This is a genomic window from Vibrio sp. CAU 1672 (assembly GCF_029223195.1).
Classification (GTDB): domain Bacteria; phylum Pseudomonadota; class Gammaproteobacteria; order Enterobacterales; family Vibrionaceae; genus Vibrio.
On record NZ_JARHUF010000003.1, the window covers coordinates 115,344 to 311,409 of the forward strand.

At 50.0% G+C, this 196,066-nt stretch carries 150 protein-coding genes and 7 pseudogenes (1 of these 157 running past the window's edge); 74 read left to right on the plus strand and 83 right to left on the minus strand.

Features of this window, described 5'->3' with window-relative positions; all coding sequences use genetic code 11:
* Together P2G85_RS04475 and P2G85_RS04480 are read right to left on the minus strand one after the other, a co-directional pair.
* A protein-coding gene (locus P2G85_RS04475) for an efflux RND transporter permease subunit (RefSeq protein WP_275862921.1) crosses the window boundary here: on the minus strand, positions 1 to 1,230 show its 5' end (the start). 1,923 nt of this gene lie to the left of the window's left edge; 1,230 of the gene's 3,153 nt are visible here — the first part of the coding sequence; the start codon lies at positions 1,228 to 1,230; its stop codon lies off the left edge, out of view.
* Between the two features lie 13 nt (positions 1,231 to 1,243).
* The gene (locus P2G85_RS04480; protein WP_275862922.1) at positions 1,244 to 2,401 is read right to left on the minus strand and encodes an efflux RND transporter periplasmic adaptor subunit; all 1,158 of its coding nucleotides are present in this window, start codon (positions 2,399 to 2,401) and stop codon (positions 1,244 to 1,246) included.
* A 529-nt stretch (positions 2,402 to 2,930) separates the two neighbouring features.
* On the opposite strand from P2G85_RS04480, the gene P2G85_RS04485 reads away from it, so the two are divergent.
* The 3 genes from P2G85_RS04485 (at position 2,931) to P2G85_RS04495 (ending at position 5,814) form a co-directional block, all read left to right on the plus strand.
* Positions 2,931 to 4,424, plus strand: a complete 1,494-nt coding sequence (locus tag P2G85_RS04485; RefSeq protein WP_275863071.1) for a phospholipase D family protein — start codon at positions 2,931 to 2,933, stop codon at positions 4,422 to 4,424.
* A gap of 118 nt (positions 4,425 to 4,542) precedes the next feature.
* A complete protein-coding gene (locus P2G85_RS04490; protein ID WP_275862923.1) occupies positions 4,543 to 5,391 on the plus strand; it encodes a hypothetical protein in 849 nt (282 codons plus the stop codon).
* A gap of 27 nt (positions 5,392 to 5,418) precedes the next feature.
* The gene (locus tag P2G85_RS04495) at positions 5,419 to 5,814 is read left to right on the plus strand and encodes a DUF2391 family protein (protein WP_275862924.1); all 396 of its coding nucleotides are present in this window, start codon (positions 5,419 to 5,421) and stop codon (positions 5,812 to 5,814) included.
* A 1-nt stretch (position 5,815) separates the two neighbouring features.
* On the opposite strand, the pseudogene soxR reads toward P2G85_RS04495, so the two are convergent.
* A pseudogene (gene soxR / locus P2G85_RS04500) lies at positions 5,816 to 6,238 on the minus strand (redox-sensitive transcriptional activator SoxR).
* A 457-nt stretch (positions 6,239 to 6,695) separates the two neighbouring features.
* Between soxR and fusA the strand changes: the two are divergent.
* Positions 6,696 to 8,717: an elongation factor G gene (gene fusA / locus P2G85_RS04505; RefSeq protein WP_275862925.1), complete on the plus strand. Its 2,022-nt coding sequence runs from the start codon at positions 6,696 to 6,698 to the stop codon at positions 8,715 to 8,717.
* Between the two features lie 119 nt (positions 8,718 to 8,836).
* Here the strand turns inward: fusA and P2G85_RS04510 are convergent, their stop codons facing one another.
* Positions 8,837 to 9,031, minus strand: coding sequence for a hypothetical protein (locus tag P2G85_RS04510; RefSeq protein WP_275862926.1), 195 nt, complete (start codon positions 9,029 to 9,031; stop codon positions 8,837 to 8,839).
* 337 nt (positions 9,032 to 9,368) lie between these two features.
* Between P2G85_RS04510 and P2G85_RS04515 the strand changes: the two genes are divergently transcribed.
* Positions 9,369 to 12,383 carry an EAL domain-containing protein gene (locus P2G85_RS04515; protein ID WP_275862927.1) on the plus strand — a complete coding sequence of 1,005 codons (3,015 nt, stop codon included), beginning with the start codon at positions 9,369 to 9,371 and terminating at the stop codon, positions 12,381 to 12,383.
* Between the two features lie 69 nt (positions 12,384 to 12,452).
* The gene (locus tag P2G85_RS04520) at positions 12,453 to 12,644 is read left to right on the plus strand and encodes a hypothetical protein (RefSeq protein ID WP_275862928.1); all 192 of its coding nucleotides are present in this window, start codon (positions 12,453 to 12,455) and stop codon (positions 12,642 to 12,644) included.
* Here P2G85_RS04520 and nqrM read toward each other — a convergent pair.
* The 3 genes from nqrM to P2G85_RS04535 are packed head-to-tail and all read right to left on the minus strand — an operon-like array spanning position 12,622 to position 13,623.
* Positions 12,622 to 12,831, minus strand: coding sequence for a (Na+)-NQR maturation NqrM (gene nqrM, locus P2G85_RS04525; protein ID WP_275862929.1), 210 nt, complete (start codon positions 12,829 to 12,831; stop codon positions 12,622 to 12,624). The two genes, P2G85_RS04520 and nqrM, sit on opposite strands and share 23 nt — an antisense overlap.
* Before the next feature lie 13 nt (positions 12,832 to 12,844).
* On the minus strand, positions 12,845 to 13,336 hold the full coding sequence (locus P2G85_RS04530; protein WP_275862930.1) for a NifB/NifX family molybdenum-iron cluster-binding protein: 492 nt from the start codon (positions 13,334 to 13,336) through the stop codon (positions 12,845 to 12,847).
* Positions 13,333 to 13,623: a DUF134 domain-containing protein gene (locus P2G85_RS04535; RefSeq protein WP_275862931.1), complete on the minus strand. Its 291-nt coding sequence runs from the start codon at positions 13,621 to 13,623 to the stop codon at positions 13,333 to 13,335. The genes P2G85_RS04530 and P2G85_RS04535 overlap by 4 nt, the downstream gene beginning before the upstream one ends.
* A 271-nt stretch (positions 13,624 to 13,894) precedes the next feature.
* On the opposite strand from P2G85_RS04535, the gene P2G85_RS04540 reads away from it, so the two are divergent.
* On the plus strand, positions 13,895 to 14,365 hold the full coding sequence (locus P2G85_RS04540) for a copper resistance protein NlpE (RefSeq protein ID WP_275862932.1): 471 nt from the start codon (positions 13,895 to 13,897) through the stop codon (positions 14,363 to 14,365).
* Between the two features lie 71 nt (positions 14,366 to 14,436).
* Here P2G85_RS04540 and P2G85_RS04545 read toward each other — a convergent pair whose 3' ends face one another.
* A complete protein-coding gene (locus P2G85_RS04545) occupies positions 14,437 to 15,321 on the minus strand; it encodes a LysR substrate-binding domain-containing protein (RefSeq protein WP_275862933.1) in 885 nt (294 codons plus the stop codon).
* A gap of 94 nt (positions 15,322 to 15,415) precedes the next feature.
* Here P2G85_RS04545 and P2G85_RS04550 point away from each other — a divergent pair, with 94 nt between their 5' ends.
* Together P2G85_RS04550 and P2G85_RS04555 are read left to right on the plus strand one after the other, a co-directional pair.
* A complete protein-coding gene (locus P2G85_RS04550; protein ID WP_275862934.1) occupies positions 15,416 to 16,297 on the plus strand; it encodes a DMT family transporter in 882 nt (293 codons plus the stop codon).
* Positions 16,298 to 16,557: 260 nt separating this feature from the next.
* A complete protein-coding gene (locus tag P2G85_RS04555) occupies positions 16,558 to 17,655 on the plus strand; it encodes a transporter substrate-binding domain-containing protein (RefSeq protein WP_275862935.1) in 1,098 nt (365 codons plus the stop codon).
* Between the two features lie 183 nt (positions 17,656 to 17,838).
* On the opposite strand, the gene P2G85_RS04560 is transcribed toward P2G85_RS04555, so the two are convergent.
* From P2G85_RS04560 to fdrA, 6 genes are all read right to left on the minus strand, one after another.
* The gene (locus P2G85_RS04560; RefSeq protein ID WP_275862936.1) at positions 17,839 to 19,086 is read right to left on the minus strand and encodes an MFS transporter; all 1,248 of its coding nucleotides are present in this window, start codon (positions 19,084 to 19,086) and stop codon (positions 17,839 to 17,841) included.
* Positions 19,087 to 19,100: 14 nt separating this feature from the next.
* Positions 19,101 to 20,327 (minus strand): allantoate deiminase, encoded by a 1,227-nt coding sequence (gene allC / locus P2G85_RS04565; protein WP_275862937.1) that lies wholly within the window; start codon positions 20,325 to 20,327, stop codon positions 19,101 to 19,103.
* Positions 20,328 to 20,488: 161 nt separating this feature from the next.
* Positions 20,489 to 21,538: an ureidoglycolate dehydrogenase gene (allD, locus tag P2G85_RS04570; protein WP_275862938.1), complete on the minus strand. Its 1,050-nt coding sequence runs from the start codon at positions 21,536 to 21,538 to the stop codon at positions 20,489 to 20,491.
* A gap of 145 nt (positions 21,539 to 21,683) precedes the next feature.
* On the minus strand, positions 21,684 to 22,481 hold the full coding sequence (locus tag P2G85_RS04575) for a DUF2877 domain-containing protein (protein ID WP_275862939.1): 798 nt from the start codon (positions 22,479 to 22,481) through the stop codon (positions 21,684 to 21,686).
* Positions 22,482 to 22,547: 66 nt separating this feature from the next.
* Positions 22,548 to 23,816 (minus strand): DUF1116 domain-containing protein, encoded by a 1,269-nt coding sequence (locus P2G85_RS04580; protein ID WP_275862940.1) that lies wholly within the window; start codon positions 23,814 to 23,816, stop codon positions 22,548 to 22,550.
* Positions 23,817 to 23,828: 12 nt separating this feature from the next.
* Positions 23,829 to 25,490 (minus strand): acyl-CoA synthetase FdrA, encoded by a 1,662-nt coding sequence (gene fdrA, locus P2G85_RS04585; RefSeq protein WP_275862941.1) that lies wholly within the window; start codon positions 25,488 to 25,490, stop codon positions 23,829 to 23,831.
* A 368-nt stretch (positions 25,491 to 25,858) separates the two neighbouring features.
* Here fdrA and allS point away from each other — a divergent pair, with 368 nt between their 5' ends.
* Positions 25,859 to 26,785 carry an HTH-type transcriptional activator AllS gene (allS, locus tag P2G85_RS04590; RefSeq protein ID WP_275862942.1) on the plus strand — a complete coding sequence of 309 codons (927 nt, stop codon included), beginning with the start codon at positions 25,859 to 25,861 and terminating at the stop codon, positions 26,783 to 26,785.
* Here the strand turns inward: allS and P2G85_RS04595 are convergent.
* On the minus strand, positions 26,774 to 27,715 hold the full coding sequence (locus tag P2G85_RS04595; RefSeq protein WP_275862943.1) for a carbamate kinase: 942 nt from the start codon (positions 27,713 to 27,715) through the stop codon (positions 26,774 to 26,776). The genes allS and P2G85_RS04595 overlap by 12 nt on opposite strands.
* Before the next feature lie 340 nt (positions 27,716 to 28,055).
* Between P2G85_RS04595 and allE the strand changes: the two genes are divergently transcribed.
* The gene (gene allE, locus P2G85_RS04600; RefSeq protein ID WP_275862944.1) at positions 28,056 to 28,844 is read left to right on the plus strand and encodes a (S)-ureidoglycine aminohydrolase; all 789 of its coding nucleotides are present in this window, start codon (positions 28,056 to 28,058) and stop codon (positions 28,842 to 28,844) included.
* Between the two features lie 233 nt (positions 28,845 to 29,077).
* Positions 29,078 to 30,307, plus strand: a complete 1,230-nt coding sequence (locus P2G85_RS04605) for an alanine--glyoxylate aminotransferase family protein (protein WP_275862945.1) — start codon at positions 29,078 to 29,080, stop codon at positions 30,305 to 30,307.
* Between the two features lie 386 nt (positions 30,308 to 30,693).
* Here P2G85_RS04605 and P2G85_RS04610 read toward each other — a convergent pair whose 3' ends face one another.
* From P2G85_RS04610 to pncB, 7 genes are all read right to left on the minus strand, one after another.
* A complete protein-coding gene (locus P2G85_RS04610; RefSeq protein ID WP_275862946.1) occupies positions 30,694 to 31,830 on the minus strand; it encodes a glycerate kinase in 1,137 nt (378 codons plus the stop codon).
* A gap of 50 nt (positions 31,831 to 31,880) precedes the next feature.
* Complete coding sequence (locus P2G85_RS04615; protein WP_275862947.1) at positions 31,881 to 32,771, minus strand: 2-hydroxy-3-oxopropionate reductase; 891 nt, start codon at positions 32,769 to 32,771, stop codon at positions 31,881 to 31,883.
* Between the two features lie 12 nt (positions 32,772 to 32,783).
* Positions 32,784 to 33,566, minus strand: a complete 783-nt coding sequence (gene hyi / locus P2G85_RS04620; protein ID WP_275862948.1) for a hydroxypyruvate isomerase — start codon at positions 33,564 to 33,566, stop codon at positions 32,784 to 32,786.
* 55 nt (positions 33,567 to 33,621) lie between these two features.
* Entirely contained in the window at positions 33,622 to 35,361 is a 1,740-nt protein-coding gene (gcl, locus tag P2G85_RS04625; RefSeq protein WP_275862949.1) for a glyoxylate carboligase, read from the minus strand.
* Between the two features lie 77 nt (positions 35,362 to 35,438).
* A complete protein-coding gene (locus P2G85_RS04630) occupies positions 35,439 to 35,924 on the minus strand; it encodes an ureidoglycolate lyase (protein ID WP_275862950.1) in 486 nt (161 codons plus the stop codon).
* A gap of 440 nt (positions 35,925 to 36,364) precedes the next feature.
* Positions 36,365 to 36,877, minus strand: a complete 513-nt coding sequence (locus P2G85_RS04635) for a glycine zipper 2TM domain-containing protein (RefSeq protein WP_275862951.1) — start codon at positions 36,875 to 36,877, stop codon at positions 36,365 to 36,367.
* Between the two features lie 273 nt (positions 36,878 to 37,150).
* Positions 37,151 to 38,461: a nicotinate phosphoribosyltransferase gene (pncB, locus tag P2G85_RS04640; RefSeq protein WP_275862952.1), complete on the minus strand. Its 1,311-nt coding sequence runs from the start codon at positions 38,459 to 38,461 to the stop codon at positions 37,151 to 37,153.
* 287 nt (positions 38,462 to 38,748) lie between these two features.
* Here pncB and P2G85_RS04645 point away from each other — a divergent pair, with 287 nt between their 5' ends.
* The 5 genes from P2G85_RS04645 (at position 38,749) to P2G85_RS04665 (ending at position 41,873) form a co-directional block, all read left to right on the plus strand.
* A complete protein-coding gene (locus P2G85_RS04645; RefSeq protein WP_275862953.1) occupies positions 38,749 to 39,474 on the plus strand; it encodes an NUDIX domain-containing protein in 726 nt (241 codons plus the stop codon).
* Between the two features lie 30 nt (positions 39,475 to 39,504).
* Complete coding sequence (locus P2G85_RS04650) at positions 39,505 to 40,176, plus strand: isochorismatase family protein (protein ID WP_275862954.1); 672 nt, start codon at positions 39,505 to 39,507, stop codon at positions 40,174 to 40,176.
* Complete coding sequence (locus P2G85_RS04655; protein WP_275862955.1) at positions 40,176 to 40,538, plus strand: VOC family protein; 363 nt, start codon at positions 40,176 to 40,178, stop codon at positions 40,536 to 40,538. Before P2G85_RS04650 ends, P2G85_RS04655 begins: the two co-directional genes overlap by 1 nt.
* 35 nt (positions 40,539 to 40,573) lie before the next feature.
* Positions 40,574 to 41,047, plus strand: coding sequence for a peptide-methionine (S)-S-oxide reductase (locus tag P2G85_RS04660; protein WP_275862956.1), 474 nt, complete (start codon positions 40,574 to 40,576; stop codon positions 41,045 to 41,047).
* A gap of 175 nt (positions 41,048 to 41,222) precedes the next feature.
* On the plus strand, positions 41,223 to 41,873 hold the full coding sequence (locus tag P2G85_RS04665) for a DUF2057 family protein (RefSeq protein WP_275862957.1): 651 nt from the start codon (positions 41,223 to 41,225) through the stop codon (positions 41,871 to 41,873).
* 93 nt (positions 41,874 to 41,966) lie between these two features.
* Here the strand turns inward: P2G85_RS04665 and P2G85_RS04670 are convergent, their stop codons facing one another.
* On the minus strand, positions 41,967 to 42,731 hold the full coding sequence (locus P2G85_RS04670) for a ferredoxin--NADP reductase (protein ID WP_275862958.1): 765 nt from the start codon (positions 42,729 to 42,731) through the stop codon (positions 41,967 to 41,969).
* Positions 42,732 to 42,924: 193 nt separating this feature from the next.
* Between P2G85_RS04670 and P2G85_RS04675 the strand changes: the two genes are divergently transcribed.
* Together P2G85_RS04675 and P2G85_RS04680 are read left to right on the plus strand one after the other, a co-directional pair.
* On the plus strand, positions 42,925 to 43,371 hold the full coding sequence (locus P2G85_RS04675; protein WP_275862959.1) for a thioesterase family protein: 447 nt from the start codon (positions 42,925 to 42,927) through the stop codon (positions 43,369 to 43,371).
* 72 nt (positions 43,372 to 43,443) lie between these two features.
* A complete protein-coding gene (locus tag P2G85_RS04680) occupies positions 43,444 to 44,370 on the plus strand; it encodes a LysR family transcriptional regulator (RefSeq protein ID WP_275862960.1) in 927 nt (308 codons plus the stop codon).
* Here P2G85_RS04680 and P2G85_RS04685 read toward each other — a convergent pair.
* Both P2G85_RS04685 and nfsB read right to left on the minus strand, forming a co-directional pair.
* Positions 44,367 to 44,657, minus strand: a complete 291-nt coding sequence (locus tag P2G85_RS04685; protein WP_275862961.1) for a putative quinol monooxygenase — start codon at positions 44,655 to 44,657, stop codon at positions 44,367 to 44,369. The genes P2G85_RS04680 and P2G85_RS04685 overlap by 4 nt on opposite strands.
* A 3-nt stretch (positions 44,658 to 44,660) precedes the next feature.
* On the minus strand, positions 44,661 to 45,314 hold the full coding sequence (gene nfsB / locus P2G85_RS04690) for an oxygen-insensitive NAD(P)H nitroreductase (RefSeq protein ID WP_275862962.1): 654 nt from the start codon (positions 45,312 to 45,314) through the stop codon (positions 44,661 to 44,663).
* A gap of 194 nt (positions 45,315 to 45,508) precedes the next feature.
* Between nfsB and P2G85_RS04695 the strand changes: the two genes are divergently transcribed.
* The 3 genes from P2G85_RS04695 (at position 45,509) to P2G85_RS04705 (ending at position 51,280) form a co-directional block, all read left to right on the plus strand.
* Positions 45,509 to 46,948 carry a helix-turn-helix transcriptional regulator gene (locus P2G85_RS04695; RefSeq protein WP_275862963.1) on the plus strand — a complete coding sequence of 480 codons (1,440 nt, stop codon included), beginning with the start codon at positions 45,509 to 45,511 and terminating at the stop codon, positions 46,946 to 46,948.
* Between the two features lie 129 nt (positions 46,949 to 47,077).
* Positions 47,078 to 49,735 carry an alpha-amylase family glycosyl hydrolase gene (locus P2G85_RS04700; protein ID WP_345795421.1) on the plus strand — a complete coding sequence of 886 codons (2,658 nt, stop codon included), beginning with the start codon at positions 47,078 to 47,080 and terminating at the stop codon, positions 49,733 to 49,735.
* 249 nt (positions 49,736 to 49,984) lie between these two features.
* On the plus strand, positions 49,985 to 51,280 hold the full coding sequence (locus P2G85_RS04705) for an alpha/beta fold hydrolase (protein WP_275862965.1): 1,296 nt from the start codon (positions 49,985 to 49,987) through the stop codon (positions 51,278 to 51,280).
* Positions 51,281 to 51,368: 88 nt separating this feature from the next.
* Here the strand turns inward: P2G85_RS04705 and P2G85_RS04710 are convergent, their stop codons facing one another.
* Both P2G85_RS04710 and P2G85_RS04715 read right to left on the minus strand, forming a co-directional pair.
* Positions 51,369 to 51,857 carry a GNAT family N-acetyltransferase gene (locus P2G85_RS04710; RefSeq protein ID WP_275862966.1) on the minus strand — a complete coding sequence of 163 codons (489 nt, stop codon included), beginning with the start codon at positions 51,855 to 51,857 and terminating at the stop codon, positions 51,369 to 51,371.
* A gap of 312 nt (positions 51,858 to 52,169) precedes the next feature.
* Positions 52,170 to 53,078, minus strand: a complete 909-nt coding sequence (locus tag P2G85_RS04715) for a hypothetical protein (protein WP_275862967.1) — start codon at positions 53,076 to 53,078, stop codon at positions 52,170 to 52,172.
* A 459-nt stretch (positions 53,079 to 53,537) separates the two neighbouring features.
* On the opposite strand from P2G85_RS04715, the gene P2G85_RS04720 reads away from it, so the two are divergent.
* From P2G85_RS04720 to P2G85_RS04730, 3 genes are all read left to right on the plus strand, one after another.
* Positions 53,538 to 54,656, plus strand: coding sequence for a polysaccharide export protein (locus P2G85_RS04720; RefSeq protein ID WP_275862968.1), 1,119 nt, complete (start codon positions 53,538 to 53,540; stop codon positions 54,654 to 54,656).
* A gap of 270 nt (positions 54,657 to 54,926) precedes the next feature.
* Entirely contained in the window at positions 54,927 to 55,367 is a 441-nt protein-coding gene (locus P2G85_RS04725) for a low molecular weight phosphotyrosine protein phosphatase (RefSeq protein WP_275862969.1), read from the plus strand.
* 54 nt (positions 55,368 to 55,421) lie between these two features.
* The gene (locus tag P2G85_RS04730) at positions 55,422 to 57,590 is read left to right on the plus strand and encodes a polysaccharide biosynthesis tyrosine autokinase (RefSeq protein WP_275862970.1); all 2,169 of its coding nucleotides are present in this window, start codon (positions 55,422 to 55,424) and stop codon (positions 57,588 to 57,590) included.
* A gap of 65 nt (positions 57,591 to 57,655) precedes the next feature.
* On the opposite strand, the gene P2G85_RS04735 is transcribed toward P2G85_RS04730, so the two are convergent.
* Positions 57,656 to 58,033, minus strand: coding sequence for a hypothetical protein (locus P2G85_RS04735; protein ID WP_275862971.1), 378 nt, complete (start codon positions 58,031 to 58,033; stop codon positions 57,656 to 57,658).
* Positions 58,026 to 58,346, minus strand: coding sequence for a monooxygenase (locus tag P2G85_RS04740; protein WP_275862972.1), 321 nt, complete (start codon positions 58,344 to 58,346; stop codon positions 58,026 to 58,028). The genes P2G85_RS04735 and P2G85_RS04740 overlap by 8 nt, the downstream gene beginning before the upstream one ends.
* A 110-nt stretch (positions 58,347 to 58,456) precedes the next feature.
* On the opposite strand from P2G85_RS04740, the gene P2G85_RS04745 reads away from it, so the two are divergent.
* Complete coding sequence (locus P2G85_RS04745; RefSeq protein ID WP_275862973.1) at positions 58,457 to 59,350, plus strand: LysR family transcriptional regulator; 894 nt, start codon at positions 58,457 to 58,459, stop codon at positions 59,348 to 59,350.
* 459 nt (positions 59,351 to 59,809) lie between these two features.
* The gene (locus tag P2G85_RS04750) at positions 59,810 to 61,114 is read left to right on the plus strand and encodes a dicarboxylate/amino acid:cation symporter (RefSeq protein WP_275862974.1); all 1,305 of its coding nucleotides are present in this window, start codon (positions 59,810 to 59,812) and stop codon (positions 61,112 to 61,114) included.
* A gap of 322 nt (positions 61,115 to 61,436) precedes the next feature.
* On the opposite strand, the gene P2G85_RS04755 is transcribed toward P2G85_RS04750, so the two are convergent.
* The 7 genes from P2G85_RS04755 to P2G85_RS04785 form a co-directional block, all read right to left on the minus strand.
* Entirely contained in the window at positions 61,437 to 61,904 is a 468-nt protein-coding gene (locus P2G85_RS04755) for a YjiG family protein (protein WP_275862975.1), read from the minus strand.
* Positions 61,904 to 62,641, minus strand: a complete 738-nt coding sequence (locus tag P2G85_RS04760; RefSeq protein ID WP_275862976.1) for a nucleoside recognition domain-containing protein — start codon at positions 62,639 to 62,641, stop codon at positions 61,904 to 61,906. Before P2G85_RS04760 ends, P2G85_RS04755 begins: the two co-directional genes overlap by 1 nt.
* 421 nt (positions 62,642 to 63,062) lie before the next feature.
* Positions 63,063 to 65,123, minus strand: a complete 2,061-nt coding sequence (locus P2G85_RS04765; protein ID WP_275862977.1) for an alpha-amylase — start codon at positions 65,121 to 65,123, stop codon at positions 63,063 to 63,065.
* Between the two features lie 156 nt (positions 65,124 to 65,279).
* Positions 65,280 to 65,957, minus strand: a complete 678-nt coding sequence (gene mtgA, locus P2G85_RS04770; RefSeq protein ID WP_275862978.1) for a monofunctional biosynthetic peptidoglycan transglycosylase — start codon at positions 65,955 to 65,957, stop codon at positions 65,280 to 65,282.
* 171 nt (positions 65,958 to 66,128) lie between these two features.
* The gene (gene glgB / locus P2G85_RS04775; protein ID WP_275862979.1) at positions 66,129 to 68,333 is read right to left on the minus strand and encodes a 1,4-alpha-glucan branching protein GlgB; all 2,205 of its coding nucleotides are present in this window, start codon (positions 68,331 to 68,333) and stop codon (positions 66,129 to 66,131) included.
* Between the two features lie 252 nt (positions 68,334 to 68,585).
* Complete coding sequence (gene malQ / locus P2G85_RS04780) at positions 68,586 to 70,766, minus strand: 4-alpha-glucanotransferase (RefSeq protein WP_275862980.1); 2,181 nt, start codon at positions 70,764 to 70,766, stop codon at positions 68,586 to 68,588.
* Between the two features lie 116 nt (positions 70,767 to 70,882).
* Entirely contained in the window at positions 70,883 to 73,336 is a 2,454-nt protein-coding gene (locus tag P2G85_RS04785) for a glycogen/starch/alpha-glucan phosphorylase (RefSeq protein WP_275862981.1), read from the minus strand.
* A gap of 569 nt (positions 73,337 to 73,905) precedes the next feature.
* Between P2G85_RS04785 and malT the strand changes: the two genes are divergently transcribed.
* The 8 genes from malT to sstT all read left to right on the plus strand — a co-directional run bounded on the left by malT (position 73,906) and on the right by sstT (position 82,930).
* Positions 73,906 to 76,614 carry an HTH-type transcriptional regulator MalT gene (gene malT, locus P2G85_RS04790; protein ID WP_275862982.1) on the plus strand — a complete coding sequence of 903 codons (2,709 nt, stop codon included), beginning with the start codon at positions 73,906 to 73,908 and terminating at the stop codon, positions 76,612 to 76,614.
* A 531-nt stretch (positions 76,615 to 77,145) separates the two neighbouring features.
* The gene (locus tag P2G85_RS04795; RefSeq protein WP_275862983.1) at positions 77,146 to 78,063 is read left to right on the plus strand and encodes a DUF368 domain-containing protein; all 918 of its coding nucleotides are present in this window, start codon (positions 77,146 to 77,148) and stop codon (positions 78,061 to 78,063) included.
* Positions 78,064 to 78,211: 148 nt separating this feature from the next.
* Complete coding sequence (locus P2G85_RS04800; RefSeq protein WP_275862984.1) at positions 78,212 to 78,637, plus strand: hypothetical protein; 426 nt, start codon at positions 78,212 to 78,214, stop codon at positions 78,635 to 78,637.
* 9 nt (positions 78,638 to 78,646) lie between these two features.
* Complete coding sequence (locus P2G85_RS04805; RefSeq protein ID WP_275862985.1) at positions 78,647 to 79,255, plus strand: SCO family protein; 609 nt, start codon at positions 78,647 to 78,649, stop codon at positions 79,253 to 79,255.
* A complete protein-coding gene (locus P2G85_RS04810; protein ID WP_275862986.1) occupies positions 79,245 to 79,709 on the plus strand; it encodes a copper chaperone PCu(A)C in 465 nt (154 codons plus the stop codon). The genes P2G85_RS04805 and P2G85_RS04810 overlap by 11 nt, the downstream gene beginning before the upstream one ends.
* Positions 79,710 to 79,817: 108 nt before the next feature.
* Positions 79,818 to 80,123 carry a PTS transporter subunit EIIB gene (locus P2G85_RS04815; RefSeq protein WP_275862987.1) on the plus strand — a complete coding sequence of 102 codons (306 nt, stop codon included), beginning with the start codon at positions 79,818 to 79,820 and terminating at the stop codon, positions 80,121 to 80,123.
* 257 nt (positions 80,124 to 80,380) lie between these two features.
* Positions 80,381 to 81,457: a ribosome small subunit-dependent GTPase A gene (gene rsgA / locus P2G85_RS04820; RefSeq protein ID WP_275862988.1), complete on the plus strand. Its 1,077-nt coding sequence runs from the start codon at positions 80,381 to 80,383 to the stop codon at positions 81,455 to 81,457.
* Positions 81,458 to 81,712: 255 nt separating this feature from the next.
* Positions 81,713 to 82,930, plus strand: coding sequence for a serine/threonine transporter SstT (gene sstT / locus P2G85_RS04825; protein ID WP_275862989.1), 1,218 nt, complete (start codon positions 81,713 to 81,715; stop codon positions 82,928 to 82,930).
* Positions 82,931 to 83,025: 95 nt separating this feature from the next.
* On the opposite strand, the gene iolG is transcribed toward sstT, so the two are convergent.
* From iolG to iolE, 9 genes are all read right to left on the minus strand, one after another.
* Positions 83,026 to 84,012, minus strand: coding sequence for an inositol 2-dehydrogenase (iolG, locus tag P2G85_RS04830; protein WP_275862990.1), 987 nt, complete (start codon positions 84,010 to 84,012; stop codon positions 83,026 to 83,028).
* 24 nt (positions 84,013 to 84,036) lie between these two features.
* Positions 84,037 to 84,864, minus strand: coding sequence for a sugar phosphate isomerase/epimerase family protein (locus P2G85_RS04835; RefSeq protein WP_275862991.1), 828 nt, complete (start codon positions 84,862 to 84,864; stop codon positions 84,037 to 84,039).
* A gap of 183 nt (positions 84,865 to 85,047) precedes the next feature.
* Positions 85,048 to 85,881 (minus strand): MurR/RpiR family transcriptional regulator, encoded by an 834-nt coding sequence (locus P2G85_RS04840; protein WP_275862992.1) that lies wholly within the window; start codon positions 85,879 to 85,881, stop codon positions 85,048 to 85,050.
* Between the two features lie 72 nt (positions 85,882 to 85,953).
* Positions 85,954 to 86,781 carry a class II fructose-bisphosphate aldolase gene (locus P2G85_RS04845; protein ID WP_275862993.1) on the minus strand — a complete coding sequence of 276 codons (828 nt, stop codon included), beginning with the start codon at positions 86,779 to 86,781 and terminating at the stop codon, positions 85,954 to 85,956.
* A gap of 10 nt (positions 86,782 to 86,791) precedes the next feature.
* The gene (locus P2G85_RS04850; RefSeq protein ID WP_275862994.1) at positions 86,792 to 87,661 is read right to left on the minus strand and encodes a 5-deoxy-glucuronate isomerase; all 870 of its coding nucleotides are present in this window, start codon (positions 87,659 to 87,661) and stop codon (positions 86,792 to 86,794) included.
* 178 nt (positions 87,662 to 87,839) lie between these two features.
* Positions 87,840 to 88,826: a 5-dehydro-2-deoxygluconokinase gene (iolC, locus tag P2G85_RS04855; protein WP_275862995.1), complete on the minus strand. Its 987-nt coding sequence runs from the start codon at positions 88,824 to 88,826 to the stop codon at positions 87,840 to 87,842.
* An 8-nt stretch (positions 88,827 to 88,834) separates the two neighbouring features.
* Positions 88,835 to 90,013, minus strand: coding sequence for a Gfo/Idh/MocA family oxidoreductase (locus P2G85_RS04860; protein WP_275862996.1), 1,179 nt, complete (start codon positions 90,011 to 90,013; stop codon positions 88,835 to 88,837).
* 115 nt (positions 90,014 to 90,128) lie between these two features.
* Positions 90,129 to 92,000: a 3D-(3,5/4)-trihydroxycyclohexane-1,2-dione acylhydrolase (decyclizing) gene (iolD, locus tag P2G85_RS04865; protein WP_275862997.1), complete on the minus strand. Its 1,872-nt coding sequence runs from the start codon at positions 91,998 to 92,000 to the stop codon at positions 90,129 to 90,131.
* 111 nt (positions 92,001 to 92,111) lie between these two features.
* Positions 92,112 to 93,005, minus strand: coding sequence for a myo-inosose-2 dehydratase (iolE, locus tag P2G85_RS04870; RefSeq protein ID WP_275862998.1), 894 nt, complete (start codon positions 93,003 to 93,005; stop codon positions 92,112 to 92,114).
* A 177-nt stretch (positions 93,006 to 93,182) separates the two neighbouring features.
* Here iolE and P2G85_RS04875 point away from each other — a divergent pair, with 177 nt between their 5' ends.
* The 3 genes from P2G85_RS04875 (at position 93,183) to P2G85_RS04885 (ending at position 95,947) form a co-directional block, all read left to right on the plus strand.
* Positions 93,183 to 93,389, plus strand: a complete 207-nt coding sequence (locus P2G85_RS04875) for a hypothetical protein (protein ID WP_275862999.1) — start codon at positions 93,183 to 93,185, stop codon at positions 93,387 to 93,389.
* 155 nt (positions 93,390 to 93,544) lie between these two features.
* Positions 93,545 to 94,987 (plus strand): sugar porter family MFS transporter, encoded by a 1,443-nt coding sequence (locus P2G85_RS04880; protein WP_275863000.1) that lies wholly within the window; start codon positions 93,545 to 93,547, stop codon positions 94,985 to 94,987.
* A 69-nt stretch (positions 94,988 to 95,056) separates the two neighbouring features.
* The gene (locus P2G85_RS04885; RefSeq protein WP_275863001.1) at positions 95,057 to 95,947 is read left to right on the plus strand and encodes a LysR family transcriptional regulator; all 891 of its coding nucleotides are present in this window, start codon (positions 95,057 to 95,059) and stop codon (positions 95,945 to 95,947) included.
* 7 nt (positions 95,948 to 95,954) lie between these two features.
* On the opposite strand, the gene P2G85_RS04890 is transcribed toward P2G85_RS04885, so the two are convergent.
* Both P2G85_RS04890 and P2G85_RS04895 read right to left on the minus strand, forming a co-directional pair.
* A complete protein-coding gene (locus tag P2G85_RS04890; RefSeq protein ID WP_275863002.1) occupies positions 95,955 to 96,707 on the minus strand; it encodes a sulfite exporter TauE/SafE family protein in 753 nt (250 codons plus the stop codon).
* A gap of 20 nt (positions 96,708 to 96,727) precedes the next feature.
* Positions 96,728 to 97,615 carry a TIM barrel protein gene (locus tag P2G85_RS04895; protein WP_275863003.1) on the minus strand — a complete coding sequence of 296 codons (888 nt, stop codon included), beginning with the start codon at positions 97,613 to 97,615 and terminating at the stop codon, positions 96,728 to 96,730.
* A gap of 178 nt (positions 97,616 to 97,793) precedes the next feature.
* On the opposite strand from P2G85_RS04895, the gene P2G85_RS04900 reads away from it, so the two are divergent.
* The 3 genes from P2G85_RS04900 to P2G85_RS04910 are packed head-to-tail and all read left to right on the plus strand — an operon-like array spanning position 97,794 to position 100,355.
* Positions 97,794 to 98,999, plus strand: a complete 1,206-nt coding sequence (locus tag P2G85_RS04900) for an acetyl-CoA C-acetyltransferase (protein WP_275863004.1) — start codon at positions 97,794 to 97,796, stop codon at positions 98,997 to 98,999.
* 28 nt (positions 99,000 to 99,027) lie between these two features.
* Positions 99,028 to 99,681 carry a CoA transferase subunit A gene (locus tag P2G85_RS04905; protein WP_275863072.1) on the plus strand — a complete coding sequence of 218 codons (654 nt, stop codon included), beginning with the start codon at positions 99,028 to 99,030 and terminating at the stop codon, positions 99,679 to 99,681.
* Positions 99,681 to 100,355: a 3-oxoacid CoA-transferase subunit B gene (locus P2G85_RS04910; RefSeq protein ID WP_275863005.1), complete on the plus strand. Its 675-nt coding sequence runs from the start codon at positions 99,681 to 99,683 to the stop codon at positions 100,353 to 100,355. Before P2G85_RS04905 ends, P2G85_RS04910 begins: the two co-directional genes overlap by 1 nt.
* A 369-nt stretch (positions 100,356 to 100,724) precedes the next feature.
* Here the strand turns inward: P2G85_RS04910 and pdxY are convergent, their stop codons facing one another.
* The 6 genes from pdxY to P2G85_RS04940 form a co-directional block, all read right to left on the minus strand.
* On the minus strand, positions 100,725 to 101,597 hold the full coding sequence (gene pdxY, locus P2G85_RS04915; protein ID WP_275863073.1) for a pyridoxal kinase PdxY: 873 nt from the start codon (positions 101,595 to 101,597) through the stop codon (positions 100,725 to 100,727).
* A 109-nt stretch (positions 101,598 to 101,706) separates the two neighbouring features.
* Positions 101,707 to 101,883, minus strand: a complete 177-nt coding sequence (locus tag P2G85_RS04920) for an AbrB/MazE/SpoVT family DNA-binding domain-containing protein (RefSeq protein ID WP_275863006.1) — start codon at positions 101,881 to 101,883, stop codon at positions 101,707 to 101,709.
* Positions 101,884 to 101,997: 114 nt separating this feature from the next.
* Entirely contained in the window at positions 101,998 to 103,308 is a 1,311-nt protein-coding gene (gene potE, locus P2G85_RS04925; RefSeq protein ID WP_275863007.1) for a putrescine-ornithine antiporter, read from the minus strand.
* 64 nt (positions 103,309 to 103,372) lie between these two features.
* Positions 103,373 to 105,553 carry an ornithine decarboxylase SpeF gene (gene speF, locus P2G85_RS04930; protein WP_275863008.1) on the minus strand — a complete coding sequence of 727 codons (2,181 nt, stop codon included), beginning with the start codon at positions 105,551 to 105,553 and terminating at the stop codon, positions 103,373 to 103,375.
* A 413-nt stretch (positions 105,554 to 105,966) separates the two neighbouring features.
* The gene (locus P2G85_RS04935; RefSeq protein WP_275863009.1) at positions 105,967 to 106,413 is read right to left on the minus strand and encodes an XRE family transcriptional regulator; all 447 of its coding nucleotides are present in this window, start codon (positions 106,411 to 106,413) and stop codon (positions 105,967 to 105,969) included.
* 447 nt (positions 106,414 to 106,860) lie between these two features.
* Entirely contained in the window at positions 106,861 to 108,042 is a 1,182-nt protein-coding gene (locus P2G85_RS04940) for a tetratricopeptide repeat protein (RefSeq protein WP_275863010.1), read from the minus strand.
* 484 nt (positions 108,043 to 108,526) lie between these two features.
* Here P2G85_RS04940 and pulA point away from each other — a divergent pair, with 484 nt between their 5' ends.
* On the plus strand, positions 108,527 to 112,510 hold the full coding sequence (pulA, locus tag P2G85_RS04945; protein WP_275863011.1) for a pullulanase-type alpha-1,6-glucosidase: 3,984 nt from the start codon (positions 108,527 to 108,529) through the stop codon (positions 112,508 to 112,510).
* A gap of 155 nt (positions 112,511 to 112,665) precedes the next feature.
* Positions 112,666 to 112,776, plus strand: a pseudogene (locus P2G85_RS04950) (transposase DNA-binding-containing protein); the annotation flags it as partial.
* A gap of 202 nt (positions 112,777 to 112,978) precedes the next feature.
* Here the strand turns inward: P2G85_RS04950 and P2G85_RS04955 are convergent.
* The 4 genes from P2G85_RS04955 to P2G85_RS04970 all read right to left on the minus strand — a co-directional run bounded on the left by P2G85_RS04955 (position 112,979) and on the right by P2G85_RS04970 (position 117,651).
* Positions 112,979 to 114,586 carry an alpha-amylase family glycosyl hydrolase gene (locus P2G85_RS04955; protein WP_275863012.1) on the minus strand — a complete coding sequence of 536 codons (1,608 nt, stop codon included), beginning with the start codon at positions 114,584 to 114,586 and terminating at the stop codon, positions 112,979 to 112,981.
* Between the two features lie 84 nt (positions 114,587 to 114,670).
* Positions 114,671 to 115,177, minus strand: coding sequence for a glycosidase (locus P2G85_RS04960; protein ID WP_275863013.1), 507 nt, complete (start codon positions 115,175 to 115,177; stop codon positions 114,671 to 114,673).
* 293 nt (positions 115,178 to 115,470) lie between these two features.
* A complete protein-coding gene (locus P2G85_RS04965) occupies positions 115,471 to 116,280 on the minus strand; it encodes a MalM family protein (RefSeq protein WP_275863014.1) in 810 nt (269 codons plus the stop codon).
* Positions 116,281 to 116,379: 99 nt separating this feature from the next.
* Positions 116,380 to 117,651: a maltoporin gene (locus tag P2G85_RS04970; RefSeq protein ID WP_275863015.1), complete on the minus strand. Its 1,272-nt coding sequence runs from the start codon at positions 117,649 to 117,651 to the stop codon at positions 116,380 to 116,382.
* A 445-nt stretch (positions 117,652 to 118,096) separates the two neighbouring features.
* Here P2G85_RS04970 and glgX point away from each other — a divergent pair, with 445 nt between their 5' ends.
* The 3 genes from glgX (at position 118,097) to P2G85_RS04985 (ending at position 122,069) form a co-directional block, all read left to right on the plus strand.
* The gene (glgX, locus tag P2G85_RS04975) at positions 118,097 to 120,055 is read left to right on the plus strand and encodes a glycogen debranching protein GlgX (RefSeq protein ID WP_275863016.1); all 1,959 of its coding nucleotides are present in this window, start codon (positions 118,097 to 118,099) and stop codon (positions 120,053 to 120,055) included.
* 182 nt (positions 120,056 to 120,237) lie between these two features.
* The gene (locus tag P2G85_RS04980) at positions 120,238 to 120,867 is read left to right on the plus strand and encodes a recombinase family protein (RefSeq protein WP_275863017.1); all 630 of its coding nucleotides are present in this window, start codon (positions 120,238 to 120,240) and stop codon (positions 120,865 to 120,867) included.
* Entirely contained in the window at positions 120,864 to 122,069 is a 1,206-nt protein-coding gene (locus tag P2G85_RS04985; RefSeq protein ID WP_275863018.1) for a multidrug effflux MFS transporter, read from the plus strand. Before P2G85_RS04980 ends, P2G85_RS04985 begins: the two co-directional genes overlap by 4 nt.
* A gap of 290 nt (positions 122,070 to 122,359) precedes the next feature.
* Here the strand turns inward: P2G85_RS04985 and P2G85_RS04990 are convergent, their stop codons facing one another.
* Positions 122,360 to 124,090 carry a hypothetical protein gene (locus P2G85_RS04990; protein WP_275863019.1) on the minus strand — a complete coding sequence of 577 codons (1,731 nt, stop codon included), beginning with the start codon at positions 124,088 to 124,090 and terminating at the stop codon, positions 122,360 to 122,362.
* A gap of 456 nt (positions 124,091 to 124,546) precedes the next feature.
* Between P2G85_RS04990 and P2G85_RS04995 the strand changes: the two genes are divergently transcribed.
* Complete coding sequence (locus P2G85_RS04995) at positions 124,547 to 125,500, plus strand: peptidoglycan DD-metalloendopeptidase family protein (RefSeq protein ID WP_275863020.1); 954 nt, start codon at positions 124,547 to 124,549, stop codon at positions 125,498 to 125,500.
* Positions 125,404 to 125,853, plus strand: a complete 450-nt coding sequence (locus P2G85_RS05000) for a polymer-forming cytoskeletal protein (RefSeq protein ID WP_275863021.1) — start codon at positions 125,404 to 125,406, stop codon at positions 125,851 to 125,853. Before P2G85_RS04995 ends, P2G85_RS05000 begins: the two co-directional genes overlap by 97 nt.
* A 44-nt stretch (positions 125,854 to 125,897) precedes the next feature.
* Here the strand turns inward: P2G85_RS05000 and P2G85_RS05005 are convergent.
* The 4 genes and pseudogenes from P2G85_RS05005 to P2G85_RS05020 all read right to left on the minus strand — a co-directional run bounded on the left by P2G85_RS05005 (position 125,898) and on the right by P2G85_RS05020 (position 132,187).
* Positions 125,898 to 128,649: pseudogene (locus P2G85_RS05005) on the minus strand (insulinase family protein).
* Between the two features lie 172 nt (positions 128,650 to 128,821).
* Positions 128,822 to 130,027 carry an ABC transporter substrate-binding protein gene (locus P2G85_RS05010; protein WP_275863074.1) on the minus strand — a complete coding sequence of 402 codons (1,206 nt, stop codon included), beginning with the start codon at positions 130,025 to 130,027 and terminating at the stop codon, positions 128,822 to 128,824.
* A gap of 32 nt (positions 130,028 to 130,059) precedes the next feature.
* A pseudogene (locus tag P2G85_RS05015) lies at positions 130,060 to 131,490 on the minus strand (ATP-binding protein).
* Positions 131,480 to 132,187: pseudogene (locus tag P2G85_RS05020) on the minus strand (response regulator transcription factor). The pseudogenes P2G85_RS05015 and P2G85_RS05020 overlap by 11 nt, the downstream one beginning before the upstream one ends.
* A gap of 242 nt (positions 132,188 to 132,429) precedes the next feature.
* On the opposite strand from P2G85_RS05020, the pseudogene ptsG reads away from it, so the two are divergent.
* The 6 genes and pseudogenes from ptsG to P2G85_RS05050 all read left to right on the plus strand — a co-directional run bounded on the left by ptsG (position 132,430) and on the right by P2G85_RS05050 (position 140,709).
* Positions 132,430 to 133,872 (plus strand): annotated as a pseudogene (ptsG, locus tag P2G85_RS05025) (glucose-specific PTS transporter subunit IIBC).
* A 242-nt stretch (positions 133,873 to 134,114) separates the two neighbouring features.
* A complete protein-coding gene (locus P2G85_RS05030; protein WP_275863022.1) occupies positions 134,115 to 136,121 on the plus strand; it encodes a U32 family peptidase in 2,007 nt (668 codons plus the stop codon).
* A 201-nt stretch (positions 136,122 to 136,322) separates the two neighbouring features.
* Complete coding sequence (locus tag P2G85_RS05035; RefSeq protein WP_275863023.1) at positions 136,323 to 137,222, plus strand: GyrI-like domain-containing protein; 900 nt, start codon at positions 136,323 to 136,325, stop codon at positions 137,220 to 137,222.
* 188 nt (positions 137,223 to 137,410) lie between these two features.
* Positions 137,411 to 138,580, plus strand: coding sequence for a substrate-binding protein (locus P2G85_RS05040; RefSeq protein ID WP_275863024.1), 1,170 nt, complete (start codon positions 137,411 to 137,413; stop codon positions 138,578 to 138,580).
* Positions 138,573 to 140,366 carry a GGDEF domain-containing protein gene (locus P2G85_RS05045; RefSeq protein ID WP_275863025.1) on the plus strand — a complete coding sequence of 598 codons (1,794 nt, stop codon included), beginning with the start codon at positions 138,573 to 138,575 and terminating at the stop codon, positions 140,364 to 140,366. The genes P2G85_RS05040 and P2G85_RS05045 overlap by 8 nt, the downstream gene beginning before the upstream one ends.
* Positions 140,367 to 140,457: 91 nt before the next feature.
* Positions 140,458 to 140,709 carry a DUF2999 family protein gene (locus P2G85_RS05050; protein ID WP_275863026.1) on the plus strand — a complete coding sequence of 84 codons (252 nt, stop codon included), beginning with the start codon at positions 140,458 to 140,460 and terminating at the stop codon, positions 140,707 to 140,709.
* A gap of 288 nt (positions 140,710 to 140,997) precedes the next feature.
* On the opposite strand, the gene uxuA is transcribed toward P2G85_RS05050, so the two are convergent.
* From uxuA to P2G85_RS05065, 3 genes are all read right to left on the minus strand, one after another.
* Positions 140,998 to 142,185 carry a mannonate dehydratase gene (uxuA, locus tag P2G85_RS05055; RefSeq protein WP_275863027.1) on the minus strand — a complete coding sequence of 396 codons (1,188 nt, stop codon included), beginning with the start codon at positions 142,183 to 142,185 and terminating at the stop codon, positions 140,998 to 141,000.
* A 130-nt stretch (positions 142,186 to 142,315) separates the two neighbouring features.
* Positions 142,316 to 143,107, minus strand: coding sequence for an FCD domain-containing protein (locus P2G85_RS05060; protein WP_275863028.1), 792 nt, complete (start codon positions 143,105 to 143,107; stop codon positions 142,316 to 142,318).
* Positions 143,108 to 143,214: 107 nt separating this feature from the next.
* Entirely contained in the window at positions 143,215 to 144,207 is a 993-nt protein-coding gene (locus tag P2G85_RS05065; protein ID WP_275863029.1) for a TRAP transporter substrate-binding protein, read from the minus strand.
* A 324-nt stretch (positions 144,208 to 144,531) separates the two neighbouring features.
* Here P2G85_RS05065 and P2G85_RS05070 point away from each other — a divergent pair, with 324 nt between their 5' ends.
* The 7 genes and pseudogenes from P2G85_RS05070 (at position 144,532) to P2G85_RS05100 (ending at position 151,595) form a co-directional block, all read left to right on the plus strand.
* Complete coding sequence (locus P2G85_RS05070) at positions 144,532 to 145,044, plus strand: TRAP transporter small permease (RefSeq protein WP_275863030.1); 513 nt, start codon at positions 144,532 to 144,534, stop codon at positions 145,042 to 145,044.
* Between the two features lie 14 nt (positions 145,045 to 145,058).
* Positions 145,059 to 146,349, plus strand: a pseudogene (locus P2G85_RS05075) (TRAP transporter large permease).
* A 53-nt stretch (positions 146,350 to 146,402) separates the two neighbouring features.
* Entirely contained in the window at positions 146,403 to 147,869 is a 1,467-nt protein-coding gene (locus P2G85_RS05080; protein WP_275863031.1) for a fructuronate reductase, read from the plus strand.
* A 9-nt stretch (positions 147,870 to 147,878) separates the two neighbouring features.
* Positions 147,879 to 149,291 (plus strand): glucuronate isomerase, encoded by a 1,413-nt coding sequence (gene uxaC / locus P2G85_RS05085; protein ID WP_275863032.1) that lies wholly within the window; start codon positions 147,879 to 147,881, stop codon positions 149,289 to 149,291.
* 3 nt (positions 149,292 to 149,294) lie between these two features.
* Entirely contained in the window at positions 149,295 to 150,257 is a 963-nt protein-coding gene (locus P2G85_RS05090) for a sugar kinase (RefSeq protein WP_275863033.1), read from the plus strand.
* A 9-nt stretch (positions 150,258 to 150,266) separates the two neighbouring features.
* On the plus strand, positions 150,267 to 150,896 hold the full coding sequence (locus P2G85_RS05095; protein ID WP_275863034.1) for a bifunctional 4-hydroxy-2-oxoglutarate aldolase/2-dehydro-3-deoxy-phosphogluconate aldolase: 630 nt from the start codon (positions 150,267 to 150,269) through the stop codon (positions 150,894 to 150,896).
* Between the two features lie 174 nt (positions 150,897 to 151,070).
* A complete protein-coding gene (locus P2G85_RS05100; protein ID WP_275863035.1) occupies positions 151,071 to 151,595 on the plus strand; it encodes a YgjV family protein in 525 nt (174 codons plus the stop codon).
* A gap of 75 nt (positions 151,596 to 151,670) precedes the next feature.
* Here the strand turns inward: P2G85_RS05100 and P2G85_RS05105 are convergent, their stop codons facing one another.
* Complete coding sequence (locus P2G85_RS05105) at positions 151,671 to 151,997, minus strand: DUF1840 domain-containing protein (RefSeq protein WP_275863036.1); 327 nt, start codon at positions 151,995 to 151,997, stop codon at positions 151,671 to 151,673.
* 286 nt (positions 151,998 to 152,283) lie between these two features.
* Here P2G85_RS05105 and P2G85_RS05110 point away from each other — a divergent pair, with 286 nt between their 5' ends.
* Together P2G85_RS05110 and P2G85_RS05115 are read left to right on the plus strand one after the other, a co-directional pair.
* On the plus strand, positions 152,284 to 153,771 hold the full coding sequence (locus tag P2G85_RS05110; protein WP_345795422.1) for an AGE family epimerase/isomerase: 1,488 nt from the start codon (positions 152,284 to 152,286) through the stop codon (positions 153,769 to 153,771).
* Positions 153,772 to 154,049: 278 nt separating this feature from the next.
* Entirely contained in the window at positions 154,050 to 155,537 is a 1,488-nt protein-coding gene (locus tag P2G85_RS05115; RefSeq protein WP_275863038.1) for an alkaline phosphatase, read from the plus strand.
* 293 nt (positions 155,538 to 155,830) lie between these two features.
* Here P2G85_RS05115 and P2G85_RS05120 read toward each other — a convergent pair whose 3' ends face one another.
* A complete protein-coding gene (locus P2G85_RS05120; protein ID WP_275863039.1) occupies positions 155,831 to 158,722 on the minus strand; it encodes an amylo-alpha-1,6-glucosidase in 2,892 nt (963 codons plus the stop codon).
* 220 nt (positions 158,723 to 158,942) lie between these two features.
* Here P2G85_RS05120 and P2G85_RS05125 point away from each other — a divergent pair, with 220 nt between their 5' ends.
* The gene (locus P2G85_RS05125) at positions 158,943 to 159,854 is read left to right on the plus strand and encodes a LysR family transcriptional regulator (protein WP_275863040.1); all 912 of its coding nucleotides are present in this window, start codon (positions 158,943 to 158,945) and stop codon (positions 159,852 to 159,854) included.
* Between the two features lie 91 nt (positions 159,855 to 159,945).
* Here P2G85_RS05125 and P2G85_RS05130 read toward each other — a convergent pair whose 3' ends face one another.
* Together P2G85_RS05130 and P2G85_RS05135 are read right to left on the minus strand one after the other, a co-directional pair.
* Positions 159,946 to 160,089 carry a hypothetical protein gene (locus P2G85_RS05130; RefSeq protein WP_275863041.1) on the minus strand — a complete coding sequence of 48 codons (144 nt, stop codon included), beginning with the start codon at positions 160,087 to 160,089 and terminating at the stop codon, positions 159,946 to 159,948.
* Positions 160,090 to 160,114: 25 nt separating this feature from the next.
* Entirely contained in the window at positions 160,115 to 161,113 is a 999-nt protein-coding gene (locus P2G85_RS05135) for an arginine deiminase-related protein (RefSeq protein WP_275863042.1), read from the minus strand.
* A 402-nt stretch (positions 161,114 to 161,515) separates the two neighbouring features.
* On the opposite strand from P2G85_RS05135, the gene P2G85_RS05140 reads away from it, so the two are divergent.
* The gene (locus P2G85_RS05140) at positions 161,516 to 163,363 is read left to right on the plus strand and encodes an ABC transporter ATP-binding protein (RefSeq protein ID WP_275863043.1); all 1,848 of its coding nucleotides are present in this window, start codon (positions 161,516 to 161,518) and stop codon (positions 163,361 to 163,363) included.
* A gap of 220 nt (positions 163,364 to 163,583) precedes the next feature.
* Here the strand turns inward: P2G85_RS05140 and P2G85_RS05145 are convergent, their stop codons facing one another.
* The 4 genes from P2G85_RS05145 to P2G85_RS05160 all read right to left on the minus strand — a co-directional run bounded on the left by P2G85_RS05145 (position 163,584) and on the right by P2G85_RS05160 (position 168,309).
* Positions 163,584 to 165,521 (minus strand): methyl-accepting chemotaxis protein, encoded by a 1,938-nt coding sequence (locus P2G85_RS05145; protein WP_275863044.1) that lies wholly within the window; start codon positions 165,519 to 165,521, stop codon positions 163,584 to 163,586.
* Between the two features lie 442 nt (positions 165,522 to 165,963).
* Positions 165,964 to 166,449: a hypothetical protein gene (locus tag P2G85_RS05150; RefSeq protein ID WP_275863045.1), complete on the minus strand. Its 486-nt coding sequence runs from the start codon at positions 166,447 to 166,449 to the stop codon at positions 165,964 to 165,966.
* A gap of 3 nt (positions 166,450 to 166,452) precedes the next feature.
* Positions 166,453 to 166,635 (minus strand): hypothetical protein, encoded by a 183-nt coding sequence (locus P2G85_RS05155; protein ID WP_275863046.1) that lies wholly within the window; start codon positions 166,633 to 166,635, stop codon positions 166,453 to 166,455.
* Between the two features lie 426 nt (positions 166,636 to 167,061).
* Positions 167,062 to 168,309, minus strand: coding sequence for an extracellular solute-binding protein (locus P2G85_RS05160; RefSeq protein WP_275863047.1), 1,248 nt, complete (start codon positions 168,307 to 168,309; stop codon positions 167,062 to 167,064).
* A gap of 1,132 nt (positions 168,310 to 169,441) precedes the next feature.
* On the opposite strand from P2G85_RS05160, the gene P2G85_RS05165 reads away from it, so the two are divergent.
* Entirely contained in the window at positions 169,442 to 170,149 is a 708-nt protein-coding gene (locus tag P2G85_RS05165; protein ID WP_275863048.1) for a DUF445 domain-containing protein, read from the plus strand.
* A 40-nt stretch (positions 170,150 to 170,189) separates the two neighbouring features.
* On the opposite strand, the gene P2G85_RS05170 is transcribed toward P2G85_RS05165, so the two are convergent.
* The 7 genes from P2G85_RS05170 to P2G85_RS05200 form a co-directional block, all read right to left on the minus strand.
* Positions 170,190 to 170,675: an Lrp/AsnC ligand binding domain-containing protein gene (locus tag P2G85_RS05170; protein WP_275863049.1), complete on the minus strand. Its 486-nt coding sequence runs from the start codon at positions 170,673 to 170,675 to the stop codon at positions 170,190 to 170,192.
* Positions 170,676 to 171,057: 382 nt separating this feature from the next.
* Entirely contained in the window at positions 171,058 to 171,309 is a 252-nt protein-coding gene (locus P2G85_RS05175) for a hypothetical protein (protein WP_275863050.1), read from the minus strand.
* 349 nt (positions 171,310 to 171,658) lie between these two features.
* Positions 171,659 to 172,168 (minus strand): MerR family transcriptional regulator, encoded by a 510-nt coding sequence (locus P2G85_RS05180; RefSeq protein ID WP_275863051.1) that lies wholly within the window; start codon positions 172,166 to 172,168, stop codon positions 171,659 to 171,661.
* A 118-nt stretch (positions 172,169 to 172,286) separates the two neighbouring features.
* Positions 172,287 to 173,780 (minus strand): sodium/proline symporter PutP, encoded by a 1,494-nt coding sequence (putP, locus tag P2G85_RS05185; protein ID WP_275863052.1) that lies wholly within the window; start codon positions 173,778 to 173,780, stop codon positions 172,287 to 172,289.
* An 89-nt stretch (positions 173,781 to 173,869) separates the two neighbouring features.
* Positions 173,870 to 174,577 (minus strand): 1-pyrroline-5-carboxylate dehydrogenase, encoded by a 708-nt coding sequence (locus tag P2G85_RS05190; RefSeq protein WP_275863053.1) that lies wholly within the window; start codon positions 174,575 to 174,577, stop codon positions 173,870 to 173,872.
* A gap of 11 nt (positions 174,578 to 174,588) precedes the next feature.
* Positions 174,589 to 177,720: a bifunctional proline dehydrogenase/L-glutamate gamma-semialdehyde dehydrogenase PutA gene (gene putA / locus P2G85_RS05195; RefSeq protein ID WP_275863054.1), complete on the minus strand. Its 3,132-nt coding sequence runs from the start codon at positions 177,718 to 177,720 to the stop codon at positions 174,589 to 174,591.
* Positions 177,721 to 178,112: 392 nt separating this feature from the next.
* On the minus strand, positions 178,113 to 178,925 hold the full coding sequence (locus P2G85_RS05200; protein ID WP_275863055.1) for an AraC family transcriptional regulator: 813 nt from the start codon (positions 178,923 to 178,925) through the stop codon (positions 178,113 to 178,115).
* Positions 178,926 to 179,619: 694 nt separating this feature from the next.
* Between P2G85_RS05200 and P2G85_RS05205 the strand changes: the two genes are divergently transcribed.
* Complete coding sequence (locus tag P2G85_RS05205; RefSeq protein WP_345795423.1) at positions 179,620 to 180,345, plus strand: helix-turn-helix transcriptional regulator; 726 nt, start codon at positions 179,620 to 179,622, stop codon at positions 180,343 to 180,345.
* A gap of 70 nt (positions 180,346 to 180,415) precedes the next feature.
* Here the strand turns inward: P2G85_RS05205 and pdxH are convergent, their stop codons facing one another.
* Positions 180,416 to 181,051 carry a pyridoxamine 5'-phosphate oxidase gene (pdxH, locus tag P2G85_RS05210; RefSeq protein WP_275863057.1) on the minus strand — a complete coding sequence of 212 codons (636 nt, stop codon included), beginning with the start codon at positions 181,049 to 181,051 and terminating at the stop codon, positions 180,416 to 180,418.
* A 240-nt stretch (positions 181,052 to 181,291) separates the two neighbouring features.
* Here pdxH and P2G85_RS05215 point away from each other — a divergent pair, with 240 nt between their 5' ends.
* The 7 genes from P2G85_RS05215 to P2G85_RS05245 all read left to right on the plus strand — a co-directional run bounded on the left by P2G85_RS05215 (position 181,292) and on the right by P2G85_RS05245 (position 191,397).
* Positions 181,292 to 183,127 (plus strand): ATP-binding protein, encoded by a 1,836-nt coding sequence (locus P2G85_RS05215; RefSeq protein WP_275863058.1) that lies wholly within the window; start codon positions 181,292 to 181,294, stop codon positions 183,125 to 183,127.
* Positions 183,120 to 184,346, plus strand: coding sequence for a response regulator (locus tag P2G85_RS05220; RefSeq protein WP_275863059.1), 1,227 nt, complete (start codon positions 183,120 to 183,122; stop codon positions 184,344 to 184,346). Before P2G85_RS05215 ends, P2G85_RS05220 begins: the two co-directional genes overlap by 8 nt.
* Positions 184,347 to 184,454: 108 nt before the next feature.
* A complete protein-coding gene (locus tag P2G85_RS05225; RefSeq protein ID WP_275863060.1) occupies positions 184,455 to 185,846 on the plus strand; it encodes an HlyD family type I secretion periplasmic adaptor subunit in 1,392 nt (463 codons plus the stop codon).
* 93 nt (positions 185,847 to 185,939) lie between these two features.
* Positions 185,940 to 186,623 (plus strand): transglutaminase-like cysteine peptidase, encoded by a 684-nt coding sequence (locus tag P2G85_RS05230; RefSeq protein WP_275863061.1) that lies wholly within the window; start codon positions 185,940 to 185,942, stop codon positions 186,621 to 186,623.
* Positions 186,624 to 186,629: 6 nt separating this feature from the next.
* Entirely contained in the window at positions 186,630 to 188,543 is a 1,914-nt protein-coding gene (locus P2G85_RS05235) for an EAL domain-containing protein (protein ID WP_275863062.1), read from the plus strand.
* A 15-nt stretch (positions 188,544 to 188,558) separates the two neighbouring features.
* Complete coding sequence (locus P2G85_RS05240; protein WP_275863063.1) at positions 188,559 to 190,673, plus strand: type I secretion system permease/ATPase; 2,115 nt, start codon at positions 188,559 to 188,561, stop codon at positions 190,671 to 190,673.
* A 127-nt stretch (positions 190,674 to 190,800) separates the two neighbouring features.
* Complete coding sequence (locus P2G85_RS05245; protein ID WP_275863064.1) at positions 190,801 to 191,397, plus strand: mechanosensitive ion channel family protein; 597 nt, start codon at positions 190,801 to 190,803, stop codon at positions 191,395 to 191,397.
* A 229-nt stretch (positions 191,398 to 191,626) separates the two neighbouring features.
* Here P2G85_RS05245 and P2G85_RS05250 read toward each other — a convergent pair whose 3' ends face one another.
* Both P2G85_RS05250 and P2G85_RS05255 read right to left on the minus strand, forming a co-directional pair.
* A complete protein-coding gene (locus P2G85_RS05250; RefSeq protein WP_275863065.1) occupies positions 191,627 to 193,303 on the minus strand; it encodes a FapA family protein in 1,677 nt (558 codons plus the stop codon).
* Positions 193,304 to 193,753: 450 nt separating this feature from the next.
* A complete protein-coding gene (locus tag P2G85_RS05255; protein ID WP_275863066.1) occupies positions 193,754 to 195,760 on the minus strand; it encodes a GNAT family N-acetyltransferase in 2,007 nt (668 codons plus the stop codon).
* Positions 195,761 to 196,066: the final 306 nt, after the last annotated feature.

Below are 196,066 nucleotides of genomic sequence, written 5' to 3' on the forward strand. Positions count from 1 at the left end.
CGCGCTCTCGCCCATCACTATCGCATCATCAACCACAATACCCAGCACCATGATGAAGGCGAACAAAGAAACAATGTTAATGGTAATGCCAAGCATCGGCATCAACATTACCGCACCGAGGAAACACACCGGCAGGCCAAGCATTACCCACAGAGCCAAACGAAAACGCAGGAAAATCGTCAGCATCAGGGCCACCAAAACCGCACCTTGCAACAAGTTCTTCAACATCATGTCAAGGCGCCCATTGAGGTAGTAAGTCATGTCGACCAGGATCTTGAGCTGGACATCATCAGGCAACGTTTTGTTCTTAGCTTCAATGTAGTTACGTACCGACTCGGCAACCGGCATGATGTTTTGCTCACGGGTCGCCTTGACTGCTAAATAAATCGCATTCTGACCTGAGTACTCAAAGTAGCGATCTTCTTCGGTGAACCCGTCTTTAATCGTCGCAATATCCTGCAGCAACACCTTCGCCCCGTTGGCACCAAGCTTTACCGGGATGTTCCGAAACTCATCACCATGGTAATACTGGTTCTCAATCCGTACCGCAATCATGCCTGAGTTGGTCTTTACCTCCCCGGCAGAATAGTTGGCGGAATAACGTTGAATGGCGTTACTGATATCATGTAAGGTCAGATCATACTTACGCAGTACCAGCGGATCGACTTCAATCGCAATCTCCTCTTCCGGCGCATTCAAATCGACCAACATGACATTTTTCAATTGCAGCAATTCATCTTCGACCTGCTTGGCTATCGGTTTCAGCTCTTCCAGCGGCCGATCTCCGACTAACCCCATTTCAATCACTTCCTGGCGCCATTCCACCTGATAAACGTTTATTGGCTCCATACCGGCTGGCAGGTTAGACAGCCGATCAATGCGCTGATTGACATCATCCAACACTTGCTGGATATCCGCGTTGACATCTACCTCAATCGATACATACGCACTGCCACGTGACGCACGAGCCACGGTCTTTTTGATCCCGGTAACATCTTTGATTGACTCTTCAACCTTAACCAATATGCTCTCTTCAATTTCCTGAGGCGATGCGCCCGGATAAGCGGCGCGGATATTGATGTAGTTGAACTCAATATTGGGAAACATCTGCCGCTGAATGAACATAAAGCTGACGATACCCATGATGATGATGAACACCATCAGCAAGTTAGCCGCAACGGAATTATTGGCAAAATAGGCAATGATGCCCTTTTCTTTAGTCTCTTCCATGACGAACTCCTGCTTATTGTACGACGGTATTGGTATCGTCATTCTGTTTTGCGACCTTAACCGCCATGCCTTGTTGCGGATATTCCGGCAGTGTCAGCACCAGCTGATCGCTGTTATGGATCCCGTCACCGACTAAAAGGAACTCACCTTCAGCACGCAACACCTTGACGGTTCTCGACTGAAGCTGATTGTCGTCATTTACGACCCATACGGTTCGGTTCTTGACCAGTTCCTGCGGCAAGCGATAGATATTTTTCAGCTCTTTACCGGCAAAGCTGACTTCAACATACGAACCAAACTTAATCGCAGCCTGATTGCTGTTCAGCCCATACGGATCTTCGACCTGGATAACCATGTTGATCATCCGTGTCGCGCTGTCGATCATGCCGAGGTCACGCACCACTTTGCCCTCTCGGGTCGTCGCGAAAATTCCTTGCTGTGTAACCGTGGCGGTGAGATTATTGAACGCTTCAGGGAGAAAAACACTGTCGAAACCGGCAATCGGAATATGCACTTCCGCCACCTCAATGTTGTTAAGAACCGCAACCCGGGAGCCAGCCGTAACAAACTGGCCAACCCCGATTTCCCGCTCAACGACTAATGCATCGTAAGGGGCAACAACACGACAGTTCGCTAAATCGCGCCTGGCACTTTTCAGCGCCGCCTGGGCCGACTTCACCTTAGCCTGAGCACTTAACACTTGTGGTTTGCGCAGATAAAGATCCGACACGGGTTGATCGTTGATTTTTTTCGCCTGACGTTTAGCAACTTCTGCCTTGGCTTCTTCTTCAATCAGTAGCGCACGGGCACTGGCCAGACTAGCTTCTGCCTGTAATACCGCAACTCCGTAATCTTCTGTTTCAATCGTGAAGAGCACCTCACCACGCTTGACCACACCGCCAGTAACAAAATTGGGATGCCAGCTCACAACTTCACCACTGACCTGGGCAGACAAATGGGTTTTTTCAAACGGCACCAGCTCCCCATGGCTGGTGATCACCACTTTGTGGTCGGTTGGGAATAGCGCCGAAATTTGTACCGTCGGTTCTGACATTATGGCTTTCTCTTCTTGCTTCTCCGGTGCACTGGCGGCAATAGCCACATAGCCACCATATGAACCACCAAGAATGATGAAGGGCAGGAGCCAACGAAATATGGGTTTTGCTAACATTGAAAATCCTTTTTATTGTTGTAGTTGCGCTTTCATCCAGCCCGCTGGCACCGTGTGGCAAAAAGCCGCTATAGGTGCTATCGCTACCCGGAGAGATTTACGCATATATGCATCTGAAATAGACAACCGCGCGTAACAGAAACGCCTGCTTTGACGCCATCACTATGAATAGGCAAATGCATCCATAGCAACGGACTTGAAATTAACAAATAGTTAACCAGAATAGCAAGGTTTTCCCCATTACGCTCACCCTATTCAAGCAAACACAATGCCAGAAAATTAATGTTATATTTCAATCAGTTAAACAAATGGAACTAACAACCCCAGTCAGCAATTAGCCATTATTGCCAATTATTAGTGATATTAACCAATTCGATACTATCCATTAGTTCAAAACATGATTTTATTTGCCGACTGAATTCGCCAGAGTTTGGCCTATCATTGATTCTAACCACTGAAAAAAAGCTATCATCGCGTTGATTAACCAACAAGGAAGGGATCATTGCTTAAGTTTTTCCACCGGAGCCTGATGTTATCCTGCATATTTGGATTATTAACCGCCTGCGCGTCCATCGAGCCACGCAATCCGAGTGAAAAAAGCACCAGTTTTCATTTTGGCTACCAATCAGAATCAACTCTGGCGGATTTTTTTGCCACGGATTTGCATGACCGATCGTCTGAAACCGGCTTTTATCCTTTAGCCCAGGGACATGACGCCTTACTCGCCCGCATCGCGCTAATAGAGTCCGCAGAAAAAAGCCTCGATTTGCAGTACTACATCTATCGTAATGATGAGACCAGCCAGCTCATCACCTGGCGTTTATATGAAGCCGCCAGGCGTGGCGTACGCATACGCTTGTTACTCGATGACATGCAAACGCACAACGATGCCGGTATGGCGGCGTTAAACGCACACCCGAATATCGAAATCCGGTTGTTTAACCCTCACCAGTACCGTAATGCCCGTGTATTGGCAATGGCCAGCGACTTCACACGCTTAAATCGCCGGATGCACAATAAATCGCTGACCGCCGACAGCGTTACTGCGATTGTCGGCGGCCGTAACATCGGCAATGAATATTTCTCTTTTGAATCCAATGTCGAATTCGGCGACTTCGATGTGATGCTCTATGGGCAAGCGGTGCAACAGACGGCGGATCAGTTTGACCTGTACTGGAACAGCCCGTATGCCATCCCGATGGCATGGATCACGCCAGAGGCAGAGAAAGTCAGCGACAAAGCGATTCAGGAGATGGTCAAAGAATGGCAGTTAGAAAAGCAGTTCTCAACGGGCCGATATAACTTTACCGACCTCAAACTCTACCAGCAGTTGCAGCAACACAATCTCAGCTTAGTATGGGGCAATGGCAAAATCTGGTTTGACTTACCCGATAAGATCGCCACTCAGGAAAGCCAGTTGGTTGAAAACCTGAGCGAGCTATTAGGCCAGGTTAAGCATTCGTTGGTACTGATTTCGCCCTACTTTGTCCCCACCGAATCCGGCACCCAGGCACTAACGCAGGCGGCACAGCGCGGGATTGATATCACCATCATCACCAACAGCCTCGCCTCCAATGATGTCTTTGCAGTACACGGCTGGTACGCCAAATACCGTCAGGATTTAGTCGCGGCCGGGATCAAACTGTGGGAGATCAAAGCCAGTGCGAAAATCAAAAATGACTGGAGCCTGACCGGCAGCAGCCGTTCCAGCCTGCACGCCAAGGTCATGCTCATCGATAAGCGCACCCTGTTTGTCGGCTCAATGAACTTGGATCCGCGCTCGGCGGCACTCAATACCGAAATGGCATTTGTCATTGACCAGCCAGAGTTCGTTCTACAGTCATTGTCGGTACTACCGGAGCAACTGCGTGAGGGCGCGTATCAAATTGTACTAAAAAACGGCAACATTGCCTGGAAAGATCATCAAACCGGCCAAATCCATACCTCAGAACCAGAGGCAAGTGTATGGCGCAAAATTGGCGCCTGGTTCTCAGGCCTGCTACCGATTGAAGATCAGCTCTAAGTAAACAATGCCATAACGCCATTCAATTAACGTTTAAAAACAAACAGTTTTGCTAACCCTGGTCCCGATTTGTTATGGTTTCATTTGAGCAACCCACTTTTGACTTTAAGGACCTGCTATGCGTGTTGTTACCGGACTTTTCCTCGCGTTGATCCTCAGTTTTCCGGCGCTGGCCGCTGAAAAAAAATACGCCGAATCTGATCTGCTGGATAGGCCACTAATGGAACGCTATATTCTGGACGAGCTCAAATCACTGCGCCAAGAGCAACAGGATTTAGAGCGCAGAATGATCGTAGAAATAACCGATCGCGAGCTGGAAGTGGCCGATAAGTCATTAAACTATGCCAATGTCACCGTAACCTACTTCTTCTACATTATTGCCGGTGTCGCGTCCTTGATCGCCTTCGTTGGCTGGCAATCACTGCGCGAGTTTAAACATAACACCAAGGAAATGGCCGACAAACGTCTGGAGAAAATCGCCCAGGAATATGAGAAGAAGTTCGTTGCTCTGGAGCGTGATTTAAAACGTAAGACGCGCATTATCACTGAGAACAACAAAGAGATTGAAAAAATTAATGAAATCCATAATTTATGGCTACGTGCGCAGAGTTCACAAACCCCGGAACAGCGCATAGAAATCTATGATGAGATTTTGCTGATCCGCCCGGGTGACCTAGAAGCCCTCACCTACAAAGCGGATGCTGCGATGGAAATCAATGAATATCACTGGGCACTGAGCCTGTGTAACCGTGTGCTCGAAGTTGACGATAGCAATGGCCCGGCCCTGTATCAACGTGCTTGTGCCTATGCTCGTTTAGGTATTGAAGAGCAAGCCATCGAGGATCTGGAACGCGCCATTAACGCCAGTCCGTCAATACGGGATCTACTGGCAGACGAACAAGATCTTGAAATGCTCCACGGCCATGAGCGTTTTGAGCAACTGCTTCATCCGAGTACAGATGCGTAACGAGCAGGAAGCAGAAGGAGATTAGCCATGAGCAGCCACTTCAATATGGAAGATGCCAGTCAGGTACTGGTTGGCGCTTTTGCGCTGGCAGTACCGATTTCGTTTTCGGAGGAAGCCTGGCGGCTCGGCGAAAATCTCCCCCTGACCAATTTATTGCTGCTGTTCGGCTTATCCGTCATTTTTCTCAGCCTGTTTACCTACCAAAGCGTCTTTCAGCAAAATATTCGTACCCGCATTGCTGGCTTTATTTTCCGGGTGGTGATCGCCTATTTTATTGCTTCGATCGTCGTGGCTCTGGTTCTGGTCTGTATCGACAAACTGCCCCTTCTGACCGATCCGCTCACTGCGTTTAAGCGCATCATTGTCATTACCATGCCAGCGTCGATGGGTGCCATCATCGTCGACAGTTTCGACAAAGAGTAGTTTACTCATCCGTGCTGAGGTTCGATCCCACATGTTGCCTGCCCTGCACATCATCCGGATTACGCAGGGCACAGCTATCAAGCGACAAACACCCACAGCCAATGCAGCTGCCCAAATCGGTTTGTAACGTTTTGAGCTTCTGAATACGCTGTTCCAGCAATTGGTGCCAACCGGCCCGCCATCGCTTCCCACTCGGCTTTGTTCGGTGCCTGATGCTTAGGCAGCGCCTCCAGGGCCTGTTTGATCTCAGCCAATGACAAGCCAACCTGCTGAGCCGCTTTGATCACTGCAACACGCTGCGGTGATAACGTCGCTGGTTGCCTTGGTTGCGCCAACTCGATATCAAGCCTTTTTGCTCATAAAAATGCAGTGCTGACACCTTGACGCCTGAACGCTTCGAGGCCTCTCCGACACTGATGTCCATCCCTGACTCCTTATTCAACCATCTGATCGATAGCTCAAGTTTACCTGAGGCAACAGTGCGGTACCAGGTACGCCCCTGTTAAGGCAGAAAACACAACGATACTAACCAGCCGCGGTTAAGCCCATGACAGAAGTAAGCTTGGTTACCTCTCCGAAGAATAATTATCTACACTGATCAGATAGCTGAACAACCTGCTAAACCAGGTAACTTCATTTTCATGATCTAGATTAAGCAACAAACCTCATCCACATGAAATGTATCACATAAAATACATAAGGATTGCGGCATGCTTATCTTGTAAACACTCTGTTGAAAGTAATCAGCGAGGTGATTTGTTTTATGCATAGAGTCATCCGAAAAATGACATGGAAGACGATAAGGCGGTAAACCCGCCCGACTCCGGCAGTTCGTAACCTGTTATCAGGTTGTTCCCCGCGTCATCTTGCAAGGAGGCTCTATGCCTATTAATAAAATCCGCAATATTGCTATTGTTGGTCAAACGGGTACAGGCAAAACCACTCTGATCGAAAAGCTACTTTACACCTGTCACGCGACATCTCACCTCGGCAGCATTGAAAAGGGTGACACTGTAACCGATTTTGATCCACAGTCCATTCAGTATCAGCACAGCATTGAAGCGACTCCGGTTGCACTTGCCTGGCACAAACACCGGCTTAATATCATCGACACCCCCGGACAAAGTGAACTGCTCGGCCGCACCTTGAGCATTTTCCCCGCCGTGGAAACCTCGGCACTGGTGATCGACCCACAAATGTCGCTCAACCAGACTTCCGACCGCCTGTTTGGATTCGCCAAAGAGCAGCAAAAATGCCAGATGATCATCATCAATAAGCTCGACAACAGCGCCGACCAACTTGAGTCCGTGATGGAGAAAATCGTCGATCACTTTGGTGATAACTGCCTGCCAATTAACTTACCAGCTCTGGACGGCCAATCCGTCGTCGACTGTTACTTCGAGCCAGAACTGGAACGTGACACCCTGTTATCAACCGTCAGTCAGGCGCATGAAACCCTGATTGATCAGGTAATTGAAGTCGATGAAGAGTTAATGGAACTCTATCTGGAGCAGGGCTCAGAACTGACCCCGGAACAGTTGCACGACCCATTCGAAGAAGCGCTACGCACCGGACACGTTATTCCGATCTGTTTTGCCTCAGCCCAAACCGGTGCCGGGATCGAATTGCTGCTCAGAACACTGGCAGAAATTATGCCAATGCCTAATGAAGGTAATCCGCCTCTGCTGGAGAAAAACGGCCATAAGGTCAGGGTGAACTGTGAAACCCTTGAGCACAGTGTCGCCCATGTCTATAAAGTCAGCGTTGATCCCTATATGGGTAAGTTAGCCTATTTGAGGGTCTATCAAGGTGAGATCAACGCCGGCAGTCAGCTCTTTATCGGTGAAAATAATAAAGCATTTAAAGTGAGCCATTTATATCAGTTACAAGGTAAAGACCGCCATGAGATCCCCAAAGCACTGGCTGGCGATTTTTGTGTCCTGGCCAAAGTTGATGAGCTGGAGTTTGATTCGATTGTGCACGACTCCCACGATGAAGACGGCGTGCAGCTACAAACCCTCAATTTCCCGGATTCAATGTACTCACTGTGCCTGAGGCCAACAAAACGCGGCGATGAACAGAAAATGAGTGACGTACTGAATAAAATCACCAGTGAAGATCCCTCATTGCGGATTGAACACCGCGCCCGGACCAATGAAACCATCATCAGCGGCCAGGGAGAGTTCCACCTCAAGGTGGCACTGGAAAAAATGTCGAACATATACAAACTGGATGTGGAAACCAGTCAGCCGAGCGTTGAATACTTTGAGACCATTACCAAGCCGGCAGAAGGTCATTACCGCCATAAGAAACAGAGTGGCGGTGCCGGCCAGTTTGGTGAAGTGCAGCTTAAGGTACGCCCACTTGAAAGGGGCGCTGGCTTTAAGTTTGTCAACAAAGTGGTGGGCGGTGCCATCCCGACTGCATTGATCCCGGCGGTAGAGAAAGGCATTATCCAGGCTATTGAAGAAGGGGCCATCTCTGGTAACCCAATCAAAGATGTTGAAGTCACGGTTTATGACGGCAAGTATCACTCGGTGGACTCAAAAGAAATTGCGTTTGTGATTGCTGGTAAAAAGGCCTTTTTGGACGCCTTCAACAACGCAGATCCAATCGTCCTGGAACCTATCGTCCAGATGGAGTTGCATATTCCGACCATCAACGTCGGCGATGTCTCCGGTGATCTGTCCGGCAATCGTGGGCTGATTGAGGGAACCCAACCAATCGACAGCAACTTCACAATGCTCAGAGCCAAGTCACCAGCCAACGAACTGCAGGATTACGCGCAGCGCTTACGTTCTCTCACCGGAGGCGAAGGCAGTTTCAATATGACCCTCAGTCACTATGAGCCGGCACCACCGGCCATACAGCAGCAGGTTTGCCATAACTCACTATCTCAATAACCGTAACAGTAAGGGGAGTGCATTGAATGCACTCCCCTCATTATGTAACCGCCCGTTGTACAAGCATAAACCTGCTCATAGGGCGTCGCTCAATGTGGCGCGACACCGTCATACCCGCACTATTTTTCCAGTGACATACCTATCTGATCTAACTTGCTTTGAAACTCTTCAATGCTTTCCGCCCGGTAGGTCGGAGACCCATTAAAGTAACGGGGCTTTTCAGGCAACATTGCACTTTTCAATTGTTGTTCTTGCTCTGAGTTGTCGTGATACACCGTGACGCGATGCGGAATGTCCTGTTTGATAACTGCCATGTTTACTCTCCTTGCTTAGTATGAAAGTTAAGCGTAGAAGCTAACCGTGCCAGTACCAAAAACCGCACAGCAAAAATCAGACAAGGCCTGCAATTTTGCGTAAAACCAACCGGCAACATCAAGACAAAATGAGCGCTGAAGCCAACAAATTCTTGCTGATTGCCGGTGAGATAACCCCTTCTCCACTACTAAACGTGCGCCGACTAACAATTCAGATGCGTTTGTTTTGGTTTTAACATTTTTCCCTTTAATGTGTAACTACATGCTGCCTCATATAACAATCAACCATAACGGGGCGATATAACATTTTTGATTACCATTCAATTTACTGATTCAAATGAACAAACTTGTATCCACTAAACGTCCGACGATTGGCATCATTATTCCGATGCTGAGCGGTTTTTATATGGGAGAGCTTAACGCCACGCTGCGCCAAATGGCTAAGCAGTATGGGGTTAACCTACTATTCATCCGCAGTGGCCGGCGCAGTGACTTTGACTTGCCTGTTGCCCTGCACCACCTGGATGCCTTAATGGTGGTGTTGCACGCGGCTTCCGATCAACTGGTAAAAAAGGCCCTCCAGAAAGGCATACCAGTACTCTCGTTAGGTGCCAGCTATGCGCCGCTTAACGTCGAACAGTTTTGCAGTGTACAACACGATGGCGTACAGGCCTTATATCAGTGGCTACGCCAGCAAGGGCATGAAAAGATAGGATTTTGTGGTGACTTATCCGTTAATGACGTGCGCACACGTTTTAAGGCATTCCAGCATGCGGTCAATGAACACCATGGCGTATTTGATCCGGACGTTTTTTTCTGTGTGAGCAACTGCTCGCTCGCCGGAGGCCGGGAAGCGGCGGTCACCTTCACCCACAAACGCTCACCTTGCAGTGCGATCATTTGTGCCACAGACCATAATGCCATCGGCATGATTGAACAGTTCCGCCACCTCAACGTTTCTGTTCCCGATGATGTTGCGGTTGTGGGCATCGACAATGTGTTTTTTGGTCAACAAACCCACCCCAAACTCACCACCGCCGATCAGCAGTTAGAACTGTTAGCAGAACAAGCTTTCCTGCGGGCATTGCAACGCATTAACGGCGCCCCGTTTTCACCTGAAATCAATCAGGTGGCACAAAAGCTCGTCGTTCGCGAGTCGTGTGGAAATGCAGATGTTTCCCTCATCTCGCAGGAATCGCAGACCTCTACCCGCTATGCACTGCTGAATGTGGAAGGACGCTCACCAGCTGAAATTTTTGAGAACTTTTACTCTCAGGCCCAGAATGGTTTCAACTCCATCTTAGATGCTCAGAGCCTGTACGGAAACAATCTTGACTGGGCATGCCTGGCCCATTGCGATCAAGAGCAGTATATGATCACCAGTTGGGTGGAACAGGGAATGACCCAGCCTAAAGCCCTGCCGCAAGCAACCACTGCCTCTGATGATATCCGCGACTTTCCATTCCTTGAAGGTTGCGAGCATTATGTTGCCACGGTCATGCCGGTTGCCACCGGCGAAAAACAGCGGTGGCAACTGGTCGCAGTGGTCGACTCACTGAGTGATACACAGAACATCGGTACCCAGTCGGTGTTTAATAACTACCTTGATATGTTGTCGCTATTTATTGAGCGCGATGCCTTGCTAAATACCAGTAACATCCGGCAAAGAAACTCCCAACAACTACTTCAGCAACTCAAAGTCGTCTCCAACAGCTCCAACGATGGTATCTGGGACTGGGACTTAACCAGCAATAAATTACGCTGGAACAGTCGGTTACTGAACATGCTGGGCAACCTTGATGCCGAGCAAAAGCGCTACATTGATTGCGATGAGTTATTTCAATTTATTCACCCCGATGACCTTGGTCGCCTTGAAGAGAGCATTCAGGCCCACCTGCTCAACGATATTCCGTTTAAAACCGATTTTCGCCTCAGGAAGCTCGATGGCGATTATATCTGGGTGCAGGCCAATGGTTCAGCCGTGCGTAACGCACAAGGTCACGCCGTGCGTTTTATCGGCTCAATGACCGATATCACCCAACAGCGGGAAAGTGCGGCAAAAATTCACCGGATGGCGTATTTTGATTCACTCACCGGTGTCGCGAACCGACGCAAAGTGATTGACGAGATCGAACAACACATCGCCACTTATCCCGGTCAGCCTCGCGCGGTGATGCTGATGGATCTCAACCGCTTTAAAATGATTAATGACTCGTTCGGCCATCATATCGGAGATGCTCTGCTGCGCCACATCACCAAAGAGCTACAACAAGTTGTCCCCCAGCCACACACTATCGCGCGCTTGGGCGGTGATGAGTTTCTGTTCTTCTGTAACGTTAGCAACATTAAGCAGGCCAACCAGCTGGCAACCCTGATTTTGCGCACTATCGAAAAACCGATGGTGTTTGAAGAGTTCGAACTTACCAGCCAGGGCAGCCTGGGGGTGGCGTTTTATCCTTGTGACGCCAAAAGCTCTGCCGAGCTGATCAAAAAAGCCGACATCGCCATGTATCAGGCCAAACAGTTAGGTGGTCGTAAAGTTGTGCATTACAACGTACGAATGGAAAACGGCACCCAGCGTCTGGTTAAGCTGGAAAGCCAGCTCAAACAAGCGTTGAAAAACCAAGAGATTGATGTTTATTACCAGCCTCAATTGTGTGATAAAACCCAACAGGTCATCGCGGTAGAAGCGCTGGCACGCTGGCACTCTCCGTCGCTGGGGATGGTTCCGCCCAGCCAGTTTATCGCTATTGCTGAAGCAGCCGGGATCATCCACCGCTTAGGGGAGTACATTTTAAATCGCGTATGCCGCGATATACAGCGCTCTGAATGGTTACGCTCCGTCAACCATGTTTCGATCAATATCAGTGCCAAACAGCTCATTCAACCCTACTTTGCCGACGAAGTGATTCAAACCATCCTCAACTACCACTTGCCGCTTTCTATGTTCTGTATTGAGATCACCGAAACCGCGGCGGTCGCAGATTACGAGCTGTGTGTACAGACCCTGCAAACCCTGCATGAGGCAGGAATTGCCATCTCACTGGATGACTTTGGCACTGGTTTTTCCTCGCTGTCACTGCTGAAAAAGTTGCCGTTAAGTGAAGTGAAAATCGATCGCTCTTTTATCGCCGATATCATTAGTGATAAATCTAATCTGAATTTTGTCGCTACAATGATCCAGATGGGTCAGAGTCTGGGTTATCGCGTAGTTGCAGAGGGAGTGGAAACCGCAGAACATGCCACCAGCTTAAGCGGTCTTGGCGTGGATTTACTGCAAGGCTACTACTTCAGTAAACCTCTGCCGCTTAAACAACTGGAGCAACAATACACACCAGTTAAAACGGTATAGCAGAACATCACACAGTGCTTCCTCCACCAAAGGTGGGAAATGAATCACCCAGGATAAAACGGAACTCAGATGTCGACAGGTGAACTCAGCCAAATGGGCAATGCCCAGGTATTTCTTGCCGAATGTAATGGAAAACAAGTCATTGAAGTGGCTAACCTACTGGTCTCCAGACAAAAGCCGCAGACCAGCAGATACCTTGAGTGGTTTCGCCGAACGTTACCGAAGTGGCAGACAAGGCTTAATGCTCACTCGAAGAACTAGGCTCAGCAATTTGGTACAACCTGCGCTCTGGTTCGCTACACGAGGTTTCACAGTTGCAGACTTTATCGACCCCGACATTACCCAGGCCACCGCAACTGCCCTTAATGCGCTTGTTACTTACTATCACCCCAAGTGACATCAACAAGATCACCAGCAAAAAGGCCAGGAACGCCAACAACCAGACCATATCACTCCCCTCCTCAATCCTGCAGATCACTAAACTTGAGTATAGTCGGTGACATAGAGCCTCGTGCCCGCTTAGTCAGCTGGCGTGGCCGCATGACTAATGCGGGTTGACGGGATTTGCCGCAACACCCACCAGCACCACATCCGCCTTTTTGCTTATGCTTGAGCGAAGGACGTCCCTGCGAAGCGTCACACAAGGCTTCGCTCGGCAAGCTTAATGCCTCACTAAGCACCCCTCCCCGGTTCAGCCGGTATACCTTTTTACCGCGCTTAAGTAACTTAGCCAACACACGTTCACCAATATTGCGCACCAATACGTGAGTAACCTGATACTGATCTAGTGTGCGTAACAGTTCTGACTTGGCCGCACACCCTGCTTCGGGCGCTCCCGCCTGATTAGCTAAGTTGTGCAACAAACCCTCGCTGTCGGAATAGATAGCGATATATGGCGCTTTAATAAAGTGATTCGCGATGCGCTCACCATTATTAGGAATGGCATAAATCATTGTTTGGACTCCGGGTCAGGAAAAACTAAAGCATGCCCCTCGACTAAACTACTGGCGACTTTCCATCTTGCTTGTTTGACGATGTTGCCAAAGGTTTGCCGCGATATCCCCATTTGATCAGCCGACTGCTGCTGGCTCAATCCTTCCATATCAGCCAGGCGCAATGCTTCCAGCTCTTCTGGCAGAATGTTTACTGATTTGAGTTGCGTAAATGGCACACCATTAGGCTTAAAACAGTGATGTGCCGCGCGCCCGCATACGCGCCGTTCAATTTTGGGTCTGACCATGCTGCCTCTCTTTTGTCAGCTTAGAGCATACGCCCATTATTGGCATATGCCAATAACAGGTATCCAATACTGCGAATAACTTAGTTTGCAAAAATAGACAACCACCGGCGATGCAAAGGCTCAATGAGGCATATCTATTCAAAAATGAAAAAACTTGGCCGCTTACAGACCAATATTGCCATTCCATTGCTTTCCTCTAACCGAGGTTCACCAAATATGACTACTATATCTTTAAGCATATTAGTCACCCTGAGCATAAAAGAGGAATACAATGAAACAAACCATACTGGCCCTATCGTGTGCCGTATTGATACTGACCGGCTGTCAGGATGAAAAGCCGACCCGCGACACCCCGGTCGCTCCCCCTCAGGACATTGAGGCTGCCCCCGAAGCACCTGCGATAGCCGTAGACTCTGCCCACAACGCCAGAAATGCCCTGGACTGGAATGGCACTTATACCGGCAGATTACCTTGTGCTGACTGCGCCGGGATCAACGTCAGTCTGACGCTGAACCAGGATGGGACTTACCTTCTGCTGCAGAGTTATATTGACCAGGAGAGCGGTGCAACAACCTCTGAAGGCCATTTTCAGTGGAATGAAGCGGGCAGCATTGTCACACTCAGAGAAGAAAACAAGCCAAATCAATATTTTGTTGGCGAGAATATCCTGATGAAACTGGATATTAACGGTCAACGAATCACCGGTGAGCTGGCCACCTCGTACCACCTGACTAAGCAATAGCTTCTTTGACCCGGCAACAGGCACAGCTGCTGATAAGCTAAGTCAAACCGAGCATCCCCAGGCTCGGTTTTTTACAAGCATTGTTGTTTCAGCCAACGGGACAATTTAATGATCTCCGGCTGTTTGGCACGGCGCTTCTTATAGGTGAAGTAAAAACTGTCGCCGGTATCCAGCCCATGGCTGGGGATGTAAACCAGATCTTGCGCCTTGTCGCGCTCATTGAGCATGTATTCGTTGGCAAACGCGATACCCTGATCATAACGTGCCGCTTCAATCGCCAGCAGCATGTGGCTAAAATGCTGCATATCAACATCGGCAGGCAGAGTCACGCCCCCGGCAGCCGCCCACTCTTGCCAGTCTTTACCGCGTTGATTAAACACCGAGTCTGTCGACAGCAACGGGTATTGCCACAGAGCCTCCGGGAGCGGTTGCCCCTGCAGCTCCCGCCAAATCTTCTTACTGCATACCGGCTGGAGGGTTTCATCATATAACTGCTCCCCGGTGTAGTTCCCTTTAGGTGGCTGCACTGTAATAAAGCAGTCACCGACGCTATCGGTATGGTCTGGGTCACACGCGACCATGTTCAGCGTCAGCTCAATCTCCGGGTGGTGGCGTTTAAAATCCGCCAGGCGGGGGATCAGCCATTTCACGGCCAATGAACTGTATATCGCCAGACGCAAATGGCCTTTCTCTCCCTCGGTGACCCGTTGACTGGCCATCGCAATCGCCGCGATGGCGGGGCTGATGGCCTCCAGATACTGCTGACCGGTATCCGATAAAGACAGTTTCCGCCCCTGACGGATAAACAGCACTTCACCCAAATAATCTTCCAGCAAGCGAATTTGATGACTGACGGCACTTTGGGTCACACTTAACTCTTCCGCTGCCAGAGAAAAGCTCAGATTCCTGGCGACCGACTCAAAACAGTGGACCGCTCTTAACGGTGGCAACTTCATTATCGAAATATCTCATACTAAAAACAATAAATATCATTTCACTTCATCCTATGACATCCCCTACCCTTGCGCAAAGAAATGGGAGAAATTTAAAGTGAAAATCACATCTGTTGGCACCGCGATGCTACTGCTGGTCGTCGGAAACCTGGTTGCTGTCCTGTCCGATGCTTTGATGAAAAGTGTCAGTAACGACGTCGCTGCTTTTCAGTTTGTATTCTTCCGGCAGCTCTCTGCGGTAGTCTTTTTGCTACCGGTCTATCTGTTGACCAAACCCGTACCATTCAGACATGGCTTAAAGTGGCACATAGTCCGTGCCCATGTCTGGTTGCTGGGTGCCGTGGCAATGATCTTCGCCATCGCCTCTTTGCCTTTGGCGACCGCCAATGCGATTTTTTATGCGGCACCTTTGATCATGTTACCGCTGGCAGCGCTGTTTTTCGGCGAAAAGCTCTCTTCCCAATCCATTTCTGCGGCCGTGATGGGGTTTGCCGGCGTCCTGGTTATCATTCGTCCGGATCAGATCGATTGGGCAGCGATTGCCGCTCTGGTCGTGGCGATAACCCTGGCGGTGAACAACTTGTTGATCCGCAAGCTGCCCGCTGACCAGTCTGTCACCCATACGCTGCTAATGTCCAACCTCGCCGGGATGCCACTTGGGCTGTCGCTGGTTGTACTTGAAGACCAGCCGTGGGACTGGAGTGCTCTGCCTGCCGCAACAGGCTCAAGTTTTTTCATCATGACCTACGCTGCAATGTGTGTCTTGGCTTACCGCTCAATCGACAGCAACAAAATCGCCAGCGCCGAATACAGCGGCCTGATTGGCGCCGTGGTTGTCGGCTTTATCTGCTTTGGTGAGCAACCCGATATCTTTATGGCCATCGGCACCATCATGATTGTGGTTCCTTTGGTATGGCTATCGAAACGGGAACGGCAAAAAAAGAAACTGACCCAACAGCCCACTCAGGCAGCACAGTGACCATCTCTGGCGGACTTTAGCCCAGGTTCATTTGTGTTCACCAAAGCGCTTTCCTCCTCCCGGGCGCTTCGGTGAACCACCCCCTGAACGGTCGAACACGCGCCCCGCGTCGACTGGGTATATAATTAAAAAGACCCCAAATAACGAAGGTGTATCGAAACACTCGAAAGCTTGAAAAGCCATAATGCGCCAGCTGGTTCGGCGACTTTGCATCTATTGCCTTAAGATTTCTTCGATCGCCTCACGACGAGGAGGTGAACATGCGATGTTTATCGATGCGTTTTTTTCTCTGCAGGTTTAGTGTTGGTCTGCTGCTCTGTGCCGGATGTTTCCTCGCCGGGCCATCTCAGGCGCAAACATTGAAAGTGGGCACTTACCCCTGCCCGCCGTTCGTCATTACCAGCCCATCAGCAGACTATGACGGTCTGAGCATCCAACTGTGGGACCAGATCGCCAGCCATCTCGATGTGAAGATTGAGTACCAACACTATCCGCTCAAGCAGCTACTGAGCGCGATCGAAAATAACGACATCGATATCGGCGTATCATGCATTTCAATTACGCCTGAGCGAGAGCTGTACGCGGATTTTTCACACTCCTTTTATGAAACCCACTTAGCGATTGCGGTCAAAAACCAGGGTTACTGGAACGTGATTGCTTCGATAGCCACCAACAGCAAGTTATGGTTTATCATCCTGGCAATCGCTTGTTTCGCGGCCATCGTCGGTGCGGTTTTTTATTACCTGGAACGTAAAACCAACGACAAGCTATACTCCGCCAAAAGCCGCTTTGGCCAGGTGATCGAAGGCTTCATCCTGGGGCTGTTTTTTGTTACTCGTGGTCCGTTTAATTATTTCGAATTCCGGACCTTACCAGGTAGAGTTCTGGCCGTTTTAATGGCGGTATTCACCACCCTGTTCATCGCCAGTATCACGGCGTTGCTGGCGAGTAAACTGACCCTGGAACAGACCAACCTGCAAATCCGGGGCATTAACGACTTAGCTAATGTCACGGTCGGCGCAAAAGTCGCGACCACCGCCTCCCGCTTATTGAGTGCATTCAGTATTCGTCATCAGACCTATGAGGATGCCGAATCGTTGCTCCGGGCGCTGGAGCGCGAGGAAGTGGAAGCCGTCGTAGCCGACGATGTGGTGCTTAAATATATGATAGGCAGCGCAAAGGCCAACGGTCAGTATCTTCATCTGGAAGTGTTGCCGTATCAGTTAGAAAAACAAAACTATGGTTTTATTCTCACCGAAAATAATCGCTACGAGGAAGAGATCAATCGCGCCTTACTGCAGATCAGGGAATCCCGGGAGTGGCGGAGAACCCTGATCGACTACTTTGCCGAGCACTAATCACCGTGGCTGAAAACGTGTTGGGAGCGGCGATTAGTCAGCGCCGCACTTCAACCGCATCCCCCGGAGAAAGTTGGTAGCCTATGGCCATATCGGCGATAGCGTATTTAACTGGGAGTTTGCTCGGATCAAAAAAGGCCCGGTTGCCTATAACGCCACCGGACCCGTTGTTTCAAAGCGATATTAGGCCGTCTGGACGGTAGCTTTTACATTCGCCCTCAGGTTAATTAGCGTGAAGATAATCGCACCGGTCACCAACAGGCCTGCCGAGAGGTAGAAACCCATCGCTTTAGAGCCGGTGATGTCTGAGATAAAGCCGGTTAACGGTGGTGCAATGATTGAAGAACACATACCGGACAGGTTAAATACCGCCAGGGCCCGTGCCATTCTCGCTTTAGGCGCTCGCTCCGTCACGTAGGAAATAAGGATCGGGTCAAGTGCCATCTTGCCGAGGAAACCATAAATGATCAGGCTGATCATCAGCACCGTTGTGTTCGGTGCCAGAACCGTAAAGGTAAGCATCAAGGCAGCCGCAATTTCCAAAGCAATCACCAGCTTAATCGCCTGCGATTTAAACTTATCCGCCAGAGAACTGAAGAACAATGCCCCCGGAACCGCAATCATTGCCACCAGAGCTGATGCCCCGCCTATCGCCGCTCCTTCAAAACCGCGTTCTGTTTGCAAATAGCTAGGCAGCCAGGTAACGATCATGTAGTAACCATAACAGGTACAGAAATACAGGAAGTATACTGCGACCAGCTGAGGATTCAGCAGGCTTGCGCCTGACGACTCTTCCTCTGCAGAAGCGGCATTTGCACTCGCTGTATCAGCCGGAGCTGTCTTTTGGTGCGGTTTAATCACCAGCGCAAAAACGATAACCATAGCAAAAATGATAGCAGCCGAGATGTACAGAACGTTGTTCCACGCCAGGTTCATGCTCTTGACCAGCACACTGGAGCCGACCAGACCAATACCCATACCCACTGCAGAACCACTGTTCACAATCGCCGAAGCAAAAGCGCGCCTTTCCTGTGGCACGTGTTCACCAGACAACGAATAGGCCGAACAGAAGAAAGAAGCACAGCCAAGACCGGAAAGCAATGAACCAGCATAAACGACGCTGACCACCGGCGCATTGGCAATAACCAGCGTACCTATGGTAAATAGGCTAAAACCAATCAGCAGGGTGAGCTTTTGACCAATTTTCTCTACCACAATCGAAGCGGGCACCTGTCCGCCACAGTAGGCAGCAAAATAGAAGGTGGCAATGAAACCAATCTCAGTATCACTGATGTTTCCCAGTGCAGACTGAATTTCCGGATAAATCGGCGTTAATACCGTACGATAAATCCAGATGGCGACCCAACCGAAACAGAGGATAACGACCAGTTTTTTCCAGTATTCGACGCCGGAGTCTTTATTAATATCCATATTCTTGACCTCTGTTACTTATATGCTAATTCGTAAAGCACATCGATTAGCGCTTTGACACCGGCGGCGAGATCGTCGAGATCCGTTTTCTCTGCCGGATTATGGCTGATCCCGGCAATACTCGGGATAAAAATCATCCCGGTTGGGATACGTGGTGCGAAAATCTGTGAATCGTGGCCCGCGCCACTGTGCATGCGCTTATAGTTGGCCTTATTTTCTGCCAGGGTATTTTCAATCAGGTCAACCAACGCCGGATCCATCGGAATGGGCTCTTCGTCCATCCACAAATCCACTTCACATTCAATCTCCATCTCACTACAGATACGTTGCATGTCTGCAATGATCTGGTTGCTAAAACTGATGAGGGTTTCTTTGTCGGTGTGACGGCAATCCATAGTAAACAAGATATCACCAGGCACCACATTGACGGTATTCGGCTTCGGTACCACCTTACCGAAAGTCAGTACCAGCGGGTCACCCTCAGCTTTGGCTTTATCAATCGACTGGCTGCAAATCTTGCTAAAGGCATACACGGTATCTTTGCGGTAACCCATTGGCGTAGTGCCTGCATGGTTCGCTTCGCCTTTTAAAGTGATGTTATAACGGCGCTGACCAGCAATACTGGTCACCACACCAAGCGACTTACCTTCTGTTTCCAGCACCTTGCCTTGCTCAATGTGCAGTTCAATAAAGGCTTTGATGTCCTTACGTACGGTTTTGTCTGTCGCGAAATCAAAGCCGCATTGCTGCATTGCATCAACAAAGTTAACCCCTTCGCTGTCAGTCAAATCTTTAACATCATTATTTTCTGCGATGCCGACAATGTTCTTGCTGCCCCAGAATACATATGGAAAACGGCTGCCCTCTTCCTCGGCCAGTGACACCACTTCCAGAGTACGACGCGGCGAGCCGTAGTTATCTTTTAGATATTGCAAAGCAAGAAACGCCGCTTCAATACCAAACTGGCCATCCAGGTTGCCGCCATTGACCACCGTATCAATATGCGAACCCGACATAATGACATGATCAGGTTGTTCGGTCCCTTCCAGGCGGCCATAAATGTTACCGACGTCATCGGAGTAGGCTTGCAGTCCGCTTTGCTCAAACATGTCCAACAACGTATTTTGTGCATCCAACCACTCTTTACTGTAGAGTAGTCGGGTCATTCCGGCCCCCGGTTGATAACCAAACTGAGTGATTTTTTTTGAGGTTTCTTCTACCTTTTTTGTTAATGTTTCCATTTTTATATTCCCTATTTGTTTCAAGTTATTAATTTAATAATTATTATCTGTCGGCTGATTACCATTTCTAAACTGATTATTTTTTATTTGAAAATTTATAGAGTCAATGATATTTTCGCAGCCAATAAATGCAAAAATACCATCAGTTTATAAATCGGCAATTATCCGTTAAATGCTGACTTGTTATCGTAAGAATTAATATAAGTATATTCTGAAATCAAATAACGATAAACATCGTCCACTATATCAACACCATTATTAACAGAGTCTTGTTCATTTACGTCACTATTCTGCCCCGGATATAATACACGCTCGAAACCAGGCGCCGGCTGAATGGCATTAAGCTCTTTCATTGATGTAGCAATAGAATTAATAAAATAATCCTGAGTGGTGAAAAAAGACGGATTGAGCACAATATGCAACTGGCCCAACTCTCTTCCTTTAGACAAGTCGTCATACATAGAGCTGACGTTTCTGCCAAAAGGTAGTCCAAGCAGAATACCCGATAACATATCGACCATCATCATTAGCCCATATCCTTTTGGTCCGGCAATCGGCAGCAGCCCTTTTACTGCATGAGGGTCCGTGGTGGGATTACCATTTCCATCTACCGCCCAGTCATCCGGGATCGGCTTATTGCGGGAACGGGCATCCAGAATTTTTCCCCAGGCCTGCACGGTAGTGGCCATATCAAAGTTGATGCTTTTTCCGTCCGGCCCCGGCGCTGAGAAAGCGATAGGATTGGTGCCGTAATAAACTTCACTGCCGCCAAATGGCACGACCATCGGGTCAGACTGGCACATCGAAATACCGATCAAGCCCTGCTCCGCCGCCTGCTTGGTGAAATAGCCCAGGGCACCACTGTGACTCATTCGCTTAGCGCCAACAATGGCAACCCCTTTGGTTTTGGCCATTGTAATGGCTTTTTCCATCGCCAGTTTCGCCACCACATGACCGGCACCGTTATCGCCGTCAAACAGTGCACTGCACGGTCCGGTTTCTTCGTAGTGAAAATTAGGTGCCGTGTTAATACCGCCTTTAGCAATCCGCTCGGCATAATATTCAACCCTAACCGCGCCATGAGAATGCACGCCCCGTGCGTCAGCAAAAACCAGTACATCAGCAACAATGTCGGCATGATCTTCAGATAAACCAGCCTGGATAATTTTAGCTTTAATTAGTTGATGAAGCCGTTCAATGGAAAGGTTCATAATTTACTCCATGATAATACAGTGTTTCACGGTGTTATTTAATAAGTCCATAATAACTAACAGCAGAAAGAAGTTTGTGATCTAATTATATTCAAAACCATTAGATAATTTTTTCTGGTTATTCTTTCAGGACCCTTTAAATTATTTAAATAGTTTTATTGCCAACAGTTTTTAAAAAAAGCCACATCCCTAGCAAGGTATCAGCACCGGAATAATGTCCGTGATTCATTAATTCCTGTACATAATGGGTAAAAGCCGCTGGATTTTGGGTGTTTAGCTTGAGTAAGGGTTCGGCAAAATATCCCTGCCGGGCCTGAGCCAAATAGCCTTCACTCACCGAAGTGGTCCAGTACGATAGTGTCAGGGACTCTGGTAGCAGGGCATGAGCGCGCCCCTGATAAGCCGGGTCCGAATAAGCACAGAACAACATGCCGATCAGCATATCGTCGTGGCTGGGGGTCAAACCCGGACCGGTCCCCAGAAAGCCTTCCCAGTTTGGGGAGCCTCCGCTCTCCCAGCAGATCAGTTGTCGACGAACATACTCGAAACACGACAGATCCCCGGTAGAGGTAATTTCAGCCAGTGCGCCATAAAGCCCGGTATGCTTACTTTGCATGCGCAATATTCGGGTCAGCGCCTTTAGGGATAGCGGTTCGGGCTTTGCTATCCGCAAGCTTATCCCCTGCTTGCCCCTGTTAAGCCGCACTGAATCTAACCTGATCGCCCCTCGTTCAAGCCAGATATGTTCAGCTGCGGGCGCGATCTCACTCAAGTGGCGAAATGTACGCGGAGATATCGTCCAGCCAGAAGGCCCTAATCCGGTACCTGACAGATGCAAGGTCAGCACCTCCTCCCCTGCGGTCAGAAAATTAATCGCTTTCGAGCCACAACCGGCGTAGCGCAACGGACCAACCGCTGCAGGAGCCGTAAGACTGTATGCCAAAGCCTGATGGACCATGATGTTCTCCTAAGTAAAAAGGGCAGCTCCGGAGCTGCCACTTTCTTCTACCTACACTTCGGCCTCCAGGCCCATGGTTTGCGCGAGTTGCTCAAGCGCTTTCTCAAAGCAGGCCAACGGAGCGCGGACGGTACCTGCGCCAATTTGACCGATGCCGGCATCTTTGTGGGCAATACCGGTATTGATAATTGGCGTAATACCGGTTTCAACGATATTGCGAATGTCCAGACCAAGGCAGGCGCCCTGGAAGTTCCAGGATGGGATCTGTAGCACTGAGTTGTGCTCAAGGTAGATTTCCGCCATCTCTTCAGACACTTCCAGCGCGACATCGACACCACCCACCCCGACAAAGCGGGTGACACCCGGCGCGGCCACCATCGCTGCCCCACCGATGCCGTATGTCTCGGTAATCGCGCTGTCACCGATATCCGTGTTAGCCTGCTCCTGGGAATAACCGGTAAAGTAAAGCCCTTCTGGCGTATTGACCGGCGCGGTAAACCACTGATCACCTAAACCACTGACGCGAATACCGAAGTCTTTACCATTGCGGGTCATGGCCGTCACGACAGATCCCGCCTGAACCGTGGCACCGGCGTCCATTGCACATTTACAGAACGCCATCGCCAGGTTGAGGAAGAACTGATCGGTGATGCTGAGGAAATCAAACACGCGAGCCAACACCGCGTTATCGATATCCAACGCAGCAATTTTCGGTGCCAGCGTTCTGAGCAACAGTGAGGAAGTGGCAATATTACGCTGGTGGAACTCATCCCCCATGGTGATCCCCTGCGCCATGATGGCACCGATATCCACGCCATCTTCAAAATTGGCTAATGCATCACGCAGCACCGGCATCAGTTCTTCGCGCATCCAGTGCAGTCGCTGTTGCACCTCTTCACCGTAGGCGCCAAAGCGCATCACTTTGCCGATACCCTCATTCATGTTGCAGTAGGCACGATTGCCACCGTCCTGGTTCTCAACCACAATCACCGGCATATTAGCCGAGGTGATCCCGCCCATCGGCCCAACTGCGCTGTGGTGATGGCAAGGGCTGAACGCAATCTGCCCGGTTTCAAGCAGTACGGTAGCTTGCGTATCTGTATCGGCCCAGCCTTCGTAGAGACACGCACTGATACAAGCCCCTTTCATCGGGCCGGTCATGTCCGCCCACTGGATTTCTGGTCCGGCATGCAATAAATGACGACCTTGCTTGAGCCAGGGAATCACTTCACCGGCTGCTGAAACGTCCACCCAAAATGGACGCGCACTCTTGATTTTCTCCAGTACCGCGGTATTGGCTTCATTAATTGATGAATACATATCTCACATTCCCTATAGCATTTGTTTAAGTAGGCTGGCTAGTTTTGCATTTCCGCCTGCAATTGGTGCCCATTGGTAGTGCACCACAGGTATTTGCGCGGACTGCAGATCCTCGGCAAAACTGCGCAGGCCGGCGTTAATCACGGTGACACCGTCCAGAATTGGCATGCGTGGCTTGGTAGCCGGCGCAGATGGTGGCTGGATGATGGAATCAGCCAGCAACACGGCCTCTTCCAGGGTATTCACCACTACAATTCCGGCGTCTAATAGAATTTCGATTTGGGTAGAACGTTGCTGCGGGTCAGCCTCGGTTCCGGTCACGGTCGCGACCACATGCAGCGGAGTTTCGCGTTTAGCTCGGGTGCGGGTTACCGCCTCAACCACCGAGGCAGCAGGATCTTGTGTGGCGCCATAGCCGATCACCACATCCAGCAGCAGTACGCCCACCGACTCATCGATGGCGCGTTTTTCGATCTCAACCGTGCGGGTTGTCGGATCAATCATTGGGTGAGGACGGCCGAGGGTGTAATGATCATCGCCGAGGTCGATGATCAGGTGGCCGCCGTCATCCAGCATCACCCCTTGGTGGTGGGCATCATCAACGCTCAGACCAAGCTGGTCAGCCACCAGCATCGCCGCTTCGGCTGCCAGAGTACCACCGGTATACAGGCCAAGGAGCTGTTTGCCTTCGCCGCCGGCCATGCCTGCCTGATATTGCTTAACATTGCCCAGCATCGCCGCCATCCGGCCGGCTTCAGCAAGGCTGTTAGCGAAAAAGACGTTCCCTTCGCGCTGAACCGTGCGTTTGGTACCCAGGAACAGTGCCACCACGGGTTTGCTGAGCGCTTTCATGGCATTCACGACTTTACGCTCAATTTGCGGGGAAGGGGGTTTAGAGACAAACGCGATCACGGCTGTTTCCGGATCGGCATTGAGCATTGACAACGCACTCAGGGCACTGATACCACCGACCGGCTCTGACAAATCCCGGCCACCCAGACCAATCGCATGGGTGATCCCCTGACCAGCCAGGCAGATTTGCGACGCTAACTCCTGAATACCGGTGCCTGACGCGCCGACAATACTGATAGGCCCTTCAGGCAGCACATTGGCAAAGGCCAGCGGCGCCCCTGCGACCATTGCGGTACCGCAATCTGGCCCCATGACCAGCAAGTTTTTCTCTTTGGCCAGCGATTTAAGCCGAACTTCTTCTTCAACTGGCACATTGTCAGAGAACAGCATCACGTTCAGGCCGTGTCCCAATGCCTGTTCTGCCAGCGAAGCAGCATACTCCCCCGCGACGGAGATCAGAGCCAGGTTGGCGTCTGGCTGTTTGTTCAGGGCCGTTTGCCAGCGCCTTACCGTTACCATTCGTTCACCACTATTGCTGCCCTGGGCAATTGACGCCAGTGCGGCATCCAGTTGCCCGGCGATGTCCTGGATGAGGTTATCGGTATCATCAGCCGGACGGATGGCCACACAGATATCGTTTGGCGTCGCCTCTGCAAACATTGGGTTCCACAGTCCTGTCGAATCAAGCAGAGCTTTGTTGGCCGGGGTTCCCATCATTACCGAAACCTCTTCCACGTTTTCACCACTACTCAATTGTCTTGATATTAACATCAGGCTGACGGAGTCCTGAAAACTTCCCTTTTTAATAAATGCTTGGATCATGAATGGCCACCTTTCGCTGACTATTGATATTAATTATCTATAGCCACGTTATTTTGTTTAAATGAATATTCGGTTACGGATTATTATAAAGACTATGTTAATAGCGCAGATAAAATATTGAGCAATATCACACGTAAATTATTGTTTTAATTGTTTGAAAAATAGCAGCACTATAATTAAAGTAGAATTGACAACTTGAGTTATGTATTCAAGATAACTATTAAAATTAATTTAATAATGACAAGCTAAATATATAGATATTTTTATATCGAGTAATAATTTTTAATTCATAGCGACGATCACTTTTTTTAATTGCATCTTGCTATATATAAATATGAAAAGTATTAATTATAAATCAAGGATCCCCCATGCTGGATAAAGAGACCATCCGTTCTTTCATGAAGGTGGCCGAGTACGCCAACTTTTCGAAAGCAGCGGAAGACTTACATAAAACGCCTGCCGCCATAAGCTACCGAATCAAAGTGCTGGAAGATGCAATGGATACCCAGCTGTTTACCCGTACAACACGCAGTGTTCATTTAACCGAGGCTGGCGAGCACTTGCTTGGCCAGTGTCAGAAGTGGCTCGACTGGATGGAAGGAATGCCGGCAGAGCTGCAACAGATTGCCGACGGGGTAGAACGGAAAATCAATATCGTAATTAACAACCTGCTCTACAACGAGGAAGCCGTTTCAGACCTGATCCTCAGTTTGCATCAGGCTTTTCCATTCACCCAGATTAACGTCTCCCGCGCCGTGTACATGGGCGTCTGGGACGATTTACTCAATCAAGATTATCATTTTGCCATTGGTGTTCCTGGCTTTGATACGATTGATAATACCGTAAGCATGCTGCCACTGGGCAAACTGGGCTGGAAGTTTGTTTTATCCCCTACCCATCCGTTGGCAGAGACGGATAAACCCTTAAAAGAATCGCAATTACGTAATTACCCGGCGATTAACATTGAAGACACCTCGCAGCACATCAACAAACGGACGGCCTGGCTGCTGCGTGACCAGAAAGAGATCAAGGTTCCTGACCTTGAAACTAAAGTGATCTGCCACGTCAGAGGATCGGGGATCGGATTTTTGCCCACCAACCTCGCGCAACCCTTGATTGAAGAGGGAAAACTGATTGAACGCCGTGTTCAGTGGAGCCGAACGCCGTCACCACTGTCACTTGGCTGGCGGCTTGACTCCACCGGGCAGGTTGCCCAATGGATCATCGACCTGTTTAAAAGTAACCACCCGATGATCCAGGGATTTTTGAAAAATATCGACCAGTTATACGGCTAAAGCCTCAGCCATTACCGGTGTCGAAGCCGGGCGAATACAGGTACCTTTGTCGCCGTTGAGGATCAGTTCCACATCCTTAAGCGCACCGATAAATGCAACCTGACCGGTTTGTTCCACAAACCGGATCACCGCTTCGGCTTTCGGTCCCATGGCCCCATCCGGCACCGCAAACGGACGGAGTTCATTGACCGTCACATCGCGCAGGGCACGCTGTTGTGGTGTTCCCCACTCTTCATAAACCGCATCCGCATCGGTCAGAATTAGCAGGTGATCGGCACCAATTTGTTCAGCAAGCATCGCCGCCACCAAGTCTTTATCGATCACCGCTTCCACGCCGTGATAGGTATTGTCCCGTGCAACGACCGGCATCCCGCCACCGCCACAACAGATCACGGTATGGCCCTGCTCCAGCAAAGCCGAAATCGTCCCAGCTTCTAAAACCTGAACCGGTTTCGGCGATGACACTACCCGGCGGATATGTTCGCCATCAGGCTTAAGTTGCCACTGGTATTGGCTCTCAAGCGCTTGCTGCTGCTCCGGCGGATAAACGGGGCCAATGAATTTGGTTGGCGTAGCAAACGCCGGGTCAGCAGGGTCGACCTCCACTCGGGTCAGCAGGCTCACCACGTTATCCAAACCATGCTGGGTCAGTGACTGGCTCAGGATATAACCCAGCATCCCCTGGGTTTCAGATACCAGCACGTCCAGTGGATAAGCGGGCACCGGTTCATAGGCCAGGTTCTGTAAGGCCAGTAACCCCACCTGGGGGCCATTTCCGTGGACCAGCGTAATGCTGTACTCTTCACCCAACTGCTGGATAAATGCAGCAGCCTGGTTGATGTTCTTTATTTGGTTCTGCACGGTCAGCTCTTCACCGCGCTTAATCATCGCATTGCCACCCAATGCAATGACGATACGTTTCTTTTCCATAATGGACCTTTATATACCGTTTTCTGATTATAAATAATTACGGGCAAGCGACCGCAACCTAGATAATTAACAACTAAACATCTAATAAAATATTAATAGATATATTTGTTGTCTATGTTGAAATATGGATTTTTATCTTTATAAAAGATTTTTAATCAATGCATTAATTGGTTTTAAATAAATCATTACAGTAATAATTAAGATATCCAGATCACAAATTTAATCGCAGCTACCGATACACTGTTCACTGTGCTAAACAAATTATTCTTCTACAGGTCCTTTTGCTTGGCCCCAATAACTATCCTTCTATTCGGGCCAAGTTATTTTTTTGAGGTTGATTATGGGATACTTAAACAATAACACCGGCTATGTTAACGACTTACTGGCAACACGCTCGATCATAAAAAAAGACAACTTCGCTATTTTAGAACCAGACGGGCTGGTTAAAAATATCCTGCCCGGTTTCGAGAACTGTGATATTACCATCCTTTCATCGCCCAAGCTTGGCGCCAGTTTTGTCGATTACCTTATTACGCTGCAAGACGGGGGCAACAACCGCAGTGGATTTGGCGGGGAAGAAATCGAGGCCTTTTTTTACGTGATCGAAGGGAAAGTCTCCGTGGAAGCAGAAGGCAAGCGTCATGACTTAAGCGCAGGCGGCTACATCTACTGCCCGCCCGGCACCCAGCTTTACTTTGAAAATGCCAACCAGGGAGCCAACAGCCAGGCCTTCCTTTACAAGCGCAAGTACCAGCGTGTCGCCGGTCACCAGCCTCACCTGGTTATCAGCCACCGCAACAAGCTGGAAAAAATACAGTATGAAGGAATGAGTGACGTTACCGTCGAGAACCTGCTGCCCAGCGATCTCGGGTTTGATATGAATTTCCATGTCCTGACGTTCGCCCCCGGTGCTTGTCACGGTTACATTGAAACCCATGTTCAGGAGCATGGCGCGCTGATCTTAACCGGAGAAGGGGTCTACAACCTGGATAACAACTGGATCCCGGTGAAAAAAGGCGATTACCTGTTCATGGCCGCTTACTCACCGCAGGCGTGCTATGCAGCAGGTCGCGAGGAAGCGTTCAGTTACATATATTCAAAAGACTGCAACCGCGATATCGAGTTATAAATATGCCATAGCGCACGTTGTCATTATGCCCCGGTTCGCCGGGGCTTTTTATTAATCCACCCGCGATTATCAATTTTTTTTGTAAAACGCTGATTTTCCTACCGCCATCGCAGACTGTAAGTCACCACTAATTATAGTCATAGGAAAGACCGCCACCATACGCTAGCACCCTGTACAAGGGAGACCTTATTAAAGGCGGTATCGTTTTTATTTTCCCAAGGAGTAAGTAACCAATGCAGCATCACCACGAACTGTTTGAGACCTTAAACCCACCTCAGCGGCTACTGATGGGGCCCGGACCTATCAACGCCTACCCCCGGGTTCACCAGGCGATTTCAGCGCAGTTAATCGGTCAGTACGATCCGGCGATGACGGAATACATGCGCCAGACCCAACGGCTTTACCAACAGGTATTCCATACCGACAACCCGGCCACCTTGCTGATTGACGGCACCGCAAGAGCGGGGATTGAGGCCGTGCTGGTTTCGATTCTCCAACCCGGTGACAAAGTCCTGATCCCGGTGATTGGCCGTTTCGGCCACCTATTATGTGAAATCGCCCATCGTGTCGGGGCCGAAGTCGCCACAATTGATGTCGAGTGGGGTAACGTCTGCGATCCGCAGTTGGTGGAAGATGAGATTCGGCGTGTGAAGCCAAAGCTGCTGGCCACCGTCCAGGGTGACACCTCAACCACAATGAACCAGCCGCTCAAAGAACTCGGAGAGATCTGCCGCCGGCACAATGTCCTGTTTTATTGCGATGCGACGGCATCCGTCGCCGGTAACCCGCTGCTGGTCGATGAGTGGCAGCTGGATGCGGTTTCCGTGGGCTTGCAGAAATGCCTCGGCGGGCCTTCGGGCAGCGCACCGATCACCTTGAGCCCGCGTTTTGTTGAACAGATCAACCGGCGCAAACACATTGAAAAAGGCATTCGCGCCCAGCACCATCAGGATGGTCAGGAAACGATGATCCAGTCGAACTATTTCGACCTGCCCATGATCCTCGATTACTGGGGGGAAGAGCGCCTTAATCACCACACCGAAGCCACCTCAATGCTCTACGCCGCCCGGGAATGTGCCCGCCTGTTCCTTGAAGAAGGCCCGGATAGCGTCATTACCCGCCACAAGCAAGCCGGTGATGCAATGGCCAGTGGCCTGAAAGCCATGGGGCTTACGTTGTTTGGCGATCAAACGTATAAGATGAACAATGTCGTCGGCGTTTACATTCCGCCCCAGGTCGACGGTGAGCAGGTTCGCCACGAGTTACTCAGCCGGTTTGGAATCGAGATTGGCACCTCATTTGGCCCGTTACAGGGCAAAATCTGGCGGATTGGGACCATGGGTTACAATGCTCGCCAGGAAGCCGTGCTGCACACCCTGGCTGCGCTGGAAGCCGTGCTGCTCAAAGAAAAAGCCCCGGTTGAAGTCGGTATGGCGGTTGCAGCGGCGATGCAGCACTACTAAAAATACAACACGACTGACAGATTCAGCCCGCCTTGCCCGGTAGGCTGAATCACCCCATTCGTTCTCGATGGTAAAATGCCGCACCATAACGTTAATAGCGTTCTAGCGGATCGCTATCCGGCCAGCCTGAGGATGACCAGGAGCCGGAAAGGCTCGCTCCAGAGTCTGGCAATCCTCGCCGGTTAACCTTCAGGCTTCTGTCCCACTCTACCGGGCAGGCAAAGTGGGGAAATTAATGATAACGCCTTGATAAACAGTCTCTGCAGGTGAAATGCCGATAAAGTATCCGCCCCCGGCTGGCTCCGGATGGATTGATAAAAAGGCCGCTCATCAGAGATAAACGGCCCTCATATTCTGCGATCGATCCTAACTGGCGATCTTGGCGGCTAGTTCAAATACTCCAATAAGCCCGCCAGTTGATACGCTGCAAGACGGAGATTTTTCTCCCCGTCGGCCAGGGCTTCAGGTAAACTGCACGGTTGGTTAAGCACCGAAAAACACGCCGTGATCCCGACTTCTTCCAGCGCCTCACATCCCGGCCCCAGCGACCCGGCCAGTGCGACTACCGGTATTCCCTGAGATTTGGCCAGCTTTGCCACTCCGGCCGGCGTTTTACCTCCCAGCGTCTGGCCATCAACCCGGCCTTCGCCGGTGATCACCCAGTCAGCCCCCTGAATGAGATCTTTCAGCGCAACCGTCTCAGTGACAATATCGATACCCGGTTTGAGCTCAGCATCCAAAAACGCCAGTAATGCCGCGCCCATCCCTCCGGCAGCACCGGCACCGGGTGCCTCGGCAACCCGCGCTCCTAACTGCTGTGCGATCTGATTGGCATAATGACCCAGAGCATTATCAAGCAGCGTCACCATTTCCGCTGTCGCCCCTTTTTGCGGACCGAATACGGCTGAGGCCCCATTCACACCGACCAGCGGGTTATCCACATCACACGCCGCCACCACCGATACCTGACTGAGACGCGGATCCAGCCCACTGCGGTCTATCTTCATTAAGCGGCTCAGCTGCGCCCCGCCATAACCAAGCTCATAGCCATGCTCATCAAGAAAACGCATCCCCAGTGCCTGCATCATCCCGGCTCCGCCATCATTGGTGGCACTGCCGCCAATGGCAACAATCAGCTGACTGGCACCCAGGTCAAGAGCAGCCCGAATAAGCTCACCGGTCCCGTAAGTGGTGGTTTTTCCCGGATCGCGCTGTTCCGGCACCAGCAGCTCCAGACCAGACGCGCGGGCCATTTCAATCACGGCAGTAGACCCATCTCCGAGAAGGCCGAAATCGGCCTGAACGCGCATTTCCGGTAAAGGCCCCATGACACTAGCACTGAATCGCTGCCCGCCAGTGGCAGCAATAAGCGCGTCTAAAGTACCTTCGCCGCCATCGGCAACCGGCACACACACAATGTCACAATCTGACAAACGCTGCTCAATTCCGGAACGGATCGCCTCACACACCGCCTCAGCAGACAAGCTTTCTTTGAATGAATCCGGCGCAATGACAATTTTCATCCACCTTCCTCCTTGCTAAAAAAAGCGGGCCTCATGGTGCCCGCTTCATATTACTCACCACGAATAGAATGGTTGCTCATGTGCTCCAGGGCTTTGATCATCGCCGAATGATCCCAGCCTCTGCCATCGAGCGCAGCACAAGTGTTGAACAGCTCTTGCGCCGTTGCTGTGTTTGGCAGGTTAAGCTTGAGTTCACGCGCACCACTCAGGGCAAGATTGAGATCTTTCTGGTGCAGCTGGATACGGAAACCCGGATCAAACGTACCTTTAACCATTCGCTCACCATGCACCTCGAGAATTTTCGACGACGCAAAGCCCCCCATCAGAGCTTCACGGATTTTGGCCGGGTTAGCCCCCGCTTTGGAAGCAAATAACAGCGCTTCGCCCACCGCTTCGATGTTCAGGGCAACAATGATCTGATTGGCCACTTTACAAGTCTGCCCGTCACCGTTACCGCCAACCAAAGTGATGTTCTGGCCCATAATCTCGAACAGAGGCTTCACCTGCTCAAAAATGTCTTCCCGGCCACCTGCCATGATGCTCAGCGTGCCCGCCTTAGCGCCAACTTCACCACCAGAAACCGGGGCATCAACATACCAGCCACCCAGCGCTTCAATCCTGGCCGCAAATTCTTTGGTCGCCATTGGCGAGATCGAACTCATGTCAACGACGACTTTACCCGGCGCGATTCCCTTCGCAATACCGATGTCAGAGAACAGCACATCCTCGACCTGAGGGGTGTCCGGCACCATCGTGATGATCACATCCGCCGCTTCCGCCACCGCCGCCGGAGTCGGGCAGGCAAAACCTTTATCACCCAGCAGCTCTGCTGGCGCCGGCTCAAAATGCTCAGAAAAGTAAAGCGCATAACCGGCATCCTGCAGGTTTTTCGCCATCGGTTTACCCATGATCCCTGTACCGATAAAACCAATATTTTTCATGTTGTTGTTCCTTTAAATCACGTTATATTCTTTCAACCAGCCCAATCCCGCTTCCGTGCCGTTCAGTGGCACATACTCACAGCCAACCCAGCCGGTATAACCAATCGAGTCCAGATGCTGGAGAAGAAACGGATAATTGAGCTCACCGGTTCCCGGCTCATGACGGCCAGGATTATCAGCCAGTTGCACATGGCCGATCTGATCCAGCTTGCTTTGCAGCGTGGTGGCAATATCACCTTCCATAATTTGCATATGGTAAATGTCGTATTGATAGCTCAGGTTGTCCGATGCGACGTCCTCGATCAGGCCAAGCGCCAGGCGGGTGTCTGAGACAAAGAAATTCGGGATATCGCGGGTATTAATCGCTTCAACCACCAAGGCGATACCTGCCTGTTTCAATTGCTCAGCGGCAAACTGCAGATTACCGACCAAGACCCGGTAGGCTTCTTCGTCCGTCACCTCATCAGGTTTGATCCCCGCCAGGCAGTTCACCTGGTTACACCCCAGAGCCTTGGCATACTCAATAGCCAGCGGGACACCATCACGGAACTCTTTGACGCGATCAGGCAAACAGGCAATTCCACGCTCACCGGCAGCCCAATCTCCGGCTGGCAGGTTAAACAGCACCTGTGTCAAGCCGTTCTCTTTAAGCGCGGCGGCGATATCCGCCGCCGGGTAGTCGTAAGGGAACAAGTACTCAACTCCGCGAAAGCCTGCCTCAGACGCAGCTTTAAACCGAGTGATAAAATCGTACTCGGTAAACAGCATCGACAAATTTGCAGCAAGTTTTGGCATATCAACTCCTTAGAGCTGTGGCACTGCGCCACAGCATTCTATTAAATTAATTCATTTAAAGATCAATAACTTCTTCGAATTCCATGACTTTATCGATGTCCGGCCCCATCGCGATGTTGGTGACGCGTTCGGTCAACACTTCAACCACAACCGGTACCCGATACTGTTGGGTCCACACTTTGGCCTGCTCCAGCGCCGGGCCGATTTCATGCGGTTCGGTTACGCGAATCGCTTTACAGCCCAGGCCCTCAACCACACGTTTATGGTCGACGCCATACTCTTTAACCGCCGGCTCATTTTGGTTTTCAAATGACAGCTGAACACAGTAATCGATATCAAATGCCCGTTGCGCCTGACGAATCAGGCCTAAATACGCGTTATTGATCAGTACATGGATGTAAGGCAGGTTGAACTGTGCGCCGACGGCCAGCTCTTCAACCAGGAACTGAAAATCGTAATCGCCCGAAATCGCCACTACCGGTTTGGTCGGATCGGCTTTCACGACGCCCAATGCCGCTGGCATCGTCCAGCCCAATGGCCCTGCCTGACACGCATTGATCCAATGCCTTGGCTGGTGTACGTGCAGGAACTGGTTTGCGGCAATTTGCGCCAGACCAATGGTGGAGATGTAGCGCGTTTCCGGGCCGAATGCCTTATTCATTTCGTGGTAAATGCGCTGCGGCTTGACCGGTGTGCAATCAAAATCCTCACGACGTAGCATAGTGCGCTTACGCTCGATACAGCTTTCTACCCACTCGCTGCGCTCTTTCAGGTCACCACGCGCTTTCATTTCACGCGCCACTTCCAGGAAGACATGCAATGCATCGGCTGCATCGGAAGCGATACCGAGATCAGGGGCGAATACCCGGCCGATCTGGGTCGGTTCAATATCAACGTGAATGAACTTGCGCCCTTTGGTATAAGTGTTCAGATCGCCGGTGTGGCGGTTGGCCCAACGGTTACCGATACCGAAGACAAAGTCGGATTCCAGATAGGTCGCATTACCGTAGCGGTGGTTAGCCTGACAGCCCATACGCCCGCTCATCAGCGGGTGCTCATCCGATAAGGTCCCCCAGCCACGCAAGGTTTGAATCACCGGGACATTGACCAGTTCGGCGAACTCACGGAACAGTTCAGAGGCATCCGCATTGATAATGCCGCCACCGGCAACCAGAAGGGGCTTTTCCGCTTCGTTGAGCATCGCTAACGCTTTTTCCGCCTGGGCACGGGTAGCCGAGGGTTTGGACGGCGTCATCGGCTCATACAGGTCAATATCAAATTCAATCTCGGTCATCTGAACATCGATAGGCAGATCCAGCAGAACCGGCCCCGGGCGGCCTGAGCGCATTTCATAAAACGCTTTCTGGAAAGTGCCGGGCAACTGACCCGCTTCACGGATCGTTACCGCCATCTTGGTCACGGGTTTGGCAATCGCCTCAATATCCACTGCCTGAAAGTCTTCTTTATGCAGTTTGGCCACCGGCGCCTGACCGGTAATACATAAAATTGGAATAGAATCGGCCGACGCCGAATACAATCCAGTGATCATGTCGGTGCCTGCCGGCCCTGAGGTACCAATACACAGACCGATATTATCCGGCGCGGTACGGGTATAACCTTCTGCCATATGCGATGCGCCTTCCACATGGCGAGCCAACACATGATCGATACCACCCAGTTTTTTCATTGCTGCGTACATCGGGTTAATCGCTGCACCGGGAACACCAAATGCAGTGTTAACGCCTTCTTTTTGTAAAATTAATACGGCAGCTTCAATTGCTCGCATTCTAGCCATAAGATTGCTCCATGTTTCTAGGGTGAGAATTAACAAAGCTATTTAAAATAGTTGTCAACTCTATTTATTAAATTTAATTAAAAATTAATGGTGTATTTGTTGGATAGTTTTTTAACAATACAGTTATCTTCACCAGCACGGTCAACGGTCAAAAAATCAGTTTCTTGTTCTTTGGCAAATAATAAGTAATGCCAGACATTACGGTGATAATTAACTCCTTGTTTTCCGTCAGTAATAAATGCTCGCAAAGTGGACTCATCAACTTCTTCATCACCCTGAGCAACAATGACAATAAACTGTTCACCTTTTAACGGGAAAAATGCCTGACTTCCCTTAGGGTGCTTTTCTAAAATATTGAATGTAAGGGATTTATCAAAACCTTCCGCCCTGACAATACTGATCAATGGCGGACTGGTATCCGTAACATCCACGGTACCCAAAGCATGGAAACGCTGCCCTGATTTATCATTGATATAAAAAAAGTCTGACTTCTCTGTTTCTATGACTTCACCAAAAGGAGCAAACGCCTCTTTGCTCAACGGTTCAATGGTTAGAGTTCGCATAAAATATACCTTAATTGAAATAAACAAAATTCATCTTAAGGATTAACTGATTATTTATATTCTCTATCTATAGATTAACCAAGCTATCCATTAATTCTGAAAACAATAAAAACAAATATCAAAATATAATAACTTGAAGCAGAGCACACTTCTCTTTCTGATTACTATTTTCAAATAATAGAAATTAATTTAGTAAAAATTATTTGTTATTATCAGAAAGGAAGAAAAACGCCGTCAGCGGGGACACTGAATGGAAAATATTTCGCTGTGTTTACGCCCATCGTCCCCTGATTAGCAGAAAATGCTAAGTTGCTTCAGGTTGTAACGAAGCAGAGGTGAAGAAAAGCCGGACTGGTAATGATACAACGCCGCTCGAGCATTCGGGGATACAAAAAAGCCCCTGAACTATAACATTCAGGGGCTTATTGGTTTTTATCTCATCAGGGCAGGATCACCTGGCCATCTTGGATTGGGAAGGTATGGCCTTCAGGTTTGTCTTCCAGATGCACCGTGGTCGGCACCCCGGCGATTTCATAAGTCACATCATAACCGACCACCTGTTGTGAAGCGACATATTCGGTATGGCACTGGGTTTCCGTACTGGTGACCACATCCCCTTTTTGCACGTTATCCTGGATCTCACGCCCGGCCAGTGCACCGGCAATGGTGCCAGCTGCTGTCGCAATCACTTTCCCCGAGCCACCACCAATTTGATTACCCAGTGCCGCACCTGCTGCCGCACCGCCGATGGTACCAAGGAGTTTATTTTCGTCCTTAGGCGCAACCTGATGAGTAACCAGTACATCTTCACAGACCTGGTGAGGACGTTGCACTTCTTCTGTTACGGCCTCAACCACGGTGATGTACGCTTTGGTTGGTGGCGGAGTCTCCTCCTGACAGCCAGCCAACAGGACAACGGCAGACATAGCCATTGCGATAGATTTAATCTTCATATTAACCATCCCACAAGATGTTGATGTTCGGCGTTATGGTAAATCGAGATTAAAATTGCTCATCAGAGTAATCTCAGGCCGAGGTTATTGGCAGGTAAAAAAACACCGCTTTATCAAGCGGTGGTCAGAGAAGCGTTAACGGTTGGTCAGAACAGCCGATTTCCATATCCGGGATCAATACTTACCTGGCACTTATCACCTATCGGCAATAATTGAGCCTGATAGTTCAAGCACCCAGCCAAACAGCCGGATGCTATGCCAGCTCCGCTACACTCAGGCAACGCTCTGAAAACGGGAACCGGCTTTCTTAAGTCGATCAATCTGAGTTCGGCACTCATCCAGGTCTAACGGCAGGTTAAACCGGCGTTTGAGGTTCATCAGGAAAAAGATATCTTCGCACATGGCTTTTTCTGGTTCGTCACTGATCTTGGCCACCGGCGAACCATTACATGCCACCATTTTAATGACGATCGATAACGGTTGATAAGTGACGCCATCCGCGTTGGCGTAGCGACCCATATCGTTAGCCAGGAAAGTACCAATACCGAAGCTGACCTGAATCCTGTCCTGAAAGTATTCACAGATATCCAGCGCCCGCTCAAAATCCAGACCATCAGTAAACACCAGTACTTTTGTCATCGGGTCAATACCCTGTGACTGATAGTGGGCGATCATCTTCTCGCCCCAGCTGAACGGGCAGCCGCTGTCATGGCGAACACCGGCGTAAGCATGGCTTAACGAGGCATCAAAATCTTGCAAAAAAGCATCAATTCCGATGGTATCGGTCAGTGCGATGCCTAATGCGCCATTAAACATCTGTTGCCACTGTTGCAGCGCCACCTTCTGTGAATCACGCACATTCACTAACGCCTGATGCCCCATAAACCATTCATGAGCCACGGTGCCAATCGGGGTTAAACCCATGGTTTTCGCCAGATGATAATTGCTGGTACCCGTCAGACACTCCGCCAGTTCGCACTGCATATATTCAAGCATGTCGCGTTGAACCTGGTAAGAGAACCGGCGGCGGGTCGACATATCCGCGAATTTAAAACTGTTAATCTTACGCCGCTTGAGTTCTGTTTTGAGGTAAGTGACTTTATCGGCCATAACCTGCTGAAAGTGCGCATAAGGGATCTGCGCCCAATAATTACGACTACGGACTTCCGACACAATACTCATCAGAATCGTTTCATAAAGAATGGTGTCTCTCCACAGCCCGCGGATGGATATGTGTAACTGGCTGCTACCGTCTGGCTCTGTCCGTTTAGAAAAACGCACCGCTTGCGAAGGATCAAAGCGAAAAGCGCGCAACGAATCCAGAAACGTCTGACTTAAGTAAGGTGCTACGTTCGCCAAGTACTGGATTTCTTCTTCGCTGAATTTGATGTCTTGCAGTTTAAGGGCTTGTGCTTCCACTTCCGGCAGCAAAGCTGAAACATCCTCATCACTGCGGACGACAAACTTGTATTCCACCTCTGCGTCCGGATACAGAGCATCAACGGCACACATCATGTTGACTTTATACACATCAAAGTCCAGTGCACTTTGGATAATGCGAGAAGAAAATAAATCGCTGGTCATTGGTGGCCTTTCTCCACACCCAAATGTTTATAACATAAGGTTACTAACTAATTTGGGTAAACAATAAACACCACCAGCAAGTTTGTCAACTTTTGTTACTAACTCTTCACTTATATTTGCTTATCTGCTGGAAAAGCTGAGCGCCACTTATCAACAACCTTCCCGTTCAGTCAACACATTGCCTAAGCGATAAATTTGCCCTATGTTCATAACATTAAGTTACTTACTCATTGATCGGTCATTTGTTATGCGCTAAATTAGTCCGAAATGCAATCCTGGAAAACAACATGATCGTAACTGTCGATATCATTCCATTCCGGCTATCCGGCGATCCTGACAAAGGGCTGGAGGTACTGCTGATCAAGCGTTCTAACCCTGCACGTCCGTACCATGGGGTCTGGGCTCTGCCTGGTGGGTTTGTCTTTGATAAAGACATGACGCAGCAAAGTGGCCAGCCGGCTGACGAAAACTTTGAAGCCGCACGGCGCCGGATTTGCCGGGATAAGATCCACACCTACCCTCGCCACTTCAGCGAGGCATTTATCGATGGTGATCCCAAACGAGATCCGGAAGACTGGAGCCTCAACATTACTCATTACGCGCTGGTTGACCGTAATAACGTAGAGCAAATTGAAAACGCCGGAATACCGGAAGCGCGTTTAAAATGGTTTCCGTTGTCAGCGATCCTGACGGGCGAAGAAACCTTGGCCTTCGATCACCAGAAAACGATTGAAAAAGCGTGGCAGAAACTGCGCGCTTCCATCGAGTACACCTCGGTACTGCTGTTCGCGTTAGACAAAGAGTTTTTGGTGGCTGACATCATCGCGGCCTATCAGGAGTTTGGCATCGATATCAGCCGTATGACCATCAAGCGACGTTTGATCAACTCCGGGGTGTTGAAGCCGACCAATAAAGTCGCCTCAACCAATAAAGGCAAGGGGGGCAAACCGGCGATGGTGTACACGCTGACCAGCGACGGAGTGACCTTTTTCCAGAACTGTTTGCGTGGCTAGCCGCGACAAACCGCACACAAGGAGTCTGCGATGACTGTTCGAGTCAACTATCACACCACCGCATCGATTGATGTGGATCCTGAAAACGGCTTTACCGAGCTGTGCCCGGACGAGCTGCCGGTCAGCGGGGCCTTAGAGATTGTCCCAGAGCTGCTGAAAAACCACACCAAAGGACGCCTGAAACTGGTCAGTCGCGATCTGCACCCGCCCAAAGCCGCCTGGGACGCGGAAACGCCAGAGCAAATGCTCGCTCCGGTTGGCCTGCCGAACGTGGATGTCAAATGGAACCGCCATTGTGTGCTGGGTAGCTGCGGCGCCGAATTGATTGATGGCCTGCCTGCGGTGCTGGAGTACGACTTTCAGGTCAACAAAGGCATGGATCCTGATGCGCACCCTTACGGTATTTTTTTCCACGATGCCGCCGACAGCAAATCGACCGGCGCACATGAATACCTCAAATTCCAGGGCATTGATACCCTGGTGGTCGGTGGCCTGGCGCTCGATTTTTGTGTGAGGAAATCGGTTCAACAAGCACTAACACTCGGCTTCAGGGTGATCATCAATCTCGCCGCTACCCGTGCGGTACTGCCTGACGCAACAGATCAAGTCATCAGGGAGCTGAGTCAACAAGGGGCAATTTTTGTCGAGCAAGCGAATGCCATTGAGGTTGACCATGGGTTCTTAACCACCGGAGAGGACTGATGCAACAACATCAACATGAAAAACTCGATTATGTCGAATTCGCGGCCTGTGATCTCGACGCCACCAAGCGGTTCTTTACTAAGGTATTTGGCTGGCAGTTCGTCGATTACGGCCCGGAGTACACCGCGTTCACCAATCAGGGCCTGGATGGCGGCTTTTATTTGTCACAGCAGGCCAGCCAGACGCAAACCGGCGGCGCATTGCTGGTGTTTTACAGTGCTGATATTCACGCAACCCTCGACAAAGTGCAGCGCCATGGCGGGAGCATCACCAAAGCAATATTTGAGTTTCCCGGCGGCTGCCGCTTCCACTTTACCGAACCCAGTGGCAATGAGTTTGCGGTGTGGTCCGAGAGTCACTGACTTCGGCCATTAGCATTTATCAGCGGAGCACAACAATGGAAGAAATCTACTTTGCCGGCGGATGCCTGTGGGGCGTGCAGGAATACCTTCGCCACTTACCCGGTGTAGTTGTTACCGAAGCCGGCCGGGCCAACGGCCGTAGCCATACTACCCAAGGGAGTTATGACGGTTATGCCGAATGTGTCCGTACCCAGTTTGATCCGTCTCAGTTGACGGTAACCCAGTTGATGGATTACTTCTTTGAAATCATCGACCCCTATAGCCTTAACAGGCAAGGGGAGGATGTCGGCGAGAAATACCGCAGCGGCGTTTACAGCAACGACCCGCAGCACTTAGCCTCTGCCCGCGCCTATATTGCCTCGCGGGCAGACGCCGACAAAATACAAGTCGAAGTCATGCTGCTGACCAATTACGTCAAAAGCGATCCGCAGCATCAGGACCGGCTAACGCGTTATCCGACCGACTACTGCCATATCCCGCTGGATTTATTGCATAAATACAAGAAGTAAGGCCTTACCTGAATGCCGCCTCTGGTGGCATTCAGGTCACAAAAGCGCGGCTTTGCCCTGAGTAAAAAATGACGATGTTGTGAAATTACAGAACTTCTTAGCCAAGAGTGTTGCAATCAGGCACTTAAGCATGCACTCTCAAACATCACTAATCACCGAGCTCAGGATAAAAACAATGAAAATCATCAAGCCCCTCACTTGTATGCTTGCCCTGGCAATCAGTGGCCCTGCTCTGGCCGATGTCACACTTAGCATCCCTGACGACGTTTCGATATTGGCAGCCAACGGCAGGAAAGCCGAGCTGTCTGGCGGGCTCTTCGCTTCGAGCAAAACGTTAACCCTTCCGGACGGGGTCAACCAGGTCGTGGTCCGCTATGCCCCTTTCTTCAGTAAAGGAAATGAGCGGGTGAGCACGGAAAGCCATGCGATTATCGCCAGGTTCACCGCCACCGACAGTGAACTGACATTTGAACTGCCGGAGTACCGTGACCTGAGGGAGGCGGAAGCCAACATCAAACAACTTGAGTTACGCCTCATTGACGAATCGGGCAACGCCATTGACCTCAGACAGGAAGCGTTGGTTAAACCGGGGATGCAGATCGGACGCGACTACCTGCGTGAAGTGGAAGACTACAACCGTCAGGGTGGCGTCGCCGCAGTGACCATGACCGGCACTGCCGTAGTACAGCCGGTGACACTTCCCGCTGTAGCACCAGACGCAAGCGTCACCGTTGATTCAACCGCCGAAGAGATGCTGCACTTCTGGTACAACAAAGCCGATGCAGAAACCAGAGCGCGCTTTAAAGCGTTTGTAAACCAGCAATAGCGATCACTGCGTAACCAAAAAGCCACACTGCTTAAGTGTGGCTTTTTCAATTTACAACTCAACTCTGCCTGAACCGCTTAGCCAGTTACTCGATTACCAGTAACGCTCGTAAATGAAGTTCCCTCCACTGCGCAACCGGTACTTGTCTAAACCCTGCTCCTGCAGTACGGCCGATGTCTCTTTAATCATTTCCGGATTACCACACATCATTACGAAGCTATGCTGCTGACTGATGGCCACATTGGCTGCATTGACCAGCTCTCCCGAGGTGAGCAACTGAGGTATCCGGCCATACAGCTTACCGGATACCTGCTCCCGGCTGATAACCGGTAGGTAAGTCAGCCGTCCCTGGTAGCGCTGTTGTAAATGTTTAATAAGATACTGATAAACCAAGTCCTTTTGCTTTCTTACCCCATGCACTAGCACGATATGATCGCTGTGTGGTAACAAGTTGATATCATCCAACAGAGACAGAAACGGACCAACGCCGGTGCCCGTTGCCAGCAACCACAGTGTATTGGCCTGCTTCGGAATCGTATCGTGGGTTAACTCGCCATGAGCACTTTCACCGACATAGACACAATCGCCACTCACCAGTTTCTGCAGCCGTGGAGTCAATCGCCCGTTTGGGCTGGCGACGATCAGGAACTCCAGCCAGTCAAACTCCTGGCTGGGTGCATTAACCACGGAATACGCACGACTGATGGCATGGCCTTCATCATCAAGCAGTGCCAGCTTAGTAAATTGCCCCGCTTTAAAACGCAATGGCGCGCCGGAAACCCGCAAACTGAACAGCTCTTGTGTCCAGTCAATCCGCTTATCCACCGTGGCTAAATGAAAACCCTTCAGTTGTGCCATCGACCTCTCCCTATGACAGCTCGAACATGTGTCACCTACAGACCAGATATATAAATTATACAAATTACATAGCCTGGATAGGTATTTTATTTCACAAATTTAACACAATTTGATTACATTCCAAGCAATTATCTTTAGAATAAATACTCAGAATCTCACTTTTGCACCTCAATGACAGACAAGGACAGCCCGTATGGAACAACTGTTAAATGCCTTTCCAGTAATCACCGAGATCAAGGTGGCTTGGGGAGAAATGGATGCGCTGCAACATGTCAACAACTCGGTATACTTCCGCTATTTTGAAACCGCACGCCTGGACTACTTCACTAAGATAAATCTACTGGTTGATATCCAGCAATCTCACATCGGGCCAGTGTTAAGTGAAACCCAATGTCGCTATAAGCTGCCAGTAACCTACCCTGATACCTTGCTGATTGGCAGCCGTGTGACTCAGATACAAGCCGATCGCTTTACCATGGAATACCAGGTTGTCAGCAAAAAATGGAATAAAGTGACCACCATAGGCACGGCAACCGGGGTAATGTACGACTTTAAAACCAACCAGAAAGCAACATTGCCAGGCCATACCAGAGATGCCATATTGAGCTTGGAAGACACGGTCGGCAATACTCCCGCTTAGCCACCGCCAGCCTTTCGGTGTTTAAGCCACGGAATATGCTATAGTGGCTTAAAACTGAAATTTTCATTTCCCATGAAAGCACTGAATGATCTGAACATTTTCGTCGAAACCGCACGCCAGGGCAGCTTTTCTAAAGCCGCACAGCGCATGAACCTGACTCCGGCGGCCATCAGCGCGGCCATCAAGCGTCTTGAGGATCAAATCGGCTTCCCTTTATTTGTCCGCTCTACACGTAACTTACGTTTGACTTCTGAAGGAGCGTTGTTTCTCGACAAAACCGAGCAAGCTCTGGCAACGCTGCAGGAAGGTTTGGATCAGGTAGCCAGTACCCGGGGCGAGTTGTCCGGTCAGCTACATATCACTGCACCGTCGGACTTCGGCCGTAATATGCTGCTGGACTGGGTCGACGAGTTTATCGATCGCTACCCGAAAGTATCCATCAAGCTGGAGCTCTCTGACAGTCTGACCGATATGTACAGCAAACCGGTTGACATCGCGATCCGCTATGGCGAACCTGCCGACTCCAACTTAGTAATACTTGCACTTTGTGGCGCCAATGAGCGGATATTGTGCGCCTCTCCAGATTACGTCGCCCGCCATCCAACGCTCACGGCACCGGCTGACCTCGTCCGGCATAATTGCCTGTGCTATATGGTTGCTGATTCGGTATACAACAAATGGACATTGAGTAACAACGGCCAGCAGGAACAAGTGCTGGTGAGTGGCAATCTGTTAAGTAATGACAGTGATCTGCCTCACCGCCTGGCGATAAAAGGTAAAGGGATAGCCAATAAATCGCTGATGGATATCAGCAAAGACCTGATTGAAGGCAGACTGGTCCGTGTGCTGCCAGAATGGGATGGTGGCCCGGTACCGCTGTATATGGTGTGCGCAGATCGGCGTTTATTGACACCGACCATCCGCACATTCCGCGATTTTATCCAGCAAAAATGCTGCCAGCAACGTGCGAACGTGCTGGCAATCGACCCTGCCGTTTAACCGACAAACTTAAGTGGCCGAAGCTGGGTATATTCAACCCAGTCATTATCACTCAATTGCCGGTTGAACGCCTGGATATGGGAGCTGGACAAATGCTTATCCAGCGCTTCTTGCGATGCCCAGCTTTCCTGAAACATAAACAGCCCGGGTATTTTCTCGTCTTGATACAACTCATACTGGCAACAACCGCTCTCCCTGCGCGTTGGCTCCAGCAATCCTGTGAGCAAGTTTTGCACTTGCTCAACGCAATCCGGATAAGCTTTGATTTCAGCAACCAGATAGAGCATAACTCAGCACTCCGTGAACACCAGATCCGCTGCCCAGCGAGACTTTGGCGTTTTGGCGTTAAAATCGTCTTCGGCGTGATAACCGAGCGGAACAATCACCGCAGCGGTATAGCCCAGCTCACGCAGGCCAAATTCCGCATCCAGCGCCGCGACATCAAAACCTTCGATAGGCACGGCATCCACTTCCAGTGCCGCCGCCCCCAGTAACAAGGTGCCGACATTCAGATACACCTGCTTGGCCATCCAGTCGGCAGCATCCCCCAGTTCCTGGCGATGCATATTGACGAAGTAGCCACGCCCGCCACGCACCGCTTGCCTGGCCTCTTCTGTCGGGAAACGACCATCTTGCTCTTCCTGAGCGAGCAAGGCTTCCAGATAGGCGTCATCAATTGAAGTTTTGCTACAGAACACCAACACATGTGACGCATTCAGCACCTTTGCCTGATTAAATGCATAATTCCCCTGAGTCGCTTTGGCGATGCGCTGCTTACCCTCATCACTGGTGGCCAGAATAAAATGCCACGGCTGCGAGTTAACGCTTGAAGCGCTCATCCGCACCAGCTCCTTTAGCGCACTGACTTTTTCCTCGGACAGCTTACGCTCCGGATCAAACACTTTGGTTGAATAACGCGCTTTGGCTGCTTGTACTATATCCATCAGGTTCTCCAAATAATAACGAAAGGCATGCTGCGCACTTTACCCTGCCCACCAACAATGCAAAACCACTATTGTGTTGAAACATTTTCAAAAAAAAATTGAAAATACCTGTCGTTGTAAGTTTTGAACCTTCTCACTGAAATTTGCCGGATAATAGATATCATCGACCTGAATTACTGTTTTGTTTCATCTATATGCTGCCAGATCACCAAACCATCACCACCTTTCTCTGTAAACAATTTGGTCACAACCACCTGTGCATTGCCGGGGAGTACTGGCATATCGAACAATTGATGGCACTTCAATGCCTGTTGTTGCGTGAAGCCCCCAACCTACACGAGGGGCTGCGCTGGTGGAGCAAAAGCATTTCACTGTTTGATCGTCGTTTATATGTGAGCGTCACTCATACCGGACGGCAAATACAAATGGAGCTTGGTTTTCGCAATAATGAACGCCCAATGTGGACCAACGCAGTATTTGAGTTACTCGACAAACAACTGGCTCTGCTTGCGCCAGTTGAGCTAAATGAGGTAACACGTTCAGACAAGGATCCTACCCGGTGCCAGATTACCCTGGCTCAAACCCGGCACAAACCTGCGTCATCTGATGCGGTGTTCGAGTTGGTCAAGCAAGTTTATTTGCTGCTTTCACACCAGCCCATTGATCCACCCGAGCTGCTCAGTGTGCTTAACTCTTTGTTCTCAAAAAATAATAATTACTCACTTAAACTGGAACACGCCGCTTCACAATTGGGGGTATCGAAACGAACCTTACAACGACGCCTGCAGGACAAGCAGATGAGTTACTCACAATGTGTCGATTTTGCAAAACAAAAGCAGGCCCTGACACTGTTAGCCGACACCCAGTTATCGATCCAGGAGATCGCTTACCAACTCGGCTACGAAGAAGCGTCGAATTTTCATCGCTCGTTTCGCCGCTGGTTTCCCCTATCACCGATGCAGTATCGCCAGCAGTGCCTGGACAACCGGATCCAGCGGCGTCAGCAACCGGTTCGCCTCCATTATGCCAAAGCCAATCACGCGGCAGACAATGACGCCAACCAGACGGTCGGCCGGATCTGGGTTGAAGTGGATAATATCGCGTTTGAAAAGGTCGTCTATGTTGAATGTCGTGATCGGGACGGGCTCTGGCGGCGTTACCCGGCATTCTTTGAGCGTTTTTTAAACAACGGGACAGAATTATGGGCCACGACAGAGCTGCCAGTGGCGTATCCGCTCACTTTCCGTTTATGCTACGAAGTCGACGGTGAGCGCTATATTGATAACAACCACCAGCGTGACTACATGGTGCCGAAAGGCCTGTTGATTGGTACACCGGAATACATCGTACCGACCAAACAACTGGTTCAGCTTGGTACACAGTTCACCTTGTTCATCGAATTAGCCTGCCGCCTGGAACACGTGACAAACATCGACTGCTATATCGATGACGCACCGGCCCCGCTTGCGATGTCACTGACTCACCATTCAGAGCAATACGCCTGCTGGACACTGCAAGCCGCAGTGCAACACGCCGGTAAACAATGCCGGTTCCGCTTGTATGACCACCACGGTCAGGAGCTGGCTAAAGACCATTACCCGCCCCAGTATCCGATTCTTCAACCACTGCTGTAAATATGTCGCACGGTTCAAAATCTCGGTAGAGTGACATCATTTCACGCATTTTTTGGCGTGAAATGACACTCTAAATTTCAAGCCATTGCTTTATTGTTTCCGCATTGCTGCATAACGGAGACAACAACCGTGTTTGAAACCATACCTAAACCTATGAATAAAATAAAAATATTACCTTTAGCTATCGCTTTGGCCCTTTCTGGCTGTGGCAGTGATGCAACCAGCCCCTCAGACCCAGGTAGTCACGTGGCATCTCCTGACTGGCAAGATCAGATCATCTACTTTTTAATGATCGACCGTTTCAACGACGGCGATAATGCGATTAACGATCAAGGCCAGAACGAATTTGACCCGACTTCCGATAAAAAATTCAGCGGTGGTGACCTCGTTGGCATCAGCGACAAGTTGGGCTATATCGAAGACCTGGGCGCGACATCAATCTGGATTACCCCGCCAGTGGCAAACCAATGGTGGGATGCCGAGCAAAACTACGGCGGTTACCACGGCTATTGGGCACGTGATTTTCAGAAGGTCGATGAACACTTTGGTGATCTGGAAAGCTACCAGGCGCTAGCGCGTGAAGTGCATGCCCGTAACATGTTCTTAATTCAGGATATTGTCACCAACCACGTGGGTAATTTCTTCACCTACGATAATCCATACAGCTATGACCCAAGCCTGCCATGCCAGGGCTTCCGCCTGATCGAAAATGCCCTGCCGGAAGGACAGAGCCTGCCTTACCCACTCAACATGAACGAGTGCAAAGAGGACGGCAGCGGCAGTTACCACTGGACTCCAAGCATCACCGATCACAACAACCCGGTTCAGGAAAAAACCTGGCAACTGTCTGATCTCGATGACTTAAACACTTCCGATCCTGAAGTACGCGCGTACCTGAAACAGAGCTACCGTAAATGGATTCGTGAAGTCGGCGTCGATGCCTTCCGTATTGATACTGTCAAGTTTGTTGAGCACGACTTCTGGAACGACTTCCTGCATGCCGACGATGGTGTGATGACCCAGGCAGCGGAAACTGGCCGCGATAATTTCCTTACCTTTGGTGAAGTTTTTGAAGCCTCAACGCCTTACAACACCGAAGGTGAAGAGAAAATGCTGACCTACATCGGTGAAAACGGTTCACCGAAACAGATGACCTCGGTGCTGAACTTCCCACTGCAGACCACCATGACGCGAGTATTTGCTTCAGGTCAGCCAACGGACTACCTGCGCTTCCGCCTTGAGAAGATGATGGACATGTTCCCGAACCCTTACATCATGCCGAACTTTATCGACAACCACGATATGCCGCGCTTTTTGTCGCAAGGCAGTGTTAACGATATGAAGCAAGCGTTGATCACCATGATGGCAGTACCGGGCATCCCTGTGATTTACCAGGGTACCGAACAAGCCATGTCTGCTGCTCGTGATGCGATGTTTGCCAGCGGTTACCGTGAAGATGGTGAGCAGGTTGACTCGTTCGATCAAAACAGCGAGATGTACCTGTTTATCCAGGAGCTCGCCAAACTGCGCACGGAAAACAAAGTCATGACCCGTGGTGCACTAAAAGTGATTGGCAGCGACAAAGCCGGCGCAGGCGTGTTTGCCTTTACTCGTACTTTAGATAACGACGAAGTGCTGGTCGTGATCAACACCTCTAACTCGCCAATGCTGATGAACCAACTGGATGTTGAGCAAGCGGGCGGTACGGTGTTTGAGCAACAAATCATGTCCAACTGGCAAGATGCACCCGAGCAGTTAGTTGCGGATGAGAACGGCCACGTAACACTCGAACTACCAGCCAAAGCCGCAGTGATTTACTTTAAAACCGGCGATGTTCAGGCGGTAGAGACTCCGGATCACAACATCGAACTTGACCATAACTGGCAAGGTCAGACCATCACCGGTGATGTGGTTATCTCTGGCAGCGCCAACGCCAACGATAAGCTGAAGCTCGTGGTAGACGGTAACCTGGAAACGGCACAAACAATTACCGTTGCTAATGATGGCCAGTTCAGTGTCACCCTGTCAACGCGCCATTTCGCAATCGGCGAGCAACAACACCGCTTCGCGATATACTCCAGCGACAAACAGACCGGGGTGGCAGATATCAACTTTATCTCGGATCTGAGCTGGCCAAACACCGCGCACGATACCATCGACGATGCCGGTGACGCCCAAGATGGTATGGGTGGTGTTAACGGTAACTACTCACTACCGACCGATCCAACGTTTGATAAAGACAACAGCCAGCTTGCCATCAATAAAGCGGAAGTGTTTACCGTTGGCAGTAACGTACGTTTAACCCTGACCATGGATAACATCACCGATACCTGGTTGCCACCGAATGGCTTTGACCATGTTGGCTTCAGTATCTTCATTGATTTACCAGACGAGGCGTCAACCAATCTCACCGAGTTGCCGAAGATCAACGCCAGCATGCCAAGTGGCAGCTGGAGCCGCATCGCGGTGGTATTCGGCTGGCAAAGCTCGATTTACAATACCAAAGGTGCCAACGCCACCACATGGGGAGAAGCGGTGACACCTGCACCAAGCGTGACTGTCGATAAAGCGGCAAAAACCATTTCCTTTGATTTCGCCAGTGACGCCCTCGGTCGTCCGGAATCACTCGACGGTATTCGCTTTTACGTCACCACGTGGGATTTGGATGGTCTGTCGGCGACTTACCGTCCACTCGCTGAGGAAAAAGGCCCCTGGAATTTCTCTGGTGGTACATCAGATGAAAGCAAGATCTGGGACGAGCTGCCTATCATAACCTTGTCCGAGTAATCACTACCAAGGCTCTCCTTCCTGAAGGAGAGCCTTTTTTAACCCGCCTGAGTAAACTAAAACGCATAGTCACCGATACCACTTACCGGTCCCCCTGTACTCCAGTGCTCATCATCTGGCAACAAGCCCATGATTTTATTAACCAATCCATCATCCCCGCTCCCATGATTGCATTGGCTCATTGTAAAATTGCGAGTAAAGTGTCCGTTCAACACCAATAACAACAGCCAAATAAGGAACGCTTAAGCCATGCACGCTCTGTCATTTGTTGATGCCGGATTGCATTACCAGCCCCATACTTTCACCGTCCCGCTCGATCACCACCATCCAGAGAAGGGCACCCTCCAGCTTTTTGCCCGCGAAGTCAGTCTGGTCGGTGACCTGGACTCGGACAAACCCTGGCTGGTCTATTTTCAGGGAGGGCCGGGCTTTGCTTCCCCTCGTCCAAATGGCCTTAACGGCTGGATAAAACGTGCCGTAGAGGATTATCGAGTATTGTTGCTGGATCAACGCGGAACCGGCAACAGCAGCGTTATCAACCACCAGACTCTGGCTCCACTATCGCCGGAGCAGCAGGCCGAGTATCTGAGCCACTTTCGCGCCGATAGCATCGTACGCGATGCGGAGTTTATCCGGCGGGAGTTCGGGGTAGACAAATGGTCGATCTTAGGCCAGAGCTTTGGCGGGTTTTGCTCATTAAGCTACCTTTCGATGTTTCCGGACAGCCTGCTGCACAGCTACATTACCGGAGGGGTGCCTTCGCTCTCGCGCCACGCGGATGACGTCTACACCGCCACCTTTAAGCGCACACTGGAAAAGAACCAAGCCTTCTTTCAGCAGTTCCCAAAAGCGCAACAACTGTGCCAGGAGATCGCCAATCATCTGATCGACAACACCGAATACCTGCCGAACGGACAGCGCTTTACGGTTGAGCAGTTCCAACAGATCGGCATCAATTTTGGCGTCAGCGATACTTTTCTGCCAACCTATTACTGGCTTGAAAGCGCCTTGATTCACGTCAATGGTAAAGCGCAACTGCGTTACGAATTCTTGAATGACATGTTGATGCAGCAAAACTTCCAAACCAACCCGATTTACGCCATTTTGCATGAATCCATCTACTGTCAGGGCTTTGCTTCCAACTGGAGTGCCCAGCGTGTTCGCCAGGCTCACGATGCATTTAACTATCAACCCGGCAAGCCGTTTTACTTCACCGGTGAAATGGTTTTCCCATGGATGTTTGACCAATATACGAACCTGAAGCCGCTCAAACGAGCCGCCGAACTGTTGGCAGCAAAAAAAGACTGGGGGCCACTTTATGATGCCGGACAACTGGCGAACAATAAGGTACCGGTGAGTTGCGCAGTGTATGCCGACGATATGTTTGTTGAGATGGACATCAGCCGTGAAACCCTGGCCTTAATACCGAATGCCAAAGCCTGGATCACTAATGAGTATGAACATAATGGCCTACGTGCTGATGGTGAACGTATTTTAGATACCTTAATTACCATGGGTAAACAGACCGCCGCCACCCTGAGCTAACATCACCGTAGCGACTGCCCCAACAATAAAAAACGCCACGCCTCGCCGGCATCAGCACAGAAGCGTGGTTATCTCCTCGTCGTCGAGGTTAGTCGCCAAAGCGTTTGGTCATCGATTTATTCATCACCCGATAACCCATTTTATGGTAAAAGTCTTCAACTTCATGATTAAACGCCGCGACGTTCAGGCCTATCTCTTCAATGCCTTGACTACACAAATCACTTTCGATCTTATCCATCAGCGATAAGCCAATACCGAGATTGCGATGGCTTTCTGTCACGACTAATTCGTTGATATAACCTATCTTCCGGTGCGGGGCAAAGATGGCGCTAATTTCGCGGGTTGTGCCCGAAACAAAGCCGACAACCTGCCTTTGTGAACACGCAATGAAGGCACTGCTACGACCGTCAAAATACTGGTCAAAAATATGATGTTCTTCCCTGAGCTGCGCCATGTCTTGTGGTGAGCGGTAAAAATTCGGTTCCGCTTGATAATGCGAAGTATCAAGCTCAGCCAAGAGCTTTTTCAGCAGCAGGAGATCTTCCTGTCTCAGCCGTCTGATGTAAAACTGTTGCATACCTTGTTCCTTTGCCAACTAAGCCACTATCTATTACTCATTATCCATGCCACACACAGCAACACTGGAGAAGTACTTTCACTGAGTTATGAGGTGATCGGTTGCATACGCAACCCCAATAACTGTACAAATTTCAACCACCCATGTCGAGCCAAAATGGCATTGTTGTAGGCTGTTTTTGCTAATAACTTGAACGGACACAAAAGTTTAACTCGTTGTTACCCGTGGTAAGCCTTGGCTGATTAAACGATAAGATCAAAAAAGCCTCTGGTATCCAGAGGCTTTGTCAATTACCGGCTCAATCTCAGCGGATTAGTTACCGCCTGATGCGCCACTACCATCTTCTGGTGGATCAACTGGCTCAACCGGTTCGCCTTTTTCCGGTTCCGGTACTGGTGGGACATCCGGCTTGATCTCTTCTACCGGCTTGCCTTCATCGATGTCTTTCTCAACCTGCTCAACCACTTTCTTGGTGTCTTCTGCCGGGATCTCAACAACGATTACGTCACCAGTTTCAGACTTAGGGTAATCCGGGTTAGCTTTAATTACTTCTTCGGTGATCGCTTTAGCCGATACCGATACCGCTTGTGCAGAGGCTTCCGGGTTAGCTTTGATCACGTCAGAGACCACACTAGACGTTGCCGCCAACTGAGACGCCAGCGCTTTACTTGCGGCATCATCCTGGCCTTTTTCTTCAAGATCTTTGACAACTTTTTCAGTATTGCGCACTAACTCATCGACAGATACGCCAGTTGCGTTGATATCAATACCCAGGCCCTCAAAGACTTTTTCAGCCACTTCCGGTGTGTAAAGCTCACCTTCTTCTAGTGAACCGGCGATCAAAGTCGTGAACGGTGAACCGGTTACCGGAACATCCGGTTGGGCAAGGCCCTTAGGAATGGTGTAGGTTGTTGTAATACGCTTACCATTAGACACATCCACACTTGTTTCTGTTGGGGTAAAAGTAAATTTACAATCCTGTGGTGCCGCAACCACATCAACATGCCTAATACGTGCGTAACCAACCATACCTTTATAGTTTGTAGTTAGCTCATCCGCTTCACCCTGTAAGTCCCCACCACAGTCGTAAGAGACTTTCATATTGATAACAGCGGGATCATAAGCTTGAACCGCATAGGTTTTTACCACTGGATCGCTGTCACTACCACAGCCAGCCAGCAGAACCGCAGCCACACTTGCAGTTAAAAGTTTGATTTTCAAAATAAGCTCCAATATTTTTTTGTTATATCCGACCGCAACAGGAAGCATAACGATAGTTCGACAGTGTGTAAATAGTATGCATATAACTTTAGCACCTAATTTCACATAATTATGTAGCTGTTGTACCAATTTCAGTTCATATAAACACATCAAACCCACGACACAGTGCAGCTTATTACTGTACAATAAGCTGCATTATTGCATTTACCTGGTTGCCTTTGATGCAACCAAATGGATAATAGTTGTCTATTTTTTGAGGTTTCCTCGTGAAGCATTAAAAAATACATAATTGCCTCTTTGGATCACTCTTCAGAGACATGGGGCATACAAAAATAAAATACTGAATGGACTCGTTTTGTGACAATTTATCCTTACTCTTGGTCACCTGACCTTAACTCAGGGTAAGGTTCGAAGTGATTCAATTTCAGTCGGCAAATTTCTCTCGGTAATAAACAACCAATGAACACATTTAACAAGTATTTGGGGATCACCGTTCTTCCTATTATATTGAGTGGATGTACCCTACCCGGCAGCCATCTTTCGCTCAGTGACAAGACGGTCCTAACCTCCGGGGCAAGCGATATCTCATCTCAAGTCACGGTCTACCCGCTAACCCTGGAACGCGTAAGTTCGCTCAATGCAGTAGAACCTTTTTCAAAACCTAACCCTGAACTGGACCAGGCCATCACCAACTACGAATACGTAGTCGGCCCGGGTGACATATTAAACATTACTATCTGGGATCATCCGGAACTCACCATTCCTGCCGGCTCATACCGGAGCTCGACCGAAGCGGGCAACTGGGTTCACTCCGACGGAACGATCTTCTACCCTTACATTGGCGTTGTCGAGGTGGCTGGGAAAAACGTCCGCCAGATTCGCTCTGACATCTCTGCACGGTTAGCAAAATATATCGAAAGTCCACAAGTCGATGTCAGTGTCGCGGCTTTCCGCTCCAAAAAAACCTATATCACCGGCGAAGTAGGCAAACCGGGTCAACAACCCATCACTAACATTCCCCTCACCTTGTTGGATGCGATCAACCGTGCTGGCGGCCTCGCTGCAGATGCGGATTGGCGAAACGCCTCTCTGACCCGCAATGGTGAGGTAGAAAAAATTTCACTGTATGCACTCATGCAACAAGGTGATCTGACCCAAAATCGCCTGTTACAGCCAGGTGATATCGTCCACGTACCTCGCAATGATGCTCAAAAAGTATTTGTCATGGGAGAAGTCAACGATCCCAAACTACTTAAAATGGATCGCAGTGGCATGAGCCTGACCGAAGCGCTGAGCAATGTTGGCGGCATCAGTCAGATTTCTGCCGACGCCACGGGGGTGTTTGTCATCCGGCGCTCAAACGAAGAAGCCAAACTGGCCGATATCTACCAACTGGACGTCTCCGACGCCTCGGCATTAGTGATTGGAACAGAGTTTGATCTCAACCCATACGATGTAGTTTATGTCACCGCAGCACCAATCAGCCGTTGGAACCGCGTGATTGCTCAGCTGGTACCAACCATCTCCGGGTTCAATGAACTCACCGAAGGTGTATTACGTATCCGCAAGTGGCCGTAAACAATAATCGCGACTCCCCAAGTTCAATATCATTGCCTGGGGAGTTTGAAAAGTCGCAAATAAAACAGACTGACGCTTATTTATGCCACTTAACCAGACATAGGCAACAAAGTTAACAGCTTTAAAATGCAATATGTGTTATATGAGAGCGGCAATGAATTTAATATCAACAACCAACAGAGCGTTGGTCTGTTAGAGAGATTTTCGCCAATCGCCTGCTGAAGCGATCTTTTCTGCATAGTACGATTGAACTTAACAAAGGATGACAACTTGTTCTCTAATATTCTTGTCGTCTGTGTCGGGAACATCTGCCGCTCCCCCACAGGCGAACGACTCTTACAGTCCATGTTGGCTGATAAACACATCGCCTCTGCCGGTATTGCGGTAGAAAGAAGCCATTTAGCAGGCAAACCTGCCGACGCCACTGCTACCGATGTGGCCAAAGAAAATGGGGTTGACCTCACCGGTCATCAGGCGCAACAACTGACACCCGATCTCTGCGCCCGGTATGATCTCATTCTGACGATGGAGAAAGGCCACATTGAAGCACTGACCAAAATCGCTCCGGAGGCCCGGGGTAAAACTATGTTGTTCGGCCAATGGATTGGTGAAAAAGATATTCCTGATCCGCACCGACAAAGCAAAGAAGCATTTGACCACGCCTATGCGCTAATCGATCAAGCCGCCAAAGCGTGGGCACAAAAACTATAAATCTCTTAACTCGAATTAAAACGCCACTGGCAAGGTATTTAAGAAGTAAACATAATGACAACACAAACTATCAAACAATCACGCCAAGTTGATGATGAGATCGACTTAGGGAAACTATTTGGCATCATCATTGATGCCAAGTGGATTATCCTCTGCACCGTGCTCCTATTCTCTATTGTCGGCGTTGGTGTTGCCATTCTTTCCACGCCCATATACAAAGCGGATGCGCTGATCCAGATTGAGAAGAAAAGCTCCGGCGGTATTTCAGCCATGGTTGGTGATATGGGTGACCTGTTCGCCGCCGAATCATCCGCGACCACAGAAATCGAGATCATCAAATCCCGTATGATCTTGGGGGATACGGTGGATAAGTTCAACCTGACTACCGTGGTAACGCCGGACTACCTTCCAATCATAGGTAAAGGCTTAGCCCGTCTGCAAGGCAAACAAAATTACCTCAACGTGTCTCGCTTTACCCCCCCATCCTATGCAATGGGAGTTCCCCATACTCTGAAAGTATTGGACCCGGCTAAACAAACTTTCCAGCTACTGCAAGACGAAGGACGGGTTGTTCTTGAAGGCCAGGTCGGCCAGCTGATTGAAAGCAACGGTTATCAATTTAAAGCAACTGAACTGGTGGCAAGTGATGACAGCACCTTTACCATCCGCAAAATCAGTAAGCTTGACGCCATCAACCAACTGCAGCAAAACTTATCGATTAGCGAGCGTGGTAAACAAACCGGGATCATCTCATTAAGCTTCTCCGGGGAAAACCGTGCTCACATTCAGGCGATCCTCAATGACATCAGCCAGAACTATTTTTTGCAAAATGTTCAGCGTAACTCCGCCGAAGCCGAGCAAAGCCTGGAGTTTCTAAAAGGACACCTGCCAGATATTAAGAGTACGCTTACCACTGCTGAAGATGCCCTGAACCGCTTCCGCCAGGCGAATGAATCTATCGACTTAGGCCTGGAAGCGCAGTCCACTCTGAAAGTAATGGTCGAACTCGAAGCGCAACTAAACGAACTGACCTTTAAAGAGAGCGAAATCAGTCAACGCTTTACCCAGGATCACCCGGCATACAAGTCACTGCTCGACAAACGCCAGACGCTATTAAAAGAGAAAGAGCGCCTGAACCTTCAGGTCCAAAGGCTACCTAAAACCCAGCGCGAAGTATTGCGCCTGACCCGTGATGTTGAAGTCAACCAGCAAATCTACATCCAGTTGCTGAACAAAGTTCAGGAGCTGAACATCATCAAAGCGGGTACCGTCGGCAACGTTCGCATTCTCGACAGTGCCCAGTCGTTTTCTCAGCCCATCAAACCGAAAAAACCGCTGATCGTCGTTTTGGCAACGTTACTTGGTGGTATGGCAGGTGTAGCTTTTGTATTGATTCGGGCGGCTTTCCATCGTGGTGTCGAAACACCGGATCAGATCGAGCAACTCGGTGTGCCGGTTTATGCCAGCGTTCCTAAGTCAATCCAGCAGCTTGAGTTCGCCAGTAAACTGAAGCGTAGCAAAGGCAAAGCCAACCAGGAACTGGTCTTGCTGGCGGAGGCCAACCCTGCCGACCTCTCAATCGAGGCCCTGCGTAGCCTGCGCACCAGTTTGCATTTTGCGATGATGGAGGCCAAAAACAATGTACTGATGATTTCTGGCCCGGCGCCCTCTATCGGTAAAACCTTCGTTTCAACCAACTTCGCTGCTGTCGCCGCCAAGACCGGGCAGAAAGTACTGCTGATTGATGCAGATATGCGTAAAGGCTATTTGCAGCAATGCTTCGGTTTACGCTGGGAGAACGGTCTGTCAGATTTCCTCAGTGGCAAGGCCACCAAGGAGGACATTATTGAACCGTCATCGGTCAATAACCTTCATGTCATTACCCGTGGTCAAATTCCACCGAACCCATCTGAGCTACTGATGCATCCCCGCTTCAGCACACTGGTTGAAGAAGTGTCGAAAGAATATGACCTGATCATTATCGACACCCCGCCGGTACTTGCGGTCACTGATCCAAGTATTGTGGGGGCAATAGCAGGAACCACATTGATGGTGGCGCGTTTTGACCAAACCACACTGAAAGAAATTGAAGTGGCCAAAGGCCGTTTTGAACAGTCTGGTGTAGATGTGAAAGGTATTATCCTCAACGCAGTAGAAAAGAAAGCCTCCAACTCCTACGGATATGGCTACGGCTACTACAACTACAGCTACAAGAGTGAATAAACCTTAGCCTCGAATCAAAAGCCCTGCTAGCAATAGCAGGGCTTTTTGATTACTGACAAGGTCGTTTAGAGCTCAACAGAGTGGAGTTGCCTGTACGTCAAACCGCTCAACAGCATAAAAAAAGCAGGATCGCTCCAACCAAAACCAACCAGCACACCAGTGATCGCGGCGTAAGTAGTGATCAGCAACCCAAGGATGTTGGTGATCAATAATGCCTTGAACAGTTGCCTGACCGTGGGGCCGTCGTTGATTTGGCGCAGCAACAAACTGATCGCCGCGATCCCCCCCAGGAAGATCGAGGTATGCTGAGAGAGAAACAACGCATATCGATCATTCAGCTCTACACCATACAAGGGCCACATCACGACAGGGACAAAAAACAGCGCGAGCGCAAACAGACCGTAAATCGTACCGTGTAAAGTGAGAAAAGTACGGTTAGTCATCGTGTTTTTTTTCCGTCGGCGCATGATTGATCACACTCAATGAAGTATTGATATCGAATATCTGACCACGCACTTCCGCAATCCCCATTTTCTTTAAACGGGCGCTGTGCATCTTCAGGTATGCTTGCGCTGACGGCTCATCTTCAAACAGGTAAATGCCGCCACCAAGCTGGTCTTGCTCGCTCTCCGTCCAGATCTTCCAAATCATACCCGGCTCATGATTGATTGACTGGGCAAGCTCTGCCAGGGCATCAGACATCTGTTCACCAAATGGACCATGATACTCAAAATCAACTTGCAGTAGCTTTTTCATCTGCCTTCTCCTCTTCTTTATTAACTGAGTTTCGATAGCAGGATAGTAATCTTTAAAAATTAGACAAAAAAGTTCATAATATAACCACTAAAGGTAGATAAATTAGACCAATGAGACTCAAAACCACCTTAGAACAATGGCAAACCCTGCGGGCTATCGATCAGGCCGGTAGTATTCAAGCTGCGGCTTTATTACTGAACAAAAGCCACACGACCCTGATATATTCGGTGAAAAAACTGGAAAATCAGTTAGGTATTAAATTGCTTGAAATCAGAGGCAGAAAAGCCGTGTTAACCGAGCATGGCATGATGATACTGCGTCGTGCGCAATCGATGCTGGATCAAGCCTATGAACTGGAAATGCTCAGTGAACAACTCAAGCGAGGGGTGGAATCTCAAATCACACTCTCGATGGATCACCTTTGCGATCCTAGCTGGGTGTATGTGCCACTAAGTGCTTTCCTGTCACAGAACAACACCACTTCCGTCCAGATTATCGAAACATCACTAAGTAAAACCACCCAGATGGTTGTCAATCAGCAGGCTGACATTGCCATAATCAACTTGCCGATTACCAACTACCCCGCCGAAGCATTTGGCACCACAACCATGCTCCCAGTGATAGCACAACATCACCCGTTGGCGTTACAGCAATCTGTCTCGTTAGCCGACTTTGCCACCACCTGTCAGATCGTCGTGCGTGATTTGGGCGAATCAGAACCGGACAAACAGGATGTGGGCTGGTTAAGAGCCCGGCAACGCATTACCGTCGATAATTTTGACCATGCCTTACAAGCAGTGGAGCAAGGTGTTGGCTTTTGTCGCTTACCTGCACACATCATCACACAACACCAAAGTGACAAAATCAAAGTCCTCGCTCTGGAGCACTCTAACCAGTATCAAGTAGCGTTACACATCACCTTACCAAAAGGAGCCAAGAGTGGTCCGGCCACGCTGGCACTATATCGCACACTGATGGAAAGCGCCGCCAAACGGTTTCTATAACTTAACAATCAAGAGGATCTGGCTACCGCCTACATAACGCGTGGCAGTGGGTTCTGCAACCCTTCATGTCTCTGCCATACAACCAGCATAATCCACTACTAGCAGTTGTGGCAGCGGCGAAATAAGCCTAATTCGCGACTTTGACATGCCAATAATGAATAAAATTTGATTTTTTATGCACATTTAACGGTACTTCGTTCTTTTTAAAGTGAAGCCAATCTTCCCTTTGTCACTTCAGTGCATGTTTAAGACGTGAATTATTCGATAAACAGTTTAAGTATTGGAATATTATTTTATTGCACATTGTTGAATAATCGTTAAAACACCAAAAAAATCAGTGATCCAAATCACATCTATATGTCAGACAGAGGATTATTCTTTCGTTTTTTCGTTATCCACTGCTAATCTGCTGCTCGCCTTGAAGTGAACTCAAGATGCATAACTATAAGGAGTGTTCTCATGAATACCAAGAAACCGATGTCGCTGACCAGCCGAGTAATCCTTGGCATGATCGCAGGTATCTTGACAGGATTTGCAATACGCACACTTTTTGCTGACAACGGATTTGTCGACGCTTACATTGTTAATGGATTATTCGAAGTTGGTGGCCAGATCTTCGTTGCCAGCTTGAAAATGCTCGTCGTACCACTGGTGTTTGTATCACTGGTTTGCGGTACCAGCTCTCTAAAAGACCTATCAACATTAGGTCGCATGGGTGGTAAAACCCTTGCTTTTTACATTGCAACCACAGCGGTTGCGATCACGCTCGCGCTAACCATGGGCACCGTGTTCCAGCCTGGTGCTGGTGCAGATCTGACCGCAGCAAGCTCATTCAAATCAGCACAAGCACCATCTCTGGGTCAGGTGATCATTGATATGTTCCCGACCAACCCAATCAGTGCGATGGCAGAAGGTAAAACTCTGCAAGTTATCGTGTTCGCCGTACTATTCGGTATCGCAATCAGTGCTGCGGGCAAACCGGGCGAACGTATTGCTGCCTTCTTCTCTGATCTGAACGAAGTGATCATGAAGCTGGTTGCGATCCTGATGAACCTCGCCCCTTATGGGGTCTTCTTCCTGATGGCGAAGCTCTTTACCGGCCTTGGTCTTGGTGCCATTATCAACCTGGCCGAGTACTTCTTAGTACTGGCTGGTACGCTACTGCTGCATGGTTTGGTGACTTACAGTTTGATGCTAAAAGGTTTTACTGGCCTGAGTCCAATTACCTTCTTGCGTAAGATGGAAGATGCGATCATGTTTGCTTTTTCAACCGCATCATCCAATGCCACCATCCCGGTAACCATGGAAACCGCCAAACACCGTATGGGTGTTGAGAACCGCATTTCGTCGTTCACGGTACCACTGGGCGCTACCGTAAACATGGACGGTACCGCTATCATGCAGGGCGTTGCAACAGCATTCATCGCTCAGGCGTTCAATATCGACCTAACCATGGGTGACTACCTGATGGTGATTATGACGGCAACATTGGCTTCTATCGGTACTGCCGGTGTTCCTGGTGTTGGCCTGGTGATGCTGGCTATGGTATTGAACCAGGTTGGCCTGCCACTTGAAGGGATCGCTCTGATCATGGGTGTTGACCGCTTGCTGGATATGATCCGTACTGCGGTAAACATCACCGGTGACAGCGCTGTAACCATCATCGTCGCCAAAACAGAAGGCGCATTGGACGAGGCTCGTTTCAATGACCCAATGGCAGGTGCCGCAGAGGAAGAGGTACATCTGAAGCACGCAGACGCTTAGACTGTAAACACTATTCTTCCTGTCTGAATCGAAAACCCCGATGGCCCTCCATCGGGGTTTTTGTTTTCTATCGGCCAATCATAGTCCGCTCAATCTGAACATAGGATTAATTACATGTTTGACAGGTTAAGTTCCCGCGCAAAAAAAACAGATACAAAAATCCCCGAACCAGAGTCCGGGGATAGGTATGAAGATGCAGGGTTGGGAGTTTAGCCCGGCAGGAATGAATTTTGGGCTTCCAAGGATATCCTTAGCACAATCTGTCCTGAGTGGCAGGTCTGGCCTTCAGGATACCCATTTACGGCCAGTGACTCACTGACTGCTAAACAAACAGGTTCATCACCAGCATCGCACCAAAGGCGTTCAATACTGAAATCGCAATCATCACTGGGATATAGCGCCCCTCCGTACCAATAGGCCCCATGATACGGCCCATGTACTGAATCTGAGAGCCCATCAAGTAGATGGCCGGTGCCAGAACAGCAATATGTGTTCCGTTCAGAATACCCAGATCAAACAGAGTGATCACTACCCCAACGGCGCCACCCATTGACATCCAGGCACCAATCAGTACGGCTGCGGCTTCACCCGGCAGGCCGAATACCGCCATGATTGGAGAGAACACACTGCCCATCAAATCCAGCGCGCCGGTAATCTGTAATGCCTTGATGATCACGAAGGCCATCAACACATTCGGCACCGTAGAGGTGGTCGCAATCACCCAGCCTTTTTTAGCACCTTCAACGAAAATATCTGTCACCATTGGTTTTTTCGCTTTAACGTCACCCATTACGCCATCTCCTCTTTGAGCTTCTCGGTTTGAGTTTGATCCTGCTTGTCTTCTTTACCTTCAGTGATATTGAGGTAAATGCGAAACAGGTTCGCGCCAATGATTTTGAACGCAAACATCACAACCACAGCCAGGCCGATAGAAGACGTGACCGCAAGAGAGCCATCCGCCATGGTGAGGGTAAACAGTACCGCGCCGGAGGAGAAAAAGTTGACGATAGTCGCACCTGCGGTGAACTGGAACATGGTAAACACGTCCGTTTCACGCTTGGTGAGATAACCTTCGTCTTTCAGCTGGCGCGTCATCGCTGCACCGGCATCGGTACTCTGTAGCGATGCGATCAGGGCCAGACCCGTGTTGCCCGGGATCCCCATTAAAGGCCGGAGAAGTGGCGTAAGAAGCTTACGGGCGGCTTCCAGTGCACCGTAGTGCTCAAGCACATTGATCATCCCCAACGCAAACATCACCGTCGGGATCAGGGTCAACGCGAAAACGAAACCATCACGGGCCCCGCTGCCACCGGTGCCCCGGAAAGTGGTAGTGGCGGTCTGGATCCCTTCTGCCGTTTGCGTTACCCCAGAGGCCACAGTGCCGAACGAACCATTTAACGTCGTAAAGTCGAATACACCGTACCATTCGTTCGATTGCATCAGACCAGAAAAGAACACCACAGCAAACGCCAGAGCGATATAACACCCTAACGTCACCTTGCGTTCAGTTTGAACAGGATTAGTCATAAAAATACCTATGTATGTGGAACAGGACACATAGGATAATCCCTACAATTACGTGCTAGTTCGATGATCAAAATCAATCCGTCCACCGAAGGTCGGCACCGCTGAACAGTAACACTTTATTTTATGACGCAAATCAAAAACAGTGATTAATGTTCATTTACTAGCCCCATGCAGCATGTTAAGCCATAGACGCAGGCAATTAATCTCCATTTTCTGCGTCAATATCACACCAGATATTTATTTGTGGCGCAGATATGACGTACAAGACGTCGTACTATCTACAGCTCCCGCGAGCGCACTCTTAATGGCCATCTGCGCAACACCCCGTCGCTTGACGGTATTAAATGCTCCGATCCCGAGCCATATTACAGACATAAAAAAGCCCTTCTTCCACCACGGAAGAAGGGCTTAATATCGGGCGTTACTTATCGCGACCCACGAAAGCAATCACCACCTTATCATTGCCCAGTGCACGGGAGAAAACGTAGGCACCTTCTTGCTTGATCTCCTGGTGCTCGCCAGCCCCAACCGCCGGATGGCTTTGGCGGAACTGACCCAGTGTTTGCCAGTGTTTAAGCAGCGACTGCTTCTCTTTGCTCAACTTCCAAACCATATCCGAACGGGTTCCCTGATGGAAATCATCGGCGTAAGGGCCAATATTACGGCCAATCTCATCCCCGTAGTATACCTGAACGGCACCCGGGCTTAGCAAAAGTGCGTTGGCGGCATTACGCTGCATAGCGTAGTCTTTGAAACGGCTAAAGAACAACTCGGTATCATGAGACGACATGTAGCTGACCGGGTTAAAGTCTTTCTCGTTAGCGATGGTGTCAGCATAGCTTTGGTAAGTATCCGCCATTTGGCTGAAACAGGCTGCGCCTTTGTCGAGCTTTTTCTGCATGTCGAAGTTGATCAGCGCGTCAAAGCCATCATCAAAATACGGGCTGCGGTAGGCGGTGTGACCCCAGACTTCACCCATCATCCAGAATGGCTGGCCAGACTTGCCGTTTTCTTTACGCCAGTGCTCCAAACTCTTCGAGCCCTCCTGCTTGAGGCGTTTCCATACCTCGCCCTCAACGTGCTTGACCGTATCCACACGGAAACCATCAATACCAAAGCGCTTGACCCAGTCAGTTTGCCATTCAATCAAGTAATCGGCCACGGTATAGTTCTCGTGTGCCACAACCCGAGTGCCGGGATTATCCAGCAGCCATTGTGGCGGGGTTACCGCCTGAGTCGATTCAGTCATAAAATCTGGCAGGCCAGCCAAAGACATGGTGACATCATTGCTGCCCGGAGCAGGGTAGCCCGGCAGGCCGGTTCTCACCCAGTCACCTCCCCACCAGTTTACCCAGTTTGGACTCTTATAATCGATGTTCTGGGAATAACTGTACCAGTTCTCGCCACTTTTCGGCTGCCAGTCTCCCCATTTTTCCGGTAAATCTGCACCTGGTTTTAACACGTCGATACCGTCAAACTGAAGATCGGCCAACGTTGAGTAACCGGAGTGGTTAACGACCGCGTCCATCAAGATTTTCAGACCACGCTTGTGGGCTTCTTCCACCAGTTTTTTCAGATCGGCGTCATTACCAAAGTTTGCATCAATCTTAGTAAAATCGCGCGTCCAGTAGCCGTGGTAAGCATAGAATGGGAACGAGCCGCTGTCACCACCACCGGTAAAACCGTGCACCTGCTCAACGATCGGCGACAGCCAAATCGCATCCGTACCTAAGCTCTTAATATAATCCAGCTTTTCGATCACGCCTTTCAGATCACCGCCATGGAAAGTACCGATTTCCTCTTTACCGTCTTTTTTACGCCCATAACTATGGTCATTATCAGTATCGCCATTGTTAAAGCGATCCACCATCACAAAGTAAATGTTGGCATTGCGGTAATCAAATGGTTGGGCTTCCTTGGTTTTTTTAACCGGTTCAAGCAGCACTAACCCACCGGAGGCCTGGCTTGGTGTTAATGAGACTTGTTGATCTTTAACTTCTACCGTTTGACCTGAGTATGCATCGCGCAGTTTAGTACCATCCGGGAAGCTGTCACCCAAAGCAATGGTGACCTCGCCGCCTTGGTGAACTTCACACTGAACTTTAGGAATCGGGCGCTTAAACTCAGTTTTAGCGGCTTTCTTTGGCTCACGTTTAAACCGCAGTGTTTTGGCCTGATCGTCAAAAGCAAACGAGTAGTCACCGGTAAAACGGATTTTAAGCGGCAACTCAATCGGCTTTCCACAGTTCAAACCGATCGGTTTGTTGAACTTAACCTTCTGACCTTCCGGCGCACGGCAGTCACCTTCAATGCCAGTCACTTTCATCGTGTAGCCGCCTTTGGTTAGCGGCACCACCAAAGGTTGCTCGGCACTTAATGGAAAATCCCGGCTAGTGGTTGAAGTAGAAATTGTGATGTTTGGCTCGGCAACGACACTTGCCGAAGCGAGTAAAAAAGCAGTAGTGATCAGATTTAATTTCATCTTTCAGTCCATTGGTTACGCATATCAGGCTGCGCAATTGTTGTAGTTTTATTCACGTTAATTATGCATGGACGAAAAACGCAACACATCCTTCCAAATGACTACGCCCTAAAGCTTGGCTTGCTTCACATTTTGCTTTGATAGGGGCGTAGTTGACTATAGCCAGGCCGGGCTAAGGTTATGCATCTGGGCTAGTGCCCAGCTTGTACGACGCCGGGTGTAGTCGCTGTGTGAAAGGACTTTGATCTTGTATGGGTTCGGTAACACTACTGCCAGCCTGGCTGCCTGCCATGGTGATAGCTGACCGGCAGGAATACCGTAGTAATTCTGCGCCGCCGCCTCGACACCATAAAGTCCCGGACCAAACTCGGCCACATTTAAGTACACCTCAAGAATCCGTTGTTTGCTCCACATCAGCTCCATCAGCAAAGCAAAGTACAGCTCGTAAGCCTTACGCGCATAGGAGTGCGACGGAATCAAAAATACATTCTTGGCCGTTTGCTGAGTGATCGTGCTGGCACCACGGGCAGGCCCGTTGTCCCCGGCTTGAGCGATGACCTGAAACAGAGACTCAAAATCAACCCCGAAGTGATCGGGAAATTTTTGATCCTCGGTCGCAATGACAGCTAACTGGATATGTTGTGACATCCCTGACAACGGCACCCACTCTTGCTGGCTGTACTCAGGATAGCCGCTTGGTGGTGAAATCATCCGGCTGATCTTCCATCCCCATACCGGCGGATCGATGTACTTAACCACACCAACCAAAAGCACCGGTACCAATAGCAATAACATCACCGCGCTAGCCAGTAACGACTTAAGCCTTTTCAGCATACTTTTTAGCCTGAAGATGAAAACAATGATGCATAATGCGCCGTGATAACCCCAATGAATGTGGTGCAGGTTGCCCGATTAAAGGACTAACGACAAGCTTTCCGAGGTCAATAATCGGTTAAAAAAAACCCGCTTTAACAACTAAAGCGGGCTTGGTCTGTTTTTTAAAGTCTACTTAGTAAGTTTGTAGAATACCGTTGAAAGTGGTGGTAAACGCAGCTCAAGCGATTGCGGCAGCGATTCACTCTCGATTTCTTCAGTCTCCACACTGCTTAGCACTTCAAAATCACTTCCGTGATACTTACTGTCATCGGTGTTTAACAGCAGCTCATAGCGACCTTCATTTGGCACACCTAAGCGGAAATGCTCATGTGGCACCGGCGTAAAGTTGGTGATCACCAGAATACGCTCACCGTCCTGGCTGATCCGCTCATGGGCCAGAATGCTCGCATCCGCCTCATCTTGCAGGCGCCATTCAAACCCGGCAGGCAGACAGTCTTGATCGTGCATTGCCGGCTCATTGCGGTACAGATGGTTCAGGTCACGGATCACTGACTGAACCCCTTGGTGACGGTCATAATCCAGCAGGAACCATTGCAATTGGTCATCATGGTTCCACTCTGCGGTCTGACCAAGCTCTGCACCCATGAAATTGAGCTTCTTACCCGGCTGACCATACATGTAACCGAAGTAAGCACGTAAGTTAGCCGTTTGTTGCCACTCATCGCCCGGCATCTTATCGTGAATAGAGCCCTTACCATAAACCACTTCATCATGAGACAGCGACAACACGTAGTTTTCACTGTGCGCGTAAACCAGCGGGAAGGTCACAGTGTTATGGTGGTATTTGCGGTGAACAGGATCTTCTTTAATGTAAGAAAGGCTGTCGTGCATCCAACCCATGTTCCACTTAAAGCCAAAGCCTAAACCGCCCATAAAGGTCGGCGCGGATACGCCCGGGAATGCGGTTGATTCTTCGGCGATGGTCATCGCGTTCGGGAAGTGTTTATATACTTCCTCATTCATCCATTTCAGGGTCGCAATGGCATCGTAGTTTTCGTTACCGCCGTCCGCATTCGGAATCCACTGGTCATGGCTGCGTGAGTAATCGAGATACAACATTGACGCCACGGCATCAACACGAATACCGTCAATGTGGAACTGTTCAAACCAGTACAGCGCATTAGACACCAGGAAGCGGCGTACATGCTCACGGCCTAGGTCGTAGATGTATGAGTTCCAGTCCTGGTGCCAGCCACGGCGCGGATCCGGATCATGGAACAGCGGTGTACCATCAAAATTGGCCAGGCCGTGATCATCCGACGGGAAGTGAGCAGGCACCCAGTCAAGCACCACGCCCAGACCCGCCTGGTGACAGGCGTCAACGAAGAACTTGAAATCGTCCGGAGAGCCATAACGGCTGGTTGGGGCAAACATGCCCACCGGTTGATACCCCCACGAACCGTAAAACGGATGTTCTGAAACTGGCATCAGTTCTACATGGGTGTAGCCCAGATCAACCAGATAAGGGATCAATTCTTTCGCCAGCTCACGATAATTGAGAAACTCACCATCGCTGTTGCGTTTCCATGAACCGGCGTGCAACTCGTAAAAAGACAGCGCTTCATCACGTTTCTGAGTTACCGGACGATTTTGCCACTTAGCGTCTTGCCATTGGTAACGGTTGTGATCGTAAGTAACCGAAGCAAAGGATGGGTACTGCTCGGAGTAGAAACCCCATGGATCTTGTTTATGCGGCAGTCCTTCCCCGTGCGGCCCTTTAAGTTCAAATTTGTACTGAACACCCTCTTGCAAACCCGGTACAAACAGACCCCAGATACCGTAGTCCAGACGCTGCATCGGATGGCGACGGCCATCCCATTGGTTGAAGCTGCCTACCAGGCTGATCGCCGAGGCATGCGGTGCATAAACCAGGAATCGGACCCCAGAAATGTTTTTGCCACCACGCTCGAGGGTCACAAAGTGTGCCCCCATATAATGGTACATGTCTTTCGGCGTATGCAGGTGCTCATACTCCTGATAAATGTTGTGGTACTGGTAAGGGTCATCAACCAGTTGCTCCACGCCATCCCAGTCCACTGCTAACTGATAGTGGGTAAGATGTAAATCTCGCTCCTGTTTCAAGATAAAACCGCTGCTACCTTCGAGCTCCAGTGCCACACGCGGCTCACCTTCGATGACCAACTCCACTTTGTCTGCGCCCGGCATCCAGACTCGCAGCGATCCTTCGCCGTCATCGATAAATGGCCCAAGCGATGCAAACGGATCTGAATAGGCAGCTTTAGCTAATAATTTATATGCTTGCTGGTGTTTTTTCTTTACCTTGGTTTTCAATTCTTTCTCCCTAGAACCCATATAAACTTTAAGCGTGTCCAATACAGGTTTTCTCCACAGCCAAACGTTGTGAATTCACACAAATATAACACACGGCACCATTCACCAACCTGATGAACCGCCGCCAGAAACAAAAAATGCCCGCTATTGCTGCGGGCATAATAACGACAACTTATCCTAACGAATTATGCGTTGAGAATGAGTGACCTAGGCGGTACTTTCGTATCTAAATATCAAAGAATTATTAAGATATGTCCTAGCTCACTTCTCGTGTTACTTGCTCGCTTGAGCGCGAACTTCCGTCAGTCGTTTCGCGATTCGGTTAACATCTTCACGGCTGAAGATCTCATCCAAATTCATCGATAGTTTACGGCGCCAGTTAGGGTATTCATCCACGGTACCCGGGATGTTAACTGGTTGATCCATCTGCAGCCAGTCTTCCAGCTGAACGCTGAGCAGTGCTGAAGAACCTGCGGCCACATGCAACTGCAGAGCTTCGCTCAAGTGTGCGTCCATCGGTACGTACTGCGCGTCATGGCCAATGCCTTCTGGCAGGTAACCGTGCCAACGCACACTGTCCAGAATGCCTTGTTTGCATTTCAAACGGTCAGCAAACAGGCCTTGCAGCTGCTGCTCATCCGGGTACAGACCGATTTCGCGACCCATTTTGAGATCATCACAGTGCCAGAAGCCACGTAATGTCGGCATATCATGGGTACACAACGCCGCCATAGACTGATCAGCATAATGTTTCGGTGAAATGAAACCACCATCTTCTTTTGAGGTTTCGAAGAAGAACACTTTGTACGAATGCACACCAGCGTCACGCAGGAGACCCACGATTTCATCCGGTACCGTACCCAAATCTTCACCGATCACTGAACACTGGTAACGGTGTGATTCAAGTGCCAGGATTGCCAGCATGTCTTCTACCGGGTAGTACAGGTAAGCGCCTTCTGTTGCCTTCTCACCTTTTGGAATCCACCATAAACGCAGCAGACCCAATACGTGGTCAATACGCAACGCACCACAATGTTTCATGTTTGCACGCAGTAACTTGATGTACGCGTCGTAACCTGTTGCTTGCAGTGCCTGTGGGTTAAGCGGTGGTAAACCCCAGTTTTGACCCAGTGGACCAAGCACATCCGGTGGCGCGCCGATACTAGCATCCAGCACTAAGTTGCCTTCATCTGCCCATGTTTCACTACCGGCATCTGCCACACCAACAGCTAGGTCACGGTATAAACCAACCGACATGCCTTTTTCTTCAGCCAGTGCCTGTGCTTCTTTGATCTGATCGTCTGCCAGCCACTGCAGGTACATGTAGAGATGAACACGGTCTTGGTTATCTTTAATGTATTTCTGAGTTGCTGCAGCATCGAATGTACGGTATTTCTCTGGGAATGCCGGCCAACCCCAAACGCTTGCATCTTCAGCATGCAGTTCTGCGTGCAGCGCATCGAACGTCGCCTGATGCAGCAAGCTGTCACCGCCCTGCTCAACAAAATCCAGGAACGCGCGAGCGCGGTCAGTATTTTTGTCCAGATGACGCGCTTTGAACTCGCTAAATAGTAGCGGCAACACGCTCATTTTTAGCTCAGATACAACGGTGTAATTCACCCAATGCGATTCACGTGCTTTTTGCAGGCGTTGTTGGAATTCTGCACTGCCGACTTTTTGCTGCGCTTCAGCGCTCAATGCAAACTCCGGTACCGAACTCACGTCGATATACATGATATTCAGCCAACGGCGCGAAGACGGGCTGTACGGGCTAGCCGCTTCCGGGTTCGCCGGGAACAGAGAGTGAATCGGGTTCAGACCGATAAAATCACCACCGCGTGAAGCAACATCGCTGACCAGTTGTTTCAGGTCGCCAAAGTCACCGATACCCCAGTTGTGCTGGGTACGCAGGGTGTAAAGCTGGATACTCGGACCCCACAGCTTTTTGTGCTGATTAAGATCGTCTTGTTTAAAACATGCTTTTGGTGTGATGATCAGCGACATCTCGTATGGTGTTTTACGACGCTTACGGCTGACGATCAGCTTGTGATAACCCCATGCCAAATTCTTTGGCAATGCAAACACTAGAGGGCCACCCTCTGCACGCTCATCACGAACAATTTGAGATTGAAGATAGCCTTCAAGTACCTCTCCTTGCTCTGTTTCTAAACGCCAGCTAAATTCACTCTCACGAGCACTCGTACCTAGGTTTAGTTCCACTTCGACCGGTTCGCCGTCGCGTAAAACAAGAACAGGGGCTAGTACGTCTTTCTTATGTTTTTTCTCAGCAGAAGCTAATAAGTTCTTATCGCTGCTAGTGTCATAGCCTAGTGATTTGAGTAGACGGCGCAGCGTTTCATCTGAAACTTTGGCTTCATCTCCCCACGCGCTGACGTAGCTGTCTGCTAATCTCGCCATGTCTGCGACTTTCTTTAATGCTGTTTGTTCTTTCATCGCTTTCTCCGAAGGTAATACCGACACCTTCCATGTAGGGTTTTATTGTTATCTATAACTTAAGTTTGAAATGACCAAAGGTAGCCCTCGGCTACCTTGGTCTTTAGTCTGTGCTATTAACGGTGAACCGCTTCTAGTTTCCAGATGTTATCCACATAGTCGCGAATTGAGCGGTCTGATGTGAACTTACCAACCAGGGCAGTGTTAAGAATGGCTTTCTTAGCCCAGACCGCCTGGTCTTTGTACTGTTTGCCCATGTCTTCGTGCGCTTTCACGTAAGAGGCGAAGTCAGCAAGACATAGGTAAGGGTCACCACCGTCTAACAGGCTGTCGTACGTTGCACGTAGCAGGCCTGGTTGACCTGGAGTGAACTCTTCACCCAGTAGTAAGTCCATAGACGCTTTCAGCAGGTGATCCGCGTTGTAGTAATCGAACGGGTTGTAACCTTGAGCTTTCAGCGCTTTCACACCTTCAACATCCAGACCGAAGATGTGAATGTTCTCATCACCCACTTCTTCACGGATTTCAACGTTCGCACCATCCATCGTACCGATAGTTAGGGCACCGTTAAGAGCCATCTTCATGTTACCGGTACCAGATGCTTCTTTACCCGCTAGCGAGATTTGCTGAGAAACGTCAGCTGCTGGAATCAGCATTTCAGCCATGCTTACACGGTAATCAGGGATGAATACCACTTTAAGCTTGTCGCCAATGCGTGGGTCATTGTTGATCTTCTCTGCAACCTTATTGATCGCGAAGATGATCTCTTTCGCTAGGTGGTAACCTGGCGCCGCTTTAGAACCGAAGAAACATACGCGTGGCGTGCACTCGAAGTTTGGCTCGTTAATGATGCGGTGGTATAGAGACAAGATGTGTAGCAAATCAAGCTGCTGACGCTTGTACTCGTGCAGGCGCTTGATCATCACGTCAAAGATAGCATTAGTATTTAGCTCAATACCCATGTTCTCTTTCACCCACTTAGCCAGGCGCTCTTTGTTCTCTTTCTTCACTGCCATGAATTCTTTCTGGAATTTCGCGTCAGTGGCAAACTTAGCAATACCTTCTAGCTGTTCCAGTTTCGCTGGCCATTCTGAACCGATCTTATCGGTGATCAGTTTAGACAGGCCTGGGTTACAGAACTTCAACCAGCGACGTGGCGTAATACCGTTCGTTACGTTGTGTAGACGAGTTGGGTACATTTCGTGGAACTCTGGGAACAGGTCTTTCTTAACCAGTTCAGAGTGAAGTGCCGCTACGCCGTTTACTGCGTAAGAACCGATTACACATAGGTTAGCCATGCGAACCATGCGGTTGAAACCTTCTTCGATGATAGAAAGCTTCTGTTGCTTAGCTACATCACCAGGCCACATTGCACGAACTTCTTGCAGGAAGCGGTGGTTGATCTCGTAAATGATCTCCATGTGACGTGGCAGCAGGTGCTGGATTAGCGACTCTGGCCATGTCTCTAGTGCTTCAGGCAGTAGGGTGTGGTTAGTGTAAGCAAAAGTATGCGAGCTGATTTCCCACGCTTCATCCCAAGTCAGGCCTTTCTCATCCACAAGGATGCGCATCAGTTCTGGGATAGCGATAGTCGGGTGGGTATCGTTAAGCTGGATAGTCTCTTGCTTAGGCAGTTCCGCTAGTGTGTAGCCAGCTGCTTCATGACGACGTAGGATGTCGCGTACTGATGCTGCAGAGTGGAAGTACTGTTGCATTAGACGTAGTGTTTTACCTTTCTCGTGGTTGTCGTTCGGGTAAAGCACTTTAGTGATGTTACCTGCGTCGATCAGCGCATGCTGAGCTTCGAAGTAATCACCGTTGTTAAAGCTGGCTAGTGAGAATGGCGCGATTGCCTGACATTCCCAAAGACGCAGCGGGTAAACTGTGTCAGATTCGTAACCTACGATAGGTAGATCCCAAGGCATTGCTTTAACACTCATGCCAGGAACCCATTTACGAACTTCTTTACCGTTCTCGTTTACTACTTCAACGCTACCGTAGAAGCCAATTTCTTGTGCAAGCTCTGGACGAGCGACTTCCCAAGGGTAACCTTCAACACCACGCCATGCGTCTGGTGCTTCTTGTTGACGGCCGTCTTTGAACGACTGCTTAAATAGACCGTATTCATAGTGCAGGCCGTAACCTACTGTTGGGAACTCTTGTGCTGCACATGAGTCCATGAAACAAGCCGCCAGACGGCCCAGACCACCGTTACCCAGAGAAGGGTCACGCTCTTCTTCTAGCAGGTCAGTCAGGTTGTAGCCTAGTTCCGCCATTGCTTCAGTCACTTGCTCGTACAAACCCATGCTGATTAGGTTGTTACCTGTCAGGCGACCGATTAGGAATTCTAGTGATAGGTAGTTAAGACTTTTTGCTTTTTGAATGCGCTTATCGCTTTCTGTAGCAAGCAGATCAAATGTTGTGAATTCAGCCAGAGCGCGACCCATTGCTAGGTACCATGCGCGGCTGTCTGCGTTTTCAATTGTGTGTGCGTAAGTTACAGATAGATGCTTCTTAACACTGTCCTGGAACGACTTCTTGTCAAATTGTTTTTGCTGAGTAGGTTTCATTACGAAATTCTCACGTTTCTACTAATTTATCTGCCGTACATCCTGCATTCCCCTCGATGAAGAAACATCCTCCTAAATCTCCTCCTTTTTGGGAGGAGGGGACAGGGCGTAGAGGGAGGACAGCACGTAAGTTAGTGATCAAACTCTCAACACTGCTGCGGATAGGCTAATTCTTAGTGATTCGGATCACATCAGATTTCCATTCAGCCGAAATACGCACGGAATGACTTTTTATGCCGTGCTTTTCCTTGTTACAAAAACTGTTAGCTGGATCACAGCAATAGTGATTACTGTAGGACATGTTTTCCGTCTCTATGTGCAACCAAGCTAGCAAGCAGCTCAAAAAATCAACTTTTAGGTGATAAGGTTCACAATTTTAAGGCGTAGATGCTGCCAAATGCGTCAACTCTTGAGAATTAGGAAGTGGATCAAAGTAACTGACAATTTGAATAGCGTACCATCCAGACTAAATCTCAACATCGTCTATTTTTTAGACAAGAGCAGAGCACCATAATGCTCTCGATATTTCGACATTTTCGCTAGCCGTAATACAAGGACTGAAATCTATAATGTGGATTCCATCAAAACTAACTCGCCCGGGCCGTTTACATAACGCCATCGTTCGCCCCCGAGTGTTGGACTTATTGCAACAAGCGCCATACTACAAACTGGTACTGTTCCGGTCCCCTGCCGGATACGGAAAAACCACTATGGCCGCGCAATGGCTAGCCGATAAACCCAATGTTGGCTGGTATAGCATTGATGATAGCGACAATGACGGCTTTCGTTTCGTCAACTACCTGCTGCAGGCAATGAATAAAGCGACGCACTTCAGCTGCTCCAATGCGCAAAAACTGGCCGAGAAACGCCAGTTCTCGTCGCTTCGCTCCCTGTTCAGCGAAGTATTTGCCGAAATGGCCGACTTTCAGCAGGAATGCTACGTCGTTTTAGATGACTACCACCTGATTACTAACGATGAAGTTCATGAATCGATGCGCTTTTTCTTAAAGCATATGCCCGATAACCTCACCGTAGTCGTAACCAGCCGGGCCACACCGCCACTCGGCACTGCTAACCTGCGCGTGCGCGATCTGATGATCGAAATCGGTAATGAACTGCTGGCCTTCGATACCGAAGAAACCACCCGTTTCTTTAACCAACGTATTGCCGATGGAATTGACGAGGACACCGCAAACAATTTACGCACTTATGTAGAGGGCTGGCCATCCGCACTGCAACTAATTGCACTACAAGCCCAACACCAAAATCGCACGCTGGCGCAAACCGCAGAGTCTGTCTCGCAGTTTAACCACGCTCACCTGTGGGATTACCTTGTTGAAGAAGTGTTTGATCTGCTTGATGATGAAACACGCCACTTCCTGATGCAGGTATCGGTTCTGGATCACTTTAATGACGAACTGGTCTTTGCCCTGACCCAACGCGAAGATGCATTGGGCTTAATTGAATCCCTGAACCGCTATGGTCTGTTTATTTACCCGCTGGAAGGCGGACACAACTGGTTCCGCTTCCATAACCTGTTCGGCGAATTCCTCTCGCATGAGCGCCAGGCGCGTATCCCGCAACAGGAGAAAGAGCTGCATCGTCAGGCCGCCATTGCGTGGCTGAAACACAAATCACCACACCAGGCAATCCATCACGCGCAAAAATCCGAGGACACCACCCTGGTGGTCGAAATCCTCAATGAGTTTGGCTGGAAAATGTTTAACAAAGGCGAACTCAGCACACTGGAAAGCGCCATCAATCAGTTACAACCTGATTTGCTCTACAGCCACCCTAAATTAACCATGCTGCGCGCATGGCTGGCCCAGAGTCAACACCGCTATAACCAGGTCGGCAAGTTGCTGACAGAAGCCGAGGAAGAGCATAAAAAGCGCAACGTTGAACTCGACATCCATTATCAAGGGCAAGCCAACGCACTCCTGGCCCAGGTCGCGATGAACAGTAACCAGCCAGAAAAAGCACTGGAACTGGCTGAACTGGCACTGAGCCAACTTGATCACACCGTCTATCGCAGCCGTATCGTCGCTACGTCGGTTGTCGGCGAAGTCAACCATGTGCTAGGTAAACTGGACCGTGCGCTGCCGATGATGCAGCAGACCGAAAAATTAGCCCGCCAATATCAGGTATATCATCAGGCGTTATGGGCGATTCTGCAACAGAGCGAAATCTTGATCGCCCAGGGTTATGTTCAAGCAGCATTTGAGCTGCAGGACTCTGGTTTCCGCCTGATTGAAGATCAGCAATTGCAGCACGTCCCGCTACACGAGTTCCTGCTGCGTATTCGCGCTCAGGTTCTGTGGTGCTGGAACCGTCTCGATGAAGCTGAAGAGTGTGCTTTCAAAGGATTACAGATTCTCGAAAACCACTCACCAAGTAAGCACTTACACAGCTATTCGATGCTGGCACGCATCGCGATCGGCCGCGGAGAACTGGACAAAGCGGGTAAGTACATTGAGCACATCCAACACTTACTCAAACAGTCGACCTACCATGTTGACTGGACAGCCAACGCGTCTTTATCTCTGATATTGTTCTGGCAGGCCCGTGGCAACATGGAAGCCACCCAGGAATGGCTGAATACCACGGTACGTCCGGACAACGCCTGCAACCACTTTTTGCAGTTGCAATGGCGTAATATCGCGCGCGCGCACATTAACTTAGGCCAGTACGAAGAGGCTAGACAAGCACTAAACTTCCTGCAACAAGAAGCGTACCGCGCGAATTTGGTCACCGATACCAACCGCAACCTGGTCGTTGAAGCAGTGTTCGCCGCCAAACAGAAAGAAGAAGACAAAGCCAAAGCCTTGCTTAAAGAGGCGCTGGTGATGACCAATCAAACCGGTATGGTGGGTAATTTCCTGATTGATGGCGCTACGATTGGCAGTCTGTTGGAAAAACTGAGCTTGCGTCACGAACTCGGGGATTTAGAGCGTCACCGCGCACAACAGCTGATGAAAGATATTTCCTCGAATCAACGCAGCCGCTCTGTCCACTTCGATGAAGACTTCATCGAAAAACTGGTCAATCACCCTAATGTTCCAGAGTTAGTCCGCACCAGCCCGTTAACTCAACGAGAGTGGCAAGTTCTGGGACTGATCTATTCCGGATTCAGTAACGAACAAATCGCCCAAGAGCTGGATGTTGCAGGCACGACAATCAAAACCCACATCCGTAACTTGTACCAAAAACTTAATATCGCCAACCGCAAAGAAGCCATTACCACGGCAGAAAACCTGCTGCAGTTAATGGGTTACTGATTTTGCGGTTCCAGTAAAAAAGGGTTGGCATTTTATGCCAACCCTTTTTTTTAAATCACGCAAACATGTTCTGCGGCCAGGCATTTTCTTGCTCTCTGTGCGCATTGCAAATATTTTGTCTTTTTGTATTCAATATATTGCACACAAAAAAATAGCCAACCGCAATAATCGCGATTGGCTTATGTATGATGTGAACAATGAACATTCACTAACAACGTCAGTTGGCTAGGTGACCCTCGGCTTAAGAAGGGTCGGGAATTATTATGCATTAATCATGCCAATTTGCAAAGCGTTTTTTTTGGGCACAAGATCTCATATCCACGCCATTTATCCCTGTTGCATTTGCAAAATGCAAAGCCAAAATGCAAATTGCAGTTGCATTGTGCCATAGACAACCAGCTGATGATAAAAGCCTCACCTAATCAGCAGATCAATGCAATAGCTGCCAGCTCGGCTTACTCACTCTTTCATACTTTTTTTACCTCATTCTCTGTATACTCTCTGCCATCTCATTGATTCTGTGTTTTTAAAATGAACTACTTTATTACCTTCTTTAAAGGAATGGCGATGGGCGCTGCCGACGTTGTTCCCGGTGTTTCAGGTGGCACAATCGCATTCATTACCGGCATTTACGATACGCTGTTGGAGAGTATCCGACGTATCAATCCGTCGCTTTATTCACTGTGGAAGCGAGAGGGCATAAAAGCGGTATTTGAGCGGGTCAACGGCTTGTTCCTGCTGTCTCTGTTTGCCGGTGTTTTCACCAGCATCGCCACCCTGGCCAAGCTGATCACCTGGCTGTTAGAAACGCACCCGATCCCGATTTGGTCATTTTTCTTTGGTTTGATTCTGGTGTCGGTTTACCACATTCTGCGTCAGGTTGAACAACGAGACGTAAAGCGTTTTATTACTCTCCTTGTCGGGGTGGGGTTTGCCTACTCGATCACCATTCTGCACCCCTTGCATTTAGAGCCCAGCGCATTCAATACCCTGCTTGCCGGCTCTATTGCCATCTGCGCGATGATCCTGCCCGGGATTTCCGGCAGTTTCATTCTATTGCTGATCGGCATGTATGCACCGGTGCTGGCCGCGGTGAAAGGATTTCAGGTTGATATGCTGGCGCTGTTCCTGTCCGGGTGCGTCATCGGTCTGCTGTCATTTTCCCACCTGCTTTCCTGGTTATTACGTAAATTCCGCGACTTTACCCTGATGTTCCTCACCGGATTGATGCTGGGTACGTTACCCAAAATCTGGCCATGGAAAGAAACCCTTACCTGGCGTACCAACTCCAAAGGCGATCTGGTGCCGCTGCTGCAGCAAAACTTATCCCCGTTCGAGTTTGAGCATGTGACCTCACAGCCGTCACAGCTGCTGCTGGCCATTGTGATGATGCTGGCCGCGGTAACACTGGTTCTAGGGCTGGAGCGATTTGCAGAATCCGGCAACTAAGTCCTTCTCTTCTGATAAAAAAGCGAAGCTTCCTGCTTCGCTTTTTTGTTTCCGCTCCAACGCACATTTTGTTTACCTATTGATAAGGTTCTATCAACAGATATGCTACGATGTTGACATTATTGGTTAGGTTAGATGTTGACTATTAATGAAAGTATTACCCATCACCGCACTGGGCATCGCCCTGCTTGCCGGTTTCTATACGCCCGATATTATTCAACGAGTGTCGAGTACAAGCGAGGCAGAATCGCTCGATGACTACTGTATGCTCTCTACCGCCACCTGTTCGCAGCACGGCATTGCGATGACGCTCAGTGTCGATACGGCGCAGCCGTTAGTCCCGGCCCGGCTCGAGGTGCAGTGGAGTAGCCCCGGCGCTGAGCACCTGGTTCTGAGCCTGCAAGGGCTGGAAATGGACATGGGTGAACCCAGATTCATTTTAAATCACATCGACAATCACACCTACGCCGGGGATGTAGTGCTTCCGGTGTGCACCCAAAATACCATGACCTGGATCGGTGAACTGTCCGATGGCCAGTTGTCGGTTTACCCTGCCATCAAAATGCACAGATAAGGATTACCCATGCGCCGTAACTGGATCCTCGCTTTCGTCGCCGCCTTCGCCCTTGGACTAGGCGTAAAAACCTACCTCGCCCAGCAGTCCGACGTGGCACCACCGATACCACAATCTGAATCCACGGTTTTGTTTGGCGAAAACAACCTGGCCGTGAACATCTTTGACCCTAGTGATGCACGCATCCGTGTGGTGTATTTTGGCTTTACCCGCTGCCCGGATGTCTGCCCGACCTCACTGGCGATGCTCGCCGGGGCACTGAACCAAATCAGTGATGAAACCAAAACACAATTGCGGCCAATGTTTATTTCGCTCGACCCGGAACGTGATGAGGCCGAAGCATCTGCCGAATATGCCCACTACTTTCACCCTATGATTGAAGGGTTATCAGCACCACTGGAAATCACCACACCACTTGCCCATCGGTATGGGGTGATTTTCCGCAAAACGGAACTCAAGGACTCCGAGTTGAAATACACCCTTGATCACAGCTCATATTTCTATTTCTTAAAACCAGATGGCACCTTAATTACCAAAGTGCCGCATACCCTGACCCCGGCACCCATTATCGATGCCATTGAGAAAGTCACCGCCCAAGGAGAATTAAATGAAGGTTAATCCCCCCCTCAGCGCGCTGCTATTAAGTGCCCTGGCCATCAGCCCGTTCGCTTACGCCGATAACGACATCAAATCGCACCATGCGTATGCACGGGCAATGGCCCCGAGTGCCACCACCAGCGCAGTTTTTGTCACCTTTGCCAATCAAGGTGACCATAACCTGGCTATTGTGTCAGCCAGCACACCGGCCGCAGGTAACGTCGAATTGCACGATGTCATCAAAGAAGGTGACGTAATGAAAATGCGCCAGATTGACCAGATCACCCTGGCAGCCAACGACAAAACCGAACTCAAACCCGGCAGCTTGCACATCATGTTATTTGATTTAAAACAGCGCCTTAATGAAGGCGATCAGATCGAAGTGACAGTGCAGTTTGACAACGGCCAGCAGTATACTTTTACCGCTCCGGTGAAAAAAGTGATGTCAGGAATGAAGAAACACGCCCAACATTGAAGTCACTAATTCAATAAACTGGTAAGCAGCACATTTACCCGCGACGGCTTATCCCCTATCATGGCCGGGCAACCTTAATGCTGTACCCGGCCCAGTTAACGAGATACCATGATTAAACTACTTCAGCGTATTTTCAAAGCCCTTACCCAAGTCAATCCTAACCTTGAACAGGACGTCGACGTGATCCTGAATGCCATCGGCGGGCTGGAAAATCTGCTGGAAGCCGGCGCCTGTGCAACCCGATTGCGGTTAAAGTTAAAATCCACCCGGCACGTTGACCGCCACGCTCTGAAGCAACATGGTGCCTACGGCATCGTCTACCTAGACACCCAGCACATCCAGATCGTCTACGGCCTTAAAGCCAACCGTTATTCCCAAGCCATCGAACAACGTCTCGCGAAAAATGTTGCCTAGCAACTAGGCAATATTTGCATTAGTGGCTATAATCTGCGCGACATTTACCTGTTTTGATGACCAATAAGGAGAACACTGATGATTGTAATCAACACCATTAACCAGGCAGTGCAAGGGTAAACCTCCAGCTTTCTTATCGTGGCTAAGCCACTCGAACTCCCTTCTTTGCCCGGTTTTCACCGGGGTCAGCTCTAACCGAATTAGACCCTAATGCGATTTGTATTAAGGCGTTTTTTGGCGCCTGGGATAATTCAACCATGAACAAAACACACACTTTTTGTGAAACACTATTTTCTCAGCCAAACCCACTAAAATTATTGGGTTGGAAACCCTATTTTCAACAACAGTTAACACTGGATGACTACCAAAACACACTGTTGGCGCGCATTATTGCTCATCATCGCAGTGGCTACATGTTGGCAAGCGAGAAAGGCGAAATTCACCTCCCTATCCACGCTGCTTTACCCAGCATGACAGTGGGTGACTGGGTAGTCCTGAAGCAAAACCAGCAGTTTTCCCGTCTGTTGGAACGTCGCAGCCTGTTCAGCCGTAAAGCCGCCGGCAGCAGAGTGGCAGAGCAGTTGATCGCGGCCAATGTGGACACGGTTTTTATCGTGTGTTCACTCAATCACGATTTCAACCTGAGCCGGATTGAACGCTACTTGGCTTTAGTCAATGAAACCGAAGTCGAGCCTGTGATTGTGCTAACTAAAGCCGACTTGTGCGACGACAGTGACGAGCTTAAGAGCCAGGTGCAAAGCCTCGATCCACTTTTGATGGTCGAAACCGTTAACAGCCTCGACACATCAAGCGTGGCGAAACTAATGAGCTGGTGCGGCGAAGGTCAAACGGTGGCATTTATTGGCTCGTCTGGTGTTGGCAAGTCTACGTTGGTGAACACCCTGCTTTGCGAACAGGAACAAGCCACCGGTGGTATTCGTGAAGACGACAGCAAAGGCCGGCACACGACCACGTCTCGCTCGATTCACTTGCTCCCTTCAGGCGGTATCTTACTCGACACGCCGGGAATGCGAGAGATCCAGTTGGCGGACTGCGAAACCGGCGTGAGCGAAACCTTTTCCGACGTAGAAGCGCTCGCACTACACTGTCGATTTAGCGATTGCCGGCATCAAACCGAGCCCGGTTGTGCGGTTCAATCCGCCATCGAAAACGGTTCATTAGAGCGACGCCGCTTCACCAACTACCAGAAATTACTGCGTGAACAAGCCCATAACGGCGCAACACTGGCAGAGCAACGCGTACAGAGCAAACAGTTCGGTAAAATGGTTCGCAATGTGTCCGGAGAAAAGCGTAAACGCCAACAATCTTACTAAAGCGATGTAATCGTTTTGTCTACAAAGCAAAGGAGGCTAACGCCTCCTTTTTTATAGTCAAAAATTATGGGTACAGGTAAAAATGATGCCATTCAACATCTCTCAAACATTAAGGCAACGCCTTGCGAACATTTAAACTAATATCGAACTAAAACTAGACACAAAATAATACCAAGCTAAGATATGTGACATTCAGCAAAGGAATATAGCTGAAATTATAAATATCAATAAATGATCAACTTGCAGGAATGATGTATGCAACACAACAGTCTTGTTGCCCGATATGCTCGCGGCAACCTCGTTCTCCAAATCCTTGTCGGCATAGTGTTTGGCGTATTGCTTGCGACTATCGCACCAAGCCACGCTAAAAGCGCAGGATTACTCGGAAGTCTCTTTGTCGGCGCGTTAAAAGCCATCGCCCCGATCCTTGTCTTTATTCTGGTTGCGGCATCAATCGCGAACCAGAAGAAAAACCAGCACACTTACATGCGACCGATCGTCGTACTTTACCTGATGGGCACCTTCTTTGCGGCCCTGAGCGCCGTGGTACTGAGCTTCCTTTTCCCTACCCATTTAACTCTGGTTACCGGCGCCGAAGGTGCAATGCCGCCACAAGGCATTGCAGAAGTCTTACGAACACTGCTATTCAAACTGGTTGATAACCCGGTTAATGCCCTTGTTCAAGCCAATTACATCGGTATTCTGGCCTGGGGTGTCGGTCTTGGCCTGGCGCTGCATCACGCCTCAGCGACCACCAAAGCAGTATTTGAGGACTTGAGCCACAGCGTATCTCACATTGTTCGCTTTATTATCCGTCTGGCTCCTTTTGGTATTTTTGGCCTGGTTGCATCGACGTTCGCCACCACCGGTTTTAGTGCCCTGGCTGGTTACCTGCACCTGCTTGCTGTTCTGCTCGGAGCGATGGCGATCATTGCGCTTGTTGTGAACCCAGCGATAGTTTACTTCAAAACTAAACAGAACCCTTACCCACTCGTGCTTCGCTGTCTGCGTGAAAGCGGTGTGACTGCATTCTTTACCCGTTCAAGTGCAGCAAACATTCCGGTCAACATGGCATTGTGTGAACAAATGGGCCTAGATGAAGATACCTACTCAGTTTCAATCCCACTGGGCGCGACCATTAACATGGCCGGTGCTGCCATTACTATCACCACATTAACTCTGGCTGCCGTTAACACCTTGGGTATTGAGGTTGATATGATGACTGCACTGCTATTAAGTGTGGTAGCGGCTGTCTCGGCTTGTGGTGCATCTGGCGTAGCTGGTGGCTCTCTGCTGCTGATCCCGCTGGCGTGTGGCCTGTTTGGCATCTCAAACGATGTAGCAATGCAAGTGGTTGCGGTTGGCTTCATCATTGGTGTTATTCAAGACTCAGCTGAGACGGCGCTAAACAGCTCGACAGACGTGATCTTCACTGCCGCGGTTTGCCAGTCGGAACACCAAAAACACAGCTAATCACACCATCAGGATTCAACTGCCGATAGTAACAAGGGGAGCCAACTGGCTCCCCTTGTTTATTATTAACGCTTGTGATTACAGCGCCAATGCCTTTAAACCATGACGGTTTTTCCCGTCCGCATCGACTCCAGCGCGGCATCGGCCAACATCAGCGCCAGCTCCCCGTCAATGCCAGAGCAACATGGCACTTCCCCTTTCAGCACATCAATAAAGTGCTGCCACTCTGCCACATAAGCGCGCTCATAACGCTCAAGGAAGAAGTACTTCGGTGTCGCACCGGTTTGTCCCTGCTCAACACTGCAGGTCACCAGGTTTTCGGTTAAATTTTCGACCTGCAACATACCTTGCTCTCCATGTACTTCAAGCCGTTGATCATAACCATAACCCGAACGCCGGCTGTTGTGGATAGTCGCCATTGCGCCAGAGGGGAAGCTCAGCACCACAACACTGGTATCAATATCACCGGCTGCGCCAATTGCGGGATCGACTTTACAACTGCCATGTGCGGTAACGGCAACCGGATCCTCACCCAATATAAAACGTGCCATATCAAGATCATGAATGGTCATATCACGGAATATTCCCCCGGAAGACTGGCTGTACTGCGCTGGCGGTGGCGCCGGATCGCGCGAGGTGATGATCACGCTGGCAGGCTCCCCAATTTTCCCCTCATTGAGCGCTTGCTTGAGGCTCAGGAAATGCGGGTCAAAGCGGCGGTTGAAACCAAGCAAAAATGGGACTTGATACTGGCTCACGATCCCCAGGCAATCACGAACTCGGCCTAAATCTAAATCAATCGGCTTTTCACAAAAAATGGCTTTACCGGCTTTGGCTGCGCGCTCAATCAGATCGGCATGGGTATCCGTGGAAGAACAGATGCAGACTGCGTCAACGCTCTCATCCGCCATAGCCTCTTCTACCGATTGTCGCTTACTCTCAGGGTATTGAGCACAAAACTGCTCCGCATAAACGTCGTAAGGCTCGATGAGCGAGTAGAGGTGGGTTTCTGGTGAGCGATCAATATTGGCCGCATGCACCTGACCAATTCGACCCGCTCCAAACAATGCGATATTGAACATAATAAATCCTTTCAAAGTCCGTTATCAGTTGAACAGGCGTTGCATCCCCGCCAACATATCAGCCGCGATACCGTAGTAATCTCTTTCCCACAGCTGGTCATTAAGGTATTCACCAGAATAAAAGCCGTCGTAACCGGTTTGTTGAAGTGCATCAACCCACTCTTGCAACGGCACTTCCCCTCGCCCTAACAGGTAACCGCGCAAGGCTCTTTCATCCGGCCAGGTTTCACCTGGTGCTGGACGCTTCCCATCCGACAAATGCACGTTATAAATCAGGTTGGCGTCAATATCGGCGACCTGCTCTAATGACGCCCCCCTACATGCCCATAAGTGCCATGTATCGAGTACAAAACCAAAGTTGTCACGCCCTACCGCATCGTACAGACGGAAATAATCTTCGAGCTCAGCAATGGGAGTCCATGCCGCGCCTTCATATTGAAAACGGATACCGTAGTTCTGACCGATGTCTGCAATCTGACGAATGTTCTGTGCGGTCAGCTCTATGTTCTGCGCTTTGGTTAAACCGTTTAATGCTTCAAAAGCATTGAGCTGGATACTAGGCGCCCCGACAATCTGGGCAAAGCGACATAAGGTTTCGGTATCTTGGAACAACTGGCGCTGGCTGGCTTTATCGGTCACCTCCACTGCGCCAATAATATCGATCGCAGTCGGAACAATACCAAATTCGTCCATACGCTGTTTAAGCTGGTCGGCGGTCAGCCCGGCCCGGATGTAGCGCCAAAGTTTTTCGGTGTGGATTTCCAGCCCATGGTAGCCTGTTTCTTTGGCTAGACGGACATCAGAAAGAATATTGCTGTGCAAAGAGCACATACCATGTAGAGCAAAACGCATGAGATTCACCTCTGTTTATGACCCTGTACATAGCACAGGGCAACCAAATTCAGCTCAAGCAAACCCTGGGCGCAACCACTGAGCTGCACCAAATAAATAAACAAAGAGATGGAAAGAACTGTGCTTTGCGTCACCGCTTAGCGCACAGGAAGGCGTCCCTATTCAGGCCGCTGAGCTATCAGATCACTTCACTTCGCGACAAATCAGACTGACCGCCAGTGCCTGGGCCAGATACATCGAGCTGCTGAGCGAACGAAAGCCCATTAACTCACCTTCCAACACTTCAAAACAGACATCCATTTTGCTGCCGTGTGGCGTCACCTGGTTATCCGTAATACACACAATCGGCACATTCTTTTTGCATGCTTGATCAATCAGCTCGCTGGTTTCTTCCGCGTACGGATTAAAGGTAATCGCGAACAGTACATCCTTGTCGTTCATTCGCCGGGTCAAGGGCGACAACATGCCACCGTGATCATCGAGCAGCACCACGCTTTTATCAGACTTCATCAGGGCATACCATAAGTAGAAAGCCACCGGATAAGCGCGCCGGGTGCCCTGAATGTAGATGGTCTCCGCTTTATCCATCAGTGCCACCGCCCGTTCCAGCTTTTGTGGCGATACGGAGACCTGCAGGTGCTCCAGTGCCTCAATGTTGGCGTGGCCAAAATCCTGGAAAATCGCCTGCGGGGAGTCGTGCGGAACATCTTCCATCTCGCGCGCTTTGCGAACCCGCTCTTTATAGTCACGTGGCCGGTTAAGGTATTGATTGCGAAAAAGAACCTGCATGGAAGTGAACCCATCAAATCCCATTGCATTCGAAAATCGGCTCAAGGTAGACAGTGGCACACCGGCTTGTTTGGCAATCGTCGCCATGGTCTCTACCGCCACCAGCATCGGCTGGTCAGTGATAAAGTCGGCCACTTGCTGTAAACGCCCGCTCAACCCATCATAACGCTTGGCGATCAACTCTTTCAATGTGTCTAAATCTGTTGGTGCTTTCACTTCAACATCCATAATTATACTGCTCTCCTATCAATGAATGCCTGGAGATAGTGGCCCCTTATAGTAACAAAAGAGGCCGCTATTTTAAGATAATAATTCAAAGTTGCGGACCGCCTCTTCCTTCACATAAGGCATGGCCTTTTGCATAAAGTAGATACGATCAAACTTCTGTGGCTCCTGATTCATATAATCACGCAGATTATGCCCCAGCGCCTGACGCAGACAGGTACCGATGTTGAACTTCGACACCCGGCTCTGTTTCAGTTTGAGCATGTCCTCATCGCGGATACCACTGGTGCCATGGATCACCAGCGGCACGCTGACCTCACTGGCAATACGATCCAGACGGCCAAAATCGATCGCACTGGTTGGCTCGGTCAGGCGGTGTACATTACCTACCGAAATGGCAACACAATCCACTCCGCTCTCTCTGGCGAAACGCGCAGCATCTTCTGGCTCGGTATAGATGGTTTTGATGTGATCCCGGCCCTCATCATAAGGCACAGAACCAATTTCCCCTTCTACAGAGGCGCCAAGTGCGTGTGCCACTTCCACCACTTTGCGGGTGCGGGCGATGTTCTCATCCAGCGTCAGCTGCGAGCCATCGAACATCACCGAGCTGAAACCGGCTTTCAGCGCCCGGAACACTATCTCTTCTTCGTATGTGTGATCAAGGTGCAGGCATACGGGAACGCTGCTGTTATGGGCCAGGTTCAGAAACATCGCCGCAGCGGTTTCCACACCGTAGAAATCCGCCACGTCCTTATTACACGCCAGGATCACAGCCCGGTTCACTTGCTCTGCCGCTTCAACCACGGCGCGGGCGTCTTCATAACCAAACACGTTAAAGCAGGGCACGGCATAGTCCGATGCCGCAGCATCGGGCAACAAATCATTTAAGTTAACCAGCATAGCGCGCTCCCTATTTGAATTTCGCGATCATGTCTTTGATGCCCGGGATCGTCTCCACCTGGTATTCATGGTGAGGGTCAAAGTGCTGAATCAAAGATTTCTCTGTTTTACCGACGATGATAGTGAAGTAATACATCTCATAACCCGGCGCGGCGACACTTGGGTGATAACCTTTGTCGATCGCGATCACTGAGCCGGTTCTCACGTGGTAAACCGGGCCGAAATCGTCTTCGTGCTCATAGAGGAACTGGGCACCAAAACCAAAATCCGGGTTAAAGCGGAACTGATACACTTCTTCGTAAAGGGTTTCTTTGCTGCCATCCGGCTTAACACGGTCTTCATCGTGTTTGTGTGGCGGGAAGCCAGACCAGCCACCGGCACCAACCGTAAACAACTCACTCACCAGCAAGCGGCCACGCTGGTCGGCATTCGACTGACCCAGGACATGCTTGATCTTGCGGTGGGTTTTGGTGTCATCCGAGCCATACTGGACGATATCTACGTTCTCTTCACGAATGCAGAAAGGCTCAAGCGAGGCTTCAAATTTGCCCCCGGCGATCATGATGTCGGCATTATCGCTGACACACGCGATCTCGGCGCGGTAACCGAGCGGAACATACACCGCCTCTGGGTTACCGTCCCAGACTGACTTACGTTTACCGATATTGTCGAAGGTCTGGCTGGTACCATCTTTACTGACAGTGATGCTGCAGGTACCGCCCGCCAGTACAATCACCGACTCATAACCGTCAACAACATGGTCGAATTTTTCGTTTTGATTCAAGAACACCTGGTTGAAGTAGCACAGCGGTGTAACTTCATCGTTCGCACCGATAATTGGTTCATTTTTGTTATCAAATGGTGGAATGTGTTTACCCATTTTCTTTCTCCTCACAGCCCGTCAGCTGACAACGAGTCTGTATTTATCCTTTTAAAGCTATGTAATAAAAAACCGGGCCACGATGGTTTGTATGGTCACTATTGGCTTACCCTCGAGCGCCCATACCGGCCCGGGAGACTAATCGTACGCCAGTTCGGTGCCGCGGCACCGACCGGGCTTAACTTCTCGTCTCTATAAAGTCGAATAACTGTTCCTTGGACGGCATCGCTTCGGTACAGCTGTGGCCACTGACGTTGATCGCCGCCGCCGCCGTACCATTGCGTACCCCCTCTGACAGGGAGCCGCCGGTCACCAGGGTCCAGATCAGGCCGCCGGCGAATGAGTCCCCGGAACCAAATGGCTTGTTGGCTTCAACACGGAAAATACCCTGCTCAAACTTATGCCCGGCGCGGTCGTAGACCTTGGAGCCGAACTCACCCGCTTTGATCACCACCACCTGGGTGTTATCGGCGAGGAAGCGTGCGGCGGTTTGATCATCATCGGTATTGCCCGGAGCCACGACCGTTTCCATCATGTCGAACTCTTCACGGTTGCCAATTACAATATCTGACAGGCCGGCCGCAATACCGTAGTAAATTGACGCATCAGTATCAGTGCGCCATGAGTAAGGACGGTAGTCCACATCGAGCACCACCAAAGTGTTGCTGCGGCGGGCGTGTTGCATGGCAAGCAGTGTCGCTTCGCGGCTTGGGCTTTCTGACAGCGCTGTCCCGGTGACTACCAACACTTTTGAACGTGCGATGTACTCGGGATCAACCTCTTCCGGCTTAATCGTCAAATCGGACGCGTTATTGCGGTAGATCAGCACCGTACAGTCTTTCGGTTTCATTTCAGTAAACGCCACCGAGGTACGCGAACCTGAGCCGTCGGTTTTCATCCCATCCAGGTTGATGCCCTGTTCTGTCATGTAACCTTTGACATAACCACCGAAAGCATCATCAGCAACGCAGCCGATAAAACCGACCTTGCCGCCCAGTTTGGCGATCGCCACGGCGATGTTTGCCGCCGAGCCACCGACAAATTTGTGAAAGCCAGAGATGTCTGCCATGTCGGTATTCGCTTCGCGGGCGTAGAGATCGACGCCCGCACGACCCAAAACGATGGCATCCAATGGTCTGTCTGATTGAAGTGCTATGTTTGTCATCGTCGTTCCTATTCGTTGTACTCAACCCAAGCGGCGTTCTGATCTGCCGACTCGACACATTTTTCACACAGACGCACACCTTCAATACCCGCATCGATACCCGGGAACCAGATGTCTGCCAGCGCTTGCTGGTCATCACGTTCAGCCGCATCGAATGCCAGTGCAAAGCGGTGGTACAGGTTCGCCCAGGACTCAAAGTAACCTTCCGCATGTCCGCCACCAACACGGTTGGCCGCCACACCTTCCGCGTCCTGGTACAGGTAACCCATGCCACGTTCTAATACGCGTGGGGCTTCACCCTGAACTTCATAGCGCAGTTGGTTTGGATACTCATCCCACCATTCGATAGACGCTTTCGAGCCAACAATGCGGATTTTCTGCTGGTGCATTGAGCCTGCGTTAACCGCCGAAGCCCATAGCGTACCGACGGCACCGCCTTTGAACTGCAGCATGATGTGGGCGTTATCTTCCAGTGGTGCACGTGACTTAATAAAGCTCTGGCGCATACAAGACAGGCGATCCACTTCCAGCCCGGTCATCACTTCACTTAAGTAAAATGCGTGGGTACCGATATCACCCAGCACGTAAGTCGGACCAGAAACTTCCGGGCTCACGCGCCATTTAAGACCTGGATCATTTTTCTCGTATTCTTCATTGTGGAATCCATGGGCAAATTGCATGTTCACCACGCGGATCTCACCCAAATCACCACGTTTCACCATTTCACGGGCCTGTTGCACCATCGGGAAACCGCTATAACCGTACATCACGCCAATCACGCGGTTACGCTCCGCGGCGATTTTCTTCAGCTCTTCAGCTTCCGGAGTAGTAAAAGTAATTGGCTTTTCACATACCACGTGCAGGTTGGCTTCCAGCGCCGCTTTACAGATCTCGTAATGGGTTGAGTTAGGCGTCGCAATAGACACCGCCTGAATGCCATCTTCACGCTGGGCTTCTTTCTCAAACATCTCTTTATAGTTGGCATAACAACGGTCGCCATCCAGGCCGAGGTTGACACCAAAATCACGGCAACGTTCCGGATCCAAATCGAACGCACCGGCAACCAGTTTGAATAAACCATCGCGCTGTGCGGCGTTACGGTGCGAATAACCAATCTGACTGCCACGACCACCGCCGACCATAGCCCAACGGATTGGTTGCTCAAAATGACGCTCTTCATTAAACATGCTTGACTCCTTAGCAGGCTCTTCCCCCGAAGAGCCTAAATTGTGTTGTTTACGAAACCGAAGTTTCGAACTTGAATTGGCTTAATAAACTTGTGACGAGTTGACCCACACCGGCTTACACGCCCGCGCGTTGTGTCGCCCGGCCTTCTTCCCACGATGCGACTTTTTCTGCCGTCTCGTCGTTGCGGGTCACTTCAGGCAGCCCCACTTCCCACCAGCAGTCACACTTAGACCATGCCGCCGGAGAGACCGGATCGATATCCACCACAATCACGTAAGTGCGGTCCGCTTCTTTCGCCCGCTGGAACGCGGCATCAAATTCATCGACTGAGGTCAGTTTTTCACTGATGGCACCCTGTGCTTCGGCGTGTTTGGCAAAATCGACACGCGCCACTTCACCATCAGGACGACGACAGTCTTCCAGCAGGTTGTTAAACGATTCGTTACCGGTGTTGTTTTGCAGTTTGTTGATCACCGCAAAGCCGCCGTTGTCACACACCACCACAATCATTTTGTGGCCGGTTAAGACTGACGAGTAGATGTCGGAGTTTTGGATCATGTATGAACCGTCACCCACCAGTACCACCACGTCGTTGTCTGGGTTAGCGACTTTCGCGCCCCAGCCGCCGGCGATTTCGTAGCCCATGCACGAGAAGCCGAACTCAACGTCGAACTTACCGATTTGGTAGTTCTGCCAGTTCATCGCCAGCTCTGCCGGCAGGCCGCCCGCTGCAGTCAGCACCGTGTCACCCGGCTGCATTGATTGATTCACTTTGCCAATCACTTCTGCGTAAGACGATGTGCCCGGCAGCAGATCCCCTTGTTGTGGATGAGTGCGTCGGTGCACCAGGGCTTTCCACTCATCAGCTTGTGCTTTTGCGGTTGCTGCCCACTCATCGCTGCTGCGGAAATCACCCAGCAGGTTAGAAAGCTCAACCAAACCACGTTTGGCGTCTGCTTTGACCGGGATCGCGCGGTGTTTAATCGCGTCGAAGCGTGCGGTGTTGATCGTCACCAGCTTCATGTCCGGGTTCTTAAATACTGACCAGGAGCCGGTAGTAAAGTCTTGCAGGCGCGTGCCGACCGCCAGTACCACATCAGCATGGGCCGCCATATAGTTGGCTGAATCCGAACCCGTTACCCCGATTGGACCAGCGTTGAGCGGGTTATCCTGCAGCATGGTGGCACGACCGGCGATGGTCTCGACCACTGGAATATTGTGTTGCTTGGCAAACGCCGCCAACTCGTCGGTTGCCAGTGAGTAGTGGACGCCGCCACCGGAGATCACCAAAGGTTGTTTCGCGCTCAGCAGCGCCGCTTTGGCATCTTCTAAATCTGCCACTTCCGGCTCAGGGCGGCGAATGCGGTGAACCTTCTCTGCAAAGAACACTTCAGGGAAATCGTAAGCCACACCCTGGATGTCTTGCGGCAGACCGATAAACGCCGGGCCACAGGTTTCCGGATCCAGCATGGTGTCAATCGCTTGCGGCAGAGAATGCATCAGCTGAGTCGGAGAAATGATCCGATCCCAGTAGCGGGTCAGCGGTTTGAATGCGTCGTTACAGGTAATGGACGGATCGTAAAAGTTTTCCGGCTGCTGTAGCACCGGGTCAGGCAGGCGGCTGACGTAAGCGTCACCAGAAATAAGAAGTACTGGCAGGCGGTTGGTATGCGCGATACCGGCTGCCGTGATCATGTTGGTTGCGCCCGGGCCAATAGAGCTGGTCGCAATACCAATGCGACGACGTAGGTTCGCTTTGGCATAGGCGATTGCTGCTGTCGCCATCGACTGTTCGTTTTGCCCACGCCAGGTCGGAATTTTGTCTTCAATGTTTTTTAGCTGCTGTCCAAAGCACGTCACGTTCCCGTGACCAAAGATGGCAAATGCCGCACCAAACAGCTGTTCCTTTTTGCCATCAATTTCAATCATTTGAGCAGCTAGGTACTGAGCTAGCGCTTCTGCAACAGTTAGGCGTACAGTTTTCATTGTGTTCCCCGGTAGTATCAAACTTTTTGCTTAATCAGCGGTATCATTGCCGCAGCTTGATTGAGGGGGCACGCCCCCTCTTCCTTGCATTACTGCTTATATTGGTAAGGTTTACAGGCCGTACTTGTTCGCGTAGCCGGTGATGTTTTCGTAAGCGGTTTTCGCGTAAGTCAGCGGGTTAGCTTTGGCAGGGTCCTGCTCTGCTTCCACCAGCAGCCAGCCTTGGTAGTTACGCTCTTTCAGGGCTGCAAACACGTCGTCGTAATCCACGTCACCGGTACCAGGTACGGTGAACACACCATCAAGTACTGCGTTAAGGAAAGATTTATCCGCTTCGCGTGCCGCTTTCATCACGTCCAGGCGCAGATCTTTAAAGTGCATGTGACCAATGCGGTGACCCCAGCGCTTGATCATCGTAACCGGGTTACCACCACCGTATGTGATGTGGCCGGTATCCAGCGTCAGGTAAACCGCATCGCCAGTCAGCTCCATCATGATGTTGATGTCGTCTTCTGTTTCACAGATGGTACCCACGTGATGGTGGTAAGACAGTTTGATGCCGTGTTCATTCAGCAGGTACTCTGCTACGCGAGTCAGCTTGGCACAGTATGTTTTCCACTCATCCATCGTCAGGATCACACGCTGAGACAGCGGTGTGTTGATGTCACCGTGAACGGTGTTGCTGACCTCACCAAATACCATCGCTTTACAGCCAGCCGCTTTGAGCAGTTTGATGTGATCTTGCATCGCTTCGATCTCTTCTTCTGCTGACAGCTTCATCAGGTTACCGCTGTACCAGCCCGAAGCGAGGACCAAACCATGTTTTTCCAACAGAGGAATAAGCACTTCTGGGTCACGTGGGTATTTCGTACCCAGTTCCGTACCGGTGAACCCGGCTTCAGCCATTTCACTCAAGCACCTTTCCAAAGGGATGTCACCACCCAGCTCAGGCATGTCATCGTTGGTCCAGGTCAGTGGGCTGATTCCATATTGCACGTTGCTCATTTTTATTCTCCGACAATGTTTGCGTTATTTAATTAGTAGTGTGAAGAGAAAAGCTCCGGTTCTAACGATACTTTTCATTCAACGATTTTGTTTCACTGAGGATTACATTAACTCAAAAATTCCAGTTTGAAAAATATTTTTCACCTAAGAATTACGATGTCATGGATTTGTAAAAAAATGGAAAAGCCCAATAAACTCAAGCCCTGCAAGCAAATCAGATCTAGATCTCATTTTATTTTTTGTGTTAAAAATCAACAAATTAAACAGCATGCACAAAATGAAAAACATTTTCCATTATTTGATTTAGCTAACACTTCAGAACAAAAAGCGCACAGGGCGCTGGCCGAATTGGCCAAGAGTAAATATGATGAAAACGACCGATAAATGAAAAATAATTTTCATTGATAATATAAACATAAAATGTCGGCAACATTGATACCAATACTCGTACCCTACAAAACAGAGTATTGGCCATAACCCAGCTTGATCTTATTCGATGGTTAAGGGAGAGTTTGGGGATCTAATAAAGGAAAAAAACAATGGAAGCTATATCCAAGGCCGAAGCTCGAAAGCATAATATTGCTTATATCGTTAGGATTTGTTGTATCGCTGCACTAGGAGGTATCTTACTCGGATATGATACCGCCGTGATCTCCGGGGCAATTGGACCGATCCGCGAGCATTTCGGGCTCTCCCCCGCCCAAACCGGCTGGGCAGTGTCCAGCGTAGTATTAGGCAGTATTCTTGGTGCCGTGAGTGCTGGCTGGTCTGCCCTCAAATACGGCCGACGCAATACCCTTTTTATCGCCGCCATCCTCTTCATGATCTCCGCCATCGGCTCCGCCCTCGCTCAAACCTTTAGTTTCTATGTTGTACTGCGTATCGTTGGTGGTGTGGCAGTCGGTTTGGCCTGTGTGGTGTCACCGATGTACATGTCCGAAGTGGCGCCAAAAGATTTCCGCGGCCGGGCAGTGAGTATGTTCCAGCAGTCTGCGGTTATCGGTCAGACCGGGGTGTTCTATGTTAACTACCTGATAGCCAAAGGCATGTCAGAAGCCTGGCTGGTCGATCTGGGCTGGCGCTGGATGCTGGGTTCTGAAGTCATTCCTGCTGCCCTGTTTGGCATGCTGCTGTTCCTGATCCCTGAATCACCTCGCTGGTTGGTACTGAAAGGCAAAATTGCCGAAGCCAAAGACACCCTCTCACGCATTTCAAATCCAAAACATGCTGAGCAATTAATCGGTGAAATTCAGGCATCACTGACAGAAAGCCGCGGTGCAAACAAAAACAAAGTCAGCCTGCGCTCACCGCTGCTATTTGCGATCCTGGTGATTGGTACCTTCGTTGCGGCCGCTCAGCAGCTGACGGGGATCAACGTGATCATGTACTACACCCCTGAAATCTTAAAACCTATCACCGGTTCAACCGAAAATGCCCTGTTCCAGACCACGTTTGTCGGCATTGTGTTTATCGCCGGTAACGCACTGGGTATGTACCTGATTGATAAAGTTGGCCGTCTACCGCTAATGAAATACGGTACATTTGGTTGTGCTCTGGGCATGTTTGTCGTCGGTTACGTGCTTTACCAACAAACTGAAGGCTACGCGGCACTGTTCGCATTGTGTCTGTATGTGGTCTCTTACGCGACCTCATGGGGCTGTGCATGCTGGACGATGATTTCCGAGATTTTCCCCAACAGCATCCGTTCCCGAGCAATGGCAATTGCCGTCGGAGCACAGTGGTTCACCGGTTTCCTTGTGACCCAATCTTTCCCGATGCTGAACGAAAACCCATACCTGAAAGAGCAGTTTAACGGCGCATTCAGCTTCTGGTTGTTCGGCGTTCTGTCGATCATCTGTATGTTCATCGTCGTTAAGTACGTGCCTGAAACCAAAGGCGTCAGCTTAGAGAAAATGGAACAAGCAATGGCAGAAAAATTAGGCAAAAAAGTACCGGAAAGTGCGAGCGAAGCACGTGCATAAGGTAACTTAATGTTTTACAAAGGGAACAGGTGCTGACACTTGTTCCCTTTTTGCTTTGGAGGTCACCACATGCTCGATAAAATGGCATTCTTTGTCTACGTGATCCGCTCCGGATCCATCTCCTCTGCCGCGAGAAGATTCAATATCTCAGTCTCCGCCGGCAGCCGCTGGTTACAGGAGTTGGAACACCACTTTGGTACCACCCTTTGCCGCCGCTCCAACCGCCTGCTGGAAGCCACCCAGGCCGGCCATACCCTGTATGAAGAGTTTTCACCGTTAGTCGATAGTGCCGAAAGGATCAGCCGTAAACTGGAGGATTTTCAGGACAGTGAAAAAGGCCACATCAACATCGCCTGTACGCCGGTCTACGCCAACCACTACCTGATGGAAAGGATTGCCCGTTACTCGAAACAGAACCCCAAAGTGACGTTTAATATTAATGTCACTCCCTGGGCATTGGATCATGCCAGCACCTGTGACCTGATGATCAGTGCCAACGCCAGTTTTCAGGGCTACCGCGAAAAAGATTTACTGCTGGTCAAACGTGAGTTAATGCAGTGCCCGTTTGTTGTCGTCGCGGCTCCGCAATATCTCGAACAGCACTGCCTCCCAACCCAACCGGAATGCTTACGGGATCATGCCTGCCTGATGGCCACCACCCTGACCGGCAGCAATGACTGGATATTTCGTCAGGGTATGGAAAACATGGTGCTGAAGGTGCCGAAAACCATTGAAGTCAACGACAGTGATCTACTGCTTAGTGGCGCATTAAAAGGGGCCGGTATTGCCTACCTGCCCCAGTTTGTGACTAAAGCCGCGATGGCCAACGGGGAGTTAGTGCCATTACTGGAAGAGTACCAAACCAGTATCTGGAGCCTGAACCTTTACTACCATTCACCGAAAACGGCTTCTCCGGTGGCGACTAAATTTAAACAGTTCTTGCTCGATAATCCGTGCTGATACCGATTTAAACAAGCAGCGCCACGACACCATCCCAGGTAAGCTTGGCACCGGAGAGAAACAGGAACAGATAGCAAAGCTGGTAGATTTTTTCCTGGCTGACCCGGTGTAACAATGCCACACCCAACTTAACCCCAACCGGCGCCAGCGGGATCAACACCAACGCCGTCATCAGGTTAGTGCTATCGAACTCCCCCAACCAGAAATAAGGCACCAGTTTCACCACGTTGATGATTGCAAACAGGACCGCCATGGTGGCGATTAAAGTCACTTTCGGCAGGCGCAACGGCAACAGATAAATGCTCGCCGGACCGCCCCCGGCATGAATGGCAGTACTGGAAAAACCGCTCAGGGCGCTCCACAACCAGACACCAAATGTGCCTGTTTTGGCTGGCGGGTTTGTTCCACGTAACCAATACTGCAGACAGAATAACAATGACAACACGCCAACGGTCAGTTTCAGTCCCGCTTCCGGCGTGATGCGTAAAAACAGCCCGGCCAGTACCACCCCTAAAATAGCGCCCGGTAACATGGCTTTGAGCACCTGATAATCGGCACTGCGGTAATGATGGCGCACAGCGAAGGCGTCCATCACCAGCAAGATCGGCAGCAAAATTGCTGCCGCTTGCGTCGGCGGTACCACCAGCGCCATCATCGGCACCGCGAGAATACCCAGCGCCCCGCCTAACCCACCTTTACCGATGCCGTACACCAATACCGCAGGAACGGCGAGGAAGTAAAACCAAGGTTCACTGAGCATAGCGTCTTCCCATATCTGATTTACGCCACGATTTGCGCCAGATAATTGCGGCTGCGCTTCAGATCACGGCAAACTTGCGTTATATCATTGGTGCTGTGCTCATGTTCCACCACGATCCAGCCTTGGTAGTCATTAGCTTTCAGGGCATTCATCACCTGACGGAGCTTAATGTCACCGTCCCCCAGCGGCGTGATCAGGCCGTTACTGTAAGCCTCCACCCATTCCAGTTTATCCCGGATCGCGATTCTGAGTTTCTCTGTGGAGACATCCTTAACATGGACGTGCTCAATTCGTGCGCCGTATTGGCGGATCAGCGCGAGCGGATCCATACCATCGAGGAAGGCATGGCCGATATCGATACACAGTCCAAGCCTGGACGCCGGGATCTGGCTCATCACAAAATCAATCTCTTCCTTATAACTGATGTAGCCGCCCACTCCAGGATGCAACAAACAGCGCAAACCATACTTCCCGGCCACTTGGATGATACGCTCAAGATTGGCGATAAAATTGCGTTTAGCATTTACATTCAAGCGCGGCGCAGTAACACTCTGGCCGATATAGCCGTAGCGCTCGGGGTGGATCCCCTCCATCACCAGCAAGGTTGTCACGCCCAGCGCTGCTAAACGCTGACACACGTTCTCGGTCTGTTCTAAAATGGCCGGCATCTTGGCACCATCGCAAAACGGCTGCTGAATTTTACCGGCGCACATCTGTAAACCGCGCACACGAAAAGCGCTCTTCAGCAGATCCGCATCGGGCGGGAAAAAGCCATCCGGCCCCAGTTCGATACCACGAAAACCACTTTCACTGGCATCCATCAACACCTTTCCCCAACTTGGGTTGGCCGCATCAGAGGCCTCTTCAATTCCCCAGCAGCAAGGGGCACAAGCAATTCGATCAAGCATGTCTGATTCTCCTGAATTAATCCCCCTCAACCTTAAGATTCCATGCAGCAAAAGTGCGTGATGTGTCCCTCGTTTGTATTTTGCATTTTCGCAAAGCGGCTTTGAATTCCTGGCTATATCACAACCACTTCTGCCCGCCGTAGACTGGAAAGGAAAGACAGATTACGGAGTAAACGTTATGGAACGAATCTTCATCGTAGCTGCCAAACGCACCCCGATTGGCAGCTTCAACGGCTCACTGGCCTCATTATCCGGGGTCGAACTCGGCGTGCACGCAATCAAAGCCGCACTCGAACAGGTAGACATCGCCCCAGAGCAAATCGACGAAGTGATCGCCGGCAATGTCCTCACCGGCGGCACTGGCATGGGCCCGGGGCGCCAGGCGGCGATCAAAGCCGGCATTCCTGAGTCCGTACCGGCTTACACCCTCAACATGATTTGCGGCAGTGGCATGAAAGCCATCATGGATGGCGCGAGCCATATCCGCGCCGGGGATGCTGAACTGGTGCTGGCGTGCGGCATGGAGAGCATGTCCAACGCCCCTTACATTTCATCCGGCCAGATCCGCCGCGGCTACCGCATGGGCCACCAGACCATCGAAGACAGCATCATCAAAGACGGCCTGACCGATGCCTTCCACAACTACCACATGGGGGTAACGGCAGAAAACATCGCCAAACAGTTCCAGATCAGCCGTGAGGAGCAAGATGCCTTTGCTCTGCAAAGTCAGCGCAAAGCGGTCAACGCCATCGAAAACGGGCACTTTGACAACGAAATAGCGCCTATCACCATTGTCGAACGTAAGCGCCAGTTTGAAGTCAGACACGACGAATTTCCTAAATCAGACTGCAGCTTTGAAGGGCTACAGAAACTGCGTCCGGCCTTTGATAAAGAAGGCAGCGTGACAGCCGGTAATGCGTCCGGGATCAACGACGGCGCTTCGGCGATATTACTTGCATCAGAAAGCGCACTGCTGCGCCACGATCTGACCCCGCTTGCAGAGCTGATCGAGTACGGGCAAGGCGCTATTGCACCGGAAGTAATGGGACTGGGACCGGTCTCTGCCATCGCCAACACCCTGGCCAAAGCAGACATGGCGCTGACCGACATTGACCTGTTTGAGCTTAACGAAGCGTTCGCCGCCCAGGCACTTGGGGTTGCGCGCTCACTGAGCGAGCAGCATAACATCGACGAAGCCTGGCTGCTTGAGCGCAGTAACTTATGTGGTGGGGCCATCGCCCTGGGCCACCCGATTGGTGCTTCCGGTAACCGCATCGTCACCACCCTGGTCCATCAGCTACACCGTACCCGCAGTGACTACGGCCTGGCCTCGCTCTGCATTGGTGGTGGTATGGGTACCGCGCTGATCCTGAAACGTTGTTGATAGGGGACAATCCATGAAAACCAACACCATGAAAAAAGCGGCCACCGCCCAACAGCTTGAGAGCTTACTTCATGACGGCATGACCATCATGATCGGCGGGTTTATGGCAACCGGCGCACCGGAAAAACTGATCGATCTATTGATCCAAAAAGACATCAAAGACATTACCCTGATCAGCACCGATACCGGCTCACCGGGTAAAGGATCCAGCCGCTTGATCGCCGAAAAACGGGTCAAAAAGCTCTACGCTTCTCACATCGGCACCAACCCGGAAACCGGTAAACAGATGAACGACGGCAGCCTTGAAGTGGAACTGGTCCCCCAAGGTACCCTTGCCGAGCGTATTCGCAGCGCCGGCGCCGGCTTAGGCGGGGTGCTGACCCCGACCGGGCTTGGCACCATTGTGGCAGAGAACAAGCGCGTGATTGACATCGATGGCAAACAGTACCTGCTTGAGATGCCACTGAAAGCCGATCTGGCCTTGGTCCGCGGCTCAAAGGTCGACCGGCGTGGCAACGTTTTCTACAGCAAGACCACCCAGAATTTTAACCCGTTGATGGCAACGGCCGCCGAGATCGTGGTGGTTGAACCCGAGCAAATTGTTGAACTGGGCGAGATCGAACCTGAAGCGGTACATACGCCAAGCCTGTACGTCGATTACATCTTAGTGGAGGACAACTAATGGCTGTTCAATTAGAAAAAGAGGTCATCCGCCGCCGTATCGCCTGGCGTGTGGCACAAGAGATGAAAGATGGTGATATCGTCAATCTGGGCATTGGCCTGCCGACCCTGGTCGCCAATGAAGTAGATAAGGATGTCGAGCTGCTGCTGCAGGCCGAAAACGGGTTGCTGGGTATCGACAAGCTGGCGTCAGAAGCTGAAAGTGATGCGGATCTGGTGAACGCCGGCGGACAACACATTACCGCGATTGCCGGAGCCTGTTACTTCAGCAGCGCCGATTCTTTTGCCATCATTCGTGGCGGGCACGTCGATTCGACAGTACTCGGCGCGCTGCAGGTGGATGAGCACGGAAACCTCGCTAACTGGATCATTCCGGGCAAAATGGTACCGGGCATGGGCGGCGCGATGGATCTGGTCGTCGGGGCGAAAAAAGTCATCGTCGCCATGGAACACACGGTGAAAGGTAAAGCCAAGCTGCTCAAGCACTGCACTTTACCCTTAACCGCAGTCGGTCAGGTCGACCTGATCGTCACCGAAATGGGTGTATTTGAAATCAGCGAGCAGGGCATGGTGTTGACCGAGCTGGCACCCGAGTTCTCGGTGGATGAGGTTCAGGCCGCCACCGAAGCGACTCTGGTGATTTCACCCGACCTGATCACCATGCCAACCCCATAGCCATCGGCATGCCAGTCTTACTAAGCCACCTCTGATTAAGGTGGCTTTTTTACTTCCGCCAATCGGCGATGAACTTTCTCGCGCGGGTGGCAGGCAACCCTCCAGCCACACCCGCTGTATTATCCTGCTACCGCGTTGTAAATAGCGCCCTCTGCCCGCTCCGTTGGCATCGGCCAAATGTCGCCAACCAGTTGGCATCGGGAGCAAGGCCGGGCAAACCAGAGTGAATGGCAACCATATCGTTCCGCATTCCAGGTCTATGTCTAAGTCCAGCCCCAAGACCAAGCGTAAACATAAGCAGAATCAGAGCGTCAAAAGCAAAAAAGGGAGCGACTCAGCCGCTCCCTTCTTAAGAATTCATTCGGTGAACTAACACGCTTCTGCCAGTGCCACCTCTTGCAGTGGAAAATGGCGGCTTGGCTCAACAAACTCCTGCTGGGCTGCAATGGTTTGTAACTCCCACTCACCCGCATGGTAAGTGTCGTGTAATACGCCGTAGCACGCATCATGGCAATGCTGAAACGCTTGTTGCGGGCTCCAGCCTTTAAGTAAGCCTGCGGTAAAAACAGCCGAAATTAAATCTCCGACGCCCACCGGTGCTTTGGCGAACTCAAACTGAGGACGCTTAGCCAGGAACACGCCGCTTTGCGTTGCCAGTAACATATTAAAACTGCTGTCAGACAAACAGTACAGGTGTTTAACCAACACCACTTTCGGCCCTTTTGCCAGTGCGCGCTGACAGGCGGTGATGGCCTCATCCAGCGTACGGATCTCCATCTCGGCAAACTGGCTCAGCTCAAACTGATTCGGGACGATCACGTCCGCCATTGGCATTAATCGGGTTAGCAGGTGCTCGGCAATACCCGGAGCCACGATACAACCTTTGTCAGGCGCGCCCATCACCGGGTCACACACATAGATCGCGTCCGGATTGGCTTGTTTTACCTTGCTGACGGTCTCAGCCACTGCCAGACACTGCTCGGCACTACCCTGGTAACCGGTCAGTACCGCCTGACATTGCTCCAATGCGCCAATATTATCCAGGCCACGCACCAGTTCAGTAATGTCTCCGGCGGTAAACGCGCGTCCAGTCCAGCCTTGTTGATATTGAGTGTGGTTAGAGAACTGAACCGTATGGATCGGCCATACTTCAAAACCCATGCGTTGCATCGGGAAGACCGCACTGCTGTTTCCCGCATGACCAAAAGAGACGTGTGACTGTATAGAAAGAATGCCTTGCATCGTACCTAACCTCTTATTGTTGTTATTTGTCATGTAAAAATGGTCACCGATAGCGATCGGCATGTGTTTGTACCTTTTGCTCAACACCAATCGCCATGCCGATAGCAACTCACACCTGAGGATCCTGACGTGGGTTATTTTTTAATACCATTTTTTTTATTTCCATTTTGTCTTTATTGAGCGCAATTTCGAGTGTATCGCCCTCTCGTATCCCAAGCTCGTTGAGGATCACGCTAGGTATGACGACTACCGTATCGTCACCGACTTTCACAGATTGACTAATCATCTTTCGGCCTCCAAATGTGTTACACAGGAATGTCATGTGATGGTCTTACGCTGGTACCAATAAAAAAACGAGCCTTCCACACCACACTTGGGAAGGCTCGCGGAGATAAGTTTATTAGTTAGTGAGAGGTTCGTGTTTCGACGCAATCAAACCATATGCACTCCAACCAAGGAAGGTTACGATTGAGCCCCACATCATTGCATCATAGCCCGAACCGTACAGAGCGTAGAAGCTGTAAACAGAGCCAACTAACGCGATCATATTGGTTGTCTTCATTTCACGCTCAGGAACCTTAGCCACTTGTTGCATAATGAAGATGGCACCCATACATAGAATGTAAGGAACAACGTTCGTTACTACCGCCAGGTTAACCAACGCTTCAAACTGCTCGTTCAGTGTTGGAGAAATAGTCATTAGCGACAGTACTGATTGGATGATAGTAATCGCAACCATGCCTTTAATTGGCGTGCCGCGTTTATCCACAGCAGAGAACAGTTTAGGGAAGAAGCCCGCATCAGAAGAAGATTTAAATACTGATGCAATAGTGAACTGCCAACCCAGCAGAGAACCAGCACATGCCAGAACAGCCATACCAGCAACCGCTTTACCAGCTGCAGAGCCAAGCATTACAGACCATACTGTTGAGAATGGTGCCGTTGAAGCCGCTAGGTCTGCGTTTGCAACAATACCAGAACAGATGTTAGTTGATACGATGTAAACTACAGCTGCGATTAGCGTACCACCCAATACTGCGATTGGTACGTTCTTCTCTGGGTTTTCAACCGCTTCAGAGTTAGCACACGCTGATTCAAGGCCAAGGAACGCCCATAGAGTCATTGCAATAGATGCACTTACTGCTTCACCAAATGGCAGGCTGTGCGGGTTCCATGCTTCGATGTACATAGTTGGGCTGAACCAGAACCAGCCAACGATACCTAGTGAACATACCGGCAGGATAACGCCCCATACAGTGAATGTACCGATCTGACCTGTGATTTTAGCACCACCAAAGTTTGCAAAGGTACAAATCCAAAGGATGGCAATGGTGTACAAACAGGTTTCAACCGGAGACAAGGTTACTTCAAAGAACGCTGAGCCGTAACCCACACAAGTGATAGCGATAGCGATGTTAGCGATCAGCAGCGACAGACCGTAAGTCCAGCCAGCCATAAACGCACCCGATTTACCAAACGCGTAAGAAGCATAACCGTTCATACCGCCGTCACGTTTACTGAAGCGACCACATTTTGCAAATACATAAGCCAGTGCTAACGAACCCGCTGCCGTGATCAGCCAGGACAACACAGAAATCGTGCCGACTTGCGCCAGTTTACTTGGCAACATGATGATGCCCGAACCGGCCATGTTGATGAATGTTAGGATGGTGAGCTGCACCACCGACATCTTTTTAGTTTCAGTACTCATAAATTATTCTCCACGAATAAACGGTTCGCACCAGAGCCCTGAGGCTCGGTGCGAACGGGGTAGATTAATCTTTTAGAACGTAACAGTGCGCGGTAGTGCGACCATTTACATCTTCTAGGTATACACCCTGAATTTCAGGGGCAAAGCCTGGGAAGCGGTTGATACCTTCTTCAAGTGACAGGAAGTAATCCACTACCTGTTGAGTCCAAACCTCACCAGGGATCACACACAGAATGCCTGGAGGGTAAGGTAGTGCACCTTCAGAGGCTACGCGACCGCTGGCTTCTTTAAGTGAAACGTAGTCACACTCACCACGGAAGTATTTACGGGTTGCCACATTTGGTTTGTGAACCATTGGTGGGAAGTACTCGCTGCGGAACATCGCTTTTTGTAGCTGTTTCACGTTCAGCTCTTTGTACATGTCATGCATTTCCTGACATAGCTGACGGATGGTGTAACCGCGGTAACGCTCGATGTTGGCTTCGTAAACGCGTGGTAGCACGATACTTAGTGGCGCATCATCACGGATGAATTTCTCGAAGCGGTTGATCTGTGCCACCAGGTGACGGATTTTACCCATGTCTTCTGCTGGTGTTAGCAGGAACAGGATAGAGTTCAGGTCACACTTCTCAGGAATGATGCCGTTTTCACGCAGGAAGTTCGCCAACAAGGTAGCTGGGATACCAAAGTCTGCATAACCGCCGTCTTCCGCGATACCTGCTGTTGTTAGCAGTAATTTACATGGGTCAACGAAGTACTGGCCTTCACCGTAACCTTCAAATTTGTGCCAGTTTGCGTTTGGCTCAAACATGAAGAATTCTTTGTTAGACGCGATTTCGTCAGTGTCGTAGCTGCCCCATGGCTTGCCGTTGATTTCAGCAGGTACGAACGGACGGATCAGCTCACAGCTCTTAAGGATTTCTTTACGCGCTTCGATACCAGTCTTGACAGCATCACGCCATAGACGCAGACCAGCTTCGCCGTCGTGGATCTTCGCGTTCACATCCAGCGCAGAGAACAGCGCATAGAATGGTGACGTTGATGCGTGCATCATAAACGCGTTGTTGAAGCGTTTGTGGTTACAGTAGCGATCCTGACCTTTGATGTGCGCGTCTTTCTTGTGGATTTGCGATGTTTGAGAGAAACCAGCCTGCTGTTTGTGTACAGACTGAGTCACGATCACACCCGCATCTTCTGGTTTCAGGTCCAGCAATAGCGGTGAACAGTCTTTCATCATCGGGATGAACTGCTCGTAACCTACCCACGCAGAGTCGAACAGGATGTAGTCACATAGGTGGCCAATCTTGTCCATTACGTAACGAGCGTTGTAAATAGTACCGTCGTAAGTACCAAGCTGGATGATCGCCAGGCGGAATGGGCGCTCATCACGAGCACGCTCTGGATTTACTTTAGCGATTTGAGCACGGATGTACTCTTCATCGAAACAGTGTTCGTCCATACCACCGATAAAGCCCCAAGGGTTACGTGCAGTCTCCAGGTAAACTGGCGTACCGCCCGCTTGAATTAGTGCACCTTGGTGGTTCGATTTGTGGTTGTTACGGTCAAACAGAACCAGGTCACCTTCCGTTACCAACGCGTTACAAACTACTTTGTTTGAAGCCGAAGTACCGTTTAGTACGAAGTAAGTTTTGTCTGCGTTGAAAACTTTTGCAGCGTGTGTCTGAGCCTGATGCGCAGAACCTTCGTGGATCAGCAGGTCACCTAAGTCTACGTCAGCGTTACATAAGTCACTACGGAACAGGTTTTCACCGAAGAAATCGTAGAACTGTTTACCGGCAGGGTGTTTCTTGAAGAACTGACCACCTTGGTGTCCAGGACAGTCAAACGCCGAGTTACCCATTTCAACGTAGTTAGTCAACTGTTTGAAGAAAGGAGGAAGCAGACGGCTCTCGTACTTGGCAACCGCTTCGTTGATTTGACGGCAGTAGTACTCGATAGATTGTCTTTCAAGATCAATCACACCAGTCAACCATACATAATCTTCTGCAGAAACTGGGTTCTCGTCGATAACTAGGAATACAGGAATGCCATAGCCAGTTTCTGAAATTTCTTTATGCAGGCCAGCTTTAATATCTTCAGAGGTAATAATAGCTGCACCAACATCGGTTAACTCGACATGTTCTAAAGGTTGTAGAGTTCTATTGTAGGTTTCATCCAAAGATTCAGACAATAAGCTGAAATCTTCTGGCATGTAATTACTAACACCAATTACTAAACGTTTCATTTTGTATATCTCATATTTATTCTATCAAAGCGACAGGAATAGATATTACAAATTAAATTTGAATTTAGAATTGAAATGATAAATTTCGTGACTTCATTTTCATATTTAAAAGTCACATCTTAACCAAATTAAATTTCGCGATCTTCATCACTTTCACTTTATGGAACTAATGATATTACGTTCGTATATCATTTAAACAAATGAATATAATTATGTGATCCAGACAACCATTAATAAAAAACAAATAGTTATAAAATATTTTTTTGTGATTTTCATCACTCTATATTATTTGTATTTAATTTATTACCATTACAAGCAAAGTTCAGAATTAACATTTAAAGAACAAAAAAAACAAAAAGCCACCAGCATTTCTGCTGATGGCTTTTTACTTTTCAAACAAATAAACCTTAACTCTAACTAAATAGATAACTATCCAGCCTGACGCCGTTATTTGCCCATTGCTGATAGCGCTTTACTGCTACACCAGAAGAGTACATGGTGTGCTTGCAATCCAGACATTCAACAAAGTACAAACCACTCATACCTGCCATCACATGTAACTTCCTGCTGTCACAGCGCTTACACGATAACCGCTTCACTTTTGAGTTAACGTCTACGCGACGGGCAAAATTCAACGTATCGTGTGAACAAAGCGCTGCAATAGCACTGTCACGAAAAGGGTGTGAACTCAATAAATGGTTAATCGCATAATCGTACACCGGGGGGATGGTAGATTTGCCACTTTCTATATTGGTTATTTTTGCAACTGACACACCCAGTAAAGAGGCAAATTCTACTTTACTGTACTCTAGTATAAACCTTGAAGAGATAAACTTATCTGCACTAACTATTCTCAACATACACAAATCTCATATTGCAAGAAAACAGAAGTGGGTAAACCACTTATCTGTTCCTGTTGAAAGATGTAATAAAAAAGTTACTTCCGTCTTATTATATACGCATTGAACACGCTATTATTTTTCGGTAGTAATACTGCGCTCATTAGGGAAATAAATCAATACGTAATAATTAATACTAAAAACTAAAAGTTATCTTTCAGTATACAAAAAGTAATGGCAGGCATTAGTTAATCTAATTAATATTTGTGCGGGCTAATCAAATTCAAGATCATTAGAGCAATTATCATTCAAAAACAAGTTTTTCCTGAATTTAGCCAATTTTTGTCAATAAGGGTTTTCCCTCTGACCAGAAAATAAAGATGGCTTTCGAGAAACTGGTACCAAATTCTGTTGAAGATGCCAAATGGCTCACTCACCGGAAAAAATTCACAGCGAGTGAGCAAAACATTAAGACTTAGTAAGATTTTGGGGTTGCAGGAATTCCTGGGTGAAGTCGAGAGCCTCTTTTGATAACTGAGGCTCAGCAGCGGACTCAGATAGCGAACTCCGGGCAGATTCATCGCTTATGGCCACATCCTGGCTTAAGAGCAAATCGTCACCCTCCACCTCGGTGAGATTTGACTCATCGGGAAAGTAAGGTTCGCGTTTATAGACTTTATTTAACGCGCGGATGATGGCGTGTTTTTTCACCCCGCCAGCGGCAAGTTTACGCTGCATTGGTTTGGCGATAGCCTGCAAGCCGACAACAACATCAACCCCAATATTTGTGGCAACTTGATCTCGCAGGCTGCGGGCCGGTTCATAACCTAAGTTTGCCGACAAAAACAACCACACATAGGCAATTGCATTGCCGGTTTTACCATAGTCACGCCAGGCGTTACCGGCATGGTACATGGCTTCGGCATGGCCACTTTCCGCCGCGAGTTCCAGCCAGTAACGGCCTTTAGCTAAATCTTTTTCCGTGCCGGTTCCGTTCAGGTAGCACAATCCTACTTGGATTTTGCCTTCCGCACTCTCTTTCTCTGCGGCTCTCATAAACCAATACAAGGCATCGGCATGATTGCCAGACGGGTTGTCAGCAGAACGCTGCCACTCTCCCATGTAGAGCATTGCAGCAACCGAGCCCTCTGTCGCCGCTTCCTCAATGAGCTGGGTACCTTTGGGAATGTCTTTTTCAATGCCCCGGCCAAAAACCAAGGCTTTCCCCGTTGCAAATTTGGCTTCGGTATCTCCCTCCGCACCCGCAATTGCAGTACGCCAGTAATTAGCTTGCTCACGCAATATCACATCATCGCGCAGGCGTTCACTGATCCGCACCACACCATACATGCCGGTAATATTGTCTAGCTTTGCCGCCTTTTCATACCATAGCCGAGCTTTATTCAGGTTGTTGCGTTCTGCTTCTTTAGCCAAAAACAAAATGGTCGGAATGTGGCCCGTTTCCGCTTTGAACTCCCGATCTTTTTGTTCCTGCTCGCGCGCTTTTTGCATCGCTTTGCGATAAGCGGCCGCGCGCTCTTTCCTTTCCTGTTCAAGTCGCTGCTTACGCATCGACAAACTGATCATCCATATAAAAATCAGGACGAGAGAAAGGCCGGTGGCGCCAATGGCAATTCCCATGCTACTCATCAATTGTCTCTCTTGTTCTGGCTGGTTCCATATCTAATCTGTACTGGTACCCATCATTGAAGTCATACGGTCTCTTCTGTTTACTGTATCGGCCAGAACAACAAAATCTAAACCAGTAAAACGTATTTTGACCTAACTCTCACTCTTATTGATCGAAGTTATTTTTTAATCAAAAATAACACGATTTTTTTTATAGAACTTAGTCACAGATTTGGGGCTGAGATATCCCCCTCCCTTATCATCCCCCCTTCTCATCCCACAAAATTTAACATTAAAACTGTGTGCGGCAGCTCTCACACCCTCAAGCATTCACCAGTTAATTTGTGAACCAAATCAATTGATGCAGTAAATTTCTTTGCGCAAATAACTAAACTGTCAACACTCACATTTTGCTGAGGTACCAATGTATTAGCATCTATGTGCACATTTCCTTTAGGCATTTGCCCTATCGATTTATCAATTAAATAACAACGGATTTGTAAACGTGGACAATAAAACTTTCAAATTATCGACGATCGCCAAAACCGTACTGCCGCTGATTTCAGTGGCAGTGCTCAGCGGTTGTGGCGCTGACAGTACACCAGAAAACACTAACCCAGGTAATTCCGGCCTCCACCCGGCGGGAGAGAACGAGGTCGTGATCTACTACAAACGCGATGTGGCCTCTGCATCCACCGCGAGTGACTACGACGGCTGGGGCCTGCACTTGTGGAACGGCGAAGGCTGTACCAGTACCGATCTGGAAGCGATGGGTATCGCTGATGGCGGCACAGACTGGAACTCACCACGCCCTTATGATGGTATCAGTGACACATACGGTGCTTATTATGTACTGAAAGTGGACCCAGATGCCTCTGATCCACACGAATGTATGAACTTCATCCTGCACAAAGGCGATGAAAAAGCCTTCGGCAGCTCAAACTCAAAAGTTGAACTGACTAAGATCGGTGAATCTAAAGGCCTGTTTGGCTTCCATGGCAGCAGTGAGCTGTACTACGAGCCGATTGCCGAGCGCCCGGTTGAAATCGACGGCCAGAAAGCACACTGGCTGGATGCGACCACTATCGCATGGGAATCGGCCGCCAACGCAGATTCTATGAAACTGTTCTACAGCCTCACCAACGACATCAAAATGGATGAGGACAAGAACCTTTCCGGCGGTACCGCTGTTGAGCTAACCAAAGCCGGCGATCTGTCTGAAGAGCTGAAATCTCGCTTCCGTCACCTTAAAGATATGAAAGCGGCAGGCATTGACGTGGATGACGCTACACTGCGTACCATCCTCAAGTCACAAATCGTGATGGTGGCCTACAACGCCAATGGTGACATAACCTCAGCCACTGAAGTGCAGAAAGCCGGCGTACTGGATGCGGTATTTGCTGACGCCGATGCCGGTAACGCAATTGGCCAGGAGCTGGGCGCGCTGGTTGAAGGTGGCGCAGCAACCTTCAAGCTATGGGCTCCAACAGCCCAGGACGTTGATCTGATCATTTACGACGCCGAGCTGAACGAAGAAGCAACAGTTGCAATGACTGAAGATCCGGTAACCGGTATCTGGGCTTCCGAAGCACAGAGCGACGTGGTCAACAAATTCTACCGTTATCAGGTGAAGGTATACCACCCTATTACCGGTGTGGTTGAAACCCGCTTGGTAACTGACCCATACTCACTGAGTTTGTCTGAAAACTCACGCTACTCACAAGTGGTCGATCTAGATGATCCAAGCCTGATGCCACAAGGCTGGAATGAATACGAGCGTCCAACCCTGACCAAAGACGAAGATCACGTTCTGTACGAGTCACACCTGCGTGACTTCAGCTTCAGCGACAGCAAAGGTACCCCAGCCTACAACGGCAAATACCTGGCACTGACCGAAGCAGACCGTGAATCGGTTACTCACCTGCAAGCGCTGAAAGATGCCGGCCTGACAACGTTACACGTTCTGCCAGCATTTGATATCGCTACCGTGGATGAAAATGCCGACAACCAGGTCAACATCAACGACACCGTTGGCAAACTGTGTGGCATTAAGCCTGAAGCAGCAGTGTGTGAAACGGAAGATGACAGCAAAGTAATCGAAGACGTATTAGACAGCTACGATCCATCCACAGGTGCTGCACAAGCCCTGATGAACGATCTGCGTATGCTTGACAGCTTCAACTGGGGCTACGACCCATTCCACTACACGGTACCAGAGGGCAGCTACGCTACCGATGCCAACGGTTCAAAACGTATCCTTGAATTCCGTGAAATGGTGCAGGCTACACACAAAATGGACCTGAAACTGGTCATGGATGTGGTGTACAACCACACCAATGCATCGGGCGTGAATGATAAGTCGGTACTGGATAAGATCGTCCCTGGGTACTACCACCGTCTGAACGTCAACACCGGTGGCGTGGAAAGATCAACCTGTTGTGACAACACCGCAACCGAAAACTTGATGATGGGTAAACTGATGGTTGACTCACTGAAAGTTTGGGCTGACGACTACAAAGTCGACGGTTTCCGCTTCGACCTGATGGGTCACCAGCCAAAAGACGTCATGGTGTACGCACTGGAGCAAATCCGTAAGATTGACCCGAACACCCTGTTCTACGGGGAAGGTTGGGACTTCGGTGAAGTATCAAACAACGCACGCTTCGACCAGTCAACCCAGATCAACATGGCCGGTACAGAGATCGGTACGTTCTCAGACCGTCTGCGTGACGCTGTTCGTGGCGGTAGCCCGTTTGACGGCGGTACAGACTCTGAAGGTAACCACCCACTGCGTTTCAACCAGGGTTTTGCTAACGCCGCGTACCCGAACGAAGAAACCAAGACGGATGCGGACTCAGTGAACGGCCGTCTGCACAACCAGGATTTGGTACGTCTGGGCATGGCAGGTAACCTGGCAGACTACATCCTGCTTGATTACAAAGGCGAAACCAAACTTGGCAAGAACGTGGACTACAACGGTGCGCCGGCAGGCTACACTAAGTTCCCTTCTGAAAACATCTCGTACGTGTCTAAGCACGATAACCAAACGCTTTGGGATAACAACGCGTACAAGATTGCGACAGGCACTGACTCAGCTGAGCGTGCTCGTATGCAATCTGTCTCGCTTTCAACGGTAATGCTCGGCCAGGGTATTCCATTTATCCACATGGGCTCTGAACTACTGCGTTCGAAGTCTATGCAGCGTGACTCTTACGATTCAGGTGACTGGTACAACCGTGTCTTCTTCGACGGCTCGGACAACAACTGGAACGTAGGTCTTCCTCGTGAAGATAAAGACGGCGCAAACTGGGATCTGATCAAGCAAATCATTGGTGACAGCTCAGCGATGCCTTCGGCGGCTGATATTGAACTGACCAAGCAGCAGTTCCTGGAACTACTGAAAATCCGTAGCTCAAGCGAACTGTTCCGCCTGGATACCGCTGAGGAAGTGATGAACCGGGTTGATTTCCGCAACGTAGGTGCAGATCAGAAAGAAGGCCTGATCGTGATGTCTATCGATGATGGTACATCAGCAGGTAAAGACCTTGACCCTAACTATGATGCTATCGTCGCGATCGTCAACGCCAGCGCGGAAGAGCAATCTTTCACTGTTAAAGGCGCAACCGGCTTTGAACTGCACGCGGTACAGCAGGCTTCTGCTGACACCATCGTGAAGACAGCGAGCTTCTCTGGCGAAACGTTCACTGTACCAGCGCTGACTACCGCGGTATTTGTTCAACCACAAGCAGGCGCGCAAGGTGCAGGTCTGCCGGTGAATACTGACAACAAAGATGTTTCCAGCATTCCACCTTACGGTGAAACAGCGGTATACGTGAAAGGCAGCATGAACGGTTGGTCGGACAACGCTGACTGGGCAATGACCTTTATCGGCAACGGTATCTACTCGGTAACAGGCGTTCTGGAAGCGGGTGATCATGAGTTCAAATTTGCCGATGCAGCTTGGTCAAATCCAAACATTGGCTGTGACTGGGCAGTACAGGCAGACGACTCACTGGCACTGGGCGCAGAAGGCAACTGTAAGCTAACAGTCGCTGAAACAGGTAAATATACCTTCACACTGAACGCTCTGTACGTTCAAGATGACAGTGTAGAGAAACCGGTAGTTTCAGTAACTAAGTCAGCAGACGCTGCAACCTTTGGTGAGACGGCACTTTACCTGCGCGGTGATGTGACTGATGCAAGCTGGGGCGCACTGGAAACAGCTAAGTTCAGCTACGTTGCCAACGACGTCTACGCTCTGGATGTTGATCTGAAAGCTGGCAGCTTCCAGATGAAAGTGGCAGATGCCAACTGGACTGGCGGCACCAACTTCGGTGGTACCGGCAGTGTGACTCTGGGTGAGCCAATCACCATGGCAGAAGGTTCGAACGACAACCTGCAAATCACTCTGGCTGAAGACGGAAACTACCACTTCGACTTCAATGCAGCAGACAAAGCGGCACCTGTCCTGACAGTGACTAAAAACTAACTTCAGGATTAATTAAACAAACAAGGGAAGCCATCGGCCTGTCTCTTGTACACAAATCCCCGAACCGAACGGTTCGGGGATTTTTTTTGAACTCTTATAAAATCTTGCCTCCGGATCATTCGGTTAGCAACTTAGGATGACTAAGATCATGCACTTTGCGCTCAAAACAGTTCAGGCAAGCGACACTCAATGACCCTAGAAGGCCCCAAAGGCTCGTTACTCTTGCAACATCGTTAGCAGAACAACCAGGAGTCTCTGTGGCTAAGCAAGGAATATAAACAGGGAATAGGTCGCAGGGTAGCAGCGAGGTCATCTTTTACTGCACGCCAGAACGCTCCGACCCAAACCGGTGCTGGTGATGTGTAATAGATAACTTTTGAAAGTAGGATGGAAACAGCACAAATTAAAAAACCAAGTGCCGGCCTAACGAAAAGGCGACAGCACTTGGCTTGTCATTTTAATCAGGGATTACTGAGCGCCTGGTTTAACGGCAAAGAAGCGTCCTTGCAGTGGTGACATCAGAACTTGGTACTGGCCATTCACCGGAGTGATGGTTTCGCTGGTCAGCAAATCGACCAGTGACTGATCACTACCCAGTTTGTCCTGAGCAATGGTCACGGTTCTGGCACTTTCCAACGTATTTAACGCAAACAGTACCTTATCATCACCAGACTGTTTCAGATCAACATAGCTGCCATTGCTGGCACTCAGGTTGATACGTTCACCCTCATACAGTGCAGGGTGCGCATCGCGCATCGCCATCAGTGATTTCACGTAATTTTTCAGATCGGCCTGGTTAGCATTTAAGGTTTCTGTCACACCTTCAATCTTGGCACTGCTGCGAGCAACGTGATCATCACACACGCCTCGCACCGCACAGGTGGCGCTATCTTCTCTGGCAGCAAAATCATCCACCTGATCACCGATTTCATCACCGTAGTACAGGGTGATCGGGCCGGTGTACGCCGCCAAGAAAGCAAACATCGCTTTATGACGTAGCCAATATTCCTCATCGTTAACGTCCGCCAGGCCACCACGCTGCAGCAAATCACCAAAGCGCACCAAGTCATGGTTACCGATCATCAGGTTCGGCTGGGCATGGCTTGGGTATTGCTGATGGGTGTAATAACCGTTATCCAGCCAGTCAACACCTCTGCCGCCGATACCACTTTCGTTAACTGCCAGGGTTTCAACGATGCGGTAACGCATTGGAAAATCGAACGCTGAGCACAGGGCTGGATCGTCAGCCTCGCCGTAGGCCTGATCGGCAATCTCCGATTCGCCTTTCCAAACCTCTGCCACCATATAACCCAGCGGATTAACTTGTTCGCCCTTGCTGTTGGTATATGTCACACTTTGTGACGTTTCGTCTACCACTTTACGAAGTTGCGTCCAGGCATCGGTTGGGACCTGGTAGGCCTGATCCACACGCCAGCCATCGATCTTGAGTTCCTTGATCCAGTAAGCTGCCACTTCCTTATAGAAGTCAAGACTGCCCGGGTAAGCCACCGGATTGCTACCGCCGGAAGGCAGCAGACCTGACGGAGACGGCTTGACCAGGCCATCTTTATGATGGCCGAATACACCATCAAAGAACACATACAGCCCACGCTTATGTGCCTCATCAACTAACGTTCTTGCCGTTTCCAGATCACCAAAACGCGGATCAACTTTGAAATAGTCGGTGGCAAAATAACCGGTAGCATCGAGGCGATCCGCCCAGTGATCCTGGCCGTCCAGCGCTTGAGACTCAAAAATCGGTGTCAGCCAAATCGCATTCACGCCAAGATCTTGAAGATAATCCAGCGAGTCAATGACACCCTGCAGGTCACCGTTGTGGTGGCTGGTGCCATAGCCGGTACCGTGACCAATACTTGCATCCCCGTCAACAAAGCTCTCAACCATAATTTGATACATACGTAACTGGTTGCTTTGTTCCATTACGTTAGTCTGGCATGCATAACCGCTATCTGGTAAGGGAGTGCTGTTATTCGCACTACTATCCGAAGAATTACAGCCTGAGACCGCGCCAACCACAGTCAACGCCAGCAGTGACTTATAGAAAATATTATTCATTTCACTTCACCAAAAAAAACCCCGACATGTATTCCATGCAGGGGTTAACAATTAAAAAAAGCTCTAAAACAACTTAATGGAATATTATTGGCACTTGTTTACCATGACGTGAAGAGGTTTTTTGCCGTCAAAGTGAAGGCTCCAGACATATTTACCATCTTCTTCGATTTTTACTGCAGTATCCGTTCCGTAACCACCAAATGTTAGCGGCGTTATTTCACCAACATTCATGCGATTACCTTTTGCTGTAAATTGTGGGAACCATAACTCTGTCGCATATTGCATTTTAAAGGTACCCGCTTTTTCTTCTACAACAACTTGGTAGAAGTTATTACCTTTATAGGTGTATTGACGCTTAGGTACATGTTTCCATTCAGAATCCGCGAAAGTACCAACAACGAAAAGTGGTTTTTTCATCGGGCCTTGCGCCGCACTATCAGGGTTATCACAAGCAGACATGAAGGCTACAATCTCTTCCTGCGACAGGTTGGTGATCACGTCTTCTGTTGGCTGAGCGTTTTCAGCTGTTGATTGACAGCCAACCATTGTAATGAGCAGAGCAGCTGCAAGCGATGTTTTTTTCAGGTTCATGTTCACGTTAATTCCTTTTTTAAATCCAAACTAAATTAAAGCCTTTTCGATAGCAGACATAATAGAAAAACTCTACTCAGGTCAAATAAGACATTAATTTTGGACAGGTTTAATCATTACCAAAAATTAATATTAATCAGATTAACATTTAATGACAATTATTGATCCAATCAATATTAATAGCCAAAGAAAATCAATATTTTTGTGAATGAGTTAACTTAATGTAGGGGTGTTATTTTTTGCTAAAAGATTTCAAAAAAGACCAGTAAAAAATACCGGTCTTTTTATATAAATTATTTTCTGTTGACCGCTTTAACAAATACCTCTTGCGCGCCTTCAATACCCAGCTCTTTTGCTTCATCTAACAGCGTTAACGCTTTCGGGATATCGTCGGCTGCGACAGCCGCTTCAATTGCACTATGGTAGTAGCTGGTCAGGTCGGTGCCTTGTGGAATATTGTCATTCTGCGTCACAATCTTGGTAGTGACAAAATCGTTCGACTCCACCGTCAAACGGAACTGGCCAAGCGGACTGTGTTTGGCAAGCGGGTCAGCAATATCCGGCGGCTGAGTATGGCGTGCCATCGCGAACGCCTTGGCCGGATGCAGAATTGACGTACTTCCTTTCAGATCTTCGGAAGTGGTATAAATTAATACGTGTAAGTCATCACCTGTCATATCAGGAATGACATTCAGATCCAGTACGAACTTGTCGTTATCCAGCAGTTTCGCTGGTTCGTACTCGAACTTCGAGAAATCAGCTTGGTAAATTACTTCGCCTACAGAATTCATCACTGCAACGTTAGGCGCGTAAAACTGTAGGTCGTTATTGACGAACGTCTCAAGTTTGATGTCCAGACTGCCTCGGTTACCAGGTAAAGCAAAACCTGCAATAGCCCCGGCGCTGCTGCCATCTAACAGCATTTGGCTTTCGTCGGTCAAAGCAAACTCAGTAACCAATGGCACTTCTATCGGCAGCCACTTTATATCACTCGACTGAGTGATCACTTGTTGTGCCCCTTGCTGGCTCATCTCGACATGTTCTACAGATGAGCAGCCGGTTGCTAACATTCCCAACAGTACGGGAGCAAGCCATTTTTTCATTACCGTCTACCTCGACTTTTATTGTTTCTGAAATAAATACAGCCAGAGAAGTTCTGGCTGTATCATTCTAGGACAATTTAGGACTAAATAGTCAGATGATTACCACCAAGCTTCAGCTTGTACACCGAATTGGAATGTATCGTCTGAACGACCGCCGTCAAATGCGTTTGAGTTGTCGTCTTTGTCAGCAGTCAGGTAAGTTGCGTATAGGCGGATTTCAGGACGAGCCCAGAAGCTAGAACCTGCAGTCCAAGCTTGAGCAACTGTTAGCTTGCCGTACTTGTTCTCAGCACCGTCGTTGTCGTCGATTGCGTAACCAGCTTCCAGGATAGTTTTGTGGTTGTCGTCCCATTTGTACATTGGACGAACTACAGCAGACATAGTTTCCCACTTGTGATCCGCAGCCCACATATCTTCACCAACACCGTAAACCAGTTGGTGACCCAGTTCTACGTTATCACCCAGGCCGATCACACCCCAGTTGATGAAGCGGTAGCCTGATGCACCATCACGCGCTTCCGCACCGTACCAGTTACCGTCGCCGTAGAAGGCCATAGTTTTTGAGTAGCCTTCAGTACCGTACTGGAAGACAGTTTTGTTGAAACCAGTTTCCAGACCTTGAGTCAGGATACCAGTAAACATTGTGCCGTTTTTCGCATCTTTAGTAGAGTTTGGCGCATCTTCACTTTCGTTGATTAGAGCGTAGTTCAAACCAACTTCTAGGTTTGCGTTATCCCAAACTTGGATACCAGCGTAACGTGCGTCAAGAGTATTTACGTTTGCAGCGCCGCCGTCATTGCGTGGATCCTTGATGTCACCACGGTCGTTACGAACCCATGCCAGAGACAGTTTACCTGGGCCTGCTTCGATGTTTTCGATACCTGCACCGGCACCAGAGATGTTCCAGTAGTAGAAGTCAGAGATATGGATGTCATGACGTTGGTAGAAGCGCTTACCGGCCCATAGCGTTGCTTCAGGAGCGAAGTTTAGTACACCTTTCGCTTGAACGTTGAACTGACGTAGCGCGAACTGTGCGTCATCAGTACATTTTAGGTTGTCACCGTCCAGGCCACAGTTAGTTGCTGTACTTTCCCAGTCGTTTGAACCGTTAGAAGTCATTGCGATCATAGAGTCTACGTAGAACGTTTTACCGTCGTTGTTGTAAACTTCTTTACCCAGCTGAACTTCACCGTATACGTCGCCTTCGTTACCCAGACGACCTACTTTGTTTTTCTCGAAAGTTACTTGTTGACCGCCGTCAGCGTTAACACCAACGCCAGCACGCATGTAACCGTGGAAGTCCACTGCGAAAGCAGAGCCGGCAGCTAGAGATGCAGCAACAGCAGCAGCAATTACACTTACTTTTTTCATTCTTAACTCCATTAAGGGTATTTATAATTCTGTCTTGCCTGCCCGTCTCTTCTGGTGCAATAGGCAGTAAAATGCACGAGAAGAAAAGAGAGGTAAGATGGGAACGAATCCCCGTTTGTTTCAGCAGGCTTAACAATAACGAAGGCTTAGACGGATGACTTCCTCCGCCCCTGACAAATTTAGGGGGGATGAGAGGGGATGAGAAAATATACCGAACGGTGTTTTTTCGAGCCAGATCACCAATATAGGGAGGAATTAGTAAGTTTATTCAGTTTTAGGCCGCTACAAAGTGATATGTATTTCATATTTCCGGACTAAATGGGTAGTATAAAGTAATTAAATTACATTGATATTTTTCGGGATAAGGTGGTTGACCTTATTAAGACAAAGTTTTTTACTTATAGTTCACTAACGGTAGCAATAAGTATTAAAAAAAGTATCTGACATGACGCAACTTCATTCTCGCCCTTATCCACTTGGTGCAACCTTGCAATCCGCTGGTTGTAATTTCTCTATTCACTCCCCGGAGTGTAACGACATAAAGTTAGCGCTATTCTTTGACGATGGCCGCTATACTCTCCACGAGCTACCTAATGAGTATGCCGGCATTCGTCATACGTTTGTGCCCGGAGTGCAAGCAGGGCAAAAATATGGCTATGTTGTGACACACGCTGACGAACCCCTGTTAATTTCCGACCCTTACGCCAAGTCCATCGATAAAAGCCTTCATTACCAGCCCCCTTACTCAGCGAAAAAAAGCTTTGATATGCCAAAATGTGTGGTGATTGAAGACGCCTTCGACTGGCAAGACACCGATCACCCGCGCATTCCCCGCGACGAAATGGTGTTGTTCGAAACCCACGTCAAAGGCCTGACCCAGTTGCACCCACAAGTGGAGCAACATACAAAAGGCCGTTACCAGGGGCTGGCAAGCCCTGAGATGCTCAGCTTTTATCGCGAACAAAACATCAATACCCTGCAATTAATGCCAATTGCTGCCTGCATGCACGAACCACACCTGCTCAAGATGGATAAGGTCAATTACTGGGGCTACAACCCTTATCTGTTTATGGTACCGGATCCTCGCTACGCCGAGCATGATGCTGTAACCGAGCTGAAAACCACCATTCGCGAGCTGCACAAGCACGGCATCGAAGTGATTCTCGATGTGGTGTATAACCACACCGCAGAAGGCGGCGAAGGGCCGACCATCTTCAACCTGAAAGCGCTGGACTCAAAGTTCTACATTAAGCACGGTGAACATTTCGCCAACTTTGCCGGTTGTGGCAACACGGTTGACCTCACCTACCAACCAGCACTTAACCTGGTGATGGATACACTGCGCTACTGGGTCAGTGAGTTCAAAGTAGACGGTTTTCGTTTTGATCTGGCGGCCACGCTGGGCCGCCAGGGCGAACATTACAACCCTGATGCGGCCTTTTTTAAAGCCGTTGCCCAGGACCCGCTGCTCAAGGAAACCAAACTGATCGCCGAACCCTGGGACATCGGCCCGCATGGCTATCAGGTGGGTAATTTCCCGTTTGGCTGGAACGAATGCAATGACAAACTGCGTGATATCTCGCGCAGTTTCTGGCGCGGCGATCAAGGCTACCTGAAAGAGTTCGCCACCCGCCTGATGGGTTCGCGTGATATCTACAGTGCGGCAAACTGGCCTTATAAGCTGACGGTCAACTACATCACCTACCACGACGGCTTTACCTTACAGGATCTGGTTTCCTACAAACATAAGCACAACGATGAAAACGGAGAGCAGAACCGGGACGGACACGGTGATAACCGCTCGGAAAACTACGGCATCGAAGGCGAAACCGATAACTTAATGATCATCGCCACGCGCGAAAAACAGAAACGCAACCTGATGGCCAGCTTATTGTTTGCCTTCGGCATTCCACATATTTTGACCGCCGATGTGCTGTCTCACACCCAAAAAGGCAATAACAACGCTTACTGCCAGGACAATGAGACCAGTTGGCTGGATTGGGGCACCTCAGAGCGCAAACAACATTTTAAAGTCTGGCTGGCACAGATGATTGCCAACCGCCAGCGCTACATGGTGCCGTTTATTCGCGCCTTCAGTGGTGAGAATCGCAACGATAACCGCATTTTCTGGCGCCGGATTGACGGCACCCTGATGGAGCATGACGACTGGAACCGTCTCAGCTCAGTCGCTCTGCATCTGGGGCTCGGCAAACAAGGCGAGGAGCTGGTGTATTTGATCAACCAAACCAACGCCCCTGCCCGCTTTAAACTGCCTAATGATCGCAAACAAACCTGGGTAACCATTTGCGATACCAATGTACGTAACCTCAACCCCGGCCACGCTGAAGGAGAAGTCCTTCTTTCTCCGACCTCTATGGCGATTCTCCATTACCAGCCAAGTTAAATACTCACCTGGTAGTGACCTGCCGTGAGCGTGCAAAAAGCCGATGGTGAACAAACCATCGGCTTTTTTATCTTTGCAATTTTTGCCTATTGGTTCATTTGGTGTTGTCAGAATTAATGAACCCATATATATTTATGAGCCATTACAGTATATGAACCATTATAAAGAGACACCTCGAGACCATGACCACCTACCTCTATACGCGTCATTCACCCAAGAATCGCGCTTATCAAAGCCAGCTTAGTGCCCTGCAGGATTTTGCTCCTGAAGCGAAACATCTTGAAGATAAAGTGCGTGGCTGCACACCGCCGACCGAGCGAAAAGCCTTTCAGGAACTACTGAAAACGGTTCAATCCGGTGACACTGTTGTGCTTTGGTGGCTCACTGCCTTTGGCCGTGATTTCAGCCAGGCACTCCACACCATCAAAACACTGCTCGATAAAGGCGTGACGCTAAAAACTGTCTGTGAACCACTGACATTTGCCCCCGGATCAGAACAAACACACACCCTGATAGCTCTGCTTTCTGGCTATGGGCAAGTGCAAACCCAACACCGCTTGTTTGCTGCAGAGCAAGGTCGAAGAGCCATCAAAGATAAACCCGATTTGTGGCAGCAGAAGTTTCGTGGGCGTCCCGCGAACAAAGCCAAACATCAGCGCATCGCCACCCTACTGCTAGAAGGCAACACACTACAAAGCGTCGCAGAGCAATGCGAAGTGAGCCTGTCAACGGTAAAACGGGTCAAAGCCAAACTGAATGAGTTTGATGAAGAAGGCAGTCTGCGCCGCCGTGGTAATGGTGAATCGTCATGAACCGGCCAATTAATTTTCGGACCATCTTATTGGCCTGTCTGATCATCAGCATCGGTCAACTCAGTATGGGCCTGGTGTTCCCTTCCTTACCCTGGATAGCCAAAGACTTCGCTATTTCCCTCGATCAGGCGCAGCTGTTGGTGAGTATTTACTTACTCGGTTTTGGTCCATCCCAGTTTATTTACGGCCCGATTTCCGATGCCATAGGACGTAAACGGGTACTGCTGGTCGGCTTAATGATTGCCATGTCCGGGCTAGTGATGATTATCTTCTTAAGCCACTCGTTTGGGGGGATGGTCATCGGCCGCTTTTTACAAGGCTTGGGGACCGGATGCTGTGCGGTACTCGCGCGTGCGTCTACCCGTGATCGCTTCAGTGGTGCCGAGTTGCCGGTTGCCATGTCATATATTGCCATGGCAGCCTCGATTACCCCCCTCATCGCGCCGGTATTGGGCGGCTTCATTAATTTTCACTTCGGCTGGAGCATGGTATTTGTCTCACTGCTCGGCTACGTTTCGTTAGCCTGGGCGATCATTGCCCTGCGTTTTGAAGAAACGGTTACCCAACAAGTTCCGGTGCCCTCCGCCAGTAAAATGCTGCTGCAATACCGCGATCTGCTCACGTCACGCTACTTCATGAGCTTTGCCAGCATCAGTTGGCTCAACTTCAGCCTGATGATCACCACGGTATCGGTGATGCCGTTTATCATGCAAAACCAAATCGGCATGACGTCAGACGAATATGCCCTCTGGGCGCTGATCCCGGCTCTGGGTATGTTAGCCGGCACCACGTTATGCAACCGGATGCGAACAAAGATCGGTACTAAGAACATGCTGCTGTGTACGCCGCTTCTGCACGCCTGCGCCGCCGTTTGGCTGTTCTTTTGCCCGTTAGAGCCACTGGCTTTAATGCTCGGGCAACTGCTGATGATCTTCGGCAATGGTATCGCCCTCCCCTGTGCTCAGGCGATGGTCATGCAGCCCTACAAAACACAGGCCGGGGCAGCAGCAGCCATGTCCGGCGGAGGACAAATGGTGGTTTCGTCGCTGGTCAGTATGGGGCTGGTTCAGCTTGGGCTGAGCCAGGCATGGCATCTATCGCTGGTGATTGTGCTGTTTGCCCTCATGACACTGGGCAACATCCTGCGCGGTTTCAAAGCCGCGACCGCGACCGAACTATCAGGAGCCCATGATACACTATGATTTCCCTTACCCTCCCACAAGCGCAGAAACTGGCGCGGGAAAACCTGTTTACGCCGGACGATATCCTGTTTTCGAGCGTCACGGCTTTCAAAAGGATGACCAACTCACCTCGCGCGTGCTGCCAGCACTGAATAAAGTAGGTTTCGTTTTCACCATACTGTTCAGCGATACAGGCTCTAACGGGTTCGTGACCAGTAAGACTGAAAATACAGCCATGCCCACTCACCACGCCTCAACCCAGCACAAAAAAAGCGGCATTCAATGCCGCCTTTTTGCCGTTTCAAGCGCAATCATTGCTGCGCGACCTCTGCCTTTTTGCCCGTTGCGGCCTGGTAATCAATCCCAAACGCGATCCCATCCTCGGTCACATCTAACGTCATACCGCCAACAAAGCCCTGCTGCAAGCTGAGCGCTACATCCTCCGGAACAGGCTCGCCGGTCACTTCAGAGGTGCTCTGCATGACTTCAAGAATCCGTTCAGAGTCCATCTTGAAGCTGAGCAGCCCATTCGGGGTCAGGGGATGCGCCATCACCTGTTCGCTGGCTTTGCCTGCTTTCTCTCCGCTGTAGATGGTCAGGTGGGCATCGTTCATCCGGACAAACACATCCATACTCATCCCGCTATATTGGTTGAATAATCCGCTGACATTAACCGGTTGGTTGTCGGGTTTGATCGGCAACTGAGCCAGCTCGGGTACCAGCAGTTGCGCCGATTGCAGCAGAGTGTTTGGATCACTGGCAGAAACCGTCAACAGTGCATCCAACTGTTCAAAGCTTTCACCGTATGCAGTGTTGCTATCGACATAAATATCAAACAGCTCCATACCGAGCCCCTTCAGGCCGTTAAGCATACCAGCCCCAAGCTGAACCGACGCCGTCGGGTTGAACTCACGCATATCACCCTGCATCTGCGCCAGCATCGGACACTGGTATTGTGGTGCGGCAAGATCCATCCAGATGGTTCCTATCGCCGGGGCCAGCTTAGTGATATCAACCCCCAGAGCTAAACTTAAGAAGCTTTCATCACTGTTGGAATCGGCCAGAACTCCCCGGAGCGATTTAAGCGCATCAAGGATAACCCGGTTACTCGACTCAATCACAAAGCTGCCCTTAACCGAAGGCTGGCCTTGGCCCATCTGATACTCCATAAACGCAACGGACTGCGGCCAGTGTTGACCGATTTGGGTAAACTCACGATGACACGCCGGTGAACGCAACTGCTCCAGTTCAGGATCCGGTTCGATGCGACTTAGCTGCTGCGCCAGCAGGTTACCGTCTCGCGTGGTTAATCCCTTAATGATTTCGCGGTGATCAACGTAACCGAACGAATTGTTGTTCTCGCCATATTTATCTTGCAAAGCTTTGAGCCGGTCAGTATCGGCCAGGCTGACCGCCGGCGCCTCAAGCCCAAACGCCATTGCCAGCGGATTCTGCTCGCCCAGCTTTGGCACGTCCACGGTGATGGTCAGCACATTGTCGACCACAGCAACCACCAGCCCAATCCCATTCTGTGGATCTGCCGCATCCGTCAACTCGTAACGACGGTACTCAACCGTGCCGAGCCTGGCCTTTTCGTGCGTTACACCATTCATCAGTTCTTGATGGTCAAGTGTCTTCCACAGCGCCGCCGGGCTTTCAATCGGTAACTTATACACCGGCACCAGGCCCAGCGTGTAAAACAGCGGGTTGATGCTGTCGCCGGTACCGAAATACGCCTTAAGCGACTCCGGCGATGCCGCACTTTCCAGATACCCGTCCAGCAAATTGAGTACAAACGCCTGCTGTGGCGTCAGCTGCTGGAGGGCAAACAGCTCAGCAATGGAGCCCTGACTGGTGACCCCAAAGGCATTGAGGAACTCATAATGGTTAAACGCCTCAGTCTGGTAAGCCACCATCAGAGAATCAGCTGGCACTTGCGCCAACAGCGAGTCTGAGGTGTCCTGAATCACGCTCTTCTGGTACAGGTAACCGGCGGTTCCAGCCGCAACGACCACCGCGGTCGCCAATAGTAGTTTTTTCACAACCAACTCCGTTATCGGGAATTTACTTTTGCCAAATCATCACATGGCGTGGCGATTTCCTGGCTAAACCGGAATCTGCCCCCGGTCAAGTGGAAGAATGCTTATGCTTTGATTGATGTCCGCACACTCATTCCGGCATCAACCACCAACGCCCGCTTTCCATTGATGAACATGAACCCCTAAAGATAACCAAAGCAGGCAAACCAAACCGTGAAGTGCGTTAAATTGCATAGCTATTCTCTTGTTAACTTACCCCCGAAGAGTATGGGATAACGGCTGCCGGACGACCCTCGTTCACGACCAGTCGTCACCAGACATTAAGCCTCGATTAGCATTTTTGAGGATTATTTGACTGCACATCACGCTCTGACATTTACACACTCCTAATTTACGCAACTTTTGCATACAGTCGTGTCTCGCTCTGCATTAGGGATATAAGCACACCGCGCCAACGCCATGAAAGACCAACTGACGATATCAATTTCGACAATTAACGGCTCCAAGCATTGGTATTTCAGTAAATCCATGCGCCGCAGTATTCAGACCAGCCTGGGGATATTTTTCGCCGCGTTGGTTGGTGGCGCGCTGCTGATCCAGCACCTCTATTCGGTTGTCGACTCCGCTGAGCTGAAACAGGCAGAACTGGCCGTTCAGTCGCAGAGCCTGGGTGAAGAGCTGGAAAACCTCAAACAGCTGAAATCCGATCTGGAAAGTGATCTCTCCGAACGCGAAGAGCGTGTCAGTTTAGTTTCAGAGCGACTGGCTGATCTGGAAAAAGTATTAGGGGTAACCAGCGATGGTAAACCGCAAGATCTGGATACACGTTTTGACACGGCGGCGATCACCTCTCACGTACGTATGGCGATGCTGACCCAGATCCCCAGTGGCTCGCCGGTCGGCAAAGCGCGTTTATCCTCCGGGTTTGGCAAACGGATTCACCCGGTAACCAAAGTCGCCAAGATGCACCGCGGGCTCGATTTTGCCGTCAACACCGGCACCAAAATCTACGCCCCGGCTGATGGTGTCGTTGAAGTGACCCGTCGCAGTAATAAAGGCTCAGGCAACTTTCTGCGCTTACAACACTCTTTCGGCTTTTCAAGCTCGTATTCACACCTGAAAAAGTTCAAAGTAAAAAGCGGTGAATTTGTCAAAAAAGGCCAGTTAATTGCTATCTCTGGCAACAGTGGCCTGTCATCCGGGCCACACCTGCATTATGAAATCCGTTTTGTCGGCCGGGCGCTCAACCCGAGAAACTTTGTCGACTGGGACATCAACGAATTTGACCACATTTTTACCAAAGAACGAGGAATACGATGGGAATCTTTAATTCAAACCGTGGAACAAAGAATCGCGCAACAGCTTCAACTCTCATCGCCAAAGGCTGTACTATTAGCGGAGAACTCAAAGTAGAGAGTGATATCCAGATCGATGGTATGGTTGAGGGCCAGGTTCATGTGGAAGGTACACTGGTGGTTGCGGAAACCGGCCGAGTAAAAGGCGATGTCTACGCTAAACAACTGATCATCAATGGCATGTTAGATGGAAAATGCCATGCCGAAAACATTCAGGTGTTAGCCAAAGGACGTGTCAGCGGAACGATTTGGAGCAATAACCTGAGTATCGAAACCGGCGGCAAGTTCTTTGGCGAGGCGGCAGAGCTGCCGGAAAAAGAAGTCGTGACATTAAAAACCCAGACGGCCGATACAGCCACTGAAAAACCTGTCACCAAAACAGCCAAATCATCCGCCCGCAAAACGGCATAATTAAGGGCACGACACAACGTGCCCTGATTGCAGAGCCCCGCCCGTCAGGGCTTCGGGCTCAATATCGTCGTACTGCGTTTGGCCAGCGGACCAAACACCGTCAGAGCCCGGGCTTGCACTTCTTCTAAAGTGACACTTCGCGCTGTCGCCTCCACATCCAATAATGGCTCGACACCGTACTCATGGATCAGGTAGCGGGTATAAAACCATCCACGCTGATGTGGCTGTTGTGCAAGATCTTTCATTGCCACCACTAACTGCCTGGCGGCGGTGTCCAGCTCTTGCTGGGTAATATTACTGGCAAGGTCGGTCAGGGTTTTATCCAGCTGCGCGTCCATTTGGGCGACATCTTTCGGGTTAATCTGCGACTCAAACAACCAGTCAGATGCCACTTCTCTGTCTGCATTAATCGGGTAAATACTCGGATTATAATCCAGGCTGGCTGACTCACGCAGTTGGTCAAGCACGCGTGTCTGGCTGATACGCTGCAGAATGTCTTCGATAAACATGTCTTTGCCCGTTTTGACCAGCGGCTTCGGATTGAGCAAACGCAACATATACAGTGACGATGGTTCGTTGCCGTCAACCATTTCTTTGCGCTCTGCTAGATTGGGGTTATACCGCACCGTGTAATCCACCTTCTCTGCCGGCATCAGCTCAATTGCGGCCACATAACGCCGCAGCAAAGGAACCAGTTGTTCCGGCTTAAGATCTGCCACAATGACCATCTTGAAACCTCGATTAGGTTTGAAAAGCTGCTCATACACCGCCTTGATCTGATCCGGTGTCACATCTGCCACACCCGCACTCGATAACAATCGGTAACGGCTGTTTTCCTGATAAGCACTGTGATTGATCGCCTTAACCCAGCGGCCTACCGATGAGTCAAAGAATGCATGGCGGTTTTGATAGAACTCTTGCTTAACGGCCTCCAACTGGCGTGGTTCAACTTTAATTTCCGTCGCCGCGTTGTACAGTACATTCAGCGCTTGAGCCAGATTTTCCGTTGGCCCTTCCAGCTGGAATCCGTGATGAGTGGCCTCCATTAACGGATACATCGCCATGTTCTGTTTACGCATCTGACTGTCAAGTTCAGCACCAGAAAACTCCCCTAACCCACTGCGTGCAGCGGTTAACGTGGCAATCTCAAATGCCGGGTAGAGCCCGGGCTGCAACGCGGCTTTGCCCCCCTGGCTGGCATAATAGACATAGGCTCGATTGTCGGCCTGCTCGTCCCGCTGAAACCACACTTCGACGCCATTGGACAAGGTGTAAACCATAAAGCCACCCGGATGCTCGTGGTTTGCCACTACCTGCCCGGCCTGATCCGGTTGGACAAATCCCTGGCTTCTCGCATACATCATCAGTGGCTTTTGCCCTTGCTGTTGATAGGCATGATTCAGCTGGGAGAATACGTGGCTGAACTGCGCCGGAGATTCCGTTTTCCCCATACCGACGACAAACTTAGGCTGGGCAGACAACAGCCGGTTGAGACTCTGATTGGCGCGACTCAGCGTATTACGCTCAATAAACTGCTGCAAACTGTCTTTATAGTCTTGCTGTGACTGGCTCACGCTGCGGTGTTCCAGATTGAATACCCGCGCGTCCGCATAGCTGGCCGGTGGACGTTTTGACCAGTCATTGTCCACATTGCTCAACTGGCTCTGGTACCCGGAAAGGATCGCATCCAGTTCGTCCTGCGTCACCCCGTGATCACGCAACGAGGTCATGCTATCGATGAAAAGTCGCTGCATGTGCGCTCTCTGCTGTGGAGCAAACGCCACCCCTAGCGAAGCAAGGCGCCGGTAATTATTATAGGAGGCCTGCGCATACACATACTGAGTAGGCTGGGCCGCATCATTGATCACCGACTGAAGCCGCTGCTGGATTAACTGTAAACTGACTTCGTCATGCAAAGCCTGATGTTGCTGCTCTCGCGTTTGCATCCCAATCAAGCCACGGTCAAACAATAAGTGCATACTCGGAGATTCCGTGCTGTTGCTCGGTAACAGCCACTGCTCAGGGTTCAGTGCAATATCCCGCCGTTTTTCCACCCACTGATCGGAAGTGCGCTCCCAATCCGAAAACTGAACCCGGATCAATTCCGATACCTGTTCAACATCAATATCACCGGTCACGACTAACTGAGTATTTTGCGGCTGATACCACTGCTGGTAAAAGCGTTTCAGCCCTTCTGCCGTCGCGCCCTCCACCGAGTCAGGCGTACCAATCGGGTCATGCTCAGCATAAGGGGTACCGGCTATCGAAGCCTGGTAAGCATTCCAAAATAATGACTTATCATCCGGGTTAGCCCGGCGCCACTCACCGAGTATTACCCCTTTTTCTTTCTCTACTTGATCCGGTTCGAACTGGATCCCATCACTGATGTCCCGCATCCAGACCAACGCTTGGTTAAGCATCTCTTCACTGGCCAGATCCAGCTTATAAGAGGTCTGCTGGTAACTGGTGAAGGCGTTAATATCAGCGCCAAAACTGCTTCCGGACTGAGCGAAGCGTTTGATCACTTCGTTGCCGGAAAAGTGCTGGCTGCCGTTAAACGCCATATGCTCAACAAAGTGTGCATACCCTTTTTTCAGATTCACTTTCTTGAAAAGAACCAATATTGACCACCAAACGAACAGAAACCTCTTCATCTTGCGTGGGGTAAAGATGATATTCCATCCCATTGGCCAGCTGATCAACATGCCAGTTGGCATCGGCCTGCAAAGGGGTGGAAGGTGCTACCAGAGCGCACCCTGATAGTAGAATGACGGGAAATAACAACATCCTGCGCATAAATATCGCCCTAATTAATGATAACCAGAGGAAATATATATCCGCAAAAATAGACTTGGCATTGAATTTAACAACCAGGCATGATTTGTTTGATTTGCCTCGCACTTCAACAAATGATAATCATTTACTAATGATTGCTGAGTTGGCCGATGGTAAACCCTGCCTAACCAGACTAGTTACTTTCCGCAATGGCGATAATCCGCCTGATTAATTCATCCGGCTGAATATCCGGGTTACGGTAGAAACGGAAGATCTCTGAGTTTATCGCTTGTTGGGCGACCGGGTTCACCGCCATCGAATCGATCATACTCGGGACGGCCAAATTGTGTTTGACGCCGTAATGAAAGTCCTGATAAGCCTGGATCTGGCAGGGGTTAAAGTCACTGATATCAATATCGGTACGGACAGGGATCGAACCTTTGACCCGGCTAAACTCGGTTTGGAATCCAACATCGGCCAGTGCACTGGCCGCTCTGGTAGCGTCAGCAGCATTAAACGACTTGCTCGACATAAACACTAAGCTATCCATGTTATAAAGAAACACACCATCACTATCCGGTGTCGGGTAGCAACCGACCTCTTCCGGTACCGCAATCTCCTTGGCCATCAGCTCACCCAGAATCCAGTCACCACCAATCTGAAACAACGCTTTCCCATCGCCAAGCGCTTTGGTTGCCGTGTCCCACTTCGTGTCGGGCAACGGGTTGTCAGCCATCAATAAACTCAGGCGGCGAAACTGGCGCAATGCCTCACGCAGTGTGTCATTATCAATGCTGTTCCGCTCAAGCTTGACCATGGCACGGGTGTAGAAATCCACCCCGCCAGTTGCAATAACCAAATTCTCAAACAGCTGAGCCACCTGCCAGGGCTGATCGCCGACAGCAATCGGGATCAGGCCGTGCTGTTTGGCGAGCTCCATAGCGGTAAACATCTCGTCCCAGTGATTCGGCGCCGACAAACCAAGTTGTTTCAGGAGCTTGTGGTTTACCCACAACCAGTTCATGCGATGCAGGGTCAACGGCAAGGCAACGTAACCATTTGGCGTCTCATTGATCTCAACAGAGAGCGGGTAGAGGACATCGTCCCACTGATGCTGCTTGGCGACCTTATTGACGCTGTGTAAGATACCAATCGCATCCCACGCTTTGATGCTCGGCCCTTCTATCTGGGCAATACTGGGCGGGTTGCCAGCCAGCGCTCTGGCTTGCAACACCGTCATGGCACTGTCGCCTCCTCCGCCCAGCACCGGGCTGTGGATTAGCTGTATATCCTGCGCCTTGAGTTGCTGTTTGAGTATCTGCAACGCCTGTTTTTCACCATCAGAGGTCCACCAGTGGAGAAGCTCCACCTGAGCCTTACTGGGTGGCGACAAAACCATGAGTGGCAACAATAATGCGAACTTGTTTATAGTCAGTTTCTCGGGAATGTCAGTTTGGCGCACAGGCCACCAAACTGAGAATGACTCAACGACAATGTCCCGCCATGAGCTTTGGCAATGCTCTGCGAAATGGTTAAGCCCAGGCCACTCCCTGGTTTGTCGTCATTAGCGCGGAAGTAGGGCTGGAAGAGTTTTTCCAATAGTTGGTTATCAACGCCCGGGCCGTGGTCTTCAATCGCGATCTGAATCGACTGGTGGCTCTCAGAGAGGGAAATATCCGCTTGCTCACCATATTTGAGTGCGTTATCGACCAGATTTTGAATGCAGCGCTTCATCGCCAGCGGTTTACCGGCAAAATGCACCTGGATCTCACCATGAATTCGGATCTTACCCGGAGCATCGGCAATATTGGCGGAAATATGTTGAATCAACTGGTTAAAATTGATCGGTTCAATCTCTTCATGAATGTCCGTTTCTTTAATGCATTGCAAAGCACCTTTCACCATCAGATCTAAGTCGTTAGTCAGGCGGGTAAACCTCTCACGTTCGGCGTCATCGTCGAGCATTTCTGCCCTGAGCTTCAGGCAGGCAATGGGGGTTTCAGATCGTGAGAAATGGCACTGAACAGCATTTCCCGATCCTTAATATGGCTGTCAATCCTGCGGTTCATTTTATTGAATGCCCTGACGGCCGCTTTTAACTCGTTACTGCCTCGCTCAGAGACCTCCGGCACATCTAACCGGCTCGACATCAGCGTGGCCGGCCTTGGCTAACTCCCGGATCGGCTGCATCTCTTTACTGACAATAAACCAGGTACACAACAATAGCAGCAGAGCCGACAGCAGCAAGGTCAGCCATTGGCGCAGCTCAAAATAGTTGGTTTCCAGATCAATATAGGGCGCGGGCAGCACCGCAGCGAGATAAAACCATTCGTTTTTCGCCACCTCAACCTGCATCACCAGAATCGGCGGGTTGAGATCGCCGAACAACAGTGAGTAATGCGCCCAAAGCAACGGCAGCTCATCAATCGGCAGCTCGTTGTTAAATACTTTAAGATCATCACGTTGGGTAAATTCAACATCAATATTGGTAATCGCGCTCAGTTCTGTCCCCAGCACTTGGCGCACCTGGTTGATCACTAAGGTTTTCCGCTCACTCTCCGGCAGCGGCTCAACATGCAGCTGGTGATTGTTCAGCGAAACAAAAAAACGCGTCCCACCCATATTCCGCAGCTGATTAAGCACCAGATGACGGTATTCCGCCGGGAGCGTCTGGAAAAAAGCGATGGTTGAAGAGGCGCTTAACGCCAGGCTTCTGACCGTTGTGGTGAGGCCTTCTTTATCCCTTTCACTGGTGTGTTGGTACCAGATGATGCCGGACAGGAGCTGGGCTAACATGATCACCAGCAACAGGAAAACGCTGGTGCGGACAATGAGTGACCCGGCCCAGTTTTTAACCCTCATAGTGCACATCCGTTGTCAGCATACAGCCTTTGTTGCGCACCGTCAGGATCAGCGAACAGTCCTTATCTTCGAGATGGTGGCGCAACCGGCTGATTTGGACGTCAATTCCGCGCTCAAATGGTTCCGCATCTCGCCCCCAGATTTCACGCGCAATATCATCACGGGACAGGATGGACTGGGCATGGTTGACGAACAGGCCAAGCAATGAGAGATCCGCACCACTAAGCTGTTTCACTTCATGATTAGTTACATGGGTCAGCTGGCGGGTAACCGTATCGAGCAGCCAGTCGTCAAAACGAACTTTGCGGGTTAACTTGCTGGCTGCGCTGGACTGACTGCGCCTGAGGATGGTTTTGATCCGGGCCAGCAGCTCTCTGGGGCTAAATGATTTGGTGATGTAATCGTCCGCGCCCATCTCCAGGCCGGCAACCCGGTCGGCTTCTTCGCTCACCGCGGTCAGCATAATAATTGGCGTGTCAGAATTTTTGCGCAGTTTCTGACAAAGGGTAAATCCGTCTTCACCGGGCATCATAATATCGAGGATGATTAAATCAGGCTGATGGCTTTTGAGTATCTCCCACATCATTTGGCCATTTTCAGCACAGATAACATCAAATCCTGCCCGACCTAATTAATCCGATAATGCTTCCCGAAGATCAAGATTGTCGTCGACGACCAGTATTTGCTTGTTTTCCATCCTAATTATCCTTTGTCCCACCTTGGTCAATATGATGCATTCTTCAGCCACCTTCGACAACCGAGTTGCTTCCAGTTTTCATTACTCGCCGCAACAGAATTGTAAGCTGCCACTTACAAACTGATTGGGTTTTGTAACCTTGGGCAGCGCCTTGCCCGATATGATCACTATGACCTTACGTGAAACAAAGTGGCCTGGATGTTCTCAGGTCGAAGAACACTGACTTGCACCGGGAGGAAACCATGTTTGCAAGCATATTTGGACAACTACAAAAAATAGGGCGGTCTTTGATGCTGCCTGTGGCCGTGTTACCCGTGGCTGGCTTAATGCTGGGGATTGGTAATGCGGGATTTGCGTTTATCCCTGAAGCCGCCAACAGGGTGATGCTCGCCGCCGGGGAAGGTTTTTTTGGCAACATGCAGCTGATGTTCGCTGTCGGGGTGGCGCTGGGCTTATCTAAAGGTAACGACGGTGCCGCCGCCCTAGCAGGCTTAGTCGGCTTAATTATCATGAATGCGTCACTGGGTATCGTTATCGGGCTGCGCGGCCTCGAGACCGACGCCACCATCATGGGGGTGGAGACTCTGCAAACCGGCGTATTCGGTGGTATTTTCATTGGCGCACTGGCCGCGATCATGTACAACCGCTTCTACAATATTAAACTTCCTGAGTACCTCGGGTTCTTTGCCGGCAAACGTTTTGTCCCTATTGTCACCGGCCTTTCTGCGATTGTTGTCGGTGCTATCCTCGCCTTTGCATGGCCACCAGTCGGCGCGCTGCTCGATGCATTTTCTCACTGGGCGGCATACCAAAACCCGGTTCTGGCCTGGGCGGTATACGGTGCTGGTGAGCGTTCACTTCTGCCAATAGGCTTGCACCACATCTGGAATGCACCTTTCTTCTTTGAAGTGGGTAACTACAACGACCCGGATACCGGTAAAGAGTTTACTGGTGAACTGACCCGGTTCTTTGCCGGTGACAAAACGGCGGGTTACCTGTCTGGTGGCTTTATGTACTCGATGTAGGCAATACCAGCCGCTGCACTGGCCATTTACCACAGCGCAACCCCTGAGCGGAAAAAAATCGTCGGTGGTTTGATGCTGTCCGCCGCATTTACCTCATGGTTAACCGGGATCACCGAACCCATTGAGTTCACCTTCCTGTTTGTGGCTCCGGTTCTGTATGTCTGCCACATTTTCTTAACCGGGCTTGCTTTTGCGATTACCGCGTTCCTTGAAATCAAACACAGTACCGACTTTGCCCACGGTGCCATCCAGTTCTTCTTGTACTACCCGATGTCGACTAACGCGTGGATGTTCATCATCATCGGTCCGATCTGGGCAACGCTCTACTACGGTTTATTCCGCTTCCTGATTGTGAAGCTTGACCTGAAAACACCGGGCCGTGAAACCGATATTGCTAAAATTAAGATTGCCGGACAACCCGACGAAATTGCGATTGATGTGGTTGCGGCGCTCGGCGGCAAGGCCAACATCAAATCAGTGGATGCATGTATCACCCGCTTACGGGTATCGGTCAAAGACATTGCTCATGTCGATGCAGCAAAACTCAAACAACTTGGTGCCAGGGATGTACTGGTGATTGGCGACAGCCTGCAGGCCATCTTCGGCACCCAGTCGGATTCAATTAAATCCGAAGTGCACAGCGTCCTTGCAACTTCCTGATCTTACCTCACCCCCATTTAGGTAGGACTTGCCAACCTCCCAACGAGGTTGGCTTTTTCTCATCACGAGCTTCCCATGGCCAAAACGACAACGGCCAGACTGACCCGTTACCAACCTAAAGACAAGCAACCACCCCGAATCCTGATTAATTGATGCAGATTAATAAAGCCTTAACTAACCATGCAGCAAAAAGGTGAAATCCGTAAACTACGGGCCCTATTTTACCGAGTAAGAGACAAATAGTGACACGCGATCAATTTGAGTTATTAGCCCCCGGAGGTGATCTGGATTCCATCAAAGCCGCCATTGCCGCCGGTGCTGATGCAATTTACTGCGGGCTGGACCGTTTTAACGCACGTAACCGTGCAACCAACCTGACCCTGGATAACTTAAATGGCGTGGTAACCCTGGCCCACCAGCACAGCTGTAAGATCTTTCTGACCCTCAACGTACTGATCCTGGAGAGTGAAATCCCGGCAATCGTGCGCTTACTCAGCCAGCTGAAAACGACTCAGGTTGATGGCGTGATCGTGCAGGACCTTGGCCTGGCTTACATTCTCAAACACCATTTCCCTGAGTTAGATGTGCATGCCTCTACCCAGTTGAATACCCACAACCAAGGCCAAATCCTGTTCCTGAAGCAGCTCAACGCCAGCCGGGTAAACTTATCTCGCGAATTGAACATTAATGAGATCAAAGAGTTGGCTCAATTCGGCCACCAGCATAACGTGCTGATGGAAGTATTTGTCCATGGCTCTTACTGCATTGGTTTCTCAGGCCTGTGCTACATCAGTTCGGCGCGCAATGGCGCTTCGGGCAACCGCGGTCGTTGCAGCCAGCCCTGCCGTGAACAGTATGAGGCGACCAAAACCGGCCAGCATTACCCACTGAACATGAAAGACAACTCTGCCTTTGGCGATCTGGCAGCGCTGGCCGACGCGGGCGTGTACTCGCTGAAAGTGGAAGGCCGGATCAAGAAATCACACTACGTGTACACCGTGGTCGATAACTGGCGTCAACAAATCGACCGCTTATGCGCTGGTGTCGAACTATCAGACGATACCACCGAGCTGTATACCGTATTTAACCGCGATTTCTCCAACGCTTTTTTGCAGGGCAGTTTCGGCAAAGCAATGTACATCGACAACCCGCGTGACCATGCGGTGCAACATTTTGCCCGGCTTTTGCAGTGCCACTCCCCGGAGGCGATCCAGCAGGTTAAACAGAACCTCTATGACGCAAAAACCGCGATCATCGAAACCGTAGCCGAGGAAACCCAGGCATTGGAGATCATCTCAGACCACACCTCCGGCAGCAGCCTGAAAGGCGCAATTGACGTCCCGGTCTTGCCCACACTGAAGCAACCAGAGCCATTAGCAGAGAGAGCAAAACTGTCCGTGCTGATATCTTCACCTCACGAAGCAATGCTTGGCAACCACCAAGGCAGTCAATGGGACAACGTTGACGTGTACTACCAGTTGCCGATGGGACTAAAAGGCGAACTAAGTGCGATGATCGCCCTCTTTCAGGCGCAGCCAAACCTAAAGCCATGGTTCCCGGCTATTTTGATCGGTGAAGACTACCAGGCAGCGTGTGAGTTTTTGCAGACCATCAAACCAGAGCAACTGATCACCAATAACTCCGGGGTCGGTATGATCGCCAAAGAGCTGGGGTTAAACTGGATCGCCGGCCCGCAGATGAATACCTCTAATTCCTATTCACTGAAGTGTTTGCACGAAGAATTTGCCGCAGGCGGAGCGTTTATCTCCAATGAACTCAACATGAAGCAGATGCGCCACATCAAGCGCCCAGCCGCGATGCGCAGCTTCTACAGTATTTATCACCCCAACACCTTGTTAACCAGCCGCCAGTGCCTGTTCCAGCAAACCGAAGGCTGCCGTAAAGTCAGGGTCAACAAAGGCTGTCTGAAACGTTGTGCCAAACGCACCTCAATCATCAACCTGAAAGACAACCCGTATGTGGTACACAAACAACCTGGCAGCCACAACTCGCTCTACAGTGAATACAACGTCCTGAATCTACAAGTGCTGCAAGATCTGCCGGGGCTGTTTACTGATGTATTGATTGACCTGCGAGACATTCAGACCGAAACCAGGCTGACTGTACCGAAAACAGAACTGGTCGAAGCGTTCAAAGCTCATCTGCAAGACCAGGGGGAGCGCTCTGCTCAAACGTTACAGCAAATGGTTCAGCCAACCGCCAACCAGCAGTACTTAAAAGGATTGTAATGAAAACTGAGAAGCCGGTTAAACCGGCTCTCTCACCATGGCCCAATACGCCGAGCTGACTTTGCTCAAACCGCCTCAGAAAATGAACAGGATTGCATACGTCAGATAAATGCGCTCCCTCTCAACTTCACCTCTGGAGTGTTGAATCTTTATTTGGATCGATTAGGCTGCCTGTCTATCCATGGCATAATGGGGCACATAATGCGCGTTGATTATCACAAACGGCTGCTGCCGGTTATCCGCTATCTTGAAAAACACTTTAACCAGCCACTCAACCTGCCCGAGGTGGCAGCATTGGCAAATCTTTCCCCTTACCATTTTCATCGCACTTTTAAAGCGGTACAGGGCGAGACCCTGGCAGATTTCACCCGCCGGCTCAGGCTAGAGGCGGCAGCCGGTGAGTTGTTTAAATCCAAACAACCGGTACTGAATATCGCACTCGAATTTGGTTTCTCTTCCTCACAAAGTCTGGCTAAAGCCTTTCAGCAGCATTTTGGTATTACCCCATCAGCATTTCGTAACTGCCGAAATTACCAAGATTTTTCTGAATTAACCCGAAACAGCAAGATTGGACACACACTGCGCAAGATTGGAAACGAAGTGTGTAACGGTAATACCTATACTGGCTCTGACGTTTTGACATGGAGCACAACAATGGAAACACTACACTTTGAACCATCGAAGCTGGCTTATATTCGAGTAACCGGCCCTTATGGCGAGGGCTATAAAGAGCCTAGCGGCCGGCTTTATCAATGGGCAGAAATGCAGGGACTGGCAGACAATACCTGCATCTTCATTTACCATGACAACCCAGAAATCACGCCAAACGATAAGTGCCGTACTGACATTTGCCTGATGGTGACACTAGATACCCCAGTACCCGACGGCATTGAACTGCAGGACTTCCCCGGCGGCCAATATGCGGTACTGCGCCAGCAAATCACAGATTTCAGCCAGTATGCAAAAGCGTGGGACGAGCTCATGAGTAAAGTGATTGAGTCTGGCATTGAAAATGATGACCGGCCATGTTTCGAGCTTTATCACAGCTTCGATCCAAACACCCAGCACGCGGATGTCAGTTTCTGTACCGCGATCAAGTAATCCCCGGAGCCCACGTAAAGTGGGCTTCTTTTTTTGGCTGACTCATTTGCTTATCTTCCCTGTTACGCTGACTTAATAGCCCTGGCATTCACTCCTTTTTCAGCGGAACAATATTTGCTAAAGGATCTTTACTTCCTAATTATTATGAACTTTTATTAATAAAGAGTTGAATCAAAAAGCACGGGATCATGCTCAGATTTATAGGCAAAAATACACTTTTACTGGCGGTGGTCGTACCCATTATAGTGCTGGTTAGCGGTTGTTCACCGCTTCAGCCCAGTATCAAAATCGGTGTTGTATTGCCTCTGACCGGCAGCTACGCAATCTATGGCCAGCAGGCATTGCACGGCGCTGAACTGGCTGTCGACCAGATCAATCAATCCGGAGGCATATTAGGCAGAAAACTCGAACTCGTCATCCGGGACAACCAGACCGATCCGGCCAAAACCGTTAAATACAGCCGGGAACTGATTAATCAACAAGTCTTCGCCCTTATCGGCCCGGTCAGCAGCGCGTCCCGATATGCAATGACGGAAATCGCCGAAGAGTTCAAAACCCCGCTTTTTTACGGCATGGATTATGAGGGTCGCCACTTCAACCGCTATCTGATCTGTTACAGCGCCATTCCGGAACATTACATCGATCCGCTCATCCCGTACCTGATCGATAACGTCGGCAACAGTTTTTACATCTACGGCTATGATTATATTTGGCCCCATCGTATGTCTAAGCGCATCATTGAGTCGGTCAACCAGCATCAGGGCCGCATCACCAATACCGAATTTACCGCCTTCGGTACCACAAATTTCTCGCCGGTATTCGAACGGATCAAACGCTCAGGGGCAAAAACCTTAATGCTGTTTCTCCCCGGCACTGAGGGGTTTACCTTCCTGACGGAAATGAGACAGTATGATTTTGGCCGCTCTGTTCAGGTAGTGGCATTTGCTGCCGACGAAACCTACCTGCCCAACCTTGCGGCCGAAAATCTTGAGGGAATATTAACCGCTTTGCATTTCTTCAACCACTTACAGGACCAACCAAGCAAACAATTTGTTAGAGATTACCAACAGATGCACGGTGCGGATGCTATCGCGACCTACGCGAGCAAGGCTCACTATGACTTAATCTACGTGCTCAAATCCGGTCTGGAATCCGCTGGCGAGGTGGACCGGGAAGCCATGATCGATGCGCTACCGGGACTAACGTTATATCAAGGCGCGAAGGCCATCACCCTGCGGGCCGATCACCATTTTAACCTGCCAATGTATCTGGCACGGTTTCATGCCGGATCGCTTCAAACCGTGAAAGAGCTGGGCACCATAATCCCCGGGGATCAGAGAAGCCGCACCGATGAGTAAACTGACTTTTAAGTTATTCTTAGTCTTACTGCCATTAGCGGTGCTCCTGCTACTGTTTGGCTACGCCTATTATCAGGCACGGCAAATGCTGACCAAAGATCATATCCTGCAATCCACCCAGTTGTCGGCCTCACTGGGTGCCGCAGAGCTCCGTCATTACCTTGAAGATCGGTATCTGGAATTTGAAAAGCTCAGTGAAACCATGGCGCAGTGCCCCCGCAGGGAACTAGCCTTAACAGACCTGTCCGCTGACGCACTAAGCTTTACCCACGGCTTTTCCGCCCTCGTCATCACCGACTTATCCGGCCAGATCAAACACTTCACGCTCTCTGCGAATAAAAGCAACCGCTATATCTTACGGCAAAGTGTCACCGGGCTGGCCCTGCTGCCCGCAGACAAACAAGCGGCTCTGGATGCCGCCTTTAAAGAGTGGCAAGCGGCCTACCCGGAAAACATCCGCATGGAAAAGCAAATCCTGGATCAGATCCACCAGCTTAGCCAACGCGGTGAAGAAAACTCTCAACAGACTCGGCGTTTAAACGACGGGCTGATCAAACTAAGAGAGCAGCAATATTTGCCTAAGCATGTGGTTAGCCTGGCAGCAACAGCAACAGTCGCACAGCTTGGCCTGATTTATGACCGCGAAACCTACCTGTTTTCCCGGCCATTAGTTAATTGCGACAAAAAGCAGGTTGGCTACTATAGCGCAGTGCTGGACAGGACTCTGATAGAAGATCACCTGTTTAAGATGGAGCGCAACCTGTCTGATCACGGTTTGCAGCGTGTCGATGTTTTTGTGACGCATAGCGACGACTTACACCCGCTGACAGACGTGCACTACCTGCCGATAACGCAGCTGGCCACCCAGGGCTGGAACCGCAGCACCGAGCCGGTATTGCGCAGGGATCTCAACGGCATCCTTATTAATCTCCCTATCGATGTAAACATCAAGGCTCACCAGGCGTTCTGGCCACAACGGCCAGAGCAACACCCGATTGCCACCCTGGCGGTTTTTGTATCGATGGAAGAAATTACATCCGCTAACTGGATATTATTAAGAGAAGTACTGATCTATTTAGTTTTGGCGCTGGGTATGTTTGTACTGCTTACCCTCTACCTTTCCCATTTCATATCAGCGCCAATCATTGAGTTGCGCAGGCGGATCTCGGTGTTGTCCCGCACCGGCAGAGCACGCACCAACTTTGCACCGCGGGATGATGAAATCGGTGATCTGTTCACTGCTTTTTCAGATATGGCATTCAACATTAAAACCAAAGAATCTCAACTGGTTGAGCTGACCCGGCAGGATCCCTTAACCCATATCATCAATCGCCGGGCGCTGGTTCAGCATGCGGAAAAGTTTCAGCAACTGGGCGTCTCTTGCTGCCTGTGCATGCTGGACCTGGACCACTTCAAAACGATCAATGACAACCTGGGCCACGCCACCGGGGATGCCGTCCTCAAAGACTTTTGCGCACTAGTGAGCGATGAAATTCGCACCAGCGACATCTTTGGCCGTATTGGTGGAGAAGAGTTTGCCCTGATTTTGCCCCAAACTGAGCTGCAGGATGCTGCCCGGTTGGCTGAGCGCATCCGTAAGCGGGTCGAAAGCCAGCTTATCGCTTTTAATAACACCATCGGACAGGAAAGCCGCAGGGTCACCGTCAGTATCGGCGTGGCTTCCTGGTACAGTGGCGAGTTTGATAAAGCGTTATCTAAAGCCGATAAACTGCTCTATCAAGCCAAAGATAAAGGCCGTAACCAGGTAGCGGTAGAACCGGAGTAACCACAAAGGCCTGCACGCTTCCCGCTACAACCAAAGCCAGGCAAATGATAAACTGCCGGTCTATCTCATTACGTAATTAATAGGAAAAGCGATGAACCCGATTCTTGCAATGTTGAAAGAGAACAATATCAGCGACGAGCAAACCAACCAGCTGTTTCAGACACTGACAGAAAACCCTCTTGCGGCAATGGCAACGATCAGTCAGTTGGGGTTACCTCAAGACAAACTCCAATTGCTGTTAGGACAAGTCATGCAAAACCCGGCTTTGATTAAAGAAGCCGTCGAAGAGTTGGGGCTGGATTTTGCGAAAGTTGAAGAAGCGAAAACCAAACTTCAGCAATAAAACCCTGGCGAGCAAAACTCAAGAGGCTGTCTCAGGCGAACCCCAGTAGCGGCCTTTATATCGGGCAAGCCGCGCAAACAACAACGCAGAGCCGAAGCTCTGCGTTTTATCCTTAAACTGCACATTGGTACCAATCTACACAAGTATCTGATCATTCATGCTGGTTGAACCGCTGATAACTGTGTTTTAGATTGGGTAATTAGAATAACTATGTAACCGAAATCTACGCCTTGTGCTCAGCGATTTTTCCTGCGCAACTATCTGAATACCTACTTATCTAGATTGATATTACTCTGTGTAAAACGCGCGCTTAAGCGCCATTTCCAGGCCTCGCACTTCTGCCAAACCTTTAAGTCGGCCAATGGCGGAGTAACCCGGATTCGTCTTCTTATTCAGGTCATCCAGCATCTGGTGACCGTGATCCGGACGCATCGGAATTAAACGCAGGTCGCCCGTCTCAGCACGGCGCTGCTCTTCAGCCAGAATCGCCATCACGACGTTGTACATGTCGACGTCACCATCAAGGTGGGCTGCCTCATGAAACGTCATCGCATTACCCTCTTCACGCTTGGTTGAACGCAAATGAGTGAAGTAGATACGCTCGCCATGCTTTTTGATCATCGCCACCAAATCATTGTCACCACGTACACCATAAGAGCCGGCACACATGGTCAGGCCATTCATTTTACTCGGCACTTTCTCAGTCAGCCAGTCGATGTCTTCAATGGTTGAGACAATGCGCGGCAGGCCAAGAATCGGACGCGGAGGATCATCGGGATGAACGGCCAACTTCAGACCATGCGCTTCACACACCGGCATCAGTTCCGTTAGGAAGTGTGCCATATGCTCGCGCAGTTGGTCTTTACCGATACCCGCATAACGATCCAATTGAGCCTGGAACTCCGCCAGCGTGTAACCTTCTTCCGCTCCCGGCAGACCGGCAATAATGTTGCTGGTCAGTTGCTGGATTTGCGCTGCGCTCATACTGTTGAAATATTCCAGCGCCTGCGCCTGTTCGCTTTCGGTGTAATCTGCGGCGGCACCCGGACGTTTGAGGATATGCAGTTCAAATGCTGCAAACGCAATTTGATCAAACCGTAGCGCTTTCGACCCGTCTGGCATTTCAAATGCCAGGTCAGTACGCGTCCAGTCGAGCACCGGCATAAAGTTATAGCAGACCGTGTCAATGCCGCATTCGGCCAGATTACGCAACGTCTGTTTGTAGTTGTCGATCCACCGCTGGAAATCACCCGTTTGGGTCTTGATCTCTTCTTGCACCGGCACACTTTCCACGACCGACCAGGTTAAACCTTTCTCTTCGATGATGGCTTTGCGTTTTAAGATCTCTTGTTTTGACCACACTTCACCGTTTGGAATGTGGTGTAAAGCATTTACGATGCCTGTTGCACCAGCTTGACGAATATCGTCTAGCGACACTGGGTCATTCGGGCCGTACCAACGCCAAGTTTGTTCCATGACACTCACCTTTATTTAAGACGTACTCAGCCTGCTCGAATGTATCAAGCTAAGTACAAAACGACTTCTGAATATGCAGTTGCTGAGATACAACTGCGCTGACTAGAGCCGGCCGCAGCCGGCAATATGGCTAGCTTTTTTCCGCCCGCGGCAGAACAACCGGGTTGGAACTAAACAAGTAACCATCAAAATTCGGATCATCGATATCAGACAACTCCAACAAGCGCTGTTTGACATTTTCAAGGTGTTGCCACATGGCATTCTTCGCGGCGACAGGGTCTTTACGCTGCAAAGCAGCGAGGATTTTGGCGTGATCGTCTAACCACTCTTCACGGTAGTCTTGGCCGGCGATGTGCGAGTGAAGTTTCTTCCACATTGGGCTGCTTTCACGTCGCTCCCAGGAATGCTTGAGCATATCCACCAGCACCGAGTTTTGCGTCGCTTCGGCAATGCACATGTGAAACTTCTCATCACCGTTACAATCGGTGGTGCCACTGGACAGTTCTTCTCGCTCCAGCTCCAGTGCCGCACGCATTTTCACGATGTCGCTTGGCGTCACCTGCATGGCGGCAAACTCGGCAATATTGCTCTCGAGCAGCTGACGCGCCTGAAGCATTTCGAACGGACCCGCATCATCGCTGATCACATTCTCACGAGAATTCAGTTGAGACGGAATATTGATGACATACACACCCGAGCCTTTTTTCACTTCGACTAAGTTTTCCAGCTCAAGCATAATGATTGCTTCACGCACCACAGTACGACTCACGTCAAGTCGCTCTGCGATATCGCGCTCTGGCGGCAGCCTGTCTCCGATCTGGTAACGACCGTTGATAAGCTCTTGTCTAAGTACTAAACCAATCTCTTGATATGGTCTTTTCGGCTCAAAAGGCATCATGATGATATTATCACTATATTCCATCTAACTTCTCACGCCATAATAATGACCAATAGTAATTGGTCAACCTCTATGTACCAGAATATGGTAACACCTTGTTTTTGGTTATTTACTAGTTATGTAACTGCGAACTACTGAACGGCTTTGATTTTCTCAATCAGTTCATTCAGTTCATTCAGTTCAGGATTAGTTTCTGCTAGCTCGGCATACATCGGCTGAACCGCCTGTACAAATGCCGCTTTGTCCGGCTCAACAAAAGTCACCCCCATCTTCGCTGCTTTCGCCCGCTCTTTGGCTTCAGACTCAGCCCAGAGCTTCTTCATGTATTCAGAAGAGTCAATCGCCGCTTTCATCAGTGCTTGTTGCTGCTCTGGGGTTAGCTTGTCGTAGGTTTTGTTGGAGATAACCAATACATCCGGCACCATGGTGTGCTCATCCAGGCTGAAGTATTTAGACACTTCGCTGTGACGGCTGAGGCTAAATGACGGAATGTTGTTTTCCGCGGCATCGACAACCCCCTGCTGCAGTGCGGTATAGAGTTCACCATATGCCAGAGGCGTCGGGTTTCCGCCTAACGCTCTTACCATGGCGATTGCTGACGGACTCGGCTGCACGCGAATTTTCAGGCCTTTAAGATCCTCAGGCGTGTTGATGGGTTTGCTGGTGTAAAAGCTACGCGCACCGGCATCATAATATGTCACACCAATAAAACCGCTATCTGTTGAAGAGTTGAGGATTTGGCGACCAACCTCGCCATCCGTCACGTTATAGTAGTGATTTTTATCACGGAACAAATAAGGCAGGTTGAAGGCGGAATAAGCCGGAGAGAAGGCTTCCAATTCTGCCGCGTTGCTCTTCACCATATCCAGTGCGCCATTTTGCATCAGCTCCATCGATTCACGCTGAGTACCAAGCTGCGCATCAGGGTAAATCCGGATACGAACTTCACCATTGGTCATTTCGCGCACTTCTTTCGCCATATAATCCATCGCTTTGTGGACGGCATGATCGCGCGGGTGGTTGTGACTCAGCTTTAATGTGGTTGCGGCATAGGCAGAAGCAGTGGCACCGAACGTCATTGCGGCGCCGACTACCACGCTCAAAAGCGTCTTACGCGTCATCATTGTTCTTTTCTCATTGGATTGGTTGTCCAATATGTAAGGTCGTTATATTTCACTCAACGGTATTTGTTGTTTCGAGCGCATTATTGCGCTCAAAAACCTTAGCCGTCAAAACAAAAAACTAAATTGATTGACCAATATCACAAACACACCCCGCGCATTGGTTGACCAATCTATTTGTGAGCCGGCTCACGTGACAACCACATTGGCTAACTTATAATCCGGTCAGAAAGATTAGCGTATGTTACTGCCCTACTCAGCAACACTTCCTTACATTGGTAAACCAATTGTTATGAGATACGCGTATTTACTGAAAGGAAATAGAAAATGAATAAACTGGTCAAATATATCAACAAGGGGCTGGCGGCCTTTACCATCTCCCTCTCGACCTTCCTCGTCTTTTGTGTGATCTGGCAGGTGATATCGCGCTACGTAATAGGTAAACCCAGTACGGTCACAGATGAGCTTGCCCGCTACCTGTTTATGTGGGTGGCGCTGATCGGTGCAGCCTACACCACCGGCCAGAAACGCCACCTTGCCATTGACCTGTTAACCATGAAACTGCAAGGCAAGCGCAAACTCATCAATGAAATCGTTATCCAGTTCGCTATCGCGCTGTTCTCTTATGTGGTTTTGGTTCACGGCGGCACACAGCTGGCTCTAAAGACCCTTGCGACCGGCCAGCTCACCCCGGCTCTCGGCATGGAGATGGGTTACATCTACTTCTGTCTGCCAATCAGTGGCGCACTGATGATCTTCTACTCCGCCGTGTTTGCGTTTGATCGTGTAAAACAATTGATGTCTGGTGAAGCCCTTATCACCGACTCCCAACTTGATTAATAGAGGGCTCCATAATGGAATGGCAATTAATTCTTACCCTGTTCGGTAGCTTCGCCGTACTGCTCGCAATCGGTGTACCGGTTTCTTTCGCTATCGGATTATCTTCGCTGGCGACCATTTTAATGAGCTTGCCGCTTGAACCCGCCATCGCGGTGGTCGCGCAGCGCATGGCCGCCGGTCTGGACAACTTTGCCCTGCTGGCAATCCCGTTCTTCATCCTGGCCGGCAATATCATGAACCAGGGTGGTATCGCACTGCGGCTGATTAACTTTGCCAAAGTACTCGGCGGCCGACTGCCTGGCTCACTGGCACATGTCAATGTCATGGCCAACATGATGTTTGGCTCAATTTCTGGCGTCAGCGGCTGCGGTAGGGGGCACCATGTCACCACTGCAAAAGAAAGACGGCTACGATGAAAACTTTTCTGCCGCCGTGAATATCACCTCCTGCCCTTCAGGCTTGCTGATCCCGCCCAGCAATACTTTGATCGTGTTCTCTTTGGTCTCCGGCGGCACCTCTATTGCCGCGCTGTTTCTGGCAGGCTACATCCCGGGCATTTTGATGGGGCTGAGTATCATGATCGTGGCCGGCATCATCGCTAAACGTCGTGGTTACCCGTTAGCGGCGCGCCCGTCACTGGCCATGGTTTGGGACACCTTCCTCAAAGCCGCACCATCGCTGGCCCTGATCGTAATCATCATGGGTGGCATCATCGGCGGTATTTTTACCGCTACCGAAGCCTCGGCGATTGCGGTCATGTACACCTTTGTGCTCGCGGTGCTGGTTTACCGTGAAGTGAAATGGCGAGAGTTGCCGAAAATCATCCTTGAGTCAGCGGTAACCACCTCGATTGTTTTACTGTTGGTCGGCGCTTCAATGGGCATGTCATGGGCGATGGCCAACGCAGATATTCCTTATATGATTGCCGATGCGTTAATGGCAGTTTCAGAAAACCCGTTAATCATTCTATTGATCATCAATATCATCCTGTTGATCGTAGGCATCTTCATGGACATGACTCCGGCAGTACTGATCTTTACCCCGATCTTTCTGCCAATTGCCCTTGATATGGGCATCGACCCGGTACACTTTGGCATCATGATGACCTTTAACCTGGCTATCGGTATCTGTACCCCACCTGTCGGTAGCGCCCTGTTCATCGGCTGTTCAGTCGCCAACGTGGCTATCGATAAAATCATCAAGCCCCTGCTGCCTTTCTACGCAGCCCTGATCCTGGCACTGATGGCGGTGACCTTTATTCCTCAGCTTAGCCTGTTCTTACCGAATCTAGTTCTTGGCTACTAACTATTAAGAACCAACCATCCCGCAGCAACACCTGCGGAATAAGGAAAACCACAATGAAGACGATTTCTAATTCGACGCTGAATCACCACGCTGCGCTTTCGGACTACGACTGTTCGGCACTGAAAAGCCGGATTGTCCACCTTGGTTTTGGCGCTTTCCACCGCGCCCACCAGGCACTGTTCACCGATGAAATGCTGAGTAAAACCGACTCTGACTGGGGCATTTGTGAGATTAACCTGTTCGGCGGAGAAGAACTGATCCAATCACTGCGCGCGCAAGACCACCTGTATAGCGTGGCAGAAAAAGGCGCAGAGTCTACCACCGTCAAAGTGATCGGTGCGGTTACCGAATCACTCCATCCGAGCCTGGATGGTACCCAAGCCGTACTGGAAAAAATGGCCGAGCCGCAGGTAGCGATCGTCTCTATGACCATCACCGAAAAGGGCTACTGCGCCGATCCGGCCACCGGTACGCTGGATAAACACAACCCGCTGGTGATTGCTGATCTGGCCAATCCTGCCGAACCAAAATCAGCGCTGGGTTACATCGTTCAGGCACTTAAGATGCGTCGTGAGCGCGGTTTGACACCATTCACCGTGATGTCTTGCGATAACGTGCAAGAAAATGGCCACGTGGCAAAAGCCGCAATCCTTGAATTTGCCCAGTTGCTGGATCCGGAACTGCGTGACTGGATTGAAACCAATGTCACTTTCCCATGCACCATGGTTGACCGCATAGTGCCAGCGGCAACCGAAGAGACGCTAACAGAAATCGCACAGCTGCTTGGCTGTGACGATCCATGCGGCATTGCCTGTGAGCCTTTCCGTCAGTGGGTTATTGAAGATAACTTCGTGGCTGGCCGCCCAGACTGGAATGTGGCTGGTGCAGAGTTTGTCGCAGATGTTGTACCTTATGAAGAAATGAAGCTGCGGATGCTAAACGGCAGCCACTCATTCTTGGCTTACCTCGGTTATCTGGGCGGCTACGCGCACATCTCCGACACCATGACAGACGAAGGTTACCGTAAAGCGGCGTTCAACATGATGATCAAAGCGCAGGCACCATCGCTCACCATGCCAGAAGGCACTGATTTGGCAGGTTACGCCAAACTGCTTATCGACCGCTTCACCAACCCAAGTTTAAAACACAAGACCTGGCAAATCGCGATGGACGGCAGCCAGAAGATCCCGCAACGCCTGGGCGGCAGCTTACGCTTCCATCTGACACAAGGTTCGGACTTCTCATCGCTTGCCACTGCAATTGCGGGCTGGATGCGTTATGTCGCAGGCGTTGATGAGCAAGGCAACGACATTGATGTGCGCGATCCGATGGCAGAGACCCTGCGCCAAATCAGCGACCAGCATGGTATGAATGTTTCGGTTGTCCCTGCACTGCTTGCTGTAGAGGCGATTTTCCCGGCAGAATTAGGCCAAAACCCACAAGTGATTGACGCGGTAAGCAGCGCATACCAGTCACTGATTGATAACGGTGCGCGTGCGACCGTTGCAGCGCTGGTATAGGAGTTGAAAATGAAGAGTTTCTTATGTGACGACTTTTTGCTCTCAAACGAAACCGCGCGGCGCTTATACCATGAGCACGCCGCTGACCAGCCGATTTACGATTACCATTGTCACCTAAACCCGGCTGAAGTGGCGCAAAATCGTCAGTTCGACAACTTAGGTCAAATCTGGCTGGAAGGCGATCACTACAAATGGCGTGGCATGCGCTCTGCAGGTATCGAAGAGCGTTTGATCACCGGTGATGCGAGCGACTACGACAAGTACATGGCGTGGGCGAAGACGGTACCTCAGACCTTGGGTAACCCGCTGTATCACTGGACACACCTGGAGTTACGTCGTCCGTTTGGCATCAGCAATACGCTGTTTAGCCCGGAGAGCGCCGATCAGATTTGGCATCAATGTAATGAGCTGCTGGCAACGCCAGAGTTCACTGCACGTGGTATCATGCAGCAAATGAATGTGGTCATGGCAGAGACGACAGACGATCCGATTGACTCGCTCGAACACCATCAAGCGATTGCACAAGACGATACATTGAGTATTGAAGTGCTACCGAGCTGGCGTCCGGACAAAGCGTTTAAGATTGAACTGGATGTGTTTGCCGAGTACATGCACAAGCTGGGTGAAGTGGCCGATATTGAAATCCGTCGCTTTGGTGATCTACTGAGTGCGCTCGATAAGCGTTTGGCGCACTTCGATGCGCATGGCTGCCGCGCCGCAGATCACGGCATAGAAATTGTCCGTTATGCACCAGTTCCAACCGAAACAGATCTGGATGCTATGCTGGCTCGTCGCCTTAATGGCGAACGGCTGAATGAGCTAGAGTGTGCGCAATTCTCAACTGCGGTCCAGGTCTGGCTTGGCAAACGCTATGCACAATTGCGCTGGGTGATGCAGCTGCATATCGGTGCGCAGCGCAATAACAACACCCGCATGTTCCAGCAGTTGGGCGCAGATGCAGGGTTTGACTCGATTGGCGATCGTCCGTTTGCCTTTGAACTGGCACATCTGCTGGATGAAATGGACCAAAGCAACGAGCTGCCGCGCACCATCCTCTACTGCCTGAACCCGCGGGATAACGAGATGATGGCGACCATGATTGGCAATTTCCAGGGAGGCGGTATCGCAGGTAAAGTGCAGTTCGGTTCCGGTTGGTGGTTCAACGATCAGAAAGATGGCATGCAACGCCAGATGGAGCAGTTGTCCCAGTTGGGCCTGCTCAACCAGTTTGTCGGCATGCTGACCGACTCACGCAGCTTCTTGTCTTACACCCGCCATGAATACTTCCGCCGCATCTTGTGTGACATGCTCGGCCGCTGGGCGGAAAACGGCGAAGTACCGAATGACCTGTCACTGCTTGGGCCTATGATTGAAAACATCTGTTTTGCGAACGCCAAGCGTTACTTTGAAGAGAGGGCGTAACTGATGAAGCACATCGCCATTATAGGTGAATGCATGGTTGAACTGAACGGCACACCGTTCGGCCCGATGCAGCAAACATTTGGTGGTGACACACTCAACGCTGCGGTTTATCTGAGCCGCGGCTGTGAGGTGAATACCAACCCGGGTGAGATTAAAATCTCCTATGTCACCGCACTTGGCACCGACCCCATAAGCACTGGTATGCTAGCTCGCTGGGAAGATGAGGGCGTTTCCGCTGAGCTGGTACTGCGTGATGAAGCCCGCACACCAGGCTTATACCTGATCCAACTGGATGATCAGGGTGAGCGCACCTTCTTGTACTGGCGTAACCAGTCTGCAGCACGTTACCTGCTTCAACACCCTGGTTTTGGCCTGATTAAGCAGGCATTGACCCAGGTGGACACTGTCTTTCTAAGCGGTATCACCCTGGCGATTTTGCCCGAGCAAGACCGCATTGTGCTGCTCAACCTGTTAGTGGAGCTCAAAGCACAAGGCGTTGAAGTCGCCTTTGACAGTAACTTCCGCCCTGCGCTATGGCCGCAAGATGACAACCAAACCGTCCAAGACGTTTACCAGGCCATGTACCGGCTAACAGACATCGCACTGGTGACGTTTGATGACGAACAACTAATTTGGGGAGATCACTCACCAGAGCAGACCATTGAGCGTCTCACATCACTTGGCATAAGCAAGTGCGTGGTCAAGTTGGGCGCAGATGGCTGCCTGATTCAAGATTCCGGTACGGTTTTGGCTCCACAAGCCGTGCCAACCCAGCCTGTCTTAGAAGTGGTGGATACCACTTCTGCAGGCGACTCATTCAATGGTGGCTTCTTGTCGGCATACCTTGCGGGCGCAGACTTAGCGACCGCATGCCAAAGAGGTAACGCCCTAGCGGGTGCGGTGATTCAGCATCACGGCGCCATCATTCCCAAAGCATTCACACAACCGGCGCTTGGCGTCGCTTAAGGAACACTCATGTCTAGCATTAAACAACAACTGAAAGCCCTGAAAGTCATCCCTGTTATCGCCATCGACAAAGCCGAAGACATCATCCCTCTGGGTAAAGTCTTAGCTGAAAATGGCCTGCCGGCAGCCGAAATTACCTTCCGCTCCGAGGCGGCTGCAGAAGCGATTCGCCTGCTGCGTGAATCTCAACCGGACATGCTGATTGGCGCAGGCACAGTACTAAATCGTGAACAAGCTGTCGCAGCAAAAGCAGCAGGCGCCACGTTTATCGTCTCTCCAGGTTTTAACCCAAATACCGTTAAAGCCTGTCAGGAGATCGGCATTGATATCGTACCGGGCGTCAATAACCCAAGCACTGTCGAAGCAGCGCTGGAAATGGGCTTAACCACATTGAAGTTCTTCCCGGCAGAAGCATCCGGCGGGATCAACATGGTGAAATCACTGCTCGCCCCATACACCGATATCGAACTGATGCCGACAGGCGGTATCAACCCTTCCAACATTAAAGACTATCTGGCCATCCCACGCGTACTAGCCTGCGGCGGCACCTGGATGGTCGACAAGAAGTTGATTGAGGCAGGCGATTGGGAAGAGCTGGCACGGCTGACGCGCCAAGCCGTGGCATTAGTGAATGAATAATCGCAATCGCGCAGCTGAGTAAAGCACACAGCCCTCCCTTTGCGGAGGGCTGAATCATTGCAAATAAAGCCCAGTCAATACTGATTCACTTACAGCTCATAGATTCTTCATCGCGTATCTCAAACAAGCTCGTCGCAATGACGGCTCAGATAAAACACCAACCATGGAATGAACATGGAAAACTGGTTAGTACAGGGCATTGGTGGCATCGCGTTTGTCGTTGGCGTAATGGCTTTCTGGCAAAAAGATGACAACCGCTTTCGCTACAACATGATGGTGTTCTGCTTCATCATGGCCATTCACTTCGCACTAATGGGCGCAACCGTTGCGGCGATTGGCGTGGTGATCAATGCTGTTCGCAGTTTTGCTTCAATCAAAACCCAATCGCGCAAGGTGATGTGGTTCTTCATCGGACTGATGTGGTTTATGACGCTACCTAACGTTAGCCATTTCTTTGAACTGCTCACTGTGATTGGCTCATCCGTGGCCACATGGGCGCTGTTTTCCAGACAAGGTATAACGCTGCGCCTGCTGATCTTGTTCAACTCATTCTGCTGGGTCAGCCATAATCTCTGGCTCGGTTCGATCGGCGGTTCTCTGGTCGAAAGTACTTTTATCATAACTAACCTGGTAACCATATACCGGCTCAATCGTTCAGCAAAAACCAGCAACCAACCACAGACTTGTCATGAGAGTTAATCTGTCCACGCCCATAAATAAGAACTGACCTTGCTCTTTTTTGGTTAACCAAAATAGCAGTGGTGCGTTAAACTGTTACTCCTCATCCCACATCACATCGCACTCCTCTTTTGCCGCTGCGGTGAGCAGTTCAATTAACGGAAATGCGCGGTTTGCCATGCTCACCGCTTGCTCAACATCATCATCGTCTTCGTCTTGTTCAGGTTCCGCTTCTGCTTGCAGTGAGAGCCTTTGCTGCTTGTCGATGGCCGCTTTAAGCTTGTTCAGTGCCTCAGGCACATCAGGAGCCAAAATCGCACCGGGGACGGTCTCACTGTGTCCCATCATACTCAGCATCTGCAGGCCAACCTCGCCAAACATAGTGACATTGGCATACGCCTTACAGTGAAATGTAATTAACATAGTAACTTGCCCTTTCCATTCGGATTATGTTCTCTAAACCATAGCATAGCGCGGTGAACCCCCATCTCTTGACCTCAGAACTCTTTGCATCGTAACCGGAACACGGTTTTAACCCGTTGTTAACCCGCTGGTTAGCGACAAGCGCTTAGCTGGCGAATACACAATAGTAACTAATCCCATGGTTTTGTTGTGTGAAACATATTGCATTACGCGCAGTCGCTATCTAATAGTATGGCGGTAACACTTTGAACAAACAGGATAATATATGCGAGCTTGGATGTACGGTATGTTGACCGGACTTGGATTGATGACGGTGAATGCCTCGGCACAAGAAGAGATAAACTATCAGGCCATGCTGCCAACGGGTGAGGCGTGGATCCAGCATGCCACCCAAGGCCTGGCCCCTTACTGGATGGCTGAGAGCGCACAAGGGTTACCCGTCGGTAACTTTCCCACCTTTCGCTGTGACAACGGCGAAGTGCTGGATGTCCGCCACCCCTGCCCGGAACTCAATGACCACGGCTGGATACGCGCCGAGTTTGGCCGCGACTACACCCGGATGAAATCACGCCAGACCTATGCCTATGGCGTGCTTTACCACCTGACCGGCGATCCTGACGCCCTTAAGCTGGCCAAAGCCGGGGTGGATTACCTGCTCACCGAACTGCGTGACAGCAAAAACGGCGGCTTTATCAGTTACCGCCAGAATGGCAAACCCGGCCTAAACTGGCAGCAACGCACCTCACAGGATCAAGCTTATGCCCTGGTCGGACTGGCATTTTATTACTATCTGACGCGGGATCCTCGGGTAGAACAGGCTCTGATTGAGCAGCAGAAATTTATCTTCGATCACTACCGCAGCCAAACCAATGACCAATTATTGTGGGTACTCGCCGACAGCGAAAATGAAAAAACCGCGCAGCGCGAACTGGTCGCCCAGCTGGATCAAATCAATGCCTACCTGCTGCTGGTCATGCCGCTGCTGCCAAAACAGGCACAGGAAAAGTGGCAAGCAGATTTAGAATGGCTGACCCGCAATATGCTGGCCAAATACCACAATCCATCCGAATCCCGCTTTTATGGGGCTATCCACCACCCGGCAATGATGTCGATTAACGCCAAGCATAATGATTATGGCCACACGATCAAAGCCTACTGGATGACCTACCTGGTCGGCCAGGCATTGCATAATGAAGAGTGGATGACACTGGCCTATAACGGGATGAAAACTACCCTGTCGAACGCCGCGTTCGATTACCCGAAAAGTGAGCTCAAACCAACCCTGCCACCAGCAGAGTACAACGCAATATCCTCTGAATACATCTACAGCTGGCAGGATAAACCCTTTAGCCGCTGGGCCTCGTCCTGGCAATGGGCAGAGCTGGATCAGGCCCTGATGACCATCGCGATGCACGAAGGTGACCGGCTGGCACCCGATTTAACCCGCCAGCTGTTTTTTACCACCAGCACTTTTCAGCAGTACTGGGTTGACGAGCAGTTCGGCGGCGTCGGCCTGATGCCAAAATCGGTTAAGCAGTTCCACTGGGGCAACGGCTATCACCAGTTTGAGCATGCCCTGGTCGGCTACATCAGTGCCCAAACCTGGTATAAACAGCCGGTTGAGCTCTATTACGCTTTTGCCGCCGAACAGGAGTACCCTGTGCAGCCCTACTACTTTAAGGGCCAGTTGATCAGCCACGAACAGATGGCGCAGCCGCTCGGCATACCCGGATTGGTTGCGGTTAAAGCCCGGTTTGATATTACAGCGAACTAGGCAATCAGCCTGATACAAAAGCCGCTGCTACTTGTCAGCGGCTCTAATCACCCTCGCGCTATTTTATGGCCACCAGCTGAGTCTATCGGCAGATAAAACCTCCAGCCAGACAACATGTGATACTAAAATGAACAGCAGATGTCATTGTGATGAAAGGGCATCACGGACTGATCTAAATCAGATGCACATAACTTATTTGCCCCCATTGCACTCGCTTCAACAGAACTGTCATATTGATTCGTTTTAATCTCTGAAACTTTGTATTAGGAGATAAAAATATGGATTTTCAAACACATAAACTAACAAGCGTCGCCCTACTCACCGCTTTGGCGGTCATGGGCTGTAACTCTGGCAGCTCAACAGCCACCAGCCAGCCCAAAGCAAAAAACGTGATTCTGATGATCAGCGACGGGGCCAGTGACGGGGCATGGGACCTCTCCAGCTACTGGACTCATGGCGCAAAACTCAACGATACCGCCCCGTATTCAGGCCTGGACAGCCGTCTGGCAATGACGACGTTTCCACTGAATACCAACAACACCCCAGCAGACTGCACACAAGAACCACTGCCACAAGTTAGCTATGACCCGGACCAGGTATGGGATGAAACCCTAGTAAACGAAACCGATGGCAACTATACCCGTCCATTTGCGGGCTATAGCTACCTCAACAAAAGTGCGACCGACTCCGCCGCTGCGGGCTCCGCTCTGGCCACCGGGCATAAAACCTACAACAATGCCATCAGTGTTGATTACTGTGGCCAGCCACTGAAAACCATCACTCAGGTTGCCAAAAAGCATGGCCGCGCAACCGGCATCGTCACGAGTGTCCAGTTTAACCACGCCACACCAGCGGTGTTTGCGGCCAATCATACCAGCCGTAATGACTATTCTCAGCTAGGCACTTTGATGCTGACCAGCGGCATGGCCGATCTGATCATGGGCGCGGGCCACCCGGAGTTTGATATGAACGGGGCCAGGCGCAGCACGCTCAATTATAAATACCTGTCTGAAAACGACTGGCACATGTTACAGCAAGGCGCTCTGTTCCCTTCCGGTAGTGCGCAACCATGGACAGTGATCGAAAGTAAAGAGGCATTCCAGCAGCTCGCGAATAACAGCTCAGCAGCCGAAATTATGCACGGTCCGCTATTCGGCTTGGTTCAGAATGATTCGACCCTGCAGCAAAACCGCACGAACTGCACCTCTGAACAGGCCACTATCGCTTTTGGCTGTCCATTTACCGCGAACGTACCAACCCTGAAGACCATGACCAAGGGGGCCATCAACTACCTAAGCCAAAATGAGAATGGATTTTTCCTGATGATCGAAGGTGGTGCAGTTGACTGGGCCGCCCACGCCAACCACACAGCGCGGATCATTGAAGAACAAGTCGACTTCAATAACGCCGTACAGGCGGTTTTTGACTGGGTTGAGGCTTATAGTGACTGGGATGAGACGCTGTTGATCGTCACAACCGACCATGGTAACTCTTATGTACTGGGGGCCAGCTCCGATCAAAATGCATACGCACCGGTTGAAAACCCGGGCCAGCACATCATGCCCGACGTCAAATATTACAGCGGTAACCATACCCAGGAATTAGTGCGTCTGTACATGAAAGGGGCAGGTGCATCGCTGATCAGCGACTATATTGCGGGCAATGACCCACAGTATGCAGAAAAGTATAACCACACAGGTGCCAACGGTGATTATGTGGACAATACCAATGTATTTGATGTGATGAAATCCGTGCTGGTGAACTAATACCAATCCGGATTCGCAGGTGCTCAGATAATGGCTCTGGAACAATCGCTTAGAACAAGGCGCAGATTTCGGTTAGCTAGTGATGCTAATGACAAAATCTACCACGCAGTTATCAGCAATTTTAACCAGCAAGAATGCTCCGCGATTTATGCAGATGAGGATAAACACGGAACAGAGCGTTCAAACCTCAGCCACCTGAGCTTGCCCACCCGTTAACAAAAATAACGGCAGCCATGTAAATGACTGCCGTTAATTGCTTTTAATTACCTACAATGCAGATAATTACCTACAACTCAGAACAGCGGCGTGATACGAATATCAGCAATCTGTGCCTCGTTCTTTTCACCTTCAATACCACCGGAGTAGATGTAGGTTTCATTAGACTTGAGGTAACTCATATTAAAGTAATCCTCAATCACCAGTTGATAGGTTTGACCCTGTTCAAGCTGGGCTTCTACCGGTGTCGAGTAGCGCATACCCTGATTCTCACCGATATGGCCCATCTGCAGATACCCTGATCCGACGACCTCACCGGCCTCATCGGTCACCTTAAGGTATTTCACCGTATTGGTGATGCCGGTATTCAGCTGGCCAAGGTTATTGTTGTACCAGGCTGCAAGCTGGTAGGTGCCATCTTTGGCCACCGTGAACGACTCAAGGCCTTTGACGCTGCCGCTGTCTTTGCTGACCGTCACTACCGACACGCCTTCTTTTAACTCTTGATATGTGCCTTCAAGCTTAACGCGCACCTCTTCACCAACACAGAAAGGCTGGCTAGGGTTAGAGCGGTAGCCCTGATCGTTAATACTCTCCGCCAGGTAACAAGAGAACCCTTCAAGCGTTTCGGTATACTGCTTGCCGGCCAGATTCGCTTCAATCAACTGACCGTTGCGGTACAGGTTAACGTTGTACTGGCTGTCGATCGCAATGTTAACCTTGCTGTTGGCCACTTCCACCGCCAGTTTTGGCTCTTGTGGAGAATAGACCCGGCTGTCTTTGCTGGCGTAAGGTTTCACGCCCGAAATCACTTTGATGCTGTTATCATCAGCCACCAGACCACCTAAGGTTACGCGGTAGTTACCGTCTTCATCCACTTTCACATCCGCTACCGGGTAGTAACCACTCATGTCGTCGCTCGCCTCAGGTAAGTCGATCGTGACAGAATAGGTTTTGCCCTTGAAGCTGAAGTTTTCCAGCGTAATTTGCTCTGACTGAGCAAACAGGCTGTTGCGCATCCAGCCGGTAATGAAAGGTTTCACTTCCAGTTGGCCGGATTCAGTATGAATACCGAAAATGCTTTCGACAACCATGCTTAAGTAACCGCCGACGGACCAAAGCTGACGCTGCGAGTTGATTACCGGGCCATCCAGGCTGGCGTCTTCATCATGATCGCTATGGATGATGAACGATTTACCCGATAGCCATTCCAGGTTTTCCATGTTCGACAAGTTGGTAGCCGTACCACGGATCAACGACTGCACCGCATTGTTCGCGGCAGCGACGTTGTGCGTGTGCTGCGCGGCGCGCAAGCTGTAGGCGGTCACAAACGGCCAAATCGCCCGGTTGTGATACACCGGTACATCAGGCTGCTGCGGGAAGTACACCGGCACACCAAACTGGCTGTGCGGGTAGTTGGCCATGATTTGGCGTGCCTGTTCATCACTGGCAATACCGCTGATGATCGCCAGTGACTCACCCAGCATGTCATACTTATCGACCGCGATATCTTCACCATCATCAAACAGATAGCTCACGTACATGCCACGCTCGCTGTTCCAGAACTTGTCATTAATGGCCGTTTTCAACTGTGCCGCCCACTCTTGGTATTTAACCATGTTGGATGAGTCAAACTGTTCTGCCAGTTTGGCTGCGAGGCGAATCGCGCGGTAGTGAACTACGTTGGTCGACAATGCCTTGCTGCTACCAATGGCATTCACGTCTCCCGGCGTCCAGGAGGAATAGGTTTGCTCACGCCAGTCAAGGAAAGACTGCTCCCCGGTATACAGGCCAGAGTCTTTATCAAACGCCGCCAGACGGTCTGCTTCCAAGGTGTTGCTGATCGCTTGATAGGCTCGTTCAGCGAACTGGTTGTACTCTTCGCCATCAAGTGCCGACAGTAAACGCTCCGCGCCTAACGCCCAGCTGGTACGGTCAGTACTGATTGGCCAACTGCCACCGGTCCCCGTATCCTGAACGATCTGTTCACCATCATATTGCTGGTCTGTGGTATCACGGAATGCCGACAGCTTGAAATTCAAGCCGTTTTTAACGCGCAACGGGTTCATCAGCGCCAACGACAGATCGGCGGCATAGGCCAGATCGCGCGTCCAGACGTAGTGCCATTTGGCCCCGGTTTCGAACACTTCCGCCTTGATCGGCTGATTGTAATTGTAGTTACCGTCCTTGATTTCAGACACGGCCAGTTGGTCTAACTCTTTAAGGGTAAGGGCAAACAAAGCGTCAAAGGCCACATCCCCCGTGACCACGCGAGGCCCGGTTTTCTCATTGATCAGCATACCCTGATCCAGCGCGTCACGCAGTTCCGTGGTGGTTGAAATACCGAATTCACGCTGGGCGGCATTAGGATCCTTAACCGAGAACACCACGGTTTCCTTCGTGCCATCGTAGTTGGCAAACAATTTGGTGTCCTTGGCCTGATGGCCTTCATGCACCATACTCGGATCGATGATCGCATCCGAGTAGTAACGTTCAGCCTCTTGCTGGGTAGCTTTGGTGACCGTCATAGTCGCCTGGCTGGCATCGGCAAAGCTGACCGCGAATTTGTAATAGCCTTTTTCTGCAAAAGTGATCTCCGAGTTACAGTCATTGTTCATGCACTCTTCGTTGCTCGCTGGCTTGGGCAGGTAGCCCTGAGCCTGATCGAACTCCGCCGGCTCAGCGAAATTGGTGTATTCGATCTGCCAGCCCGGATCGGCAATTTTAAACTGGTTGCTACCGCGCGCAACACGCAACACGGTTTCGTATTTATTATTGCCCAAATAGTTCAGTTTCGCATGTTCTGCCGTTCCCCAATCGCCGTTTAAGCCACGTAAATACAGGTCGGCTCCGATAATCGGCGTCTCAGGGGTGACCGGTTTGTCCGTAGCTGGTGTCACGGCGTCCGCTCCACACCCAGATAAACCAATACACGATGCCACAGCAAGCGCAATAAAACTCGGTTTCATGATCATTCCTTAGATTGTTATTTTGAGCGACAGTCTAAAGAACAATGACTTAGGTAAAAAATAGACAATTAACGGCCAGACATAGACGCCATCTATATTTCCAACATAAATGGTGACTATGATCAATAAAACGCATTTCCAGTGGCTTCAATACACTTTTAAATATGTGATTTCGAGGCAAGTTTGTGCAGAATACCTGCCAGTGGTGGGGGAAAAGAACATGGACAAATCGCTTCAGCAGTTTTTATTGGTCGCTCGTTGCCAAAGCATCAGTGCAGCCGCAAGAATGGCCGGACTCAGCCAGCCAACCGTAACCAGTAATTTAAAAAAGCTGGAAGACAACCTGGGAGTCGCACTGTTTGACCGCAACTCCAAAGGTATGACGTTAACCGAATATGGCCGCATTCTTTATCGCCACAGCAGTGCGATGCAGCATGAATACAACCAAATGGTGCAGAGCATTGAAGAGCGCAAACATTTCCAGGTAGAAAAACTCAAACTGGGGACCGGAGACGCCTGGTGGCCACTGTTCGTCAAACAAGCTTTAAACGAGCAACTCAAGCAATTCCCCTCCGCCTCGACCCATGTCGAGTTTGGCAACCACCTCGGATTAATGGATTCGCTGGTTAACGAACAAATTGAGTTTTTTATCGGCCACGAAATCGTCGGCTTATCCTCCAAATGCGATGTGACCTTTGTCCCTCTGTTTCAAACCGCTGATGCCTATTACGTCGGCCCCAACCACCCCCTGCTGGGACAGGTTGTCAGCTATGATATGCTGCTTGACTACCCTGCATTGTCGGTAACTTATGATGCCAAGAAATTCGGTCACGTAATTGATAACCCCATGCCAAAACAAAATGAGCGTGAGCGTCAGCAACTGGATGACCGGCCGACTTATGAAGTCGACTCCTTATTAGCCAGCATCGATGTGCTCAAAGAGAGTGTCGCGGTCATGTCTTATACCAGCCATTTGCACTCATATTTGGCGTCTTTTGGCTTACAGCGCCTGACCATGCATAAAGAGCCCAACCCCGGAACCGTCGGAATATACCACCATCGCCGGGAAACCTCAGAATCGCATCTCGAGCTGATCGAAAAAATCACCAAACTGGCCAAGCAGCTTGATTGAGTAACCCGCAGCACGGTCCCGGTTAAGCGGCACTCAGCCAAGCAACCCGTGACCGACCGAGCCTTCCGGCCCGAGGAAGTGCCTCATTGACTCAGACAAACAGCGTGATCGCCAAAAGGATCAGCACCACTCCCGCACTTCTTTCAATCCAGTGTATACCACGCCTGAGGTGATGCTGAGTCCGGGGCTGGCCAATGGTGGCGGCAATCACAACATCCCAGAGTAACAGCGCCACAAACATCCCGCAGACTATCCGGCGGTTACACTGCCTGATGGCCTGGCAGAAACACCTCGCCAAGCATGCAGCGCACTGACCCCCCGCCGATCTGCTCGATGGTACGCACATCAAACGCCAGCAGCTTGCCGTGGGTGGCTAACTGCTTTCTTTGTGCCGGCGAAAACGCCTGATAAGCAGATTGCGACATAGCGATCACTTTGTCACCTTTTGCGGTTTCAAGCTGTAAAATGTTGCCGCAGAAGCGGTTCATCTGCTCAAGCGAAATCGAAATCACCTGCTTGTGCCTCGCCAGCGATTTGAGTACATAACGGCGCTCAAACTCGGGGATCACCTCATCACAAATCACACAGAACTGCTCGCCCACCGCCATCATGACATTGGTGTGATATACCGGCGCACCAGACGGCAGACAGGTCTGAAAGGAAACAACCTGGGAATAACCGATCCGTTTGGCGTAATCATCCAAAACCAGGCGATCACAGCGCTGTGACAATGCCGCATAAATGGTCTGGTTGAGGTGATCAAACACCATCACTCCGGTACTTTCCAAATACGCCGGGTCATCCAGGTAATGGGTCAGGCTGTCCTGGTGGTGCACTTCACGGCCCGCCTCAGCCAGTGCGGCCACTAAGGCTTGCGGCCGCACCTCTCGCTGGCGGTTGGCACACGCCATCGGAAAGGTGTAAAAGCCCCCTTCAGGAGTGGTAGTGAACCAATTGTTGGGAAACACCGCATCCGGAGTGGCAATCGCAGAAAGCGGATAATCAAACTCCACCACCTCAACGCCTTCCTGACGCAAAATACGCACCATGGCGGCGAACTCCGCCATCGCCTGACGGGTCACTTGTTCTTGGCTCAGCGCAACATGGTGCTGAAACTCATTGTCCTGCGCTGTTTCTTCATTAAAACGAAACTCTTTCGGTGGCACCATTACCACGCAGTTGGCGTTATGGCGCAGCGTCTTTTGCGGCGTTGGCCGTTTCTCCCGGGCAAACACCGGCACCGATTTGTGTAATTGCATCCGTTTCAATCCTCATAACTAGAATGAGGAGATTGTAAATTTATTGTTAACTCAAGTTTTGCTGTATTTAGGCCAAATCCCCCGGCTCAGGAGAAAATATTGCGGTAAAACACACCCAATGCACGAGTTTTTATTGTCGTAATGCTGGTTTAAGCTTTTATCGCGTCCGCGTTAGGTAAAGTAGTATAAATCGCTGCGATCTTACCAATAACCAACTAGTTACATTTAAAAGCAAATCAGTTAGACTATTTTTTCGCCCCTCTTACACACAATCACTAGCCCGCAGCGGCTAGGCAACTGAATATGTCCATTCACCATGTTCTGCGGCCCTATCTCGTCCAGTCAGGGTTACTCGATAAACGTAAGAACAAAAAGGACAACTGTAAAATCTTAGGATGAGTTATGTTTAAACGCTTTGAAGGCTTGACTGAGCCTTTCCCCAAGACCGATCCCGACCAGCCTCCTTCCGGGATATTCGCATTTCTGCGTCATTACACCCGCGGCTATGAAGTACCACTGCTGATGATGTCGCTGATGTCGACCATTGTCGCAATCGTCGAAGTCTCGTTATTTGGTGCCATGGGACAACTGGTTGACTGGCTGTCCACCAGCAACCCGGAAACCTTCCTGCAAGAAAACCAATCTGAGCTGCTTTTTTACGCCGGCTTATTGCTGGTGGTGATGCCAGTGCTGGTTATCATCTATTCACTGTTGGTGCATCAGACACTGCTGGGTAACTACCCCATGTCGATCCGCTGGCTTGCCCACCGCTATCTACTCAATCAAAGCGTCAATTTTTACCAGGATGATTTTGCCGGACGAGTAGCAACCAAAGTGATGCAAACCTCACTGGCGGTACGCGAAACCGTAATGAAATCGATGGACGTATTTGTCTATGTCTCGGTGTATTTCACCAGTATGATCGTCATGCTGGCCGCATCTGACTGGCGCTTGATGGTACCGATGATCGTCTGGCTGGTTGCCTACATCGCGATCCAGGTATACTTCGTCCCCAAGCTGAAAAATGTCGCCTCCGAACAGGCAGACGCCCGCTCGACCATGACCGGACGTATCGTCGACAGCTACACCAATATCCAAACCGTTAAGTTGTTTTCACACAGCAGACGAGAAACCGACTATGCCGAACAAGGGATGCGAGGCTTTCTCGATACCGTCTATCGCCAAATGCGCCTGGTGACCGGTTTTGATGTGTTGGTGGAGATCTCCAACTATTTGCTGGTGTTCTCGGTTGCTGCGCTGTCGATTTACCTGTGGCTCGACAGCGCGATCAGCGTCGGAGCCATCGCAATTGCCATCAGCCTGGCCCTGCGCATCAACGGCATGTCGATGTGGATCATGTGGGAAGTCGGCGCGCTGTTTGAGAACCTCGGTACCGTAGTCGATGGAATGAAGACCCTGTCGAAACCGGTAGATATTAAAGATAAACCGGATGCCCCGGCACTGCAGGTCAGCGCTGGCGGGATCGAGTTTGACAACGTCAGTTTTCATTACGGCGAAAACAAAGGGGTGATCAACCAGCTCAACCTTAACATCAAACCGAGCGAGAAAGTCGGGTTGGTCGGCCGCTCTGGTGCCGGCAAATCAACCCTGGTCAACCTGCTGCTGCGCTTTCATGACGTAGAACAAGGCAGCATCAAAATCGACGGCCAAAATATCTCCGATGTAACGCAAGACTCACTGCGGGCAAAAATCGGCATGGTCACCCAGGATACGTCACTGCTGCACCGTTCTATCCGCGAAAACATCTTGTATGGCAACCCGGATGCCAGTGAAGCGGAATTACTCAACGCCACCAAGCAGGCCCACGCCCACGAGTTCATTGAGACGCTGACCGACCCATTCGGTAACGTCGGTTACGATGCCCAGGTCGGTGAACGCGGGGTCAAACTGTCTGGCGGGCAACGCCAGCGCATTGCGATTTCTCGCGTATTGCTCAAAGATGCACCACTACTGGTATTAGATGAGGCCACCTCGGCACTGGACTCCGAAGTGGAAGCGGCGATTCAGGAAAGCCTGAATGAACTGATGCAGGGCAAAACCGTGATTGCCATCGCCCACCGCCTCTCGACTATTGCAGCAATGGATCGTTTGATTGTCCTCGACCAAGGTAACATCGTCGAACAGGGTACCCACCAGGAACTGATTGCCAATAATGGCATTTATGCCCAACTGTGGGCCCACCAGACCGGCGGGTTTATCGGCGAAACGCTGAATAGCCAACAAGCATAACCACCCCTCCAAAACGGCGCAGATTGCGCCGTTTTTTTGCTCGTTAAGCGCCAGTGCTGGCTAAGCTGTCGGGCGCCCACCACCACTGGCGCAGCAACCCTTCATGAGTTCAGCACTCTAGAAGGAGTTAATGGCGTACACTGCGGACAATGGAACTTGGTCAGTACAGGCAGGTATCCCGCGCAGAAAAAATCAGATACTTACCTATACTTAAAATCCATCAGATCTTAAATTGAGCAACCAGTCCGTTTAGCTGCTCAGCTAATAAGGCGATTTCACTGCTTGAACTTCTGATCTGACTGGATGCCGCAGCATTTTCTTCGGCCACCCGCTTAACGTTGACAACATTTTCGTTAATGCTTTCAACAGCCGAGCTCTGCTGCTCTGAAGCACCGGCTATTTGATTGTTCATATCGTGAATAACACTGATTACACTTGTAATGGCCTGAAGAGCATCGTTAGCCTCATTGGCTTGTCCGACACAGGTTAGCGCCTGCGCTTTACTTTGGTTCATTACCTCCACTGTACTTTGTGTGCCATCCTGTAGCTTCTCAATAAGGCTCTGAATATCAGATGTTGAACCTTGCGTTCTGGCTGCAAGAGAGCGCACCTCATCAGCAACGACGGCAAAACCACGCCCTTGCTCTCCGGCCCGAGCCGCTTCTATCGCAGCGTTAAGTGCCAGCAGGTTTGTCTGTTCGGCAATTTCTCTGATGACATCCAGAATGGAGCTGATATTCATCACCGCCTGCTCTACCTCATTGAGCTTGCAGGAAGAACGGCTCACATTCTCAGACAGCATATGAGTTGAAGCAATTGCCTGCGCTATGATTTCAGAGCCAGAGTTAGCTTCATCCTCTGCTTGTTTAGCTGCATCAGCGGCCATTGCTGCATTATTGGCAACATCATGAACGGTGCTAGCCATCTCATTCATCGCGGTTGCTACCATGTCCGTTTCCGATTCCTGCTGAATAATCCCTTGTGAAGTTTGCTCTGTCACAACGGCTAACTCTTCTGAAGCCGATGCAAGCTCCACGCTGGCTCCCGAAATAGTTGAAATCATCTCCTTGAGCTTCATTGCCGTGTTTTGTATCGCTTCAAGCAGTAACCCGGTCTCGTCATTATTGGTTTTACCAATACTCATTACCAGATTACCAGCAGAAAGCTGGTTGGCAGCATCGACGGCTGTCTGTATTGGCCTGGTGATGGCATTTTTAAGCAAAACAGCAGCTGTAATTCCGATAGCCAATGCGATTACCGAAAGGATCAAGGTTAACGTAATGCTTTGATCTGTATTTTCTTGTAGCTGCGGTCCGAGTGTGTTCTGATCACGCATCAGAGAGCTTTTTATTTCTTCCACCTTGTAAGTCAGTTCCACGCCCAGTGGGGTAAGTGTATCGCCAACAACGCGATCCCGGATAACTGTCGCTTCCTGAATTTGACGAATATCTTTGACAAAATTAACGTGGAGGTTGGTAAATTGCGCTAGTAACTCCTGTATATCATTACCGGTTGGTATTTTTTTTAGGCGGTCTATATCGTCACTAAGGGTGGCATCGACATATTCCATCGCCTTGTTGAAATCAGAATTATTACCTGACTGATAGTATTTTGCTGCCCAAAGCCGCCCGGTAAGCACCTTCTCCTGAACAAGCCAAGCTCCGTAGGAAACTGCAGGGTAGTTTTGTTCGTCAGCGGCCTGAATGATTTTTGCGATAGTTTGTCGCATGGCTTCACCATGAGGAACAAGCTCATTATTGTACTCAGCTTCTCTCTGCTTCATATGCCCAATAACCTTGCCCAATGATACTTCATAGCTACTTACGGATTTACGCAAATCAGCAAGTAGAGCCAATCTTTCTGGATCTTTAATCTGATCACCAGTCTGACTCAAAGAGTCAATCATCTCGGAGGAGTAGCGGCGATACTCGTTTAAATCAGATTCGCTTTGTGTCATCAAATAAGCCATTGCACTCATTCTGACCATTAGAGAATTCACCTGCAAAACCCCCGCCAGATTAGTATCACGCGCCATTTCCTGATACCGAGCGATCCCTCTATCTGCATCACGTAATGCATTAACGGATATACCTAATACCACTGTCAATACCATCAATACCGCAGCAAAACCTGCGCCAATTTTAATTCCTAGCCTCATAATGAATGTGCTCCATGTCACGTATTGCTGTTGTGAGATTGCTGCTAAAATGCTAACGATTTGGGCGGACAACTTGAAAATTTAACTTCCACTCTTCATGAAAGAAGCTTGATAAAAAATGCCGTGTAAAGTACAGGCAATCATTACGGGCTAGCGTTCAACTTCTGTGCGAGACTGGAAAAACATGCACGTGCTCCCGTACTCACTAAACTCGGCGTGCAACGATCTGGCGGTGTAGTTCGATTGATCTACATTGCCCTATAGAACCGCTGATTGAAGTAAAAAAAGCCACCCAATCCGGGTGGCGAACGAGTAGAACACTCAAGTAATCAGATGCAGACCTCCCCCGCTATAAAACAATCTGCATACTGAAATTGCGACAGGCTCCCCGTCCTCATACGCCGCTATCGGATCTCTATACAATGCCATCAAAACTACTGATCTAAATCTCTTGTTGCTTATAACGCGGAAAGGCTTCGGTTAAGAACGCTGTCATATCGTTATATAAACCAGCATCACCCGCCTGTTTTGCCAAAACCCTGACTTGGTCTGCAGCAACTGGTACGTAACGAGAATCTAATTGAACATAAACGTCGATAAACTCTAACAACTCTTCGACTGATAACTGCTCAATAATCTGCTTCGGTTTTTCGAGAGAGTGGTAATATGCTTCAGGTCGAGGCCCCAAAGTGGAACTATGCCACGCTTCAATGACCTGCTGATAGCCGCCAAAATAATCATCCCCTTTTCTGAGACTCTGCTTATTCATTCCCTTTAAAGCCAAGACTAGGTTTCCTGTGGAATATTGCTGTTCGGCATAGGTAAAATAGCCATCTGACAACGAATAAGCCCTCATCCATGCTGAGACATAAGCGATAAGCACCACTAAAACAAATGTTGATAATTTATAAAATGTAGAAACTTTCACTACTTAACTCCTACCCGTATGAACGCCTTGATGAAGTTCTTCTGCAAACAGCAAAACACTACAACCACTGAGACCGCAATCACCGCTGTCATCGCCCAAAACGGCATTCAAATAGGCATTCTCAATCTGCTTCATAAATTTAACCATGATAAAGATATTACAATTATTAATAGCAGCAGAAATCATTAGAACTCTCACTCTATAGGTATTACTCCGTCACAACACATACATCATCATATATGTTGAAATCGTAAACAAAACAGCCGGAATCATCTGTATACAAAACCATTCCTAGGCACTGAAGACAGCTATAATTGACATGAGTAACCAATATTCAAACTACCAAAAGCAGGCCCACTCAATAAATTCACATTTGCCATGATATTTTGAATAGACCCCGAAGGGCCTGATACAAAGTCAAACATGACCATTGCTGCCGTAATTGAATTCAACACAAAGACGAAAACAACAGTACGGAATAAACTTGATAAAATTTTAGTTTTATCAGATAGAATAACAAGCCCAATAATTCACCCATGCTAAAAACAACATACACCTTGTTAATAGAACGCTATTGTTATTAATTCAAACCTAATATTTAAGAAATAATTATTAATTATTAATTATTTCCAGGGCTTTTTTAGTCGCATTTTCTACCGCATCTTGAGGAGAAACTTCTTGTTTAACTACGGCCTTTGAATATTGCTCCAGGATGACCCCTGCTATATCAGAAGAAAGTGCAAATGCCTCGTTCATTTTGGCATTTGATAGTTGATCCACAAATGGCTTCGCTTCAGGTGTATTATAGTAAGGCTTATCTTTTAATGCAGTCAAAGTCGGGAGTTGTCCAAGTGCCACGTTTGCTTTATGGTTAAACTCATCTTCCATCATTAACTGCAAAAACTCCCAGGATAACTTTTCTTCTTCAGCGCTATCCTTAAAGATCATCAGCGCCCTGCCATCTAGGGTTGAATAAGATGTATCACTTTTACCTAGTGTAGGGATCGGTGCTACGCCAACATCTTCTCCAATAACCATTGGTTTACCCGCCGCCTCTTTTAGGTTCACTTTCCAACCAAAACCAAACTGAGGCCACATACCGATCGTGCGAGAAAAAAAGTTCTTTTCCATTGTTAATGGGGCGAATTTCTGTGCTTTAGCCATCGTTTCAAAAAACAAAGCCAGATTCGCTTCTTTTTTGTCAAAAACCGGACTGGTTCCAAAACGATTAAGCAACGCATAATGACCATCATTGAAGTTGTAATACATCTGAGCGAGCATGCTCCAGTACCAACTTCCCCATGATAATGCTTCGTTCCAAAAAACAGTGCCATATACAGGACTACCATCTTTACGGGAAGGTAAGGCACTAATTTTTTCTGCGGCGTACAAAAACTCATCCCAGGTTTTCGGTGGATTATTAGGATCTAATCCAGCTTCAACAAACAACTCTTTATTGTATAACATCAAGGTCGTTGTTGCGTTCCAAGGAATATAATATTGACCGCCGTAGTTTTTTTTCATGAACACGGAGTCAATACGATTTTTCAAGGAATCAAAACCATCTAGCTCTTGTAAGTTTACCAGTTTTCCCATTTTGGCATATTTAGCTGGCTGATAACCAAAAACACCTGCGTAAAGGTTTGGTAAATCACCTGCAGCCATACGCGTCTCAAGATTTTCATCGTTAGAGACCACCACATCTACATCAGGGTGTCGTTTTTTAAATTCAGGAATAAGTTCAGAACGAACGAACTCCATATAATTTCCACCTGGAGACATTACTTCTATTTTTGTATTTTCTGCATATGTTACTTGCGAACTTAATGCAATCATACATCCAAGTATTAATTTCTTCATAGTTGCACCTATATGGTTTCACGTAAAAACTAGTGATGTTGGTAAAATGGTCAATTTTTCAGATTCTTCGTATAATTACTAAGAGCGCTAATCAAAGTTGTCGCTGTAATCTCACTCACACCATCTTTATCATGAGTCACGGTAAGAAGGATGGGGATATGAAACACCCTAGAGATGAAATATGTCCATCCAAACATTTCTGGCTATTATAAAAATATTCCTGTTCCGAAAAAACAGCTCTCTCACCTCTTAAAATCTCCCCAAAAATTATCAATTGGAAAGTTATTGTAGTGGTCAAGTAAAACTGACCACGGTTTCAGAGTTTAACCAGTACGGCCATTCTTATTCTTCCTGCATTAGACCGCCATTATATTGATGTGGCCTAAGCTGGCTGAAGTAACCAGTGATGTATTACGTGATATCTTTCTGAACCATCCCATCGCATAAACGTTTCACGGCGTATTATTAAATAGCTCGTTAGATGGCCGCAAAACGACGATCTTTTTTCGTGAACAAAGCAGTCAACCACAAGCGGCAATGCTTAAACATTTAAGCAAATCAGAAAAAAAAAGTGATGTTGCCATCAGCTTTATCAATAGAGCGAATAATTACATTCAGCTCACAAATAGGCAGGCATTGGCATTTATGCTCAGTTATGGGTCCACCAAAGCGGCGGAGTTATCGGCGAAACGCTGAATACCCAACAAGCATCCCCCCCAAACAAACGGCACACGTTGCGCCGTTTTTCCTGCTCCGCAAACGCCCGCTCCGGGTAGGCCTGCTCCCTCGCGGGCATTTCTCATCCGACTTTGCCATAAACCACTATAATTTGAGCAAGGTGGTGTTGATTCTTAGTCCAAAAATAATATGAGGTGCTTATGTGTAAGTGTGGTTCAATGCAAATCGTACAAGTTCAGCCGAGCTGGACAGATAAACTCTTTGGCTACACACAGCGATGGCACTGCCAGCTTTGCCGCAAAGTTTTCCGCCTTTGAGGAGTATTGATATCGTTATCCCCCTCTCCCTGGTATAAAAACCGTCACCCGGCACCAATTGCCGGGTTTTGTTTTGGTTAAGGATCCCCTAAAATCGGCCCCACGTTTTTCCTCAGATTAAATGACATTCGGTCAATATGAACAAAAGTTTACTGACTAATATTCTCGCCATCGCCCTGATGGGGGTGGGTTACCAGCTCCAGCAAGACTATCTTTGGTACGCAGGGTTATTCGCTTTTTCCGGCGCGATAACCAACTGGCTTGCCGTCCACATGCTGTTTGAGAAAGTTCCGGGGCTGTATGGCTCTGGCGTGATCCCGGCGCGCTTTGAAGAGTTCAAACGTGCGATCAAACAGTTGATGATGGAGCAGTTTTTCACCGATGCCAACATCGACCGTTTTCTCAACCAGGAAATGGCCGGAAGTGCCAGCATCGACCTGCAGCCTATCATCGATTCGGTGGATTTTAACCCGACTTTCGACTCATTAGTTGAGGTGATCGCCGCTTCACAATTTGGCGGAATGTTAGCGATGTTTGGTGGCACCGAGGCGCTGCAACCGCTCAAACAACCCTTTGTCGAAAAAATGCAGCAGTCGATGGCAGAGATCAGCCAGAGTGATACGGTGAAAGCCGCGCTGAAAGAGCAGTTCGAAGCACCGGCAATGATGGATGAGATCAAACACAACATTGAAAGCATTATCGATCAACGTTTAAGCGAGCTAACTCCGGCACTGGTGAAAGAGATGGTGCAACAGATGATCAAACAACACCTCGGCTGGCTGGTGGTGTGGGGCGGAGTCTTCGGCGGCGCGATCGGTGTGCTGGCTACCGCGATTGGTGCCTAAACCTGAAATCAGCAAAAAAGGAGCGTTAGCGCTCCTTTTTTTATTTTAACGAAGTCAAAAGCTCGGGGTTCACACCAAATCCGGTTTTATGTTCTTGAATCACGACCTCACTACGAGTCTGGATCACCCCCGGCAAGGTCCCCAGTTTACTCGCCATAAACTCCTGATAGGCTTTCATGTTCCTCACCCGCACCTTAATCATGGTGTCAAAATCACCAGACAGTGAGTAACACTCTTCAACCTCTGGCATCAGCTCAACCGCTTTGGCAAATTTCTCAAAAATAGAAAAGCTGGTTTGATCCAAACGAATATGGATAAACACCTGAACCTCCAGCCCCAGTTTTTCTGCATTGAGTTCCGCATGGTAGCCACTGATATAACCCTCTTTCTCCAGCCGTTTGACCCGCTCAGAGCAGGGTGATGTGGTCAGGTTGACCTGTTTGGCCAGCTCCACGACCGGAATCCGCCCTTTAACATACAGAGTCCGCAGAATTTGCAAATCAATTCGATCCAACGAGTAACCCATTAGTTACACCTATGCAACATACTAAGAGCATTACCTTAATCGCAGTTTGTTCATTTGCAAATAAATAAATGTAGAAGGTGTGAGTTTTACGGACGTCCGCCGTTTTATCGACTACAGACTGACGGCTTTTACAGCTGGCAAGCTGAGCCTTAAATGGACAGATAAGCTGGATGGCTAAACAATAGCAAGCCAATAGCCGAAGAGATCAACAGACTGACTTCTTGGCTTCAAAGATCGGACCGACACTGCAGTCCATACGCAGTCGCTAAATCACTGGCTGAAGTTTATTCAGCCGCAGCTCATGGCCACCTATGGTATGGGCAGCGGAGTATTGAAGACAGGAGATTACCAGCAACCATATACTGGCAGTCCGGGCGAAACGCTATTGCATCAGCACCGTTGAATGTTGCTGAACCGGAAGCGGCACGATCTCGCCAAGTGCACGATGGTTACAACAACGGCAGTAGTATTGCGGTTCCATTTCATAATAGTGATTGCCGGTCATAAACTTCGCCATTAACTGGGTAAAGCTCACGACTTTGCCAGTAAGGGTGTCAACTTGTGGCTCACAACGCTTCATGATCACTTTATGTTGTGTGGATTTTTTACAAGCTGAACAATAGATATCTGGCATGGTGTGATCTCCTTTTTGCCTCTGTGATATTGACAATTGACACATCTTGTTCAAAAAAATTCCACATTAAAAAAGGCCCGGTGTATTTTTGTGGATCACGTTCAAAAAAACGCCGGAATATCGCCAAAAAATGAGAGTTTGGTCAGACCAGAAATCTGATGTTCATGGCTTGGTTGTCCCGGTTAGTAAGTTTCCGCTAAAGCCGCAACCTGTCAACAAAGCTAGCCAATATATGCCTCATCTGGCTAGCCAATTTACACTGTTAATTAACCAGCCAAGCTGGGTACACAAGCGTGGTTTACGCCAATATTCGCTGACAGCATGCTCCTCATCTCAAGGCTCATTACGTTTACAATCCGCGAATACGTTCAATCTCCTGGGGGCTGATTCCAAGTGATTCAAGGAACTTCTGATGCTCTTGCGGCTCCATTTCCTCGAACTTCTGATGCCATGTGAGCATGTCCTGCGGTGAAAAGCCAGCGGCTTGCATGATCTCAACCCAACGTTGTTTCGTCACGATTCTCTCCTCTATTAAATGGGGTTCCTGCAGTAACACAACAATCGCTTTCTGCTGCGCCCTGAGGGTTTGGATCTCCTGCTCAAGTTGCCTGAAATGCGCTTTCAAAATCTGAGCTTGAGACTGACCTTGCTGTGCCAGTAAAGTGCGGATACTGCTGATTGGTAACCCATAACCACGATAGGCCGTGATGGTTTGCAGACGCTGCCTCTCTTTGTCGCCATACCAGCGATAACCATTTTCCGAGCGATAAGCCGGCTGGAGTAAACCTTCGCGCTCATAGTACAGCAAGGTGGTTCGCGAGATACCACACTCCTTGGCCAATTGAGTTACAGTAAGCATCATTGCTCCTTTTGCCAGACACCAGACGATCATCAACCCGTCACTTGTAGACGGGTCAAGAATAAAAATAAAGCCCGCTATTGCGGGCTTTTGAGTATTTAAGTTACCGAAAAACCGATTAGTCCAGCGATACCAGTTTGTTTTTGTACTCTTGGTGTTGGTCGATAACGTCTTGTGCCGGACCACCCGTAAGCTTACTGAAGAGCACAATCGCAATGGTAGACAGGATGATACCCGGTACGATTTCGTACACATCGAACCAGCCACCAGACAGCTGCTTCCATACCACAATGGTGATACCACCCACCAGAATACCGGCTAACGCACCGTTGCGGTTCATGCCAGTCCAGTACAGGCTGAGTACCACAGCCGGACCGAATGCAGCACCAAATCCCGCCCAGGCGTACGAAACCAAACCAAGCACTGTGCTGTCCGGCGTCATCGCCAGGAACAGCGCAATCAGAGAAATTGCAATCACACCAATGCGGCCTACCATCACAATCTCTTCAGAAGAAGCGTTGGTCTTAAACACCTGCTTGTAAAAATCTTCTGCCAGGGCTGAAGATGAGACTAACAGCTGTGAGTCCGCAGTACTCATTACCGCTGCCAGGATCGCAGCCAGTAAGATACCCGCGATCACCGGGTGGAACACAGTGTTCACCAGCAACATAAAGATTTTTTCACCGTCGGCCAGTTGTGTACCCGGGTGGTTAGTCACCCAGACCAGACCGACCAGACCGACCATCATCGCGCCCAGCATAGAAAGGGCCGTCCAGGTTACCGCAATACGGCGAGCCGCAGTCAGGTCACGGTTGGTACGTGATGCTTTGAAACGAGCCAGAATGTGCGGCTGACCGAAATAACCCAAGCCCCAGGCAACCAGTGAAATGATCGCCACAGCCGACAGAGGTTCCCCTTTGACATCATTCCACAGCGTCAGTAACTCCGGGTTGATGGCGTACATGTCGCTTGATAGCTGACCAATGCCGCCTTCCATCACTGCCACTGGCACAATCATCAGTGCCGCGGCCATCAGCAGACCTTGCACCAAATCGGTCCACGATACCGCCAAAAAGCCACCGAACAGGGTATAGGAAACCACACAAATGGTACCAATGACCACCGCCAGGCTATAATCAAGCCCGAACACGGTTTCAAACAGTTTGCCCCCTGCAACCAAGCCAGAGCTGGTGTAGAAAAGGAAGAAGAGCAGAATGAAAAACGCAGAGATTGTCTGAATCAGTTTCGAGTTATCGTTGAATCGACGCGACAAGAATTCAGGCAGCGTTAACGACTCGGTTTGAATACTGTAAGTACGCAGGCGTTTCGCGCTGATCAGCCAGTTTGCCCAAGTACCCACCAGCAGGCCACCAGCAAGCCAGAAAGCCTCAATGCCTGCCGCATAGGCATAACCTGGCAGGCCCAGTAATAACCAACCACTCATGTCTGACGCACCGGCAGAGAGTGCAGCCGGCCATGGACCCAGGCTACGGCCACCCAGGAAATAGTCGGATGAATTGACAGTCCTCTTATACGCAATAATACCAATGGCAACCATTAGAATTAAATAGGCCACAAACGTGGCTGTGATAGCAAAGCTATTTTCTATCATTTGATAGTCCTCATTATAATTATTTCCCTCCTTGACCTCTGCCGGGCTTTACCATCTCAGTAATACCAGACAGAGGCGGACAAGTTAGGTTAGTGAGTGTCGTTACCCAACTCGAGTAGAGTTGCATTACCACCCACAGCGGTAATATTTATCGTTCGGGTGCGCTCGGTAATAAAGCGCAACGATAGGTGCGGATCATGAGCCAATTTCGGTGACTCTAAATCCGTTTCAGACACTAAACTGACGATAGCACCGTCGCGTTTAGCGAGTTGTAGGTTAAGCGCATGCTCAACCTGTGAATTCCCCACATAACCCAGGCTACGTACATCATTTTCCAGCAAAGCAGCAGACGCATCGTACGCAATAAGTTGCACCAGATTAGATGGGAAACTAACCTGCTCAAGAGCCTGTCGTAACAACAGGTTAAGCTCAGTATTATCACTGCAAACCACCACACTGTTGCCGGCAATCAAGGCACAGGTGATCATGGCAAACGCACTGGATAACGCCGGTTCGGTGTGCTCGGGGTGGTTTTCACAAACCACCAAAGCCACCCCGCGTCCGGCGGTATACAGTTCGTTAGTTTCACCAGTTGGTCCCACCAGCTGATGTGTGTTGGCCAGCAGCGTTGACGCTTGTTGCAGGTGGAACGCCACCACCTGCCCTACCAGCGAATTTTTTTCGGCAAGCACGGACTTAAATGCCTGTAAGTGCTCGCTTTTATAATCAAAATCGGTCAGATTCCATTGCTCCCAGGCAGCGAAGGCATCGGTGAAATTCGTGATCTGATGAACCATAGTGCGACTCCTTATGCGTTCTCTGCTTGAGTAAGTAGTTGGTGAGTAAAACGATACAAATAGTGCGGACCACCAGCTTTTGGCCCGGTACCAGATAGCCCTTGCCCACCAAACGGTTGTACCCCCACCACCGCACCAACCTGATCACGGTTGATGTAGCAGTTGCCAACCCGCGCATGCTGTTCAATCCAGCGATAGGTGGTTTCATTGCGGCTGTGGATCCCCATGGTCAGGCCAAAACCGGTCTGGTTGATTTGCTCCACCACTTTCGGCAGTTCTGACCCCTTAAAGCGAACAATGTGCAGAATCGGGCCAAACTGCTCTTCTTTGAGTACATGGATGCCCTCAATTTCAAACGCGCTCGGCGCAACGTAATCGCCGAACTGACAGGCATCGTCCAGTTGCAACTGGGCCACTTTCTTCTGGCTTTGGCTCATCTGCTCAATATGTGCCACTAGCTTGGCTTTGGCAGTCGCATCGATCACCGGACCGACATCGGTTTTGTGCAGATACGGCAAACCGACATCCAGCTCATTCATCGCCCCTTCAATCAGACTGATGATCCGATCGGCGACATCTTCCTGGACAAACAACACCCGCAGCGCAGAGCAGCGCTGGCCGGCGGAAGCAAACGCAGAACGAATCACATCACGTACCACCTGCTCCGGCAGTGCGGTACTGTCAACAATCATCGCATTCTGGCCGCCGGTCTCGGCAATAAACGGCACGGGTTGAGCCTGACGCTCCGCCAGCGTCACGTTAATACGCTGCGCGGTACGGGTAGAACCGGTGAACGCCACCCCGGCAATCGCCGGATGAGAAGTCAGGGCATGGCCGATCTCGCTGCCACGTCCCGGCAACAGTTGGATAACCCCGGCAGGGAAACCGGCCTGTAGCATTAGCTCAATCGCCCGCGCAGCGATCAGGCTGGTTTGCTCTGCCGGTTTGGCCACCACCGTATTACCAGCCACTAAAGCTGCCGTGACCTGACCGAGGAAAATCGCCAGCGGGAAGTTCCACGGGCTGATGCAGACAAACACCCCCACCCCCTCACGGTGGGAAAGGCGGGTTACGCCGTCAAAGCCCACCAGCTCAAATGGCTGCAGGGTTTGCGCTTGTTTAGCGTAGTAACGACAAAAATCCACCGCCTCACGCACTTCATCAATACTGTCGTGAATGGTTTTCCCCGCTTCCTGGTGGCACAGCGCCACCAGTTCAGCCAGATGGATTTCAAGCAGATCCGCCAACGTCTCCAGATACTGTGCCTTCTCTGCTGTTGGGGTGGCCTGCCAGGCCAGGAATGCCGCCTGCGCCGCGTCAATCGCCATGGAAACATGATCAAGGCTGGCAAATGCCGCCTTACCTACCTGAATACGACGATCGTACGGTGCGGTGATCACCTCAGCCAGATTTGCCTTGATCATGCTTTCGGCGTGGTTGATCCCATTAATGATCGGTCCGGCTTGCCATTGATTGTTCAGGAAGTGCTTTACTTGCACGTCAAAAGGTTTGGCTTCGCTGTCGATATCGATATTGATCCCGTACGAGTTCTTGCGCTCAGGGAAAATGGCTCCTGGCAACGGAATACTGGCATTGTGCAGAGTGTCAAACGCAATCAACATATCAACAGGGTGTTGGGTTAACTCAGAAACCGGGCAGCGCGCGTCCACCAATCGGTGAACAAACGAACTATTGGCGCCATTTTCCAACAAGCGGCGCACCAGATAAGGCAATAAATCGGCATGGCTGCCGACCGGCGCATAGATCCGCACCGGTTGGCCGTAGCGCTCCATCACATGGTTATACAGCGAATCGCCCATGCCATGCAGGCGCTGGAACTCGTAATCATGGTGCTCAGCCATCAGTGCAACCGACGTCACTGTATGGGCATTGTGGCTGGCAAACTGCGGGAAAATGTTGCCGCGCACGCCATCACTGAGCAGAAAACGCGCACAGGCCAGGTAAGCCACATCGGTTGCTTCTTTACGGGTGTACACCGGATAGTTGGCGTAGCCCGCTTGTTGCGACCATTTGATCTCACTGTCCCAGTAGGCGCCTTTGACTAAACGCAGCGGGATCAGATCACCCTGCTCTTTCGCCAGCCGGTTTAACCATACCAGTACCGGCAACGCGCGTTTGGAGTAGGCCTGAACCACCAGGCCAAATTTGCCCCAGCCCTGAACCAAATCGCTGCGATACAGTTTTTCAAACAGCTTTAGCGATAGCTCAAGGCGATCCGCTTCTTCGGCATCGATGGTGATCGCCACATCCACTTCAACCGCACGCTTGAGCAGCTGAGTCAGGGTATCGTACAACTCGGTCATCACCCGCGCTTGATTCGCAACCTCATAACGCGGGTGCAGGGCCGACAGCTTGATTGAGACCGATGGAGCCGGGCTGGTGTCGTTACCATAAGTGTCGCGGCCAACCGCTTCGATAGCCATCAGGTAATCTTTAAAATACTTGTTGGCATCTGCTGTAGTCAGCGCCGCTTCACCCAGCATATCAAAAGAGTATGTGAACCCTTTGTCGCGCATCGGACGACCATTTTTTTGCGCTTCTTCGATGGTCCGTCCGCGCACAAACTGGTGGCCCATGATTTTCATCGCCTGATACATGGCTTTACGGATCACCGGCTCAGAAAATTTATTGACCAAACGGTTAACCGCTTGCCCCGGACTATGGCAGTCCGGCTCACCCAAACCAACGACTTTTCCGGTCAGCATCAGCCCCCAGGTTGATGCATTAACGAATACTGAATCGGAGTTCTTTAAGTGCGATTTCCAGTCAGCCACACTGAGTTTATCTTTGATCAGCGCATCAGCGGTACTCGCGTCAGGAATACGCATCAAAGCTTCTGCCAGACACATCAGTAAAATGCCTTCCTGGGTATCCAGACTGTACTCCAACAGCAGCGCATCGATCATCTGGATCGATTTTTTGTCAGCACGAATCGCTTCGATCAGTTGAGTGGCCTGAATCGAGACCGCTGCTTTTTCTTCCGCTGTCGGCGTGGCCAGGGGCAATAATTGCTTCAGCCATTGAGACTCATCCACCATATACAAGGGGGAGATCAGTGACCACAATTCATCAAGCGGCTGCTCGATAAAGTCTGGTTTTAACACATCTGTTGCTGTAAACATGCGTTTTCCTCAATCACACTCCTCGAAAACCGCTTCGAGGATCGTCAATGGCTGGCAGTGTATTTTGCGGATGAGAAGATTACTTGTCAAAAACTCCGAGTTTTTTGTCAAAACCTCGCTTTTTTAACAAAACATCTACAAAGTCACAGCCAAATAACTAATATTTTATGCTGTAGAATTTAAACACTATAGCCAATTAACAACAGTTGCATATATCGCTTATCATCAGTAATTAACTATAATTATGATTCCCATTTCCAGCACAATGCCCTGTCCGACGCTGCAAAGCCATTTAAGTACGATGCAAGGTTACAGACAGGGTTTGTTCATCAGGAATGGGGATCAAAGAGGTCAGCAGGTGACAGGCCGCACAATGTTTGCCCTAAGGCAGTTCAACTGTTGCGCTTTTTATATTGAGATGGCGACAGGCCTTGCAGGCGGGTAAAGGTATGGGTAAACGTACTTTGGCTGGAAAAGCCGGTCAGTTCAGCAATCTGGCCAAGTGACAACTGGCCCTGTTCAATCAACTCCCGCGCCATATCAATCCGTTTACCCAGCACATACTGATGTGGCGTAATACCCATCTGATCTTTAAATAAATTATGGAACTGGCTTTCACCGAGGAAGACGCTGCCCGCAAGCTGGGCAACACTGATCTTGCGGCTCAGGTGTCGCTCGATATAGCGATCGATCGCTTCAAGATCAAAGCGGGACTCTTTACGAGTGGTTTCAAACGCCGAAATATGGCGTTGCATCAAAGCTATCACCGTATCATTGCATGCCCGGCTCAACAAAAGATCGTCGGGATGACAGCTCATCTCCTGCACCAGCATGTGGATCAGCTTCTGAATCTGGCCATCGAGCTGAAAGTAGAGATGGGCTTTCTCCAACTGATTGAGTTTGCACAACATAGCCGGATCATCATCACTGGGACGTGGCATATTAAGGACTAAGATATCTGACTGGTGTACCACTCCTCCGAAAGCATGATCAGAACTGGCTGTCACCACGCAACCCTGTCCGGGGCCGACCAAGTTACCCTGGCCACGGACCTCAAATTCCGCCTGGCCTTTCAGGCCGATCACGATCTGGGTATAGGCATGATCATGGCAGTCCATATAAGACGGCAACGTGATCAATTCCGCAGGTTTCGGCAGCAGGTTTTCTTTATCCGATGGGGCGTTCAGCTTATTGGACTCACTCATTGCAACAGATTGTCATTAATACTGTCAGTGTACACCTTGGCATCATAACCCACCTTAACTGCGTTGCAAATCGCCGCGCCACCGTTCGGCCAAGATCAGAGCAATATCATCATGATCATTGTTCCGGAACAATGATCATGACGGGCTAAGTTACGGTTAATGTCTCACCAATTTCTTTGTGCACAACGGACCGGAGAAAATCCGACACAAAGCCCCCGCGTTGCCAGCTGAATCTTTGCCGCTCCGGCCTGTCTCAGAGAAAAAATGGCACATAGAGGGAATTCCCCCCTTACACATCGGCTCAGATTTCACTACATTAGATCCCGAAGGTTTGGGACACTATCCCGAATTTTCATCGGTATCTAATTGATACCTCTAAATAACTTAGCAGACCCTCGCTGAGTTTTTTAGAAACCTCTTCTACACGTCGACAAGATTATCTTGTGTTGCCAGCCCGTCTTCAGGCTGGCTTTTTTTTTGCCCCGTAACAATGAATTCAATAACATAAGCTGTTATCATCCGCGCTCCCGTTGGCATTATTAGAATATATCAATGCGCATCACGCCGTATGCTCTCTTGAAACCGGACACCTGACGAAAGCATGATCAAGGGAGGATGGCGGGTCGACGCTGGTAACATCATCAGCCTGCCTCTAAGCAACGGCGACGATAAGCAGTATAAAGAGAATCCCCTGGTGAACATTCCACTCTCAACCATTGAACAATCACTCCTGCACCAACTCCCGGGCTGCTGGGGGTGTAAAGATCGAAATTCAGTATTTCGCTATGTTAATCAAGAGTATGCCGAACTTTTAGGCCATAAGTCGCCCGATGAGTGTGTTGGCAAATCCGATTTTGACATGCCCAGCCCCACCACAGAATGTGCCCAAGAATTTCAACGCCAAGATAAACACGTGATTGAAACGGGTGAAGCGCTGAAAATCCTCGACATTCATCCCTATCCGGACGGCCGCTGGCGGGCACACATTTTCACCAAGACCCCCTGGTTGGGGGAGAATGGGGAAACCTTAGGCACCATTTTTTATGGCCGGGAACTGACGGACACCGCCATCATTGAGGTTGGCTACTGGGTATGCCGCGCAATCAGTCACCAAACGTCTGATCATTCTATCTACCGCTTTTCAAATCTGGAATCACAACCGGAAAAACTCACCAATCGCGAGCAAGAAACCTTGTTTCTGCTGCTGTATGGCAAAAAACCACAGTTCATTGCTCAAGTGATGGGAATTTCGATCAAAACCGTAGAAGGGCATGTAGCGAGACTACGGATGAAATTCGCAGCCAACAGTAAAAGTGAACTGATAGATAAGGCCATGGAAGCCGGTTATGGCTCCATCGTACCGAAAAGCCTGTTGAAAAAGCAGTTGTCGGTGGTCTTGAACGGCGAACGTAAAGAATAGACTGGCAAACCTTAGCCGATACCATAAAAAAACACCGCCAAACGGCGGTGTTATTTTTTTAAGATATAGGCTAAGGGGCCAAGCGGTCAATATCCCACTCACCATTGTGCTTGGAGAACAAGAAGCGATCGTGCAAACGATGCTCCCCTCCCTGCCAGAACTCGATACTTTGCGGCCTGACACGGTAACCGCCCCAAAACGTTGGCACCGGAATTTCGCCTTTTTCAAATTTCTGTTTCAGTTCGAGGAATTTGCCCTCAAGCACCCCACGGGCGGAAATACGGCTACTCTGTTTACTGGCAATCGCCGCCAACTGGCTCTCTTTGGGACGAGAAGTAAAATACTTCATGTTTTCCATTGGGGTCAGCTTTTCTGCAACCCCGGTGATGTGCACCTGACGTTCCAGCGGATGCCATGGAAAATGCAAACTGATGTTGCTATTGTGCGCTAAATGCTGCGCTTTACGACTACCCAAATTGGTGTAAAACACAAAACCATTGTGATCTACGTTCTTTAGCAGAACAATTCGTTGAAAAGGCATGCCATTTTCATCCACCGTTGCCACTGTCATCGCAGTCGGATCAGCCAGCTCAGCCTTAATTGCCTGTTCAAGCCACAGATTAAACTGTTCAATGGGATCCGCTTTTAAGTCTTTACGGCGTAAACCACCTTTGGTGTACTCCCGACGAATATCAGCCAGTTCCATCTTCACTCCTTCACTTTTTTTTCCGATTGTGCGCCTGATGCCCTGGAAATACAAGATGAAGCCTTTTTTTCGCTGATCGGGCACTAAAAAAGGCATGACAAAACCCCCTTCAACCACCGCTTTGATCACTAAGGCACAGAATTGAACTGAAAAGTCAGATCTATTTCTCGTTGTAGATTCCGGGTACTACACCTTTAAAAACCTTTTGCTAACATTGGGTTAAAAACCAGTGAGCCCAGCGTGAACTTAATCAGCCCCAAAGCGGTACGTCATTTTCTGTTACTCCTGTTGAGCATAGGCTTAATCGGACTGGCTCTGACCCATTACTATGCCACCCAATATCAACACCAGCGCTGGCAACAGACGCTCAAGGTTCAGGCCAGTCAAATTGGCCAGGAGATTGACTCTGAGCTGGCCAAATTTGAACAGATCCCGAATTTGCTCAGCCATGATCCACGCTTATTAGTGGCGATGCAGCACGATGAGCCGCCTGAGCAGCTGAACCGGCTGCTGGCAAAATGGCTCAGCCAGAGCCTGGCTGACACCATTTATGTCCACGACAAAACTGGTCTGGTCGTGGCATCCAGCAACTACCGACAGGCGGACAGTTTCGTCGGTGCAAACTTCAGTTTTCGTCCCTATTTTCAAACAGCACGGCAAGGTAAAAAAGCCCAATATGTGGCTTTGGGCGCGCGTTCTAACAAGCGGGGCTACTTTTTTTCCTCACCTTTATTAACTGAGGGCGAATTGCTGGGCGTGATCACCGTGAAAGTCAACCTGGAGCAGCTCGAACAGCGTCTCAACCAGCAAGACATCGATATTTTAGTGGCAGACCAGCACAACGTGGTGTTTATGAGTAACCTGAACGAGTGGCGCTACCGGGCCCTGTTCCCCCTCAGCCCGGCTATACGTGCTCACCTGGTAGAGACCCAACAATACGGCGCATCACTGCCCATCTATAAGGATGATATTACCGACCAAAGTGGCTTAAACCACTTTCAGGGTAACGACTTACTGTTGTCGGATACTTATCTGGCGTTGGCCAGCCAGCAACACGACAAAGGCTTTCGCGTGATCGCCATGATAGATCAGTCCCAGGTACTGGCTGCGGTACTACAGGCCGATATGGTATTTTTGCTGCTGTATTCACTGCTCGCGTTGATTGCCTTTGCCTGGTTTCAGACGCTGCTTAACAAAGCGCGATTAGCTGAGATGAACGTCAGCCTGGAACATCAGGTAGCCCAGCGTACCCGGGTATTGAGCCAGGCCAACCAGCAACTGCAGCAAACCATTAACCAGTATGAGCGTAGCCAGCAAGAACTGAAACAAACCCAGCAAGAACTGACACAAGCGGCCAAACTGGCGCTGCTCGGGGAACTGTCCGCCAGTATCAATCACGAGATCAATCAGCCGCTTGCCGCCTTGCGCACCTACACCGAAAATGCTCAGCGTCTGCTGTCGATGGAGCAGTACCCAATGGTACAAAGCAATCTGGATAAAATGCTGGCATTAAATACGACCATCGCTGATGTGATAGCCCGCCTGAAAGTCTTTACCCGCCGAAGCGATCACAGCCCTCAACATGAAGTGGCGATTCTTCACGATGCGGTGCACAACGCCACCAGCATCCTTAGTAGCAAGCTGATCAGGCAAGGGGTTACCCTTAAGCTGCCAGACATCGACCGTCGCGTTCGCCTTGCGATCCACGGCGTCGAACTGGAACAAGTGCTAATAAACTTATTGCACAATGCCGTTCAGGCTATGGACGGCCAACGTATTGACCCACAGATTTCTCTGGCCGTGCAATGCCATGACGCCGTCTGTGATATTTTAGTTTCCGATAATGGCCCGGGCATGAGTGAAGAAGCGCTGGCAAAAGTGTTTGACCCTTTCTATACCACCAAACCCGAAGGGCTGGGTCTTGGCTTAACGATCTCAAAACGGATCATTGAAAGCTATGCCGGTTCACTGACGGCGTACAATCACTATAACCCCGGGGACGGTGACGCGGGAGGGATGACGTTTGTCATCAGCGTCCCTTTGCTAGCAGACGCAATGGAGAAACCTGTTGAATAACCCAGTCTATTTTATTGACGATGAACCACACATCCGCGATGCGGTCAGCCAGGCGCTGATGATCGAGGGCATCAACGTTACCAGCTTTCCCAATGCCGTTGAAGCACTGAGGATTATCGATACGCAAACACCGGCGATCGTCATTACTGACATTCACATGCCGGTGATGAATGGTTTGGAGTTTATGCGCACCCTGCTGGGCAAAAATAGCCAATTTCAGGTCATTGTTTTAACCGGACACGGAGATGTAAAAACGGCTGTAGAAGCGATGAAATCCGGCGCGTACGATTTTTTAGAAAAACCGTTCTCGACCGAACAACTGTTGAAATCGCTGCATAATGCCGATGACAAGTTGCTTTTGCTACAGGAAAATGTCTGGCTGAAAAAAGAACTTGATATGCAGACACACATCGGCCCCAAAATGATTGGCCATAGTCCGGTCATGGCAGCGCTAAGGCGCACCCTGATCAGTATTCCTGGCAACCAGCCGGTCATTTTTGTCGGTGAAGAAGGCACCGGGCGCCGTTTGGCGGCTCAGTTCGCCCACGACATTCATGCTGCGCCAGACAGTGAACTGATTGCCATCTCAGGAGAAGATTTACATGAGTGTTCTGACGATGCGATCAACAAGACGCTGCACCATCTAACCGCCGGCAGAGCATTGTGCAGTCTGTATGTTCACAGCGCAGATCAACTGACCCGAAACCAATGGCATCTTCTGCTTAACCATCCCGGCCTGCAGCGCGTGCTCGGTAGTGTCCAGTCAACCGCTGCATCATTGCATGAGATATTCACGGTTGCCAGGCTGCCCAGGCTCGATGAACGAAAAGAAGACATTGGGCCACTATACAAACACTTTGTTCGCCACACCGCCAGTCGCTACCAGTTACAACCACCTCATATCAGCGCACAAGAAGTGGAACAGCTAACCCAGATGACCTGGCCGGAAAATGTTCGCCAGTTGCGCCAGTTTGCCGAATTACGCGCACTCAAGCCGGATAACTTCCCGATGGAGGAATGGGACAGCAACAGAAGTACGGAAATTCAAAGTATGACGCAACGCACAGAACACTTTGAATATTGCCTGTTATTTGATGCGCTACAACGCCACAGAGGCAGATTAAAAGAGGTTCAACTAGAATTACAAGTGTCACGCAAGACCTTGTATGACAAGCTAAAAAAACACCAATTGGATAAGGCGCAATTTAAGACCCATTAACACAAGCCGGTATTGTCACGCTTGACGTTAGCTTCAAGCGCTGAACAAAAACCACTTATCTTATATAAATCATAAATATAGGTAAAAACAGGCCTAACAAGGAACGCAATGAGCCGAAAACAATACCACCAGCTTAGCAACGACGAACTCGACTTTGTCGATGACAAAACCGCGGCGTTGTTGCTTAATACCCCCAACAGCGCGCGCCTGATGCTGTGGGTGATGGTGCTGTTTTTTGTCACGGCCGTAGGCTGGGCTTCCTGGGCGGAAATCGACAAAGTCACTGTCGGTGAAGGAAAAGTGATCCCCTCCTCGCAAGTGCAAGTGGTGCAAAACCTGGAAGGAGGATTGGTGAAAGATATTCTGATCAAAGAAGGACAGTTGGTCGAAAAAGGCCAGCAATTGATCCTCATTGACGACACCCGCTTCCGTTCTGACTTTCGTGAACGTGAGCAGCAGGTGGCTAACCTGACCGCGTCGGTGTTACAACTCTCCGCCTCAATCAATAGTGTCCAGGTCAAACGTGACTTTAACCAGCAGGACTGGCAAGCCAGTGTAACACTGGACTATGGCAAGCTGACATTTCCGCCCACTCTGGAGCAAGAACAACCGCTGTTAACCCAGCGGCAAAAAGCCGAGTACCGGGAAGATCTGGATAATCTGCGCAATCAGCTGTCCGTAATTGACCAGCAGGTTAAGCAAAAACAGCAGGATCTGATCGAAATTGAAGCCCGGGTGCGCAACCTACGCCAAAGCTACCTGTTTGCCAGAAAGGAGCTGGAAATCACCCAGCCTCTGGCCGATGAAGGGGTCGTACCGCGTATAGAACTGCTCAAACTACAGCGTCAGGTCAACGACACTCGCCGTGAAATGACCTCAAGTGAGCTGAAGATACCGGTGATCAGATCTGCGATCAAAGAAGCAATGCTCAACCGTATTGATGTAGCATTACGCTTTCGTTCAGAGCAGCAAGAAAAACTCAATAGTACCCAGGATCAGCTTTCTGCACTGGTTGAGTCTGCCGTAGGGCTGGAAGATCGGGTTAACCGCACAGTGGTGGTTTCTCCGGTAACCGGCAATATCAAAACCTTAAATGTCAATACTGTAGGGGGCGTCATTCAGCCGGGAATGGATATTGTAGAAATCGTCCCGACGGAAGATACCCTGTTGGTCGAAGCCAGAATAGCTCCCAAAGATATCGCTTTTTTGCGGCCTGATTTACCGGCCATCGTTAAGTTTTCTGCCTATGATTTCACTAAATATGGAGGCCTGGAAGGCAAGTTAGAGCACATCAGTGCTGATACCACCCAAGATGAAGAGGGCAACAGTTTTTACATTGTTCGGATTCGCACCGAAAAAACCGGATTTGGTCAGGATTCCAACTTACCCATAATTCCCGGTATGACAACCTCGGTCGATATCATTACCGGCAAGAGAACCGTATTGGAGTACTTGCTGCAACCGATTTTGAACGCTAAAAACAATGCGCTTAAAGAGTAACAGGTCACCCTGTGTGGCGAAACCGGAGCAAAAACGCAATGTGGTCTCAATCGCGAGCACAACCAGTAGCAACAGTTGTGAAGTGAATCGAGTATGCCATTCAAATTGAAGCGTAAAGTTACGCTACTGATAAGCTTGAGTTGCTGTGCCCTGGAAAGCAGCGCCCTGAGTCAGCAAGAGCAGCAATGGGTAACAGCCGTAAGTGACGTTTATGGAGAACGTGCCGGGCAGCGGGTGCTTACCTGGCGGGAAAATATTCAATTATTACAACACTCGGAAACACCAGAGAAACTGGCCGGGGTTAACGACTTTTTCAACCAACTGTATTTTGTCAATGACATTACACTTTGGGGTAAGAACGACTATTGGGCGACCCCGCTGGAATTTCTCGGCAGTAATGCCGGCGATTGCGAAGATTTTACCATTGCCAAGTATTTTTCATTGCTTGAACTGAACATCCCAGACTCTAAAATGCGTCTGGTTTATGTGAAATCGATTGAACTGAATCAGTTCCACATGGTGTTGGCTTACTACCCGACCCCAAGCTCGGAGCCACTGATTCTCGACAACATCAATCCTGAGATAGTCCGCGCTTCTCAACGGAATGATTTATTGCCGATATACAGTTTTAACGGGACAAACTTGTGGTTGATGAAATCCCCGGCCCGCGCGGGACGGCTAGCCGGAAAATCATCCCGTTTGAGCCTTTGGAATGACTTACGCTCACGCGAACGTAAGTTGCAATTAAATACACCTAAAATTAACTACGACGAGTAAACAACAATGACCCTTTATAAGAAACTTGTAGTGGGAATGGTTACAGTCTTTATACTTTTACTGGCGTCAGTATTTGTAACCGAATTCAACACTACTCGGAACAGTTTAGAGCAACAACAACGTTCTGAGGTTAGCAATACCATAAATACGGTGGGTCTGGCACTGGCTCCTTACCTGAAAGAGCAAGACAGAGTGGCGGTCGAATCCGTCATCAACGCGTTGTTTGATGGCGGTACTTACTCGATGGTGCGCCTGACCGCCCTGGATTCCGATTACCAGATCGTCCGTTCTTATCCGATCAAACCCAGCTCGGTACCGGAATGGTTTGTTAACTTAAACTTGTTTAAAGCACTCCACGACAAACGGGTGGTCACCAGTGGCTGGATGCAGCTAGCTGAAATCGAAATCATCAGCCACCCTGGCACCGCATATGAACAGCTTTGGCAAGGTTTCATTCGCCTGCTCACCGCTTTCAGCCTGGTGTTTCTGGCTGGCTTAATTGCCATTTCCTACATCCTGCGCCGTTCACTCAAACCGCTGGCAACCATAGTGCAGAAAATGCAACAGATCGCCAACAACCAGTTCGGTGAGCCGCTGGCACGACCTAAAACCAAAGATCTGATCGCGGTGGTTGATGGCATCAATATGATGTCGGCTCAAATTGAACTGTCATTTAAACAACAGGCGAAAGAAGCGCAGCGTCTGCGGGCCCAGGCTTACCTCGATCCGATTTCTAAACTGGGCAACCGTTCCTTCTACCTCAATCAGATCGACCAATGGTTGGCCGAGCAGACCCAGGGCGGAATCATGCTGCTGCATGCTGAGTACATTGGTGATATCTATGAGACCAAGGATTATCAGCGCGCGGATGCGCACGTCAAAGAGCTGTCCCTGCGCCTGAAAAACACCATTGATGTGCCCGGGGCGACGATTGCCCGCCTTTCCAGTGATGAGTTTGGCCTGCTGTTCCCGCATATGGATGAAAGCGAACTTCGCCTGCTCGCCGACACCATTGTGAACTGTCTGAACAGCCTTAACACTGACCCGACCGGGATGGCCAAACCCAAAGCGGTATTGGGGGTAGCGCACAACAAAGAGCATAAAACGCGCAGTGAAGTGCTCTCGATGGTCGACAATGCGCTGGCTAAGGCCAAAGCGCAGCCGGACAAAGCCTATGGGTTCATTGGCAGTGACAGCCCGTCGAACCTGATGGGTAAACAACAGTGGAAAGCCCTGGTTGAAGAAGCCATCCATAACGACTGGTTCAAATTCCGTTTTCAGTCAGCGAAGAACACCTGGGGCAAAGTGTTCCACAACGAGGTGTTTTCAAATATTGAACGAGACGGGGAAGTCTTCAGTGCCAACCAATACTTGTTCGCCCTCGAGCAGTTAGAAGCCACCAACATTTTCGATCAATATGTGATTGAGTCGATGATTAAGCGGCTGGAAAGCGGCGAACTGACCGACCCGGTGGCGATCAATATTGCCCACAGCAGTCTGGCTCAGCCCTCTTTTATCCGATGGACCACCAGCGTACTGGAGCAACACGCCAGCGTCGCACCACTGCTGCACTTTGAAATCCCGGAAGACTGCTTTATCGAGCATCCACACCATACCGCACTGCTGTGCAACACTATTCGTCAGGCCGGGGCAGAGTTCGGCGTTGATAACTACGGACGTAATTTCCAGTCGCTCGAATACATCCAGGAGTTCCGTCCTAACTATGTCAAGCTGGACTACTTGTTTACCCATAGCCTGCATGACGAAAAGCAGAAGTTCACCTTAACGTCTATTTCACGAACCGCGCATAACCTGGGCATTACCACCATTGCCTCTCGGGTTGAAACCCAAATCCAGCTGGATTTTCTTACTGAGAATTTTGTTGAGGTATTCCAGGGCTATATTGTCGACAAAGAATAACGAGGTGCCACGAGGATGAAGGACCCTTTACTGAACTCGCTCATATACGTTAGCCGTTATTACGGGTTGGCCAACTCACCTGAAGCGTTGACCAATGGTTTACCTCTTGCTGATGGTAAACTCACCCCGTTCCTGCTACCCAGAGCGGCAGAAAGGGCCGGATTGCTCGCCCGGGAAAACCGCGCCCCACTGGCGGATATCTCCAGCTTAATTTTGCCAGCAATACTGCTTCTCAGAGACGGTCAGGCCTGCGTGCTGATTAGCCTGAGTTCGGATCGGCAGGAAGCCGAAATCAACACCGCCGAAAGTGGCATGATGCCGGTGACGATGTCGCTAAAAGAACTCAACCGGCAGTACACCGGCCGTTACTTTCTGATCAAGAAGCAGTTTCATTTTGATGAACGGTCACCCCAAGTACTAATGCCTAAACCCGGGCATTGGTTTTGGTCAACACTGTGGCAATCAAAACGCATCTACCGTGATGTGTTGATCGCCTCACTGCTGATCAATATCTTCGCCATTGCGGCACCGATGTTTACCCGCCTGGTATACGACAAAGTGGTACCTAACCTCGCGTTTGAAACCCTGTGGGTACTGGCCAGTGGTGTGTTCGTGGTGTTCCTGTTTGACTTCCTGTTAAAGTCACTGCGTAGTTACTTTATTGACATTGCTGGGAAAAAGTCTGACATCCTCATCTCCTCCAAACTGTTCAGTAAGGTGATGGGGATCAGGCTGGAAGCGCGCCCTCCTTCCGTCGGAGCATTTGCCCGTCACTTACAAGAATTTGAGTCGATACGTGAATTCTCTACCTCCGCCACCGTCAGCGCCCTGATCGATCTGCCGTTTGCCCTGTTGTTTCTGCTGATCATCTGGCTGATGGCAGGCGAGTTAGTCTACATTCCGGTTGCCGGTGTGATCATCTTAATCATCCATTCGCTGCTTATCCAAAGACCACTGCGCCAGTCGATTGAAGAAGGTTCTCGTCTTGCCTCACAAAAGTATGCCAACCTAATTGAAAGTTTAGCCGGGCTGGAAACGGTTAAAATGCTCTGCGCCCAAAGCCAGTTCCAGTACCGCTGGGAAGAAGCCGTTGCCCACATGGCCAACTGGAACATCAAAAGCCGCCGGATCACCGATAGTATTCAAAACGCTGCCAGCCTGGTCCAGCAGAGCAGCAGCGTCGGCATGATCATCTTAGGGGTCTATCTGATCGCACGTGGCGATCTAACCATGGGCGGGCTGATCGCCGCAACAATGCTGAGTGGCAGGGCCATCGGGCCACTGGTTCAGTTGTCGCTCCTGTCGACCCGCTATAATCAAGCCAAATCATCAATGACCATCATTAACCGGGTCATGGCAATGCCAGACGAACAGCAGGAAGGCAAACGCTACATTCACCGGCCTATCATTCACGGGAAAATTGAACTTGAGCGGGTCACCTTTCATTATCCGAACTCTTCCGACGCATCGATTCGCGATCTCAGCGTGACCATCAACCCAGGCGAGAAAGTCGCTGTCATTGGCCGAATTGGTTCTGGCAAAACCACCTTAGAGCGCCTCATTATGGGCCTGTATAAGCCTTCTGAAGGCCATGTGCGTATTGACGATACCGACATTGAACAATTGCACCATGTCGATGTCAGACGCAATATTGGCTGCGTACCGCAGGACTTCACACTGTTTTTTGGTTCTATCCGCGACAACATTACCCTCGGTCGGCCACTGGCCGACGACCGGGACGTATTGAATGCCGCTAACCGTGCCGGGGTGACCGCATTTACCCAATCTGACCCTGCGGGCTTAGAGCGTCAGGTTGGTGAAGGCGGATCAATGCTGTCCGGCGGCCAGCGCCAGGCTGTCACCATTGCACGCGCTCTGTTGGGACGACCACCGATCCTGCTACTGGACGAGCCAACCAGTGCAATGGACAACCGTTCAGAAATGCACATCAAGCATCAGTTAGCCCAGCTGAAAGCGCATGAAACGTTGATCCTAATTACCCATAAAACCTCAATGCTGGATGTTGTGGATCGGGTGATTGTGATGGAAAAAGGCTGTATTATCGCGGATGGACCGAAGGCTCAAGTGCTGGATGACCTTAAACAAGGCAAAGTCAAAGCTACCGGTTAACCCTGTTGTGGCCTGCGTGAAGCAGCACACCGCTCCGAGAGACGTACGCGAAGACTAATGAATTCAGATTACTTATGCGGACATTTCGGCTATAACACTCTTTTGACATTGACGTTGAGCAACACTAATGAACCCGTGGATTAATCTCGATCAACTCAACCACTACTTAAACAATGGCTCGCTGGGCTTCAAAATATTGATGAGCATCATCATCATCACGGCCTATGTGGTATTCAAAAAAATGGTCAATCGAGCCATCATTAACTTCGCGGCAGCCAAAGGGGTCAGCAAAGCACGGCTGAGTTTTATTCAGCGGGCGACGAACGTCGGCTTGCTGTTTGTTTTCTCCTCCTTTTTTGCCATTACTATTGGTATCGGCTATGGTGATGTATCCTTGTTCCTTTCTTCCGTGTTCGCGGTGCTCGGGGTTGCCTTTATCGCTCAGTGGTCCATTCTGAGCAACATCACCGCCAGTTTCCTCATCTTTTTTGTTTTTCCTTACCGAGTTGGAGACAGGATCAAAGTCGTTGAAAAAGATGAAGATATTAGTGGTGAGATCCAAAACATCAGCATGTTCCACGTATTAATCAAGCATGACAATGGCAACCTCATCACCTACCCCAATAATTTGATACTGCAAAAGGCGGTACTGAAATTGCCAAAAACAGTCGCCGGCGAGAACACATCCAAATCACGCCTCTATACCCGAAGAGGCAGAAAATAACGTCACGGCAAAGGGAGGCTTAATAGCGGGATCACGCCAGTCACGCTCAATGTCAGGATTGACGCCAACCCCAAGTTTTCCCGGTTTACAGTGTAAAACGTTTGTGTGCAGCAGATAAACCGTGGGATATAAACCTCAGCGTCGTCAGGACCACGCCACCCTGGCCGCAAACACCAACTCCGCCGCAACAAAAACGCAGCCAGATGGCTGCGCTTTTGTTTAGTTCGGTTTAAAGAACAATGTCTTCTTCTTCCAGATTGGCCGAAACCTGGATCTCATATTGGTTAAATCGGAAAACACAGCCACCATGCGTGCGTCTGGTGGTAACCTGCTCATCACCAAACTGAACCGTCACGCGGGTAAATACCCGCTCTTTCGCTTCAACAGTATTCTCCGCCAGCAATACGTCAAATTCATTTTCCAGTTGCTCGAGTTTCAGTTTCACCGCTTCGAGACAGGTCGCATTTTGTTCCTTCAAATCATCAATATGCCCCTGTTCTTCTTCACTGCGCTCTGATTTGGGTTTCTTCTTAAACTCCAGCTCCTTGCGAATCACGTCCATGGTTTCTTCTTGCGCGGTTTTATAATCAGCTTTCAATGCGGCAATCTTGTCTTTGTAAGCCTGAAAACGAGCGAACGCTTCAACCTTGGTGGCAGTATCGCCTTCCACCCCAAGTTGCAAACACGTGACTTTATCACCGACTTTGGCTTCTCCACCACTCAGGGTACCGTTTCTCTCCGCAGCATCGAGAACCGTGAGGTTGTGTCCGCACTTAATTTGGTTGTTCATGCTGTGCACGGCGAGTTGGATATCCTGCCCGGCCTGAAGCGATGAATACTGAGCATAGTTCGCCCGGATAGATCCCTTGGTTTTAACCTGGCAACTTTTTGCTTCACCATCGCTGACGGTGTGGCCAATGATCCCTTTACCTACCTGAATATCTTCCTGGGCCTGGACATCGGCTGATTCGATGAACCCTCCGACGGTGATCGACCCGGTCGCTTTGACGACCATGCCAGGTTCAATATTACCGCTAATCACCACATTGCCTTTAAACTTCACATGGCCGGTACTGACGTCGACATTGTTCAGACACAAGGCATCATCCACTTCAATGGATTTTTCCTTGATCAAGGGCATCCCTGATACAGCAGCAACGAGTAGATTGGGATCCGTTGATGATATTGTTGTTCCCTTCCCCGGCTTGAGCGGCATATCCTTCCCAGCCTGAGCAGGGACGATGTCCCCCCGTACGGTACAGCCGGAAGCACCTTTGGTTGCCGGTATCCGGCGCATTACCTCATCGCCCGCCTCGACCGTTATCGTCTCGCCGAGGTTACGCAAATCAATCTTATCAGTATCAGACTGACTGCCTTTGGGTCTGAGTACACGTTTGGTGATGTCTTTAACTAAGGGAGTAAATGACGCGTCTTTACCTTTAACGGGTTGCTTACCAACCGCGACAGGCTGCAAAAAGCTTTCTCCCGGCTTGAGTTGGTTACTTACCACCAGTACTTTTTTCAAAGCTAACTTGTTGATCCCTTTCGTCACCCGGGCGTTTGCCAAAGCCTGGACGATTTCCGGACCACGCAAGCCCCGCCCGCCATACGCGCCAGTCACCTTCATACTGGCCAGCATGTCACTGTTGCTCAGCTCGACATCGACGAACGCGTCTTGCACGCGCGCGATCACCATCCCCGCATAAGCTTCGGCTTTACGTTCTCGGGCATGATTAATAAAACGCGTCACCTCAGCTTCATCAACCAGCAGTCGCTCAGCCTGCATAGCCTGAAGTTGGTCAGGCAATTCCTTTGAATTTAGCTCACCGCTAAGTTCGATATCCACTGGCAATCGCGCTAGTATCTGCTGCTGATCATCAGTCCACTCAAGACATATCTTCCACATAGTCGCTTCGTTCGCTTCCCATCGCTATACTCAGTCTATCGAAATTGCGGTTGTGAACAAAACTCTCAGTTATAAGAATCCGGCTCAGGTCACTAAAGTTTAATCCTGGCATCGTCAGGGATAGAATTAGGCGAACCTGAATGCGCCAAACAAGAATTTCACAATAATTACGGTCGCAAGGATGGCGACAATTAGAAGAACTTACTATGTCACCAGGTTGAAGCTTCACGTGGGCAAAGGGAATAGCATTGCGAAGTTGTATCAAACATAAAGTGCTTTTCGCAAAAGCTCATCAGACGCAAGGCAATCCATTGCCATGCGTGCGGGTATCGCTATCAACTGCTTATCTTACTCACGCACTGACAATCAGTGCTACAGGGAAGCAAGCGTTTTACAGTGTAAATTTCATCTGATTCACACCAAGCGACACATAACATTTTACAGTGTAAATCAGCCTGCCAGTCGCTTGATTTCAGCACGCAATGTCTTCTCGATCTGCTTACGCCCTGTGAGGGCATAACACTGAGCACATGCTTGCCAGTCTAACCCCATCATCACTTTGTCTAACAGCAAATCTGACAAGTCCTCAGCAGGGCAGCCCATCAGCCACTGTTTGAGCCACGGCCAGATCGACTCAAAACTCACGCCACCGTTGGCATAGGATTGGATCAACCGGAGCTTCGCTGGTGAAACAGCTTGCGGCATAAAGCCTTTCAGCAACTCTCGTAGCAGTGGCGTTTCCAGCTGCGGATAGGTATCTGCACACCCCAGTCGGATGAACTCCTGAAACAGCTGCTGACACGGCACCATCCACACACTCGCCCTGGCACTGCGTGAGCAAGTCATCATTAGTGAATAGCAGCCACTCGCGGCATCACGCGCGGTGCCAAGCCGGATGGGGTAATAACCCGCCTGAGACCAAAATCGCAATAACTCCGCTGTGGCACCAAAGCTGGTGGAGAGGTAGTCCACTTCCGCTGGCAACTGAGCGTCAAGCAAGCTAAGCATTTCGCTGCCAACCCCTTTTCCCTGCCATTGTGGGTGAACCGCAATGCGCATCACCCGCAGCGAAGATTGCTCGCCTGCAGATGCGTAACCAAGATGGTTGACGATAGTAGTCGGCGCAAGGTGCCCTTTCGGCCGTCGTTTACCACTCTGAATCGCCTCGATCAGTGCTGCGTCCAGCCTGCCTTCCTCAACCGCCATGATCACACCAACATGGTTTTCCCCCACAGATGCCAGATAGAGATGGCAGCATGGGTCATCGAGCAGTTGCAATAAATCATTCGGCGCGGTTTGATAGTGCGCGTTAACCAACAACGCGAAACATGACCGCATCAACTGTGGCTGTTCAATCAGCGCTGCTTTGCTCATTTTGCTTAACTGCAGCGGTGCTGGCCGCGGCTCTGGCTGAGGAGCCAGTTCACTATCAAGTAGAAACGCAGCGTACATCCACGCTTCCAACCCATCGTTTTGATCCCAACGGATGGGCTGCTGAATGTGGTACTCATGCATACCGGGCCGGTTCTGTCTCAACCAGGCAACAAACTTAAGCGTGAAGCCACGGCCACAGCCTTCATAACCATGCACAGTACTGGAAAAAACCAGACGGTGGTAACGCTTGGTGATCCGCTGCAGCATTGGCACCGGTATTGCCGCCGCTTCATCGACCAGCAACAGATCGCAGTCTGGCTGCGCCGAAAGTAACTCATCTGGAGCAATGAACTGCAGATACCCCTGCCCGGTTTGCAAACGGTCTTTGGTTTGGCTTACAGCCTGAGTAATGGTGCCCCTGGCGTGGGCAAACACAGGGTCAACCGACTTGCGGCATGGTGCTGTGACTAAGATCCGCAATGGTCGCTGCTCAAGCAACTGGCCACAGGCAATGCCCAATGCGCTGCTTTTGCCCCGGCCGCGATCAGCAGTCAGTACAAAAGGACGCTTGCGATGCCCGGTAACCACTTTGACAACCCGTTCTACCGCGTATTGTTGCTGGGCGAAAGTGGTCTGGCTACGACAGTGGCTCCAGTGAGGCAAAGCGGGCAGTGGTGCTCCCTGTTCGAGCGAGGTCAAACGTTGCCAATGGCACTCCATCCACTGTTGGGCCGGCGTCTGCTGTGATGGCTGAGCTAACAGTACAATCAACATCCCCCCGCCAACCAGCGTACCCAATACCGCAGCAAAACTATTGGCATCAAATTGTTCGCGGGCGTCATACACCAGCACATCACACTCTCGTCCCAGTAACTGCTGGCCCTGCTTGGGTGACACACAAACAGCGCCGTCCAGTTCCCAGTCACCTAAACAGAACCAACGCTGGTCAAGACTCTGATGGTAGAGTGATGTGATGAGCGCCGACTGCCAGTCAGGGGCACCACGTAACACCACCCCCCCGCGTTGGAAATGCTGGCGGGCCCGTTGATGAAATTGCAATAAGTAATCGATCTGATGATGCATGATGAGGACCTAAGGTAAAACAGCCCTTATGTTACCACAGATTAATTGAGCCGCTGCGAGCTCAGAGTCAGATAAGGTCGCGAGATATGTCAACACTTCAAGCTAGCAAGCAAATTCCACGTACGGACAGATACCGGCACAATAAAAAAAACCGCCTTAAACAGGCGGCTTATATCACAACAGTGTTCCGTCCTAAATAAGGTTGACACTTTCCAACCCCAAAATTGGAGAGTGTTATGAAATCAACAAATAAAAGAACTCAGCGCGATTATTCCCTCGCTTTTAAACTCACCGTAGTGGATGAGG

What these genes read in the sequence shown, in the direction of transcription:
- P2G85_RS04835 (WP_275862991.1), bottom strand. Translation starts at nt 84,864, where the DNA reads ATGCGTTTTGCTCTACATGGTATGTGCTCTTTGCACAGCAATATTCTT.
- P2G85_RS05010 (WP_275863074.1), bottom strand. Translation starts at nt 130,027, where the DNA reads ATGGTTTTGTCGCCACCCAGTAAGGCTCAGGTGGAGCTTCTCCACTGG.
- P2G85_RS05165 (WP_275863048.1), top strand. Translation starts at nt 169,442, where the DNA reads ATGAACAAAAGTTTACTGACTAATATTCTCGCCATCGCCCTGATGGGG.
- iolC (WP_275862995.1), bottom strand. Translation starts at nt 88,826, where the DNA reads ATGACAAACATAGCACTTCAATCAGACAGACCATTGGATGCCATCGTT.
- P2G85_RS04540 (WP_275862932.1), top strand. Translation starts at nt 13,895, where the DNA reads ATGAAACAAACCATACTGGCCCTATCGTGTGCCGTATTGATACTGACC.
- P2G85_RS04985 (WP_275863018.1), top strand. Translation starts at nt 120,864, where the DNA reads ATGAACCGGCCAATTAATTTTCGGACCATCTTATTGGCCTGTCTGATC.
- P2G85_RS04680 (WP_275862960.1), top strand. Translation starts at nt 43,444, where the DNA reads ATGAAAGCACTGAATGATCTGAACATTTTCGTCGAAACCGCACGCCAG.
- P2G85_RS05160 (WP_275863047.1), bottom strand. Translation starts at nt 168,309, where the DNA reads ATGAAGAAATTAATACTTGGATGTATGATTGCATTAAGTTCGCAAGTA.
- malQ (WP_275862980.1), bottom strand. Translation starts at nt 70,766, where the DNA reads ATGAAAGAACAAACAGCATTAAAGAAAGTCGCAGACATGGCGAGATTA.
- P2G85_RS04515 (WP_275862927.1), top strand. Translation starts at nt 9,369, where the DNA reads ATGAACAAACTTGTATCCACTAAACGTCCGACGATTGGCATCATTATT.
- P2G85_RS04645 (WP_275862953.1), top strand. Translation starts at nt 38,749, where the DNA reads ATGATCGTAACTGTCGATATCATTCCATTCCGGCTATCCGGCGATCCT.
- P2G85_RS04960 (WP_275863013.1), bottom strand. Translation starts at nt 115,177, where the DNA reads ATGAACCTGAAAAAAACATCGCTTGCAGCTGCTCTGCTCATTACAATG.
- P2G85_RS05035 (WP_275863023.1), top strand. Translation starts at nt 136,323, where the DNA reads ATGCGCGTTGATTATCACAAACGGCTGCTGCCGGTTATCCGCTATCTT.
- P2G85_RS05190 (WP_275863053.1), bottom strand. Translation starts at nt 174,577, where the DNA reads ATGGTTCATCAGATCACGAATTTCACCGATGCCTTCGCTGCCTGGGAG.
- P2G85_RS04900 (WP_275863004.1), top strand. Translation starts at nt 97,794, where the DNA reads ATGGAACGAATCTTCATCGTAGCTGCCAAACGCACCCCGATTGGCAGC.
- P2G85_RS04740 (WP_275862972.1), bottom strand. Translation starts at nt 58,346, where the DNA reads ATGAAAAAGCTACTGCAAGTTGATTTTGAGTATCATGGTCCATTTGGT.
- P2G85_RS04660 (WP_275862956.1), top strand. Translation starts at nt 40,574, where the DNA reads ATGGAAGAAATCTACTTTGCCGGCGGATGCCTGTGGGGCGTGCAGGAA.
- fusA (WP_275862925.1), top strand. Translation starts at nt 6,696, where the DNA reads ATGCCTATTAATAAAATCCGCAATATTGCTATTGTTGGTCAAACGGGT.
- P2G85_RS04955 (WP_275863012.1), bottom strand. Translation starts at nt 114,586, where the DNA reads ATGAATAATATTTTCTATAAGTCACTGCTGGCGTTGACTGTGGTTGGC.
- mtgA (WP_275862978.1), bottom strand. Translation starts at nt 65,957, where the DNA reads ATGCTGAAAAGGCTTAAGTCGTTACTGGCTAGCGCGGTGATGTTATTG.
- P2G85_RS04875 (WP_275862999.1), top strand. Translation starts at nt 93,183, where the DNA reads ATGGAAAAGCCCAATAAACTCAAGCCCTGCAAGCAAATCAGATCTAGA.
- P2G85_RS04670 (WP_275862958.1), bottom strand. Translation starts at nt 42,731, where the DNA reads ATGGCACAACTGAAGGGTTTTCATTTAGCCACGGTGGATAAGCGGATT.
- P2G85_RS04810 (WP_275862986.1), top strand. Translation starts at nt 79,245, where the DNA reads ATGAAGGTTAATCCCCCCCTCAGCGCGCTGCTATTAAGTGCCCTGGCC.
- speF (WP_275863008.1), bottom strand. Translation starts at nt 105,553, where the DNA reads ATGAAACGTTTAGTAATTGGTGTTAGTAATTACATGCCAGAAGATTTC.
- P2G85_RS04630 (WP_275862950.1), bottom strand. Translation starts at nt 35,924, where the DNA reads ATGCGAACTCTAACCATTGAACCGTTGAGCAAAGAGGCGTTTGCTCCT.
- P2G85_RS05000 (WP_275863021.1), top strand. Translation starts at nt 125,404, where the DNA reads ATGGGAATCTTTAATTCAAACCGTGGAACAAAGAATCGCGCAACAGCT.
- P2G85_RS05175 (WP_275863050.1), bottom strand. Translation starts at nt 171,309, where the DNA reads ATGCCAGATATCTATTGTTCAGCTTGTAAAAAATCCACACAACATAAA.
- pncB (WP_275862952.1), bottom strand. Translation starts at nt 38,461, where the DNA reads ATGACCAGCGATTTATTTTCTTCTCGCATTATCCAAAGTGCACTGGAC.
- P2G85_RS04605 (WP_275862945.1), top strand. Translation starts at nt 29,078, where the DNA reads ATGCAGCATCACCACGAACTGTTTGAGACCTTAAACCCACCTCAGCGG.
- P2G85_RS05060 (WP_275863028.1), bottom strand. Translation starts at nt 143,107, where the DNA reads ATGGAATATAGTGATAATATCATCATGATGCCTTTTGAGCCGAAAAGA.
- P2G85_RS04730 (WP_275862970.1), top strand. Translation starts at nt 55,422, where the DNA reads ATGACAACACAAACTATCAAACAATCACGCCAAGTTGATGATGAGATC.
- P2G85_RS04745 (WP_275862973.1), top strand. Translation starts at nt 58,457, where the DNA reads ATGAGACTCAAAACCACCTTAGAACAATGGCAAACCCTGCGGGCTATC.
- P2G85_RS04655 (WP_275862955.1), top strand. Translation starts at nt 40,176, where the DNA reads ATGCAACAACATCAACATGAAAAACTCGATTATGTCGAATTCGCGGCC.
- iolD (WP_275862997.1), bottom strand. Translation starts at nt 92,000, where the DNA reads ATGAAAACTGTACGCCTAACTGTTGCAGAAGCGCTAGCTCAGTACCTA.
- P2G85_RS04995 (WP_275863020.1), top strand. Translation starts at nt 124,547, where the DNA reads ATGAAAGACCAACTGACGATATCAATTTCGACAATTAACGGCTCCAAG.
- P2G85_RS05050 (WP_275863026.1), top strand. Translation starts at nt 140,458, where the DNA reads ATGAACCCGATTCTTGCAATGTTGAAAGAGAACAATATCAGCGACGAG.
- P2G85_RS04860 (WP_275862996.1), bottom strand. Translation starts at nt 90,013, where the DNA reads ATGTTTAATGAAGAGCGTCATTTTGAGCAACCAATCCGTTGGGCTATG.
- P2G85_RS05135 (WP_275863042.1), bottom strand. Translation starts at nt 161,113, where the DNA reads ATGCAATTACACAAATCGGTGCCGGTGTTTGCCCGGGAGAAACGGCCA.
- P2G85_RS05115 (WP_275863038.1), top strand. Translation starts at nt 154,050, where the DNA reads ATGGATTTTCAAACACATAAACTAACAAGCGTCGCCCTACTCACCGCT.
- malT (WP_275862982.1), top strand. Translation starts at nt 73,906, where the DNA reads ATGTGGATTCCATCAAAACTAACTCGCCCGGGCCGTTTACATAACGCC.
- fdrA (WP_275862941.1), bottom strand. Translation starts at nt 25,490, where the DNA reads ATGATCCAAGCATTTATTAAAAAGGGAAGTTTTCAGGACTCCGTCAGC.
- P2G85_RS05070 (WP_275863030.1), top strand. Translation starts at nt 144,532, where the DNA reads ATGAATAAACTGGTCAAATATATCAACAAGGGGCTGGCGGCCTTTACC.
- P2G85_RS04895 (WP_275863003.1), bottom strand. Translation starts at nt 97,615, where the DNA reads ATGCTTGATCGAATTGCTTGTGCCCCTTGCTGCTGGGGAATTGAAGAG.
- P2G85_RS04720 (WP_275862968.1), top strand. Translation starts at nt 53,538, where the DNA reads ATGAACACATTTAACAAGTATTTGGGGATCACCGTTCTTCCTATTATA.
- P2G85_RS04765 (WP_275862977.1), bottom strand. Translation starts at nt 65,123, where the DNA reads ATGAAATTAAATCTGATCACTACTGCTTTTTTACTCGCTTCGGCAAGT.
- P2G85_RS04695 (WP_275862963.1), top strand. Translation starts at nt 45,509, where the DNA reads ATGCTGCCAGATCACCAAACCATCACCACCTTTCTCTGTAAACAATTT.
- nqrM (WP_275862929.1), bottom strand. Translation starts at nt 12,831, where the DNA reads ATGGTCTGGTTGTTGGCGTTCCTGGCCTTTTTGCTGGTGATCTTGTTG.
- rsgA (WP_275862988.1), top strand. Translation starts at nt 80,381, where the DNA reads ATGAACAAAACACACACTTTTTGTGAAACACTATTTTCTCAGCCAAAC.
- P2G85_RS04885 (WP_275863001.1), top strand. Translation starts at nt 95,057, where the DNA reads ATGCTCGATAAAATGGCATTCTTTGTCTACGTGATCCGCTCCGGATCC.
- gcl (WP_275862949.1), bottom strand. Translation starts at nt 35,361, where the DNA reads ATGGCTAGAATGCGAGCAATTGAAGCTGCCGTATTAATTTTACAAAAA.
- glgX (WP_275863016.1), top strand. Translation starts at nt 118,097, where the DNA reads ATGACGCAACTTCATTCTCGCCCTTATCCACTTGGTGCAACCTTGCAA.
- P2G85_RS04675 (WP_275862959.1), top strand. Translation starts at nt 42,925, where the DNA reads ATGGAACAACTGTTAAATGCCTTTCCAGTAATCACCGAGATCAAGGTG.
- P2G85_RS04480 (WP_275862922.1), bottom strand. Translation starts at nt 2,401, where the DNA reads ATGTTAGCAAAACCCATATTTCGTTGGCTCCTGCCCTTCATCATTCTT.
- P2G85_RS04795 (WP_275862983.1), top strand. Translation starts at nt 77,146, where the DNA reads ATGAACTACTTTATTACCTTCTTTAAAGGAATGGCGATGGGCGCTGCC.
- P2G85_RS04510 (WP_275862926.1), bottom strand. Translation starts at nt 9,031, where the DNA reads ATGGCAGTTATCAAACAGGACATTCCGCATCGCGTCACGGTGTATCAC.
- nfsB (WP_275862962.1), bottom strand. Translation starts at nt 45,314, where the DNA reads ATGGATATAGTACAAGCAGCCAAAGCGCGTTATTCAACCAAAGTGTTT.
- P2G85_RS04705 (WP_275862965.1), top strand. Translation starts at nt 49,985, where the DNA reads ATGCACGCTCTGTCATTTGTTGATGCCGGATTGCATTACCAGCCCCAT.
- P2G85_RS05095 (WP_275863034.1), top strand. Translation starts at nt 150,267, where the DNA reads ATGTCTAGCATTAAACAACAACTGAAAGCCCTGAAAGTCATCCCTGTT.
- P2G85_RS04800 (WP_275862984.1), top strand. Translation starts at nt 78,212, where the DNA reads ATGAAAGTATTACCCATCACCGCACTGGGCATCGCCCTGCTTGCCGGT.
- P2G85_RS04815 (WP_275862987.1), top strand. Translation starts at nt 79,818, where the DNA reads ATGATTAAACTACTTCAGCGTATTTTCAAAGCCCTTACCCAAGTCAAT.
- P2G85_RS04910 (WP_275863005.1), top strand. Translation starts at nt 99,681, where the DNA reads ATGGCTGTTCAATTAGAAAAAGAGGTCATCCGCCGCCGTATCGCCTGG.
- P2G85_RS04555 (WP_275862935.1), top strand. Translation starts at nt 16,558, where the DNA reads ATGCGATGTTTATCGATGCGTTTTTTTCTCTGCAGGTTTAGTGTTGGT.
- P2G85_RS04485 (WP_275863071.1), top strand. Translation starts at nt 2,931, where the DNA reads ATGTTATCCTGCATATTTGGATTATTAACCGCCTGCGCGTCCATCGAG.
- P2G85_RS04610 (WP_275862946.1), bottom strand. Translation starts at nt 31,830, where the DNA reads ATGAAAATTGTCATTGCGCCGGATTCATTCAAAGAAAGCTTGTCTGCT.
- P2G85_RS05235 (WP_275863062.1), top strand. Translation starts at nt 186,630, where the DNA reads ATGACCCTTTATAAGAAACTTGTAGTGGGAATGGTTACAGTCTTTATA.
- potE (WP_275863007.1), bottom strand. Translation starts at nt 103,308, where the DNA reads ATGAGTACTGAAACTAAAAAGATGTCGGTGGTGCAGCTCACCATCCTA.
- P2G85_RS05250 (WP_275863065.1), bottom strand. Translation starts at nt 193,303, where the DNA reads ATGTGGAAGATATGTCTTGAGTGGACTGATGATCAGCAGCAGATACTA.
- P2G85_RS05155 (WP_275863046.1), bottom strand. Translation starts at nt 166,635, where the DNA reads ATGATTTCTGCTGCTATTAATAATTGTAATATCTTTATCATGGTTAAA.
- P2G85_RS05090 (WP_275863033.1), top strand. Translation starts at nt 149,295, where the DNA reads ATGAAGCACATCGCCATTATAGGTGAATGCATGGTTGAACTGAACGGC.
- P2G85_RS05110 (WP_345795422.1), top strand. Translation starts at nt 152,284, where the DNA reads ATGTTGACCGGACTTGGATTGATGACGGTGAATGCCTCGGCACAAGAA.
- P2G85_RS04755 (WP_275862975.1), bottom strand. Translation starts at nt 61,904, where the DNA reads ATGGGTGACGTTAAAGCGAAAAAACCAATGGTGACAGATATTTTCGTT.
- P2G85_RS04760 (WP_275862976.1), bottom strand. Translation starts at nt 62,641, where the DNA reads ATGACTAATCCTGTTCAAACTGAACGCAAGGTGACGTTAGGGTGTTAT.
- P2G85_RS04535 (WP_275862931.1), bottom strand. Translation starts at nt 13,623, where the DNA reads ATGGTCAGACCCAAAATTGAACGGCGCGTATGCGGGCGCGCGGCACAT.
- P2G85_RS05065 (WP_275863029.1), bottom strand. Translation starts at nt 144,207, where the DNA reads ATGATGACGCGTAAGACGCTTTTGAGCGTGGTAGTCGGCGCCGCAATG.
- P2G85_RS04635 (WP_275862951.1), bottom strand. Translation starts at nt 36,877, where the DNA reads ATGAAGATTAAATCTATCGCAATGGCTATGTCTGCCGTTGTCCTGTTG.
- glgB (WP_275862979.1), bottom strand. Translation starts at nt 68,333, where the DNA reads ATGGGTTCTAGGGAGAAAGAATTGAAAACCAAGGTAAAGAAAAAACAC.
- P2G85_RS04940 (WP_275863010.1), bottom strand. Translation starts at nt 108,042, where the DNA reads ATGAGTAGCATGGGAATTGCCATTGGCGCCACCGGCCTTTCTCTCGTC.
- P2G85_RS05255 (WP_275863066.1), bottom strand. Translation starts at nt 195,760, where the DNA reads ATGCATCATCAGATCGATTACTTATTGCAATTTCATCAACGGGCCCGC.
- P2G85_RS05170 (WP_275863049.1), bottom strand. Translation starts at nt 170,675, where the DNA reads ATGGGTTACTCGTTGGATCGAATTGATTTGCAAATTCTGCGGACTCTG.
- P2G85_RS04980 (WP_275863017.1), top strand. Translation starts at nt 120,238, where the DNA reads ATGACCACCTACCTCTATACGCGTCATTCACCCAAGAATCGCGCTTAT.
- P2G85_RS04840 (WP_275862992.1), bottom strand. Translation starts at nt 85,881, where the DNA reads ATGGATGTTGAAGTGAAAGCACCAACAGATTTAGACACATTGAAAGAG.
- allD (WP_275862938.1), bottom strand. Translation starts at nt 21,538, where the DNA reads ATGAACCTTTCCATTGAACGGCTTCATCAACTAATTAAAGCTAAAATT.
- P2G85_RS05120 (WP_275863039.1), bottom strand. Translation starts at nt 158,722, where the DNA reads ATGAAACCGAGTTTTATTGCGCTTGCTGTGGCATCGTGTATTGGTTTA.
- P2G85_RS04685 (WP_275862961.1), bottom strand. Translation starts at nt 44,657, where the DNA reads ATGCTCTATCTGGTTGCTGAAATCAAAGCTTATCCGGATTGCGTTGAG.
- P2G85_RS04970 (WP_275863015.1), bottom strand. Translation starts at nt 117,651, where the DNA reads ATGAAAAAAGTAAGTGTAATTGCTGCTGCTGTTGCTGCATCTCTAGCT.
- P2G85_RS04750 (WP_275862974.1), top strand. Translation starts at nt 59,810, where the DNA reads ATGAATACCAAGAAACCGATGTCGCTGACCAGCCGAGTAATCCTTGGC.
- P2G85_RS04650 (WP_275862954.1), top strand. Translation starts at nt 39,505, where the DNA reads ATGACTGTTCGAGTCAACTATCACACCACCGCATCGATTGATGTGGAT.
- pdxY (WP_275863073.1), bottom strand. Translation starts at nt 101,597, where the DNA reads ATGCAAGGCATTCTTTCTATACAGTCACACGTCTCTTTTGGTCATGCG.
- P2G85_RS04935 (WP_275863009.1), bottom strand. Translation starts at nt 106,413, where the DNA reads ATGTTGAGAATAGTTAGTGCAGATAAGTTTATCTCTTCAAGGTTTATA.
- hyi (WP_275862948.1), bottom strand. Translation starts at nt 33,566, where the DNA reads ATGCCAAAACTTGCTGCAAATTTGTCGATGCTGTTTACCGAGTACGAT.
- P2G85_RS04530 (WP_275862930.1), bottom strand. Translation starts at nt 13,336, where the DNA reads ATGATTTATGCCATTCCTAATAATGGTGAGCGCATCGCGAATCACTTT.
- P2G85_RS05080 (WP_275863031.1), top strand. Translation starts at nt 146,403, where the DNA reads ATGAAGACGATTTCTAATTCGACGCTGAATCACCACGCTGCGCTTTCG.
- P2G85_RS04615 (WP_275862947.1), bottom strand. Translation starts at nt 32,771, where the DNA reads ATGAAAAATATTGGTTTTATCGGTACAGGGATCATGGGTAAACCGATG.
- P2G85_RS04805 (WP_275862985.1), top strand. Translation starts at nt 78,647, where the DNA reads ATGCGCCGTAACTGGATCCTCGCTTTCGTCGCCGCCTTCGCCCTTGGA.
- P2G85_RS04580 (WP_275862940.1), bottom strand. Translation starts at nt 23,816, where the DNA reads ATGTATTCATCAATTAATGAAGCCAATACCGCGGTACTGGAGAAAATC.
- P2G85_RS05245 (WP_275863064.1), top strand. Translation starts at nt 190,801, where the DNA reads ATGAACCCGTGGATTAATCTCGATCAACTCAACCACTACTTAAACAAT.
- P2G85_RS04595 (WP_275862943.1), bottom strand. Translation starts at nt 27,715, where the DNA reads ATGGAAAAGAAACGTATCGTCATTGCATTGGGTGGCAATGCGATGATT.
- P2G85_RS04710 (WP_275862966.1), bottom strand. Translation starts at nt 51,857, where the DNA reads ATGCAACAGTTTTACATCAGACGGCTGAGACAGGAAGATCTCCTGCTG.
- P2G85_RS05145 (WP_275863044.1), bottom strand. Translation starts at nt 165,521, where the DNA reads ATGAGGCTAGGAATTAAAATTGGCGCAGGTTTTGCTGCGGTATTGATG.
- uxaC (WP_275863032.1), top strand. Translation starts at nt 147,879, where the DNA reads ATGAAGAGTTTCTTATGTGACGACTTTTTGCTCTCAAACGAAACCGCG.
- pdxH (WP_275863057.1), bottom strand. Translation starts at nt 181,051, where the DNA reads ATGGAACTGGCTGATATTCGTCGGGAGTACACCAAAGGTGGTTTACGC.
- allE (WP_275862944.1), top strand. Translation starts at nt 28,056, where the DNA reads ATGGGATACTTAAACAATAACACCGGCTATGTTAACGACTTACTGGCA.
- P2G85_RS05180 (WP_275863051.1), bottom strand. Translation starts at nt 172,168, where the DNA reads ATGCTTACTGTAACTCAATTGGCCAAGGAGTGTGGTATCTCGCGAACC.
- P2G85_RS05225 (WP_275863060.1), top strand. Translation starts at nt 184,455, where the DNA reads ATGAGCCGAAAACAATACCACCAGCTTAGCAACGACGAACTCGACTTT.
- putP (WP_275863052.1), bottom strand. Translation starts at nt 173,780, where the DNA reads ATGATAGAAAATAGCTTTGCTATCACAGCCACGTTTGTGGCCTATTTA.
- sstT (WP_275862989.1), top strand. Translation starts at nt 81,713, where the DNA reads ATGCAACACAACAGTCTTGTTGCCCGATATGCTCGCGGCAACCTCGTT.
- P2G85_RS04890 (WP_275863002.1), bottom strand. Translation starts at nt 96,707, where the DNA reads ATGCTCAGTGAACCTTGGTTTTACTTCCTCGCCGTTCCTGCGGTATTG.
- P2G85_RS04735 (WP_275862971.1), bottom strand. Translation starts at nt 58,033, where the DNA reads ATGACTAACCGTACTTTTCTCACTTTACACGGTACGATTTACGGTCTG.
- putA (WP_275863054.1), bottom strand. Translation starts at nt 177,720, where the DNA reads ATGTTTACAGCAACAGATGTGTTAAAACCAGACTTTATCGAGCAGCCG.
- P2G85_RS04490 (WP_275862923.1), top strand. Translation starts at nt 4,543, where the DNA reads ATGCGTGTTGTTACCGGACTTTTCCTCGCGTTGATCCTCAGTTTTCCG.
- P2G85_RS04545 (WP_275862933.1), bottom strand. Translation starts at nt 15,321, where the DNA reads ATGAAGTTGCCACCGTTAAGAGCGGTCCACTGTTTTGAGTCGGTCGCC.
- P2G85_RS05240 (WP_275863063.1), top strand. Translation starts at nt 188,559, where the DNA reads ATGAAGGACCCTTTACTGAACTCGCTCATATACGTTAGCCGTTATTAC.
- P2G85_RS05105 (WP_275863036.1), bottom strand. Translation starts at nt 151,997, where the DNA reads ATGTTAATTACATTTCACTGTAAGGCGTATGCCAATGTCACTATGTTT.
- P2G85_RS04920 (WP_275863006.1), bottom strand. Translation starts at nt 101,883, where the DNA reads ATGATTAGTCAATCTGTGAAAGTCGGTGACGATACGGTAGTCGTCATA.
- P2G85_RS04905 (WP_275863072.1), top strand. Translation starts at nt 99,028, where the DNA reads ATGAAAAAAGCGGCCACCGCCCAACAGCTTGAGAGCTTACTTCATGAC.
- P2G85_RS05140 (WP_275863043.1), top strand. Translation starts at nt 161,516, where the DNA reads ATGTTTAAACGCTTTGAAGGCTTGACTGAGCCTTTCCCCAAGACCGAT.
- P2G85_RS04520 (WP_275862928.1), top strand. Translation starts at nt 12,453, where the DNA reads ATGTCGACAGGTGAACTCAGCCAAATGGGCAATGCCCAGGTATTTCTT.
- P2G85_RS05045 (WP_275863025.1), top strand. Translation starts at nt 138,573, where the DNA reads ATGAGTAAACTGACTTTTAAGTTATTCTTAGTCTTACTGCCATTAGCG.
- P2G85_RS04880 (WP_275863000.1), top strand. Translation starts at nt 93,545, where the DNA reads ATGGAAGCTATATCCAAGGCCGAAGCTCGAAAGCATAATATTGCTTAT.
- allC (WP_275862937.1), bottom strand. Translation starts at nt 20,327, where the DNA reads ATGGAAACATTAACAAAAAAGGTAGAAGAAACCTCAAAAAAAATCACT.
- P2G85_RS04665 (WP_275862957.1), top strand. Translation starts at nt 41,223, where the DNA reads ATGAAAATCATCAAGCCCCTCACTTGTATGCTTGCCCTGGCAATCAGT.
- P2G85_RS05040 (WP_275863024.1), top strand. Translation starts at nt 137,411, where the DNA reads ATGCTCAGATTTATAGGCAAAAATACACTTTTACTGGCGGTGGTCGTA.
- P2G85_RS04845 (WP_275862993.1), bottom strand. Translation starts at nt 86,781, where the DNA reads ATGCTGGTTAACTTAAATGATTTGTTGCCCGATGCTGCGGCATCGGAC.
- P2G85_RS05200 (WP_275863055.1), bottom strand. Translation starts at nt 178,925, where the DNA reads ATGAGTGAGTCCAATAAGCTGAACGCCCCATCGGATAAAGAAAACCTG.
- P2G85_RS05100 (WP_275863035.1), top strand. Translation starts at nt 151,071, where the DNA reads ATGGAAAACTGGTTAGTACAGGGCATTGGTGGCATCGCGTTTGTCGTT.
- P2G85_RS04850 (WP_275862994.1), bottom strand. Translation starts at nt 87,661, where the DNA reads ATGGGTAAACACATTCCACCATTTGATAACAAAAATGAACCAATTATC.
- P2G85_RS05125 (WP_275863040.1), top strand. Translation starts at nt 158,943, where the DNA reads ATGGACAAATCGCTTCAGCAGTTTTTATTGGTCGCTCGTTGCCAAAGC.
- iolE (WP_275862998.1), bottom strand. Translation starts at nt 93,005, where the DNA reads ATGAGCAACGTGCAATATGGAATCAGCCCACTGACCTGGACCAACGAT.
- uxuA (WP_275863027.1), bottom strand. Translation starts at nt 142,185, where the DNA reads ATGGAACAAACTTGGCGTTGGTACGGCCCGAATGACCCAGTGTCGCTA.
- P2G85_RS04785 (WP_275862981.1), bottom strand. Translation starts at nt 73,336, where the DNA reads ATGAAACCTACTCAGCAAAAACAATTTGACAAGAAGTCGTTCCAGGAC.
- P2G85_RS04495 (WP_275862924.1), top strand. Translation starts at nt 5,419, where the DNA reads ATGAGCAGCCACTTCAATATGGAAGATGCCAGTCAGGTACTGGTTGGC.
- iolG (WP_275862990.1), bottom strand. Translation starts at nt 84,012, where the DNA reads ATGTTCAATATCGCATTGTTTGGAGCGGGTCGAATTGGTCAGGTGCAT.
- P2G85_RS04965 (WP_275863014.1), bottom strand. Translation starts at nt 116,280, where the DNA reads ATGAAAAAATGGCTTGCTCCCGTACTGTTGGGAATGTTAGCAACCGGC.
- allS (WP_275862942.1), top strand. Translation starts at nt 25,859, where the DNA reads ATGCTGGATAAAGAGACCATCCGTTCTTTCATGAAGGTGGCCGAGTAC.
- P2G85_RS05230 (WP_275863061.1), top strand. Translation starts at nt 185,940, where the DNA reads ATGCCATTCAAATTGAAGCGTAAAGTTACGCTACTGATAAGCTTGAGT.
- P2G85_RS04560 (WP_275862936.1), bottom strand. Translation starts at nt 19,086, where the DNA reads ATGGATATTAATAAAGACTCCGGCGTCGAATACTGGAAAAAACTGGTC.